Raw genomic sequence first — 227,538 nt, 5'->3', positions numbered from 1 at the left:
CCCGCTCGGAGACCCAGCTCCAGACCCGACCGGCCGGGTCGGGGTGCATCGTCAGGCGGAAGACGACGGTCCCGTCGGCGGACGTCGAGAGCACTTCCGTGCTGGCGTACTCGCTGAACAGGGAGGGCCAGTTGGGAATGTCGTTGGTCAGGTCCCAGACGAGGTCGAACGGTGCGTTGATGACGACCGCGTTGTCAGTGTGTCCGGCCATGGGTTCACCGATCCGCGAGTCGTTGGTTGACGTAGTCGACGGCGAGCCGGGGCGTCTGCATGATCGACACGGCGTCGTCGGGGATGCGCACCTCGTACTCCTGCTGCACCCGCGCCGCCAGTTCCAGCAGCGCGAGCGAGTCGTAGCCGAGGTCTTCGAACGGCGCGTCTAGCGTGGCCGGGTCGGCCCAGTCGGTCTGCTCGACCACGCCGGAGCTGCTCTCCAGGATCCGGCGCAGGTCGTCGAGGGTCAGCTGGCTCATGAGTTTCCTCCCGTCGGTCGCTGCCACCCGTCGCGGACGCCGCCGACCTGCGGCACCGGCGACTCGGGGTGCGGGACCTCCTCGGTGTCGACGTGGCCCAGTTCGGGGCGGGGCGCGAGCGGACTGATCTGGAACACGATCAGGGCGGTCTCACCACCGGCATTGACGATGCGGTGCCGCTGGCCGCGACGGACCATGAGAGCCTCGTCGGCCGCGAGCTTGACCTCCGTGCCGTCGACCCGGATCACGACCTCGCCGCGCACCAGATAACAGAACTTGTCCGAGTACGGGTTGTACTGCTCCGCCAGGAACTCACCCGGCTCCAGCCGGACCGTGCCCATGAATCCCTCCGTCGCGTCGACGGTCTTCGGGCTGAGCAGGATCCGCACCTCGCCGCCGATCCGGTTGATGCCGGGCACGTCGGTGGCGGCGACCTTCACTACCGGTTGCCGATGCATGGTCATCCCTTCTCTGCGACGAGCACTCGGAATGGCAGGTCCGTCGGGTGGACGGTGGCCGGGCCGAAGCCCGCCGCAGCGAGGGCCCGGTTGTAGGCGGCGACGGAGTGCGACTCCCCCTCAAAGGTCCAGACCAACATCAGCACCGAGAAGAGGTACGGCGCCGGGTCCAGTGCCGGCGACTCGTCGCCGGTGGTGAAGCCGACGATGACCAGCCGACCGCCCGGCTTGACCACGGAACCGAGCCGGGTCACCAGCTCACGCACCCGCTCCTCGGAGAAGTGGTGGGTGACGTTGGTGAGCAGCACCACGTCGTAGGGGCCGCCGAGATCGGTGGTGAACATGTCGCCCGGCAGGAACGACGCCCGGTCCCGTACGCCGAGCCGCTCGGCGTGCTTCTCGGTCACGGCGAGCACGTTGGGCCAGTCCAGCGAGGTCACCGTCGCCTGCGGGTTGTGCTGCGCGAGCGTGTAGCCGTAGACGCCGTGGCCGCAGGCGACGTCGAGGATGTCGAGCTCGGCGCGCTCCTTCGTCCACGGCGCGAGCGCCTCGGCCATCACCTCGGCGGTCGGCTGGGCGACCTTCGTCGCGTACGCGGCGAAGTCCTCCCAGTAGCTGTACTCCGGGGTTTCGGCGTGCACGTCGAGGACGGTGCCGCCCTCCCGTACGGCGGCGCTGAGGTCGCGCAGCGCGTCCCACTCCCAGTCGCTCGACATCACCTTGACCATCCCGCCCAGGTAGTCGGGACGGGTGCTGACCAGGTGGTCGGCGGCCGCCGGGGTGAGCGAGAAGTGCTCGCCGGCCCGGTCGGTGAGGCGGATCGCGGTGAGCGCGTCGAGCAGGATGCGCGCGCCACGCGGGTGGATGCCGAGCTTCGGGGCGAGCCCACTGGCCGTCGCCGGGCCCGCGGCCAGGGCGTCGAAGACGCCCAGCTCGACGCCGGTACGCAGCAGGCTCGTCTTCTTGTATGCCTGCATCATGTCGTTGATGTCGCGGCGGGTCAGCGTCACGTGATGCTCCCTGTCTCGGGGCTCCAGGTGTAGAAGGGCGTGGCCTTCGAGTCCTGCAGCTCGGTCATGCTGTCCGGCGCGTAGCGCTGCAGGTAGGCCGAGAGGCGGCGGTTGACCTCCTGGAAGTCCGCGCGGGCGCGGGCCGCGAGGAGCTTGTCGAAGACGTCGGTGTCGGCCTCGAGCAGGTGCATGTAGAGGTCCTGGTAGCGGAAGAGCGTGCGCCGCGAGATGCCGACGACGTGGGGCATGTCGCCCTTGTCGTGTTCGGCGAAGAGCTCGGCGACGGCGTCGGCGTGACCGGGGGCCATCCGCATGACCATGAGGGCGCGGTAGGACATGGTCACGCTCCCCGCAGGATCGTGGCCAGGGCCGCGGCCAGGGTCTTCGTCTGGTCGCCGGCCGGGCCCGCACTGCGCCAGGCGACGATGCCGTCGGGGCGGACCAGCAGCGCGCCGCCGGGGCCGACTCCGCAGCTCGCGAGCCACGAGCCGTCGTCGGCGAGGTCGCCGCCAGGGCCGGCGGTCAGCGCCCTGATCGGAAGACCGGTCTCCGTCGAGACCGCCTGAGCCGCCGCGAGCCACGTGTCGTCACCGGGAGCGGTGGCCAGCGTCCAGCCCTCGGTCAACACGTCGATCGTGGAGACCCGCCTTCCGTGGTGGTCGACCCAGCCGTGCGGCGCGCGTGATCCGGGCTGGCCGGTGAAGGTCAGCTCGCGGGGCAGCAGCTCGGTGTCGGCGGGCGCGCCGACGATCGCGTTCGAGGTGTAGCGGTAGCCCATCGTCACGATGACGAAGTCCCGATAGGCGGCCTTGTCCTCGTCAGCGAGCTGACCCCGGGTGCGGAAGAGCATCCACGCCTGGTCGGCGGTCGCCGCGCCGACCGGGCGACGCTCGGCTTCGTAGGAGTCGAGCAGGCTCTCGTCGGCGTGCCCCTGGAGCACCTCGGCGAGCTTCCAGGCCAGGTTGTGCGCGTCCTGGATACCGGCGTTGACGCCGAAGCCGCCGGCCGGCGGATGCGCGTGACAGGCGTCGCCGGCGAGGAAGACCCGCCCCGACCGGTACGCGTCGGCGACCATGTGCCGCGCGTCCCAGGGCTGGGCCGACTCGACCTCCACCTCCAGCTCGGGGTCACCGGCGGCGATTCGGGCCAGCTCGACGCAGCGCTCCGGCGTGAAGTCGGCCGGTGACTGCCCCCGCTCGGGGTAGTAGTTGACGCCGAACATCCACCGCCCCGGCTCGATGAAGAGCAGCAGGCCCTGGGCCAGCTGGTTCATCAGGTAGATCAGGGTGAACCGTGGTGCGGTGTCGGGCAGGTCGACCTTGGCGCGGAAGATGATGCTGACGAAGTTCCCGGCCACACCGTTGCTGCGGTTTCCGATCTGGAGCATGTCGCGGACGGGGCTCTTCACGCCGTCGGCCGCGACGACGTAACGCGCCCGGATCGTGCGGGTGGTGCCGTTGTCGTTGACTGTCGCCGTCACGCCGTCGGGGTCCTGGACCAGCCCGACCAGCTCATTCTGGAAGCGGATCTCCGCGCCCGCTTCGACGGCGGCGTCGAAGAGCAGCGGCTCGTAGTGGTCCTGGCCGCACCAGATCGGCCAGCTCGGGGTGAACGCGTCGTAGTCGACGTCGTGGGCCTCCATGACGAACGACCTGTGGAGGTCGGCCAGCGACTGGGCGCCGAGCATGACCAGTGGCGTGGCGCGGCCGGCGCGGACGAGGTCGAGGTCGGCGCCCGGCCCCACGATCTTCATGCCGGCCTCCTGCACGGCCGGCTCCAGGCCGACGGTGCGGAAGATCTCCACCGTGCGGGCGTGCAGACCGGTCGCGCGGGGGATCGTCGACAGCCGGGGCCGACGTTCGACCAGGATCGGCCGGATCCCCTTACGGGCCAGGAAGAGCGCGGTCGACAGGCCGACCGGGCCACCGCCGACGATCAGGACGTCGGTGCTTCCGTCAGACATGAGCGTCCTCCGTGTAGACGACTTTGTAGAGGTGGCGTTCCGGCGTGGCGATCGCGCGTACCTCGCCGAAGTGCGGATGGACCTCGGGGTTCTGCAGCATCGCGGTGAAGTGCTCTTCGCTCTTCCACTGCGCGTAGTTGACGACCCGGGTGCCGTCGAGGCTGGCGTGGATGTTCGCCGACACGAACCCGTCGACCTTGGACATCACCGTGTCGGTCGCCTCGATCAGGATGTCGACGAGCTTCTGCTGGTTGGCCGGCTCGACGGTGAAGACGTTGACCATCGTCACGACCGGCTGGTCGATGCCGATGTGTGCCATTGCGGGCTTCCTTTCCTAGATCGGACGCGCTTCGAGCAGGGCCCAGCCGCGGGACGCGGGGGTGTTGACCAGCTCGAAACCGGACGCGGTGAACAGCGCCTGCCACTCGCGGAGGTCGCGCTCCTTGCCGCCGAAGAGCACCAGCATGTCGATGTCGATGATCTTGGCGTGGTCCCACTGGTTGCGCGGCGGCACGATCTGGTCGATCGCGATGAGGCGGGAGTCGGCGTCGCCGATCGCCGCCCGGATCCGACGCAGCAGCGTGACGCACGTGTCGTCCGGCCAGTTGTGGACGATCGACTTCAGGATGTACGCGTCGGCGCCGGCCGGGAGTTCGTCGGTGAAGAAGTCGCCGCCGCGCACCTCGACCCGCTCCGTGACACCGTGCTCCTTGAGCAACGGTTCGGCGTCGGCCACCACCTCGGGCAGGTCGAAGAGGACGCCGGTGCCCTCGGGGTGGCGCTGGAGCATCTTGGCCAGGAAGTAACCGTTGCTGCCGCCGATGTCGGCGATCCGGCCGAACCGCTCGGGTGCCAACTCCGCCGCGAACCGGTCGGCGAGTCGCCGGCTCCAGTGGGCCATGAAACCCTCGAAGAACCGGTTGGCCTCCGGGTGGGCCTGCAGGTAGTCGTAGAAGCCCATGCCGAAGACCTTGTTGAAGGCCGGCTCACCGGTCCGGACACTGTGCAGGATCTCCGCGTACGGGAGACGGTTGAAGTCGGCACCGCTGAACTGCACCATCGGCCGCAGCCCGCCGATCCGGGCCGAGGTCAGCCCCTCGCCGAGCGGCGTCAGCGCGAACGACCCGTCCTCCTGCTCGTCGAAGATGCCGACCGCCGCGGCGGCGCGCAGGATCCGCCGCAGCGCGTCCTCGTGCGACTCGGTCGCCGCCGCCAGTTGGGCGACCGGCACCGGCCCGTTGACGAGCAGGTCGGCGACGCCGAGCTCGGTGACCACGTAGATCACGTTGGCGATCTGTTTGGCGCTTCCCAGCACCGCGATCTGCCGTTCACGCAGGTCAAGTGCCTGCTGCTCGTCGAAGTTCGCGACGGCGGCGAGGCTGGCGTCGGTCATCGTCCATTCCTTTCGTCGGTCACGACCATGGCCGCGTTGAACCCGCCGTAGCCCCTGGCGAGCACGAGCGCCGCGCGTACGGGTGTCTCCCGCGCGACGTCACGCACCAGGTCGAGTCGCAGGCCCTCGGCCGGCTGGCGGATGTTGGTGGTGGGCGGAATGACGCCGTGTCGGATCGACAGCAGCGCGGAGACCAGGTCGAGCGCCGCCCCGCCCGAGTAGAGCCGGCCGGTCATCGTCTTGGGCGCGGTCACCGGCACCCCCCGGGGGCCGAAGACGGCGCTGATCGCCTCGGCCTCGACGCGGTCGAGCTCCGCGACCCCGGCGCCGTCGGCGAAGACGACGTCGATGTCGGCTGGCGTGAGACCGGCGTCGGACAGCGCCATCTCGGCCGCCCGACGCAGACCCGGCGGTCGGCCGGAGCCGGGCCGGGGGTCGAACGTCGCGCCGTACCCGGCGATCACCCCGTAGACGGCGGCCCCGCGCCGGGCGGCCGCGTCTGCGTCCTCCAGCACGAGGATCGCCCCGCCCTCGCCGGGCACGTAACCCGACGCGTTCGCGTCGAACGGCAGGAACGCCGTGGCCGGATCCCGCCCGGTGCTGAGCAGGCCGTTGGCGAGCTGGGCCGTCCAACCCCACGGGCAGAGCGACGCGTCGACCCCACCGGTCATCACGAGCTGCACGCCCTTGCGCACCTGACGCCGGGCCTGCGCCACCGCGTCGAGCCCACCCGCCTGCTCGGTGACGAGCACCCCGGTCGGCCCCCGCATCCCGTGCCGGATCGAGATCTGACCGGTGTTGACGGCGTAGAACCAGGCGAACGACTGGTAGGCGCTGACGTGCTCGGAGCCCTTGCTCCAGAGCTTCTCCAGCTCACGGTGGCCGAACTCGAAACCGCCCGACGCGCTGGCCGTGACCACACCCATGCCGAACTCGGGCAACGCCGACGGGTCGACGGACGCGTCGGCCAGGGCCCACTGCGCCGCCGTCAGCGACAACCGGGTCATGTGATCGGTCTGCGCCATCAACCGGCTCGGGATGTGCTCGGCCGCCTCGTATCCGGGAACCTCGCCGGCCAGCTGCGCCGGGTAACCCGAGGGGTCGAAACGGCTGATCGGCCCGATGCCACCCACCCCGGCGACGCTGGCCGCCCAGAAGGCGTCGCGTCCCAACCCGTTGGGCGCGGCCACCCCGACCCCGGTGACGACAGTGGTCATGCCACACGCGCCAGGAGCATCGCGCTCTGGAAGCCGCCGAACCCGCTGCCCACGCTCAACACCACGTCGGTCTGCTGCTCGCGGGCCGTCAGCGGCACGTAGTCGAGGTCGCACTCCGGGTCTCGTTCGTGCAGGTTGGCTGTCGGCGGCACCACGCCGTGCTTGATCGCCAGGGCCGACGCCGCGATCTCGATCGAGCCGATGGCACCGAGCGAGTGGCCGATCATCGACTTGATCGAGCTGACCGGCGTGCGGTACGCGTGGTCGCCGAGGCTCCGCTTGAACGCCGCCGTCTCGTGCCGGTCGTTCTGCTTCGTCCCCGAGCCGTGCGCGTTGATGTAGTCGACAGCGTCGCCGGGCAGCCTGGCGTCGGCCAGCGCGACCCGGATCGCCTCGGCCATCTCCCGTCCGTCGGGTCGCAGGCCGGTCATGTGGAACGCGTTGGAGCGCGAGGCGAACCCCACCAGCTCGGCGTAGACCTGCGCACCCCGTCGGCGGGCGTGCTCCAGCTCTTCGAGGACGAACATCGCCGAACCCTCACCGAGCACGAACCCGTCGCGGCTGTTGTCGAAGGGCCGCGACGCGTGCGTCGGGTCGTCGTTGCGGGCCGTGGTCGCCTTGATGGCGTCGAAACAGGCCACCGTGATCGGCGAGATCGGGGCGTCGGTCGCGCCGGCGATCATCACGTCCGCCGAGCCCTCGCGGATCAGCTCCCGCGCGTGACCGACAGAGTCGAGGCCGGACGTGCAGCCGGTGGAGATCACCGTCGCCGGACCTTCCGCGCCGACCGACCACGCCACCTCCCGGGCGAACGAGCTCGGCACCAGGTAGTCGTAGAGGTGCGGGGTGGCGTACCGGTGGTCGGTCAGCCATTTCCGGCCACCGTCGCTGACCACGACGTACTCCTCTTCGAGGCTCATCGTGGCCCCGACCGCCGTGCCGACGCTGACCCCGACCCGCGTCGGATCGGTGGCCTCGAAGCCGCTGTCGGCGAGCGCCTCCCGGGTGCAGACCACTGCCATCTGGGCCGCCCGGTCCATCCGGCGGACCTCCTGCGGCGACAGGCCCTCGGCGACCGGGTCGAAGTCAGCCTCCGCGGCCACCCGTGACCGGAACGGGGTCGCATCGAAGAACGACAGGGTACGGGTGGCCGTGCGGCCAGCGGTCAACAGTTCCCAGAACGCCTTGGTGCCCAGTCCGCCGGGGGCGATGACGCCTGTCCCGGTGATGACCACCCGACGGTCGGATGTGCTCGTCATGGAAGACCTCCTGGCCGCGATGTCCGTGTGAAAGCTAGGGACGGCCGGTCGAACGGCGCTGGAGCGTCGGTCGAGGGCCTGTCACGAGGCCCTGGCGAGCCCCGGGCGCAGTGGCCCGCCGGCGGCCAACACCTCCCGCTGGAGCCGCTGGAGGTCAGGCGAAGGGTCCAGGCCCAACTCCTCACTGAGCACCCGGCGCAGGTGGTGGTACGCCTGCAACGCCTCGCCACGGCGTCCGGACCTGCTGAGCGCCACGATGAGCTGGCGGTGGAACCACTCGTTGAGCGGGTACGTGCCCACCAGATAGCGCAGCTCGCCGATCAGCTCGCGGTGCCGGCCGAGCGTGATGTCGGCCTGGATGCGCAGCTCCAACGCCCGGATCCACTGCTCCTGCAGGTGGATCGCGTGCGCCTCGAGCGCCGGCCCGAACGTCACGTTGGCGCCCACCGGCCCCGTCCGCATGGCCAGCGCCCGCCGCAGCACCTCGGCGCCCTCCTCGGGACGGTCCGACTCGATGTGCGTGCGGCCCTGGTCGAGCAACGTCTCGAAGACCTCGGCGTCGAGTTGGCCCGGCTCGACCCGCAGCAGGTAGCCGCGGGCGCGGCTCTCCAGCACGGTCCGGTCCGGGGTCTCTATGCCCTCTTTCGCGAAGAGCTTGCGCAGGTGGTAGATGTAGGTCTGCACCGTGGTGACAGCGCTACGCGCCGGATCGTCGCCCCACAACTCCCGGATGATCGAGTCGACCAGCACGACCCGGTTGGCCCGCATCACCAGTAGCGCCAACACGGTCCGCACCTTCGGCGGCGTCGGCGTGCAGATCCGGCCCTCGTGGATCACTTCCAGCGACCCGAGGATCTCGTACCTGACCACAGTGGTTCCCCCATTCCCCAGAGCACTCGTCGAGACGCTCTCAAGCTATGGAGGGGCGGAGCGGGTCGGAACGACCGCGGGTAGCGACATCGCGGGTTCTTCCGAGGATCGATGCGTGTCGAAAGTTGTACGGCGGATACCCCTTTGATCGCTCGATGCTTCCTCCAGGCAACCTCCACCGCAGGAAGGAAGACTCGCCGGGCCCGCACGCTCCCTGGGTTAGGAGTCACACATGTCGCGCCGCCTCTTCACCTCCGAGTCGGTCACCGAAGGTCATCCCGACAAGATCGCCGATCAGATCAGCGACGGGATCCTCGACGCGCTGCTGGCGCAGGACCCGCACAGCCGGGTCGCCGTCGAGAGCCTGATCACCACCGGTCAGGTCCACGTCGCGGGCGAGGTCACCACGCAGGCCTACGCCGACATCCCGCGTATCGTGCGGGAAACCGTCCTGGGTATCGGCTACGACTCGTCGAAGAAGGGCTTCGACGGCGGCTCCTGCGGCGTCAGCATCTCGATCGGCGCCCAGTCCCCCGACATCGCGCAAGGCGTCGACACGGCGATCGAGCTGCGCGACGGCTCGTCCGGCGGCGGGCTCGACGCCCAGGGCGCCGGCGACCAGGGCATGATGTTCGGCTTCGCCTGCTCGGAGACGCCCGAGCTGATGCCGCTGCCGATCGCGCTGGCCCACCGCCTGGCCCGTCGCCTGGCCGCCGTCCGCAAGGACGGGACGGTGCCCTACCTGCGACCGGACGGCAAGACCCAGGTCACCGTCGAGTACGACGGCCTACGCCCGGTACGGCTCGACACCGTCGTCGTCTCCACGCAGCACGCGGCCCACATCTCCCTCGATGAACTGCTCACCCCCGACATCCGGGACCACGTCATCACGCCGGAGTTGGAGGCGCTCGACCTCGACACCGAGGGTTACCGGCTGCTCGTCAACCCCACGGGCCGGTTCGAGATCGGTGGCCCGATGGGCGATGCGGGCCTGACCGGACGAAAGATCATCGTCGACACGTACGGCGGGTACGCCCGACACGGTGGCGGCGCGTTCTCGGGGAAGGACCCGTCGAAGGTCGACCGGTCGGCGGCGTACGCGATGCGGTGGGTGGCGAAGAACGTGGTCGCCGCGGGCCTGGCGGAACGGTGTGAGGCGCAGGTCGCCTACGCGATCGGCAAGGCCCACCCGGTGAGCCTGTTCGTGGAGACGTTCGGTACGGAGACGGTGCCGCTCGACCGGATCGAGAAGGCCATCGGCGAGGTCTTCGACCTGCGTCCCGCGGCGATCATCCGGGACCTGGACCTGCTCCGCCCGATCTACCAGCAGACGGCGGCCTACGGCCACTTCGGCCGTGAACTCCCGGACTTGACCTGGGAGCGCACGGACCGTGCCGCCGACCTCAAGGCCGCCTGTTGAGGGACTTACCCGGTCACTGACGCGGCGGCCGACGAGGGCGTGGCACCAACCGGTCGTGTGGCAGCGTCACCAGTGACGCTGCCACCGCCTTGTTGACCGCGTCGATGCGGGAGACCGCGCCCAACTTGGCGAAGATGCGACGCAGGTGGCTCTTCACAGTGGCCTCGGTCAGGTCGAGCCGGCGCGCGATCTGGGCGTTGGTCATCGCCTCGGCCGCGAGTTGGAGGATCTCCAGCTCGACGGCGGACAGCATGGCGGACTCCGCGCTCTGCACCTGCACCAGGCTCTGGCCGGAGACGGAGAGCAGGACCGAGCCGCTGCCGTCCCGCGCCTTGTGGATCGCGGCCACCAGTTCCTCACGACCCACGCTCTTGAGCAGGTAGGCGCGCACCCCGGCGGCGATCAGACGGCGCAGCAGGTCAGGGCTGTCGTACATGCTGAGGATGACGACCGCGCTGTCCGGCGACACCTCCCGGATGCGGCGCACCGTGACCACCGGGTCGTCACCGGGGATCTCCACGTCGAGCAACACCACGTCGGGGCGCTCCGACGCCGCCTTGGCGACCGCGGTGGCGGAGTCGCCGGCCTCGTCGACCACGTCGAGGTCGGCGTGGACCTCGAGCACCCAGCGCAACCCCTCGCGGACGAGAGCATGGTCGTCGACTATGAGGATGGTGGTGGCGCCGGCGGGAGACCCGTCGTCGGACCGCGTCAACCTAACCCCCAGACCCCGTCCCCCGCCGCCAACGTGCACATGATGTCGCACCGTATCGCGGGCGTGTGACGCCGCAGCTATCGTGGCGTCCTCCCGACACGAAGAACGCCACGATCGCCGCGCGACTCTGTCAGTCTCGGATGGACAGACGGACCAACTCACCGATGCCAAGCCCCTTGTTGGCGATGTAGAAGCTGCCGTCGCGGGCGATGGCGAACGACATCGGGGAGTCGAGACCGGTGCTCGCCAACTCCCGGTGGCTACCGTCGCGTTCCACCCGGATCAGCGCGCCGGTGGAGTCTCCCGAGCTGAGCCCGTTCTTCGCGATCTCCAGCACGACCAGCCGGCCCCGCTTGTCGAACGCGAGGTCGATGATGTTGGTGAAGCCGGTGGCGTAGATCGTCGGCTCCTGCCCCGGCACCAGCCGCCACACCCGCGCGCCGCCGTTCGGGAACGGGTGCCCGGTCAGCTGTCCGATGTAGAGCGCGCCGTCGGGCCCCTTGGCGATGGTGACCGGCACGAACTGGATCGGCGTCGTCGAGCCGGGAGGCAGGCCCCACTCCGGCGGTGCCGGAACCTGTTCCTGCGGCCAGACGTGTTCGGTGGTGACCACGCCGCGCCGGTCGATCCGGAGCACGTCGTTGGCGGCGGCGTCGAGCGCGTAGATGTCACGCCCGTCGGCGACGACTGCGTAGGGCTGGCTCTCCGGGATGACGCCATCGGGATTGTGCTGCCCCTCGTAGGCGGAAAGGTCGCCGAGGACGGACCAGCGGTGCTTCCCCTCCACCCGCAGGATCGTTCCCATCGCGGCTCCGGCCGCACCGAGCAGGTCGCGCGAGACCGGGTCGGTGCTGTAGCCCATCGCCACCAGCAGCTTGCCCTGCCGATCGAAGGCCAGGTCGTGCGCCCCGTAGACGGAGAAGCCGGCGCCGGTGCTGCGCAGCGACGGCAGGCCCGTCACGACCCGCTTCTGCCAGCCGTGACGGACCGCCGTGATCGCACCGGTCGAGCCGTAGCAGAGGTTGGTGCCGAACGTGCCGGGGATGCAGACGTCGTCGCCGCCGATCCCGGCCTCGGCGACGAGGACGGTGCCGGCGCGGTCGATGGCGACACCGCGGGGGTTGTCGAGGTTGCGGGCGACAACTGTCAGTCGCCCGGTGGTCGAGGTGGCCGCGGTGGCGGGCGCGGCAATGCCGGCCACCAGTACCAGCGGCACGGCCAGCGACAGCGTTCGTCGCATCGCGTCGAGCATGGGTTCTCCTCAGCAAGAGGGTTTCGGATGCGTTCGACGCTGCCGGCGTTGCCTCGAGGCCCGGTGGAGGGAGGCTCGACAGGCCCGCCTACTCCGGCTGATTCGGGGTGCCGCGCCCCAGCTCGTAGGGGGAGTTCACGCCCTCATAGGCGAGGTGCATCACCATGCCGTTGGCGGCGTGGTCGAGGTTGTGGCAGTGGTCCATCCAGAGCCCCGGATTGTCCGCCTTGAAGCCGATCTCGTAGATCTCACCGGGGATGATGTCGAGACTGTCGATCCACCACGGCGACCCGGTCGCGGCGACCCCGTTGCGGGACAACACCAACGCGTGATGGCCGTGCAGGTGCATCGGATGGTTCTGGTGGCTGCGGTTGACGATCCGCACCTTGACCACGTCGCCCATCCGGACCATCAGCGTCGGCGTGTGCGGGAAGCTGTGCCCGTTGATGATCGGCACCAGGTGGAGGCCGCCGTTGTAGAAGGACAACCGGTCGTCGAGGAGCTGGGTGAACGAGCGGTCGTACGACGAGCCCGTGTCGAAGGGCCGCGAGCCGCCGGAGCCGTACGAGAGCGGGTCGAACGGGTCGCCGTCGTCGACGATCTTCGGCGTCGAGGTGTCACCGGGTGGCGCCAGGACCAGCCCGGCGTCGCGGTTGGCGAGGTCGGTCAGCCGCACCGCACCCGCCGGCATCGTGAAGGTCACGTCGTAGCGTCCACCGGTCGCCAACCCGAATCTCGGGTTGGTCAGCGGGGTCGGACCGTTGACGTCGACACCGTCGATCGCGGCGACCCGCACCGGCGTGCCGTTGACCGTCAACGACCGCGGGCGACTGTCGGTCGACGGGTTGTTGTCGGTGTTGATCAGGCGTAGTCGCACCGGCGTGCCCGGCGCGATCTCCTGCCGTTGCAGGGTGTCGCTGGTGCCGAACGAGACGATGTTGTCGTCCGGCGTACGCCACTCGTGCGCCATCACCACGACGTCCCGCTCGCCCGGCGGTGGACCGTCGCGCGGCTCGACGATCAGCGCGCCGAACAGTCCCCTCCGGATCGCCTCGAGCGGGTTCTGGTGGGTGTGGTACCAGAACGTGCCGACCTGCTCGGCGAGGAACCGGTAGGTGAAGGTGCCGCCCGGCTCCACCGCGTCCTGCGTCGCGCCGGCGACGCCGTCCTCACCGTTGGGCACGTCGAGACCGTGCCAGTGGATGGTCACGTTCTCGTCGGGAATCTCGTTGTGCAGCGTCACCTCGACCAGGTCGCCCTCACGGACCCGCAGCTCCGGCCCGGGCGACTGCCCGTTGTACGTCAGGGCGTTGATCTCGGTGCCCGACGACAGCCGTACCGTGGCGTTCTTCGCGGTCAGGGTGAAGGCCTTGTTGGGCTTGCCGGTCCGCGGCCCACGCAACTCGTCGACGGAGACCCCGCCGTGCCCGCCGTGACCGAACGACGGGCCACCGCCGTAGTCGACGTTGTCGTGGGACATCATGCTCATCCGGTCGGGCAGCCTGCTGCTCTGCGCCACGTAGGTGATGCCGGCGGCCACGACGAGCACCACGACGGCGGCCTGCGCGATGGCACGCAGGGCGCCGGCCCGCCGGCCACGGCGTGCGAAGTCGGTAGCCGTGACGACCCGCAGACGGTGCCCCTGCCAGAGCCACAGCACCACCACCGACAACAGGATCGGCGCCGCGTGGGTCGCGATGTCGTCGAGGTAGGAGGGGACCGGACGGGACACGTACGCGAAGTAGACCCCAACGACCGTCGCCACAGCCGTTACCTGGACCGGCACCACGAATCCGGGGTTGGCGACGGCGGCGCGCGTCTCGACGTCGATCGGTGCGTCGTCGCGGTTGGACAGGGCGCGCAGGCCCGGCACGGTCCACACGGCGACGGCGAGCATCGGCAGCAGCAGGAGCGGCATCTGCACGATCACGCGGTTGTCCGCGAAGATCCAGTCGACGGCGAGCATCAGCCCGATCGCGACGCACTTGAGGATCAGCACCACCAGCGCGGCGACGAGTAGGCGCAGCAGCCGACGGGCGCTGGTCCGCAGCGCCACAGGCGTCGGCCGCCAGGCCAACCGCGTGGCGAGGATCGCCGCGGGCAGCCAGATCAGGAACAGGACCCCGGCCAGGATCCCGTCGGCGTTCTCTCCGACCTCAAACATGACGCCAACATACGGAGCGGGAGCACCACCCGACATCCGTTGACGAACGGCCGGGGTGTACGGCGATCACCGTAGCCGGGTACCGCTGCGAAACAGCTGCCGTAGTCAGCTAGCTGCCGGGCGCGACGAGCCCGGTCTGGTAGGCGAGCACGACGAGTTGCGCCCGGTCGCGGACGCGGAGCTTCACCATGGCCCGGTGCACATGGGTACGGGCGGTGGCGGGGCTCATCGACAGCCGGCGCCCGATCTCCTCGTTCGTCAGCCCGCTGGCCACCAGGCTCATCACCTCGCGCTCACGGTCGGTCAACACCGCCAGCCGGCCACCGTCGACCGGCGCCGGGGCGACCTTGCTGACGAACGCGCTCACCAGCCGGCTCGTCACCCGCGGCGAGATCAGCATGTCGCCGCCGGCCACCACCCGGACCGCCTGGCGCAGCTCGTCGGGCTCGATGTCCTTGAGCAGGAACCCGCTCGCGCCGGCACGCAGCGCCTCGAAGACGTACTCGTCGAGCTCGAAGGTGGTCAGGACGATGACCCGCACGGCCGGAAACCGCTCGACGATCGCCGCCGTGGCCTTCACCCCGTCGAGCACGGGCATCCGCACGTCCATCAGCACGATGTCGGGCCGGGTCGCAGCGACCATCTCGACGGCCTGGGCGCCGTTGGACGCCTCACCGACCACCTCCAGGTCGTCGCTGTGGTCGAGCAGACCCCGGAAGCCGGCCCGCACGAGCGTCTGGTCGTCCGCCAGCACCATCCGGATCGTCATGCTGTCTCCTCCACCTCGGCCGGCAGCCGCGCTGCCACTCGGAACCCCCCACCCTCCGGCCGGGGGCCGGCATCGAGCGATCCCCCCGCGGCCGTGGCCCGTTCCCGCATGCCGGCCACCCCGTGCCCCCGCCGGCTCGCCGCGGCCCCGACCCCGTCGTCGACGACCTCGACCGTGACGGCGTCACCGGCGTAGGTGATGGTGACGTCGACGGTCGTCGCCTCGGCGTGCTTGACCGTGTTGGTGATCGACTCCTGCACGATCCGGTAGACCGAGAGCGCCACCTCCGGCGGGATGGGGCGCGGGATGCCGGCGACCCCCGAGCGCACCTTCACGCCGGCCTGCTCGGCGACCGCGAAGACGCGGGCCAGATCGGGCACCTCCCCGGCGTCGCGGAGCATGCCGATCGCCGCGCGGACCTCGTGCATCGCGTCGCGCGCCGCGCCCCGGATGCTGCGCAGCGCGGCCCGCGCCTCGGCCGGCTTGCTGTCGAAGATGTCGTCGGCGAGGCTCGCCTGGACGCTGATCGCGGCGATCGTGTGGCCGAGCACGTCGTGGACCTCGCGGGCGATGCGGAGCCGCTCCTGGGCCACCTCGTGCTGACGCTCCTGGCGCATCACGGCGAGGCGCTGCTGTGCCTCGGCCAGCCGGATCCGGCGGGTGCGGATCGTCTCGGCGAGCAGCACCACGGCCGCGAGCAGCGAGCCCTCTTCCAGGGTCGCCGACAGGGCGGGGAAGAAGCCCTCGCCGAGCAGCGTGTAACGCATGATCAGCTCAAGGACGACGAAGAACCCGGCGACGACGAGCGCCCAGGTGAACCGGCCGGCGGCCGCGACGGAGAAGAGGGCGGCGGCCAGCGGGAGGGCGGGCGGGATGCCCGGGTACTCGAGCGCGTAATAGATCATCAGTGCGGTGACCGAGCCGACGAGCACCAGCAGCGGCCAGCGGCGCCGGAAGACCAGCAGCAGCCCGATCACCGCGCCGATCGCGTAGGCGCGGGCGTCCGGCGGCCGGGCGCCGGGCTCGTCGGCGACCCGGATCGCCACCGCCACAACGGCCGCGACGACGACCGCGATGAGGGCATCGATCGCGATCCGTCGGATGGCCGGGGTCATGTCCGCAACGGTACGACGCACGCACGGTCCGTTAACGCGGGCCCCTTCCTAACCGGAATCCGTCAGCAAGGGGCCCGTGCCCCTTCAGCCGTGACGGAGGGTCAACAGGGTCTGCCCGGTGGGGATCACCGTGCTGCCGTCCACCCGGAGCCCGGCCTTCTCGCCCAGTTCGGCGTACTCGCGCCAGGTCCTCGCCTTGCCGGCCATCAGCGAGAGCAGGCGCAGGTCCATCTGGGTGATGAACATCAGCCGGGCCGGGTCCTCGGGGAAGTTGTCGTTCTCGTCCTTCACCAGGATCTGCACGATCAGCACCTTCCCGGTCGTGCCGATCGCGTCCGCCGCCCGCTGGAGGATCTTCTCGGCGGCGCTGTCGTTCCAGTCGTGCAGCACGTTCGACAGGATGTAGATGTCGGCGCCGGCCGGGAGCGGGTCGAAGATGCTCCCGCTGACCACCTCGGCGCGGTCGGCGATGCCCGCCGCCTCGAACCGGGCCCGGCCCTGCTCGACGACGCCCGGCAGGTCGACCACGGTGCCGCGCAGGTGCGGCTGGGCCTTGAGGATCTCGGTGAGCAGGGCGCCGGTGCCGCCGCCGACGTCGACGACGTGGTTGACGGTGCTCCAGTCGTAGCCCTGGACGACCTGGTCGAAGTAGCTCGCGTGGGTGGCCATCAGCGCGCCGAACGACGTGGCCCGGTCGGGGTTGGTGGCCAGGTCGTCCCAGAACTCGATGCCGTAACGCACCGGGTACGCCGCATCGCCGGTGCGGATCGAGTGGGTCAGCGAGCTGAACGTGCCCTCGATCCGGCCGGCCATCGAGTCGACGTCGAGCCAGGGGCGCTGGGCGGCGGGGTGGTCGGTCTTGAGGAACTCGGCCGCTTCCGTCAGGGCGTACACCCGGGGTTCGGTCTCCGTGAAGACGCCGCGCACCGAGAGGTAGCGCAGCAGCCGGTGCAGCGCGTCGGGGTTGGCCTTCGTCGCCGCGGCGAGCTCGTCGAGCGTGGTGGTGCCCGCGGCGATCAGGTCGGCGAGGCCGAGCGTCGCCGCGGCCCGCACTGCCCACGGCGTGATCGTGTCGGTCAGCGAGTAGAGATTGACCCGATTTTCCGTCATGGCGGCGAGCTTCGACGACGGCGCTCGAGACCGGCTCGAAGCCGCGTCGATCGACCCGTTCTCCAGTCAGGTTCGAGTGGGCGGGCGCAGGCTGCGCCTGTCACGGCCGCCATGCGAAGGGGACACGATGGGCGCCAGCCACCAGGAGCGCGGAGCGATCGAGGTCATTCAGGACCTCATGCAGCAGAAGTGGGTCTACGAGCTGTTCGGCGAGATCGGCGCGCGCCAGGGTGCCTCGGCCGCGCACGTCGAGCAACTGCGGGCGGTCGACGCCGCCGCGCACGTGTTCTGGCCGTTCCAGGCGCCGCCGTTTCCGATCATCGCGGCCACCGCGAGCGGGTCGACGTTGACCGACATCGACGGCAACGACTACCTCGACTGCCACATGGGGTACGGGGCTCAGGCGCTGCACGGTCACAACCCGGCCCCGGTCGTCGACTTCGTCCGCGAGCGCCTCGGCAAGGGCACCGGCAACGGCTACACCAACGCGCTGGAGCTGGAGCTGGCGACGCTGCTGCGGGAGATCCTCCCGCACAACGAGAAGTTCGCCTTCCAACACTCGGGTACGGGGGCCACCCAGTCGGCGATCCGGCTCTGCCGTGCGTTCACCGGGCGGCGGATGGTCGCCAAGTTCGAGGGCACCCTGCACGGGTCACACGACCTGGCCGTCCACAACACCGCACCGTGGTATCACGGGCATCCGGCGGTGCCGTTCCCGGAGATCGGCAAGGACGGCATCCCGCTGGTCTCGGCGTTCGCCGGTGTCACCCCGGCCGAGCCGCGCGACCTGCTGATCCTGCCCAACGACACCGCGCTCGCCGTCGAGTTGATCGAGCGCCACGCGGGCGAGTTGGCCTGCATCCTCGCCGAGCCGGCCGCGTCGTCGTTCCCGTTCGAGGAGACGACGATCCCGATGATCCGTGAGGTGGCGGTGGCCGCCCGGAGGCTCGGGGTGCCGTTCATCCTGGACGAGGTGCTGACGGGTTTCCGGTCGGGCCTCGGCGGCGCCGCGCAGAAGTTCGACATCCCGACCGACCTCGTCACCTACGGCAAGGTGATCAGCGGGCTCGGACTGCCGTTGTCGGCGATCGGCGGTCGGGCCGACATCCTCGACATCTCGCAGACCAGCGGGCAGTCGTGGACCGACTTCGGCCAGAAGACCGGCCTGCAGGGCAGCCACACCGGCAACTACCTGTCGGTGGCGGCGTCGCTGGCCACGCTCCAGTTGCTCCGGGACAAGGGGCCCGCCTACTACACCGACCTCAGCGCCAGGATCGACCGGGTCCAGGCGCGGCTGGCCGCGTTCCGGGCGGCCGAGGGGATTCCGCTGCGGATGGTGGGGTTCGGCGACTACATCGGGTGTTTCCAGTTCCTCCCGGAGGACTCCTACACCGACTACCGGGTCTACTCGCGGGCGCTCAACCCCGCGACGTTCATCCTCACGCTGCTGTTGCGCAAGCGCGGCATCTACACGCTGGGCATGCCGATGTTCTTCGCCGGCGGCGCGCACAGCGACGCGGACGTCGACCGGCTGACCGACGCCGTGTTGGAGAGCACGCTGGAGCTGCGCGCCAACGACTTCCCCTTCGACCTGGCGTGGCCGGCGACGTCCCAGTGGGGTTCGGGTTCCGCCGAGTGGGGCTCGGGTTCCTCCGACTGGTCGTAACCACACCCTGCGTCACCGGGCCCGGGTCAGTTTCTGACCCGGGCCCTCCTCATGTGCCGTACAGGTCATACGCAAATAGCCGTACTTGACTAATCGTACGCGACGGCGTGTAGTCGGAAGGTGGGTCCGCTGTCGACCCCCGTCCGACTTCAGGAGGAACGCGATGACGGAGAGCTGGACCGACGAGCACAGCGCCACGCCACCCAATCCGCGCCGATGGCTGATCCTGGCCGTCGTTCTGGCCGGGGCGTTCATGATCCTGCTGGCCACGACGATCGTCAATGTCGCGGTCGCCCCGATCCAGCGTGACCTCCGCTCGACCTACACGGCGATGGAGTGGGTCATCGCCGGCTACGCACTCGGGTACGGCCTGCTACTCATCCCCGCCGGCCGGATCGGCGACCGTTTCGGCCACCGCAAGCTGTTCCTCATCGGCGTCGCGGGGTTCACGCTCGCGTCGGCGGCGTCGGCACTCGCGGCCACACCCAACCAGCTGATCGCCTTCCAGGTGGTGCAGGGCATGATGGCCGGCATCCTCAACCCGCCGGTGCTGGCGCTGATCCAGACCACGTTTCCGGCGAAGGAGACGGGTAAGGCCTACGGGATCTACGGCGCGATCGGCGGCATCGCGACCGCCAGCGGCCCACTCCTCGGTGGCCTGCTGATCGCGTGGGACCTCGGCGGCTGGGACTGGCGACCGGTGTTCCTGCTCAACGTGCCGATCGGCCTGGCCACGTTCGTCGCCGCGCTGATCCTGGTGCCCGAGTCGCGAGGCCGTCGCGGCGGGCTCGACGTGATCGGCATGCTGCTCGTCTCGGCCGCCGTCCTGCTGCTGGCCGTTCCGCTGGTCGAGGGCCAGCGGCTGGGTTGGCCGGCCTGGACGTTCGTCTCGATGGCAGCAGCGCTGCCCGCGCTGGCCGCCTTCGCGGCCTGGGAGTTGCGCCGTGCCCGACGCGCCCAGGTTCCGCTGGTGAGCATGCGCCTGTTCGCCCACCGCTCGTTCTCCGCCGGCGTCGGCATCAGCCTCTGCTACTTCGCGGGCTTCATCGGCCTGCTCTTCGCACTCTCGCTGCACCTGCAAATCGGCCTGGAGAAGTCCGCCCTGACGACCGGCCTGATCCTGCTGCCGTTCTCGTTCGGCACACTCGTCGGCGCGGCCATCTCCGACAACGTCGCCCGCGCCCTCGGCCGGGGCGTCCTGATGCTCGGCGCGGGCATCGTGATCGTGGGCATGGTGGGCATCATCGCCACGATCCACTGGTGGGGCTCCGGCCTCGAGCTGCTGCCGGCCCTGCTCTTCGCCGGCTTCGGCTCGGGCCTGGTGATCGCGCCGAGCGTCGAGATCGTGCTCGCCGGCGTGCCCTGGCAGGACGCGGGAGCGGCCAGTGGCGTGCTCGGCACCGCCCAGCGTCTCGGCCAGGCTGTCGGCGTCGCGGTGGCGGGCGTGGTCCTCTTCGGAACGCTCGGCTCCTACTCGGCCACGGCCGCGGAGAAGGCCAGCCCGGAGCTTCAGGCGTCGCTTGTCGCCGCGGGGCTGCCACCGGCGGAGGCGAGCGCGGCGACGACCGCCTTCGCCGACTGCTTCATCCGCCAGTCCCGCGCGTCGGATCCGACGGCCACACCGCCCGGCTGTGCGGACTCGGCACCGGGTCCGGTCGGCGCGGCCTTCGACAGCGCGGCCTCATCGGCGCTGGAGACCAACTTCAACCGGGCGGTCCAGTGGACGGTGGGCGCGGTCCTGGTCGGCGTGATCCTCACGTTCCTTCTCGTCTACCTGCTGCCGCGCCGGCCCGAAGAGCCCTGGGCCGAGGCGAGCAAGCCCGACTGGAACGTGACCACCACCCGCCAGCCCGCTCGGTGACGTGCCGCCAGTCCCGGCCCCGCAGATGCCCCCGGGGCCGGGGCTGGCACCGTCACGAGGTGGTCATCGACGTCGGTTGGTTGGCCATCAGCTCGGGCAGTTGGTCGAGCAGCTCGTCGTGCCAGGCGAGCTCGGTACGGAGTCGGAGCTCGGTATGACGGAAGGTCGTCCACTCCAGACCACGGATGTGCGGCGCCGCGATCTCCCGGAGCGCCAGCCACGAGTCGAGCTGCGCGGCGAGGGCCTGCCGACGCGCCACGATGATGGCCCGGAGCGCTTCTTCGCCGAGGTCGATCACATTTTGCAGGGCCAGGTCGACCGGGTCATGACGGAGCTTGGTGTCACGCAGCGCCTCGTCGCGGTGGTCGATCAGCTCCGCCGCGCCGGCCGATGTGAGCGCGTAGATCGTGCGGGCGGGCCGGTTGCCCTCCTGCTCGGTCCGGACCGCCTCGATGACGCCCTCGACCTGCATCCGGTGCAGCGCGCCGTAGAGCGAGCCCGGTTTGACGTCGCTCCACAGCTCGGTACGGTCGACCTGGGCCGCCCGGCGGATCTGGTGCCCATGCATGGGGCCGCCACGCGCGAGCGCTCCGAGGACGAACAGGCGAGTGCTATTCACGGCATTAGTCCAACACGAGTGCCCGTTTGCGGGCAAGTTGCGCAGAGCAATCCTTGAGTAACCTGCTATCCGCCGTGAAACGTCGGGTCGACGCACAGCCTCGGCAGGACGATCAGCGAAGCCGCGATGGCCCGGTTGACCGCGTCGATGCGCGACACCGCACCGAGTTTGGCGAAGATGTTGCGCAGGTGGCGCTTGACCGTCGCCTCCGACAGGCAGAGCCGCCCGGCGATCTGGGCGTTGCTCATCGCCTGACCGACCAACTGCAGCACCTCGCGCTCACGGTCCGACAGTGTGCTGTGCACCGGCCCCTGCACCTGGGTCAGGCTCTCGCGCGACACCGCCAGCATCACCGGAGCGTCATCGGCGCGGGCGCGGCGGATCGCCGCCACCAACTCCTGGCGGGTCGAGTTCTTCAGCAGATAGCCGCAGATGCCAAGGGTCAACAACTCACGCAGCAGCGTCGGGCCGTCGAACATGCTGAGGATGATGACCCGACTCGCCGGCGCGACATCACGGATCCGGCGCACCGTCGTGGTCACCCCGTCGCCGGGGATCTGCACGTCGAGCAGCACGATGTCGGGCTGCCGGACGCGGATCTCGTTGACCGCCGCACAACTGTCGCCGGCCTCACCGACGACAACGAGGTCACGCTGGGCGTCGAGGATCTCCCGGAGACCGTCGCGAACCACGACGTGGTCGTCGACGAGCACGATGCGGGTCGGCTCGACCATCGTCGCGGTCACCGGCCGGCCCCCGCCCCGACGGCGAGCAACGGCACGACGAGTTCGACGGACACGCCCTGACGGCCCGCCGTTCGCACCGCGAGGCGACCGCCCACGGCGGCCGCGCGCTCAGCCATCGCGCGCAGGCCGGAGCCGTCGCGCGCCGCGGCCAGGTCGAAACCCACCCCGTCGTCGACGACTGTCGCCCGCAGTTCGTGCGGGGTGATGTCGACGACCGCATGGATCACGCGGGCACCGGCGTGGGCGACCGCGTTGCGCAACGCTTCGCGGACGACCAGGAACACCTCGTCGAGCACCTCGGGCGGCACCCACGACTCGTCGCCGTTGATCTCGGTGTGCAGACGTGTCTCGCCCGTCTCGACCGTCGACAGGAAGTTGGCGAGCGCCTCGTCGAGTGACCCGAGCGGCTGGGAGAGGCGAAGATCGGCGATGAGCACCCGCAGGTAACCGACCGCGTCGTGGAGCGACTCCCGGGCGATGACCACCCGGCGGTCGACGTCGCCCTCGCGTCGTTCCTGGGCGAGCTCGTGCGCCTCCAGGTTGCGGTACGCCGCGCTGAGGCTGTGGCCCAGTCGGTCGTGCAGCTCGCGCGCGATCAGCGAGCGTTCCGCGATCTGCGCCTGGTGGACCTCGTTCATCAGGCCGGCGGCGTAGCGCGAACTCGCGTCGAGCAGCCGGGTCAGTGTCGCGCGGGTGAGCGCGTCGGCGACCAGTGCCAGGATCACGCCCTGGTCGGGCCGACCACACAACTGCTCCGACGCGTCGGCCAGCAGGATGTCGGCCAGTGCGACGACAGCACGGAAGCACTCGCGTGGGTGAAGGTCGACGCCCTCGGTGGGCGACGTCGGCGGTGGCGCCGACAGCGGGTCGGTCGTCTCGCGACCAATCTCGACGACCGCCTCCCGGACCAGGACGTCGGCCTGCGTCGTGTAACTGTCGACCAGGTCAGCGGCCCCGCCGAGGTCGTCAGTCGAAGCGGCGAGACGCTGACGGTAGGCGGCAAGAATCGGTTGACGCCTGCGTTCGAGAACCTCGGCAGCGGTCCTCCGCAGCGCATCGTTTCCATACACCATTGCGGATCCCCCGGTGTGTGCCCTTGTTGCTCCCCAGGTGCGGGCACTAACGGCTCTCCCCAGCGCCGGCTGCCCGCCGTGTCGCCCGGCTCCCCCCATGCGCGGGCGACAAAGCACTCAGATCGGATCGGCCTTCTACGAGTTGTCACGGCCGACTACTCGCACGAGTCTACGGTCTCACCGCTCACCGTTGGAAGCATCGAAGCTTAGCTTTTGGTAGTCACACCAAAACTTAAGGTGAAATCCACGCTTCGCCGCTATCAGCTTTCGACGCCGCGTTGAGGGTCCTCCGCGACAGTTCCCCCGAGACCTCGACCCATCAGAAGCGGAGCGACCAATGGTGAGCAGACGCAACGTCATGAAGGCCGGCGCCACCGCGGGCGCAGCCGCGCTGGTCACGACCACCGCGGCGGCAGCGGCGCGCGGTTCCACCTCGTCCGCGACGCCGGCCCACGGCGCACACACCGGCCATGGGGGGACGGCGCACGTCGCGGCCGCCGCTGCCCCGTTCACTGTCCGGATGCCGATACCGCCCGTGCAGCAGCCGATCGCCTCGGTAGGCAACACCGACTTCTACGTCGTTTCCACCCGTAAGGCTCAGGCCGAGATCCTGCCCGGGACGCGTACCGAGGTGTTGACCTATGACGGGCTGTTTCCCGGCCCGACGTTCCGGGTCAAGACGGGCCGACTCGCGGTCATCGCCCACAGCAACCACCTCGACATGCCGACCGCGGTACACGTGCACGGAGGCCAGACCCCGTCGAGCAGCGACGGGTTCCCGACCGACGTGCTCGACCCGGGCAGGAGCCGGATCTACAGCTATCCCAACAAGCAACGGGCGGCCACGCTCTGGTACCACGACCATGCCCATCACATGGAAGCGGAGCACGTGTTCCGCGGGCTCGCCGGCTTCTTCCTGATCGACGACCCGGCCCAGGCCGACCTCCGGCTGCCGTCCGGCAACTACGACGTCCCGATCATGTTGCGCGACGCGCGGTTCGCCGACGACGCGAGCCTGATCTTCGAGCACGACGACTTTCAGTTCCGCAACACGATCCTCGCCAACGGCAAGCCGCAGCCCTACTTCCAGGTGGCCGCCCGCAAGTACCGGCTGCGCTTCGTCAACGCGTCCAACCTCCGCACGTTCACCCTGCGGCTCGGCAACGACGCCGAGGTCTCCCAGATCGCGAGCGACGGCGGGCTGCTGGCCGGGCCGACGCCGATCCGCTCCTGGAGCCTGACGCCCGGCGAACGGATCGAGATCGTCGTCGACTTCGGCGCGTTCCCGGTCGGCAGTCAGGTCTTCCTCGACGACGCGGTGGCCGGGCCGGTGCTGCGCTTCGACGTCAACCGGACCGCCGCCGACACCAGCCGGGTGCCCGACCGGCTGAGCACCATCCCAGCGCTGCCGGCGGCCACGAAGGAACGGGCGTTCACGCTCAACCTCAACCCGGCGACCGGCCAGTTCCTCATCAACGGGCAGCAGTTCGACGCCGACCGGGTCGACACCGAGATCAAACGGAACACCACCGAGGTGTGGACGGTGACCAACGGGGACACGCTCTTCGGCATCCCCCACAACTTCCACCCGCACCTGGTCCAGTTCCGGGTGCTCAGCCGCAACGGCCAGCCGCCCGCTCCGGGTGAGGCCGGGCTGAAGGACACCATCTCGGTGGGGCCGGGTGAGACTGTCCGGCTCCAGGCGACATTCGGGCCGCACCTTGGCCGGTATGTCTACCATTGCCACATGATCGACCATTCCGCGAGTGGGATGATGGCACAGATGAAGATCGTTCCCTGACCCCGAGAAAGGTTTCTTGTGCCCTCTGCAGAGAAGACTGTGCAGATCGGACGGACTCCCGAGGTCGTCTTCGCCTTCCTCGCCCGGGGCGAGAACGACGCACGCTGGCGTCCCAACGTGCTCGACGTCGCCCGCGTCGCGGGCGAAGGGGTCGGCGCTCGCTACCGACAGGGGCTCAAGGGCCCCGGCGGGAGCCGCATCCCGGCCGACTACGAGGTGACCGGGTTCGAGCCGGGACGGCGACTGGCCTTCCAGGCCACCGGCAGCGTGGTACGCACCCAGGGCGAATACACGCTCACGCCGACCGACGGCGGCGGGACGAACCTCACGCTGAAGTTGGCGTGGCAACCGAGCGGGCTGTCCCGCTTCCTCGGGCCGGTCGTCGGCAAGACCTTCGAGGAGGAGATCGCCGCCCTCGACGCCCTGCGCGACCTGCTCGAGAGCGAAGCATGAGCCGGTAGCCGCCGCCAACGGATGTCGGGCCCGGAGCCGGTTGGCTCCGGGCCCTCATCCTGCCTTGGATCAGGGACTGGTGCAGGTGACGCTGCTGGGTGCGGTGGCCCCGTTGCCGGTGGCGGTGAAGCCGAAGTTGGTCGAGGCGTTCGGGCCCACAGTGCCGTTGTAGGGGGCGTTCCTGACGGTGACACTGCCGGTGGTGCCCGTGTTGACGCCGCTCCACAGGCTGCTGATGGCCTGACCACTGGCCAGGGTCAGACCCACTGTCCAGCCGGTCAGGGCAGCCGTGGAGTTGTTGGCCACCGTCACCTCGGCCTGGTAGCCGCCGGGCCAGGTGTTCAACGTCCGGTAGGTGGCAGTGCAGGTGCCCGGCTCGCCGGTGGGCGGCGGAGTCGTCGGCGGGTCGGTGGGCGGCGGGGTGGTCGGCGGCGTGGTGGTCGGCGGCGTGGTCGACTCGAACTGGCTGAAGAACCTCCAGATCTCACCCGAGGTCCAGGTCCGTGAGTCGTTGGGGCTGCCCGACCCGTCGACCGGGCTGGGCGTGTGGTCCCCGTCGAAGGCCGCCCACTGCACCGGGTAGCCGGCCCGGCAACCCGAGTAGGCGGTGGTGATGTGGGTGAGGCTGCCCCGACTCGGCTCGCGCGGACTCTGCGCGGTGCACCCGTTGTTCCGGACGAACGTGTCGCGCAGTTGTCGCCCCTGCGAGATGTTCAGCACGCTGTCGTAGATGCCGTGGATGCCGAAGTAGGCGACGGGCTGGGTGCCGCCGTTGCATCCGCTGAGGTTGGCACCGGAGATCACGGTGACCGCGCGGATGACTGTGGGCCGGGCGCAGGCGACCGCGTAACTCATCGCCCCGCCGTAGCTCCAGCCCAGGGCGAAGCGCTGGGTGGTGTCCACACAGAGGTCGTTCTCGATCTGCCGGGAGATGTCGTCGAAGAGGGTCAGGTCCCGACCGTTGGTGTTGGCCCAGCCGGCGTTGATGCCCTGCGGGGCGACGAAGATGGCGCTGTTGTTCGACAGCGGCTGGAGGCCGTAGTAGCCGGCGGAGGTGACGTTGTTCGCCGAGCCGTTCAACCAGTGAAAGCCGAAGATCAGTCGGTACGGGCGGTTCCGGTCGTACCCGTCCGGGATCCGCAGGTTGTACGTACGGCTCTGTCCGCTGCTCTGGATCGTCCGGGTCCCGCTGGCGAGTGTGGGGGCCTTGCCGCAGCCGGCGGTCGCCGCGAGGGTGCCGTTGGTGGCGGCCGCCGTCGCACCGAGGCCGCCGCTCAGCACGCCGCCGGTGGTGGCCGCGAGGAGAAGCGCCGCGGCCGCGATGGATGGGAGGAAGAACCTACGTCTCAGCATTACTTGGGCTCCTTGCCGTTTGGCGTCTGGTGCTCGTGGCTGGGCAGCGGCACAGGGCGTGCTGCCGCCACCCGTCGGCGCCGGGCTGCCTGCGGTGGGGCGTCGGAGCTGGGCATGCGGCCGGAGCATTGTCGTCCGGCGACCAACCACTGTCGCCTGGCATCGACGGGGGCCCGGACTGGTCACCGACCGGGAAGGCGGCGGAAGGGGCGGGCCCCTCGGCGCGTCTTCGCCGGCTGGCTCAGGTGACCGGGAGCGTGCCCTTCACTCCCGGTTTGAAAGATAGCATGTTATCGATAACATGCTGATCCGCATCGACCGTCCGGCGGGGCGATCGTGCGTCGAATCGGCGACGCCCCGCAGGCGCTCATCGGCCTGCGGGGCGTCACTCGGCAGCTGCTGAAGATGCCTGGGCCGATCAGCCCGACTTCACCACGACGAAATACCAGACCTCATCGGTGGTGCTGCCATCGGCCTTGCGGCCCTTGACGACCAGGTAGGTGCCGGTTGCCTCGGTCGGCGTCCAGGTGATCGACGCGCGGCCCTCGGCGTTGGCCTCGACCGTCCCGGGGACTCCGCCGATGGTGTACTCGAACGACGTGATTCCGGTCGTACCGCCGCTGAACTCGAACCGGCCCTCGACGCCCACTCCGCCGCCGGGGATGCTCTGCGGATACTCCTCGGAGAAGACGTACGGGGCGGTGCCGACCTGGAACGGGTATTCGGTGATCGGCGAGAGCCGTCCATCCTCGGTGCGGCCCTGCACGGTGAGCATGTTGAGCCCGTTCCGGTCCGGCACGACCGTGACCAGGGTGTTCCAGCTGTCCCCGATGGGAACGGTCAGCTCCGGGCCGTCGTTGAGCCGGTAGCGGTACTCCACCACCTCAGGAGTCCATGAGGTGCTGAAGCTGAAGTCGCCAGGCACACCGATGCCACCCCTCGGGCTCCACTCGGAGAACTCGCTCCACACCGAGACCCGCGTGTCGCGGACCGGGACCGTCATGTCGCGCTCCGGCGACGTCGTTCCATCCTGAGCGACACCGGTGACCCGGGCCGAGAACCAGCCGCCTCCGGACTGCGGTGTGAACGAGACGGTCGCCGTGCCATCCGCCCGCGCCGCGACGGTCTCATACTCGCTGAAGTCCAACGAGTAGCGGAACTCCTTGGTGTCCGGCAGCACCGAGCGGAACGTCAGGGTCATCGGCTGACCGCCCGCACCGCCGTTCGCCGGGTCGGTGATGACCACCGGCGCCTCGAACGGTTGCCAGGTGAAGATCTTCTCCAGCGACCGGGTGCCATCGGCCAGCACAGCCTGGACGATCAGCGTGTTGTCACCGATGTGCGTCGGCGTCACGGTGAACTCCGTGCTACCCCCGCCGCTGTCGATCGCGACCTCCGGGCCGCCGTCGAACCGATAGGCGAACCCGGTCACGTCCGGCAGCCGACTGCTGACATAGAACTCCACCGGCAGGCCGACGCCGTCGATCCGGTTCAGATGTTCAAGCGTCTGCGAGTACAGGTGCGGCACCGCGTCGATGACGTTGAACTGGTAAGAGGTCGCCTCCGACTTGTCGCCGTCCGCCCGAACCGAGCGCACGACCATGTCGTGCCAGCCGGCGGTCGCCGTCCATGGCACGACCGCGGTGCCATCCGCAGCCGCCTGGACGGTCTGCGCGACGTCGTCCAGGAAGTACTCGTAGGCGACGACGTCACTACTGCGTGCCGTGAACGTGAACGATCCGGTCTTGCCGGCGATCTGGTCGGTGTCGAGGTTGAACTCGGCCGACTTCACCCCGGGAGCGTCGGTGACATAGACCCGCAGGGTGTCCTGACCGATGAGCTTGTTCTTCATGTAGCTACTGACGACAACCTCGACCTCGCCGGTCGCGGTGAACGTCAGCTGACCGGTGGCCTTGCCGTCGACGGCCGGCACCCGGGTTTCCGGCCCACCCTTGATCTGATAGCCGAAAGCGGTCGTCTCGGGCTTCCGCGCGGTGAAGGCGAGCATGCTCGGAAGCCCGACCCCACCCAGTTCGATCTCTACGCTCGGCGCGGTCTCGGCGACGTTGAAGCGGTAACGCCTCTCCGGCCCCTGGTTACCCACCGCGTCGACCGAGCTGATGGTCAACTCCTCGAACCAGTTCCGCTTCGGGGTGTATTCGAGGACCGCCGAGCCGCCCGGATGCCGCGCCTTGACCTGTCCGGAGTAACCGCTCGAATCACGCCACGCGAAGCCAACCACGTCGAGGTCGCCGCCCGCGTCGAGGCGGAATTTTCCCTTGAGGCCGGTGCCCCCGCCGGTGGTGCCCTCGGGGTAGAGCTTCGAGGCCACGGCCGGCGGGTTCGCCGGTGCCGTCTTGTCCATGACGAGGTAGCAGACCTTGCTCCACGGGCCGGCGTCGTAGTAGTCACGGGCCTGTGCCTGCCAGGCAAGAAGCTCGCCGTCGGCGTACTGACCGAGGTCCGTGCCGTAGTTGTAGCTGGAGAACTCGCGGCGCTGGTCCGGGTGGTCGACCGGCCAGATCGCGTAGAGGATCGACGGTGAGTCGCCCTCGTCGGGGTCGTTCACGGTGGCCTTGAACAGGGTCGAGGCCGCCGCCGGCGAAGGCTTGTCGACAGTGCCGCACGGCCGGGTCGGGTTCTCGAGGCGCGGTTCGGTCACCGTTGGCGGGTGGTTGGACGTGGAGCTCAGCGTCGGCTGCTGCAAGGTTCGGCCGGCCCGCGGGTCCGCCTCCTGGGCTGCCGTGATCCGGTATTCGATGGTGATCGACTTCTCGTGCCGGGCGAGCGCGGCGTTGAGCGTCGACACCATGTCGATGCCCAGGTAGCCGGGGCAGTAGTACGCACCTTCGCCGCGGTTGACGGAGATCAGCTTGTCGAGCTCGGCGGGCGGATTGTTCCAGGTCGTGCCGGTCTTGACCGGGGCGGTCCGCCACAACTCGATCGTCGCGGCGGTGGAGCAGTCGGTAACGGTGTCCTCGTACGTGTACAGGTACGAGTTGTGCACGACCGTGCCCTTGAGCTGAGTCAGGTCATAGGTGAAGTAGGAGCGGTAGGTGTGCGCCTTGTTCGCGTCGTCGAGCAGGGTGCCGACGGGCGGCGCCACCGCGGGGTTCACGAACTTTGCCTTGGGACTCTGCGAATCGAGGTAGGCCCAGCTCGACAGAGGCAGATTGACCGAGGTGGCGGCGAGGGCCGGCTGGCTGGTGGCCAGAACGACGGTAGCCACACCCACCACGGATGCCAGCATCGCTGATCCGATGCGCTTCATTTGGACGGATACCTCCACTTGACGGCACCTTGATCGACACCGTTTCGCGTCATCGTAGCGACGGGCGACATCGATTGTTCGCCGTGCGATCCTATGTGGAGCCGATCGGCAATTCGTGCGCCTTAGCCACGCGATTCAGGCCCGCAGCTGCCACTCCGCCCACTCGGCAGCAATACGGCTCGGATTGCCGATACGAAAAAGTGGGGGCTCGTGCAGCAGGAAGTCACGGTGGCTGATGTTCCAGGCGTACGCGCCGGCCATGGCGAAGACCAGCACGTCGCCCACGCCGATCGGCCCGGCGGTGCTGGAGAAGGACAGCACGTCCTTCGGGGTGCAGAGCTGCCCGACCACGGTGACCGGCCCGCCGTCGGTACGGGGACCGGCGGCAACGCGTCGCGGGTGCACGGTGAACGGCTGAGCGTGCCCCTTCGCGGCCGGTGTCCGCAGGTGGTGCGTCCCACCGGCCACCACCACGAACCACTCGCCGTAGGAGCGCTTCACGTCGATGACCTCGGTCAGGTACGCCCCGCAGTGGGCGGTGACCGACCGGCCCGGCTCGATGCGCAACCGCACTCCCGGGTAGCTGTCCAGGACGTCCGCCAGGGCCCGGCCGTAGCCCTCCCAGTCGAACCGCGCCTCGGGGTCGGTGTAGTCGACTGTCATGCCGCCGCCGACGTCGACCTCGGCGGCGTCGACCTCGGCCACCGCCCAGTCGACCACCGCGGCGGCGACCGTCGCGGCGAGCGGTGCGTCCAACCCGCTGGCCAGGTGGGCGTGGATTCCGCGGACGTCGATGCCGGCGGGCGGGCGGCGGACACACCCGACGGCGTCGGCCGGGTCCATGCCGAACGGGCTGGGCCCACCGCCCATGACCAGGCTCGCGCCCGGCGCGTCGACCGGCAGGTTCACCCGCAGCAGCACCTGAGCCGACCGGCCCGTGGCGGTGGCGAGCGCGCCGAGCCGGGCCAGCTCGGTGGGTGACTCGACGTGGATGCGGTGCACCCCGGCATCCAGCGCGGCGGCAAGGTCCACGTCGGTCTTGCCCGGCCCGGCGTACGCGGCCGGCGCCCGTCCCGGCAGCACCTCGGACAGCCTGCGTAGCTCGCCCCGGCTCGCGGCCTCGAACCCGTCGACGATCGGGGCGAGGGTCCGCAGCACACCGGGGTCCGGGTTGGCCTTGACCGCGTAGAGCAGCTCGACCGGCGGGGGCAGCGCAGCCCGGACGGCTCGGGCCTGCCCGGCCAGCGCATCGAGGTCGTGGACGTAGACCGGTCGGGTCATCGTGGCCCACCCATCGGGTTGGGCACCGGCACGAACGGCGCGGCCCGGTCGGCGTCGCGCCGCCAGCGGACCAGCAGGTTCGCCTTGGCCGGCAGCGGCTCCCCGTCGAGCAGCACGCGCAGCTCGGCGGGATCACCGAGGTCGGCGGCGACCGCCTCGACGACGGTCCGCAGCTCCTGCCACAGCCGCAGCTCGATTCCCGGCCGCGCGTCGGCGAGAGCCCCGCTGATCCCACCGAGATGGTTGACGAACAGGCAGTAGACGATCCGGCGGTGGGCGGCGCGGGGACCGTATCGGACCTGCGCCGGGACGCCGTCCGGCCAGGTGGCCCACCGGTCGGCATCCAGTTTCACCCCCTCCAGGTCGCGCAGCAGCATGCGTACCGGGCGACGGTCCCGGTCGAGCACGACGACCACGTTCTGCAGGTGCGCCTCGTGCACGACTCCGTGGCTGAGCCAGCTGTGCAGCACCGCCGGCACCAGCAGGTCGACGTACGCCCGCCACCAGGCGACCGGATCCGCTGTCACCAGCGGCGCGGCGGCGAGTGCCGCCGCCAGCACCGGGGTGTCACCGGGACGCAGGTGCGGGCGCAGACCGCTGCGCAGGATCGTTCCGTACGCCTCGTCGGGGCCGGCGACGTCGACAGTTCGGTAGGCGGGCTCCGCGAGCAACCCCACCCCGTCCGGCAGCGGCACCCGGGCCAGCAGGTCGGTCAGCGCCACCGCCCCGGTGAGTTCGTAGCGGGCGTTCTTGCGCAGGCAGTTGGTGATCCGCACGTGCAGGCTGGTCTTCACGAACAGGTCGGCCCCGGGGGCGTAGAGGGTGCGGACGCTCGCCGTCGGTCGGACCGGCACACCGGCCGCCCCCAGGTCGCGCAGCAGTGGGTGGGTGGGTGGGACCAGCGACAGCTGCCAGGGGTGCACCGGCAGGGCGCGGTGCCCGCGCGGGGGCCGGGGCGGGTCGAGCGCGGCCACGAGCGCATCGAACGGCCCGGCGTCGGCGGTCAGGTCGTCCGGTACGGCGAGCCAGTGCAGCCGGAACGCCGTGCGCAGCTCCGGCGCGTACGCCCGCCAGCTGTCCGGGTCGCCGCTGCGCCACTTCGGGGTGGGGTGGTGCGGGTGCCCGAGGACCAGCGACTGCTCGGAGTCGACGTACGCGTCGATGGCGGGCTCACCGGTGGGGGTGGGGTCCGCGGCGGGTCGGTCGGCCAGCAGTCGGGCCACGGTGTCCCGGCTGGCCCGGACCTGTTCGACGAACTCGTCATTCGGCAGCCCGGTACGGGTGGTCAGCTCCGCCGCGACGAGGGCGGCCAGCCCGTCCGCGTCCAGGTCCGCCCACCGTCCACCGCCGATGTCCCGTTGCACCGGGCCGGTGTAGCGGTGTGCTCCGAGCGCCGAGGCTCGGGCCACCGCGCAGCGCACTGTGACGTCGAGGTGCCGCAGCAGCAGCCGGACGGCACCGTCGACCACTGTCGGGATGCCGTCCGGCGGAGCCAGCTCGCGCAACAGACAACCGAAGACGGTGTGCGCGGCGGCCAGGTCGGCGAGCTGCCCGGTGTCGGTGGCCGGCCGGGAGCGCAGCTGGGCGCTCGTCATCGTGTCTCCCGCAGATAGTTCGGGCCGGTACGCAGGTAGTACTTGTTGATGTCGGTGCAGCCGAGCCGTTGTTTGGGCAGCAGGGTGCCGGCGGTGAGCATCGCCTTGACGGGCAGGTGGGTGGCGTTCAGGACCCGCTCGGTGAAGGTCCGCGCCGCCGGGCCGTCGCCCCACCGGTCACGGGCGGCGACGAGCCGGGGCACCAGCGCCTCGGCCGGTGTCGGCACCGGCAGCCCGCGGGCGGCCAGCGCGACCAGTGGTGCGGCGGCGGCCAGGTGCACTGTGATGGTGATGAACACGTCGGCCAACTCCTGCGGGTCACCCGCCCACATCCGGTCGTCGTGCAGGGCGAGCCCGGTCGGGCCGTCGTGCCGCGCGTCGAGCCGCGCGCCGTCGTTGTCCTTGTAGAGCAGGCCGACGGTGCCGTCCGGGTGCACCAGCAGGTGGATGTTCTGCGGGTGGGCCTCCAGCGCGATCCCGTGCCGGAGCCAGAGGAAGACGTGCCAGTCGAGCAGCAGGTCCAGGTAGGACTCCAGCAGCGCGACGGGCCGCTGCGGGCTGATCCGGGCGAGGACCGTGCCGGCCACCGGGTCGGCGGCGGCGAGGGCCGCGACCGGCACCACCTGAACGCCGGCCAGGTCGCGCGGAAACCGGCGGAGCAGGAAACCGCGTCGCTCGTCGCCGTCGACCTGCGCCCAGGTGCTCTCGTCGGCGTGCCGGATCCGGCCGACGAAGCGGGATTCGGTGGTGGCGATCCGGTCGAGAAGTGCCGCGACGGCCGCGCCGTCGGCGAGCGAGCCCGGTGGCAGGGTGCGTCGGTTGCGCGCGCCGAGGCTCGCTGTCGGCAGCGGCAGTTTGAGATGCAGGTACGGGTCGTGGTCGAGCGCCACCGTCCGCATGGAGAGAGTGGGTCGCACCGGGGTCACCGGCAGGTCGACCACCGGGAGCGCGTCGCGCGCCACGGTGAGCGGATGCGCCGGTAGCAGCAGATGGTCCGGTCGCGGCGCGGCCGGCCACCAGGACGGGAGTTGGCCGGTGAGCCGGACGTCCGCGGCGGGGGCGGCGTACCAGCGCAGCGCGAAGCGTGGGGCGTGCTCCGGGGCGTACCGGAGCAGTTCGTCGTCGCGCAGACCGTGCCGGCACCGGTCGGTGGGGTAGACGGGGTGGCCCTGGTGGGCGGCGAGCACGTCGTCCAGGAGCGCCGCCGGCAGGCCGCTCGGGGTGCCCGCCCGTTCGGCGGCCACCTCGGTGAGCACCCGCTGCCGGTTCCGGGCGGCGAGCCGCCGGGCCCGCAGGTCGGCGCGGCACTCGACGGCGAAGTCCCGCCAGCCGGCCTCGGCCTCCGCGTTGCCGTGCGGGGCGAGCAGCGTCAACAACCCTTCGAGTGTCTCCGTACGCCGCGCGTCGCCGTTGCCGTCCACCAGCAGCACCGTCGGCGCGGAGCTGCGCACTGCCTGCTGGAACCCGTCCGCCCGGACCGGTATGCGCAGCCGGCCGGCGGGGTGCGACACCTGCCACCAGTCGGGTCCGTCCGCGCGGCCGGCGGTGAGCAGACCGAGGTGATCCTCGCGCAGCAGGGCGTCGAGCACCCGGGTGAAGACCTCGCGCTCGCAGTCGTCGCTCACTCGACGATGATCCACTGCAGGTCGCCGCGGAGGGCGGCCAGTGACTGCCGGACGGAGTTCTCGTCGGGGCCGATGCCGTGCAGCACGGCAAGGTAGTCGCGGTTGGTGCCGGTGTGCGGGGCGGTGCGGCCCACCTCGCGCAGCGGGTGGCAGCCCAGACGGACGTCACCGTGGACGGTGTCCAGCCGGCCCGGCGCGGCGACCAGACGGCCGGACCGGTCCGCACAGACGTACTCGACCCGGGCGTGGCGGTCGACGGTGTCGGGCAGGCGCAGGGTGGCCAGCGGCTCGCCGAGGTGCAGCCGGATGACGTACTCGAACAGCGGCACACCGAGCAGTTCGGCGAGGATCAGGTCCATCCGGTCACCGATGAGGCGGTAGTTCACCTCGATGAGCCGGACCCGGCCGGCGGAGATGACGTACTCGGTGTGGCAGGCGCCGAAGCCGACCCCGAGCGCGTCGAGTCGGGCCCGTAGCTGGGTGCGCACCGGCTCCGCCGGGGGCGACCAGGCGAGGCTCTCCTCGGTGAAGGTCGGTGGCGGGCCGAGGGCGGTGCGCCACCCGCCGAGGGAGGCCAGCTCGGTGCCGTCGCCGAGGGTCTCGAAGGTCCGCAGTTCACCGTCGAGGTACTCCTCGACCACCAGGGCCACGTCGGGCCGCCGGTTGCGGATCTCGGCGACCCGGGCGACCAGCTCGGCGTGGTCGACCACCAGGTACGCGTCCTCACTGGCCACCCCCTCGCGGGGTTTGACCACCGCCGGGAACATCCCGTTCGGCACCTTCGGCGGGGCTGCGGGGTCGACGGTGACGACGCGTACCCGATCGAGGCCCGAGGCGGCGATCACCCGGCGGGCGGCGGCCTTGTCCTTGCAGAGACGGGCGGCGTCCGGGTCCTTGCCGGGCAGGCCGAGCTTTCGGGCGGCGATCGCGGTGACCTCCTGGAGGTGGTCGCTGTTGGACAGTAGCGCCACCGGTCGGGTCGCTGCCGTCGCCGCGACCACCGCGGCCGCGTCGCGGACCGCGCACCGCGTCACCGGCACGTCCGCAGGCCATTCGGCGGGCCGGTCGGTCAGCACGGTGGCCGGCAGCCCGAGGGACGCCGCCGCCGGAAGGAACCCGTGCAGGACGGCGTCGGTGGGGTTGAGCGCGGTCAGGTAGAGCCGCATACCGCCTCCGTCGACTACCACGATGTCACGATTAGGGTAGCCTACCCTTATTAGATGGATATGGTGCGGTCTGCCCGGTGCAGCAGTCCGGCGGCAACCAGACCACCGATCAGCACCGCTGCCGCGCCCACCAACTGTCCCGTCTCCAGTGCCGAGGCGAAGGCGACAGTCACCGCCTCCCGCTCGGCACCGTCGCGGGCGGCGGCGAGAGCCGCGGGGAACGATCCGGCGCCGGCCAGTGCCGCCGGCAGCAGCGCCGCGAACCGGGCGTTCAGCACGGCACCCAGCACCGCGATGCCGAGGCTGCTGCCCACCTCGGTCATGGTGCCGTCGACACCCGCGCCAGCGCCGGCCTTCGCCGTCGGGATCGCGCTCATCACGGCCTCGACGATGGCCGGGTTGGCCAGCGCGCAACCGGCACCCATGACGAGCAGCCCCGCCAGCAGCACCGGGTACCCGTCGGACGACAAGAGGGTGACCAGCGCCAGCCCGGTCGCGAGCAGCGTCATACCGACGGCGATGGCGACCGCCAGGCCGAGCCGACGGATCACGCCCGCGACGACACCGCTGACGTTGAGCAGCACGATGGACAGCGCGAAGGGTGCCATCCGCAGTCCGGCTTCCCAGGCGGGGTAACCCCGCACGAACTGGAGGTGCTGGGTGAGCAGGAAGAGCGCGCCGGTGGCACCGAACGTGATCAGCACGACCCCGGAGATCGCACCGACGAAGCGCTGGTCCCGGAAGAAGCCCATGTCCAGCATCGGATGCGGGATCCGTCGCTCCCACCGCACGAAGATCCCGAGCACCAGTACGCCGACGATCGCCACACCGATCACCTCGGTCGACGTCCACCCGCGCTCCGGCCCGGAGATGATCGCCCAGACGACCGCGGTCAGACCGGCGGTGGAGAGCACGGCGCCGGGCACGTCGAGTCGACCACCGGCCGGCCCGCGGGACTCGGGGACCAGCGCGCGACCGACGAGCAGGCAGACCAGCACGATCGGCACGTTCACCAGGAAGATCGCGCCCCAGGGCAGATGGGCGAGGATGGTACCGCCGATCGGTGGGCCGATGGCGAACCCCAACGCGCTGGTCGCAGCCCAGATGCCGATCGCCCGGGACCGCTCGGCGGCGTCGAAGACCTGCATCGCCACCGCGAGCGTCGAGGTGACCAGCAGCGCGCCGCCGACCCCCATGCCGGCCCGCGCGGCGATCAGCTGTCCGCTGGTGTCGGCGAGACCGGCGGCCAGCGAGCCGGTCCCGAACAGGACGAGCCCGGCGAGCAGCATCCGGCGGCGGCCGTACCGGTCCGCGGCGCTGCCGGCGGTGAGCAGCAACCCGGACAGCACCAACGCGTACGCGTTGATCATCCATTGCACCTCGGCGGTGCTGGCACCCAGCTCGGTGGTGAGCACCGGCACCGCCACCGTCAGCACGGTGTTGTCCAGCACCACTACCAACTGCGCGACGCACAGCACGGCCAGGATGAGCCATCGCTGTGGCAGTCGTACCGGTGTCGCGGTGTCGGTGGCCGGCTGAACGCTGGTCACGCCACCGCCTTGGCGCCGTCCGCTGCGGGCCGCTCGACAGGTGCGTCGGGGGTCGACTGGCCGGCGGTCGGGCCGGGCCGGTGCGGGAATCGCCGCTGGTGGGCGAGGCCGAGGACGACCCCGGCGGCCACCAGCACGATGGCCGCGACGGCGACCGCCGGATAGCCGACCCGCTCGGCCGCCGCGAGACCGATGGATGACGCCACGAACGAGCAGACCAGGCCGAACGACGACAGGACGGTGAAGTCGGTGCCACCGGTGTCCGGTCGCGAGTAGTCCATGTTGACCGTGTAGAGCACCACGTTGGCGATGGTGTAGGCCACCATGAAGCAGCAGAGCGCGGCGACCGTCCCACCCAGCGGCGCCTGGCCGTTCATCAGGGGCAGCAGCAGCAACGTCGACACCGTGAGCGCGAGGCCACCGGCCACGAGCACGCCACCGCGCCCGAACCGTCCGACCCCGAGGCCGGCGACCAGACCCGCGACGATGGCCGGGGCGCTGGTCACCACGCCGGTGACGACGCCGATCCGACCCAACGACCATCCGGCGTCGACCAGAGCGGGGGTGACCAGGGCGTACGCCATTCCCGCGCCGACGTAGACCAGCGGCACCACGCCGAACGTCCACCACCGGCAGCCGGGCTGCCCGAACACCGACAGCAGTGCCCGGTAGGCCGTGCCGATCCGGGCCACCCGATCGGTACGGGGAGGCTCCCGGAACCGCCACACCACCAGCAGGCCGACCGCGGTCATCGCGACCAGCAGGCCGATCGCCGACGCCCAACCGAACTGGTCGTACACCAGGACGCAGGCTCCACCACCGAGCAGGTTGCCGAGGTAGCTAGCGGCGACCTGGATGCCGTTGCCGGTCCCCCGGGCCGACTCGGCGAGCATCCGCACCGCGACGGCGTCCACGGCGATGTCCTGGGTGGCGGAGAAGAACACGTACGCGGCGCAGATCGCGACGATCGGGCCGAGCGCGTCAGCCGGGCTGGCGAACGGCAGCAGCGCCAACAGGGCCAGCACCAGGGCGCTCTGCAGGACGAGCAGCCAGGAACGGTAGTGGCCGCGGTGCCGGGAGCCGTACCGGTCGAGGATCGGCGCCCAGAGGAACTTGATGGGCCAGATCAGGCCGACGATCTGCAACAGCGCCAGCGTGTCCAGCGAGGTGCCGCCGTCGCGCAGGATGGCGGTGAGCCCGACGGTGATGAAGCCGACGCCGAGGTACTGGGTGACGTACAGCGCGGTCAGGGTGCCGAGCCGGCCCTTCATGCCGCTTTCCAGTAGCCGAGGGAGGTCAGGCGGTCCTTGTCGACGCCCAGCGTCTTGCGCAGGTGTCGGGTGATGCCCCGGGTGGTGGCGGCCTCGCAGGCCACCCAGTAGTGGCCCGTGTCGCTGGCCGGCAGGGCGGCGCAGACCGTATCGACGAGATGTTGGCCCGCGTCGCGCCGAGGCACCCAGGTGACCTCGTGGTGCGCCCGGGCCCGCAGCGCGAGCGCCTTCTCGCCCTCGTGGGCGTACTCCAGCCAGACCGTCGCCGGGATGTCGGCACCGGCGTCGAGCAGGCTGTTCACCGCGGGCAGGGAGGCTGCGTCGCCGACCAGGTAGAGATGCTCGGGCGCGGGGTCGGGCAGCTCGAACGCGCTGCCCTGAACGGTCGCGGTGATGGTGTCGCCGACGGTGGCCGTGGTGGCCCAGCGGGCCGCGCAGCCGTCATGGATGGCGAATTCGAGGGTGAAGCGACCGGTGGCCGGGTCGGGGTCGACCAACGTGTAGGCGCGCTGGTGCGCCCGCCCGTCGTTGTCGAACCACAGCCGGATCCACATCGTGGGGTGCACCCCGCACGCCTCCAGCAGCCCGCCCCCGTCCAGGAGAAGCCGCTGGTAGTGCCCATCGATCGACTCGGTGCTCAGGACGGTCAACCGAAAGTCCCGACCTCCCATGGCCTTGAGGACCAGGGCCTCCCAGTTCCGTTTCACACACCCCTCCAGGTAAGGTCATCCTTGGTTAGGGGAGGTTAACCTAAGTTGCGCCCCCGATGGAACAGAGGACAGCGCCCGATGACGTACCAGGAGAAGATCGCCGGCCTCGGCCAGCTGTCGTTGGTGACCGTGGACCCCGACCGGGACGCCGCCCTCCTGCACGGCTGGGTGACCCTTCCCCGCAACTCCTTCTGGGGCATGGGTTCCCACACCCTGGAAGAAGTGCGCGAGATCTACGCCTTTGTGGACAGCCTGCCCACTCACCACGCGTACCTGATCGTTATCGACGACGAGCCGGTCGGCCTCTTCCAGACCTATCAGCCCGAGGCGGACCCGGTCGGCGAGCGCTACCCCGTCCAGCCCGGCGACGTGGGAATGCACCTGCTGCTCAGCCCCGACCGACGCCTCGCCCGCAGCCTCACCAACGCGGTCGGCCCCGCGGTGGCCCGCTTCCTGTTCCGCGATCCGGCCGCGCAGCGGATCGTGGTCGAGCCGGACGTCCGCAACCACCTCGCCCTGCGCCGACTGGAGATCGAGGGCTTCACCCTCGACTCGGAGATCGACATGCCGGACAAGCGGGCCCAACTCGCGTTCCTGACGCGCGCCCGGTTCGCGGCGAGACACCAGACACCGGCCTGACCGCCGTAGCCCACCGACTACTGCTGGCTGGTGGCGGCGGGCGTGCCGAGCCGGTTGTCCAGCGCGCTCAGCTCGGCGGTGCGCGCCTGCTGGATCCGGCCGGCGAGCGCCTTCACCTCCGGGCTCCCACCGGCGGTCCGCTCGCCCCGGCAGAGCACCACCGTCTGCGCGAGGTGCGCCCGGATGAGCGCGGCGGCGCGGGACGGCACCTCGACGTCGGGGGCGGCACGCAGCTCGGCGAGGCTGGCCTCGGTGACCATACCGGGCATCTGGTGCCCCTCGTGGATGTTCAACTCCGACACGTTGCCCGCGGCCAACAGCCCCCGCAGGTCGCGCAGCTCGGCCTGATGAGCCGTCCGAAGCTCGCCGAGGAGGACCCGCAACGACGGATCAGCGCCCGCCGGTCGGGTGTCGAGCTGGTCGATCAGCGCGAGCACGCCCTCGTTCATCGGGATCAGCAGTTGGATGAAGGCGTCGTCGGTGCCGTTGAGCACCACCGGCACGATCGGCACCGCAGCGGTCGGTGTGGTGCTTGCCGACGAGGCGACCGGGGCCGGTTCGGTTCGTCCCCAACCGTTGGTGAGCCCGACGGCCAGCGCGGTGGCGACCACTGTCACGACGACGCCGACCATCCGCCCGGTCCGGACGCGAGACCCGGGGCGCTGCGCCATGATCTGCTCGGCCCTCCGTCCGTCGGTGCTCAACGGGCGGCTTGGAACGCGCGGCCGACAGCTGTCGCCTCGGTCCCGTCGCGGAACAACCCGGACCGGTCCTTCTCCGTGGCGGGTAACCCGAACCAGGCGTAACGCTGCAGGTACGGGAGTTGACCGAGCATGGCGGTGGCCGCGGTGAGGAAGGCCGCCTGCTGCTCCTGAGAGGGAAACTGCGAACCGCCCGCGCCGAAGCGGATCAGCGCGAACTCGGTCAGCCAGATCGGCTTCCGGTACCGCTGGTAGACAGCCTGTAGGTACTGCCGGAGTTGGGCAACGGCGGTGGCGGTGGTGAAGTCGGCACCGAACCAGTGCAGCGTGATGAAGTCGACCCGGTGACCACGGGCCTGCGCGCCGGTCATGAACCTGTCCAGCCAACCCTGCGGGTCCGGCCCGCCCCAGGCGACCGCCGGGCTGCCCAGCCTGCTGCCCGTCGCCATCAACTGCGGCCACAGGTCCAACGCCTGCTCGACGGTCATGTTCGCCTGCTCGGGCAGGTCCGGCTCGTTGAAGGTGAGCAGGTACGGCCCGGCGGCCCTGGCCCGCGCCAGCTCCGTGGCGGTGACGTTCTCCGCGCTGCGGATCATCGGCACGAACGTCGCACCGCGCGGAGTGCTGATTCCCGGATGCTGGGTGCCCCAGGTGTAGTACCAGCCGGCCTTGGAGTTCGCCAGCGCCTGACTCGCCCCGGCGAAGTTCCACACCCCGACGCCCTTGCGCGCGGAGCTGATCACCGGCGGCACCGGCGCTTTCGACGCGGGTCGTGCGCTCGGCGGCGGTGCGACGCTCGGGGTGACGACTGCGGTGGGCACCGCGGACGGCGGCGCCGCCCAGGAGGGTGCGGGCGGATCGTCCGGCTGGATCACCACCGCCATGGTGATGGCCAGGACGGCGGCGGCCACCCCGGCGACGAGGGACGGCACCAGGCCACGGGGCCGGTTCACCGCGAGGCCGACGACGCTCTGACCACCGCCGCCATCGGTGGGCGGGGTCGGCCCGGCGGCGGGTCCGACCGCCGGGCTCGGCGGCGCGACGGCCGGCGCGGCGGCCACGGGGGCGGACACGTTCGGCAGGTGGGCGCCGAGACCCGCCGGCAGCGGCAGCAACGGCAGGCCGGCGAGCAGCCGGTCGATGGGCAGGAGCGTGCTTCCCAACCGGACGCAGAACGCGCAGTCACGGACGTGTCGAGCCAGTCGCTTGCGCCACAGCGAGCTGGGCGTACCGTCCCACTCGGCGGTCACGGCGCCCAGTTCCGGGCAGCCGGGGCGGGCGCGGAGCGCGCGTACGACGGCGCGGGCGCTCTGGATCTGCTCCTTCATCCGGTGGATCCGCACCGCGACGTGCCCGGGTGACAGCCCGAGCGCGTCGGCGACCTCGTTACGGGTGATCTCGCCGGTCTCCTCCAGCCACCACAGCGAGAGCAGTTCCTGGTCGTCCGGGTCGAGCCAGCGGGTCGCCTCGGCCACCTCGCGTCGCTGGTCGGTGAGGCCGAGCCGGAGAATCGTCATCCCCGCGAAGTCGGAGGCGGGGTCGGGCACGTTGTGGATCGCGTCGAGCCCGGCGTCGCGGTTGAGCGCGACGCGTCGGCGCGTCTCCCAGTCACGCACCTGCCGGATGGTGATCGCCACCAGCCAGGACCGGTAGGCCGCCGGGTCGTTGAGCGCGGGCAGGTACCGGATCACCCGTACCAACGTCTCCTGGACCACGTCGTCGACGTCGGCGTGCCCGCGCAGCGCACGCCCGACGATGTTGTAGACCAGCGGGAGCGAGGCCGTGACGACGTCGTCGAGAGCGCGCTGGTCGCCCTGCCGCGCCGCGACGACCAACCCGACATCGGGCAGTGCTCGACCGGCTGACGACATGCGTCTCACTCCTTGTGCTCGTCCGCGCGGTGCCCACGCTGGGTGCGCTGACCGCCCTCAGGATCGGAGACTCGCGGCAGCGGGTGGGATTACAGAATTCCCGGGGGGTCGGTTCGCCACAAGCGACGCGGGTTCGCCGGCGGCGCATACCGGGCGGCGATGCCGGGTATGGTGCGGGGTGTCGGTGTCGCCGGGGCGTTCGCCCCGTGCACAGGACACCCGCATTCGGGCGCCAACGTGTGCGCCGACGCGTCACCAGGTCGCACGGCCGACGTTGCCGAGGCCGGGACGCACCCCTCTCGTAGAGACAGGATCCCCGCATGACACCGAACGACAACGGTCGACCCGTCCTGTTCCTCGCCACCTCCAACGGCGAGGCGCTGGACGGACCGGCGGTGACCTTCGACAGCAGCGAGGAGGCCATGCGGCAGCTGCGCCACCCGTTCGCGGTGCGGTCGGCCCCGCCGGCCCGGGCCGCTGTCGACGCCCCGGACCAGCGCGGCTGACCCGTAGGCGTTGTCCCGCGAACGCCAGGGCTCATACTTTCGGTTAGGAAAAGGTCGCCCTTTCGGGTAGTGTCCGGGTCATCAGGTGAACGACATGACGCGGCGGCGAGGCCCGTGTTCGTGGCCTTGCGACAGCGCACCTTCGCCCGTATGTGCGCCCCGGCGGTAGCCGGTTCGGAGACCCTTCCGGTCGATCGACGGGCCTGCGGGAAGGACCACCCACGTGGCCACCATCGTCGACAACGCGACCAGCACCCACACCGACCAGAGCCCGGATGAGCTCCTCGCCGAGATGAAGGCGACCCCGGCCGACGACCCCGGCCGGCCAGCCCTGCGGGACCGCGCCATCGAGGCGTGGCTGCCGCTCGCCCGGCACCTGGCGCGCCGCTACGGCGGACGCGGCGCGCCCGACGACGACCTGGCCCAGACCGCCTTCGTCGGGCTCATCAAGGCCATCGACAACTTCGACCACAGCCGAGGTGTCGACTTCAGCGGGTACGCCATCCCCACCATCATCGGCGAGATCAAGCGGTACTTCCGGGACCGCACCTGGGCCGTCCGCGTGCCCCGCCGCCTCCAGGAACTGCGCCTGTCGATCAGCGCGGCGAACAGCACCCTGATCCAGACCCTCGGCCGCTCGCCGACCGTCGCCGACATCGCGTCCTACCTCGACGTGTCCGAGGAGACCGTCCTGGAAGGGCTGGAGGGTGCGCGCGCCTACCGGGCCACCTCGCTGTCCACCCCGGTCGGGGCCGACGGCAGCCGGGAACTCGGGGACACCCTCGGCGACGACGACCGGGCCTTCGACCTCGTCGATCTCCGCATCGCTCTCGGGCCGGCCCTCGCCACGCTGCCGGAACGCGAACGACAGATCCTGAGCCTGCGCTTCCACGGCAACCTGACCCAGGCCCAGATCGCCGACCGGATCGGCGTGTCGCAGATGCACGTGTCCCGACTGATCACCCGCTCGCTGGCCGCGCTGCGCCGCCAACTGGGCGAGGACATCGCAGCCTGAGCCCGGTCAGAGTTGGACGACGTGGCCCACCCGTGGCGGCGTACGACCGGCGAGAACGTCGAGCCACGCGTGTTGCAGCGCCGCCGGCCCGGCACCGACCCGAACGTCGAGCCACCCGCTCACGACGGCGGCGAAGCGTTGCCACGCGGCGGTGAACCGCTCGTCGAGCCCGTCGCGGCCCCAGTCATGGCTGCGCTTGCGCATCTGCACCGGCGCGAAGAACACCTCCTCGGCGGCGTCGGCGTTCGGCGTCTGGTTGGTGAGCCCGACCGCGATGTCCCGGACGAGCCGGTCACCGAGGCGCCGCCGCAGGGCGGCACGGGTCGAGGACGCGCCGGACAGGTCGAGGTAAACGGTCGGGACCACGTCGAGGGCGTCGATGTCGTCGTACGACACGACCTCGTCATAACAGCCGAGCGACCTGGTGAAGGCCACGTTGCCGGGTGAGGTGAGACCGATCAGGCGCGGCCCGCGCCGGTGCAGCTCGAACGCGGCGGCGTACGCGGTCTTGCTCGACGCCGACGACACCAGCAGCGCCTCGGCCCCGTAGAAGTCGTTGTCGACAACCTGGTCGGCCAGCATGAACGAGGTGAAGAAGAGCGGCCGGAACAGGATCAGCAGATCCTCCTGGTCGCGCCGGTACGCCGGGTCGCCGATGGTCGACCGGTACGCGTTGTACGGCGACGGCAGCTCGACCCGGTGCGGGCTCGCCTCACGGAACCCGGACCCGTCCACCCGGTCCGGGCGCACCACGAGGTGACCGGCGGGCGGGAGGTAACCGTAGATCCGTTGCCCCACCTCGACCCCCGCCACCGCCGAGGCGACCACCTCGGCGAAGCCCCAGAGCGGCGGCAGGCCCCACCGCGGTCCGAGCCCCTGGGCGGTCGGCGGGAAGAACTGCCAGTAGCGCATCGCATCGCCGAGCACCGCGTAGGTCACGTTGTTGGCGGTGAGGCCGACGCGGTCCACGCGCAGCAGCGCCTCGCCGTCGGCTACGGCGGGGATGGGGCCATCGACGAGCGTGGTCTTCCCGAGGTCGTCCCGAGCCACCGCGAAGGTCCATGAGTCAGCCATGAGGTGACGCTAGACAGCACCGCAATCGGAGACAAGTGCACTGCGAGTGCAAAATCCCACTGTTCGCTCAGGAGCCGGCGGCGGCGAGGCCGCGCAGATGCGCGAGCGGCAGGTGCGGTGGCCGCCACTCCACGAAGAGGGCTGTCGCGTCGTCCTCCAGATGATCGTCCTGGTAGCTGACCACCGCGCGGACCAGCCGACGCATCGTCTCCGGGCTGGGCAGCCCGTCGTTGAGGGCGCGGTTGACGAAGTCGACGAGCCGGTCCAGTCCGAACTGCTCACCCTGCCCGCTACGGGCGTCGGTGATGCCGTCGGTGTAGGCGAGCAGACGGTCACCGGGGTGCAGATTCTCCACGTGCACGCGGGGCCGGCGAGCAGACAGGTGACCCAGCCCCAGCGGCAGAGCCGTCGGCCCCGGAAGTTCCCGGACGGCCTTGCCGTCGCGCAGCAGCATGGCACCGGGATGCCCAGCGTTGATCATGCTGAGGTGCCCGGTCCGACGGTCCAACTCGATCAGCAACCCGGTGGCGAAGAAGTTCGGGTGCTCGGACCGCACCCACCGGTCGATGCTGATCGCCGTGTCGACCAGGTCGAGGCCGCACCGACGGGCGTTGCGGTACGCGCTGACCACCAGCGAGGCCAGAGTGCTCGCCTTGATGCCGTGCCCACAGGTGTCGAAGAGCCCGACGCTGAGCACGTCACCGTTCAACGCGTAGTCGAAGATGTCGCCGCCGACGTCATAGCACGGTTCGAGGATGGCGGTGACCACCAGATCGTCGGTGGCGAAGGTCAGCGGCGGCAGCAGGCCCCACACGATCTCGGCCGCGACCTGCATCGGCATCCGCCGCCGCATCCGCTCGACCACGTCACCGTAGGACCGGCGGTTGACCAGGATCTGGGCGACGTTGACCGCCACCTCCCAGACCGGACCATCCATCGTCTGGTCGGCGGCGGCCGGCGAGACGATCTCCAGTACGCCCATCCGCTCACACCCGAGCAGCAGCGGCACCCACACCCGGTCGGGGCTGTCGGGCGCGCGCTGGATGTCGAGGGTGGTGAAGGCCCGGCCGGCGAGCGTCGTCTCGATCGACAACTGCTCCCGGTCAAAGCCCGCACCGAGCAACGGGACGAGGAGGGTCTGCTTGTAGTCGGCCAGATAGATCACGATCTCGCTGGCATTGATCATGGGCGCGGCCCGGGCCACCAGCCGCGACACCTCGTCCGGACCGCCCTGGGGCGCGTTGAGCTGCAACCAACGCACCACATCGCCGACGTCGACCACGCTCCACCTCCCCCTGTCCTGCCCGCTCGCAGGAGCACCTGGTGCGAGCGGTGAGGCTACCCCGCCCCGGCACGCACCGGCGGCCACCGAGTCGCCCGCGGGCGAAGGCGCGTAGTGAATATCAGACCGCCGCTGCCCGGTCCGAACAGAGCGGCCTCACGGAGATGACGTGTCGACGAGATCAGCCGGGTTGAGGCTCAGGGTGGCGAGCAGCCCGGAATGCTTGGCCGGGTCCACGCGCTCCGGCAGTTCGCGCTCGACCCAGTCGGCCCGGGCCTGCTGGCCCCGGTCGCGTAGCGCGGCGACGATCCGGTCCCGGGCGATCCTCATCTGGTGCTCCCCTGGTTGTGATATTGAAACGGTCATTCGCACGGACAATGGTGTGCGTGTGCGGTCGGATCCGGCCCATCAAGCGTTCCGACCGCGATGACGGACGGCCCCGAACGGCCGGGACGTGGTCGGCGATTGGCCAACACGACCAGCGAGTCGCGACGATGGAGAAGATGAGCGGTAACACCCCTGGCGGGCTGGTGGCGACGGCGTCTCGTGGCCGTCGGGTGCCCCGGGCGACATGTTCACCGTACGCCCTCGCGGCGGCCCGCCGCACCAGCGCCCTGGACGGGCCGGAGGTCAGGGCTCCAGCACCACCTTGCCGGCCCGGCTGCGGGCCTCGGCGAACACCAGCGCGGCGCAGACCTCGCCGAGCGGGTAGCGGGCGGCGATCTGCGGCACGATCACTCCCTGCCGTAGCAGGTCGAGCACGGTGCCGAGGTCGGCGCGCAGACGGCGGCGGAACGCGGCACGGCGGGTGAGCTGACCGGCCCAGAAGTTGTAGAAACCAGCCCGGTGGCCATTGGGCAGCGCGTTCCAGGTGTAGAGGCGGGCCAACAGCTTCGCGAAGACCCAGACGACCGACTGCCCGGTACCCACGGCTGCGGCGTTGCCGTAGACGACCAGCTTGCCGCCTGGGGCGAGCAGGGCGTACGAGGTGCGGACGCCCGGGCCCGCGACCGGGTCGAAGACGGCGTCGACGCCACCCGGCGACAGCTCGCGAACGTGGGCGGCCATGCCCGGGTCGCGGTAGTCGAGCGGTTCGACGCCGAGTTCACGCAGGCCGGCGTGGTGCCGTGCGGCGGCGGTGCCGATGACCCGCAGCCCGAGGTGCCGGCCGAGCTGGACGAGCACGCTCCCGACGCCGCCGTTCGCGCCGTGCACGAGGATGGTCTGCCCGGCCGTCAGGTCGGCGTCGCGCAGCATCTGCCAGGCGGTCACCCCGTTGACGACGACGGTCTCGGCCGCGGCGGGGTCCAGGCCGGTCGGCACGGGGGTCAGGGCGTCGAGGTCGACCAGCGCGTGGGTGGCCCAGCCACCGGTCTTGGTGACCGCCGCCACCCGGCCGCCGACCAGGGCCTCGTCACCGCCGGGACCGACCGCCCGGACGGTGCCGACGAGGTCGTAGCCGGGCACGAACGGGAACCTCGGCTGGCCGGGGTAGAGCGCGCGGCGCATCTGCTGCTCGGCGAACGAGATGCCGGTCGCCTCGACCTGGACGAGCGCCTGCCCCCGGCCGGGGACGGGCATCGGGCGTCGGCGCAGCTGGAGTCCGTCGGGCTCCACCACGCCGGGCAGCACCACTTCGGTGATCATCGCGTCGGTCGTCATCGAATTCTCCCTTGTTTGTAAGTGTGCACTCACACACTTGTCGAGGTCGAAAAGTGGGCCGCCGAAGCGGCCCGACATCGGGTTGGTCAGGGGTGGCGAATGCCGGCGGTCAGGGCGCGAGCCCAGGGCTCCGGAACCTGCTCCAGGCCGGCGGTCACGATCAGATGGCACAACTGGCCGTACGCGAAGAACTGCTGCACCTGCGCGTCGCTGGCACCGGCCCGATCCTGCACGAAGGTGGCGACCCGCCGGTAGCCGGCCCGCACCGCCTCGGCGATCTCCGGGATGTCCGTGACCGCCTGCGCCTGCACCTGAAAGAGCAGCAGGTCGCGATCGGCGATCAGCTCCGCGTACGCACCACCCATGGCGTCGAGGATCTCCTCCGGACTGTCGCCCGGGGCACGCTCGGCACCCGCCTCGATCGCCTCGGCGATCCGGTCGAAGCACGCTCCGGCCGCCGCCACGAACAACCCGAGCTTGCCGGCGAAAAGCCGGAAGACGTACGCCTCGGAGATGCCGGCGGCGGCGGCCACGGCGGTGACCGGGGTGGCGTGGAAGCCGGCGCGCGCGAACACCGACACCGCGGTGTTCAGGACGGTGACCCGGCGGGCCTCGGCGGTCGATCGCATGTTTGTAAGTGTGCACTCACAAATAAGTGGCGTCAAGTCACCGCTCAGCGGTCAGGGCGCGATGCGCAGCATCCGGATCGCGCTGTCGTCGTAGTCGCTGAAGCGGTACCGGAGGCCGGCGAACGGGCTGCCGGGGAAGTCGCCGGTGATCGTGGCGGTCACCACAGTGCCGGCGGACGTTTCCTCGACGTCGGTGATCTCGTACGACACCAGCGGCACGGCACGGCGCCACTGACGGATGGCCTCGATGCCCCGGTACTCGTTCGACTCGTCCTCGACCACGGCGTCTTCGGCGAACAGAGCGAAGTAGTCCTCGGAGTCGGGCTGGCCGGCGAGCGCGAAGTAGCGGCGAATGATGGCTGGTGTCGCCTGGGTGGCAGTCATGGTCTCGTCTCTCTCCGACGCGTCGCCGAAGACTCGTCGTATGGTTACTTCTGAAACAGAACCTACTAACTTCGACAGTAGCACCTACTCGGGAGGGGGCACGGTTGTGGCCGGAAAGATCCGCTTGGCGGACCGCGAATGTCCGTTGTCCAGTGCGCTGGGCCACGTTGGCGAGTGGTGGACGCTGCTGATCCTGCACGACGCCTTCGACGGCTACACCCGGTTCGATCAGTTCCAGGCCAACCTCGGCGTCTCGTCCAGCATCCTGACCAGCCGGCTCAGGACCCTCACCGGCCAGGGGCTGCTGGAACGTCGCCGCTACCAGACCAGACCGGACCGCTACGAGTACGTCCTCACCGACCTCGGCCGCAGCCTGCGGCCGGTCATCGTCGCCCTCGCGGCCTGGGGCAACTCACGCCTCGATCCGAGCGAGCGCAGCATGATCCTCGTCGACCGGGCCACCGGGGTGGAGGCCGACCCGGTGATCGTCGACAGCAACACCGGTCGCCCGCTCGACGACGCCACCTTCGTGTTCGCCGCCGGCCCGGCCGCCAGCGAGACCATGCGCAGACGCTACGAGCACATCCCCAACCGGGCGGCCCCGCCGCAGCACTGACCGGCGTGCACTCCGGCGGGCCGACGCGGCCCTGGGGCCTGTTTCATAAGGGCGGTCGAGCCGAGGCGGAGTCCGGGCGGCGATCCGGCAAGGCGCGGTTTCGTCCGGATACAACACCGGTATCCGGACGAAACCGCAACGCCGCCGGTTGTCGTCCGGGTCCGCCGCAGGCCGGCCAGTTCTTATGGAACAGGCCCTAGTGCTGGTGCGGCCGGTTGCGGATGAGGGTGAGCGCGAGCACGGCGGCGACGAGGAAGACGACGCCGTTGATCCGCAGCCCGGCCTGGACACCGGAGGTCAGCGCCTCCGCGATCGCCGCCCGGACCGGGTCGGGCAGTGGCTGGTCGCCGTTGGCCCCGGAGGCCACCGCCGCCTGCACGGCGGTCCGGGTGGGTTCGTCGACCTGGTGTGCGGCGAGTCGACCCGGCAGGTCGCCCACCATCGTGGTGGTGAGGAGCGTGCCGAGCAGGGACGAGCCGAGCACCGAACCGACCTGGCGCGCCGCGTTGACCGCCCCGGAGGCCATCCCGGCCTGGGCGGGCGCGACGCTGGCCAGGGCCGCCGCGGTCGCCGGGGCCACCACCAGAGCGCTGGCCCCGCCGAACAACGCGAACAACGCCCAGCGGTGACCGAACGGCGTGGTCGGCCCCTGGTTCGCCAGCGCGAAGCTGGCCACCGCGCCGAGGACCAGGCCGAGGGTCAACGGCGCCTTGAATCCGGTACGACGAATCGCCCGCCCGGCACCGAAGGCGACCAGCACGTAGACGCCGAAGAGCACCAGCAGTCGCCAGCCGGTGTCCAGCGGGCTGAGCGCCTGGGCGCGCTCGTGGAAGAGGACCAGCAGGATCGACACGCCGGTGAAACCGAACAGCGACACCGCACCGACGACCATGACAGCGCTGAACGACGCGGACCGGAACAGCCGTACGTCGAGCATCGGCGCGCTGGTCCGCAGCTCGACCAGCACGAACGCGACAAGTGCGACGGCCGCGACGACCCAGGCCGTCGACACCACGGGGCTGGTGTAGCCGACCTTGCCGCCCTGGATCAGCGCGTACACGGCGGCCGCGATGGCGACGGTGCCCAGCAGCAGGCCGGGCACGTCGAGCCGGGCGGCGCTCGGCCGGGACTCGGCCACCCCGACGAGGGCGACGACGAGAGTGATCAGGCCCAGCGCGATCGTCGACAGGTAGACGCTGTGCCACTGGTAGTGCTGCAGCAGGGCGCCGGCGATCAGTGGGCCGATCGCGAGCCCGATGCCGGACGCCGCCGACCACGCGGTGATCACCTCGGTCCTTCGGTGCGGGTCGGTGAAGGTCGCGCCGAGAATCGCCAGGCTGTTCGGCAGGATCAGGGCCCCACCGAGGCCGGCGACGAACTGCCCGACGATCACCCACGCGACGGTCGGGGCGCCGGCCACGACGGCGGCGCCGACGATCATCGCGACGACCCCGGCGCTGAACATGCGCTTACGCCCGTAGCGGCTGCCCAGGGTGGCCGCGGAGAGCACGACGCTCGCCACCATCAGGGTGTAGGCACTGGGGATCCAGACCAGTGTGGTCGGGTCGACGCGCAGGTCCCGCTGGATCGTGGTCAGCGCGGAGACCGTCGCGGTGATCTGTAGGAACGTGATCATCGCGCCGAGACAGGTGGCGATCAGGGTCACCGCGCGGGAGCCGCGGAAGGAGGAGCGGGCGGTGGCCGACCGGCCGGCCGCCACTGCGGGCGGGGTCGCTCCGGGCGGGGTCGGGGCCGTGGTGCTGGTGGTCACGGAAGATCCTTCAGGCCGATGGTCTGACTTGCGTCTGCTGAAGTCAGCGCGCCCAAGTGAAGCACCTGGCTATCCCCATCGCAAGTCAGGTAGGCTGGATCTCATGAACGACCTCCGAGACGATCGCGATGCCTGGACGAGCGAGAACTGCTCGGTGGCCCGGGCGATGGACGTCGTGGGCAGCAGGTCGACGGTCCTGATCATGCGCGAGGCCCTGCTCGGTACGCGCCGTTTCGACGACTTCGTCCGCCGGGTCGGCGTCGGCGAGCCCGCCATGGCCGCCCGACTCAAGGAGATGGTCGCCGCCGACCTGCTCGAACGAATCCCCTACCGCGAGCCCGGGCAGCGCACCCGCCACGAGTACCAACTCACCAGCAAGGGGCGCGCACTCCTGCCGGTCATCACCGCGCTGCGCAACTGGGGCGACACCTGGGCCGCCACCGACACCGGCCCGTCGGTCATCGCCACCCACCACGACTGCGGCGAACCGATCCGCGCGGTGCTCCGCTGCGCCGCCGGTCACGACGTCGCGGACGGCGACATCGACATCACCGCCGGCCCGGGTCTCGTCCGGCGCGACTGACACCCACGGCCGGACCGGTGCCGCCGCGACACCCCGTCAGCCCGCAGCGGCCCGGCCGGATCGCCGTGGGCCGCAAAGCCGCTGTTTCAGGGTGTCGCCAGCCGCCAGGCGCGGACCAGTGTTGGCACATCGGGGTACCGGGCGGCGGGTGCCTGCCGCGTTGCTCGTTCCACGACCCGGCGCTGGTCGCTGCTCCCCCGCCACCTCCGTGGTGAGTTCCGACGGTTGCCGTGTGCACCCCGTCCGTTCGCTGGCGAGTCGAGCAGGTGGTGCAGGGCGCGGCCGAGCGCGTGCACGGTGGTCCGATCGTCGATGACCGCGCCGCGGGCGAACTCCTCCGGTGCCATGTAGCGACGTGAACCGGGCAGCCGATCCGCCGCGAGCACGAACGGGCCGGGGCGGTACTCGTCGAGGTCGATCAGCCGCATCCGGCTGGCGTCGAAGTCGTACAGGAAGCAACCGTCGTAGAGGTCGACCGCGACGAGGCCGGCGGCGCTGACGGCCAGGTGAGCGTCGAGGATCGCGTCGAGCGCCGCCTCGACCTGCGGGACCGGCAGGTGCTGGAATCGCGCCAGCGCACTGCGGTCCGCGCCATGAACGGTGGCGTGGTTCAGGACGCTGCCGTCGTACCAGGGGTAGACGAGTGTCGGACCTGCCGCGCCGCGGATCGTCCACGTGGGACGCACGATCGTCGGGTGACGGACTGCGGCGTGCACCGCGCAGGCCCGGTCGAGGGACGCGCGGCCCTCGGCTGTGGTGGCCGCCTTGACGAACCAGCGGCGGCCCGCCTCCTCGACCCCGTAGGACAGGCAGCCGGAGCCCTGGGCGTCGAAGACCACGAAAGCCGAGTCGACGGGCGGCACGGGCAACCGACCAAATGGCACAGATCCCCCAAGTCGGCGTTCCTCAATGACGCGCAAAGTACCCGTTGTGTTACGAGCTTGTTTCCAAGATGACGGCCAGGTTACGAGTGCTTCTCGATGATCGGTACCGATCCTAGGTTTCGGCCACCGTCATCAGTCGTGGCGGCCGGCACCGAACGTGGAGGCAACGACGTGCCACAACCGAACACCCATCGGACCGGACGGGCCAGGCACGGGGTCAGCATGCTGGCCGCCGTGGCGCTGACCGCGGCCGGCTTGACCAGCCTGCCCGTCAGCGCCACCGCCGCGCCGGCAAGCAGTGGACCGACCGCCCGCTACCTCGTTCAGCTCGCCGAGGAGCCACTGGCCACCTATACCGGCGGGGTTCCCGGGATCGCCGCCACCAAGCCGGCCGACGGCGCGAAGCTGAACCGTACGTCCGGGAACGCCAACGCGTACCGGGACCACCTACGCCAGCAGCGCACGTCGGTGCTGGACCGGGTCGGCGTGCCCGCCGAGCGAACCCGCGTCACCATGGAGACCGCGTTCAACGGCTTCGCCGCCGACCTGACCGGGCCGCAGGCCGCCCGGCTGCGCGCCACCAAGGGTGTCCGCGCCGTGTACGAGAGCCGGAAGGTGCACGCGACGACCTCGCACACCCCTGACTACCTGGGCCTGACCGGCAAGGGCGGGGTGTGGAACAAGGAGTTCGGCGGCGACCCCCACGCGGGTGAGGGTGTCATCATCGGAGTCATCGACAGCGGCTACTGGCCGGAGAGCGCGAGCTTCGCGCCGTTGCCCAGCCCTCGCCCCGACCAGGCCGTCATCGACGCCAAGTGGAAGGGCACCTGCGACGTCGGCGTCGAAGCACCGGTCACCTGCAACAACAAGGTGATCGGTGCCCGCTGGTACAACGACAGCGGCATCGCCGACGCATTCCCGGACGACTACTCCTCGCCGCGCGACCGCAACGGCCACGGCACCCACACCGCCAGCACCGCCGCCGGCCTGCACGGCGTGCGGGCGACATCGGGCAACCAGGACCTGGGCCTGATCTCCGGCATGGCGCCGGCCGCGCGGTTGGCGATCTACAAGGCGCTGTACGACAACGGTGCGGGCGGCGCGACCGGCACCGACATCGACATCGTGCACGCCATCGACGACGCGGTCGCCGACGGTGTCGACGTGATCAACTACTCGATCGGTGACGACACCGAGCAGTTCGGCGCCGTCGACGCGACGTTCTTCAACGCCGCCGCCGCCGGAGTGTTCGTCGCCGCCGCAGCCGGTAACTCCGGGCCGTTCGCCAACACCGTCGACAACTCGACGCCGTGGCTGACCACTGTGGCCGCGAGCACCACCGACCGGCAGAACACCCGCACGCTCACCCTCGGCGACGGCACCACCATCGCCGGTGTGGGCATGGGCGAGACCGGTGTCGGTCCGGCCCGGCTGGTCTTCGCGAAGGACAGCGCAGTCCACCCGGACGGCGCCTACGGCGCGGGCCTCTGCGCCGACGACACGTTGGACCCGGCCAAGGTCAAGGGCGCGATCGTGCTCTGCCTGCGCGGCGAGATCCCGCGTACCGACAAGAGCATCGAGGTGGCACGGGCCGGCGGGATCGGCATGGTGCTGTACAACGAAGAGCTGAACTCCCTGAACGCCGACGTGCAGGCCGTGCCGACAGTGCACATCAACGAGGTCGACCTGGCCACCGTCACCGCGTACGTCGCCAAGGGCAACGCCACGGCGACCATCTCGCCGAGCAAGCTGGAGACGGTCGAGGCTCCCGCCGTCGCCGCGTTCTCCTCGGCGGGCCCGTCGAACCTGAACGCCGGTGAGCTGCTCAAGCCGGACATCAGCGCGCCCGGCCAGGACATCGTCGCCGCGTTCTCCCCGTCCATCGGCGGCAACGACTTCGCCCTGGAGTCGGGCACCTCGATGGCCGCGCCGCACATCGCCGGTATCGCCGCGCTGCTGCTGGCCAAGCACCCCGACTGGTCGCCAGCTGCGGTCCGCTCGGCGCTGATGACCAGCGCCGTCGACAAGACCGACAAGGGCAACCCGATCAAGATCGGCACGTACGACGCCACTCCCATGAACTACGGCGCCGGTCAGGTGGAGCCGGGCAGCGCCTTCGACCCGGGTCTGGTCTACGACTCCAACCAGCAGGACTGGATCAAGTACCTGTGCGGGGTCTCCGCCGACCGGGGCGGCGACTACGGACTCGGCGACCTGGACGGCTGCGACACGATCGGTGCGATCGACACCGCCCAGCTCAACTACCCGTCGATCTCGCTGGGCCGGATGGTCGGCAAGCAGAGCGTGACCCGTACGGTCACCAACGTCAGCGACAAGACCAGCACCTACACCGCGTCGGTGCAGGCGCCGCCCGGCTACAAGGTCACTGTCACCCCGAAGAAGATGCAGATCCGCCCCGGCCACAGCGCCCGCTTCACCGTCGAGGTCACCAACACCGGCGGTGCGTTCGACACCTGGGCCGACGGCTCGCTGACCTGGCGCGACCAGTTCAAGCACGAGGTACGCAGCCCGCTGGTCGTGCACAACTCCGGGCTGGTCGCCCCCGACGCCATCACCGGCAAGGGCACCTTCGGCAGCGTCCGGATCGCCGCCGAGGCCGGCTACAAGGGTCAGCTGATCTCCCAGCTGTCCGGCCTGACCTCGGGTACCAGCACCACCGTGACCCTGAAGGGCGACGGGCCGAGCTGGGACTGGAGCACGACGAACAACCTGCCGGTGCCGCTGCCCGCGTCGATCAGCCGCACCACCCTGCACGTCCCGGCCGGCACCCGCAGCCCGGAGATCCACGTGACGTCGGCACGGCCCACCTGCTCCCACATCGACTGGGAGGACGAGGAGGGCGTGATGGAGTGCACCGAGTTCAGCCTCAACGTCTACGACAGGTCCGGGAAGTTCGTCACCGCCACGGCCAGCACCCGGATCGGCGCGAAGGTCGCCCTGCCCGACGGTGCCGGTGACTACATCGTGGTCGTCGAGCAGGAGTTCACCGAGAACATCAAGGACGAGGCCAACGCGTACACCATCACCAGCTACCTGCCGGGCGCGCCGGGCACCGCCACCGGCCGGTTCACCATCGACCCGAAGCAGCGCAGCGTGCAGCCGGGCGCGACGGCGAACCTGACACTGCGCTGGTCCGGTCTCGCCCCGGGGCAGCGTTACGTCGGGGTGTTGGAGTTCCGCAACGGTGACGGCTCGCTGAAGACCGTGCCGGTCACCGTCCAGTCCTGACCCCGCTCCCCCGACCCGGCGGATCGGCGTGTGACTCAGGTCACCGCCGGTCCGCCGGATGACCGGCGGGAACCGCAGAGGTGATCTGCTCGCCCCACGGTGATCGACGGCGGCGCGGACAAGACCCGGGGCGGCGGGAGCCCAACTCCCGTCCGCCCCGAACGTCTGCGCGGGCCCGTCGAGTTCGTCGGCCGAACGGCGGAACTGGCCCGGTTACGCCGGCTCGTCGCCACCCCGCCCTGCCTGATCCTGCTCGAAGGCGAGGCCGGCATCGGCAAGAGTCGGCTCGTCGCCGAGTTGCTCGCCGAACTCCCCGGGCGGCACCTCGTCGGCGAGTGCGACGACGTGCCCGAGCCCTTCCCGCTCGGCGTGCTGCTGGACGCGATCCGGGGCAGCACCGAGCGACCCGGCCCACTCAGCCCGGTGGCCGGCGCCCTCACGCCACTGCTGCCCGAACTCGCCGACGTCCTGCCGGACGCGCCGCCCCCGTTGACCGACCCGGCGGCCGAGCGTCATCGCCTGTTCCGCGCCGTCGCGGCGGTGCTCGCCGCGCTGAGCCCGGCCACCCTCCTGCTCGAGGATCTGCACTGGGCGGACCCGGCGACCTGCGAACTCCTCGCGTACCTGAGCACCCACCCCGTCGACGGGTTGGCCGTGCTGATGACCGCGCGGACGGCGACGCCGGGGAGCAGCACGCCAATCCACGACGCCCTGGCGCGGACACCTCCGTGGAGCGTCACGCGCGTCGCGCTCAGCCCGCTGGACGCCGATGACGTACGCCGGCTGGCGGCGCGCACCCTGCGGCTCGACGACCCGCCGCAGCAGCTGATCACCGCCCTGCTCGACCGCACCGCCGGTATCCCGTTCGTGGTCGAGGAGGTGCTGCGTACGCTCGCCGAGCGGGGCGGCGACCCGTTGGCCGACGACAGTGTCCCGTTCGTCCTCCGTGACGTCCTGCTCTGGCGGCTGCGCCCGCTCGACGAGGCCACCCGGGAGGTGCTCGGCGCGGCGGCCGTACTGGGCATGACGCCCGATCAGCGCATCCTCGCCGCGGTGCTCAGCCTGGACCGGGTGGCGATCGGCGCGGCGTTGACCGCCGCACACCGGGCGGGACTGCTGCACGACGCCGGGGACGGCCTGCGGTTCCGCCACGACCTGGCCCGACAGGTGGTCTACGACCTGGTGCCCCGGGAGAGCCGGGAGTGGCTGCACCTGCGGGTCGCGCGGGTGTTGGAGCAGGAACTGCCGAAGCCGGTGGCCCTGCTGGCGCACCACTACCGTCGGGCCGGCAGCGGGGCCGACTTCGTCCGCAACGCCGAGGCGGCCGCCGACCTGGCCACCGAACGCGGCGACGACGCGACGGCCGCCAGCTTCCTGCTCCAGACGATGGACGTCGCCGAGCTCCCCCGACCGGTACGGGTTCGGCTCGCCGCAAAGCTGGGCCGGTCGGCCATCGACGGGCTCAGCCAGGCCGAGGCGATCCCGGTGCTGGAACGGCTGCTCGCCGACCGACGGCTGCCGCCCGGCGCCCGAGGGGAGCTGGGCCTGGTGCTGGGTCGGATGCTGCGCCAGCAGGGCGAGGCGCTGCGCGGGTACACCGAGATCGAGCGTGCCGTGCCGTACCTGCGTGCGCCGCGCCGCAAGGCCCCGGCGCTCGCGGTGCTGGCGGCCCCCGACACCGTCGTGGGCCGGCACGTCGACGACCACCTGGCCCGCTGCACGGAGGCGGAAGCCGCCGCGGTGGCCAGCGGGGATCCGGGGTCGCACCTCGCGGTCCGCATCGCCCGGGCCTCGCTGCTGCTGGAGTTGGGCGACCCGGCGGCCTGGGCGATCATCACGGAGCTGCGTGCGTCCGCCGAGCTGGCCGATCGGCCGCGCGAACACGCCCGCGCCTGCCTCAACTGGGCGCAGGGCGCGCTGCACGCCGGTCATCCCGAGCAGGCCGAAGCGCTGCTGGCGGCCGGCCGGGCGCTGGTCGACGAGACCGGGTACGAGCGGCTGGCGTCCCTGGTGGAGGCGACCCAGTTGTCACTGGACCGGGCCGCCGGCCGGCTGGACGGGCTCGCCGAACGGCTGAGCCGGCTGGTCACCAGCGCCGAGCGGATGCCGGTCACCCTGCTGGACGCGCGAGCCGAACTGGCCACCGTGCTGGCGCTCACCGCCACCGCCGCGAACGCCGGCACCGCGAACGCCGGCACCGCGAACGGCGACAGCGCGAACGCCGGCACCGCGAACGGCGACAGCGCGAACGCCGGCGGCGCGAACGCCGGCACCGCCGCCGGCCTGGGCGACAGGACCGGCGGGCTGGACGAGGTGACGGTGGCCGAACGGGCGCTGCGGGAGGTGGTGGCCGACGCCCGCCGCGTCGGTGCGATCTGGCCGCTGGTGCAGACGCTGTCGGCGCTGGCCCGGCTGGCCCTGACCCGGCAGCCGGACGAGGCCGTCCGGCACGCGACGGAGGCACTGTCGGTGGTACGCGGAAAGGGCATCCTGGCGTGGGCCGCGGACGCGGTGCTGGTGCTGGCCGAGGCCGCAGCCGCGCAGGGCGAACCGGCGCGGGCCGCGGCGGCCGTCGCCGAACTGGAAGCCGGGATCACCGGCCGGGACACGCCGCTGGCCCGGACCGCCCTACGCCGCTGCCGGGAACTCGTCCCGGCCTGAGCCGGGGCGGGCCGTCGACCGACGGCCCGCCCCGTGGATCACAGGACGACCTGGTGCACCCGGTCGTCCACGCCGCGTACCGCCAGCCAGGCGCTGCCGTTGGCACCGGCGGCGGCCCCGGGCGCGCCCCGGAACGCGTCGGTGGCGAACTCACCGCGTCGGAACCAGCCGCCCCAGGCACCGTCGGCCAGGTTGCGCTGCCAGAGCCGGTTGTCGGCGGCCAGCGAGAACAGGTAGACCCGACCGGAGGTGGCGAGCAGGGTCGGGCTGCCGCTGGTGGTGCCGCCCAGGTTGGTCCAGGCCGACCAGGTGGTGCCGGTCCGGCTGCTCCACCACACCTCGTCGGTACGACTCCGGACGGCCACGTGCAGCACGCCGGCGTCGTCGACGACCGCGCTCGGCCGACCGTAGAACGGCCGGTTCCCGGGAGCCCCCACACCGGTCCAGCCGGCGCCCGGCGTACGCGTCCAGAGCTTGCCGTCGGCGCCACGGGCGACAAGCGTCCACTGCGTCGGGCTGGTCCACGCAACCGTCGGAGCGTCGGTCAGCGTGCCACCGAGGCGCCGCCACGGCCCCCACGTACCGGCGACGTAACTGCGCTGCCAGGCGGCGTTGTCGGTGCCCCGGACGAAGACGTCGATCCGCCCGTCGGCGGAGCCGTACGCCGCCGGCTGGCCGAGGATCCGGCCGCCGACCGGGCCGCCGAGTGAGGTCCACCGGCTTCCCCACGTCGTACCGGAACGGGTGTTGACCGCCAGTGCGCCCTGCGCGTCGCGGACGAAGGCGGTGGCGTGCGTGTCGTCCACCCGGACCAGCGCGGGGCTGGCGCTGGCGGTGCCGCCGAGGTCGGCGCCGGCGACCTGGTCGGTGCCGGTCAGGCCGAGCATTGCCACACCGTGCGCCGGCACCTCGACGGTGTACGAGCCGGTGAACGGCTGCACGCCCGGGGTGCCCGGCTGGGCGTCCACCATGGAGCGGGACCACAAGTCACGGACCCGAACCGACCCGCCGAGGGCGACGTCGGCGAAGTTCACGGTGATCTGCTGGGCGGTGTCGTGCCGGTTGAGCAGCGCGACGGCCCGTTTGCCGGAGCCGGCGAGCACCTTGCTCCAGACCTGCGCGTCGGTGCCGGTGTCGGCGACCTTGACGCCCTGCCGCACCAGCGGGTCCTGGTCCACGGCGATGATCTCCGGGTTGGTCAGCGCCGAGATCATCTCCTGTGGCAGGCCACGCGGGTCGGAGCCGATCACCAGCGGCGCGGCCATGATGGCCCACATGCCGAGCTGCGTCTTGGACTCCTCCAGGCTCAACTCGTAGCCGCCGTCGGGCAGCGGGCGCATCGGCAGCAGGTAGTCCGGGTCGTTGTAGTGCCCCGGGCCGGTGGCCGCCGGGTGGTACGCGTTGACGTCCATGTTGCGCAGCACCCACGGGAACGCCCACTGCGGCGTCGGGTCGGTGAGCCCCACGTCGGTGTACGTCCGCCAGGAGTCGGCGATGGTGGGCGCGTACGTGTAGCTCCAGGTGGAGAGCTGCTCCGGGGTGTACGGGCCGCCGCCCCAGTCCGAGCTGACCGGGTTGCAGATGTTGAGCAGCATCGGTCGGGGCGACTGGCGTACCGCCTCGGCCAGCTCCCGGAAGGTGGCCTCCGGGTCGAGGCCGGCGGCCCGGCCGCAGAGCCAGTCGGCCTTGAGCGCGTCGAAGCCCCAGCCGGCGAACTGGGCGATGTCCGCCTGGTAGTGGCCGTTGCTGCCGAGCCCGCACTGCCCCGGCAGGTACGGGCCGGCGTCGGTGTAGATGCCGGCCTTCATTCCCCTGCTGTGGATGTACGCGGCCAGCGCCGCCATTCCGCCGGGGAAGCGGGCCGGGTCGGCGACGAGCTGTCCGGCCTGGTTGCGCGGGGTGGGGGCGGCCCAGTTGCCGTCGATCCAGACGTAGGTGTAGCCGGCGTCGCGCAGGCCACTGTGGACCATGTAGTCGGTGACCGACCGTACTTCGGCCTCGGTGGGATCGCCACCGAGGCCGAAGTAGGTGTTCCAGCCCTGGTAGGGCGTGGGGGCGAGGCCACTGTTGAAGAAGGTCGGCGCGCCCTGGTCCTCCGCGTCGGTGGCCGCCGGGGCGTGACCGGGGCGGCCGGGACCGTGGCCGGCCTTCGGAGGGTCGGTGCGGGGTGGGCCGGCCATCGCCGGCACGGGGCTGGCCAGGCCCAGGCCGAGCACGGCCAGGGCAGCGGTCAGCTGTCGGTTCAGGCGCATGGAGGTACTCCTGTCCCTCGGGGGTGGGGGTGGTGGTGGTGCTCCGAGCTCAGTCGCGGGTCAACACGATGAGGTCGGCGTCGTGGGTAGCGCTCCACTCCACGGGCAGGCCCGCGGCGGTGAGGTGGCTGCCGGAGTAGTGCCGATCGCCGTGCGAGTAACGGGCCGCCGGGTCGAGGCCGCGCAGCGGCAACCGGACCGGGCGCGACGGGAGCAGTCCGGCGCCGTCGAGCCGGCCGGTGTGCCAGGCCAGGACGACCACCCGGCTCTCGCCCGGCGCGGTGTACTGCACCGCGCAGCGGGCCTGCTCGGGGCCACCGATCAGGTGCACCTCGCCGTGCGTGATGACGTCCCGGATCTCCTTGTAGCGGGCGATCCAGCCGGCCGCCTCGGCCCGCTCGGCGGGGGTCCATGCCCGGATGTCCGCGCCGATGCCGAGCACACCGGCCATCGCCAGGACGAACCGGAACGCCAGAGTCCGCGGGCGCGGGTCGAACAGGCCGGGCGCGTCGGTGACCCAGGAGCTGAGCAGGTGCGGGGCGTTGGCGTGCAGGAAGCCGTGCTGGATGGCCAGCCGGTCCAGCGGGCCGGTGTTGTCGCTGGGCCAGAAGACGTCGGCCCGGGCGGCCATCGCCAGGTCGGTGCGCGCGCCCCCGCCGGCGCACGCCTCGATGAGCACACCGGGATGGTCGCGGCGCAACCGTTCGTAGATCCGGTGCAGGTTGGCGACGTGCGCGCCGTCCAGGTCGAGTGGGCCCAGCCCGCCGGGCCGACCCGGTTCGGTACGCGGCCGGTTGAAGTCCCACTTCAGGTAGTCGATGTCGTACCGGCGCAGCAGACCGTCGACTGTGGAGTGGACGAACTCGGCGACCTCCGGCCGACCCAGGTCGAGCAGGTACTGGTTGCGGACCGGGGTGAGCGGTCGGCCGTCGACGGAGTAGACCCAGTCCGGGTGCTCGGCGTACAGGGACGACTTCGGGTTGACGCACTCCGGCTCGACCCAGAGGCCGAAGTTCAGCCCGAGGGCGCGGACGTCGGCGATGAACGTGTCGAACCCGGCCGGGAACTTCACCGGGTCGGGTGTCCAGTCGCCCAGCCCGGCGGTGTCGTCGTCGCGGCCCACGAACCAGCCGTCGTCCACCACGAAGGTCTCCACACCCAACTCGGCCGCGATCCGGGCGAGCGCGAGCTGGCTCTGCGCCTCGACGGCGAAGTAGGTCGCCTCCCAGGAGTTGTAGAGCACCGGACGCGGCCTGAGCCGTTCCCCGGCCAGCAGCCGCTGGTGGGTGTGCCAGACCCGGGCCAGCCCGTCCAGGCCGTCCGGGCTGTACGCACCGGTCGCCACCGGCAGGGTCAGCCGCTCACCGGGAGCCAGCTCCAACGGGCCGTCGACGAGCTGACGGCCGATCCGGACCCGGGTCAGGCCGCCGGTGTCCCGCTCGGCGCTGATCTCCCACGAACCGGTCCAGGCCAGCGCCATCCCCCAGGCCGGGCCGGCCGGCTCGGCGGTGTCGCGCACCGCCAGCCAGGGCACGTGCAGGTGCCCGGGTACGCCCTGGGAGCTGCCGATGCTGAAGGTGCCGTGGCCCAGCTCGACGTGGGAGAGCTGGAACTCCTGCGCCCACTGCCCCCACTGGTGGCTGAGCAGCGCGCCGTGCGGCGTGGGTACGCAGAACCCACCCGAACCGGCCCGGATGACCCGCAGCGAGTCGCTGCCGTCGTTGGCCAGCTCGACCCACCGCTGCACCACGTCGGTGCCGACCGGCATCCGGTAGTGCACTGTGGCGCGCAGCCCGGTGACCGGGTCGGCGAACTCGACGGCCAGCTCCCGCTGGTCGGCGTCGATCCGCGCGTCGGTGTGCACCAAACCCACCCGCCGCTGCCCCTTCGCGGTCTCGATCACCAGGTCGGGGCCGGTGAACGGGCGGTCGGCGTCGGTGGCGTACTCGATGGGAGTCGCGTCCCCGGCGGTGAGGAACGGGACCGGTCCCGCGTAGCCGACCGGCGAGGGCCCGTCGGAGACGCCGTGCGGTCCCCAGGCGACAAGTTCCAGCCAGCGACCGTGCGCCGGCACCCGCACTGTGTACTCGGTGTGCGTGCCGCGCAACGTCCAGCGCTGCCCGGCCTCGGCGGTCACTTGACCGCTCCGATCGCCAGGCCGGAGACGAAGTGCCGCTGGAAGCGGAGGAACACCGCGACGGTGGGGACGGCAGCGATGACGGTACCGGCGGCGATGACGTTCCAGGACGACACGAACTGCCCCTGCAGGGCGAGCAGCGCCGGGGTGACCGGCATGTTGTCGTCGGTCCGCAGCACGGTGATCGCCCAGAGCAGGTCGTTGAAGATCCAGGTGAAGGAGAGCGCCCCGAGAGCCGCCAACGCGGGGCGGGTCAGCGGCAGCATCACCCTGGTGAAGATCTGCGCCGTGCCGGCCCCGTCGATGGTGGCCGCCTCCTGGATCTCGCCCGGCAGGTCCCGCATGAAGCCGTGCAGGACGAACGTGTAGAAGCCGAGCCCGAAGCCGACCTGCACCGCGATCAACGCCCAGAGCGTGTCGTACAGGCCGGTCAGCTCGCTGAACTTGGCCACCGGAATGAGCAGGATCTGCGGTGGCAGCAGGTTGCCGGCGAGCATCAGCAGCAGGATGGTCCGCCGGCCGGGGATCCGGAACCGGCTCAGCGCGAACGCGGCCATCGCGGCCAGCGCGAGGCTCAACGCCACCGACGGGACGGTGACGAGCATGCTGTTGATCAGGGCGCGCAGTTCGCCGCCGTCGGTCCACGCCTGCCGGTAGGTGTCCAGTGTGAACGAGCGGGGCAGGCTGCCCACGCCGTGCGCGGCGATGTCGTCGAACGACCGGGTGGACATCACCACCACCCAGAGCACCGGACCCAGCCAGAGCAGCGAGAGCAGGATCATGCCGGTGTGGAAGGCCCCGGTACGGAGCTTGTTCATCACGCTTCCTCCCGGAACGCGCGCACCAGGTAGCCGAGGATGACGGCCAGCGCGAGCACGAAGATCACAACCGCGATCGCCGAGGCGTAGCCCAGCCGCAGGCTCTGGAACGCGGTTGAGTACATGTAGGTGCTGAGCAGCTCCGACGAGTGGTACGGCCCGCCCTTGGTCAGCGACCAGACGATGTCGAACGAGCGCAGCGAGTCGATCACGATGACCGACAGCACCACCGCGTTGACCCCCTTGAGCTGGGGGATGGTGACGTGCCGCAGCCGCTGCCACGAGTTCGCGCCGTCCATCCGGGCCGCCTCGTGCAGCGCCGGGTCGATCGCCTTCAGCCCGGCCAGGAACAGCACCATCACGTACCCGATCTGGCGCCACAGCGCGGGCAGGATCACCGCGTACAGGGCCGTCTGCGGGTCGGCGAGCCAGGGCCTGATCAGGCTCTCCAGGCCCACCGCCCGCAGCAGCGTGTCGGCGATGCCGTCGGGCTGGTAGAAGACCCGCCAGACCAGCGCGGTCACCACCAGCGAGAACACCACAGGGGTGAACAGCGCGGCCCGGTAGAACCCGACACCGCGCCGCTCCTTCTGCAGGACCAGCGCCATACCGAAGCCACCCAGCACGGAGAGGCCGCCGAAGAGCACCAGCCAGATCACCGTGTTGACCAGCGCACCCCGGAAGGTGGCGTCGCCGGCCAGCTCGACGTAGTTGTCGGTGCCGACGAAGGTCGGCGGGGTCATCCCGTCCCAGCGGGTGAGGGAGAACCAGAAACCCTGGAGCGCCGGCCAGAACACCCAGATGCTCTCGACCACGAACGGCACCAGGACGAACGCCACCAGCAGCGGCGACAGTCGGGCCGACCGTCGCCGCCGCCGGGTGGGGGTGACCGACGTCGTGGAGATCGTTGCTGTCACGTCAGCCCTTGAAGACCTTCTCGGCGCTGGCCTGCCACTCCCGCAGGATCGCGTCGATCTGGTCCGGCTTGTCGATGAACTTGGTCAGGGCGGTGTCGGCGGTCGGCTGGAGCGCGTCGCTGGAGTCGCGGTTGAAGAACTGGGTCAGCTCCTTGGCCTCGTTCAGCATCGCCTTGCCCTTGGCCACCAGCGGGGAGTCCGACGCCTTGGCCCTGGGGTTGGCCGGCAGCACGATGCCGGAGCTGGCCTTGACGTACGCCTCCTGGGCCTCGACCCCGGCCAGGTAGCTGAGCAGGGCCTTGGTGCCGGTCGGGTTGGCGGTCTTCGCGCTGGCGAAGAAGCCGTCGGTCGGCGCCTCCTCGGCCAGTGGCACCGCCGGGTCGATGATCGGGAACCGGAAGAAGTCCAGGTCACCGAGCGCGTCCTTGGGTGCCGCGTCGGCGAAGAACGTGCCGATCAGGAACATTCCGGTCTTGCCGGCCAGCAGCGCGGTGGTCGCCTCCTGGAACGGGTACGCCTTGCCCTTGGGGTCGAAGTAGGGCAGGGCCTCGCGCCAGCGGGTGAAGACCGCCTTGACCTTCGGGTCGTCGAAGCGCTGCTTGCCGGCGAGCAGCTCGCGGTGGAACGGCGCGCCGTTGATCCGGATGTTGAGGTAGTCGAACCAGGCCGAGGCCACCCACGGGGTGTCGCCGAGGCCGATGCCGATGGGCGGGATGCCCTTGCTCTTCAACGTCTCGCAGAGGGCCAGGAACTCGGTCCAGTTCTTCGGCTCCTGCACGCCCCACTTGGCGAAGTTGGACTTGCGGTAGAAGAAGCCCCACCAGTAGTTGTTCATCGGCACGAAGATCTGCTTGCCGCTGGCGTCGGTGGAGAGGGTGCGCAGCGACTGGGGGTAGTCGTCCAGCGACTTCCAGACCTCGGAGACGTCCAGCAGCAGGTTCTTGCTGGCGTAGTCGTTGGCGACCGAGCCCGCGTACCAGGTGTAGAGGTCCGGCGGGTTGGCCGAGGTCAGGTAGGTCGGCAGCTGGGTCCGGAAGGTCTCCGAGGCGATCGTGTTGAGGCTCGCCGTGCCCTTGCCCTGTCCGTTGAAGGTCTCGATCAGCTTCTCCATCGCGGCCTTGGCCTGCGGCGAGGAGAGGTTCGACTGGATGGTGACCGCGCCCGAGCCGGTGCTCGTCGTCGGCCCGCTGGCGGAGCTGGCGCACGCGCTGAGGAACGAGCTGGCGCCGAGCGCGCCCAGGCCGGCGAGCCCGAGGTGGCCAAGGAATCGCCGGCGACCGGGGTCGAAGTCGCTCACGGAGGTATCCCTTCCTTTACGACACGTAGCGTTACGGCGCGATGTGTCGTCCATGTGAATGCTGTGACGAGAAGGTTGCATCGACCCTCGCCGGCTGTCAAGATATCTTCGTAATTAATGATTAGACGAGACCAAGGGCAGGGGTCAGGTGGATCAGCCTATGCGCCGACTTGATGGCAAGAACGCGCTGGTCACCGGCGCTATGGGCGGGATCGGCGCGGCCATCGCCCGACGGCTCGCCGCCGAGGGGGCAGCGGTCGCCCTGCTCGACGTGGCAGACACCGCCCCGCTGGCCGAGGAATTGACGGCGCGAGGCGACCGAGCACTGTCCGTAGTGGGCGATGTCAGCGACGAGGCTGACTGGACGGCCGCCGTGAACGCCGTACGGGACCGGTTCGGCCCAGTGGACATCCTGGTCAGCACCGCGTACGCCGTGCAGGTCGCTCCGGCCCACGAAACCAGCCGACAGTCCTGGGACCACCAGCTCGGCGTCAGCCTCACCGGCTCGTTCCTCGGCGTCCGCGCCTGCCTGGACGACCTGCGGGCCCGCTCGGGCGCGGTGGTGCTGATCTCCTCGGTGCACGCGCTGGTCGGGTTGCCCGGCCGGCCCGCGTACGCCGCCGCCAAGGGTGGCCTGGTCGCGCTCGGCCGCCAACTCGCCGTGGAGTACGGCCCGCAGGTCCGGGTCAACACCGTGCTGCCCGGGCCGATCCTCACCGCCGCCTGGGCCGACGTGTCCGAAGAGGACCAGCAGCGCAGCGTGGCGGAAACCGTCGCGAAGCGTTTCGGCACACCGGACGAGGTGGCCGCGGCGGTCGCGTTCCTCGCCTCGCCGGACGCCGCCTACATCACCGGCGCGAGCCTCGTGGTGGACGGTGGCTGGACAGCGGTGAAAGCCTCGGCCTGAGAGATCGATACCGACCAGCGAAAAGGCCAGGAGCATTGGCACAGTACGCACGCCGCGGCGTCCACGGGCAGACCGTCGAAGCGATCGCCCGTCGCATCCTCACCGGCGAGATCCCCGCCGGGGCGACCCTGAACATCGTCGCGTTGCAGGAGGAGTTCGACGTCAGCCTCACCGCGCTCCGCGAGGCGCTGAAGGTCCTCTCGGCCAAGGGCATCGTCGACGCCCGACAGAAGCGCGGCACCTTCGTCCGGCCCCGGGCCGACTGGAACCTGCTCGACGGCGACGTGATCCGGTGGCAGTTCGCCGAGGGCACCGACCAGCGGCTGCTCGACCAACTGCACGAGGTGCGCGCCATCATCGAGCCGGCCGCCGCCCGGCTGGCCGCCACCCGCGCCACCGCTGACGACCTGACCGCCCTCGACCGGGCACTGGACGAGATGGCCCAGGCCAACGGCGATCCCGCCGCCGCCATCGCCGCCGACCTCGCCTTCCACCGCGCGCTGCTCACCGCCACACACAACGAGCTGCTGGAACGGATGGAAGTGGTGATGGAGACCGGGCTCGCCGAACGGGACCGGCTGGTGCACGGCGGCACCCCGCACGACGACCCGGTGCCCAGCCACCGCGCGGTGGTCGACGCGCTGCGCGACCGGGACGAGACAGCGGCCGAGACCGCGATGCGTCAGTTGCTGGACAAGGCCGTCCGCGACGTCGAGAAGGTACGGGGACGAAGGGGCAGTCAGTGAAGATCGAGCGGATCGAGACCTTCCTGGTCGCGCCACGGTGGTTGTTCTGCCGGGTGGAGACCGACGACGGGCTGGTCGGGTGGGGTGAGCCCGTGGTGGAGGGCCGCGCCGAGGTGGTGCGCAGCGCGGTCGAGGTGCTCTCCGAATATCTGATCGGCGCGGACCCCCTGCGCGTCGAACAGCACTGGCAGGTGCTCACCAAGGGCGGTTTCTACCGGGGCGGGCCGATCCTCTCCAGCGCGGTCGCCGGCCTCGACCAGGCGCTCTGGGACATCGCCGGGCAGGCGTACGGGGCACCGGTGCACGCACTGCTCGGCGGGCCCGTCCGGGACCGGGTGCGGATCTACTCGTGGATCGGCGGCGACGAGCCCGACGAGGTGGCCGACGCCGCCGCCGCGCAGGTCGCCGCCGGCCTCACCGGAGTCAAGATGAACGCCTGCGGGCGGCTCTCCCCGATCCCCACTTCGGCCGAGGTGGACGCCGTCGTCGGCCGGGTGGCCGCCGCCCGCGAGGTGCTCGGCCCCGACCGGGACATCGCTGTGGACTTCCACGGTCGCGCCGGCATGGCCGCCGTCCGCCGGATCCTGCCCGAACTGGCCGCCCTGCGCCCGCTCTTCGTGGAGGAGCCGGTCCTGCCCGACCAGGCCCACCACCTGCCCGGCATCGTGGCCAGCACGCCGATCCCGGTGGCCACCGGCGAGCGGCTCTACGGTCGGTCCGAGTTCCTCGGCCCGTTGCAGGCCGGGGTCGCCGTGGTCCAACCGGACCTGTCGCACGCCGGTGGGATCTCCGAGGTCCGCCGGATCGCCGCGCTCGCCGAGACGTACGGCGCGCTGCTCGCCCCGCACTGCCCGCTCGGCCCGATCTCCCTGGCGGCCAGCCTCCAGGTGGCCTTCGCGACGCCGAACTTCCTGATCCAGGAGCAGAGCATCGGCATCCACTACAACGCCGGCTCGGAGTTGCTGGACTACCTGGTCGACCCGGAGCCGTTCCGGTTCGTGGACGGACACATCGCCCGCTTCGACCGGCCCGGGTTGGGCATCACCGTCGACGAGGCGGCGGTCCGCAAGGCCGCCCAGACCCCACACGCCTGGCGCAACCCGCTCTGGCAGCACGCCGACGGGTCGTTCGCCGAGTGGTGACCGATGCGCGGCCGGTGCCGCTGCGGGTGGCGTACGACGCGGCGCACGGCGGCCGGTGGACGAGCCTGCGCGGCGGTGACCGGGAGTGGCTCTGGCGCGGCCCGGAACCCGGCCGGCACGAGGTACGCCCCGACGAGGCGTTCGTCGACGCCGGTGGGCTGGAGGAGTGCCTCCCCACCGTGCGCGGCGAGCCCGACCACGGTGAGGTGTGGTCGCGGCCGTGGCGCGACGCGGCCCCGGGCACCGTGGTCATCGAGCGGCCGACGTTCACACTGAGCCGACGGATCACCGACCACGATGGCGTGGTGGTCGCCGACTACCGGCTGGCCGCCGACCCCGGGTACCGGTTCGTCTGGGCCGCGCACGCCCTGCTCGGCCTCTCCCCCGACGCCCGCCTCGACGCGCCCGCCGGCACCCCGACCCGGCTGCACCCGGAGGCCGCCGCGCTGCTGCCGCCGGGCAGTTGGCCCGTCGGCGACCCGTGGTTGACCGGGCCGTGGCCGGCCCCGGCCGGGCTGACGCTGGACACGTTCGGCCCGGACGACGGGACAGCGCTCGGCGCGGTGCTGCTCGACTGCCCACGGGTCCAGGTGATCGACGGCGCCGACCGGCTGACCCTTGAGCTGGAGTGCGTCGACCAACCCCACAGCACGGCCCTCTGGCGCAACCTGGGCGGCTGGCCGGCCGACGCCCCCTACCGCAGCCTCGGCGTCGAACCGATGCTCGGCGGCACCTTCGACCTGGCCGACGCCGGCCCGTCCGACGCGGCGGTGGTTCCCGCCGCCGGCGAGGTCACCTGGCGACTCACCATCTCCGCCCACCGCACCCACTGAGGACACCGTGATGAACCTGCTCGACGAGCTGCGTACCCATCGGTTGCTGGCCATCGTGCGCGGCCCGGACCCGGCCGCCGCGCTGACCGCCGTGCTCACCCTGGCCGATACCGGCGTCGCCCTGATCGAGGTCTCGCTCACCAGCACCGACGCGCTCGGCGTCATCCGCCGCGCCCGGGCCGCCCTCGGGCCGGACTACGGCCTCGGCGCGGGCACCGTGCTCAGCGCCGAGGACGCCCGCGCGGCGGCCGACGCGGGCGCCGGCTTCCTGGTCACCCCGGCGATCGCCGCGAGCCTCGCCGAGGGCGGCCGGCTCGGGCTGCCGGTGCTCGCCGGCGCCCTCACCCCCACCGAGGTGGTGCAGGCCACCGACGGCGGGGCCACCGCGATCAAGCTCTTTCCGGCCTCCCTCGGCGGGCCCGACTACCTCGGCGCGCTGCGCGACCCGTTCCCCGGCACCGCGTTCGTGCCGGTCGGCGGGGTCGACGCGGACGGTGCCCGGCGCTACCTCAACCGGGGTGCGACAGCTGTCGGTGTCGGTTCCCCGCTGCTCGGCGACTCCGTCCGAGGCGGCGACACCACGGCGTTGCGGGAGCGGGCCGCCGCCTTCCTCGCGGCGGTCCAGCCATGACCGACCTGCTCACGCTCGGCGAGACGATGGCGGCGTTCCGCACCACCGGTCCGCTGCGACTGGGCGGCACCGCCGGCATCTCCGTCGCCGGGTCCGAGTCGAACGTGGCGATCGGCCTGGCCCGGCTCGGCCACCGGCCGGCCTGGATCGGGGTCACCGGGGCCGACTCGCCCGGCGAGCTGGTCCGCCGGACGCTGCGCGCCGAGGGCGTCGACCTGACCTGGTCCCGGGTCGACCCGACCGCCCCCACCGGGCTGATCCTCTTCGAGAACCGGGTCGCCGACATCAACCGGGTCACCTACCACCGCGCCGGGTCGGCCGGCTCCCGACTGGGCCCGGCCGACGTGACAGGGGCCTTCGACGCCCCCGGGCCACCACCCCGACTGCTGCACGTCACCGGCATCACCTGCGCGCTCGGCGTCGAGCCGTACCAGGCTGTGGTGGCGGCCGTGCGGCGGGCCCGCGCGGCCGGCAGCACCGTCTGCCTGGACGTCAACCACCGCAACCGGCTCTGGTCGGTCGCCGAGGCCGCCGCCGCGCTGCGCCCGCTGCTGCCCTCGATCGACCTGGTGATCGCCTCCGACGACGAGTTGGCAGTGCTGACCGACGCCACCGACCCGGCCTCGGCGCTCCTCTCGGCCGGTGTCACCGAGGTCGTGGTCAAGCACGGCGGCGACGGGGCGACCAGCCACAGCGCGACCGGCGTCATCCACCGTCCAGCCCGGACGGTGCCGGTGGTGGACACCGTCGGCGCGGGTGACGCCTTCGTCGCCGGGCTGCTCTCCGGCTGGCTCGACGGCCTCGACGCGCCGGCCCGACTGGACCGGGCCGTCACCACCGGCGCGTTCGCGGTCGCCACCAAGGGCGACTGGGAGGGTCTGCCCGACCGGGCCGAGCTGACGCTGCTCGACCACGGCCCCGGCGGTACGGTCCGCTGACGACCTTTGGGAGGAACACCATGGAGCTGACCGAGCCGACCGTCTGGAGCACCGACCGGCTGGAGTTGGGTGAAGGCCTGCGTTGGGTCGACGACCGGTTGGTCCTCGTCGACCTGCTGGCCGGGCGACTGCTGGAGAACGACGGCGACGCCCCGACCCCGCTGCGGGAGCTGCGCCGCCTCGACGTGCCACTCGGCGCGGTCGCCCCGGTGCTCGACCGAGCCGGCGAATGGCTGGCCGCCGCCGGGACCGGCGTCACGGTGCTGCCCGCCACCGGCGACCCAGTTCCGGTCGCCGACCTGGTCGGCGACGCACCCGAGCCGACCCGGATGAACGACGCGGTCGCCGACCCGCACGGCCGCTTCTGGGCCGGCAGCATGACGTACGCGATGACGCCCGGCGGGGGCACGCTGTTCCGCCTCACCCCGGGCGCCGAGCCGGTTCCCGCGGTGACCGGGCTGACCATCCCGAACGGTCCGGCGTTCGACGCGACCGGCACCACCATGTACCTCGCCGACACCCCGCTCGGCCAGATCGACCGGTTCACCGTCGACCCCGCCACCGGGGCCCTGAGCGGGCGGGAGCCCTTCGTGCGGCTGTCCCCCGCCGACGGCGGCCCGGACGGCATGACGCTCGACGCGGCCGGTCACCTCTGGATCGCGCTCTGGGGCGGCTCCGCGGTCCGCCGCTACCGGCCCGACGGCACCCTCGACCGGGAGATCCGGCTGCCAGCGAAGCAACCGGCCGGCATCTGCCTGGGCGGCCCCGGCCTGCGGCGACTCTTCATCGGCACCGCCCGGGTGGGGCTGGACACGCCAGGGCCGGCGGATGGAGCACTGCTCGCGGTGGACGTCGAGGTCCCCGGCCTGCCCGCCGCCGGTGCCGGCGTACCGACACGCTGATCGCAGGCATACCGGACGCCAGGGCGGGAACAACCGCACCGACGTGTGGTAACAGCCGACCGGCAGGGAGCGAGACGATGAGCAGCACGGGGTGGGCAGCGTGAACGGGCCGGTCGGCGACGAGCCGGTCGGCGAGCTGGAGTTGGTGCACACCTTCACCGGCCCGATGCCGACCGGGGTGAGCGTCTCGCACCGCGGCCGGATCTTCGTCAACTTCCCGAAGTGGGGCGACAAGGTGCCGGCCACGGTCGTCGAGCTACGCGACGGTCGCGAGGTGCCCTACCCCGACCAGGCGTGGAACGACCCGTCCGGCGACGACGACGCCGGTGCGTTCGTGTCGGTGCAGAGCATCGTGGTGGACCCGGCCGACCGGCTCTGGGTGCTGGACACCGGCAGCCCGATGTTCCAGCCCACGAAGCCGGGTGGCCCGAAACTGGTCCGGGTCGACCTGGACACCGACACGGTCGCCCAGGTGATCACCTTTCCGGCGGACGTGGCGCTGCCGACGACGTACCTCAACGACGTCCGCTTCGACCTGCGCCGCGGGGAGGCGGGCGTCGCGTACATCACCGACTCGGCCCTCTCCGGGCCGAACGGGATCATCGTGGTCGACCTGGCCAGCGGGGCGTCCTGGCGGCGGCTGCACGACCACCCGTCCACCAAGGCGGAGCCGCTGACGTCGTTCCGGCCGGTGGTCGAGGGTCGACCGTTCCTCGAACGGCCGGCGGACGGGCCACCGAAGCCGGTGGCGATGGGCTCCGACGGCATCGCCATCTCGGCCGACGGCGGCCGGCTCTACTACTGCCCGTTGACGTCCCGGCGCTGGTACAGCGTCTCCACCGAGGCGCTGGCCGACCCGGGCGTCACCCAGGAGGCGGCCGCCGCGACGGTTGTCGACGAGGGCGACAAGGGCACCGCGTCGGACGGCTTGGAGAGCGACGACGCCGGCCGGCTCTACCTCACCTCGTACGAGCACAACGCGGTGCTGCGCCGGCTACCGGACGGCGAGTACGAGACGCTGGTGCACGACCCGCGACTGCTCTGGCCGGACACCATGTCGGTGGCCACCGACGGGTATCTCTACGTCACCGCCAACCAACTGCACCGGCAGCCGCAGTACCAGCGCGGCAAGGACCTGCGGCGCAAGCCGTACGCGCTGTTCCGCACCCGCATCGACGCCGGCCCGGTGCTGCTACGCCGTTGAGCGGGCGGGTGGCTGCCGTCGCCAAAGACGCCCTGCCGATTCAATCTTGGACAGTTTCCGTTACGAGCTAACGGAAACTGTCCAAGATTGCCGGAACGGGGACGTGTCGCGCGGTACGTCGGTTGTCAGTCGACGGGCAGGGTGCGGTCCAGAAGGTCGAACAGGGCGGCCCAGTGACGCTCGGTGGCCTGCTCGTCGTACGCCGGGGTGTCGGCCATGGTGTAGCCGTGGTGGGCGCCGACGTACACCTCGGAGCGGTACCGCACTCCGGTGGCGTCGAGGGCCTTCTCCAGCGTGGCGATCTGCTCGGGCGTCATCGACTGGTCGGCGTCGGCGTGCCCGAAGTACACCTCGCCGGTGATCGAGGCGACGCCCAGGTGCGGGCTGTCCGGCGCGTCGGTGACGATCCGCCCGCCGTGGAAGCTGGCGATCGCCGCGATGCGGTCCGGGTGCGCCTCGATGGCCCGCAGCGCGTTGGTGCCGCCCATGCAGTAACCGGTGATGGCGACCGGGCCCGGCCGGACGTCGTCGCGGGCCGCCAGGAAGTCCAGGTAGGCGGCGGTGTCCCGGCTGATCACCTCGGGGGTCAGCGCGCCGATCAACGGCATGGCCTTCGCGAAGAGGGCGGCCCGCCCGTCGGCCTCACCAAGTCGGGACAGGTCGAACAGCGGTGCCCGGCCGCCCCGGTAGAGCAGATGGGGCGTCAGCACCAGGTAACCCCGGGCGGCGATCCGCTCGGCCATCTCGACCAGGCGCGGGCGCGGCCCGATGGCGTCCATGAAGAGCAGCACCGCCGGGAACGGGCCGTCGCCGTCCGGTCGGGTGAGAGACGCGTCCGCCACTCCGTCACTGGTTGTGATGTCCACCGTCGTCGTCAGCACAGTGCCTCCTCGTACGCCGATCTTGGTCCGTTCCGAACGTTACTCGCCGTGTCGGCGTGCCTGGCCGGCAGCCGCGTGAACGCGGCGTCAAGAAATGGCGGTGACCCGTCGAAACGGCGTATCGACTGGTGCTCCGCCGCCGCCCGGTGGTGACGATGGGTGCCATGAGTCCTTGGCGGATGACACGCTGGGAACGCGAAGAGCTGCCACCCGACGCCGGCGCCGACAACGCACCCGGCGCGCCCACGACCAGGGCGGACGAGTCGGAGCGGCGGCACGAGGCACTGGTCAGCGTCCGGCTCGGCCCGTCCGCGCCCGGCAGTCACCTGGTGGAGTACCTGCGGCACGAGCCGTGCGCCGTCGCCGCGTGGTGGATCGCCGCCGACGTCGACGCCGTCATCCGGCTTGCCGCCGACAGCATCACCGTGCTGCACCGAGCCGTGGCCGACCTGCGGCTACGCGCCGGAGTGGAGGTGGCGGACGCCAACTACATCCTGCGCGCGCTCGACCTGACCACACCGGCCGACCCGGGTGCCGCGACGGACGCCCCGGCCTGGGCGGGGTCCGCCGCATGAGCAGCCGCACCGGTGACCGCCGGATCGTGGTGGGCGTCGACCGCTCGTTCGCCGGGATGCAGGCGCTGCGCCGGGAGACGCAGCGGGCCGCGACGATCCGCCGCTTCGCCCGCGACCTCGAACGATTCAGCCGATGACCGCCACCGCGGCGGCACGTGTGGAAAGGACCGACCCGACAATGGACGAGGGCCCGATAATCTACGCCGTTCCGGTGCGTGACCTGCCGGGACGAATGGTGCGGACGGTACGGACCGGCCGCTCCCCGCAGGGGCAGCGGGTGGGCATCGCCTTCACCCGTCCCGAGCTGCTGGTCACCGCGATGGGCGCGGACCAGCAGTGGGAGGAGCTGTGCGAGTCGGCGCTGCGCGGCATGCTGCGCCCGCTCGGCATCGACGTGATCCAGGTCGACCCGTTGCTGGTGGCACCACCGCTGGACCCGACGACCGCCGCCCGCCCGACGACCGCCGCCGGCCCGATCGGTCAGGCGCGGACGAAGCGCACCGCGTCGGCGATGACATGGCCGTCGGTGTCCTCGGTACGGATCAGCACGCTCCCCGCGGTGCCCGCCGTGAACGGGTAGGTGCCCAGCGGCACCCACTGGCCCCCGGACTGCCGCTGGTCGACGGTCCGGGTGGCCACCCCACCGGAGTACGCGATGTCCACCGGCACGTTGCTCGCCCGGTTGGGGTCGGCGGTCCAGCGCAGCTGCACCGTCCACGACCCGGAGGCGGGCAGCGTCGGGCGGAACCGCAGTCGGTTGACGCCCTTGGCGGTGTCGCCGTCGTGCTCGTAGTCCGGGCCGTAGTAGCCGCCGATGCTGGTGCTGCGCAGCCACGTCCCGGCCCGGGTGATCCCGCTGGACGCCGCGTTGTCCAGGATCACCTCGCTGGTGGAGCCCCACTCCAGCACCGCGCCGTCCTGCCGCAGCCGGGCCTGGAGAGCCGGCACCGACACCGCCTGCACGGCGAGGTTGCCGGCGAGCGCCAACGACGCCGCCGTGGCGGCGGCCTGCCCGAGGATCATGAACACCGGTTCCATCCGGATCGAGCCGTACGCGATGTGGCTCGCCGACAGGCAGACCGGCACCAGCAGGTTGGCGCACTGGGCCTGGTGCGGCACGATCGCCCGGTAGCTGACCGGGTACGGCGAAGGCACCCCGATCTGCACGTCCCCCTCGTTGCGGACCTTCCCGTCGACCACCACCCGCTGACAGTTGTGCGAGTCCATCGTGTAACTGGCCAGGCCCACCGAGTCGGTGGCCCGTACCCGGCCCCGGCAGTCGGCCTCGGTCATCACGTACGCGGAGACCATCCGGCGGGCCTCCCGGATGTAGAGCAGCGGCGGCCAGCCGCCCGTGCCGGTGAACTCGTCGGCCGGCAGCCCCCACCGGGCGGTCGACTCACGCACCGACGCCGGCAACCGGGGATCGTTGGCCAGGAACCACATCATCCCCTGCTGGTAGCTGCGGTGCTCGGCGATGATGCTCTCCCGCGCCGCCCAGGTCGCCGTCGGGTACGCGTGGTTGAAGCCGATGTGGTCGGTGGAAACCGCGCCGTTGTTGTTGGAGTCGGTCTTCCCACCGCCGATCGAGTGGGTGGTGAAGTACGGCCCGGTGAAGCCGGCCTGGATGTGGCGCAGTTGCAGCTCGTACCGGATCGGGTCGTAGTCGGACGGCTTGCCGAACGGGATCCGGTTGGCTGCCTGGGTGAGGCACATCCGGAAGCAGTACGCCTGGATCCGGTCGTCGCCGCTGCCCTGCGGGGCGAGCGGGGTGGCGGAGATGCCCGGCAGCAGGCCGCTGGCGGGCGAGCCGGCCGTCACGTACGGGTCGACCGGATAAACGAACTGGTGGGTGTTACGGGACTGCACCCCGTTGATCGTCTCGCCGTAGGTGTCGTTGGACTCCCGCCCGACGGTGAACCCCACCCCGGCCATGGCGAGCAGGTCACCCTCGTAGGTGGCGTCCACGAACACCCCACCCCGGTAGACCGACCCGTCCTCGGTGCGCAGCTCGGTGATCCGGTTGCCGGTACGGCCGAGGCCGGACAGCCGGGCCCCGACGACCACGGGGACGCCGGCCTCGGCCAGCATCTCGGCGAATACGGCGGTGGCGACACGCGGTTCGAAGGTCATCCGCAGCGGCGACGTCGACGTGAGGGTGCCGCCGTGGTACTTGACGTACACCCGGCGGTAGAACTCGGCGGCCAGCCCGCCGATGGACGCCTGGACCCCGGTGTCGGTGGCCCCGAGCCCGGCGGTGCTCAGCCCACCGACGTGGCTGGTGGGCTCCACCACCACGGCGGTGTGGCCGAGCCGACGCATGATGATCGCGGCGGCCAGCCCACCGGAGGTGGCGCCGTAGACGACCAGGTCGGCGGTGGTGACGGCGGCGCGGGCGGGACCGGCCCGGAACGGGTCGGTCAGACCGGCCAGGACGAGGCCGGCACCGCCGGCGGTCAGCAGACGGCGGCGGGACAGGGGCACTGACACGGCGGACTCCATCACTGGTAACCGGAGGGGACGGTTACAGAAGCACGCCGCTGCCGCTGCTGTCGAAATTCTTCAATCTCTGCCGGCGGGTGTCAACGGGTCAGGGGCGGTAGCGGTAGCCCATTCCCGGCTCGGTGATGAGGTGCCGGGGGCGGGCCGGGTCGTCCTCCAGCTTGCGCCGCAGCTGGGCCAGGTACTGCCGCAGGTAGTTGGTCTCGTTCTGGTACTCCGGGCCCCACACGTCATGCAGGAGCTGCCGTTGGCTGACCAGCTTGCCGGGATGCCGCAGCAGCTTCTCCAGCACGCTCCACTGGGTGGGGGTCAGCTTGACCTCGGTGCCGTCGTCCCTACGCACGCTGTGGTCGGCCAGGTCGACGGTGTGCTGACCGATCCGCAACGCCGGCACCGCCTCGCTGGGCGCGCCGAGGCGGCGGGTCACCGCGCGGATGCGGGCCAGCAACTCCTCGACCCCGAACGGCTTGGTGACGTAGTCGTCCGCACCCGCGTCCAGCGCCGCCACCTTGTCCTCGCTGCCGGCCCGGCCGGAGAGCACGATGATCGGCACGGAGGTCCACCCGCGCAGGCCCCGGATCACCTCCACACCGTCGATGTCGGGCAGGCCGAGGTCGAGCACCACCAGGTCGGGCGGGTGGCTGGCGGCGGCCTTCAACGCGGCGGCCCCGGTGCCGGCGACGTCCACGTCGTACCGGCGGGCCCGCAGGTTGATCCGCAGGGCGCGCAGGATCTGCGGTTCGTCGTCGACGACCAGGATGCGCGTCATTCCGGTGGCCCCTCCGAGCTGGTCTGCGCGGCAGCCGGCAGCCGCAGCACCATGGTGAGCCCACCACCGGGGGTGGTCTCCGGGGTGATGCTGCCACCCATCGCCTCGGCCAACCCCCGGGACAGGGCAAGGCCGAGACCGACACCGGTCTGGTTGTCCCGGTCACCGAGGCGCTGGAACGGCTGGAAGACATGCTCCCACTGGTCCTCCGGGATGCCCGGCCCCCGGTCGATCACCCGCAGCTCGACCTGACCGGCGTGCGCGCTGGCGGTGATCACCGGCGGCTGGTCGGGTGGGCTGTAGCGCAGCGCGTTGGCGACGATGTTGACCAGCACCCGTTCCAGCAGGCCCGGGTCGGCGGTGGCCGCCGGCAGGTCGGCCGGGATGTCCGTGCCGACGGTCGCGGCCGCCGGGCCAAGTTCGTCAAGCGCCAGGGGTACGGCGTCCTCCAGGCCGACAGCGGTCGCCGAGATGCCCAGCACACCCGCCTGGAGCCGGCTCATGTCCAGCAGGTTCGCGACCAGCCGGGCGAGCCGGTCCAGCGATTCCTCGGCGGTCTCCAACAACTCCTCGCGGTCGGCCTCGTCGAACTCGATGTCGTGGCTGCGCAGGCTGGTCACTGCCGCCTTCGCGGACGCCAGCGGGGTACGCAGGTCGTGGCTGACCGCGGCGAGCAGCGCGGTGCGCATCCGGTCGGCGGCGGCGAGGGGCCGGGCGGTGGCGGCCTCCTCGGCGAGCCGTTCCTGGCGCAGCGCGACGGCGGCCTGGGCGGCGAACGCCTCGACGATCCGCCGGTCGGCGGCCTCCAACCGTCGGCCGCAGAGCACGACGGTGATCCGGTCGTCGACCGGGACCGTCGTCTCACCGCCCTCCGGGGTGCACGGCGGGCTCTCGCCGACGCTGGCCGCCACGTTCCAGGCGTGCTCCTCGCGGGCCCGCTCCGGGCGGCCACCGGCCTCCTCGGCCAACTCCAGCACGCTCACGGCGCGCAGCCCGAAGGTCTCCCGGAGCTGTTCGAGCAGTGCGGGCAGCGGGCGTTCGCCGCGCAGCACGCCGCCGGCGATGGCGGCGAGGGTCTGCGCGTCGGCGGCGGCGCGGGCGGCCTCCCGGGTACGCCGGGCGGCAACGTCGACGACCCAGCTCACCGCGAGCGCCACCCCGACGAAGACGGCCAGGGCGAGCAGGTTGTCCGCCTCGGCGATGGTCAGCGTCTTGAAGGGCGGGGTGAAGAACCAGTTGAGCAGCAGGCTTCCGCCGAGCGCGGCGACCAGGGCCGGCCACACCCCGCCGACCAGCGCGACCCCGACCACCCCGGCGAGAAACAGCAGGATGTCGTTTGTCAATGTCAGGTCGGGCAGGGTTTTCAGCAGCACTGTGAGCAGCGGCATGCCCAGCACGGCGAGGCCGAAGCCGAGCAGTCGGCGGCGGCGGGACAACGCCGCCGGCACTGCCGCCGCCCGACGGCCCTTGCCGGCCTGCTTGTGGGTGACCAGGTGCACGTCGATCGCGCCGGAGAGCGCGGTGGTGGTCACCCCGACACCCCGGGCGAAGATCTGCGCGAAGCGGCCCCGGCGGCTGGCTCCGAGCACCAACTGTGTGGCGTTCACACCCTGAGCGAAGTCCAGCAGCGCGGCCGGCACGTCGGTGCCGAGCACCTGGTGGTACGTGCCGCCCAGGCTCTCCACGAGCACCCGTTGGCGGGCCAGCTGGGCGGGGTCGGCGCCGGCCAGGCCGTCGCTGCGGGCCACGTGCACGGCGAGCAGGTCGGCGCCCTTGCTGCGGGCCGCGACCCGGGCGGCCCGACGGATCAGCGTCTCTCCCTCGGGCCCGCCGGTCAGCGCCACCACCACCCGTTCCCGGGCCTCCCAGGTCGCGGCGATGCCCTGCTGGCTGCGGTAGCGGTCGAGCTGCTCGTCGACCTTGTCGGCCAGCCAGAGCAGCGCCAACTCGCGCAGTGCGGTGAGGTTGCCGACCCGGAAGTAGTTTCCCAACGCGGCGTCGATCTTGTCGGGGCGGTAGATGTTGCCGTGCGCCATCCGGCGGCGCAGCGCCTCCGGGGTCATGTCGACCAGCTCGACCTGCTCGGCTGCGCGGACGATCTCGTCCGGCACGGTCTCCCGCTGGGTGGTGCCGGTGATCTGCGCGACGACGTCGTTGACCGACTCCAGGTGCTGCACGTTGACAGTGGACAGCACGTCGATCCCCGCGTCGAGCAGTTCCTGGACGTCCTGCCAGCGCTTGTCGTGCCGGGAACCGGGCACGTTGCTGTGTGCCAACTCGTCCACCACCGCGATCTCCGGCCGGCGGGCCAGTACCGCGTCCAGGTCCATCTCGGTGAACTCCACGCCGCGGTACGCCATCGTGCGGCGGGGCACCTGCTCCAGGTCACCGAGCATCTCGGCGGTGTGCTGACGACCGTGGGTCTCCACGAAGCCGATCACCACGTCGGTGCCGCGCGCGGCCCGCCGCTGGGCCTCCTCCAACATGGCGTACGTCTTGCCGACGCCCGGGGCGGCCCCGAGATAGATGCGCAGTTCTCCGCGTGGCACGGGACCATCCTCCCTGCTCAGATCGGCGGGCGGGGCCGTGCCCGGTGGACACGGCCCCGCCTGCGGGTGTGCTCAGCGTGCGGGGAACTGCTTGTCGAGGGCGAGGTTCAGTTCCAACACGTTCACGCCGGGCTCCCCCATGAAGCCGAGCGCCCGCCCGCTGGTGTGCTCCTCGACCAGCTTGCGAACCGCCGCCGGGTCCGCGCCGCGCTCCCGCGCGACCCGGTTCACCTGCAACTCCGCGTACGCCGGGCTGATCTGCGGGTCGAGGCCGCTGGCGCTGGCGGTGACCGCGTCGGCGGGCACCGCCGGGTCGGCGGGCGCATCGCCCCGGATCGGGGTGACCACCCCGCCGGCGGCCACGTAGTCCTCACCGGGCTGGGCCGGCTCCACCGGCACCCCCTGGTACTCGGTGACGAACGGAGTCGCCGGGGCGGCCTGGTTGACGCTGACCACCCGGGTCACCGGGCCGGTCAGACCGTCCGCGCGGAAGACCGCGAGCACGGCACCCACCCCGTCGTCGGTGCAGTACGGGCGGCTGCCGTCGACGCCGTTGAGTTCGCCGACGGCCTTGCTGCGCCCGCAGACCTGGGTGAGCAGGCTTTCGCTGGACTCCTCCGGGTCGGTGGCGATGGTGTCGACAACGCTCTCCGGGCCCAGGTTGCTGGCCGAGGTGGAGGTCGGGTCGTAGCCGTCGCCGGCAGCCGACGGGCGGGACTGGAAGTACCGGGCGACGGGGTTGCCGTCGGCGTCGGTGAAGGACTGGCCGATCAGGGCGCTGCCGACCGTCGTTCCGTTCGAGACGATCAGCGAGCCGTCGGCCTTGTGGTTGAGGCCGGGCAGCTGGCCGAGCGCCACCAGGGCCAACGGGTAGACCAGGCCGAGCAGCACCGTGAAGACGAGCACGGCGCGCAGCGCGGCGAGGTGTTGGGCGATCCAGGTGGGTAGACGCATCACGAAATCCCCGGGAAGAACTGGATAAGCAGGTCGATGAGCTTGATCCCGATGAACGGCACGATGATGCCGCCCAGCCCGTAGACCAGGAGGTTGCGGCTGAGCAGCTTCGACGCGGCGGCCGGCCGGTACCGCACGCCGCGCAGGGCGAGCGGGATCAGCGCGATGATCACCAGGGCGTTGAAGATGACGGCGGAGAGGATCGCCGACTCCGGGCTGGACAGCCGCATGATGTTCAGCGTGTCCAGGCTCGGGTAGAGGCCGGCGAACATGGCCGGGATGATCGCGAAGTACTTCGCGATGTCGTTGGAGATGCTGAACGTGGTGAGCGCGCCACGGGTGATCAGCAACTGCTTGCCGATCTCGACGATCTCGATCAGCTTGGTCGGGTCGGAGTCGAGGTCGACCATGTTGCCGGCCTCCTTGGCGGCCGACGTGCCGGTGTTCATGGCCACGCCGACGTCGGCCTGGGCGAGGGCCGGCGCGTCGTTGGTGCCGTCACCGGTCATCGCGACCAGCCGGCCGCCCTCCTGCTCCCGCTTGATCAGCGCGAGCTTGTCCTCCGGCGTCGCCTCGGCCAGGAAGTCGTCCACCCCGGCCTCGTCGGCGATCGCCTTCGCGGTACGCGGGTTGTCACCGGTGATCATCACGGTGCGGATGCCCATCCGGCGCATCTCGTCGAACCGCTCCCGCATGCCGGACTTGACCACGTCCTTGAGGTGGATGACGCCCAACGCGCGGGCGGGCTCACCGTCGACGTGCTCGGCGACCACCAACGGGGTGCCGCCGGTGCCGCTGATCGCGTCCACGATCTCGCCGACCTGCTCGGTCGGGTGGCCGCCGTTCTCGCGTACCCACTTCATCACCGCGGCGGCGGCGCCCTTGCGGACCCGACGGCCGGCGCCCGACGCGCCGCCGTCCACGCTGGCGTCCGGGGTGAGGTCGACGCCGCTCATCCGGGTCTGCGCGGTGAACGGCACGAAGGTGGCGTGCGGCATCACGCCGGGCTCGCGCTCGCGCAGCCCGAACTCGTTCTTCGCCAGCACCACCACCGAACGCCCCTCGGGGGTCTCGTCGGCCAGGCTGGACAGCTGCGCGGCGTCGGCAACGGTAGCGGCGTCGACCCCTTCGACCGGTACGAACTCGGCGGCCTGCCGGTTGCCAAGAGTGATGGTGCCGGTCTTGTCCAGCAGCAGGGTGTTGACGTCGCCGGCCGCCTCGACGGCCCGGCCGCTCATGGCCAGCACGTTGCGCTGGACGAGGCGGTCCATGCCGGCGATGCCGATGGCGGAGAGCAGCGCGCCGATGGTGGTGGGGATCAGGCAGACCAGCAGCGAGATCAGCACCACCCCGGTGACGCCGGAGTCGGTGATCGCCCCGGTGTTGGGGGCGGCCGCCTGGTACGCCTTGGAGAAGATGGCGAGTGGCTGGAGGGTGACCACGGCCAGCAGGAAGATGATCGTGAGCGCGGCGAGCAGGATGTTCAGCGCGATCTCGTTCGGCGTCTTCTGCCGGTTGGCCCCCTCGACCAGGGCGATCATCCGGTCGATGAAGCTCTCCCCCGGCTTCTGGGTGATCTTCACGATGATCTGGTCGGAGAGCACCTTGGTACCGCCGGTCACCGCGCTGCGGTCGCCGCCGGACTCCCGGATGACCGGGGCCGACTCGCCGGTGATCGCCGACTCGTCGACGCTGGCGATGCCCTCGACGATGTCGCCGTCGCCGGGGATGATGCCGCCCGCCTCGACCAGCACAATGTCGCCCTGCCGCAGGTCGGGCGCGGGCACCGCCTCGTCGCGGTAGGTGTTGGCCCGTGCGCCGGGCTTCCAGTCGATCAGTCGGGTGGCGATGGTGTCCTTCTTCGCCTGCCGCAGCGTCGCGGCCTGGGCCTTACCCCGGCCCTCGGCGACCGCCTCGGCGAGATTCGCGAAGATCACTGTCAACCAGAGCCAGACGGTGATCGCCCAGGCGAACACCGACGGGTCGGTCACCGCCAGGACGGTGGTGAAGGCCGCGCCGACCTCAACGATCAGCATCACCGGGTTACGCCACAGCGTGGTCGGGTTGAGCTTGCGCACCGCGTCCGGCAGGGACCGGACCAACTGCCTGGGGTCGAGCAGGCCCCCGCCGATCCGGTTGCCCTGGGTGGCGGGTGTGCCGGGGAGCTGCTCTGTCGGGGCGGACGTGACGGACATGTCCTCGTTCCTCATGGTGGTCAGAGCCCCTCTGCCAGCGGGCCGAGCGCGAGCGCAGGCAGGAAGGTCAGCGCGACGAGGACCACGGTGACGCCGACGACCATGCCGATGAACAGCGGTCGGTGGGTCGGCAGGGTGCCCTCGGACGCGGGGGTGGGTGCCTGGCGGGCCAGTGAGCCGGCCAACGCGAGCACGAAGATGATCGGCAGGAACCGGCCCAGCAGCATGCACAACCCGAGCGCGGTGTTCCACCACGGCGTGTTGACGGTGATGCCGGCGAAGGCGGAGCCGTTGTTGTTGCTGGCCGAGGTGAACGCATACAGCACCTCGGAGAGGCCGTGCGGGCCGACGTTGAGCGCCGTGGAGTTGTTGCCGGTGGCGAACGCCGCCGCCGTGCCGACCAGCACCAGGATGGGTGTGATCAGGAAGTAGAGCGAGGCGAACTTGATCTCGCGCGACCCGATCTTCTTGCCCAGGTACTCCGGGGTGCGGCCGACCATCAGCCCGGCCACGAAGACCGTGATCACCGCGAGGATGAGCAGGCCGTAGAGACCGGAACCGGTGCCGCCCGGCGCGACCTCGCCGAGCATCATGTTGACCATCGTCATCATGCCGCCGAGCGAGGTGAACGAGTCGTGGAACGAGTTAACCGCACCGGTCGAGGTGAGCGTCGTGGCGGCGGCGAAGGTGGCCGAGTTCGACACGTCGAACCGCACCTCCTTGCCCTCCAGCGCCGCACCGACCGCCTGCGGCACCGTGCCGTGGCCGGCCAGCTCGAAGATGTTCGTGATGGCGACGCTGGCGACGGCGAGGATGCCCATCACCGCGGCGATGGCGTACCCCTGGCGGTTCTGCCCGACCATCCGGCCGAACACCCGGGGCAGGCTGAACGGGATCAGCAGGATCAGGAAGATCTCCAGCCAGTTCGTCCACGCGGTCGGGTTCTCGAACGGGTGGGCGCTGTTGACGTTGTAGAAGCCGCCGCCGTTGGTGCCCAGCTCCTTGATCACTTCCTGGCTGGCGACCGGACCGCCGGTGATGGTCTGGGTGCCGCCGGTCAACGTGGTCACGTCGGTGCCGCCGGAGAGGTTCTGCACCGCCCCGCCGATCATCAGCGCGATGGCGCCGAGCACCGCGATCGGCAGCAGGATGCGTAGCACGATCCGGGTCAGGTCGACCCAGAAGTTGCCGAGCTGCCCGGTGCGGCTACGGGCGAAGCCGCGCACCAGCGCGACAGCCACCGCGATGCCGACCGCCGCCGAGACGAAGTTCTGCACGGCCAGGCCGGCCATCTGCACCAGGTGGCCCATCGTCGACTCACCCGAGTACCACTGCCAGTTGGTGTTGGTCACGAACGACACGGCCGTGTTCCAGGCGCCGTGGGTCATCACCGGGTCGAGGCCCAGCGACAACCACAGGTGGTTCTGCACCCGCTGGAACAGGTAGAGGAAGAGGATCGAGATCGCGGAGAATGCCAGCACGCTGCGGGCGTACACGCCCCAGGTCTGCTCGGCGGCGGGGTTGACCCCGACCAGGCGGTAGATGCCCCGCTCGGCCCGCGACTGTTTGCTGCCGGAGACCGCCCGGAACATGTAGTCGCCGAAGGGCTTGTAGACGGCGGCGAGGGCCGCCACCAGCGTCAGCACGAAGATGACGCCCGCTGTTGTCATGGTCATCAGAAGCGCTCCGGGAACAGCAGGGCGAACACCAGGAACGCGCCCAGGACCACCGCGAGCACCAGACCTACGGCGTTAACCGCGTTCACAGCTTCTCCACCGCCCGGACCACCAGGGCGAGCGCTGCGAACAGCGCCACCGTCAGGACCACGAACACCACGTCAGACACGCTGACTCCTCATACCGGAAAGGTTCGTCGCGACCGCCTTCCGGTCGCGCCGGGCAATCAAAGCCCCACCACCCGCCGGTCGGCAGGGGTCATAACGCGACCATGACGGCGGCGAACCTTTTCTTGACGTGGTTTTCACACCTGCCCACTGAACAGGTGAAATGCGGCACAACCTCGGCCACCCGCGAGGTCGAGGCCGGTTACACGGGTCGACCTCGCCCGCCGGTCGCGGATGACCCCGCCGCGAGCCACCAGGGGTGCGGCCCGGCGGGTGGTGCGGGATCGGAGGCGCGGGCGCGCGGGCGCGGAGGCGCGGGAGCGCGCGGCCGGGTCAGGCCGGGCGGCGGGCCACCAGCACGTCGCGCATGATCGACTGGTCCACCCGGTGCCGCAGCGCGCGGTAGGGCTCGTCGTCGACCACTGTCAGACCCGCGTCGGCCAGCGCCGCCGCAGCGTCGTCGCGGCTGGCGACATGGGTGTTCCAGGAGATGCCCAACGCACCGCCGGGGCGCAACAACCCGGCCCAGACCGGGGCGGCGTCCGCGAGCAGCGCCAGCGGGTCGCGGGTCAACCCCTGCCCAGCAGTACGACTGCCATGCTGCACGCCGTACGGCGCGTCGGCGACGACCAGGTCCACGGTCTGCGGGCGGAAGAACTCCGCCGACCGGGCGGTGTCGGCGTTGACCACGTCCAGCAGCTGGGTCTGGCCGGCCTTGTGCTCCTCGCGGGTCGGCGCCAGCTCGATCCGCACCCGTCGGCCGACCACCTTGCGTTCCCGCCGCACCGGCCCCGACTCCAGCACCCGGTGCTTGACCCGCTTCTGCTTCAGCCAGGTGGTGATGAACGCCCGGTACGCCTCGACGTCCTTCTGGTCGCGCTCGATCCCGGCCGCGTCGAAGCCGTACATCAGCGCCTGGTTCAGGGTGGTGCCCCGACCACAGAGCGGGTCGAGCACCCGGAACCGGCGGCTGGTCATCTCGGTGGCCCGGTCCGAGGCGAGCAGTGTGACGTTGAGCAGCAGCTTGGTGAACTGCTCGTTGGTCTTGCCCGGGTACTTCTGGATGGTGAGCAGGTCGTCGTCGTAACGGTCCAGCCGGCTCCACTCGACCGGCCGCAGCAGCTCGCCGACGATCTCGAACAACGCGTACCCGGCGGAGAGGTTGCCCAGCACCGCCAGGTCACGCTCCGTCAGCCCGTCACCGGTGAAGGTGATGTACGACGCCCCTCCGACGACAGCGGTGTCCAGCTCACCGATCCGACCGTCCAGCGCCGAGCGGCCGAAGATCTCCAGCTCGGCCCGGGTGAGGTCGACGGCGGCGCGGGCGTACACCCGGTTGGTGGCGGGCAGGATCAGCAGGCCGTAACGCGTCATGATCCGGCGAGTATTCCACAACCAGTCACTGTCGCCGGGAACCGGAGCGGCTGCCGGAGCGACTACCGGTACATGGGGTGTGAGCAGTGGCGGGAGGTCCTGTCCGCGCAACTGGACGGGGAGGAGACAGCCGCCGAACTGACGGCGGTGCAGGGGCACCTCGACGGGTGCGCCGATTGCCGCGCCTGGTTCACGGCGGCGGCCGCGCTGACCCGTCGGGTTCGTACCCGACTGGTGGTTGAGGTGCCGGACCGGACGGCGGCGATCCTGGCCGCCGCCACCGGGGCGGCGCCGGCCCGAAAGCCGTGGTGGCGGCGTCTGACCGGGCGAGGCCGGTCGGTCGCCGGACTGCGCGCGGCGTTCGGACGTGGCCCGCTCGTCGTCGGCCTGCGGTCGGCGCTCGGGCTGCTCGGCGCGGTGCAGTTGGTGCTCGGCCTGGCCCAGGTGGGCCGGGGCGCCACCGCCGACCACCTGCACCCCACCGGCCAGCACCTGTGGCACGAGTCGGCGGCGTGGAACGTGGCAGTGGGCGCGGGGTTCCTGTTCGTGGCGCTGCGCCGCAGCCCGCCCGCAGGGCTGCTGCCGATGCTCAGCGCGTTCGTCGGCACGTTGCTGCTGCTGTCGGTCAACGACCTGGCCACCGGATCGGTGGGCGGGGAGCGGCTGATCAGCCACGGCTTCCTGGTGGTCGGCTACCTGATCACCGTGCTGCTGTCCCGGCCCGGTCTGCGCCCCGGTGGGCCGGCACCGCAGCGGCAGCCGGCCCCGTCCCGCTGGCGGTTCGGGGCCGACGAGGTGGACCAGCCGCTGCGGGTGGTCCGCTCCGAGCCGTACCCGGGGCAGGCCGCCAACCGATTCGCCGCACCGGCGGCGCGCACCGGTCCGGCTGGCCGTACGGCGGGTACCGGTCGGACCGACGAACGCCGGGCCGCCTGACCGGCCGAGTCAGTCCGCCTGTCGCCGGCGTGCCCGGTGGGCGCGCAGGTTTGCCGGCAGGCCGCAGACGCGGACGGAGTGCCAGACCCCGCTGTTGTTGCGGGAGCGGTCGTAGAACGCCACCTGGCACCGGGGGTTCCGGCAGGTCTTGATGCGCCGGCCGACGTCGGTGAGTTGCGCCGCGAACAACTCCGCCAGGACGAGGGAGACAAACAGTTCGGCCCCCGTCCCGGCGGGATCGAGGTGGACCGAACCGTTCCCGTCGAGCCGCAGCGTGGCGCCTGTGACGCGAGGGGCCGGCGTCGGCTCGGGCGGCCCGGATTCCGGTGTGGCGTGCAGCCTGGCGTCGATCCCGTGCCGCAGCTCGTCGCGGAAGGTCCGCAGCGCCCGCAGGCCCGCTGGGTCGAGCGTCACGTCGGGTGCCGGCCGCCCGGTGGCCGTCGACCACCGGGCGGCGGCATCGTGCGCCCACCGCGTGGCGCTGCCGAGGTCGTCGAGGAGATCCGGCTGGCGCGGTGCCCCGGCCGGGAGCGTGTTGAGCAGGTCCTGAACGAGCCCGAGGCCGCCTGGTGCGGGCTCGAGGCCGTATCTCGCGGTCGCGGGCCACGGCGGAGGGGACACCGACGGCATTGTCACGTCACTTTCCGATCAGGCCGAGCGCCCCGTACCACAGCGGTCCCGGGTTCACCCAGTCCGGATAGAGCTCCATCATCGCGTCGAAGAACTCAAGGGCCGTCGACTTCTCCGCCAACAGCCGTTCCACGTTCAGCAGGTACCTCCGGGTCTCGTCGATGCTCGACGGGTCGTCGGGGCGGTTGCGGTTCTTGTGGCTGGCGACAACCGCCCGGGGCGCGAGGGCCTCGACGCGGTCGAGGGCCTTGAGCCACTCCCTCAGGCCACCGTTGACGGTTTCCAGCAGGTACTGGTGGACCCCGTTGTAGACGACGTCGCCGGCCACCACGAGACCGATCGACGGCACGTGCAGGACTGTGGTCTGGTCGCCGTCGGTGTGCCCGGTCTCGACCGGCTGGGCGACGTTGCCTTCGAGCAGTATTCCGCCGGGTGGCACCGGAATGGCATCGACGGGCGACTCCGGGATCAGCCCAGGGAAGACCTTGTCGAACACCTCTTGGCGCCCGACGGTGGCCTGCTGGTGCATGACCTCGATGGTGCCGGGCGTCGCATAGGTGACGGCGTCGGGGAAGCGCTTGACCAGCTCGGGGGCACCGAACCAGTGGTCGCCGTGCCCGTGGGTGGCGTAGATGGCCGTCAGCCGCTTGCCCGACCGCTCGATCCAGTCTCCCGCCGTCGCGATCTGCTCGTGGGTGAACGGCGGGTCCACCAGCAGCGCCTCCTCGGCCCCCGAGATCAGGGTGGTGGCTGTCGGATTGAAGTGGATGGGTGAGCCGTCCGGCATGCGCTGCTCTCCGGCGCGGACCGGGCCGTCCAAGACCAGGACCTCGTAGGACAGGGCAGATGGGGACATGTCTCCTCCTCGGTGACGGGTCGCGCGCGTTGGCGTACCTCGACCAACGAAATAAGCGTAAGCCCTATGCCTATTTCAGTCCGGCGTTCACCGAGTCTCCTGCGTCACGTCCCTCCCCGCAATGACCTGCGGAATGACCTGCTCCACGATCGTCAGCAGCGTGGTGGTGAGCAGCAGATGCACCTGCGGGCGGGTGAGCGCGCCCCGCTGGAGCCACTCCCGTGCGGTCGAGATGGCCAGCCCGCAGTACGCCCGGACCATCCCGCGCAGTTCCTCGTGGTCCTCGGCCTCGCCGGCCAGCCCGACGGCGACGAGCATCCGGTCCGCGGCCACCTCCTCGGCCTCGGCGAGCACCCGCTCCACGTCGGCGTCGCCGCCCATCCCCCGGGCGGTGACCGCCGCCAGCCACGAGGTGCTGTGCCGGGACACCACGTCGAGGAACCAGGTGACGCTGGCCTCGACCCGGGTGCGGAGATCACCCTTGGGCAGCCGCTCCACCGCCACCTCCGGAATGGTCACCATGACCCGGACGACCTCCAGATAGAGGTCCTTCTTCGCGCCGAAGTAGTGGTTGACCAGCCCTCGGGCGACACCCGCCTCGCGTGCGACGTCGGTGGTCGACACCTCCGCGTACGGGCGTTCGCCGAACAGCCGGACCGCGCAGGCCAGGATCTGCCCACGCCGGGCGTCCGGCTCCAACCGGCGGCGGCGCGGAGCCGTCTCGACACTCATCTGCCCGACCCTATCGACAGCCCACCGGCCAGCCGCCGTTCCTCACCTGATCACCGCACGCCTCGCGGCAGGCAGTTTTTCGCAATCTTGGACAGTTTCCGTTAGCAGCTAACGGAAACTGTCCAAGATCTCCGCGTATCCAGTCGCGTTACGGCTTATTGACATGCCGCCAACAGCGCGCGAGGGTGGTGCACATGCCCCCACTCGACGGTCCACCCTCGCCCTGGCGGCAGCCGGAGCACGACGACCTCGCCGACCTCGCCCGCACCTTCTTCACCAAGGAGGTGTTGCCGCACGCCGAACGCCTGCTGGCGCAGGGCCACCCGGACCGTGAGCACTACCGGCGCGCCGGCGAGCTGGGACTGCTCGGCCTGTCCGTCCCGCAGGAGTACGGCGGCGGTGGCGGCGGATTCACCCATGAGGCCGTCATGCTGCACGAGCAGGCGTACACCGGGGAGAGCAGCCTCGGCCTGGCCGTCCACAGTGGCATCGTCACCGGCTACCTGGTGGCGTACGGCAGCGAGGAGCAGAAGCGACGCTGGCTGCCCGGCCTGTGCAGCGGTGAGCTGGTCGGCGCGATCGCGATGACCGAGCCGGACGGCGGCTCCGATCTGCAGGCGATGCGCACCCGGGCGGTCCGCGACGGCGACGACTACCTGGTCACCGGTGCGAAGACGTTCATCACCAACGGTGGCCTGGCCGACCTGATCATCGTGGCCGTGAAGACCGACCCCGAGCAGCGGGCGGCTGGCGTATCGCTGCTGGTCTGCGAGGTGGGCGGCGACCCGCAGGGGTTCCGCCGAGGGCGACTGCTGTCCAAGATCGGGTTGCACGCGAACGACACCGCCGAGTTGTTCTTCGACGAGTTGCGGGTGCCGGCGGCCAACCTGCTCGGCGGCGCCGAAGGGCTGGGCTTCGTCCAGCTCATGCAGCAACTCCCGCAGGAACGACTGGTCATCGGCGTCGGCGCGGTCGCCGCCATGGAACGCGCGGTCGCGCTGACCGTCGCGTACGCCAAGGAGCGCACCGCCTTCGGCAAGCCCTTGATGGGTCACCAGAACACCAGGATGGTGCTCGCCGAGTGCGCCACCCGCGCCCGGGTCAGCCGGGTCTTCCTGGACGACTGCATCGTCCGGCACGACCGGGGTGACCTGGACGTGGCCACTGCGGCGATGGCGAAGTCGTGGCTCACCGACGGCCAGTGCGAGGTCGTCGACAGGTGTCTGCAGCTCTTCGGTGGCTACGGCTACACCACCGAGTACCCGATCGCCCGGATGTACGCCGACGCCCGCGTCCAGAAGATCTACGGCGGCACCAACGAGATCATGAAGGAGTTGATCGCCCGTGCTCTCTGAGGCGTACGTCTATGACGCGGTCCGCACCCCGCGCGGACGCGGCCGGGACACCGGCGCGCTGCACGGGGTCAAACCGATCTCCCTGGTGGTCGGCCTGATCGACGCGTTGCGCGAGCGCAACCCCGGCCTGGACGCCGGTCGGCTGGAGGACCTGCTGCTCGGCATCGTGACCCCGGTCGGCGAGCAGGGCGGCGACCTGGCGCGGGCCGCCGCGCTGCTGGCCGGGCTGCCCGACCAGGTGGGCGGGGTGCAGCTCAACCGGTTCTGCGCCTCCGGGTTGGAGGCGGTCAACTCCGCCGCCGCCCGGATCCGCTCCGGCTGGGAGCAGCTGCTGCTGGCCGGCGGGGTGGAGTCGATGTCCCGGGTGCCGATGGGCTCCGACGGGGCGGCCTGGGCCACCGACCCGCAGACCGCGCTGGCCACGTCGTTCGTGCCGCAGGGTGTCAGCGCCGACCTGATCGCCACCCTGGAGGGCTTCACCCGCGACGACGTGGACGGCTACGCGCTGCGGTCGCAGGAGCGGGCCGCCAAGGCGATGGCCGGCGGATACTTCGCCCGCTCGCTGGTGCCGGTCCGTGACGGCAACGGCCTGGACATCCTCACCGTCGACGAGCACCCGCGCCCGGAGACCACCCGGGAGGCGCTGGCCCGGCTCACCCCGTCCTTCGCCACGATGGGTGAGGCGGCCGGCTTCGACGCCGTCGCGTTGCAGAAGTTCCACTGGTTGGAGGCGATCGAGCACGTCCACCACGCCGGCAACTCGTCCGGCATCGTGGACGGTGCCGCGCTGGTGCTGATCGGGTCGGAGCAGGTGGGTCAGGATCTCGGCCTCACCGCGCGCGCCCGGATCGTCGGCGCGGCGGTCACCGGTGCCGACCCGACACTGATGTTGACCGGCCCGATCCCGGCCACCCACAAGGCACTGGCCGTAGCCGGGCTGACAGTCGACGACATCGACCTGTTCGAGATCAACGAGGCGTTCGCCGCGGTGGTCCTCAAGTACGTCCGCGACCTGGGCCTCGACCCGGACCGGGTGAACGTCAACGGCGGCGCGATCGCCCTCGGCCATCCGCTCGGCGCGACCGGAGCGATGCTCCTCGGCACCGCGTTGGACGAGTTGGAGCGCCGCGACCTGCGCCGCGCCGTGGTGACCCTCTGCATCGGCGGCGGCATGGGCGTCGCCACCGTTCTCGAACGCTGCTGACCCGGAGGACGACAATGACGAACACCATCCGGTACGACAGCGGCGCCGACGGCATCGTCACGCTCACGCTGGACGACCCCACCCAGTCCGCCAACACCATGAACCGGGCGTACGTCGCCTCGATGAGCGCGGTGCTCGACCGGTTGGAAGCCGAGCCCGATCTTGTCGGGGTCATCGTGACCAGTGCGAAGCCGACGTTCTTCGCCGGCGGCGACCTGCCGGAGATGATCAAGGCCACCCGCGAGGACGCTCCCGCTCTCGCCGACCTGCTCGGCACCATCAAACGGGACCTGCGCCGGTTGGAGACGCTGGGCCGGCCGGTGGTCGCGGCGGTCAACGGCTCGGCGCTCGGCGGTGGCCTGGAGATCGCGCTCGCCTGCCACCACCGGATCGCCCTGGACGCGCCCGACTCGCGGCTCGGGCTGCCCGAGGTGACCCTGGGCCTGCTGCCCGGGGCCGGCGGCGTCACCCGGACGGTACGGATGCTCGGCCTGGCCGGTGCGCTGACCACGGTGCTGCTCACCGGCCGGCGGATGCGCCCGGCCGACGCCCTGTCCGTCGGGATCGTCGACGAGGTGGTGGCCACGCCGACGGAGCTGCTGGAGCACGCGCGGGCCTGGATCGCGGCCAACCCGCGGCCGAAGCAGCCGTGGGACCGCCCGGACTACCGGATGCCGGGTGGCACGCCGGCCAGCCGGTCACTCGCCGCGCAACTGCCGGCCTTCCCGGCGACCCTGCGCAAGCAGCTCAAGGGGGCCCGGCTACCGGCGCCCGAGGCGATCCTGGCCGCCGCCGTCGAGGGCGCACAGGTCGACCTGGAGACCGCCCTGACCGTGGAGACCCGGCACCTGATCGGCCTGCTCACCGGCCAGGTCGCCAAGAACATGATCGGTGCCTTCTTCTTCGACCTGAAGGCCGTCAACGGCGGTGCGGCCCGACCGGCCGACGTGGACGCCCCGCCGGTACGCCGGGTGGCGGTGCTCGGGGCCGGCATGATGGGCGCGGGCATCGCGTACGCCTGCGCCACCGCCGGGCTGGACGTCGTGGTCAGGGACGTCACGCCCGAGGCCGCCGGCCGGGCCCGCGAGCACGCCGAGCGGCTGCTGGCCCGCAAGGTCCGCAAGGGTCGCGCGACGGAGGCGGACGCCCGCGCCGTGCTGGGCCGGATCACCACCACCGACCAGGTGGACGCCCTCGCCGGCTGCGACGCGGTGATCGAGGCGGTCTTCGAGGACCCGGCGTTGAAACAGCAGGTCTTCGCCGAGGTGCTGCCCGTGCTGGCACCCGACGCGCTGCTCGCCTCCAACACGTCCACCCTGCCGATCACCGGGCTGGCCGAGGGAGTGGACCGGCCCGCGGACTTCATCGGCATGCACTTCTTCTCCCCGGTGGACCGGATGCCGCTGCTGGAGATCGTGGTGGGCGAACGGACCGGGGACGTGGCGCTGGCCCGGGCGTTCGACCTGGGCCGGCGGATCGGCAAGACCCCGATCGTGGTCAACGACGGCCGGGGCTTCTTCACCAGCCGGGTGATCGGCCGGTTCATGGACGAGGCGATCGGGATGGTCGCCGACGGTGTCCCCGCCGCGTCGGTGGAGCAGGCCGCCCTTCAGGCCGGCTACCCGACCGGGCCGCTGGCGCTGGCCGACGAGGTCAGCCTCACGCTGATCCAACGGATCCGCCGGCAGTTCGAGGCGGCCAGCGACGAGTTCCGACCGCTGCCGGCGCACCGCCTGGTGGACGAACTGGTCGACGCGTACGACCGGCCGGGGCGAGCCGCCGGACGCGGCTTCTACCGCTACGACGAGGGCACCCGAGGGCGGCTGTGGCCCGGTCTCGCCGACCTGATCACCGACGCCGGTCGGGCGGTGCCGTTCACCGACCTTCAGGAACGGATGCTCTTCGCCGAGGCGCTGGACGCGCTGCGCTGCCTCGACGAGGGAGTGTTGCGTACCGAGACCGACGCCAACATCGGCTCGATCTTCGGTATCGGCTTCCCCGCCTGGACGGGAGGGGTGATCCGCTACGTGCGGCAGTACGCGGGCGGCCCGGCCGGCTTCGCGGCCCGCGCCAGCGAGTTGGCCGACCGCTACGGCGACCGGTTCACGCCCCCGACCGACCTGGTCGACCGCCTCGCCGCCTCGGCCGACCGCCCCGCCGAACCGGTGGGCGTCGCGTGACGGCCTCCCGGCCGAGCCCCGGCGGTTCGGCTCCGGCCGACGACCCGGGCGCTGCCGGGCCCAACGGCCCGCGCACTGCGCCGGGTGGCGGTCCGCTCGCCGGGGTACGGGTGGTCGAGCTGGCCAGCCTCGCGCCGGCACCGTTCGGGTGCATGGTGCTCGCCGACCTCGGCGCGGACGTGGTGCGGGTGGACCGGCCGGGCGCACCGGGTGCGGGCCGGTTGGCCGCACCGACCGGCGGGCCGTTGCAGCGCGGGCGGCGGGTCACCGCGCTGGACCTGAAGTCCCCGACCGGGGTGGCGGACCTGCTGGACCTCGTCGAGCGCGCGGACGTGCTGGTAGAGGCGTACCGGCCCGGGGTGGCCGAACGGCTCGGCTTCGGCCCACAGGTGTGCCAGGCCCGCAACCCCCGCCTGGTGTACGCGCGGATGACCGGCTGGGGGCAGGACGGCCCGCTGGCCGCCCGAGCCGGGCACGACATCGACTACATCGCGGTCGCCGGGGCGTTGGAGCCGCTGGGTCGGGCCGGCGAACGCCCGTACGCGCCGATGAACCTGCTCGGCGACTTCGGCGGCGGCGGCATGCTGCTCGCCGTCGGTGTGCTCGCCGCGCTGCTGGAGCGGGAGCGCTCCGGCTTCGGTCAGGTGGTCGACGCGGCGATGGTGGACGGTTCGGCGCTGCTCACCTCTTTCCTGCACGGGCTGCTCGGCACCGGCCTGTGGGCCGCGCCGCGCGGGCGCAACATGTTCGACGGCGGGGCGCCGTTCTACGACACGTACGCCACGGCCGACGGTGGGTTCATGGCTGTCGGCGCGATGGAACCGGCCTTCTACGCCGTACTCCTCACCGGCCTCGGCCTCGCCGACGACCCGGACCTGCCGGCCCAGTACGACCCGAGCGGCTGGGACGAGCTGCGCCGCCGGTTCACCGCGCGGTTCGCCGAGCGGACCCGGGACGAGTGGACGGCGGTTTTCGCCGACCTGGACGCGTGCGTCGCGCCGGTGCTCGCCCCCGCTGAGGCGCACCGGCATCCACACAACGCCGCCCGGGGCACGTTCGTCGAGGTGGACGGCGAGATCCAACCGGCACCGGCACCCCGCTTCGACCGCACACCACCGAAAAGACCCACCCCGGCACCTGACCCGCAGCGGGACGCCATGCCGGTCGAGGAGATCCTGAACGGTTGGCCGCGCCGCACCTAACTCCCACCCCCAACGAGTTGATCAAGAGGTTTGCGTCAGGGATCCGTCCTGTGGCGACGCCAACCTCTTGATCGACGCGGGCGGAGGCGGGCGAGTGCGAGGGCGGCGGGAGTGGTACCAGGTCGCGAAGAGGGCCACGGCCAGGAGGAGTTCCGCCAGGTCGCCGCCGTAGTACATGAGTTGGGCGGCGGAGCGGAACGCTTCCGGATCCCGGTCGGTGAGGCCGGGCGGGAGGGTTTCGGCCTGGGCGTACAGGTACTTGGCCAGCACGGCGTGACCGGCCGCCGCGCCGAGGAGCGCGCCGACCCGGACCGCCATTCCCGGGCGGCGCGGCGCCGGGTCCGGCCCGGCCAACGACCAGGCGAAGAGGTACCCGGCGGCCAGGTAGTGCAGGTGTACGGCGTGGTGCAGGGCGGGGTGGCGTTCGGCCGCCGCGTACAGCGGGGTGAGCAGCACCAGGGCCAACCCGCCGGTGGTCAGCAGCGCGGCGGTGACCGGGTGGGCGAGCAGGTGCAGCGGGCGGGCGCGCAGCAGCCGGCCCACCGGCCGGCGCACCGGCGGCGGCGCGACGTGCAGCAACAGCGTCACCGGGGCGCCCAGCACCAGCCCGAGCGGTGCCAGCATGCCGAGCAGCAGGTGCTGCGCCATGTGCCCACGCGGGTCGTCGGAGGTCTGGGCGAGCGGGCCGACGGCGACCGCCAGCAGGGCGCAGCCGACCAGCCAGGCGGCGGTGCGCCGGTGGTGCCAGCCCCGTGGGTCGCGGACGGCGGCCAGCAGGTAGCCGCCCGCCAGCACGGCGACCGGGAACAGCGGGAGCCACGCCGGCCCGCCCGCACCGTGCCCGGCGTGCGCCAGCGGCACGGTCACCGCGCGTCGCCGCCGGGCCGGCGGGATCGGGCCCACCACAGCACAGCGGCGCCGGCCAACAGCAGCACCACGCCGGACGCGATCCACAGCACGTCGTACGGCAGCAGGTGGACGCCGTAGCGGATCTGGTGCAGCCGGAGCACCTTGTGGTCGACGATCCCGTCGAAGACCTGGAATCCACCGGCACCGAGCAGGAAGCCACCCCACGCCGGCCGGTTCGACAGGGCACGTCGTCGACGCAGGTCGGCGAACCAGAAGAACCCGCCGACCAGGATGATCAGTTCGGCGGCGTGCAGCAGCCCGTCGGAGAGCAGCGCCACCGAGGGGGTGGAGCGGTCGTAGAAGTGGTGCCAGGCGAGCAGCTGGTGGAAGACGATCTCGTCCACCGCTGCCATGATCGCGATGCCGATCAGGACGCCGACGAGGGTGGAGGCACGAACGTCGACGGCGCGTCGACTGGACAGGCGTGCATCAGCCATCACACACCTCGCATCCACGTCGGGCTGGCCTCAAGCTACCCCGGACCGGCCGAATCATGCCGCCGAAGCCGAAGCCGAAGCCGACGCCGGGCCGGACGGGCCGGTCACATCCCCGTTTCGTGACTTCCGGGCCACTAGCGGCATGATCATGGAGCCTGGAGAGGTAGCGACAGCCAGATCCCGAGAAGGAGGTGCCCGTGCCCGACGCTGACGAACTCGTCGCCAGTGCGCTCGCGGCGGTACGCGGCACCGACGTACGGCACGCCGAACGGCAGTTGGACCACCTGATGGTCGGCACCGGCGTCGCGGACGGCAGCACCTCCGTGGACGCGGCACTGCTGCGTCGACTGGTCCGTGCTCTCGGCCGGCTGTGGCCGCGCGGGTGGCAGCCGGTCGACGTGGACCGGATCACCGGTCGACGGCTCGACGCCCGGGCTGCCCGGCTGGTCCGCGACGCGATGGTGGTTCAGCGCCGCGACCAGGCCGAGCCGGTCCCGGCCTGGTGGGACGATCAGCTACGCGCGTTGGCGGCAACCACCGGTGACGACCGCAGCGTGCTGACCAGCTGGGCGGCCCGGGAGGGGCTGGACCGGGCGGACGCGCTCCGGACCGCCGTGGACACTCTCGCGCTGCTGGAGAGCCTGCCGCCGATCGCCGTGCTGCGCCCACCGCCGGGCACGAGCGGCGCGGCACTGTCCCGCGCCACCGGCCCGGCTCGCAGCGGGTCGCCGATGCTCGATCGGGTACGCGCGCTGCTGGCCAAGGCCGAGTCGACCACCTTCCCGGCGGAGGCGGAGGCGTTGACCGGTAAGGCCCAGGAGCTGATCGCCCGGCACAGCATCGACGAGGCGCTGCTGGCCGCCGGGGCGGAGAGCGGCGACCTGCCCGGCGGGGTGCGGCTGAGCACCGACACCCCGTACGCGGGCGCGAAGGCGCTGCTGGTGCAGGAGGTGGCGGCGGCAAACCGGTGCGAGGCGGTCTGGTCCGACGATCTCGGCTTCGCCACCGTGCTGGGCTGGCCCGCCGATCTGATGGCGGTGGAGTTGCTCTACACGTCGCTGCTGGTCCAGGCCACTGCGGCGATGCTGCGCGGACGCGCCGAGCGGCGGCCGGGGTCGGGGCGACGGACGAAGGTCTGGGACGAGTCCTTCCTCAACGCGTTCGCGCTGCGGATCGGCGAGCGGCTGCGGACGGCCACCGAGGCGGCGACCGACGCGGCGGACCAGGCGGCGGCAGAGACGGCCGGGGCGGAACGGCTGTTGCCGGTGCTCGCGGCGCGGGGCGAGGCGGTCCGGGAGCGGTTGGCCACGCTCTTCCCCGGGGTCACCCGGCGCCGACTCAGCGTGCGCGACGCCGAGGGCTGGTCGTCCGGCACCTCGGCCGCCGACCGGGCGTCACTGGACGTCGGCGGCGGTCGAAAACCGCGACAGGTGCCCGGCCGACCCGATCCGCGCTGACCGCTGCGGCGTGGGACCGCCCTCTGCGCAGGTTTCTGCGCTTTTCTTCGGTACGCGGTAGGGATCGGGGGAACGGCTCCGACCTTCCGGTGAGCCGCGCCCCGATCGGGGTGCGACCAGAGCCTGAGGAGCATCGCCGTGAAGTACATGCTGCTGATCTGGAACCGGCCCGGCTTCACCGAGGGGCTGAGCGAGCAGGATCGCACCGCCCTCTTCGGTGAGGTCGACGAGATCATGAAGGAGCTGACCGAGACCGGCGAGCTGATCGGCGGCCAAGCGTTGGCCAATCCGTCGCAGACGTTGACGGTCCGACTCGTCGACGGCAGCCCCGAGGTTCTCGACGGTCCGTTCATGGAGAGCAAGGAGCAGTTCGCGGGCTACCTGGCCGTGGACTGTGACAGCCCGCAGCGGGCTGCCGAGATCGCCGCCCGCTGGCCGGACGTCCGGTACGGCGGCGCGATGGAGGTCCGCCCGATCATGGACGAGGCCGGGACGGAGATGTGACCGAGGACCGGACGGTCGAGGACCTGCTGCGCACCTTCGCGCCGCAGGTCCTCGGCCTGCTGGTCCGTCGGCACGGGCAGTTCGACAGGTGCGAGGACGCGGTCCAGGAGGCGTTGCTCGCCGCCGCGACGCAGTGGCCCGGGCAGGGCGTACCGGACAATCCGCGCGCCTGGTTGCTCACCGTGGCCACCCGCCGGCTCACCGACGAATGGCGCAGCGAGAGCGCGCGTCGGGACCGCGAGGTGGCGGTGGCGCGACGCGAGCCGGCGTACGCCGGGGTGGCACCGGCGGCCGACGCGGAGCCCAGCGTTCCGGCCGACGACGACACCCTCATGCTGCTGTTCCTCTGCTGCCACCCGGCGCTGCCCGGCTCGGCGCAGGTGGCGCTGACCTTGCGGGCGGTCGGCGGTCTCAGCACCGCCCAGATCGCCCGGGCGCACCTGGTGCCCGAGGCGACGATGAGTCAACGCATCCGGCGGGCCAAGCAGCGGATTGAGGCCGCCGGGGCCCGGTTCACCATGCCCGGGCCGGCGGAGCGGGCCGAGCGGCTGGGGGCGGTGCTGCGGGTGCTCTACCTGATCTTCAATGAGGGCTACACCGCGTCCAGTGGCCCGGACCTGCGCCGGGCCGAGTTGACCGGCGAGGCGATCCGGTTGGCCCGCATCCTCCGCGGGCTGCTGCCCGACGACGGTGAGGTGACCGGGCTGCTGGCGCTGATGCTGCTGACCGACGCGCACCGGGCGGCGCGGGTGGGGCCGGACGGAGAGTTGGTGCCGCTGGCCGAGCAGGACCGCTCCCGGTGGGACGCCGCCGCCATCGCGGAGGGGGTCGCACTGATCACGGAGGCGTTGACCTGGTCGCCGCCCGGCCCGTACCAGCTCCAGGCGGCGATCGCCGCGGTGCACGCCGAAGCCCCCACGGCGGCCGAGACGGACTGGCGGCAGATCGTGGCGCTCTACCGGCTGCTGGCCCGGGTCGCGCCGAACCCGATGGTCACCCTGAACCAGGCGGTGGCGGTGGCCATGGTGGACGGGCCCCGGGCCGGGCTCGCGGTGCTCACGCCGTTGGACGCCGACGACCGCACGGCCGGACACCACCGGCTGGCCGCCGTCCGGGCTCACCTGTTGGAACTGGCCGGGGAGGTCGGTGCGGCGCGGGAGGCGTACCTGGCTGCGGCGCGTGGCACCACGAGCCGACCGGAGCAGCGGTATCTGGAGGTGCGGGCGGCCCGGCTGACCGGCCAGGGGTGACCGGCGACATCTTGCCGTTTCGGCAATTTACTTTGCACATTGGCCCGGGGCCCGGTCACAGTCGTGGGCGACGCGCGAAGGAGCAGGCACCGATGACCGAACAGCACGAGTTCGACAAGGACTACTGGGAGCGGCACTGGCAGCAGACGCACCCCGGCCGCCCCGGCGCGATGGGCACCAGCCCCGCGCACCCGTACCTGGCCCGGGAGACCGGCGGCCTGTCGCCGGGCTCCGCGCTGGACGCCGGGTGCGGCGCCGGTGCCGAGGCGATCTGGCTCGCCTCCCACGGCTGGCAGGTCACCGCTGTCGACATCGCCCCCGTCGCTCTCGCCCGGGCCGCCGAACGGGCGGCCGAGAGCGGGGTGTCCGAGCGGGTGCGATGGGTGGCGGCGGACCTGACGACCTGGGCCCCGGAAACGCCGTTCGACCTGGTCACCACGCACTACGCGCACCCCGCGATGCCGCAGCTGGCGTTCTACGACCGCATCGCCGGGTGGGTGACCCCCGGCGGCACCCTCCTGATCGTCGGACATCTGCACACCTCGGAGGCTCCCGCGTCGGGACACGGACACGGACACGGGCCGGGGCACCACCCGCCGGACGAGGCATCGGTCACCCTCGCCGACATCACCGCCGGCCTGGACGGCAGCACCTGGGAGATCGTCACCGCCGAGGAGCACCGCCGCACGGTGCCGGGCCGCCAGGCCCCGCTGTACGACGTGGTCGTCCGCGCCACCCGACGCCAGTGAGCACAGCGCTGCCGGCCGCCGGGCGCCCCGGCGGCCGGCAGCGGCGGTCACACCTCGGGTTCGATGGCCGGGCAGCTGGCACCCCGGGCGGGCACCACCAGACCGATCAGGTACGAGTCGACGGCTCGTTGCACGCACGGGCTGCTGCTGTAGCTGCCGTGCCCCCACCCCTGGTAGGTGAGCATCGTGCCGTGCCGGCCCAACTGCCGCGCCACGTTGCGCGCCCAGTCGTAGCCCGTGGCCGGGTCGTGCACGGTGGCGGCCAGCAGCAGCGGCACGTCGGTGTGCACCCGTAGCCGATGCTGCGGGTTGGCCACCGGCGTCGGGGTGCCCAGGCAGGTGACTGGGGCGAACAGCGCGGGCGGGTAGCGCAAATCCGGCGCGAGCAGCGCCGCACGGCGCAGATGTCCGACGTACTCACGGTAGTCGCGGACCGGCAGGCTCCAGTCCTGACAGAAGACCGCGAAGGGGTACGGAGCCACGGCGTCGCCGGTCGATGGACCGACGCTTCGCATGGCGGTGGCGGCGTCCATCTCGCCCAGCCACTCGGCCAGGCCCGGCCACCGCCAGGTGTCGTAGAACTCCTTGTGGGTGAGCCGGCTCAACTCGAACGGGGTCAGCACCACGCCGGGCCGCTTCGGGTCGGTCAGCAGACCGCGCTCGGCCCGTGCGTGCAGCCCCACCCAGATCGCCCGAAAGTCCCGACGGTGCAGGGCGCAGGCCGTGGACCGGTCGCACCAGGCGACGAACTCGTCGAACGCGTCCTCCGCGGTGACGGCCTGGCTGTCCAGGAAGGCGCGGGTGCCGAGGCTGTGGTCCATGGTGGCCTCCAGCACCATGGCCCGGACCCGATCGGGGTACAACTCGGCGTACCGCTGCCCGAGCAGGGTGCCGTACGAGCTGCCGTGGAAGGTCAGCTGCCGTTCGCCGAGCGCGGCGCGGACCGCGTCCAGGTCGTGGGCGGCGCTGGTGGTGTCGACGTGGTCGTAGAGCGCCCCGGTGCGGGCCCGGCAGTCGGCGCGCAGCAGCGCGTTGCCGGCAAGTGTCGCGTCGAACTGGGCCTGGTCGGCGATCACCTGCGGTTGCCGGGCGAGCAGGTCCCGGGCGCAGACCACCGGGTGGCTGCCGCCGGTGCCGCGTGGGTCGAAGCTGACGATGTCGAACCGGGCACGCAGGTCGGCGCTGAATCGGGAGCTGCCGTCCACCACCCGGTCGACTCCGCTGTCGCCCGGCCCTCCGGGGCCGAAGACCAGCGCGCCTTCCCGGGTGCCCGGGTCGGCGACCCGGCGGGCCAGCGACAGGTTGAAGCGCTCACCCCCGGGTCGGTTCCAGTCCACCGGCAGCGACAAGGTGCCGCACTCGGCGCTGGCGTCAGTGGCGCAGGGCCGCCAGTCGATCGTCGGGGCGGGCTGTGGTCGGGCGGCGGCCGGGCTCGTCGGGGTCAGTCCTACGGCCGTCAGGGCCAGGGCCACCGCCCACCCGATGGCGGATTTGCGTACGCGCAGCATGAGGTGCTGTCCTCTCCTCGAAGGAGCGTTGCCGGTGAAACTCGCCCACCGGGCGAGGTGATGCTGCTTCCACCCGGGCCGTCGAGTAGCCGCTCGACGGCCCGGGGCCTCCCGCAGTCGGGTCAGTCGACCTCGCGCAGGACGCGTTCGAGCGTTGTCATCCGGGTCTCCATGCCGCCCAGCCGACCGTCCATCGCTGCGAGCAGCCGGGCGTTCTCCGCCTGGGCCTGAGCGGCCGTCTCGGCGATCCGGCGGTAGTCGTCCGCGCGGGCCGCCTCGTACCGGGACCGCCGGGTCTTGGCGAGCTGCACGACCGTCACCGTGAACACGCTGATCAGCAGGGCGAAGACGCCGATCGCGCCGACCACCTCGGTCCAGTCGTGATCGCTCATCGCTGCGCTCCTGGCTGCTCTCCCGAGTCGGGCACGGTCAGCGTCTCGACCGCCGCCGCGATGACCGCGGGGGTGAGTGTGAGCACGAATGGCTCCACCTCGTAGTAGTTCATGGCCTTCCCGTCCTCCGACAACTCCAGGCGGGCGGTGACCAGACCGGCCGCCGCCAGCTTCCGTAGGTGGACCTGCAACAGCGCTCGACTGATGCCCAGTTGCCGGGCCAGCCCGCTGACGTACGCACGCTCGCGGGCCAGCGCGGCGACGACCCGCAGCCGGTGCGGGTTGGCCAGGGTGGCCAGGACCCGGACCAGGTCGTCACCGGTCGGCGGTGAGGCGGTGCTCATAACCAGCCCTTGCACATGCCAAGGAAAGTTAGCAGGTGCCGGCGAACTGCGGTGCGAAGGGAAGGCGGAATCAGGGGGATCTCAGGGTCGGCGAAAAAGGCCGGACAGACAGCACGCCGGGCCGGTGATGATCACCGGCCCGGCGTGCGGGTTACGTCGTACGTCAGCTCTTGAAGGCGTCCTTGATCTTCTCGCCCGCCTGCTTGAGCTTGGCGGTGGACTGGTCAGCGCGACCCTCCGCCTCCAGCTGCTCGTTGTCGGTGGCCCGACCGGCGCCTTCCTTCAGCTTGCCGGTCGCGTCCTCGGTGGCGTTGTTGATCTTGTCATCGAAACCCATTGCCAACCTCCATTGCCAGCGTCGCTACACCACAGAGGTACCCCCGCTGTCGCCGGCTCAACCGTCACCGTCGTCACAGATCGGCAGCGGCCGGACGAAAGCGACGCAGCCGCAGGCTGTTGGCCACCACGAAGACCGAGGAGAGCGCCATCGTGGCACCGGCGATCATCGGGTTGAGCAGCCCGGCGGCGGCCAACGGCAGGGCCGCCACGTTGTAGCCGAATGCCCAGAACAGATTGCCCCGAATGATGCCGAGCGTGCGCCGGGACAACCGGATGGCGTCCACGGCGGCGTCCAGGTCACCCCGGACCAGGGTGAGGTCAGCCGCCTCGATCGCCACGTCGGTGCCGGTACCCATGGCCAGCCCGAGATCGGCCTGGGCCAGTGCCGGGGCGTCGTTCACCCCGTCACCGACCATCGCCACCGACCGCCCCTCGGCCTGGAGCCGCTTGACCACGTCGACCTTCCCGGCCGGCAGCACCTCGGCGATCACCTCGTCGATGCCCACCTCGGCGGCGACCGCGCGGGCCACGGTGTTGTTGTCCCCGGTCAGCAGCACCGGGGTGAGCCCCAACCCGCGCAGTCGGGCCACCGCCGCCCGGCTGCTCGGCCGGACCATGTCGGCGACCGCGAGCACGCCGTGGGCCCGCCCGTCCCAGCCGGCGACGATCGCCGTCCGGCCGGCGACCTCCGCGTCGCGCACGGCCCACTCGACCTCCGGTGGTACGTCGAACCCACGCTCGCGCAGCAGGCGGACCCGGCCGACCAGCACGTCCCGACCGTCGACGGCGCCGGTCACCCCCAACCCTTCGAGGTTGCCGAAGTCGGTCACCGGGGGCAGCGCGCCCACATCGGTGGCCGCGGCGGCGACCGCACGGGCGATCGGGTGCTCGGAGGCGGCCTCCACCGCCCCGGCGAGCCGGAGCAGCTCGGCCCGGTCCACACCGCTGGCCGGCACCACATCCACCACTGCCATCCGGCCGGTCGTCACGGTGCCGGTCTTGTCGAGCACCACGGTGTCCACCCGTCGGGTCGACTCCAGCACCTCCGGTCCCTTGATCAGAACACCGAGCTGGGCGCCCCGACCGGTGCCGACGAGCAACGCGGTCGGGGTGGCCAGGCCGAGCGCGCACGGACAAGCGATGATCAACACGGCCACGGCGGCGGTGAACGCGGCGGTCGGGCCCGCCCCGGTGCCGAGCCACCAACCCAGCGTGCCGACGGCGAGGGTGATGACGATGGGCACGAACACTCCGGAGATCCGGTCCGCCAACCGCTGCACCGCCGCCTTGCCACTCTGCGCCTGCTCCACCAGGTCAGCCATCCGGGCCAGCTGGGTGTCCGCGCCGACCCGGGTGGCGGTGACGATCAGCCGCCCGCCCGCGTTGATCGTCGCGCCCACCACGCCGTCGCCCGGGGCCACCTCGACCGGCACCGACTCACCGGTGAGCATGCTGGCGTCGACAGCGGAGGTGCCCTCGTCGACCACCCCGTCGGTGGCGATCTTCTCCCCGGGGCGGACCACGAACCGGTCGCCGACGACGAGCCGGTCCACCGGGATCAGGGTCTCCACCCCGTCGCGCAGCACCGCCACGTCCTTGGCGCCGAGGTCGAGCAGGGCCCGCAGGGCGGCACCGGCGGTGCGCTTGGACCGGGCCTCGAAGTAGCGGCCGGCCAGGATGAACACGGTGACCCCGGCGGCCGCCTCCAGGTAGATGTTCCCGGCGCCGTCGGTGCGGGTGATGTCGAAGCGGAACGGGTGCGTCATCCCGGGCATCCCCGCGTCGCCGAGGAAGAGCGCCCACAGCGACCACCCGAACGCGGCCAGCGTGCCGAGCGACACCAGGGTGTCCATCGTGGCGGCACCGTGCCGCAGGTTCGTCCAGGCGGCCCGGTGGAACGGCAGCCCGCCCCAGACCACCACCGGGGCGGCCAGGGTCAGCGACAGCCACTGCCAGTAGTCGAACTGCCAGGCCGGGACCATGGCCAGCAGGACCACCGGCACGCTCAGGGCCACCGAGACCCAGAGCCGGGTACGCGGGCCCCGCAACGGGTCGACCGGAGGTTCCGCGCTGGGCGGGGCCGGCAGCGCCGCCGTGTAACCGGTCTTCTGGACGGTCTCGATCAGGTCGTCCGGCGTGACGTCGTCGGCGTACCGGACTGTCGCCTTCTCGGTGGCGTAGTTGACGGTGGCGCTCACCCCGTCCATCCGGTTGAGCTTCTTCTCGATCCGGGCGGCGCACGCGGCGCACGTCATCCCACCGATCGCGAGTTCGATCCGGTTCGGTGCCTCGGGCAGCGGTCTGCTGGTGGTGGTCATCGTCAGGTCCCGTCAGTTGTGTCCGTGCCCGGGGGTGCCGTGGTCGGCCGTGCCGGTCGGTGCGGGCCCGCTCGGGCCGCTGACGTCTCCGGCCGGGGCAGCGCCGGCGACGACGGTGAACTCGGCGGTGCGCACCCGCCCGCCGTGCTTGAAGTCGAGGTAGAGCCGGTAGCTGCCGGCCGAGGGCACCTCGGCGAGGAAGGTGACCGCCGGGCCGGGCTGGGTACGCCCGTCGCCTGGCGTCCCGTCCGGGTGCACGTGCAGGTACGCCAGGTCACCCCGGCGCAGCGCCACCAGGTGCCCGTACGCGCCCAGGTAGGGCTCCAGGTCGGTGACCGGCTGCCCGTCCCGGCTGATGCTCAGGGTCAGCGCCGAGGTGCGGCCCGGCTGCGGCACACCGGTCAGGGTGACCGTGTAGCCGTCGACGGTGGTGCTGGTCGCCGGAGCGGGCAACGGCCGTTCGGTCAGCTCGCCGGGGACTGTCACGTCGACGCCGAGAGTCAGCGGCTCACCCCCGGTCGGGGTGAAGTCGGCGAACGCCCGCCACTGCCCGGGGCCGGCCAGTGGGGTGTCGACCCGCCAGGTGCCGTCCGGGGCCAGCTCGGGGTGGACGTGGCGGAAGCCGGAGAGGTCCCGTCGGGCGACGATCAGGTGCATCTGCTTGTCGTGCGCCACCTCGTACCGGGTGACCGGTCGGCCGTCCGGGCCGGCGATCCGGAAGGCGAACTCGCCGGCCGGTGCGTCGACCGGTTCGAGGGTGTAGCCGTTCTCGGAGACGAGGAGCCCGCCGGGGAGCTGGTCGGCCGCACCGCCGTGCTCGTCCGCCGACGGGGCGACGGCAGCGTCGGGCCGGCTCTCGGCCACCGGGGCGGGGTCGACGACCCGGCCGACCCCGTAGGCAGCGCCGAAGACCGCCGTCAGGCCGACGGCGAACCCGGCCAGTTTCGTCACGGTACGCACGTCGGCCTGCCGATCACGCGTCGACGAGGTCGTAACCGGCCTCGTCGACAGCGGCCCGGACGACAGCGGTGTCCAGCGGCTGATCGCTGCTGACGGTGACCCGGCCGGAGGCGAGGTCGACCTGGACGTCTGACACACCCGCGATGGCACCGACCTCGGCGCTCACCGCGCTGACGCAATGCCCACAGGTCATGCCCTGCACCTGGTACGTCGTGTTGACCATCGGATCGTCTCCTTTACGGTACCGGTACCCGGTGGGGGTATCCCATCGGAACACGACCGTACCATACCCCCCAGGGGTACGCTATCCTGGTCGACATGACCGCACCCACCCCGATCCGCGGATACACCGCCAGCAAGGACCAGCTGCTCGCGCGGCTCCGCCGCGTCGAGGGGCAGGTCCGGGGCATCGAGAAGATGGTCGACGACGACCGCTACTGCATCGACGTGCTCACCCAGATCTCCGCGATCCAGGCCGCCCTCGACAAGGTGGCCCTCGGACTGCTCGACGGGCACGCCCGGCACTGCATGCACGAGGGCGCCGCCGAGGGCAGAGCCGACGAGATGGCCACCGAGATGATGGCGGCGGTCGGCCGGCTCATGAAGCGCGGCTGAGGGCGTCAGTCCGACACGGGATAGAGACGGACCCGCCGCAGCAACTGCGCGTTGAGCGCCACCACGATGGTGGACGCCGACATCAGCACCGCGGCCACCGCCGGGCTCAACGTCACGCCGGCCCCGGCCAGCACCCCGGCGGCCAGCGGCAGCGCCACCACGTTGTAGCCGGCCGCCCAGGCCAGGTTCTGTCGCATCTTCCGGTACGACGCGCGGGACAGCCGGACCACCGCCCCCACCCCGCGCGGGTCCGAGGACGCCAGCACCACCCCGGCGGACTCGATCGCCACATCGGTGCCCGCGCCGATGGCGATGCCCACGTCCGCTCGGGCCAACGCCGGCGCGTCGTTCACCCCGTCGCCCACCATCGCCACCAGCAACCCCCGCCGCTGCAGCTCGGCCACCCGATCGTCCTTCTCCGCCGGCAGCACCTCGGCGAAGACCTCGTCGACGCCGGGTCGGAACCCGAGGTCGGCGGCGACCGCCTCGGCCACCGGCCGCGCGTCACCGGTGATCATGGCGATGGTGCGGACACCCTCGGCCCGCAACTCGTCGACGGCGCGCCGGGCCTCCGGACGCACCTCGTCGGTCAACGCGAACGCGCCGAGCACGGCGTCCGGCAACCGCACCAGGTGCAGCACCGCGGCACCCCGCGCCGACCACCGCCCGGTCGCCACCTCCAGCTCCGCCGGCAGCGACAGGTCCAGCTCCCGCAGCAGCGTCGGCCCGCCCACCGCGTACCGCGTACCGTCGATGGTCGCCTGCACCCCTCGGCCCGGCAGCGACCGGAATTCGGCGGCCCGGGCCGGGCCGGTCGACCCGGCCGCCGCCACTATCGCCCGGGCCAACGGATGTTCGCTCTCCGATTCGACGCCGGCCGCGATCCGCAACACCTCGTCCCGCTCGACGCCCGGCACCGTCACCAGGTCGGTCATCCCGTGTTCGCCCCGGGTCAGGGTGCCGGTCTTGTCGAAGAGCACCGCGCCGACGGTCCGCATCCGTTCCAACGCCAGTCGGTCCTTGACCAGGATCCCGGACCGCGCGGCGAGCGCGGTGGAGAGCGCGACGACCAGGGGGATGGCGAGACCCAGCGCGTGCGGGCAGGCGATCACCAGGACGGTGACCGCACGGACCACCGCCTCGTCCGGCTGACCGAGCGCGGTCCAGACCAGCACGGTCAGCACGGCGGTGCCCGTGGCCAGGTAGAACAGCGCGGCGGCGAACCGGTCGGCCAGCAGCTGGGCGCGCCCACCCGAGCCCTGCGCCTGCGCCACCATCCGCTGGATGCCGGCGAGGGCCGTCTGCTCACCCACCGCCTCGACGCGTACCCGGATCGCCGAGTCGGTGGCGACGGTACCGGCCACCACCCGGTCGCCCGTCGATCGGGCGACCGGTCGCGACTCGCCGGTGATCATCGACTCGTCCAGCTCGGCGTCGCCCTCGACGACCCGACCGTCCGCCGGCACCCGACCTCCCGGCCGGACCAGCACCACGTCGCCGATCCGCAGACCGGTCACCGGCACCGCCTCGACCCGCCCGTCCGCCGTCACCCGTTCGGCCTCGTCCGGCAGCAGCGCGGCCAACGCCGCCAGCGCCCCCCGGGCCTGCCCGATGGCCTTTATCTCCTGCCAGTGCCCGAGCAGCATGATGGTGACCAGCGCGGCCAACTCCCACCAGAAGTCCAGGTCGAAGGCGCCGACGCTGGTCGCCAGGGACGCGGTGTAGGCGACGGTGATCGCCATCGCGACCAGCAGCATCATCCCCGGCGCCCGGTCCCGCACCTCCCGGACCGCGCCGACCAGGAACGGCCAACCGCCCCACCAGAACACCACCGAGCCGAGCACCGGGCCCACCCAGGACCGGCCGGGGACGTCGTCCAAGGCCAGGCCCAGCTGGTCCGACACGAGATGACTCGTCAGCACCACCGGGACGGTCAACACCAGGCAGACCCAGAACCGGCGGCGGAACATCGCCGGATCGTGCCCGGCGTGCTTGTCGTGCCCGGAATGCCCGGCGGGCCCGGCGGGCCTGTCGTGTGGCAACGGTCCGGCGTGTTGCCGATGGTCGGGGTCGGACGGCGACAGAGCGGGCATGACTCCAACATGCCGGTCCGAGGGCCGCCACGCGAGCGATTCGGCCGCCGACACTCCACCACGACCTGCGGCCCCGCCACCGGCTGGCTAGCATCTCCCACGATGCCCCTCCGGATACCGCCGCACAGTCGGGCACTGACGCCGCCACGATGTGACGTCGGCTCCGGCCGGCCGGGCCGAGCACTGACCGTCCGTGATCAAGCGGTCGTCAGGCAGCGATTCGTCCCGCCGACCGCCGCGTTTCCCCCGAAACGGTGAACCGCCCGGCTCGCTGACCCGTACCCCGCACCGGATCGTTGGGAGTCTCGCCTTGGGTTCCGACCACACCCGCCCGGCTCCGTCCGCCCCACCGAGGGTGCGACGGATCCTCATCGTGACGGTGGTACCCCTCTTCGTCGCCACAGTGCTCGCCGCGGTGCTGCTCTGGCCGCGCGGCGGGTCACCGCAGACCGACGGCGGCGCGGACGTGCCGCGCTACAGCGGCACGGTCACCCGGGTGGTGAACGAGCCGTGCCCGCCGGTGCCGTCGGTCCCCGAGGGCACCCCGAGGGTCGGCGACGGACGGTGCGGCACCGTCGACGTCCGGGTGGACGACGGGCCGACCGCCGGCCAGCAGGTACAGACGCCGGTGCCGGACGGACCCGGCGCACCGCGGGTCGAGGTGGGCGACGAGGTCATCCTGGTCGAGTTGACCGATCCCACCGATCCCACCACCAGCAACTGGAACATCGCCGAGCACCAACGCGGCACCCCGATGATCTGGCTGGCGGTGGTCTTCGCGGCCGCGATCGTCGCGTTCGGTCGGTGGCGGGGTCTGGCCGCGCTCGCCGGACTGGCCGCCAGCTTCGCCATCCTGCTCACCTTCGTGCTGCCGGGTATCGGTGCCGGCAGGTCACCCCTGCTGGTGGCGGTGGTCGGCGCGGCCCTGATCATGTTCGTGGTGCTCTATCTGACGCACGGGGTCACCGCACAGACCTCGGTCGCCGTACTCGGCACCCTGGGCAGCCTGGTGCTGACCGGCGTACTCGCCACCATCGCCACGGCCGCCACCCACCTCACCGGGTTCGGCAGCGAAGACGCCACCACCCTGTCGATGTTCCAGGGCAACGTGGACCTGCACGGACTGCTGCTCGCCGGGATCATCATCGGATCGCTCGGGGTGCTCGACGACGTGACGGTCACCCAGGCGGCCACCGTCACCGAACTGGCCAACGCCAACCCCGGCCTGACCCGGTTGCAGCTGTACCGGGCGGCCACCCGGGTCGGCCGCGCGCACATCGCCTCCACTGTCAACACCATCGTGCTGGCGTACGCGGGCGCGTCGCTGCCCCTGCTGCTCCTGCTCACCGCCGACGCGCGACCGATCGGGCAGATCCTCACCAGTGAGTTCCTCGCCCAGGAGATCGTCCGCAGCGCGGTCGCCACCCTCGGTCTGATCGCCGCCGTGCCGCTGACCACCGGGCTGGCCGCGGTGGTGACCGCCGCCGGGCGTACCGACGCCGTGCCGCCGGCCGACGCTCCCGCCGCGCGCCCCCAGCCGGACCGCAGCGAGGCACTCGCCGCCCTCAGCTCACCGCGAACGGCCGGCTCCAACGAGCCGGACCGGCAGCGGGCCGCACCCCCACCCGGGGCCACCGACCGGTGGCCGGAGTCGAACAGGAGCACGGATACGGCATGGTGACACTCCTCAGCGTGACCAGATCGGGCAACCACCCTGAGAACCACGTCACTGGTCACTCAACGCTATGGCGAAATGACGCTTTTGGTCGGCATCCAGGCGTAGCTCAGCCGGTCGACTCTCGGGTAACCTCGCTGCCGGTCACCGATGAAGGCGCGAAGCGGCGCCTGCGGTGCCACCGCCCAATCGCCAACCGGCGAGCCGGGGACCCAGGTACGTGGGGTGAATCCGCGTCAGCGGTAGGGGCCGCTTCCGCCCCGAACCCGTCAGCTAACCCGGTCGGCGGTCGACGGAAGGGAACATTGTGACGGCACCCCTACGCCGCTGGTTGACACCCGTGGTGGCCGTGATCGCCGCACTGACCGTGTTCGCCGGGCCACTCCCGGCGCACGCCGCCCCGACGAACCCCACACCGTCCGGGCACGAGGAGGACGGCGAGCCCAAGCTGCTCAACGACGTCATCGAGCAGGCCAACCGCGACTACTCCGCCGCCAAGTCCAAGCTGGACAAATCCAAGAAGCGGCAGAGCGAGTTGGCCGCGGAGGTCGACCGGGCCAACGCCGACCTGGCAGCGCTGGCCCCGCAGGTCGGGCAGATCGCCGCCCAGGCCTACCGGACCGGCCGGATCGGCGCGATCGCGATGCTGCTGGAGAGCGACGCCCCCGACTCGTTCGTCCAGCGCGCCGCGGTGCTCGACGAGATGAACATGGTCAACGAGAAGAAGCTCTCCGCGGTCAACGAGGCGAAGGCCCGCGCCGAGCAGGCCAAGCTGGCCCTCGACACCGAGGTCCGCGAGCAGCAGAAGCAGACCGCCCTGATGGCGAAGCGGAAGAGCGAGGCCAACAAGGCGCTCGCCCTCGTCGGCGGAAAGGGCTTCACCGGCGGCCTGGTGGACGCCACCTCCAAGGTCGCCAAGATCGGCCCGGGTCGCACCGCCGACGGTGACTGGAAGCCCCAGTCGTGCAGCGAAGACGACCCCACCACGTCCGGCTGCGTCACGCCGCGCACGCTGCACGCGTACAAGGAGGTCAAGGCGGCCGGTTTCAACCGGTTCGTCGGCTGCTACCGCCCCGGCGGGCCGTGGGAGCACCCGAAGGGCCGCGCCTGCGACTGGTCGCTGCAGAAGAGCGGCTTCTCGCCGTGGCACAACAACGACACCCGGATGTACGGCAACAACGTCGCCGCGTTCCTCATCCGTAACGCCGACCGGCTCGGCATCTACTACGTGATCTGGAACCGGCAGATCTGGTTCCCGGCCACCGGCTGGAGTTCGTACAGCGGGCCGTCGAACCACACCGACCACGTGCACATGTCGCTGCTCTGACCCGTACGACCCCGTTCGAGGGCCGTTCCGCGTGACGCGGAGCGGCCCTCGTCGCGTCACACGGTGGCAGGGGCAGCCGGGTCGGCCGGGGCGTCCAGCGTCGCGAAGCCAGCCGGCACGACAGCAACCGGGCGCACCGCCCCGGCGGCCAGCCGGTAGGACATCCCCACCACCGCGCACCGCCCCCGGGCCACCTCGTCGGCCAGCACGGGGGACTGCCCGAGCAACGTCTCGACGGTCTGTGCGATGTGGATGTCGACGATGCCGTCGATGTCGTCAACGCCCTCGACCTCGGCGCGGCGCAGGCTGGGCAGCACGGCGTCGACCACCGCGCCCAGGTGGCCGCTCGGCGCGGTGCCGGTCGCGGTGGACTCCCGGGCGGCCTGCACCGCACCGCACAGGTCGTGTCCGAGCACCACCACCAGCGGAGTGCCGAGCACTGTCACCGCGTACTCGACGCTGCCGAGCACCTCGGGGCCGGCGGTGTGCCCGGCCGTGCGGACCACGAACAGGTCACCCAACCCGCGGTCGAAGATGATCTCGGCGGCCAGCCGGGAGTCGGAGCAGCCGACGATCACCGCGAACGGGTGCTGCCCGTCGGCGACGGCGGCCCGGTGCCCGGCGTCCTGGTTGGGGTGGTGTGGCGCGCCGCCGACGAAGCGTCGATTGCCGGCGACCAGTTCGGCGTACGCCCGGCTCGGCTCACTGAGCACTGACGCTCGATCGGTGGTCCGCTGCGCACCCGGCTGACCACCGGCGTTCCCGGCATGACTCATCCCGCACCTCGTCTCGACGCATCTCACCTGGTCAAACCGACTTTCCGCCGACCGGGCGGCGGGCGCTCAGTCGCGTTCCACGGTCACACGCACGCTAAGATGCGTCAAGATATGCGTGATTTAGATTTCATACGTTGACCCCGGTCGCCCCCTGGGCAACCCTCCCAGGACAGGGCGGACAAGACTCTCCGAGAGCAGGCGGACATCCGGAAAGGCGGTCAACGATGACGAGCACGGTGACGGGCGACACCGACGGCGGGCGGAACTGGACGTTCCTCACCAATCACGGGCACGTCCTGCTGGCCATCGCCCGCAATCCGACCGCCCGGCTACGCGACGTCGCGGCCGAGGTCGGCGTGACCGAACGGGCCGCGCAGGCGATCGTGGCCGACCTGGAGGCGGGCGGCTACCTGCACCGCACCCGCGTCGGACGACGCAACGAGTACACCCTCAACCCGGCCGGCCGGTTCCGGCACCCGGCCGAAGCCGACCGGCAGGTCGGCGACCTGCTCGCGCTGTTCGCCGACCCCTCCACCGCGAAAGCGCACCCCCGATCCTGACCTCGTCACCGGGGGGCCGCTGCCCGACGGCAGCGGCGGTAACCTTTGCGGGTGCGCGAATGCCCGCCGTTGAGTGCGACCTCGTCCCGACGTGCCCTTCGCGGCGTCCTCAGTGGAACGCTGGCGGCAGTGCTCGGCGCCGGCCTGGTGGCACCCTCCCCCGCGGCGGCGGCGCCGCCGCGCTGCGGTCCCTCCGGCTCCGACGGCCTGACCCAGATGCCGTGGGCGCTACGCCGTCTGGAGCCGTCCTCGGCGTGGCCGCTGTCCCGGGGGGCCGGGGTCACGGTGGCCGTGATCGACTCCGGAGTCTCCGCCGCCCACCCGCTCCTCCAGGGGCAGGTGCTCGAGGGTCGCGACTTCAACGGCCTACCGGCCCGGCAGGGCCAGTGCGACGAGGCCGGGCACGGCACGCTGATCGCCGGCATCATCGCGGGCCGGGAGGGCAGTGTCGTCCCCTTCACCGGCATCGCCCCGGCCGCCCGCATCCTGCCGATCCGGGTGCTGCCACAGCTCGGGGCGGTAAGCGATCCGCAGCTCCCCGCCCAGATCGCGGCGGCCATCGACTGGGCCGTCGCGCAGGGCGCCGACGTGATCAACCTGTCCCTCACGACGATTCCCCGCCCCGAGCTGACGGCGGCCGTCGAGCGGGCGCTGGACAAGGGAGTGGTGCTGGTCGCCGCCGCCGGCAACCGTACGGAGGATTCCCAGAACCTGCCGGGCTATCCGGCCGCGTACCCCGGGGTGATCGCCGTCGGTGGCGTGGACGAGCAGGGCAGCCACGTGGGCACCTCGATCAGCGGCGACTACGTCGACATCGCCGCACCGGGAATGAACATCGTCGGGCCGGCACCCGGAAACAGCGGCTACCGCACCGTGCCGGAGGGCGGCACCAGCTACGCGGCCGCGTACGTCTCCGGGGTGGCCGCGCTGGTCCGGGCCGCCTACCCGAGTCTCAACCCGCAGCAGGTCGCGGATCGGCTGAAGCGCACCGCGGACAACCCGCCCGAGGGTCAGAACGCCGACATCGGCCACGGAATGGTCAACCCGTACCGGGCAGTGTCGAGCCTGCTCGGCACCCGGACGAACCCGCCCGCCGGTGCGCTCCCGGCACCGGCCGTGCGGGACGACCCGCTGAGCTGGCAGCGCCCCACCGCGATCTGGGCGGCGGTCATCGGCGCCCTGCTCGCCGGGCTGCTGCTGGTCGCCCGACCGATCATGACCCGGGGCCGCCGACGCGACTGGCGCCCCGGCCGACGCACCGACGCACCGACCGCCGGTTGAGCGGCGCACCGCGACGCGGTGCCGACGCCCCCACACAAAGCGACTCCGGGCCGGGCGAACCGGACCGGAGCCGCTTGTGCGAATGCCTCAGCTCCACACCTTGGAGTTGCTCATCTCCGTGGTGAGGTAGTTCTCCCGGGCGATGCCCACGGCACCGCCGATCTCGTTCAGGATCCGGTTGATGTCCCGGACCGCGGCGTCCCACTTCGCCTGGTGCTGCTCGTAGGCAACCCGGTCCTCGCCGTCCCAGTGCAGCTTGGTCAGCATCGACCGCAGCGTGTCGAGCTTCTCCTCGAGGGTCTTCGAGATGGCCTGCATCTGCTGGTTGCTGCTCTCGAGGACCGCATAGTCAACTTTGATCGTCACGATTTCCTCCTCTGCCGGCTACGGATCACGGGTTGAGAGCAGAGTGGAACTTGTCCAGCATCTGCTGCTGCTCCTCGTCGTTGACCTGGTGCGTCGTACCCGACTTGTCGAGCAGGTCAGCGATGTTGTCCATCGCCGTCAGCAGTTTGACGGTGTCCTCGTTCCAGCGCGTCATCAGCGACTGGAAGCCCGTGGACGCCTGACCCTTCCACGCGATGGCCAGGTCGTCGACGACGTTCCACAGCTTCTTCAGCTCACCGTCGACCTCGCTGCGCGTGGACCGCACGTCACTCGCGGCGGTATGCAGAGTCGCAGCTTCGACCTCGAACGCCATGCTTCACACCCTTCCGTCTGTTGTGGTGGCGGCTTCGCCGCATCCCTCCCCCGCGGCAAGGCACCAACACCCCACCGACGGACACTCCTGTGAAGACCGTAGCGGAACCTGTCCAGCCCTCGCAGCCCTGGCCGGCGCCGTTCGATGGATGGTGGTGAATCGGGCCGGGACAGCCCACCACCCCCCACCGAACGGCCGACCACGCTCAGGCTGGCTCAGACCAGGCGGTCTGGATCAACTGCTGGCCGTCGCGACGGCGGACCAGGGTGCCCCGGCCGGGCGGTTGCGGGCTCGGTCGCAACGTGCCGAAGACCGCGCCCTCCTCCCGGTTACCGGACATCAGCAGGCCCGGCGAGTCCAGCTCACGCAGCCGTTGCAGCACCGGCTCGTAGAGCGCCCTGGACACGCCGCCAACCCGGCGCGTGATGATCAGGTGCAGACCGATGTCGCGGGCCTGCGGCAACAACTCCTGCAGGGCACTGAGCGGGTTACTCCCGCCGGAAGCCACCAGGTCGTAGTCGTCCACCAGGATGTACAGATCCGGGCCCTTCCACCAGCTCCGGTCGCGCAGCTGGGCGGTCGTCACGTCCGGGCCAGGCAGCCGGTTGGACAGCGCGCTGCGGATCGACCCGAGCCCCTGGGCGAACGCCTGGTTCGACGGCGCGTAGTCGAGCAGGTGGTCACCCTCCACCGCCCCCAGCAGGCCGCGCCGGTAGTCGGCGATCACCAACCGGGCCTGCGCCGGGGTGTACCGCTCGGTGATCCCCCGGGCGATCAGGCGCAGCAGGTTGGTCTTGCCGCACTCCGCGTCGCCGAAGACTGTCAGGTGCGGCTCGTTGGCCAGGTCCAGGTAGACCGGCGCGAGTGCCGACTCGTTGACACCGATCGGGATCCCGGGCGCCGACCGGTCGATGATCCGGGCCAGTTCCGCCACCGGCAGGCGGCGGGGCAGCAACCGCACCTTCGGCGCGGGGCGACCCGGCCAGTTCGCCGCCACATGCCCGGCCAGAGACACCGAGGCCTCACTCAGATCGTCGATGTCGCGACGACCGTCGATCCGCGAGATGGCGGTGAGGAAGTGCAGCTTGTCGCGGGTCAGACCCCGACCGGGTGACTTCTCCGGCACGTTGTTCGCCGCGCGGCGGTCGATCTCGGACTCCGACGCGTCACCGAGGCGCAGTTCCAGCTTCGTGCCGAGCAGGTCCCGCATGTTGATCCGGATCTCCGCCCACCGCACGGCGGTGAGCACCACGTGCACACCGAAGCCGAGACCCCGGTTGGCCAACGTGGTGATGGTCTGCTCCAGCTCCTCGTACTCCTGGCGCAGCGTGTTCCAGCCGTCCACCACCAGGAACACGTCGCCGAACGGGTCGTCCGCGAACTCGCCGGCGGCCCGACGACGGCGGTAGCTCGCCACCGAGTCGATGCCGTGCTGGGCGAACCGACTCTCCCGGTCGTCCAGCACGGCGACCACCTCGGCCACCGTCCGGCGGACCGCCTCGACGTCACGCCGACCGGCCACCCCGGCCAGGTGCGGCAACCGCTCCATGCTGCGCAGCGCGCCTCCGCCGAAGTCCAGGCAGAAGAACTGCACCTCCCGTGGGGTGTGCGTGAGAGCCAGCGAGGCGAGCAGCGTACGCAGCATCGTGCTCTTGCCGCTCAGCGACCGACCGACGATGACCACGTTGCCGCCGGCCCCGGCCAGCTCGACCATCATCGGGTCCCGACGCTGCTCGTAGGGGCGGTCCACGACACCGACGGGCACGGTCAGCCGCCCGCGACCGGGCCAGGACGCGGTGCACAGCCCGTAGGTCGGGTCGACCGCCAGCGGGCCGAGCAACTCACCCAGGCCCGGCGGGTCGGCCAGCGGCGGCAGCCACACCTGGTGGGCCGGGCGGCCCCGACCCTTGAGCTGGTCGATCAGCACGTCGAGCATCGCCACGGCCTTGCCGTCGGCCGGCTGCTCCGGCTCCGGGGCGGTGTCCACCGGCACCTGCGGGACCTGCACCGGAACGAAGTCGAGGCCGTACGGCACGATCCGCCGCTGCACCAGCGCCTGCGAAGCGGACGCCTGCTGCCCCGGGGCCCGGTACGCCCCCGACACGTACGCGGCCCGGAACCGCAGCATGGTGCTGGTGTCCGTCTTCAGGTAGCCGTGGCCCGGCGCGTTCGGCAGCTCGTACGCGTCCGGCACGCCGAGCACGATCCGGCTCTCCACAGCGGAGAACGTCCGCAGACCGATCCGGTACGACAGGTGCGTGTCGAGGCCCCGCAGCTTGCCCTCTTCGAGGCGCTGGCTGGCCAGCAGCAGGTGCACCCCGAGGGACCGCCCCAACCGGCCGATCATCACGAACAGGTCGATGAAGTCCGGTTTGGCGGCGAGCAGTTCGCTGAACTCGTCGCAGATGATCAACAAGCTGGGCATCGGGTCCAGCGGCTCACCGGCCGACCGCGCCTTCTCGTACTCGAAACGGGAGACGTAGTTGCCGGCCGCCCGCAGCAGCTCCTGCCGGCGCACCATCTCGCCGGCGAGGGCGTCGCGCATCCGGTCGACAAGCGGCAGCTCGTCGGCCAGGTTGGTGATCACCGCGCTGGTGTGCGGCAGCGCCTCGAGCGAGGCGAAGGTGGCACCGCCCTTGAAGTCCACCAGGACGAAGTTCAGCTCCTCCGACGAGTGGGTCACCGCCAACGCGGCCACCACCGTCCGCAGCAGCTCGCTCTTGCCGGAACCGGTGGCGCCGATCACCAGGCCGTGCGGACCCATGCCCTCGTGCGCCGACTCCTTGAAGTCGAGCTCGACCACGTTGCCGTCCGGGCCGACACCGAGGGGGATGCGCAGCCGGTCGCGGTGACCACGCGGACGCCAGGTGTTCTGCACGTCCACCGCCGCGGCGTCACCGACACCGAGCAGGTCCGGCAGCTCCGTGCTGCGCGCCAACGGCTCGTCGCCACCGGTCTGCTGCTGGGAGAGCCGGAACGGGGCGATCTGTCGGGCCAGCCCTTCGGCGGCCTCGGCGCTGAGCCGGTCGGGCCGGCCCAACGTCGACGACGAGCTGCCCCGCACCAGGTCGAGCGAGCTTCCGTCGCCCACGTCGAGGCAGAGCAGCCAGCGGCCGGCGTCGCGCGGCACCGTCCCGGAGAGGTCGATCACCGTGGCGCCGAGCAGCCCCGGGCCGACCAGCTGACAGGTCGGTGAGATCTCCCCGCCGTCGATCACCACGATCAGGTGCGCGGCGGTGGTCAGCGGCTTCGCCTCCGGCGCGAACCGGGGCCGCCCGGTCAGCTCGGCGCTGAGCGCCGCCTCGGCCTCGGCCAGGCTGGCGAAGACCAGCCGGCGCGCGCCGGCCGCGTCCGTACGACCGCTGTGGTGAGCGTGCGGCAGCCACTTGACCCAGCCCCAGGACGTCTGCCGGTCGGGTGCGGCAACCACCGCGATCACCAGGTCGTCCGGCGCGTGGAAGGTGGCGAGCTGCCCCAGCGCCGCCCGGGTCAGATCGAGCACGGGCTCGCGATCCCCGCGCAGCACCACGCGGCTGAACGCGCGCACCGACAGCGCCGTGGGCAGGTCGGGCACAGTGGAGTGGGCGCGGACGAACCGGCGAAGCGCGATGGCGCTCATCGGCTCCAGGTCCTCCACCGGCTTCGTCTCCGGCGGAACGATCTCCACGGCGAGCCGCTGCGGGCCGAGGGCGATCCTGGTCTCCCCGAAGTCGTCCTCGGTGATCCGCCGCTCCCAGAGTCGCCGGGACGCGGCGATCGACCAGAGCGCGTCGGGCTCCGGGTGCCGCCAGGCCATCGCCGCCCGCTGCTGCTCGGCGGCCCGCCGGGTGCGCTTGCGCATCTGGGCCAGGTAGCGCATGTAGTCGCGGCGGTCGGCGTTCAGCTCGGCCTTGTCCTTGCCGCCGTTGTTCGCCAGCGAGCCGATCGCCATGCCGAGCATCGAGACACCGAACAGACCACCGGCGACGTACGTCATCATGCCGCCGCCCTTGCCGGCGTAGAGGAACGCCATGGCACCGACCCCGCAGAACATCGGCAGGATCATGAGCAGTTGCCCCATCCCCCGGGGCGTCGGCTCGGGCAGCTCGGGAGGTGACTCCAGCAGCACCTCGCCGCGCGGCAGGGCCGGCCCCGGCTGACGCGGGAGCCGACGGAACACCACAGTGCTCACGGCTGTCTCCTCCCCAGAAGCGGCCCTGATGACGTGCCGCCGCGGAACACCGCCCGCGGGTGGGCATCGTACGTGCCCGTCATCGTAGGTAATCTGCCGTGTGCGCGGTGGACCCGGACCGCAGCATCACAGCCAGCCGATCACAGACGCACCTGGAGGCCACTGTGGCGACGAAGACGGCGACCGGCGGTCTGAGCCGGATCACCATCGTGGCTCCGCGTACCCGGATGGACCTGGCGCTGCCGTCGGACGTGCCGATGGCCGACCTGCTGCCCACCCTGCTGCGCTACGCGGGCGAGGACATGGCCGACGAGGGTGCGCGGCACGGCGGCTGGGCACTGTCCCGGTTGGGCGGTGCGCCCCTCGACGGTGGTCGTACCGCCGCGCAGCTCAGCGTCCGCGACGGTGAGGTGCTCTACTTCAACCCCCGCTCCGACGCCGCACCGGAGATCGTCTTCGACGACGTGGTGGACGCGGTCGCCACCGCGACCAACCAGCGTCCCGGCGCCTGGCAGGTCGGCGCGACCCGTTCCTTCGCGGTGATCTTCGCGGCGGCGGCGCTCGGTGCCGGCGCGATGGCCGCCCTGTTCGCCGGCCCGCCGCACCTGCCCGGCGCGGTGGCCGCGCTGCTGGTCGCGGTGGCGCTGCTGGTGGGCGCTGCGGTGTTGTCCCGGGCCGCCGGGGACAGCGGCACCGGCGCGGTGCTGGCCATGGTCGGCCTGGTGCACGCGGCCACCGGTGGCCTGCTGCTGCTCGCCGGCGACCGATCGCTGACCGAGCTGGCCAGTCCGCACGTCCTGCTCGCGGCAACCGCCGCGGTGGTGGCCGGCGCGGTGGCCGTGCTGGCGGTCGGCGACCGGTACCCGCTGTTCTTCGCCGCGATCGGGGTCGCGGCCGCGACCGGCCTGGGCGCGGTGCTCTGCCTGGTCCTCGGCCTCGATGCGGCGGCCTCCGCCGCGGTGATCGCCGCGGTGGCGTTCGGCGTGGTGCCGGCGCTGCCGATGATGGCCTACCGGCTGGCCCGGCTGCCGGTGCCGTCCATCCCGACCGGTCCGGAGGACCTGAAGACCGACAGCGAGTCGGTGGACGGTCGGCAGGTGCTCCAGCAGAGTGAGCGGGCCGACGAGTTCCTGACCGGTCTGCTGTGGACGGTCGCCGTGCTGGTGCTGGGCGCGCAGATCGTGCTGGCAGTGGACGGGCGGCTGCCGGCGGTGTTGCTGTGCCTGGTGCTGGCCCTGCTGGCGCTGCTGCGGGCTCGCCCCCTGCTGGGTCGGGCCCAGCGCACCCCGGTGCTGCTGGCCGGCAGCGTGGGTCTGGGTCTGGCCGCCGCGACCACCTTCGCCGGTGGGTCGCTGCCGGTCCGGCTCGGCCTGATCCTGGGCGGGCTGGTGCTGGCCGCGGTGATCAGCCTGATCTACGGCCTGAGCGTCGCGGGCAAGCGCATCTCCCCGGTCTGGGGCCGCCTGCTCGACATCGTCGAGATCCTGCTCATCATCTCGCTGGTGCCGCTCGCCTTCTGGGTCTGCGGCCTCTACGGCTGGATCGTCAACCTCCGGCCCTGACCGTGTCTCGCCGCCGCACCGGTCAGCGCGAGCGCGGACCGGTCAGGGCGCCCAGCGCCGACGCGACCGGAGCGGTGGCGTAGACGCCCGGAGCATGCTGACCGTCCATCGGCCGGGTGGACCCGCCCGCGCGACCGGCGACCTCGCGGACCACCTTGACCAGCGCCTCGACGTGGTTGTCCATCGCCGCGACCCGCACCAGCGGCGCCGCCACCCGACCGTCCACCGAGACGGTCACGGCCACCGTGTGCGACGGCGCCGAGGTGGCGGTGATCGCGTCCACGAGAGGGCCGAGCGGAGCGTCGGAGCGGCCCCGCAACGCCATGCAGCGGTGCGTCCAGCCGCCGCCGCGCAGCCCACGCCAGCTCTCCGCCGGCACCTCGGGCACCAGGTCCAGACCGGCGGCCGAGACGATCGCCGCGCGCAGCTCCTCACGGCCCAACGGGCGGTGGGCCAGCCCCGCCGAGGTCAGCGCCTTGCCGAGCCGGCCGATCCCGGCGGCCATCGTCCGGTGTACGCCGGTCAGCCCGCCGCCCCGACTCACCGCCTCGACCCGGGCGTCGCGGACGGTGAGCCGCAGCGCCACCCAGACGGTCCGGTGCGCCGCCGGCGGCGCACCGGGTGCCGGGTACCAGACCAGCGTGTGCGCGACGACCTGGGCCCGGGAGACCGGGGCGTTGAAGTCCGCGAGCACGCCCAGCGCGCGGTCCACCGCGGAGGCGTCGACGGAGCCGACCGCCGCGCCGGTAGCGGACTGCAGGGCGACGGCGGCGAACCAGCCCTGGTCGTCGCGCCCGATGCCGAGGCGGGTGCCACGGTCGGTCAGCTCGATGATGCTCAGCTCGGGGGCGAGCGCAGCCAACCGCGGGTCGGTCGCCGTGCCGTCGGCCAGCGCGGCCGACGCCCGCTCGCCGCGACGCCGCAGCCGGCGGCGCAGCAGCAGGTCCTCGAACCACCAGCGGCCACCGCGACGGGCGAAGACCGCCAGGACGACCAGCAGCGCCACCGCGCCCACCGCGGCGAGCAGCCAGCTGGGACCGGCCGTGGCGGCCCAGACGCCGATTACGCACAGCTCCAGTACGACGAGCTGCCCGACCAGTACGGGACCGACCCGCCCACGGCCGGGTCGCTCGGCCGGCGGCGTCAGCCGGGTCGGAACGTCGACAGGGTCCGTGACCGCTCGGGCGGGTGGCGCCTGAACCTGCGTCATCGCTGACTGTCCCTCCTGCACGGTACGACTCTGCGCCGGGTCTCCTCCGGAGCCGGCCACGAGCGGTGGTCCCAAGGAAGCACCGTCGGCCCCTTATCGTAGGGAAGCCCGCGACGGCACCCTGCCCCTGATCGTCGCGGAAACACCCCGCCGGAGGTAAGTCATGCGGACCCGCCGCGATCAGGTGCAGGCGTACCGCTTCGTCACCCGCCGCATCGTCTCCGCCTTGCTGTCGGGCGACCCGGAGACCACCAACCTGCCGATGCGACGGCTCGGCATGGCCGTCTTCGGCAGTGTCCTCACCGCGGCCATCGTGCTCGGCGGGGTGGGTGCGTACGGCCAGTTGACCGGCGGGACGGCGCCGCTGGACGACAAGACCCTGGTCATCGAACGGGAAACCGGCGCGACGTACGTGTTCATCGAGGGGAAGTTGCACCCGACGCTCAACTACACGTCGGCGCGCCTCATCGTGAACGATGCGGGTGCCGAGGTGCGGACGATGTCCCAGGCGTCGCTGCGGGACCGGCCCCGGGGCGTCACCGTCGGCATCGTCGGCGCACCGGACGCCCTGCCCGACCGCAAGTCGCTGACCGGGCTGCCGTGGTCGGTCTGTGACGTGCCCGATCCGGTCGACCGGCAGCGCTCCAGCACCCGGCTGGTGATCGACCGGGCGCTGCCCGGCGGCACGCCGCTGGGCGACCGGGGGGTGCTGGTCTCGGTGGACGACCAGCGCTATCTCATCACCAACAACAGGCGGCTCCAACTGCTCGACCCGGCCCGCACGATGACGGCGCTGCGGATGGCCGGCACCGAGCGACTCCAGATCGGGCAGCAACTGCTCAACGCCGTGCCGGCCGGGCCACCGCTGCGCAGGATGTCGCTGGCCGGTGAGGGCGGGCCCAGCAACCGCAAGGTGGCTGGGAAGTCGTACAACGTCGGTTCGGTGTTCAGGGCGGCCGGGCGACACTACGTGCTGACCCGGGACGCGCTCGTGCCGATCAGCGAGATCACCGCGTTGCTCCAGACCAGCGGCAGCGGTCGGATCACCGACATCACGCCGAACGACGCCAGCGAGGCGTTCGAGGAGCAGCGGATCGAGGAGGAGGGGTTGCCGCCGACGGTGCCCGCCCTCTACCCGGCCCAGCCCGGTCAGACGACGGTGTGCGCGACGTACCGCAAGGGCAGCGCGGGTGGTCCGCCGACCACCACCCTGGAGGTGTTCGACCGGGTGCCGGATGAGCTGACCGACAGCGATCCGGGGCTGGTGCCGGTGCGCCAGACCAGGCGCGACGCCGTACGTACCGCCGAGGCGGTGCTGCTGCCCGGCGGCAAGGGTGTCATCGCGCAGGCCTCGCCGGGTGCCGGGACCAGCGGGTCCGGTGCCGCCGGGTCGACGATCTACCTGATCAGCCCACAGGGCATCCGGTATCCGCTCGCCTCGGCGGAGACGCTGGAGGTGCTCGGCTACGGCGGGATCACCCCGCTGGCGGTGCCCGGCTCCCTGCTCGCGCTGATCCCGACCGGGCCCACCCTGAACCGCGAGGACGCGTTCGCTGTTTTCGCCCCCGACGGGCCGACGCCGGCCGCGCCACCGTCGGCCGCACCGAAGTCGGCCTCGCCTTCGGCGGCACCGCCCTCGGGCTCGCCGTCCGCCACGCCACCGTCCCGGTCGCCGTCCACCACGCCACCGTCGGGCTCGACACCGTCGGCTCCGGCGAGCGGCGGGACCGGCGGCGGGGGGTCCGCGGAATCGACCGACGCCGACGGCTGAGCAGCGTGGACGGGTCGCCCGGAGTCGCACGGGTGGACTAACCTTGATGTCGCTGACGGTTGTCAACCAGAACGACGGGGATGTTGCCATGGCCGGGCGTACGGAAGTCGACCTGTTGTCCCTTGAGGACTTCCACGAGCATCTGGCGTCTCGGTTGAGCCAGGCCGAGTCGGTGCTGCGCAAGCTCAACACCGAGATGCAGTGCCGCCCTCCGGCGCTGGGCTCGTTCTTCGACGCCACCGACAAGGCGCGTCGCTACAGCGAGGTCCACCAGTCCTACGTGGAGCAGGCCGAGCGCATCCGACAGGCGGTGCTGGCGGCTCAGCAGGCGACCAGCACGATCCTGAGCAACTACCGCACCGCCGAGGCGCGTAACGCGGCCAACGCCGACGACGTCACCGCCGCGCTGACCCCGGTCGACCGGGCGTTCCAGCCGAAGGAGGACGGGCGTGTCTGAATACACCCAGCGCTACCAGGGCAGCAGCCACCAGCAGCTGTACGACGGCCTGATGGCGGGCAAGCCGGAGCAGGTCGAGGGCGTAGCCGCCCAGTGGGCCGAGCTCAAGGGCATCCTCGACGGCCTCGGCCGGGAGCTGAGCGGCGACCTCGACAAGCTCGCCAACACCTGGACGGGTTCGGCGGGTCGGGAGTTCCACCGGCGACTCAGCCTGATCGTCGCCCACACCGATGCGTTGGGCGAGGGGATGGCCGGCGTCAAGCAGGGGTTGACCATGATGGCCGACCACCTGCGGGCCGCCCACAAGCAGGCCGAGAGCCCGGAGGAGACCGACGACAACGACAAGGCGATCGGCGGTGCGATCAAGGGTGGCGCGGTCTTCGGTCTGACCGGTCTGATCGTCGGCGGCATCGCGGGTCACCAGCAGGACAAGGCCGAGCAGGAGAAGGCCCACCAGCGGATGGTGAACCTGGTGGCCGATCTGGCCAGCAGTTACGACATCTCCGCCTACGACCGGGTGGTCGACCCGCCTCCGCCGGACCCGGACACGCCGACCACCGCCCGCAAGGATCCGACGACGCCGCAGAGCGTCGCGGCCGTCGCCAAGGTGACGAGTGGCCCCAACACCGGCACGCACACCGGGCGCACGGGAGACGCGACCATCTCGACGCCGGACCGCGTCGCCGAACTGCCGGGCCACGGTTCCGGCACGCACGAGGTCGGCACGGGCACCGCTGGCAGCCCGGCTGTGGTCACCGGCCCGACCGGCGCCGGCAACGTCATCCCCAGCGGCGGCACCTCCCTCGCCGGGGCGGATCCGGTGGTCGGCGGTGCGCTGCTGGGCGGGGGTGTCGCCGGGTTGGCGGCCCTGTCCACGCCGGCGGGCGCGCCCTCCGCTGCGAGCACCGGCCCCGGCCTGCTGTACGGAGCACCGGGCGGGGCACCGGCCGGCGGGGTGTTGCGCAGCGGCGCGCTCGCCGGCTCGGGCAACGCGCCCCCCGCGTCGGCTCGGCCGGCCGGCGGTGCCGCGTCCCCGGCGGAGAGTCGCGCCGCCAACGGCGTCGGGCGCAGCATTGACGGTCAACGCGGCGGGGCCGGCGGCCGGGCGGCAGTGGCCGGCGGCAATGCCCGGCCGGGGTCCGGCGGCGGCCGTCCCGGTGTGCTCGGTGGCCACGGTCGAGGGCAGGACGACGACTCCGACGACCGGCTGACCTGGTTGACCGAGGACGAGATGGTGTGGCAGGGCGACGAGAAGCCCGCTCCCCCGGTGCTCGGCACCGGCAACTGACCACGGTCCGCACCGGCGGGCCCGCACCACCGGCGACGCCACCCGGACCATGCGCGGTGCCCCCGATCGGACCCGATCCGGTCGGGGGCGCCGCCGTCTCCAGCCTCGGTCGGCGCCGATCCGGTCGGGGGCACCGCCGTTTCCAGCCCCGGTCGGCGGCGTCCACAGTGCCCATGGTGGTGGCTGTCACGCCAGCGCGGCCCGTCGCCGTGCTGCGGATCGCCAGCGCTGGAGATAGGTTGGTCGGGTGTCGTCCGCAGCTGCTGTCCGCCCGGTTCAGTGGGCTGTGCTGCGGTCACTGCGGGAACTGACCCGCCTGGCGGTCACCGCGCTGGTGCTCGCGGTCGGCCTTGGTGCCGCTCTCTCCGCGAGCCCGCCGCCCGCCCCCACGCAGCTGCGGCCCAGTGCCGTGAGCAGTCGGGTGACGAGTGTCCGCCCCGACACCAGCCCGGCCATCGAACGGGCCGCCCGGCCCGCTGTCGCCCCGCCGGCTGGCACGCGCGACACCGCCACTGCCGACACCGCCACGGCGACCGGTCCGGTCGCGGCGGCCCTGGCGTACGTTCCGGCCATCGATCCCGGCCGTGACACTCCCGCGCGACGCGGCCCACCCGCCCGCTGAGCCAGGCCCGGCTACCCCCGGGGCCCGATCCCGGCTGATCCCGTACGCCACCTGAGTTGGCCGTCGACGGGACTACCCCGCCACCGGGCCGCCCGGTGCTGCCGCGCCCTCCTGCCGCCCGTCGATACCCGCCTTCGACCGCGAGGTGCTGATCATGGAAACCGTCCTCTCCGCCGTCCTGCCGGACCTCTCCCGGGCCGCCGTCATCTGGCTGAGCCTGCTCGGGGTGGTCGCTGTCGCCGTCTCCGCGCTGCTGCTGCGGCCGGGCCGATTCCGCTTCGACCCGGGCGCCCGGATCCGCCGCGCCGCCATGCCGAGTCAACTGGAACAGGCGCAGGAGGAGCGGGAGCAGAGCCGCTACGCGCAGGAGGTCGCGGTGGCGGCGGAACGGGCCAGTACCACGGTGCGGCGTCGCCGGGCGGAGTGGGTGGCCGCGCAGGAGGAGGTCGAGGCGGCCTGGTCGGCGTACGAGGCCGCCGAGGCTGGCGTGCGGCGGCTCGACGCGGCGGCCGCGATGCCGCTGCCGCACACCGTACGGACTCCCGCCGAGTACGCCGACCGCGAGCGCTACCTGCACCGGGCGGCGCTGGACGCGTACTGGCGGCGTGAGCTGTCGGTGGAGCAGCTGAGCGACGTCTTCGCGCACCGCGACGGCTGGGACCCGCGACTGCACCCGGTCGAGCAGGAGCTGGTGCTCCAGCGGGCGATCCGGGACAACCTGGCGGCCAGGCACGCTGCGGCCCGCGAGCGGGAGCAGGCCGCGTGGCGGGCGGCGGAGTTGGCGGTGGCGGCGGCCCGGAGTCTGCGCGAGGAGGCGCACGCGGCGACCGGACGACGGGTCGCCGAGTCGGCGTCGGTGTTGCCGCTGAGCGAGGTTGCCCGACCGTTGGGCGCGCAGGCCCGGGAGAACGTGGAGCAGACCCGGGAGAACAAGGTGACCGCCCGCGGCCGCGCGACGGTGCCCGCGTTCTGAGCCCGGCGGGTTCATGTGGGTTAGCGTGACGGCATGTCCCGACAGGCGTGGGTCCTCGTGGTGGTCGCCGGCATCCTGGCGCTGGCCACACTGGCCGGTGCCGTGGTGCTGGCGGTGCGGGTGGTGCGTACCCGGCGGATGCTGACCGGGCTCGGCGCGGGCGGCAAGGTCGCCTTCTACGGCGCGCTGATCTACACGATCTTCCCGGTCGACGTGCTGCCGGACCCGATCTACCTGGATGACATGGGGGTGCTGGCCGCCGCGTTGATCTATCTGACCCGGCTGGTGCACCAGCGGCGGGCGGCTGGCCGCCAGCTGCCCGGTCAGCCGGACGCCCCACCGAGCCCGGAGAGGGCCCGCCGCCGCGTGCGATGATCCAGGTCGGTTCGGGGACGGGGGACGGGCATGGCGGGCGATCATCGGTTGGACCTGCACGATGAGCGTGTTGTCGCCTTCTGCGCGGAACGGCACCTCGCGACGCTGACCACAGTGCGTGCGGACGGCACCCCGCACGTCGTACCGGTCGGGGTGACCCTCGACCCGGCGGCCGGGCTGGCCCGCGTGATCACCTCCGGCACCTCCCGCAAGGCCCACCAGGTGGCGGCGGCCGGCCCGGAGGGCGCGGCGGTGGCCGTGTGCCACGTGGATGGCCGCCGCTGGTTGACCATCGAGGGTCGCGCCGTGCTGCGGTCGGATCCGGCCGCCGTGACGGAGGCGGAGCGGCGGTACGCCGAGCGGTATCGGACACCGCGCCCGAATCCGGAGCGGGTGGTCATCGAGATCACCGTGACCAGGCTCCTGGGCAGTCTCTGAGCTGACCGTTCGTCCCCGATGACCGGTTCGGGTCGACCGGGAGGTTGTGCCGTCCCCGGTTCCCGCCGCCGGCGGAATTCTCGGTGAAGCAGAGCGGTTACGCACTCGGTACGCCCCGGGCCGAGACCACCGATGGTCGGCCCTCTGTTGCGCCGAGCGCCATTCCCGGTGCTGCCGCCGTCCGCCTGCCGGAGGCGCCAACCCCCGAACGGAGACTCGACAATGAACCCGATCGTCCAGAAGAGCGGCCTGTCCGTCGTCGGCCTGCTTGTCGCCGGTGGCTGCGCCCTCGGCCCGGCGGTGGCCGCGCAGGCCGCCCCGGCGCCGGCCGCCCCGGCGTCGTCGAACCAGAACGACCGGCACGCCGAGCGGATCCTCGGCATCGACTACCAGGCCCAGCCGAACTTCTACTACTGCGGCCCGGCCGCGACCCGGATCGCGTTGTCCGCCCAGGGCAAGGCGCTCTCCCAGGACGAGGTGGCCCGACTGCTCGGCACCACCGAGGCGGGCACCCCCTCGGCCCTGGACACCACCCGGGTGCTGAACGAGCTGACCGGCGGCAAGTACCGGACCACCGAGATCCGTGATTCGGTGGCCCGCCCGGACCAGGTCGAGCAGTTGCGCCGGGATGTGCTGGCCGCGGTGGACGCCGGCCGGCCGGTGGTGGCGAACATCAAGGGCACGACCGTCGACACCGACGGCAACCCGCACTCGTACGAGGGCGGCCACTACCTGACCCTGGTCGGTTACCGCGACGGTGGTGACACCATCCGGGTCGCCGACCCGGCCGACCCGGCGGTGGGCGAGTACTGGATGAGCCTTCCGAAGGTCGCCAACTGGATCGCCGAGCGCGGCTACTCCTCCTGACCCTGACGGTTCACCGGGCCGGCCTCTCCCGTGCGGGGAGGCCGGCCCGGCCCTCGTTACGGCTCCGCGCGGCGAGGTGTGCGCGCCGACGGGCTCGGGCGGCCCGCGTCGGTCGGGTCCGGTGCAACTGTCGGCGGACCGGCGGGTGGATCTCCGCCTCGCCGGCGCCGGCCGCCCGGCGCACGATCCGGTTCGCGTCCTCGGGTGCGCAACCGGCGGCCCGGAGCAGATCGCTGGCGGCGGTACGCAGTCCGGTGACGAGGGATTCACCGAACGAGCGGACCCCCTTCGCCGAGGCCCGCCCGGCCAACTCGGCACACTGCTCGACCAACTGCCGGGTGCACCGGGGGTCGTCACCGACCCTGCACTCCGTGCGCATCACCGCCACTGCCTGGCCCAACCGGTGCATCGCGTCCGGCAGCTCCGCCGGGATCGGCTCGTCGTACTGAAGCGCGGTGGTCGACCAGCGGGCCATGGCACGGCTGTCCAGCAACAACCGCTCCAGGTGAGCGGCGCTCCGGGCGTACCGGTGGTACTGCTGCCGGCGGTGCCAACGGACCGGAGCGATGGTGACCACCTCCTCGGCGCCGCTGAGCGCGTCGTGCAGCCGGCTCAGGTCGTCATCGGTGCCGCGCAGCCGCTCCAGGACGCCCAGGGTCCGGGCACCGTCGCGGTCGCGCATCGCCTGCGCCAGCTCAGCGAGTTGTTCGCAGACAATCGTGAAGATCGGCGCGGCGGCCCGGTCCAGCACCCGCATCGGGTTGATCGGCAACAACAGGGCGACCACCACCAGACCGACCGCCCCGCCGACGAGCGCGTCGAAGATCCGCGGCAGCTCCAGGCCACGTTCCATCGGTGCCAGCGTGGCGATCAGCACGGCGGTACCACCGGCCTGACCGACCAGCGGACCGCCCTTCCCGGCCACCAGCAACGCGGCGGCGATGGCCAGTGCGACGACCACTCCGGTCTGCCACGGCCCCGAGCCGAGCAGGAATCGCAGCGTGTCGCCGATGATGATGCCCAGGGCCACGCCGCCCAACAGCTCGAAGGTGCGTCGGGCCCGCTGCCCGATGGCGGTGGCGATCGTACCGACGGCGGCGGCGGGAGCGAAGACGTGCGATCCCTGGCCGAGCAGGTTGTTGGCGAGCAGGGCGGCGATCGCCGCGGCCAACCCGGACTGGACGGAGATCACCAGGGTGACCTCCCACTGCCGGGCTCGGATCTTGCCGGCCTGTCCACCACGGTGCCGCATCCGCCGAACCGTCCGCTCGGCGGTCTCGTCGAGCCGCGACCGTCGCGGGTCGGCGGGTGGGCGGTCGTCGGCCATGGGGGCGGTTACCCCGGCAACGGCGGGGCAATCTTGGCTGAGCAGCCGTGTCCCCGCGAGCCCCAACGACACCCTCGAACACATCGTCAACCGTTGGTTTGCGCAGCCCCGTGGGGGTACCAGAGCCACACACCTCCCACCGATCCGCAACCGGTAAGGGGCCGTGACATGACCAATCCACCGACCGCCGACGACCACGATGCCGTCGACATCCTGGTCTCCGACCACCGTGAGATCGAAGCAGTCCTCATCGAGTTGGCGACCCGGCAGGGCACCCCCGAGCACCGCCGGCACCTCGTCGACGTGGTGATCGCCGAACTCGTCCGCCACTCGGTGGCCGAGGAGGCGTACGTGTATCCGATCGCCCGCAAGGCACTGCCCGACGGCAACGAGATCGCCGACCGCGAGATCGCGGAGCACGCCGACGCCGAGCGGACCATGAAGGAGTTGGAGTCCGCCGACGCGTCCGACCCCCGCTTCGACGAGTTGCTCACCCGGCTGACCGCCATCGTGCGCGGCCACGTGGCGGAGGAGGAGAAGGAACTCTTTCCGCGGCTGCGCGCGGCGACCGCCCGGGAGGAGTTGGTGGAGGCGGCTGCCAAGGTGACGGCGATCAAGGAGATCGGGCCGACCCGGCCGCATCCGGGAAGCCCGGACCATCCGCCGGCGAACAAGCTGATCGCACCGGGCATCGGTCTGGTCGACCGGCTGCGCGACGCGTTGAGCGGCCGACCCACCTCGATGGACGAGCTACACCACAAGCGACAGCGCTGATCCGCGTACCGGGTGGACCGGGCGCTCCCGGGTCGCCGACGCGGCCCGGGAGCAGCGCGGGTCAGCGGACCTGGTCACCCTCACCGGTACGCGCCTGGGCCTGGTCCACACCCTTGTCGATCTGGTCGCCGTACTTGCCGCCGGTACGCTTGTCGGCCATCTCGCCAGCCTTCTCCGCACCCTGGTCGACCTGCTTGTCGTGCTTGTCCGCGAAGTCCTTGGCCTTGTCCATGAAATCACCCACGGCGCGTTCCTCCTCAGTCCGGTCCGTCCCCTTCGCGTTCCCTCGACCCGACAGCGCAAACGCCGCCATTGGCGGAACACCTACCCCGGTCACGCCTGCCGGCGTACGATCCGCGCGGGCGGCGGCCGGTCATTCGGGTGTCGGGGTACGACCGACCGGGTACCGACCTCGTCGAGATCGAGGAGGACCGACATGGCCGCAGAGGAACCCGGAGCGACAGGTGGCCCCGGGCCGCGCCAGACCTGGACGGCGTTGCCGTGGCTGGTCCGAACCGCGGTGTTGTGGAGCGCCTGCCTGGTGGTGATCGCCGCCGGGCTCTACCTGCTGGGCCGGATCGCCGTCCTGTTGGCACCGCTGGCCATCGCGCTGGCCGCCACCATCTTCCTCACCGCGCTGCTCGATCCGGTCCTGCTGCTGCTGCGCCGGCTGCGGCTGCCGGCGGCGCTCGCCGCGCTCTGCACCGTCCTGCTGCTGCTCGGCATCCTGGTCGGCGTCGGCGCACTCGTGTGGAACCTGACCGCCAGCCAGTTCGACCAGCTCAGCCAGGAGCTGACGCAGGGGGTCGAGCGCAGCCGGGACTTCGTGACGTCCACGCTGCCGGTCAGCGAGGCACAGCTGGACCGGCTGGTGGACCAGGCCCGGGAAGGGCTCAGTGGCAGCTCTCCGGACCCGGTGGCCGGTGCCCGGACCGCCACCGAAGTGTTCGGCTCCGCGCTGCTGGCGCTGGTGCTGCTCTTCTTCCTGCTCAAGGATGGCCGCTCGATGTGGCACTGGGTGCTGTCGCGGGTGTCCGGCCCGAACCAGCCGGTGCTGGCCGAGGCCGGCCGGGCCGGTTGGCAGACGTTGGGCGCGTACAGCCGGGGCACCATGTTCATCGCCGCTGTCGACGCGCTGGGCATCGGGTTGGCTCTCGTGGTGCTGCAGGTGCCGCTCGCCCTGCCGCTGGCGTTGATCACGTTCCTCGGCGGGTTCGTGCCGATCATCGGGGCGACGGTGGCGGGCGCGGTGGCGGTGCTGGTGGCGCTGGCCGCGAACGGTCCCACCACCGCCCTGCTCACCCTCGCGGCGGTGATCGCCGTACAGCAGATCGAGGGCAACCTGCTGGAACCGCTGGTCATGAAACGGCAGGTCCGGTTGCACCCGGCGGTGATCCTGGTGGCGGTCACCGCAGGCACGCTGATCGCGGGGATCGCCGGGGCCTTCGTCAGCGTTCCGATCACCGCCGTCCTCTGGCGGATCATCGACACCGTCCAACAGCGCCGCTCGGCCTCGGCCCTCCTACCCACGCAGTGATCATCGGCTGAGGTGTGTGGTGAACCAGGCGCCGGCCTGGTCGGCGACCTGCTCAAGGGTGCCGGGCTCCTCGAAGAGATGGGTGGCGCCGGGGATCACCCGCAGCTCGCCGACCTCCCCCAGCTCGGCCAGCGCCTGCTCGTTGAGCGCGATCACCTCTTCGTCCAGCCCGCCCACCAACAGCAACGTCGGGGTACGCACCTGGGCCAGCGCGTCCCCGGCCAGGTCCGGTCGGCCACCCCGGCTGACCACGGCAGCCACCCGATCGGCGCGGGACGCCGCCGCGACCAGGGCGGCGGCAGCACCCGTACTGGCCCCGAACAGGCCGATCGGCACGTCACCGGCAGGACGCCCGGTGGCGAGCCAGTCGACGATCCCGGCCAGCCGGCTGGCCAACAGCCCGATGTCGAAGCGCAGTTCGGCGGTTCGCGCGTCCACCTCGTCCTCGACCGGGGTGAGCAGGTCCACCAGCACGGTGGCGAGCCCACTGTCGTTCAGCGTCCGGGCCACCGACACGTTGCGCGGGCTGTGCCGGGAACTGCCACTGCCGTGCGCGAACAGCACCACGCCGACCGGCTGGGCGGGCAGCGTCAGGTCGGCGGGGAGTTGGGCTTCCCCGATCGGCACCATCACCGTGCTGCGCTGCTCGTCCATGCCTCACCTCCGGGTGCTCGCCGGTGCTGCGGATACCCAGCCCGCCGCGCGTCACGCGCGCCATGGGCGGGTGTCACCGCCGGGCCACGCGCACGCCGGCGGGCCGCGTTTGCCCGGTGGGGGGTCGGGTACGCGACGAGCGACCGCAGACCGTGTCGGCGCCACCGCGCCCCGACGGATCGCGAGGATCGCCATGGCCAAGCAGCAGATCTCCCGGCAGCAGCAGCTGACCGAGCAGGCCCAGCGGGAACAGGACGCCGAGCGTAACCAGGACTTCGGGGACCAGGATTTCGGCGACCAGGCCGCGTCGGCCCGGCTGCCCGACGACCCGAAGGCGGCGGCACCCAGGGACGCGATCGGCCGTCCGTCGACCGGCGAGCCGGTCTGATCGACCAGTGCGGGGTGGGGCGGGAACACCCTCGCCCCACCCGTCACTGTTCGCGCTCGGGCAACCGCAGCAACGGCGAGCGGCCCGGTGGCTGCTCGGGCGCGGGGCCGGACGGATCGGCCGGTGGCACCGGTACGGTGACCGGCTCGTCGCAGGTCACCCGCAGCATCTGTTCGTGGTGGCGCAGTTCCACCACGTCGTCCGGGCCTCCGTGCCGCAGCGAGTACGTCGTCTGGTGCGGTCGGACGTCCACCCGCAACGCCAGCCCGCGCCATTGCAGCGAGAACTCCAACCGGCTGAGCCGGCTGGAGAGCCGGGGAGCGAAGGACAGTTCGCCGTCGTGGTCCCGCAGACCACCGAACCCGCTGACCAGGGCGAGCCACGCACCGGCCAGCGACGCCATGTGTACGCCGTCGCGGGTGTTCTCGTTGAGGTCGTGCAGGTCCATCAGCGCTGCCTCACGCAGGTAGGTGTGCGCGAGTTCGGGGTGGCCCACCTCGGCGGCGAGCACGGACTGGGTGCAGGCCGACAACGACGAGTCGCGTACGGTGCGGCGCTCGTAGTAGAGGAAGTTACGCACCTTCTCCTCGGGGGTGAAGGCGTCCCCCCGCCAGTGCATGGCGAGCACCAGGTCGGCCTGCTTGACCACCTGCTTGCGGTACAGCTCGAAGTACGGGTAGTGCAGCAGCAGCGGGTACTTCTCCGCCGGGGTATGGGTGAAGTCCCACTCCTGGAGCCGGGTGAAGCCCTCGACCTGCTGGTGCACGTCGAGTTCGTCGTCGTACGGGACGTGCATGGAGGTGGCGGCGTCCCGCCAGCTCGCGGCCTCCTCGTCGGTGACCCCGAGGTGGAACGCCTCGTCCCGGTAGCGCATCACCACGTCGGCGGCGGCGAGCAGGTTCCGTTGCGCCATCAGGTTGGTGTAGACGTTGTCGTTCTTCACCGCGGTGTACTCGTCCGGGCCGGTGACACCGTCGATGTGGAACCGCCCGTGCCGGTCGTGGTGGCCGATCGAGCGCCACAGTCGGGCGGTCTCCACCAGCAGCTCCAGCCCGATCTCCCGTTCCATCTGGGTGTCCCCGGTGACCATCACGTAGCGGCGCACCGCGTCGGCGATGTCGGCGGCGATGTGGAAGGCGGCGGTGCCGGCCGGCCAGTAACCGGATGACTCCGGGCCCTCGATGGTCCGCCAGGGGAAGGCGGCACCCCGCAGGTTGAGCGTCTCGGCCCGTTCCCGCGCCGAGTCCAAGGTGCTGTGCCGCCACTGCAACGCGCTGCGTACCGCGCTCGGCTGGGTGTACGTGAGCACCGGCAGCACGAACATCTCGGTGTCCCAGAAGGCGTGGCCGTCGTAACCGGGGCCGGTCAGCCCCTTCGCCGAGATGGGCCGCTGCTCGGCGCGCGCACCGGCCTGCAACACGTGGAAGAGACCGAACCGGACCGCCTGCTGTACCTCCGGGTCGCCCTCGACCAGCACGTCGGAGGCGTCCCAGAACGCGTCGAGATAGTTGCGCTGCTCCCGGTGGAGCCCGTCCCACCCGTCCAACCGGGCGCCGGCCAGTGCCGCGCCGACCTGGTCGCGCAGCGCCGGCAGGGACCGGCGACTCGACCAGCTGTACGTCAGGTACTTGATCACCCGCAGCTTCTCGCCGGGCTTGAGCACGCAGGCGATGGTGGTACGCACCCAGTCCTGGTAACCCTCGGACTCGATGGTGGTGTGGTCCGGGCCGTGCACCTCGTGCTCCATGGCGGCGGCGACCCGCAGACCGGAGACCTTGGTGCGGTGGATCAGCTGCCCGCCGTCGGGGGTGGTCAACTCCTCCTCGGCCTGCAGCGGCGACTCCAGCACCGCCGCGACCCGGGGGTCCTTGCTCTGCGCGGGCAGCGACTCGTTGGCCACCAGCTCGGACTGCACGATCAGCCGCAGCGGGCCGTCGACGGCCTCCACTTCGTAGCTGATGGCGGCCACGGACCGTTGGGTGAACGAGACGAGGCGGGTGCTGCGCACCTTGACCTCACGGCCGGCGGGCGAGCGCCAGTGCAGTTCCCGGTGCAGCGTGCCGGCCCGCATGTCGAGGATCCGCTCGTGGGCGAGCAGCTCGCCGTAGCGCACGTCGAGCGGTTCGTCGTCGACCAGCAGCCGGATCAGTTTGCCGTTGGTGACGTTGACGATGGTCTGCCCGGACTCGGGGAAGCCGTAGCCCGCCTCGGCGTACGGCAACGGGCGCAGCTCGTAGAACGAGTTCAGGTAGGTGCCGGGCAGGCCGTGCGGCTCGCCCTCGTCGAGGTTGCCCCGCAGGCCGACGTGCCCGTTGGAGAGCGCGAAGACCGACTCCGACTGGGCCAGCACGTCCATGTCCAGCCGGGTCTCCCGGACGTGCCACGGCTCGACCGGATAGGCACGCTCACGAATCATGCGGAGCCCCGTTCGGTGGGGGTGCGGGTGGGCGTCGGCGGGTCGGCGACGTCGAGCAGGTCGGCGAGGTCCGTCACGACGATGTCGGCGCCGTGGGCGAGCAACTCGTCAGCCTGCCCGACCCGGTCGACGCCGATCACGTAACCGAAGCCGCCGGCGCGGCCGGCGGCCACCCCGGAGAGCGCGTCCTCGAAGACGGCGGCCTGTGTCGGGTCGACGCCGAGCAGCCTGGCCCCGGCGAGGAAGGTGTCGGGGTGTGGTTTGCCGCGCAGTCCCTCGGCGCGGGCGACCAGCCCGTCGACCCGGGCCTGCAGCAACGGCGCGATTCCGGCCGCGGCGACCACCTCGGCCCCGTTCGCGCTCGCGGTGACCACGGCGCGGTGCAGCCCAGCGGCGGTCGCCGCCTTCAGGTAGCGGACCGAGCCCGGGTAGACCTCGACGCCGGAGCTGCGCAGCCGGTGCAGCAGCAGGACGTTCTTGCGGTTGCCCAGGCCGTTGACGGTCTCGGCCTCCGGCGGGTCGTCCGGGTCGCCTTCGGGCAGCACGATCCTCCGGGAGGCGAGGAACGACCGGACCCCGTCGGCCCGGGGCCGGCCGTCGACGTAGCGGTTGTAGTCCGGGCCGGGATCGAATGGTCGGAACGGCGTGCCGGAGGCCGCGGCGCGCTGGCGGAGAAACTCGTCGAAGGTCTGCGTCCAGGCGGCGTTGTGTACGCGGGCGGTCTGCGTCAGCACACCGTCCAGATCGAAGAGACAGGCGGTCACATGAGCAGGTAGGCCCAGCACGGTACGAATCTATCCAGCCCGCTGGGCCCGCAAACACATTTCGCCTGGCCCGGCGCGCTTCAGTTCGGTCGCAGCGTCCAGATCACCGTCATCGCCGAGGTCGGCTTGCCGGCCTCGGTGGAAATCTCCACGTGCACGGGGAACTCCGGCCGGGCGCCGGACTCCAGTTCCTCGATCACCTCGGCGGCCGGCCGGCCGAGTCGCGCGGTGGCCAGCACCGGCCCCATGGCGAGCTTTCGGTAGGCGATGTCGGCCCGGACGGCCAACGGCACGGCCCGGTCGAGCAGTTGCCCGAAGGCGGCCAGCACGACCGCGCCGGAGGCCGTCTCGCCGAGGGTGAACATGGCGCCGGCGTGTGGCCCGCCGATGTGGTTGTGGGTGGCTGGCGAGTCGGGCAGCCGGACGACCGCCCGGACGCCACCCTCCGCCTCGGGTGCCACCTCGACGAACTCAAGTCCGAGCGTACGAGCGAACGGCACCGCTTCCAGCATGCCGGCCGCCACCTGGCGGGAGTCGATAGTCATGACCCGACGTTACTCACCGGTAACCAGGCAGGCAACCAGCGACATCCGCCGACCGGGCATGCTCAGAGGTTGGCGATGGTGCGCAGGATCTCCGCGTAGAAGTTTCCGTCGATGCTGCGGAAGAAGGCGAAGTCCTGACCCGGGTCACCGAAGAACGGCCGCAGCGTCCAGGCCAGTTGGGTGCCGACGAAACCGAAGAGCAGGATCCAGATGTAGAGCAGGGTCATGCTCGCCGGCCGCTGCGTCGGCTCACCGCGTCGGATCGGAGCGTTGTCCCACGGGCGTTGCGGCGGGTAGCCGGGCGGGAACGAGGCACCGGTCGACTGCGCCGGAACCTGCGCCGGAACCTGCGCCGGAGCTGGAGCGGTGGTCACCGCGCCGTTCGACGTCGACTCGCCCACCGGCGCCCCGGCCGGCACTGCCACCGGAGCGGCGCTCTGACCGGCGGGCGGAGTGCCGACCGGCGTCGCCCCGGCAGGCACCGCGGCCGGCACGGCCTGGGCCGGCGCCGGGGCGCTGACCTGCTCAGTGGCCTTGGCGGCGGGGGCCTCCGGCGCGAGCAGGCCGTGGTCGTTGAGCACCTGCATGCCGCCGGTCAGGAAACGCAACCCGACCAGCGCCGACAGGGTCAGGATCGCCACGTTGAGCAGCTTGAAGAACCCGTAGTCGTTGGCGGTGATCAGGAAGAACAGGCTGATCGGCGCGAACGCCACAGCGAGCATGGAGGTGACGGTGATCGCCACCATCACCAGCGCCAACGACTGCCGCACGGAGAGCCGGGCGCCGAAGACCAGGTTGAACAGGTAGAGCGTGGGCAGGCAGATGGCCAGCGTGACCAGGAACAGCAGTGGCAGCTTCAGCGCCGAGGTGAGCGCCATCAGCGGGCTGTGGAAGAAGCCCAACACCGCCCCGTAACAGGCCAACGCGATGGCGGAGCTGGTCAGCATCCGCCCGGTCAGGCCGTTGAGGTCACGCTCGGCCACGATCTGCTGCCAGATGCCCTCGCGATCGCGCAGGATGCGCTCGATCACGAGCGGACTGGGACGGTCACCCGACACGGGTGGACCCCTCTCGATGCTCTTGCACTGTGGACTGGGTGGGCAGACGGTAGGGCACCGGGCGGCCGGTCCGCCACCCCGCTCCGGCGCGTCGTCAGCGCCACCCCACGTCGATCCGGTCGCCGCGCTCGTCGAAGAAGTGCAGCGCGTCCATCCGCACCGAGACGGCGAGCGGGTGACCGGCACTGACCGCCGGATACGGCGCCAGCCGCACCGCCAGCTCCGCGGGCCGTCGGTGGTGCCGGCCCGGATCGGGGAGCACGCTGGTCTGGACGCCACTCGCCGCGGGCTCCTGTGGCTCCACCGGCTTGCCGGTGAGCCGCTGCATCACCGAGCCGAACCGGCGCAGGCCGCGCTGGCCGACCGGCGGCGGGTCGAGCGGCGTGCCCATCTCGTCCACCATGATCGCGGTCGCGCCGATGTCGAGGAACGCCAACGACTCGTGCCCGTGGTGTTCCAGGTAGCGGATCCGCCCGCGCAGCACGTCGCCGGGGCTGTCCGGGGCGACCGGGGTGAGCGCCTCGGCACGCATGCCGACCACGATCCGCTCACCGTGGTAGTGCGCCACCGCCCGACTGCGGATGTCGTTCCAGGGCAGGTAGAGCGACTGGTCACCGAGGTTGAGCGTGACGTACCGGTCGAGGTGGACGTAGACCGACGCCTCCAGCAGGTTCATCCGTGGGCTGCCCAGGAACGCCGCCACGTACAGCGTCGCCGGCCGGCCGTACACCTGGGTCGGTGTGCCCACGTCCTGAAGCACGCCGCGGCGCATGATGGCCACCCGGTCGGCCATGGTCAGCGCCTCGGCCTGGTCGTGGGTGACGTAGACGGTGGTGACGCCCAGCTCACGGGTCAGGCCCGAGATCTCCGCGCGCAGCTCGGCACGAAGGCCACTGTCCAGGTTCGACAGCGGCTCGTCCATCAGGAACAGGCCGGGCCGACGGACGATCGCCCGACCCATCGCCACCCGCTGCCGTTGCCCGCCGGAGAGCTGACCCGGCTTGCGGGCCAGCACGTCACCGATGCCCAGTGCGCTCGCCACGTCGCCGACCCGCTCACCCCTCGGCTCGGGCTCGATCCCGGCCAGCCGCAGCGGGAACGCGATGTTGTCGCCAACGGTCATGTGCGGGTAGAGGGCGAAGTCCTGGAAGACCATGGCGATCTTGCGGTCCCGTGGGGGGAGGTCGTTCGCCAACTCGCCGTCGAGCATCACCGCACCGGTGGTGGGTTCCTCCAACCCGGCGATCATTCGCAGCACCGTCGACTTGCCGCACCCGGATGGCCCGAGCAGCACCATGAACTCACCGTCGTTGACATCGAGATTGATGCTGTCGACGGCAACAGTGCCATCCCGGAAAACCTTGGTCACATCCTTGAGCGTGACGGTGCTCACCGTCTTCCCCCCCAGCGCGTCGGCCGAACCCCTCAAGACTGTGACCAGGATCATGGCTTTAGCACATCGGGTAAACGTCTTATGTTCCATCGATGTCGCTGCTATTACACGACAGACGGCCGATCAGCAGTGCGTGGACCTCTCGCCGGGCTCCCCCAGGAACACCTGGCGCACCACCCGCTCCGCCGCCCGCCCGTCGTCCAATGTGCAGAACCGGGCCCGGAACTGCTCACGCGCCTTCGCCGCCGCGTCCGAGCGCACCGCATCGGTCCGGAACACATCGAGAAGATCGGCGAAAGTGGCGGCCACCGCGCCCGGCGGCTCGGCGGTGACGTCGAAGTAGACACCACGGGCCAGCCGGTACGCCTCCCAGTCCGGGGTGTAGAGCACGATCGGCCGGTCCAGCACCGCGTAGTCGAACATGGCCGACGAGTAGTCGGTGACCAGCACGTCCGCCACCAGGTAGAGATCCTCCACCCGCTGGTGGCCGCTGACGTCCCGCACCCGCTCCCAGTCCTTCGGCCGACCCGGACGTCGATCCCGGTCGTGGAAGTAGTGGCTGCGCATCAGCAACCGGCCCGAGTCACCCAACGCCCGCACGAAGCGGTCCGGGTCGAACGGCGGCCGGTAGCCGGGCAGGTGCTCGCGGTGCGTCGGGGCGTACAGGACGACCTGCTCGTCGGGGTCGAGACCGAACTCCGCGCGGAGTCGACGTACCTCGTCCGGACCGGCCGTGACCAGGCGGTCGTTGCGCGGGTACCCCACCTCCAGGGTCGTGTACGTGGCCGGATACGCCCGGTCCCACATCTGCGTGGAGAAGCTGTTGGCGCTGATGCTGTAATCCCAGCGGTCCACCCGGCGCAGCAGCCCGGCGAAGTCCATCCGGCCCGCGCCGATCGGGTAGCGCTGCTGATCCAACCCCATCACCTTGACCGGCGTGCCGTGGTGGGTCTGCACGTGCACCTGTTCCGGTCGCTTGCGGACGAAGTCCGGGAAGTTGACGTTGTTGACCAGCCACCGGGCGCGGGCGAGCGCCCGGTAGTACGCCGGCGTGCCGGCCACCACGTACTCCACCCCGGCTGGCACGGCGTCCACCCGGTCCCGGCGCACGACCCACACCCCGCGCACCCCCGGCGCCAACCGGCGGGCGACCTCGTAGATGGCCGCCGGGTTGCAGGAGTAACCCCGGTACCAGTAGGCGGCGTACACCGCGAGCGTCGGGTCGACGGGACGCCGCAACTCGGCCCGGTAGTACTCGCGCAGCAGCCCGTCGCGGGTCAGCCGGGCACCGCGCCGGGCGACCGGCCCCACAGTGCGCCGAGCGGTGCGGGCCCGCCGACGGGCGGCGTCACGGGCCCGGCTGGCCGCCCGCAACGCGCTGAAGGTACGCCACCGACCGGTGGCGACGAGCTTGTGTTTGATCCCCTCGACCCCGTCGGGCACCGGATAGCCGCCGGGCGGCAGCCAACGCTCGTAGTCGGCGGTGATCTGCGCGAAGAACGCCTCCCGCAGCTCCGGCGCGATCCGTTGACCGTTGCCGAGCACCGTCAGGTAGTGCCAGATCATCCGCTCGAAGACCGCCGGCCGCAGCGCCTCCGTCGCCGGCCCCCACGAGTCCATCAGATGGAAGACCCGGTGCCACTGCGGGAAGACCTCGAAGTGCCGGTCACCCCGGGTCCGGGTGATCGCGCCCGCGCGGCGTTGGCGGTAGTTGACACAGACCCGGTCCAGTACGCCGATCCGCCGCGCCGCCATGAGCACCGGGTAGCTGAACGAGACGTCCTCGTACCAGCCGGGCGCGAAGCGCAGCCCCAGGTCGACCAGGAACTCCCGACGGACCAGCCGGTTCCACGCGGTGTGCAGCAGGTGCATCGCCTGCGGCCGGTCCTGCAACCGGAAGGTGCCCGAGCCCGGTGACTCCGGAAACACCTCCGCCATCGCGCTGCGGGTGGCGGTGTTGTTCCAGTGGGTGCGGACGTGATCGACGAGCAGGACGTCCGGGCGGGTGACCCGCAACCGTTCGGCGACCTCGGTCAGACACTCCGGCGCCAGCCAGTCGTCGCCGTCGAGGAACCACACGTACTCGCCGACGGCCCGGTCCAGCCCGATGTTCCGGGCCGGACCGAGGCCGACGTTCTCCGGCAACCGGACCGAGCGGACCCGCTGGTCGCGGGCCGCGTACTCGTCGATGATGTCGCCGCTGGCGTCCGGCGAACAGTCGTCGACGGCGATCACCTCGATGTCGGTCTCCGGCTGACCGAGGATGGAGTCCAGGCATTCCCGCAGGTATCCCTGCACCCGGAAGGCCGGCACCACGAAGCTGATCAGGGTCATCCGGCCGTCCCTCCGTCAGCGCGGCGCGGCACCTCCAACGCCCGCCGGCGCGACCGACGCCCGCGCGCTACGGGCCGGTCGCACGAACCAGGCCAGGACGACGCTCACCACGAAAACCACGAGAAGGTACGCACCGAGTGTAGCCAGTCCGACACCCGCAATACCGGCGATCGCCGCGAGCGCCACCAGCACCGAACGCCCCTCCCAGCCCAGCGTCGCCGCGTGCAGCGGCGGTGCCGCCTGCCGCTTCTCCAGCCGGGCGGTCAGGTCGTAGTGGTGCACGGTGAGCACGAAGACGTACCCGAAGATCAGCCAGCCGGGCACCCCGCCGACCACGCCGACGGCGATCGCGAACAGGTACTCGGCGGCCCGCAACGCCGCCGGGACCAACCAGTCCAGCGGACCGTTGTGCGCCGCTCCGGCACCCAGGCCGCCGACCAGCAGCACCAGCAGCGCCACCGGCACCGCCCACCGCAGCCCACCGGGCGCGTCGTCCAGCAGCGCCCCGACCAGCAGCACCGCCGGGCCGAGCGCGGCGATCACCGCCAGGGTCAACGGCCCCATCGGGCGGACCACCGGCAACCAGCGGGCCAACGGGCCGTCGTCGCGGTGCAGGGTGGCGTCGACAGTGTCCAGCACCGGCACCCACATCCAGCGGGCCCGCAGCGTCCGCAGCGCCCCGGTGTACGCGAACGCCAGCACCCCCCAGACCAGCACGGCGATCAGGCTGACCAGCGGGTTGAACAGCGCCACGGTCAGCGCGATCAGCGCCCACCGCTCACCGATCGGGAAGACCACGGTCCGCTTCAGCCAGTACGACAGCGAACCGGTGTCCGCCTGCACCCGGGTCGACGCCGCGTTGAGCCGGTCACCGATCCCGCCGCTGGCGTTCGTCGCCGTACGCGGCCGACGGGCCGCCTCGTCGTGCAGCACCCCGTACCAGGTGTCGGTCATGTGCCGGACGGTCTGCAACGTCATCGCGGCGATCGCGAGCGCCCACCCGTTGCCCAGCCCGGCGTGGCTCACCCCGAAGCCCAGACCGGCGTAGACCAGGTACTCCTTGGCCCGGTCCGCCATCGTGTCCAGCCAGCCGCCCCAGGCGCTGAAGTGCCGGGTGTAGCGGGCCAGCTGGCCGTCCACGCAGTCCAGTACGAAGCCGAGGTAGAGCAGCACCGCGCCACCGACCAGCGCGGGTCGCCCACCGACCCCGAACAGTACCGCCGCCGCCAGCGCGAAGAGCACCGAGATCACCGTCACCCCGGTCGGGGTGAGCCGGAGCCGCGCCGACAGCCGGACCAGGTACGGCGACCAGGTGCTGACGAAGTAGGTGGAGAAGAAGTCGTCCTTCTCCTTCACCGACAACCGCAGCTCGGCCCGGTCCTCGTCGACAGCGGTCACCGCCGCCTCGGCAGCGGCCAACCCTGCCGTGTCCTCGACCCGGTGGGCGACGAGCAGGCGTACCCGCTGGGCGAAGATCAGGGTGCCGAGCGCCGCGAGGCCCGCGAAGAGCCGGTCCACGGCGGGCCCCGGGCCACCGGGCGCGGCCGACCCGCCGACCCCGGCGGTCGTCGGCAGCGGCGCCACGTCGCCGACCGGACCGATCGGGGCGGCGACGGGGAGCATCCCGGACGCGGCGGCCCGGGCGGCGGCCGCGAGGGTCGGCAGGTCGTCCACGCCGACCCGCAGCGCACCGCCGAACACGCCGGTGGCGTCCCCGTCGAGGGCGTCCAACGCGCCGGCGTCGACCACCTGGCCGCGCTCCTCCCGAACGGCGGTCCGACCGGGCACCGGCGGGTCGCCGAGCACCAGCGCCACCGTTGGCCCCACCGGGCTGGTGGCCAGGTGCCGCAGGACGGCGGTGTGCGCGACCAGGTCCGTTCCGGTGATCAGCACCGGGGCGGTCGCGGTGGCGACCAGGTCGGTCAGCTCGTCGAGGGTGTCGGCGAAGCGCACCTCGTCCGCACCGGCCCGGCGCAACTGGGCGGCCAGTCGGTCGGCCAGCGGCTCACCGGTCGCCGTGGTCAGGCCCGCCGCGCGCGTCCCGGCGGCGAGCACGATCGCGAGCGTCACCGCGGAACCGCGGCGTGGTACGCGTCGAGCGCCTCGGCGATGGTGCCGTCGAGCGTCAACCGGCCCGCGTCGAGGTACAACCCCCGACGGCAGAACCGGGTCAGATCCTTTTCGTTGTGTGACACCAGCACCAGCGTGCGCCCCTCCCCGAGCAGACGATCAATCGTCGCGTAACACTTCTTGCGGAACTCCGCGTCCCCGACCGCGGTCACCTCGTCCATCAGCAGGATCGGATGCGGCAGGTGCGAGATGATCGCGAAGCCGAGCCGTACCTTCATCCCCGACGAGTAGTGCCGCACCGACGTGTCGATGGCCCGTTCCACCTGTTCACCGGCGAACTCGACGATCTCGTCGAAGTGCCGCTTCAGGTAGCCCGCCGACAGTCCGTGCAGGCCACCGACCAGGTGCAGGTTCTCCCGGCCGGTCAGGTCGTTGGAGAAACCGGCTGACAACTCCAGCAGCGGCGCCACCGCGCCGTGCACCCGGATGTCGCCCTCGTCCGGGATGAGCACCCCGGCGATCAGCCGCAGCAGGGTGCTCTTGCCGGTGCCGTTGCGCCCGATCACCCCGACGGTCTCGCCGGGCTGCACGGTGAACGACACGTCCCGCAGCGGCCAGAACTGGCCGGGCAGCGCGCCACGCTTCCCCCGGTGGATGAACAGCTCCCGCAGCCGCAGTTGACGGCGACGGTTGCGGACGAACCGGATGCCCAGGCCGTCCGCCTCGATGATCGGCGTGGCCACGTCACAGCTCCTTGAGCACGGCGGGCTCCAACCGGCGGAACGACCACCAACCGGCGACCAGCACCAGCAGGCTGCCGACGACAGTGGTGGCGAGCAGACGGGCGTCCGGGAACTCGTCCGGGTACCAGATCGCGTGGTGCAGCTGGAAGATCCCCACCAGCGGGTTCAGCTCGTACACCACCTTCAACCAGCCCGGCAGGCCGGACTCCCGGACCAGGCTGAGCGGGTAGATGATCGGCGTGGCGTAGAAGAGCACCCGGATGATCAGACGCATCAGTCGTTCCACGTCCCGCATCAGCACGTTCCAGGCGGACAGCAGCAGGGCGAGCCCGGTCAGCAGGACGGCCTGCACGGCCACCGCCAGCGGCAGGGACAGCAGCGACCAACCGGGGTGGATCCGACCGTGCACCGCGTAGATCACCGCGATGGCGATCAGGATCGGCAGGCCGGCCGCGTACTCGGCGAACCGGCCGGTGACCCGGCCGATCGGGAAGACCTGACGCGGCACGTTCATCGTGGTGATCAGCCGGGACTGGCCGGTCAGCGCGTTCGTCGCCTCGCTCAGCGCCGAACTGGTCCACATCCAGGCGAAGATGCCGGTGATCAGGAACAACGGGTACGACCCGGCCGCCTCACCGAGGTGCCGACCGGTGTCGCGGGAGTACAGCACCCCGAAGACGAACCAGTAGATGGCGCCCATGCCGAGCGGCTCGATCAACGACCAGAAGTAGCCCAGCACCGACTGCTGGTACTTGACCGCGAGATCCCGCCTGACCAGGATGCGCAGCGAGTTGCGGTGCGACCACAACGCCGCGACGCCAGAGGTCACCGCAGCCTCCCGCCTCCTGAAACGGACGACAGGTTAGCAGTCGGTGAACGATTGCCCCGAATCGACCGGACTCAGCACTCGATCACGTTGACGGCCAGACCGCCACGCGCCGTCTCCTTGTACTTGACCTTCATGTCGGCGCCCGTCTCCCGCATGGTCTTGATGACCTTGTCCAGCGACACCTTGTGCACACCGTCGCCGCGCAGTGCCAGCCGGGCGGCCGTGATCGCCTTGATGCTAGCCACCGCGTTCCGCTCGATGCAGGGGATCTGCACCAGGCCACCCACCGGGTCACAGGTCAACCCGAGGTTGTGCTCCATCCCGATCTCGGCCGCGTTCTCCACCTGCTCCGGGGTGCCACCGAGCGCCTCGGCCAACCCCGCCGCCGCCATCGAACACGCCGAACCGACCTCACCCTGGCAGCCCACCTCGGCACCCGAGATCGACGCGTTCTCCTTGAACAGCACACCGATCGCGCCCGCCGTCAGCAGGAACCGCAGCACACCCTCGTCATCGGCGCCCGGCACGAACCGGGTGTAGTAGTGCAGCACCGCCGGAATGATCCCGGCCGCGCCGTTGGTCGGCGCGGTGACCACCCGGCCGCCCGCGGCGTTCTCCTCGTTGACCGCGAGCGCGAACAGCGTCACCCAGTCCATCGCGTGCAGCGGGTCGACCGTCCCGGCCTCCGCCTCCAGGCCGCGTCGCAGCTCCGCCGCGCGCCGCCGAACCTTCAACCCCCCAGGGAGTACGCCGTCCCGCTCGCAGCCGCGCTGCACGCACTCCCGCATCACCCGCCAGATCTCCAGCAGACCGGCCCGGATGTCCGCCTCACTGCGCCAGGAACGCTCGTTGGCCAACATCACCTCGCTGATCGACAGACCGGTGCGGGTGGTGACGTCGAGCAGCTGCGCCCCGGTCAGGAACGGGTACCGCACCACGGTGCTGTCCGGCTTGATCCGGTCCGCGCCGGCCGCCTCCTCGTCGACCACGAAACCGCCGCCGACGGAGTAGTAGGTGCGGCTGCGCAGCTCCACACCGGCACCGTCGTACGCCACGAAGGTCATCCCGTTCGGGTGGTACGGCAGCGACCGACGGCGGTGCAGCGTCAGGTCCCGGTCCGGGTCGAAGGCGATCTCGTGCACGTCGAGGATGTTGATCCGCCGCTCGGCGCGGATCCGCTCGACCCGAGGACCGACGGTGTCCGTGTCGACAGTCTCCGGCGACTCACCGGCCAACCCGAGCAGCACCGCCCGGTCACTGCCGTGGCCATGCCCGGTGGCACCCAGCGAACCGAACAACTCGGCCTGCACCCGCGCCGTGTCAGTGAGCAACCCGTCGGCCTTCAACCCGCCGACGAACGTCCGCGCGGCCCGCATCGGCCCCACCGTGTGCGAGCTGGACGGCCCGATACCGACGCTGAAGAGGTCGAAAACACTGATCATGGCTGCGCTTCCTCGCCGTCGTCCCGGCGTACGGGACCCGGCCGGGTCGCGACCACCGGTCTGGCGGCCCCGATGGTGACCGTCCGGGGTATGGGTGCCGGCCCTCCGGGGTGTGGAAGGCCGATCAGCCAGCCTACCCGCCCAGGTCACCGCCCACCCGGTCCGGGACGTGAACACCCCACGACCGCCTCCCGCCCCGCCCTCCGGCGCGACGCGGAGACAGGTGGTGGCGGACGGTTCGGGGAGGCGTCAGCGGGGGTCTGCCCGGGTAATGCACCTACGGGTCCACTGGTTGCCACTCCACCTCGGGACCGAGGGCGAGCTGGTCATCCCCTTCTACCGTGGATTGCAGACGCGGCGCACCGCCGCAGAGTGGGAGTACGACGATGAGTCGCAAACTGGTCCGGCCCCGTGAGGGGCGCATGCTCGCCGGTGTCTGTGCCGGCCTCGGTCGACGGTTCGGCATGTCGGCCGGAATGGTCCGACTGCTGTTCCTGCTGTCGTTGCTGCTGCCCGGCACGCAGGTGATCGTCTACCTGATCCTCTGGGTGCTGATGCCGAACGAGGACCGCTACCTCGCCTCCACCGGACACTGACCCGACCCGCACACTCGCCCGGGGCCAGGCGAGGCAGCAACATCGGTGATGTTGCTGCCTCCCGGCCCCTCGAAGCACCAACATCCCTGATGTTGCGCGGATCTTGACGCGCGACGGCGCGGGCGGGACGCGACACGAGCAGAACGACATGCGGGAGCGCCCGCTCCGACGGAAGTCGGTGCGGGCGCTTCGGCGTACGCAGGGTAGGTCAGGGAGCCACGTAGGTGACAGTGATCTGCTGGTAGCCGAGGGAGCGGAGCAGCCCCTCCAGCATCTTGCGGGTGTTCTCCTCGGCGCGGGCGGAGAGCCCGCTGTCCCGGGCGGCGGCGGTGATCCGCTCCTCGGCGAGCTGGTAGACCTGCTGCTGCCGGTTGGGGTCGTTGCCGACCAGGTCACCGAGTCGGTTGAGCAGACCGCGCTGCTCGGCGAAGACGTAGCTCTTCTCCATGTCGAGGTTGGTCTCGCCGAGCTGCGGCGCCGGCAACTTGATCTCGACGGACTTGCCGTCGGCGGACTGGACGATGGCCCCGTCGCCGATCTTGGTGAAGTCGACGTACGCCTCGACGCTGCCGGCGCCGACGAACAGGGTGCGCTCGTTGAGCAGAAAGTCCGGAACGTTGCGCCGGTCGTTCTGGGTGTCGACCACGACCTGGAAGTTGCCCTCGGCGGCCACGTAGCGGCTGAGGTCCTGGATCGACTTCAGCAGCGGTGGTTGGCTGCGGTCGGTCTGCTCCTTGGCGAACGGGTTGCGGAACTCGGGCAGGATGCCGGTCGCCTGAATGCCGAGCAGCACGATCACGGCCAGCGCGGCGGCGCCGAGCAGCAGGAGCAGACCTCGGGCCGCCCCACCACCCCCGCCGGTGCCACCGGTCGTCGGGCCACCGGGACCAGCCGGGTCGGCGGTGTCCTCAGCAGTGTCAGTGGGCCACTCGGGTGTAGCGGTCGACCGCACCTTGAGATCGTCGCCGGTCGGATAACCGGGGAACTCCCTCGTGGGCTCGTTGCTGCCAGCGTCGCGGGCCATCACGCTCACCGTCCTCGTCAGACACGTCGTCTGTCAATGACGGTACGGCCCCGTTACGACAGTCGCGCGGCGAGCGCCAGGAAGCGACAAAGGAGCAGGTCAGGCGAATGCGGAGAGCCCGGTGAGCCGCTGCCCGACGACCAGTTGGTGGATTTCCGAGGTGCCCTCGTAGGTCAGCACGCTCTCCAGGTTGTTGGCGTGCCGCATCACCGGGTACTCGCCGGAGACGCCGTTGGCGCCGAGGATGGTGCGGCACTGCCGGGCGATGGCCAGCGCCTCCCGGACGTTGTTCAGTTTGCCCACGCTGACCTGCTCGGGCCGCAGCCGCCGGGCGTCGGCGAGCCGGCCCAGGTGCAGCGCGAGCAGTTGGCCCTTCACCAACTCGACGGCCATGTCGGCGAGCTTCGCCTGGGTGAGCTGGAACCCGGCCAGTGGGCGACCGAACTGGGTGCGGGTGGTGGCGTACGCCAGTGTGGTTTCCAGGCAGTCGCGGGCCGCGCCGACCGAACCCCAGACGATGCCGTAGCGGGCTTCGGTGAGGCAGCTCAGCGGTGCCTTGAGGCCGGCCGCCTCGGGCAGTCGGGCGTCCGCTGGGAGCCGGACGTCGTCGAGCACGATCTCGCCGGTCACCGACGCGCGCAGCGACATCTTGCGGCGGATCTCCCGGGCCGTCACGCCGGGCGTGTCCATGGGTACGGCGAAACCCCGTACGCCCTCGTCGGTGCGGGCCCAGATCACCGCGACGTCCGCGATCGGGGCGTTGGTGATCCACATCTTTCCGCCGGTGAGCACCCAGTCGTCGCCGTCGCGGCGGGCCCGGGTGGCCATCGACGCGGGGTCGGAACCGTGGTCCGGCTCGGTCAGGCCGAAGCACCCGATCGCCTCACCGGTGGCCATCGACGGCAGCCAGCGTTGCTTCTGCTCCTCGCTGCCGTAGCGCCAGATGGCGTACATGGCGAGCGATCCCTGCACCGAGACCAGCGAGCGGACACCGGAGTCACCGGCTTCCAACTCCTGGCAGGCCAGCCCGTAGGCGACCGCTGAGGTGCCGGCGCAGCCGTAGCCGGTCAGGTGCATGCCGAGCAGGCCGAGCTTGCCGAACTCTCGGGCCAGTTCCCGGGCGGGCACCCGGCCGTCCTCGTACCACTCGGCGACGTGGGGCCGGACCCGGTCGTCGACGAGTTGGCGGACGACGTCACGGACCTGCCGCTCCTCCTCGCTGAGCGACGGGTCCAGGTCGAGCAGGTCCAGCGGAGCGGTCATGGACGCCACCCTAACGAAGGTTCAGTGCGAGACGGCAGCACCGGTCACTCGATGGGCTCGGAGAGCACCAGCACCCGGGCGTGGATCTGGTTGCGCTGCTGGAGGGCGGCGCGCAGCGCCCGGTGCAGCCCGTCCTCCAGGTAGAGCCCGCCGTTCCACTGCACCACGTGCGGGAAGAGGTCACCGTAGAAGGTGGAGTCCTCAGCGAGGAGCTTGTCCAGCGCCAACTCGCGCTTGGTGGTGATCATCTGATCCAGGCGCAGTGGCCGCGGCGGGATCTCCGCCCACTGCTTGAGCGTCAGATTGTGCTCCGGATAGGGACGCCCGTCCCGGACCGCTCTGAAGATCACGACGGCACGCTCCCCTCCCCGTGGCCGGGCCGACCGACGGCGCCGAGCCGGGCCGCGGCGGGCACCGCGCGGCGCGGCACCGATGACCGTGCCAGCCTAGCCGCCCAGCGCACGCTGCGTTCTGCTCCCTGATGTCAGTTTCGCTATCGCTCGTCCGATCCTCAACCGGACGAACGGGACGTCAGCCTCAGTTCCACCGGCCGCGCCGCACAACCTCGTCCATCGGACGACGCCCCCGACGCAACGACGGTGACCGATGGTCAGCGGCCCGGTAACCGATTGTGACGGCACCGATGGGCTGATACTCCGCCGGCACGCCGAACGCGTCCCGGTAGGTGCCGAGCCGCTGCGGCGGAATGCCGAAGAAACACGCCCCCAACCCCTCGTCCACAGCGGTGAGCAGCATCAGCAACGCGGCGAAACCGGCGTCCACGTGCCAGTACGGCACCGGCCACCGGTCCGGGGACCGATCCGTCCAGCCCTTGTCCGGCTCCGCGTACCGCCGCAGGTAGGCCGACTCGTTGGCGTGCGGCACCACGATCAGGGGTGCCCGGCGCATGCCCGCGAGCCACCGCTCCCGCCCACCGCCGTCGGGGGTGGTGGCAGCCCAGAACCGGTCCCGGTCGGCCGGTTCCTCGAGCACCAGGAAACCCCAGCCCTGGGCGAAGCCGGCCGACGGCGCGCGGACCGCGTGGTCGAGCAGCCGGTCCACCACGTCGGGCGGGACGGGGCGGTCCGGGTCGTAGTTGCGCACCATCCGCCGACGGCGGACGACCTCGGCGAACTCCATCAGGCGCCGGGGCGGATGCCCCAGGCACCTCGCCAGGTCGTGCCGGGCTTGAGGGTGAGCAGATCCTTGCCCGACCGGAACGCGTCCGGTGGGCAGGTCATCGGCTCGACCGCCACCGAGCGGCGCTGCCGCTCACCGGTGAGGGCGTCCCCGGTGAACACCTGCCACCAGCCGAACTCGGCATCCGCCCAGATGCTCACCCCGGTCGAGCCGTCCGGCGCGGAGAGGCTCACCGACGAACCGCCGTCGACGTCCCGGATGACGTCACCGAAGCAGGAGTCCAGGACGGCGGCGCCGATCCGGCGAGGGCTGGTCCAGTCGTACTCGGTGCCGGCCACCGGGGTCACCCCCACCGGCAGCAGCCGACCGTCCACCAGCATCCGGCTGCGGGTGGGCAGCCGCAGCACCAGGTCGTCCACCGCGACGCCGGGCAGTTGCAGGTACGGGTGCACGGAGAAGCCGAACGGGGCCAACTCCGCGCCGATGTTGGTCACCTCGTGCTCGGCGCGCAGCCCGTCCGCGTCGACGCTCCACCGACTGCGCAGCCGCAGCGGCCACGGGTAGCCGAGTTGCGGCGGCAGGTCGTAGCCGACCGTCACGGCGTCCGCGGACTGCTCCAGCAACTGCCACGGCACCCAGTTGACCAGCCCGTGGATGGCCACGTGCCGCTCCGGCTCGGTCAGTGCGAGCTGGTGCGTCCGCTCGCCGAACGAGTAGCGTCCATCGCGGATCCGGTTCGGCCAGGGAGCCAGCACCTGCCCGGTGCAACCCGGGCAGACCTCATCGGTCCGGTACCCGTCGACCACGTCGACGCCGTCGTGCCGGTACGTCCGGAGCCCACCGCCCACCTCCACGATGACGGCCTCGTGACCGGCGGCGGAGATGGTCCACTGGGCGCCGGAGAACGGGCGCTGATCGGGGCTTTCCATGCCGGCGACCCTAACCGGTCAGGCCCGGTCGTCGCTCGACGCCGTCGCCGCCCGGTACCGCAGCAGCACCGGGAACGCGACAGCGAGCACCACCACGAGCACCGCCGAGGCGAGCCCACCGGCGACCCAGGCCACCCCGCCGCCGAAGCCGGCGGCCATGGTGCCGGCCCGCAGGTCGCCCAGGCGCGGGCCACCGGCCACCACCACCGTGTTGACGCCCTGGAGTCGGCCGCGCATCCGGTCCGGCGCGTAGACCAGCAACATCGACTGGCGCAGCACCGCGCTGATCAGGTCGGCGGCGCCGGCCACGGCGAGCAGCACGACCATCAGCCAGAGCTGGTGGGCCAACCCCGCCGCGGCGATCGCCAGGCCCCAGCCGACCACCGCGAGCACCAGGCCGAGCCCCTGCCGGCGGAGCCGGCCGATCCAGCCGGAGGTCAGCCCACCGATCATCGAGCCGATCGCGATGGCGCTGTAGAGCAGGCCGACCGCGCCACCACCGCCGAACCGCTCGTGCGCGATCTCCGGAAAGAGAGCCCGCGGCATGGCGAGGATCATCGCGATCAGGTCCACCGCGAAGGACAGCAGCAGGACCGGGGTGGTGGCCAGGTAGCGGAACCCGTCGATGACGCTAGCCAGGCCGGCCTTCCGGGCCTGACCGTCGGCGGTGGGCTCGGGCGGCAGCGACGGCAGCCGCAGCGCCGCCCAGAGCATCGCGGTGAACAGCACCGCGTCCAACCCGTACGCGATCGGCAGCACCACAGTGGTGTCCGGCGAGGCGGAGAGGATGAGGCCGGCGGCGAGCGGGCCGGCGACCGAGGCGGCGGTGAAGGTCGTGTAGTTCAGGGTGGTGGCGGACGCCACCAGGTCGTCCGGCACCAGCCGGGGCAGCATGGCGCTGCGGGCCGGCGAGCTGATCGCGAACGCCACCGACTGCACCGCCATCAACGCCAGCAGCAGCACCGGGCTGCCCACGTCCAGCAGCGCCTGGAGCAACAGACCAAGGGTGGATGCCCAAAGCAACAATGAGCCACCGAGCAGCACCGCACGCCGGTCGCGGGCGTCGGCGACCGCGCCGCCCCAGAGCCCGAAGACCAGCAACGGTACGAAGGCGGCAACCCCCAGCAGGCCCACCCAGAACGAGTCCCGGGTCAGCGCGTACATCTCCACCGGCACCGCGACGGCGGTGAACTGGAAGCCGAACATCGCCACGGTGTTGCCGAGCCAGAGCCGCCGGTACGCCGGAACCCGCAGCGGACGCACGTCGATCGCCCAGCGGCGCGCGGCGCGCGGCCGGGACTCCTGCACTCCCGTCACGGCGCCAACCGCTCGACGATCCAGGCGCCCTCGTCCAGGCGACGGAAGCGGAGCCGGTCGTGCAACCGTCCGGCCCGGCCCTGCCAGAACTCCACCGACTCGGGTTGCACCCGCAGCCCGCCCCAGTGCGGCGGGGTCGGGATCTCGGCCTGGTCGGCGAACCGCTCGACCGACTCCTGGTACCGCTGCTCCAGCGCCGCCCGACCCGACACGACCTGCGACTGCGGGCTGGCCCAGGCACCCAGTTGGGAGCCGCGCGGACGGCTGGCGAAGTACGCCTCGCTCGTCGCGCGGTCGACGGGCGCCACCCGCCCGGCGACCACCACCTGACGCTGCATGGGAAACCACGGAAAGACCAGGCTGGCGTACGGGTTCGCGGTCACTTCGACGCCCTTGCGCGACAGGTGGTTGGTGAAGAAGACGAAGCCCTCCGGGTCGTACCCCTTCATCAGCACCGTCCGCCCACTCGGCCGGCCGGCCGGGTCGGCGGTGCCCACCACCATGGCGTTCGGTTCGGGCAGCCCGAAGGCCACCGCGTCGGCGAACCACCTGTCGAACTGGGTGTGCCAGTCGGCGGCCAGGTCAGCCTCGGTCAGGCCCAGGTCCGCGGCGTACTCGTTACGCATCGCAGCCGGGGCGGGTGTGTCACCCGTCACGTCCCCACTCCTTCTCGGGGGCCCCGCCAGCACCCTCCCGCGCTGACCAGCCCGCCCTGCCCAGTCTCACCGAGCGGGGCGGAGAATGCGCGTCCGGGGATGTCGCGTGCAGCACAGTCGCAGCGGGTCGCGTATCCCTTACTCAGCAGGCAAGATGTTCCGAACACATCCCTGAGGGTCGCCTAAGGCGCCCGGCCGATCGGGCCGGATGAGCTGTTCGGGCGCACCGACCAGATCCAGGAGAGCGACATGGCCGATTTCAAACCCGGGCTGGAGGGCGTCGTCGCCTTCGAGACCGAGATCGCCGAACCTGACCGTGAGGGCGGCGCGCTGCGCTATCGCGGGGTCGACATCGAGGATCTGATCGGCCAGGTGTCGTTCGGCAACGTCTGGGCACTGCTGGTCGACGGCCGGTTCGGGCCGGGCCTGCCGCCGGCGGAACCGTTCCCGGTGCCGGTGCACTCCGGTGACATCCGCGTCGACGTGCAGTCCGCGGTCGCCATGCTGGCCCCGTACTGGGGTCTCAACCAACTGCTGGACATCTCCGACGAGCAGGCCCGTGAGGATCTCGCCCGGGTCTCGGTGACGGCGCTCTCCTTCGTCGCCCAGTCCGCTCGCGGCCTCGGCCTGCCGGCCGTGCCGCAGAAGGAGATCGACAAGGCGCAGACCATCGTCGAGCGGTTCATGAAGCGCTGGCGCGGCGAGCCCGACCCCCGGCACGTCAAGGCCGTCGACGCGTACTTCATCTCGGCCGCCGAGCACGGCCTGAACGCGTCCACCTTCACCGCTCGCATCGTCGCCTCCACCGGGGCGGACGCGGCGGCCTGCATCTCGTCGGGCATCGGCGCCCTCTCCGGCCCGCTGCACGGCGGTGCCCCGTCCCGGGTGCTCAGCATGCTGGAGGCGGTGGAGCGCAGCGGCGACGCGGAGGGTTACGTCAAGGGCGTCCTGGACCGCGGCGAGCGGTTGATGGGCTTCGGCCACCGCGTCTACCGCGCCGAGGACCCGCGCGCCCGGGTGCTCCGGCGCACCGCCAAGGAGCTGGGCGCGCCGCGCTTCGAGATCGCCGAGGCGCTGGAGAAGGCCGCCCTGGCCGAGCTTCAGGCCCGCCGCCCGGACCGGGTGCTGGCCACCAACGTCGAGTTCTGGTCGGCGGTGGTGCTGGACTTCGCCGAGGTGCCGGCGCACATGTTCACCTCGATGTTCACCTGCGCCCGGATGGGCGGCTGGAGCGCGCACATCCTGGAGCAGAAGCGGTTGCAGCGGCTGGTCCGCCCATCCGCCCGCTACGTCGGCCCGGAGACCCGCAAGCCGTCCGACGTCGAGGGCTGGGCGGCCATTCCGCACGGCGTCTGAGCGGTACGAAAGGGGCCCTTCCTCGACGCCGGACGTCGGGGCGGGGCCCTTTTCGATGACTGCCGGCGCCAACTGTGGCGAAGGCCTCAGACCTGCCCTCGGGGGCCCGGCTTCCACCGATGGGTCCGGGTGCGAGGATGGGGGCCGGCAGTGTCGCCGGCCCGCCCTCGCCCTTGCGGAAGGATCTTCAAGACCGTGGCTGACGCACCGATCATCCGGATTCCCGATGAGATCAAGCCCGCCGACGGACGTTTCGGCTGCGGCCCGTCCAAGGTCCGCCCGGCGGCGGTGTCCGCTCTCGCCGAGGTCGCGACCACCTACCTCGGCACGTCGCACCGGCAGAAGACGGTCCGTGACCAGGTGGCCCGGCTGCGCTCCGGCATCGCCGAGTTCTTCTCGCTGCCCGAGGGCTACGAGGTGGTGATCGGCAACGGTGGCACCACCGCGTTCTGGGAGGTCGCCACCTTCGGTCTGATCCGCGACCGGGCCCAGTTCGCCAGCTTCGGCGAGTTCGGCGCCAAGTTCGCCAAGTCGGTCAAGGACGCCCCGTTCCTGGGTGAGCCGACAGTCCGCAAGGCCGACGCGGGCAGCGCCCCGACCCTGGTCGCCGAGTCCGGCGTGGACGCGTACGCGACACCGCAGAACGAGACCTCGACGGGTGTGGCGGTTCCGATCAGCCGGGTGGCCGGGGCCGACGAGGGCGCGCTGCTGCTTGTCGACGCGACCTCCGGCGCGGGTGGCCTGGACGTCAACGTCGGCGAGACCGACGTCTACTACTTCGCTCCGCAGAAGTGCTTCGGTTCCGATGGCGGGCTCTGGCTGGCTCTGATGTCCCCGGCCGCACTGGACCGGGCCGCCGAGATCAAGGCGTCCGGGCGCTACATCCCGGCCTTCCTCGATCTGGTCACCGCGATCGACAACTCGCGGCTGGAGCAGACCTACAACACCCCGGCACTGGCCACCATCTTCCTGGCCGCCGAGCAGACCGACTGGATGAACGCGCAGGGCGGTCTGGCCTGGGCGGCGAAGCGCACCGCCGAGAGCGCCGCCGCGGTCTACGGTTGGGCTGAGCGGTCCAGCGTGGCCACCCCGTTCGTCACCGACCCCTCGTTGCGCTCCAACGTGGTCGCCACCATCGACTTCGCCGACGGGGTGGACGCCACGGCGATCGCGAAGGCGCTGCGCGCCAACGGCATCGTGGACACTGAGCCCTACCGCAAGCTCGGTCGCAACCAGCTGCGGGTGGCGCTGTTCCCGGCCGTCGAGCCGGCCGATGTCGAGGCGCTGACCGCGTCCATCGACTACGTGGTCGAGCGACTCTGAGGTTCGTCACGTTCGGTGTCCGTGGAGGCCTCCACAGACACCGAACGTGATCATCGCCGCAGCTCAGTCACGACATGCGGGGTGTCGCTTCCCCCACCCCGAGGCAGATGCGCGTACGGTGGTCCGAGACGCCTGGGTGGCCGACTCGTGGCGTGCGGCCAGCGAAGCGGGACGGAGGCAACGCTATGCGCCCAGTACGCTTCGTCGCCCTCTCCGAGGACGGCCATGCCCTGGTTCTCGCCGACGAGGTGGGGCGGCTGCTCGCCCTGCCCATCGACGAACGGATCTCCGGTGCGTTGCACGCCGAGCCCGGCTCGCCGCCGCTCGCGGTGGCTCCGACCGCCGCCGACCCGGTTCCGTCTCTGTCTCCTCGGGACATTCAGGCCCGCATCCGCTCCGGTGAGTCCGCGGAGGATGTCGCCCGGATCGCCGGCGTGCCGGTCGACCGGGTGCTGCGCTATGCGGGCCCGGTGCTGCAGGAGCGGGCGATGCTCGCCCAGCACGCCCGCCGCACCCGCCTCAAGGGTGCGGAGAAGCCCACCCCGCTCGCCGAGGTGGTCAACGGCCGGCTGAGCCAGCACGGCATCGACACCGAGAAGATCTCCTGGGACGCGTACCGGCGTGACGACGGCACCTGGCGGATCATCGCCACCTGGCCGTCGGGCAAGGCCACCGCGCAGGCCATCTGGGACCTCGACAAGACCCGGCAGCAGGTCACCCCGCACGACGACATGGCGCAGTACCTGTGCGCGGAGCGGCCCACCCCGATCCTCGGCCAGGAGCCGGCACCGGAGCGGGGCGGGCACGGCCTGCCTGGTCCGTCGCGTGGTGAGCCGAGTCGTGGCGGGCACGGGTTGCCAGCGGCGTCCGAGCACCCGCGCCCGGGCCGCGATCCGATCCGGGCCGGCCGGGACGCCCTGCTCGCATCGCTGGACCGTCCGCTCGGCGCCTCCTCGGGACGCGGGCTGGAGCCGCGTACCCCGGCGGCGCTCGCCGCTTCGGACGCGCCCCGGCAGCGGCCGGTCGGTGGGGGTGCCGCCGCCCTGCTCGGCGGTGGCCAGGGGTCGGCCTTCGACGACGATTCGGACGCGCCCAAGGAGGTGCCGGCCGTGCCGTCGCTGGCGGTGCTCCGGCCCCGCCGCACGGGCGCTGCGGCGGCCGCCGGCGGCGAGTCGACCGACGCCAGCGGCAAGCCGCGCAAGCGGTTGCCGAGCTGGGACGACGTTCTCTTCGGCAGCGGCCCGGCCGCGCGTGAGTCCTCCTGACGCGCGCGTTGACGGGTGACCTCGCGTCACCCGTCAACACGCGCGTTCGGACCTCACCGACTGTCTGCGGCGGCTTCGCGGTGAGGTGCCGCGACCAGGCGTACGGCCTCGGCCACGGCCCGGAAGTCCTTCTTGAGAATCGCGCCGTGGTTGCTGGCGACCTTCGCGCCGATAGTGATGTTCGGGTTGCGGGCGATCACCGCGTCGAGGCCGGCCCGGATCTGTTCCTGCTCATCGCCGCGGCTGCCGAGGGACCTGCCCGAGGCAACCACGTACCGCACCGGGACGGTGATGGCGTCCAGCACCGGGCCGAGTTCGCGCTCGCGGGAGAGTTCGCCGAGCTCGATGTTGCTGTTCGCCATCTGGTCGGCGGTCATCCGTGGGGTCAGGCCGGTCGGGCGCAGCAGGGGCATGAACAGGTTCATCCGGCGGAACAGCGTACGGATCCGTTGCGCCGTGGCCTCGTCGAGCCAGTCGTGCGGGAACGCGCCGTCGACGAGGACCGCGCCCAGGGCGCGCTCCGGATTCCGGTGGGCCCAGTGCGCCCCGACGACCGCTCCGTAGGACCAGGCCACCAGTAGCACCCGGTCGACGTTCCGGGCCGCGAGCACGGCGTCGACGTCCCGGACGACTGCCTCGAAGGAGTAGTCCGCCGAACGCTTCGACTTCTTGCCGCGGGCCCGCTCGTCGTAGGTGATGTGGCGGAATCCGGTGCCGAGGTCGGCGATGACCCGCCGCCAGTAACCCTGGGTGGCGAACTGGCCGTTGAGGTAGACCACGGGGATGCCGGTGCCGCCGGTGTCGGTGACAGCGAGGGCCGTGTCGTCGACCGGCACCATGCCGGTCCACGTCGAACTGGTGTTAGGGATCGTCATGTCTGCACTCCTGGTCGGGTGGAAGGTCGGGTGGAAGGTCGGGTGCGATTCAGAGGCTGCGGGCGGTGATGTCGCCGTAAGAGGTGGTGGCGCGGATGTCGAGCGCGGTGGTGCCGTCGTTCTTGAGGCCGTTGCTGATGCGGCCGAAGCCGGTGCCGGCATCCAGGGCGGCCGAGACGCCGGTGGCGGCGACGACCGAGATGTCGCCGGACTGGGTACGGAGCACGACCGTGCCGTGCACGGCCTCGGCGATCCGGATGGCACCCCTCGCGGTGCTGATCTCGGCGGGGCCGTTCAGCCGGCCGACCTCGACGTCGCCGTCGATCGCGGTGAGGCGGACGCTCGCGGCTTCATCGATCTTGATCTGGCGGTACGCCCCTTCGAAGGCGACATCCCCCAGACGCCCGACGCTACGGAGTTCGGCGCTGGCGGACGTGCCGTCGATGCGGGAGCCGGCGGGCAACTGGACGGTGACCTCCAGGGATCCGGACGGACCGAAGAGCGGGTTGCCCGGGGCCGCCGTCGTGATCCGCAGGACGCCGTCGGCATAGGCGACGGCGGTTTGCTCGGCGGCTCTGACGTCGCGGCTCTTGGCGGGGTCAGCCGGCCGGACCTCGACGGTGGTGTCGGCCCGGTGTGCGGCGATGAGCTGGATGCGCCCGGCGGGGATGTTCAGGATGGCGGAGATCGGGGCGGGGGTGTCGAACTTCTGCATGGCGCTCTCCCGTGCATGGCCGTTGTTTCTGATGTTTGAAACGCTACGTTGCTTTCCAAAATCCGGCAACGACTTCATTGCGTAGGGCAGGCGTTTTCGCAGCTAGACCCTGCACAATCATTGCAATGGACGACGAGATAACGCAACGCCCGAGCGCCGCGCCATTGCAATGAGAAGGAAGTGAACGCTACCGTGGGGGCAGCGAACGCCGTTGCCGGATCACCAAGGAGACAACGATGCCCGGAGGCAGGCTCAGCCAGCAGGAACGCCAGCAGATCGCGCTGGGGCTGGCCGACAGCCTCCCCTACGCGGAGATCGCTCGACGCCTCGACCGTCCCACCTCGACGATCACGCGTGAGGTGATGCGCAACGGTGGCCCCACCGCCTACCGCGCCGACCTGGCGCACCGGGCCACCGAACGTCGCGCGCACCGGCGCAGCCCGTCCTCGTCGCGGAGGGCCGAGTCGGCACCCCAACCGCACGGGCGGGACGCCCGGGCCGTCGCCGAATACGAGGAGACGTTCACCACGGTCCTCATGACCTCGGGTCTGAACCGGATGGCGGCCCGGGTGCTGACCTGTCTGTACACCACCGACTCGGGCAGCCTCACCGCGTCCGCGCTCGCCCGGCACCTCCAGGTGAGCCCAGCGTCCATCTCCAAGGCGATCGCCTTCCTGGAGAGCCAGAGCCTCGTCCGGCGGCACCGCGACGAACGCCGCCGCGACCTCTACGTCGTCGACGACGAGCTCTTCTTCCAGGCGACCATCGCCAGCGCCCGCGCCAACGACCAGCTCGTCGCCACCGCACGGCAGGGCGTGGCCCTCCTCGGCTCGCACACCCCCGCCGCCGCGCGCCTGGAGAACATCGCCCGCTTCCTCGACTTCATGAGCGAGAGCATCACCCGCGCCGCCGAACAGGCCCGCGAGGTCCTGCACACCAGACCGGCCACAGCCACGCCCCAGGATCAGAGCGGCCAGGCGGCGATCCGTTCGTAGCGCGGCGGGGTGCCGAGGTGGCTGCGCACGAGTAGCAGCTCGGGCACCGGCCACGGTGGACCTCGATATCCGTCCAGGCTGGCCCGGTCGGCCTCGACGTCCGCCGGGGGCATCCGGTCGCCGGGCCGGGCGACGGTCAGGTGCGGGCGAAACGGCTTCTCGTCGTGCGGTAGCCGGGCGTTCCGCAGCCGCGACCGGACCAACCCCGCCAGGTCGTGCAGCGCCTGCACGTCTCCCCGCAGGTCCACCCAGAGCACCGTGGACCGGCCCCGACCGAACCGGCCACCGCCACCGAGGCTCAACCGGGGTACGGCGTCGCGGCCGTCGCGGAACGACTCGGCGGCCAATCCGAGCGCGCTCTCCACCTCGACCAGCCGGTCGGACCCGACCTCGCCGAGGAACGCCAGGGTGAGGTGCAGATGGGCCGGTTCGGCGAGCCGGACGTTGGTGCCGGCCGCAGCCGCCACGCCGACACGCAGCCGGGCAACCTGCGCGCCGAGGTGGTTGACCGCCTCGACGGACGGATGGACCGCGACGAAGAGCCGCAAACCGTCGGCCCGCTCAGCGGTGCCGTTGCCGGTGCCCGGCCCGGGCCGCCGGCAGGGCCAGCCCGGCGGCGTGCAGCACGCCCTCCACCCGGACCCGCTCGATCTCCTGGTCGACGCCCTCCAGCTCGGCGAGGTGTTCGGCGACGCCGAGGGCACGGCAGGCGCGTCGAAGCCGGTCGTCGTACGCCTGTAGCAGCGCGCTGTGCCAGACCATCGACCGGCCCGCGCCACCGATCCGCTGACCGCCGAGCCGGCGCAGGTCGGCGGCGAGTTGCTCCAGCGGCCGGCGGTCATCGCGATCGAACTCACTGAGGTCGATGTCCCGGGTCAGCGCGTCGGCCTCGACGGCCCGGTCGAGACGGGCGATGGTGCGTTTCTCCCGTCGGCGCTCACGCCACTCGGACCAGCCGCAGACCACCCGGTCGACGATCTCGTCGTAACAGAAGAGCAGGGCGAATGCCGCCGGCAGGGTGGCCACGGCGAGGAACGCCAGGGCCAGCATCAGCGCGCGTCCGACACCCACGTATCGACGCTAAGCCCCGACGTGCCACCCCGCCAGCGATTTGGCCGCATCCGCGCGATCCGCGCAACCGGACGCGGCCCGCCCCACTCGGGCGCCCGCCAAACCTCAGCAGTCGGTGGAGGTGACGTAGAAGCGCGGCATCGGCAGCACCCGGAAGCGCAGCCGGGCACCGGAGTGGCGCAGCTGCCAGGTGAGGGCGACCAGCGCGGCGGCCAGCGAGATGAGCCCGCCCATCCAGATGCTGGCACCGGCACCGAAGTGCTCAGCGACCCAGCCGATCAGCGGCGCGCCGACCGGGTTGGTCCCCAGGAACACCAGCACCCACAGGGCCATCACCCGACCCCGGAATGCCGCGTCCACACCCAACTGGACCCGCTGGTTGGCGGCCTGGGCGAAGAAGACCATGAAGAAGCCGGTCGGCAGCAGCAGCGCCACCACCAGCCAGTACGCCCCGGCGAGCCCGACCAGGGTGCCGAAGCTGGCACAGGCGATCGCCGCACCCAGCACCAGCCAGACCGACGGGCGGCTACGCCGACCGGTGCCGCTGAGCGCCCCACCGAGCGCGCCGACGGCCAGGGCGGTGCTGAACAGGCCGAAGGACGCGGCCCCGGTGTGGAAGACCGTCTTGGCCAGCGCGGCCAGGGTGAGCTGGAAGTTGAACAGCGACATGCCGATCACCGACATGACCGCCATCGGCAGCAGCAGATCCGGCCGGCGCCAGACGTACCGCAGGCCGTCGATTACCTTCGCGGACGCCCGCTCGTCGCGCGGCAGCAGAGCCTCGCGGTGCAGTTCGGCGGTCCGCATCCGGACCACGTTGACCAGCGGCGCGACCGAGCTGAGGGCGGTGAAGAGGAAGACCGGGCCCACGTCGAACGCGGCGATGGCCAGGCCGGCGACGGCCGGGCCGACGATCCGGGCCGAGTTGAACACGGCGGCGTTGAGTGACAGCGCGTTGGGCAGCAGGGGCGTGCCGACCAGTTCGGAGACGAACGCCTGGCGGACCGGGGTCTCCACGGCGTTGGCGGTGCCGAGCAGCGCGGCGAACGCGAAGACGTGCCAGAGCTGCACCAGGTCGGTGAGGACCAGCACGGACATGCCGAGGGCCAGCACGGTCCAGAAGGCGTTCGCGGCGAAGAGCAGCACCCGCTTGTCGTACCGGTCGGCGAGCCGGCCGGAGAAGAGCGTGAGCAGCAGCACCGGGGTGAACTGACACGCGGTGACCACGCCGAGCGCGGTCGCCGAGTTGTCGGACAGATCGAGGACGAGCCAGTCCTGGGCGATGAACATCATCCAGACGCCGATCAGCTTGATCAGCTGCCCGGATGCGAAGAGGCGGTAGTTGCGGACCTGTAGGGACTGGAACATCGTGCTCAGCTTCGCCTGCACTCTTGGTGCGCCTCCTCGGACGTACGCGTCATCGTCAGGTGACGGCACGGACCCGGTGGCGCGGGTGCGGCTCAGGCGCGAGCGAGCTGCTGAAGAATCTCGGCGGCCCTCTGCAGGGTCTCCCGTTCGTCCTCGTCGAGTGCGGCCAGCCGGTGGGCCAACCACTCGTCGCGGGCCCGCTCGAACTGGTCGAGCACGGCCTGCGCTCCTTCGGTCGCTGCGAGAATGACCTGCCGCCCGTCGGTCGGATGGGGTGTCCGCTGCACGAGGCCGCGTTCCTCCAACTTCCCGACGATCTTGGTCATCGTCGGCGGCTGCACCCGCTCCACGTCGGCCAGCTCCCGGGGTGTCATCGCACCCGCCAGCCGCAGGCTGGTGAGCGCGGAGACCTGGGTGACCGTGAGGTCGCCGACCGGCCGGGCCTGTCGGACCCGCCGGTTGAGTCGGGTGATCGCATCACGCAGCTGGGGAGCCAGCTGCGCCGGTGGCACGCGTTTCGCCGTCACCGTCCGCTCCGTCACAGTAGTTAGCTTAACTAATGAGCATGGCTAACGACATCCGTTATGACCAGGCTCACGAGGGGCTTCAGATGGTACGGGCGGGGAATCCTGACCGACTCCCCGCCCGTACGCGCCTCAGAGCACCAGGGACTCGATCGGCCCCCGCAGGAAGTACAGCACGAACAGCGCGGCCACCCCGTACAGCAACGGGTGAACCTCCCGGGCCTTGCCCCGCGCCAGCTTGACCACCACGAAGGTGATCAGGCCAGCGCCGATCCCGTTCGAGATCGAGTAGGTGAACGGCATCAGCACGATGGTGAGGAACGCCGGAATGGCGATCTCGTAGTCGGACCAGTCGATGGTCCGCACGGCGGTCATCATCAGGAAACCGACCACCACCAGAGCCGTCGACGCCGCCTCGAACGGCACGATCACGACCAGCGGCGCCAGGAACATCGCGAGCAGGAAGAGCGCGCCGGTGACCAGGTTGGCCACGCCGGTCCGCGCACCCTCCGCGACACCGGCGGCGCTCTCGATGTACGACGTGTTGCTGGAGGTGCTGGCCGCACCGCCGGCCGCCGCGGCGATCGAGTCGACCAGCAGGATCTCCTTGGCCTTCGGCGGAGTGCCCTGCTCGTCGAGCAGACCACCCTCCTGGCCGACAGCGACCATGGTGCCCATGGTGTCGAAGAAGTCCGTGATCAACAGCGTGAAGATGAACATCAGCACGACCAGCCAACCGGCCTTACCCCACGAGTCCAGCACGTTGAACTTGCCGAGCAGCGACAGGTCCGGCAGGTCGACCACCGTCTTCGGCAACTCCGGCACGTTCAACGACCAGCCCTTCGGGTTGGGCTGACCGTTGACGAACGACGGGCCGATGTTGCCGATCGCCTCCACGATCACCGCCAGCACCGTCGACGCGAGGATGCCGATCAGGATCGCACCCTTCACCCGCCGGACCACCAGCACCAGCGTGATCAGCAGACCGACCACGAAGACCAGCATCGGCCAGCTCACCAGCTTGCCGCCGATGCCCAGCCCGACCGGGACGGTGGTGTTGGCGGCGTCCGGGATGCGACGGACGAAGCCGGCGTCCACCAGACCGATGATGGTCAGGAACAGGCCGATGCCGACCCCGATCGCGGTCTTCATCTGGGTCGGGACCGAGCGGAAGACCGCGGTCCGCAGACCGGTCAGCACCAGCACCGCGATGATCACACCCTCGATCACCACCAGGCCCATCGCGTCGGCCCAGGTCATCTCGGGGGCGATCTCGTACGCCACCAGGGCGTTGACACCCAGACCGGCAGCGAGCGCCAGCGGGAACCGGCCGACCACACCCATCAGGATGGTCATCAGGCCGGCGACCAGCGCGGTCGCGGCTGCCAGCGCGGGAATCGGGAGGCTCTTGCCGTCACCGTCGACGGCGCCGCCCAGGATCAGCGGGTTGAGCACCACGATGTACGCCATCGTGAAGAAGGTCGCCAGGCCACCGCGTACCTCGCGGCTCAGCGTCGAGCCACGGGCGGAGATCTCGAAAAAACGGTCGAAACCGTTACGCGGATGAGCGGGGTTGGGAGGTGTGCCGTTCTCGGGCGGCGCTACGGCCATCAGGTCCTCGCAGGTGATCTTCCGGTTGTCGCGCGCATCGTCCCAGATCGTCGGTGGGCAGCGGAAGTACATCCCGTACGCTTGCCGGGTGCCGAACGAGCAGCCACCGCGACCCGCACCACTGGATCCGCCGATGGTGCCGTTCGCGCTCGCCGGGTTGGTCGCATGGGCGGTGGCCGGATTGGTCCTGCTGATCTTCTTCCGGGGCTGGCTCACCGACAACGGTCACCAGAACTGGCTCTGGACCTGCCTCGCCGGCTTCCTCTGGGGTTTCCCGGGCCTCGCCGTGATGATGCGCCACGACGCCAACCGACGCCGACGCCGCGCGAAGTGAGCTGGGCACCGCGCCGGAGCACTCCGGCGCGGACGATCAGGAGTGCCCGTACGGCTCCGCCGGCTCGGCCGCCTCGACCGAGCCCGGGGCCCGGCTGACCGACATGGCTTCCACCGCGCTGTCGTCGTACACCGTGGGCAGCTCGTCGACAGCGGTCTCCGCCGCCTCGATCAACGTCTCGGAGTGGGCGCCGCAACCGTGATCGGCGCTCACCACCCGACCGTCGTCGGGTGCGTAGAAGTTGCCGCACGCCCCGAAGGCCTGCCGCATCGCACCGGCCAGCGGCAGGTAGAAACCGCAGGTGCCGCAGCGGGCGGCGGCCGGAGCGGCGGTCGAGATGGCCGCGGCGGGGCCGTGCTCACCGTCGTACCAGCGCTGCGCCGTGTCGATGCGGCCCTCCCGGGAGAGCACGCGGGCGCGCCCGAGGCCCAACTCCCACGCCGTCTCCTCGACCGCCGGGTCGTCGGAGAGCAGGTAGCCGGGGACCAGCCGGTCGTCGTCGGGCGAGGTCGGAAGCAGGTCACCCGGACCCAGGTCGCCCGGCTTGAGCCGCTCCTGCCAGGGCAGCCAGCCGGGCGCGAGCAGCGCGTCCGGGCCGGGCAGCAGGACCGTCTCGCAGATGGTCACCGTCTTGCTGCGCGGCACCCGGGTGACGGTGACCGCCCAGCGCCAACCGCGGTAACCGGCGAGGCGGCATTCGAAGTAGTGGGTGACCAGCCGATCGCCCTCGGCCACAACCTGCAGGTGATCGCCGACGTCGTCGGCGTCCACCTCGGTGATGCCAGCGCGAGCCACCTCGACGGCGGCGGCGCAGACCTGGTCGAGGCGGGCGGCACGGGTGGAGGCGGGCCTGGTCACCTCACCATTGTTCCCCATGCGCCTCGCAGGGGTGACAGGGACTCCCGGGGAACCTTTCCCAGCGGTGGTGCGGCGTACCCGGATCAGATGGGCGAGGATGGTGCACATGCCGTCGTACTCCCGCTCCGGGCGTTCCGTCCTCGGGCGGACCGTCGGCACCGGCATTCGCGCCGTCCGTCTGCTGCTGCGCGGTTCGGTGGGCAGCGGCCGCTGGGTGACCCGCCGGGCCGGCCGGGCCCGCGCCCGGGGTGCCGGCGGCGAGGTCGGCATGGTTCGCCTCTTCGACCTGCACGCGCTCTCCTGCGCCGGTGACACCCTGATCGCCATCGGCCTGGCCGGCACGATCTTCTTCAACGTGCCGCTCGGCGAGGCCCGCAGCAAGGTCGCGCTCTACCTGCTGGTGACCATGGTCCCGTTCGCGATGCTCGCCCCGGTGGTGGGCCCGCTGCTGGATCATTTCCGACACGGCCGGCGGTACGCCCTGGCCGCGACGATGCTCGGCCGCGCCTTCCTGGCCTGGTTGATCTCCGATTACATCCACGGGTTCGGGCTCTATCCGGCCGCGTTCGGGGTGCTCGCGCTCTCCCGGGCGTACGGTGTGGCCCGCTCCGCGGCGGTGCCCCGGCTGTTGCCGGAAGGGCTCGGCCTGTCCCAGGTGGGCGCCCGGGCCAGCGTCTACGGCACTGTCGCGGGCGCGCTGGTGGCACCGATCGGGTTGGCCGCCTTCTGGTTCGGCCCGCAGTGGCCGTTACGGGTCGCGTCGGTGATCTTCCTGGTCGGCATGGTGATCTCGCTGCGGCTGCCACCGAAGGCCGACTCGGAGCCACCGGAGCGGGTCCCCCGGCCCCTCCGCGCGCTGGGCCGCCGCCGTGGTGACCGGCCACTGGGCCGGGGCCGACCGTCCGGCCGGCTGGTGATCGCCACCCTGATCGGCGCCGCGATGCTCCGCGCGCTCTACGGTTTCCTGCTGCTCTTCCTCGCCTTCGCGATCAAGAAGGGTGACCTGACCACAGTGGTGTTCGGCCGGGATCTGGGTGCCGAGTGGGCGCTGGGCGTCGTCGGCGGCGCGCTCGCGGTCGGCACTTTCCTGGCCACCGCCATCGGCACCCGACTGCGCATCCACCGGCCGACCGCCATCCAGTCGAGCAGCATGATCATCGTGGCCGGCGTCGCGGTGCTCGCCGTGATCCAGTTCTCGCTGGTGATGGTCGCCCTGCTCTGCCTGGTCGCCGCTATGGTCAGCGGGGTGGCGAAACTGGCCGTGGACGCCTCGATCCAGGAGCGCATCCCGGAACGGTTGCGGGCCAGTTCCTTCGCCCACTCCGAGACGGTGCTGATGCTCGCCTTCGTCGCCGGCGGCGGGCTCGGGCTAGTGCCGTTCGACGGTCGGATGGGTATCGCCGTCGCCGCCGGGGTCGGCGTACTGGCCGCGATCCGGGGTGTGCTGGCCGCCGCCCGGCTGCGCGGCGAGAAGCTGGCCGGCCGGCCGCTCGGTGACGACGAGCTGACCGAGGACGAGCCGGCGGACGAGCCCGGGAATTCGGCACCGACCTCACCGGCACCGGCCCAGACCAGCTCCCCGCAGTACGACGACCCGAGCCTCGCCCCGCCGGGCTACCACATCTACCGCCCGTCGTCGGCGGTCGGCGGCCCGGGTGGCGGAGCCGACGACGAGACCCGCCGGGAGTCCCCCGGCTCACTCTCGTGACCGGTCTGCTGGTGGTGACGGCGGTTCCCGCCGAGGCGGACGCGGTCCGCGCCGGACTGACCGACCGCACCGTGACCGTCACCCCGATCGGTGTGGGTCCGGCCATCGCGGGTGCCGCCACCGCTCGGCTGTTGGCACTCGCCGAGGCCGCCGGCCGGCCGTACCGTGCGGTGGTCAGCGCCGGTGTGGCCGGCGGCTTCACCGGGCGGGCCGAGGTCGGCGACACGGTGCTCGGCACCGCCAGCATCGCCGCCGACCTGGGTGCCGAGTCGCCCGACGGCTTCATCCCCGTCGACGAGCTGGGCATGCCGCCCGCACTGCTCGGTGCCGGCAGTAGGGTGCCGGCGGACGCGGGCCTGCTGGCCACGCTGCGGGCCGCCCTCCCGACGGCCACGACCGGGCCGGTGCTGACGGTCAGCACCGTCACCGGCACCGCCGCCGGGACCGACGAGCTGCGTCGGCGGCATCCGGAAGCGGTCGCCGAGGCCATGGAGGGGTACGGCGTGGCGGTCGCCGCCGCGCAGGCCGGGCTGCCCTTCGCCGAACTGCGCACCATCTCCAACCCGATCGGCCCGCGCGACCGGGACGCCTGGCGGCTGCGCGAGGCCCTCGCCGCCCTGACCGCCGCAGCCCCGGCACTGCGCTGACCCAGCCGACCCTCACGTGCTGAGCCAGCCGAGGTTCAGGAGAAACAGCGCTTGCCCGGCCGGCCCAGACGCAGTGCGGCTGGACGTTGCCCCTCGATTGCGAAGCCACACGCCAGCAGCAGTTCGATGCCGAAGCCCTCGGCGGTGGCCGCTGCGTCGTCGATGCCCGCTTCGCGCATCCCGGCTATCAGTGCAGTGACCAGCCGACGACCCAGCCCCAACCGCCGATAGCGGGCATCGACGAGCACACCGTCGAGCACCATCTCCCGCTCTGGCATGCCCGGATACCACTCCCCGAACTCCAGAAACGGGCTGCGCTCATGGGCCCGCAGTTCACCGACCAGCTTTCCGTCGGGAAGCTCCGCAACGTACCGCCAGGAGGTGGCCGGCAGGTCATTACCGAACACCCGGCGCACCTGCGCGGTGCGTTGCACCTCGGCACCCCACCGCCGGTTGTCGCGATAGCGCCGATTCAGCTCGTACGCGGCCGGCGGCAGCGGGAGCGGATAGCGCTCGGGCGGCAACCGGTACCACTCCGCCCACCAGGCCCCGGGCCAGTCCCGAGGCTCGTGGACCGGCCACACATCCAGGTGGGCCGGGTATCGACGTCCGGCCTCGTCCCGCATGTCGTCGTGCGGCACCGGCGTGGGTTCGGTGATGCCGGAGATGACAGTCGGGGTGCCGATGGCCAGCTGCCCACCCGCCGCCCGGGCGAGACGCTCCACTGTCCGGAATCGGGGATTGATCGCGCGTCCCGACTCGATCCGGGCCAGCGTCGGCTGCGGCACCCCGGATCTCTCGGCCAACTGCCGCTGACTCAGATCGGCCCGCCGACGCAGAGCGCGCAGCGCCAGGCCGAGCTCGACGCCATTGCCCTCGTCGGTGCTGTCGCCCCCGTCGGTGCTGTCGCCCCCGTCGGTGTGGTCGCCCCCGTCGGTGTGGTCGCTCGCCTCGGTCACGGACCGATGCTCCCCGCTGGTCAGCGCACTATCAACACCGTCATCGGGACTGTGGATAAAGCTGTGGACAACCCCTCGGGTCGGTGGACGACCCACTCCGCAGACCTCCTTTGGAGCTGAATCGTCTGCGACATCACCACGACCTGCGCCACCACGACCTGCATCCCCGACCTGCATCACCACGAACTGCGCCACCACAACCTGTGCCACCGCGACCTGCATCCCCGACCTGCATCACCACGAACTGCGCCACCACGAACTGCGCCACCGCGACCTGTGCCACGACAACTGCGGACCACACCACGACCCCGCACCGCTGTGGTCGCACCACGACTTCGGCCCACTTCGGAACACGTCGGCCGCACCAGGACTGCGGACGCTGCGACGCTGGGTCCAGCGCGATTCGTTTGCGACATCAGCTCCAAAGGGAGTCTGAGGGAGGTGACCGACCCCGCGCCCCAGGCGGATCACCGCCCACTCTGCCGCCGGCCGGCGAGTCTCCGATGCCGCCGGCCGTTCGTCGCGAATCTCCCCGTCGCCGACTTCCCGTCACGGACCTCCGTCAGGGCCTGCGTCAGGGCCTGCGGTGATCGTCGAGGCGATGCGGCGGCGGAACCCCGAGCTGGACGGGCCGGCACCCTGGACCTGGACACCCCGGTCCCTCCGTCGGCAATCTCCGTCACGGACCTCCGTTCCCGATCTCCGGCGCCGATCTCCGTCGCGGATCACATTGAGCGGGGTGGGCTCGGGCGGCGAGGCGGGGGCGGGGCTAGCGTGGGGGTGTGGCGCTCTCTCTGGCGATCTCGCCCTGCCCCAACGACACGTTCGTCTTCCACGCACTGGTGCACGGGCTGGTGCCCGACGCGCCGCCGGTCGAGGTGACGTACGCCGACGTGGACGTCACCAACACGGCGGCCGAGCGGGGCGCGTTCGACCTAGTGAAGGTGAGCTTCGCGGCGCTGCCCTGGCTGCTCGACGACTACCACCTGTTGCCCTGCGGCGGCGCGCTCGGTCGCGGGTGCGGCCCGCTGGTGCTCACCCGCGGAGATCGTGACGGCGGGCCGGACCGCACCGACCTGACCGGCGCGACGGTGGCGGTGCCGGGCGATCGGACCACCGCGTACCTGCTGTTCCGGCTCTGGTCGGCCGGGCGACCGCCGGCCCGGATCGAGGTGGTCCCGTTCCACGAGATCATGCCGGGCGTGGCGGCAGGGCGCTACGACGCTGGGCTGGTCATCCACGAGGCCCGGTTCACCTACCACCGGCACGGCCTGAGCGCCCTGGTCGACCTCGGCGAATGGTGGGAAACCGACACCGGACTGCCCATCCCGCTCGGCGCGATCCTGGCCAAGCGTGGCGCGGTCGACCCGGAGGCCGCAGCCGGTTGGATCCGTGAGTCGGTCCGGCAGGCCTGGGCGGACCCGACGGCCAGCCGGGAGTACGTGCTGGCGCACGCCCAGGAGATGGAGCTCGACGTGGTGGACCGGCACATCGGCCTCTACGTCAACGAGTTCACCGCGGACCTGGGCGAAGCCGGTTTCGCCGCGGTGGCGGCACTGCTCGACCGGGCCGCCACCGCCGGCCTGGTGCCTCAGACCTCCAGCTCGCGGGCCACCGCGTGGACCAGCTGAGCGATCTTCTGCGCGGTCTTCTTGTCGGGGTACCGACCCCGGCGCAGGTCCGGCTGGACCTTTGCCTCCAGCACCTTGATCATGTCTTCGACCAGGCCGTGCAGCTCCTCGGCCGGTCGACGGCGCAGTTCCGCCATCGACGGCGGCGCGTCCAGCAGCTTGACGCCCATGGCCTGCGCGCCCCGGCGGCTGTCCACCACGCTGAAGTCGACCCGTTGGCCACCCTTGAGGTCGGTGACACCCGCCGGCAGCGCCCCCTTGGGCAGGAACACGTCGCCGCCCTCGTCACTGGTGACGAAGCCGTATCCCTTGGCCGTGTCGTACCACTTCACTCGACCCGTAGGCACCTGAAAACCCCTGCTTCACTTGAGCCGCTACTGCTCCAAGGCTAGCTGGATCATCCCGTCGAGCGCCGCTGGGAATTCGGTGAGCTCGTCCAGCACCACTTCCGCCCCGGCCGCGCGCAGCTCAGCCCGGGAGCACGGGCCGGTCGCGACACCGATGCCGGGCACCCCGGCAGCTGCCGCCGCCGCCATGTCCGCCACGTGGTCACCGACGTAGTGGGTGGCGCCGTGCTCCCGCAGGGCGGTCGCCTTCTGCTCGGCGAACAGGTCACCGGCCAACTCGTCGACCGTGAGGCCGAGATGATCCAGGTGCAACCGGGCCAACCGGCCGATCTTGGAGGTGACCACCAACACCCGGCCACCCCGGTCCCGGATCGCGTCGATGGCCTCCCGGGCACCCGGCAGCAGGAGCGTCGGCGTGATCGCGTACGCCGGGTACAGCTCGCGGTACACCCGTACGGCCGACTCGACCTGCTCCGGCGGGAACCAGTGCGCGATCTCGGTACGCAGCGGCGGCCCCAGCCGGGACACCGCCAGCTCGGCGTCGACCGGCACACCGGTCCTCGCGGTCAGCGCCCGGTACGCGGCGGCGATGCCGGGGCGGGAGTCCACCAGTGTCATGTCGAGGTCGAATCCGACGGTCAGTGCGGGCATGTCGAGAAACGTACCGGCTACTGGCGGTCGGCCGGACGTCCGAGGGGCGCGGAAGCCCGATGCCGGGCTAGCGTGGAAAGACGATGACCACCTCACTCGCCGACCACCTGCGGTCGCTGCCCGACGAGTCACTGGCCGCGCTCCTCCAGCTGCGGCCCGACCTCGTCGTGCCCGTGCCGGCCGATGTCTCCGCCCTGGCCATCCGGGCCCAGTCCCGGGTCTCCGTGGCCCGCGCGCTGGACGGGCTGGACCAGTTCACCCTCCAGATCCTCGACGCCGCCCGTCTCACCCGGAACCCGGACGACGCCACCACGGCCACCGACACCGTGCTCGCGATGGCGACCGCCGGACCGCAGCCACCCGCTCCGACGGCCGTCCGGGCCGCCGTGGGCCGACTGCGTGCGCTCTTCCTGCTGTACGGCCCGGAGCACGCGCTCCAGGTGGTGCCCGCCGTCGACGAGGTGTCCCCGTACCCCGCCGGGCTCGGCCGACCGGCCGCGGAGCTGGACCCGCGCACGGCAGCGCTCTGCGCGGACCCGGCGAAACTCCGCCGGACGGTGCTCGCCGCCCCGCCCTCCGCCCGGGCGATCCTGGACCGGTTGGCGGCCGGCCCGCCGGTCGGCAGCGTGCCGCCGGGGGCGTTGCAGGCGCCGCCGCTCGGTACGGAGGACCCGGTCCTCTCCGACCCCACCAACGGGGGTGCCCCGACCGGCTCCCCGGTGCGGTGGCTCGTCGACAACCGGCTGCTGGTCCCCGTGACGACCGGCTCGTCCACGGCCAGCGGAACTGTGGAGCTGCCCCGCGAGGTCGGCCTGCTGCTGCGCCGCGACACCGGCCCGCTCGGGCCCCTGCGCACCAGCCCACCGCCGGTGGCCGCCGCGCCGCGTGAGCCGAAGGCTGTCGACTCGGCCGGGGCCGGGCAGACCATGGAGGTGGTCCGGAACACCGAAGGGCTGCTGGAGCAACTCGCCGACGAGCCCGCGCCGGTGCTGCGCTCGGGTGGCATCGGTGTGCGGGACCTGCGCCGGTTGGCGCGTACCGCCGGGCTGGACGAACCGACCACCGCGCTGCTGCTGGAGGTGGCGTACGCGGCGGGGCTCCTGGGTGAGCTGGAGATGCCCGGGTCGGCCACCGGCCGGTACGGGGCGGATCAGCAGGTGCTGCCGACCGGCGGGTACGAGGTGTGGCGAGCCGCCTCACTGGCCCAACGGTGGGAGCAGCTCGCCCGAGCGTGGCTGACCATGACCCGGCAGGTGGGGCTGGTCGGCCGCCGGGACGACCGGGACCGGCCGATCGCCGCGCTCTCCGCCGAGGCCGAACGGGCCGGTGTGCCGGCCACCCGCCGGGCGGTGCTGGGCGTACTCGCCGATCTGGAACCGGCCACCGCGCCCACCCCGCAGGAGGTGCAGGACCTGCTGGACTGGCGGGCCCCGCGCCGCAGCCGGGGCCGGGACGCCGCCCACCGGGAGGTGCTGGCCGAGGCCGCGCAGCTGGGCCTGACGGGGTTGGGGGCGCTCACCACGTACGGTCGGCTGCTGCTGGGTGACCTGACGTCGACCGACGAGCGGGCCGACGACCCGCTGGGCGTGCACGCGGACATCGAGAGCGGCGACCCGTCCAGTGCCGCGCGGGCGCTGGACGCGTTGCTGCCCGCACCGGTCGACCACTTCCTGGTGCAGGCCGACCTGACCGTGGTGGTGCCCGGCCCACCCGAGCCGGCGCTCGCCGCCGAACTGGAGGCGATGACCGAGCTGGAGTCGGCCGGTGGGGCCAGCGTGCACCGGGTCACCACGGCGAGCGTGCGACGGGCGCTGGATTCCGGCTACACCGCTGACGACCTGCACGACGTGTTCCGGCGCCGGTCACGTACCCCGGTGCCGCAGGGGCTCACCTACCTGATCGACGACGTGGCCCGTAAGCACGGCGGGCTGCGGGTCGGCCTGGCCGGGGCGTACCTGCGCAGCGACGACGAGACGCTGATCAGTGAGGTGCTGGCCGACCGGCGGCTGGAGTCGTTGGCGTTGCGCCGGCTCGCGCCGACGGTGCTGTGCACGCAGTACCAGGTTGGTCGGTTGCTGGGCGCGCTTCGCGACGCCGGGTACGCGCCGGTGCAGGAGGACGGCACCGGCAGCACCGTGCTGGCCCGGCCGCGTATCCGGCGGGCCCCGCCCCGGGTGTCGGTGACCAGTCGTACGACCGATCCGCTGGCCGCCCCGAAGCTGCCCATGCCCCGGCTGCTCGGCGTGGTGGAGCACATCCGGCGGGGCGACGCGGCGGCGCGGGCGGCCCGACGCGCACCGGCGGTGGTACGCGGCGGCGCTCCAGGGCTGGGCGGGGGTCCGGTGCCGGCGCACACCCACAGTGAGGCCCTGGCGGTGCTCCAGCAGGCGGTCCGGGACAAGGCGCTGGTCTGGGTCGGTTACGTCGACGCGCACGGGGCGACCGCGTCGCGCCTGCTCAAACCGGTCTCGATCGGTGCCGGCTACCTGCGGGCCGAGGACGAACGGACCGAGATGCTGCACACGTTCGCGCTGCACCGGATCACCGCGGCGGTGGTGGCGGACTGACCGATGGCGCCGTCACGCGGGGCGCTGTCGGTCAGCGGCGGCTGCGGCGCACCGTGCCGATCACCGAGATGACCAGCAGCAGCGCGAAGCCGGCGCCGGCGGCCTCCCCGACCGAGTCGATGAAGCCCTGCTGGAGCACCAGCCAGCCGAAGAGGAACCACCCGAGCAGGAGCGTCGCCGCGACGGCGTACGCGATCACTGTCGCTCGGGACACCTCGTCGGGTGGTGCTTGCTCATGCTCCGCGATCACGTCATGGTCGACCGTCATGCCCAGCCTCCCCGCCCGGTCTGGCCCTGGACTCCAAGAGTGACACTCGAGAGTCCGGTCGGACAGGGGGTTACTGCCGCAATTCGCTGCGTGTCGCTCAGGTGCCGGGGCGGCGGCCGATCAGCACCACCCGGGTGCCGACCTTGCCGAGCTCCCACATCCGGACGGCGTCGGCGTGCAGCAGGTTGACGCAGCCGTGCGAGCCGATCGACTTCTCGTGCAGGTAGGTGGTGGTCTCGTGGAAGCCCATCCCCTGGGTGAAGTGCTGCCAGTACGGCAGCCACACCTCGTACGGGTCGGACCACTCCTTGGGGTTGCGGTAGTTGACGGTGTAGGTGCCGGCCGGGGTGCGGTAGCCGGACATGCCGGTGCGGGTCACCGTCGGCGCCATGATCACCTTGCCGGCGCGGAGCGCCCAGACGGTCTGTCGGGTCAGGTCCACGCAGAACGTGGTGCCCGTGCCGCCCTTGCAGCGGGCCGGGTCGGTGGTGGCGAGGCGCTGGGCCACGTCGAGGGTGGTCGGCCCGGCGCGACCCTCGACGGGGCGAATGCCGTACCTCTTCTGGAACTTCTTGATCGCGGCGCAGTCGGCGGCGGACTGCCGACCGTCCACGGTCACCGCCCCGAACCCACCCAACCGGGCCAGGTACGTCTCCACCGCGCGCTGGTGCTGGCCCTGGGGGCAGCCGGCGACGGTCGGCGTACCGCTGGGGGTCGGCTTGGTTGTGCTCGTGCGGGTCGGCTTCGGCGTGGGTTTCCGGGAGGGTTTCGCTGTGGGTACGGCCGGCGTGGGCCGGCCGTGCTGGTCCGGCCGGGGCGTGTCGCTCGCCCCCGTTGCCCGTTCTGCCGCACCGGCTGGGGCGGCTCCCCCGCCACCACTCCCACCGGACTGCGGCTCGAACGTGCACGCACCCGCGCCGACCAGCACGACCACCACGAGGGCGAGCAGCCGGGAAGTGGTCCGAAAATGCTTCATGGAGCCTCCCCTGACAATCGTCCCCTTCTTAGACGTTCGTGAGTGCCGTCACGGTTGCGCCGGGTGCGCATCTTTCTTCCGCCGTCTCGCATCGTGCAACACTGGATGGTCGGCCAGCGGCGGGTATGCGACCCGTTCGGCCGACGGCCAACCGAGGAGAGGACGCTGGCGTGAGCGGTGGACCACTGATCGTGCAGTCGGACAAGACCCTGCTGCTGGAGATCGACCACCCCGACGCGCAGGCCTGCCGGATGGCGATCGCGCCGTTCGCGGAGCTGGAACGCTCGCCGGAGCACGTGCACACCTACCGCCTGACCCCGCTGGGCCTGTGGAACGCCCGCGCGGCGGGGCACGACGCCGAGGGTGTCGTTGACTCGCTGATCAAGTACTCCCGCTATCCGGTGCCGCACGCGCTGCTGGTGGACGTGGCCGAGACGATGGACCGGTACGGCCGGTTGCAGCTTGCCAACGACCCGGCGTACGGGCTGGTGCTGCGCGCACTGGACCGGCTGGTGCTGATCGAGGTGGCCAAGAGCAAGAAGCTCGCCGGAATGCTCGGCGACAAGATCGACGACGACACCATCCGGGTGCACCCGTCCGAGCGGGGCCGACTCAAGCAGGCGCTACTCAAGCTGGGTTGGCCGGCGGAGGACCTGGCCGGTTACGTCGACGGCGAGGCGCACCCGATCGAGCTGGCCGAGGCCGGCAAGGACGGGCGCAAGCCGTGGACGCTGCGGTCGTACCAGCGGGAGGCCGTCGAGGCGTTCTGGGCCGGCGGGTCGGGGGTGGTGGTGCTGCCCTGCGGCGCCGGCAAGACACTGGTCGGCGCGGCGGCGATGGCCGAGGCGAAGGCGACGACGCTGATCCTGGTGACCAACACGGTGGCGGGACGGCAGTGGAAGCGGGAGCTGATCGCCCGCACCTCGCTGACCGAGGAGGAGATCGGCGAGTACTCGGGCGAGCGCAAGGAGATCCGTCCGGTCACCATCGCCACGTACCAGGTGCTCACCTCGCGGCGCGGCGGCGCGTTCACCCACCTGGACCTGTTCGGGGCCCGCGACTGGGGCCTGGTCGTCTACGACGAGGTGCACCTGCTGCCCGCGCCGATCTTCCGGTTCACCGCGGACCTCCAGGCCCGCCGCCGGCTGGGCCTCACCGCGACCCTGGTACGCGAGGACGGCCGCGAGGGTGACGTGTTCAGCCTGATCGGGCCGAAGCGGTACGACGCGCCGTGGAAGGACATCGAGTCGCAGGGCTGGATCGCCCCGGCCGAGTGCACCGAGGTCCGGGTGACCCTGACCGACGCGGAGCGGATGTCGTACGCGACGGCGGAGGCCGAGGAGCGTTACCGGATGGCGGCGACCGCCCGCACCAAGCTGCCGGTGGTGAAGGCGCTCGTCGACCGGCACCCGGAGGACCAGGTGCTGGTGATCGGCGCGTACATCGACCAGTTGCACCAGCTCGGCGAATATCTGGACGCGCCGATCATCCAGGGCTCGACCACCAACAAGGAGCGGGAGCGGCTCTTCGACGCGTTCCGGTCCGGTTCGCTGCGGACCTTGGTGATCTCGAAGGTGGGTAACTTCTCCATCGACCTGCCCGAGGCGGCGGTGGCGATCCAGGTGTCCGGGACGTTCGGGTCACGCCAGGAGGAGGCGCAGCGCCTGGGCCGGGTGCTGCGGCCGAAGGCCGACGGCCGGCAGGCGCACTTCTACACGGTGGTGTCCCGGGACACGATCGACACGGAGTACGCGGCCCACCGGCAGCGCTTCCTCGCCGAGCAGGGGTACGCGTACACGATCGTCGACGCCGACGACGTCCTCGGCCCGAAGCTGCCGACCGTCGACTGACCCGCGCGGCCTTGATCGACTCGGTTTTCAGGAAGTCGGGGTGTCCGGGGCAGGCTGATGCCCCGGTTTCCTGGAACCCGAGTCGATCGCCGGTTGGGGGCGGGGACGCGGTGTCTCTCGCGCTCGCTATGGAGCTGATGTCGTAAACGAATCGGCCGGATCCGGGTGTGCAGCAGTTCGTTGTTGTCGCATGGTTCACTGTCGCGCATGTCGTGGCGGAGGGTTCGGTCGTCTCTGGCGGTCGTCGCGACGGCCGTCGTGGCGGTGGCAGGAATGGCCGCCTGGCGGTGGACGCACAACCACCCGCCGTACGGTCCGGAGGCCCTGGCCATCACGTCCTCGCTCACCCTCGTCAGCTACGCGGAGGCGCAGGCGGCTCTCGGCGAGAAGACCCGCCCGCCGCTGGTCTCCGACGAACGCGACCAACTGGTGCTGGGCCGGGTCGCCTGGCAGCCGCCTCCCGAGCCACTCGACGGCGGCTACTTCGCGGTATTCCTCATCGACAAGCGCACCAACCGCAAGCCTGGCGACTTCGCCGTCTCCGCTCCGCAGGAGACCGTCAGCCTCGGCAGCGCCGGCGTCGAGAACAGGATCGCCGAACGCTATGCCTGGCTACGGGGAGCGGGCGGCGTCAAGGTCGGAGACAACGGGTGGCGGAGCAACGGCAACAGACTTGGCGTGTACGACGAGACGGCCACGCCACTGACATTCGTCGCGCTTCTTCCCTATGCCACTGATGCTGCTCGGAAGCCGACGGTAGCCACCGCGCCGGTGGGGATGTCCGACCTCCTGTTGGCTCTGGTCTACCTGGGGCCGGACGGGCAGGTCTACTGGGCGCAACGGCTCCAAGGCTGAGCCATCGACGCGGGCGGTCGGTCGGTGAACCGAGCATGCCGGATTCTGACGGCGACGCTCACCGGGAGAAACGGTCCACCAGCATCGCCAGCCGACGATCGTGGTCGGCGCGGCGGAGCCGCCCGCTGCGCATCAGCGTGACCAGCCCGTGCAGGCCGCTCCAGAACGTCTCGGTGACCGCCTCCAGGTCGTCGTCCCCGACGAACGGGCGCACCGTCTCGGCCAACTCGGCGAAGCCCCGGGCCAGGTCGGTCGGGACCTCCTGGCTGGCGAACGGCAGGTCCACGGCGAGGGTGAACATCGCGTCGTAGATCGCGGGCCGTTGCTGGGCGAACGCGACGTACGCGGCTGCCACCTGAGCGACCGCCTGCCGGGGGTCGGCGGCGGCGGCCCGAGCCGAGACCAGTGCGGTTGCCAGCTCGGCGAAGCCCTCGACGGCCACCGCCGCCATGATGGCGTCCTTGCCCTTGAAGTGGCTGTAGAGCACGGGCTGGCTGTACTCGATCTCGGCGGCGAGGCGGCGGGTGGTTACCGCGTCCCAGCCTTCGGCCAACGCCAGGTCCCGTGCCGCGGCGATGATCGCCTGCTCCCGTTCAGCCCGCTCACGCTCCCGGCGCGCCTGTGTCGACATGACAGCGATCCTAGCACCGCTAGCGTTCCTGTCGACGCTCTGCTAGCGTCGCTCTCATATCTAGCAGCGCTAGGAAATGGAGCGGACTAATGCTTGCACCCCTCGCCTACGGGCTCGCCGTCGTACTCAGCCTCTTCGTCGTCTTCATCGGTGCGCGGTTCCTGCTGGTACCGCAGGCTGCAGCCGCCGGGTACGGCGTACCGGCCCGACCGGACGGCGACACCGCCTACCTGACGGTCAAAGGGCTGAAGGACCTCACCTTCGGGTTGCTCGGCCTCGCCCTGATCGCCTTCACCACCGCCGACGCGGTCGCGTGGTACATGCTGGTCGTCGCGCTCGTCCCGCTGGGCGACACCCTCATCGTGCTGCGCAACGGCGGGACGAAGGCCGTCGCCTTCGGCATCCACTTCGCCACCGCCGTCGTCGTCCTCCTGAACGCCGCCCTGCTGTTCGCCCTGTGAGCGCGCGGGGCCCCCGGCTCACGACGTGGGGGGTGGGCAGCGGTCGGGGAGGGTGACCTCGCCGGGGCGGTGCTCGAAGGTGTCCATCGTGAACCACTCGTCCAACTCCGGGTCGAAGAGGTTCTGCAGGCCGAACTGCAACACCTGCCACCAGCGGCTCGGGTCGCGCTGGTCGACGTAGATGTCGCCGAGCGCGATCGGGAACCGGAAGAACTCCCCCGGCACTGTGGACCCGCCGACGACCCCGACCCGCCAGTGGTCGACGTGCCGGTCCTCGGCACCACCCTGCAGGATCTCCGGCCCCACGTAGCGGGCGGTCTTGAGCTTGTCGTTGAAGATCTGCCGGTTGAAGAACCCCGGGACCTTGCTGCATTCGCGCGGTGGGAACAGCGGGATGTTCGGCCACTTGTAGGTGAGCGTGTAGAGGGTGTTCTCGTAGATCAGGTTCGTGAACCAGATCGGGTGGTCCGGGCCGCCGGCGATCATCTGGCTGTTGCCGTCACGGCCCTGCCACGAGAACGGCACGTCGATGCCAAGGTCCCGCACGACGTACCGGCCGCTGCCCTGGAAGTCGGCGGGGAGCAGCGGCGGACGCGGCTCACGCGGAGCGGGGACCGTGGGGCCATCGGCCTGGGCCGCCCGGGGCTGCGGCGCCGCCGCCGGTCCCGGCGCGACCACACCCAGGGCGAACAGACCGCCGGCCACCGCCGCAACCACAACCCGAGGTGTACGCCTCGACGCCATCTGCCCTCCGCCGCTGCTCCTGCCGGGGCGGGGCGCTCCCACCGCGCGCCCGCCTTCGGCGAAGCGTAGGAGCAGGAAAAACGTGAGAACGGACGGAAGGAAGGGCCTCCACCGGACGGGTGACGCACCGGGCCGGGCCTGTGCGCGGGGCCGGACAGCGCACCGGCCCGGGACCGAAACAGTCCCCGGCCGGCGTTCACGCGAACCTGACTACGTGATCAGCTTCCAGGGGCCGTTCTTGTCACCGGGTTCCTGGCCGCGAGTCCACCACTTCGCCTCGTACACGTGGCCCTTGAAGGACACCCGGTCGCCGGCGACGTACACCTTGCTGAGCGTCCAGGCCGCAGGGCTGTTGTCCGGCGGGGTGGGGGCGATCTCCACCCAGGAGCCGTTGCGGTCACCCGGCTTCTGGTTGCGGGTGTACCACTGGGCCCGCCACTTCTTGCCGTCGTACATGGCGAAGTCGCCGGAGTTGAAGATCCCCGACGCGGTTTAGATCGCCGTACCGTCCTCGGTCATGGCGATAGTTCTTCAGGAACGGCGAGTACGTGTCGATACCACACCTCGGCGTGCGCGCCACGCCCGCCGTGGGCGCGACGGCGCTGAATCGTCTACGTCAACAACTCCACAGGTGGAGACAGCCGCGCCGCCGGGCGACCGGGTGACGAGGGTCAGCGGCTCAGGACGGTCTCCCGCTCCATGTGTGACAGCTTCGCGGGATTCCGCACGGCGTAGATCCCGGTGACGAGGCCGTCGTCGATGCGTACGGCCACGACAGTGTCCAGCTCGCCGTCGAGGTGGACGACGAGCGCCGGGTAGCCGTTGACCTGCGCCGGCCGCAGCGAGGTGACACCCGGCACCTTGCCCCACCCGCCGGCCAGTAGGCGGGCCACCTTGTCGGCGCCGAGGATGGGCCGCGGGACGGCCTGTTTGATGCCGCCGCCGTCGCCGAGGAGGACGACGTCCGGCGCGAGGATGTCGAGCAGGCTCTGAAGGTCGCCGGTTTCGATGGCCCGCTGAAACGCGTCAAGCGCGCTCCGGGTCTCGGCCGCGGACACAACCTGGCGGGGTCGGCGCGCGGCGACGTGCGCGCGGGCACGGTGGGTGATCTGGCGGACGGCGGCCGGGCTCTTCTCGACCGCTTCGGCGATCTCGTCGTACCCGAGGTCGAACACCTCGCGCAGCACGAACACGGCGCGTTCGGTCGGCGCGAGGGTTTCCAGCACCAACAGCATGGCCATCGAGACGCTGTCGGCCAGCGCAATGTCCTCGGCCACGTCGGGGGCGGTGAGCAGCGGCTCGGGCAGCCAGGAGCCGACGTAGGACTCCTTGCGGCGGCCGAGCGTCCGCAGCCGGATGAGTGACTGCCGGGTGGTGATGCGGACCAGGTAGGCCCGCTGGTCGTGGACCATGCCCAGGTCGACGCCCGCCCATCGCAGCCAGGTTTCCTGGAGTACGTCCTCCGCGTCGGCGGCCGAGCCGAGCATTTCGTACGCGACGGTGAAGAGCAGGTTGCGGTGGGCGAGGAACGCCTCGGTGGCCCGGTCCGGGCGGTCGTCAGCGGCGGCGGTCTGCGGCGTGCCCACCATGGGTGACTCCTGTTCGCTCGACTGCGTCGCCCATCAGATGCCGGACCCGGTCGCTCTGTGACACCCCCGGCCTGTGGCGGTCGTCACCCCGGCCGCGCCGTCACAGATCGGGGATGGCCGGCATCTCATGGTCGTCCGATCGAACGATGCGAGTGAAGGACGGAACCATGGACGCCCGATTCAACATGTTCGACAACGAGACCGCGATGAAGTTCTTCAAGCGGTTCGCGAACGCCGGCCAGGTGATCCAGCGGTCGTCGCTGCCGCAGTCCACGCAGGAGCTGGTGTCGCTGCGGGCCAGCCAGATCAACGGCTGCGGCTGGTGCATCGACATGCACACCAAGGACGCGGTGGCGGCCGGTGAGAGCGCGGTCCGGCTGAACCTGGTGGCCGCCTGGCGTGAGGCCACTGTCTTCACCGAGGCCGAGCAGGCCGCGCTGGCGCTCGCCGAGGAGGGCACCCGGCTCGCCGACGCCCACCAGGGCGTGTCCGACGAGACCTGGGCTCAGGTGCGCAAGCACTACGACGACGACCAGATCGCCGCGCTGGTCGCCCTGGTCGCCCTGATCAACGCGGCCAACCGGCTCGCCGTGATCGTGCACCAGCGGGGTGGTTCGTACCAGCCGGGCATGTTCGCCGCCGCGTTCGACTGAACGGGAGGCGTGCCCGGTCCGGGATCGTCCGACCCTGGACCGGGCACGCCGGCCATCAGCGGAGGCGGTGTGGAGGCCGACGCTGCGCTGGACGCGGCCCGCCAGCCGCCGACAAGGCCTGCGTCAGCCGGCGCCGCCGGCCCGGAACGCCACCCAGGCGTCGCTCATCCGGTCGGCCTGACCCGGCGTGAACATGTTCATGCAGGAGTCCTGGGTGTAGTCCATGAAGTTGTGGATCGGGTCGAGTCCGGGCGCGGTGCAGGTGTCCGCACCCACCGGGCAGTCGAACTGCGGCGCCGCCTCGCGCGGGGTGTCCGCGACGAAGTCACCGGACGCGGAGCAGCCGTGCGCGAAGGTGTGCTCCAGCATCAGCCAGTGCCCGACCTCGTGCGTCAGCGTGTCACCCAGGGCGTACTTGCCGGCCGTGCCGCCCGGCATCGACTCGTCGAGCATCACCACGCCGTCGATGTAGTCGCGCCCGTTGTTGTAGCCCTTGGGGAAGTACGCCCAGCCGAGCAGCCCACCGCCGATGTTGGCCGCGTACACGTTCAGGGTCTCGGAGTCGCCGGTGTACAGCGCCTTCTTCATGTCCCGTTCGTTCTTGCCCGGCACGACCGTGTACCACGCGCTGTTCACCGTCCACGTGGTGTCGACGAGCGAGAAGCGGAACGGGGTGTCGGCGGCGTCGCCGGCCGTGCGGCCCGCGAACGAATCGTTGAGCACCGTCATCTGCGCGGCGATCAGGGTGTTCCACCTGGTCGTCTCCGCTGCGGTGAGCGGATGGTCGGAGATCATGTGGAAGACCGTCGGGATGGTCACGCTGCCGTTGGGCAGACGCGGCGCGTCCTTGATCACGCCGTAGGCGTTCGCCTCGTTCTTGGCGTACAGCGCCGGCTCCTGGGCGGTGGCGCCCTCGGCGACCCGGGCCGCGCCGTGCGCGTCGGCACCCGGCTCACAGGCGGTGACGCCCGGGGAGGCGGTCGTGGGCGCGGCCGTGGCGAGCGCCCCGGAGGCGCCGCCGGACGCCAGGACCGTCGCGGCGGTGGCGGTGAGGACCGCAAGTCGGAAGGTCGATCTTCTGCGCATCGGTGCACCTTTCGTGAGGGAGGCGGTGCCGGGTCGATGGCGTCGCTGTTCGGTATGAGAACACGCCGACGGCATCGACAAAAGCCCCTCTGAGCAGGGTGAATGCCGATGTAACGGAACAGGATCGCGGAGCGCTGTTTGGCGTCCGGAGCAGGGTCAGAGGACCCGGGTGACCTGCTCGGCGGCGACGACCGCGTCCCGCCGCGCCGGGTCGAGATTGGCGCTGATCACCACGGACGCGCCGGCCGACAGCGGCGCGAGCAACCACTTCAGCGGCTGCTCGGTCTCGGCCGCGTCGACCAGCAGCCGGTCACCGGTGCGCAGGTCCATCATCGCGGCGACCTCCCGGGCGAGCGCCCCCCACTGCCCGTAGGTGGTGCCGTCCGCGCTGGCCGGGTCCGACGGGCGGATGGCGGTGTGGTCGGGTGTGACGTCCGAGTGGCGAAGCACCTCGGCGGACCAGTCCAGCCAGCCCAACGGCACGTCGGTCAACCGACCCGGCCCGGTGCCGACGAGGTAGCGGTGCGGGGCGTCCGGCACGTCCTCCAGCCAGTCGTCCTGCCGCTGCGGGGTCACGAAGACCGCGTCGAACGGCCGGTCACCGCCCGGCTCCAGCACGGGCAGGCCCGCCGTGGCGCGCGGCCGGAACGACACCGCCAGGCCCGAGGCCCACGCGCCCAACAACACCGCGGCGGTACGCCAGTGCGGCGGCAGCAGGACCGCTACGCGGCTGCCGGGGCCAAGGCCACAGCCGTCCCGCAGCAGGCTGGCACTGCGCGCCGCCCACGAACCGACCTGCTGTGCGGTCAGGTCGACCCGCTCGCCGGTCGCCCCGTCGCGGTAGCTGAGCAGCGGACTCTCGGCCTCGACGGGTCGGGCCGCCAGGTCGGCCGTGACGGTTGGCTGCATCTCCACACTCCCCGGTGACGACAACGGATTCACCCTACTCAACGACTTTGGTCGTACCCGTCGTCGGCCGATGGCCGTAGCGGTTGGCCGGGTGGCCGGCGCACGGTGCGGGGGACGACAGCGAAACACCGTCGAGGAGCATTCATGCCAACCGGATCCGACCCGGGCACCGCCACCGATCCCGCCGTCGGCCGCCCGGCCGCCGCTGACCGTCCGCGTCGGCGGCTCCTGCCGGTGATCGCGTTGCTGCTGCTCGCGCCGTGGGCGGCCGAGTGTTCGTGGGGTGGCTTCGCCATCGACGACTTCCTGCCGGTGCTGATCTTCCTCGGCCCGATGTACGGCGGGGCGGCGATCCTGATCCGGGAGACCGCCCGGCACCTCGGCGCGGGTTGGCCGACGATCGTGCTGCTCGCCGCCGCGTTCGGCGTCCTCCAGGCTGGCCTGGTCGACCAGTCGCTGTTCAACCCGCACTACCTCGACGACACCCAGTACGCCGACACCCGTGCCGCCGCCGAGGCGTCGCTGGTGCCAGGACTCGAATTCAGCCTCCGGCAGGCCTTCGACTACGTGGGCAACCACATCGTGCTGACCATCTGCGCGCCGATCGTGCTGGTCGAGTCGTTCCTCGGACCGGGATACCGGCTCCGGCCGTGGCTCGGCCGACCCGGGCTGGCCGTGGTCGCCGCGCTGTACCTGCTCGGCAGCCTCCTGATCTTCGCGTCCGACGGGGGCCGGAAGAACTTCCTGGCCAGCCCCCTGCAACTGACCTTCGCCGCGGTGGTCGTCCTCGCCCTGGTCGCGACGGCAGTGCTGCCCCGCTGGCGTCGCCCCGCTCCGCGCCGGACCCGCCGGCTGCCGCATCCGCTGTGGCTGGGCCTGCTGGTCGTCCTCGTCCGGCTCGGCGCCGATCTCGCGCCAGGCTGGGCGGGGGTGGCCATCGCGCTGGTGCTCGCCGCGATCATGGGGGCCGCCATCGCGTACTGGTCGTCGGGCGTGCACTGGGGGCAGCGGCACGTGCTCGCGGCCGGCTCGGCCAGCGTGGTCAGCGCCGCCGCGTTCGCCTACCTGGTGCCGCCGTACTCCCCGGGGAACCCGACGGCGGCCCTGGCCGGCGACATCGCGGTCACCGTCATCACCGGGGCCCTGGTGGGCGGCGCCTGGTGGCGGCTGCGCCGTGCTTCGCCGACTGTTCACGTCGGCGAAAGCTGATGCTCCCCAACAGCTGTCAGCCTCCGTGCGGGTACGACCTAACGGAGGAAGTCCTTGACACTCAGAAGAGCATTCACCGCGCTCACCGCAGCCGGTGTCGCCGCCGCCAGCCTGACCGGGGCCACCCCCGCGTCGGCCGGCGGGCACCACCACCCAGCCAGGTCGCTCGCCTTCGACCGGGTCGCCACGTACCCGGTGTTCCAGAACCGCCCGGCCGGCGAGGATCCGACGACAGCGACGGTCGCCGAGATCTCGGCGGTCAGCGAGGACGGTCGCACTCTGATCCACACCGACGCGCTGGCCCGGCGCATCGGCTTCCTGGACATCTCCCGTGCCGACCGGCCGCGCGGCCTCGGCACGCTCTCCCTGGCCCAGCTCGGCGACGCCGAGGACGAGCCGACCTCGGTCGCCGTGGTCGGCAGGTACGTGCTGGTGGTGGTGAACACCAGCGCCAGCTACACCGCGCCGTCCGGCCGGCTCGACGTGATCGAGCTGGCCACTCGGCAGCGGGTGGCCAGCTTCGACCTCGGCGGCCAGCCTGACTCGATCGCGATCAGCGCTGACAAGCGGTACGCCGCGATCGCCATCGAGAACGAGCGCGACGAGGAGGCCACCCCGCCCGGCGGCGAGGAGGGTGACCTGCCCCAGGCACCCGCCGGTTTCGTGCAGATCGTCGACCTGACCGGGAAGTCCCCTGCCGGTTGGCGGCTGCGGCCGGTAGCGCTGACCGGGGCCGACGGCAGTGCGCTGCCCGCGCTGGTGCGGGCCGGTCTTGCGGCGCCGACCGACCCCGAGCCGGAGTACGTCTCGATCAACAGCCGTAACCAGTTGGCAGTGACGCTGCAGGAGAACAACGGCGTCGCGGTGGTCGACCTGCCCACCGGGCGGATCACCAGCGTGTTCAGCGCCGGCACCGCCACGATCAGCGGCATCGACACCCGGAAGGACGGTGTCATCGACCTGACCGGCAGCATCACCGACGTGCCGCGCGAGCCGGACGCGGTGGCCTGGGTCGACGACCGTTACCTCGCCACGGCGAACGAGGGCGACTGGCGCGGCGGCACCCGGGGCTGGTCGGTCTTCGACAGCCGCAGCGGGCGGGTCGCCTGGGATGCCGGCAACACGTTCGAGCGGCTCGCCGTCACCTACGGGCTGCACAGCGAGGACCGGGCCGGCAAGAAGGGCACCGAGCCGGAGGGCGTGGCGGTCGCCGAATACGACGGCGTGCGGTACGCGTTCGTCGGCTCGGAGCGGAGCAACTTCGTCGCCGTCTACGACCTGAGCGACCCCACCCGGCCGGTGTTCCGGCAGGTGCTGCCGACCACCAACGGGCCGGAAGGGCTGCTGCCCATCCCATCGCGCGGGCTGCTCGCGGTGTCCAGCGAGGAGGACGACGCCTCGGTCAACGTCCGGGCCTCGGTGTCGCTGTTCCAGCTCGGCACTGGCACCCCGACTTTCCCGAGCATCGTCTCCGGCACCGACCGGGCGGGCGCCCCGATCGGTTGGGGCGCACTCGGCGCGCTGAGCGCGGTCCCGGGCAAGCGGGACCAGCTCTACAGCGTCACCGACGCCGCGTACAGCCAGACCCGCATCCTCACCATCGACGCGAAGCGGACGCCGGCCGTGATCACCGGCGCGCTGCCGGTGCGGGACGCGGCCGGAGCGCCGGTCGGGTACGACGCGGAGGGCGTCTTCGCCCGCCCGCAGGGTGGCTTCTGGCTCGCCGTGGAGGGTGCCACGGGCGCGGGAAACAAACTGGTCCGGCTCGACGCCGCCGGGGTCACCCGGCAGACCGTCGCGCTGCCCGCCGAGGTCGCCGCCGGCCTCGGCAAGCAGGGCCTGGAGGGGGTCACCGCGACCATCGACCGGCAGGGGCGGGAGATCGTCTGGGTGGCCGTGCAGCGGGAGCTCAGCAGCGACCCGGCCGGCATCGTCCGACTTGGTCGGTACGACGTCGCGGCGGGCACCTGGAGTTGGTTCGGCTACCGGTTGGGGGCCACCAGCGTGCCCGGCGACTGGATGGGCCTCTCCGAGATCACCGTGGTCGGTGACCGGCTCGCGGTCATCGAGCGGGACAAGCTGAACGGCCCGGCCGCGACTGTCAAGCGGAGCTACACGGTGCCGCTGCCCGGTGCGGCTGCCACCGGCCCGCTGACAGTGCTGCCGAAGACGCTCGCCGTCGACGTGCTGCCCGCGCTGCGCGCCACCAACGGCTGGACCCCGGAGAAGCTGGAGGGTCTGACGGTCGCCGGCAACGGCGACGTGTACGCGATCACCGACAACGACGCGGTGCAGGACGCCACCGGCGAGACGGTGCTGCTGCGCCTCGGCTCCAGCCGGAAGGTCTTCGGCCGGAACTGACCTGCCGCCGAGCGCTGCGGACCTGGGGGCCTGGCGTCCATTCCGCGATGGAGGCCAGGCCCGTTACACGAAGTGACGCCGGGCGCGCCCCGCCATCCCCACCCGCCACCTTTGCTCTGCATACCTATATGCGACGCTCACGCTGCGCGAGCAGAGCATGGCCCGAGCGCCATCACGACCACCAAAAACCGCAGCTCATCGCGGTGGTGCCGATAGGTCTGCAGAGCAAAGGGCGTGGTCGGTCCGAGCCGGAGCGCTCGCATTCTTACGATCGGTGACGGGAGTCGACAACCCGCCGCAATAACTCACCGTGAGCCGCCCGCGCCTACCTCACCTTGGCGGGCAACTCCGGGCCGCCGTCGAGCAGCGGGCCGAGCAGGTCGCCGTACTCCTCGACCCGGTCCAGGACCTCGGCGGCGGTGAACTGGCGGACGGCCGGCTTCCGGCCGCGCGCGCCGGCCTCGACCTCGTCCCAGGTCAGCGGCGTCGACACCGACGGCACCGACTGGGCCCGCAGCGAGTACGGCGCCACCGTGGTCTTCGCCGCGTTGTTCTGGCTCCAGTCGATGAAGACCTTGCCCGGCCGGAGGTTCTTCGCCATCTTCGACACGATCAGCTTCGGGTGGGCCTTCTCCAACTCCTGGGCGATCCGGCGGGCGTAGTCGGAGACGAGGTCCGACGACTGCGTGCCGGCGATCGGGCAGCAGAGCTGCATGCCCTTCTTGCCGGAGGTCTTCGGGTACGACTCGATGCCGTCGTCGGCGAGCCGGTCGCGCATCAGGACCGCCACCGGGCAGCACTCGGCGAGCCCGGCCGGCGGCCCCGGGTCCAGGTCGACGACCATCATGTCCGGGTGCCCGCCGACCTTCCACTGCGGCGTGTGCAGTTCCAACGCGGCCAGGTTCGCCAGCCAGACCAGGGTGGGCAGGTCGTCGGCGACCACGTAGTCGATGGTTTCCCGGCCCTTCGTCGACCCGGGCGCGGGCAGATTTTCCACCCGCACCCAGTCCGGGGTCGCGGCCGGCGTGTTCTTCTCGAAGAACGACTTGTCGTCCACCCCGTTGGGGAAGCGGATCCGGGTGACCGGTCGGTCCCGCAGGTGCGGCAGCAGCACCGGGGAGATCCGGGTGTAGTAGTCAATCACCTCACCCTTGGTGAACCCGGCCGCCGGATAGAGCACCTTGTCCAGATTGGACAGCTCCAGCGAGCGGCCCTCGACGTCCACCCGTAGCCGCTCAGCCGGCATCGTCGACCTCCTCCGGAGGCTTGTCCGGGCGCAACCGCAGCACCCGGGGGAAGCGCAGCCGGCCGTCGGGGGTGCGCTGGCCGTACTTCACCTCCACCACCACCTGGGGTTCTACCCAGATGGCGCCCCGGGCATCCTCGCGCGGCACACCCGCGGCGAACGGTGACACGCCGGAGCGCAGCGGCTCCAGCTCGGCGAGGAGCTGCCGCTCGATGGCGGCACCGATCCCACCACCGACCCGACCCCGGTAGATCAGCCGGCCGTCCGGTCCGGGCACCCCCACCAGCAGCCCACCGACCCGGCGCGCGCCCGGTCGCCAACCGCCGATGACGAAGTCGCCGGTCACCTCCAGCTTGACCTTCACCCAGTCCGGCGAACGCACCCCCGGGCGGTAGACGGCACCGACGCGCTTGGCCATCACCCCCTCCAGGCCGTGCTCACCGGCCGCCTCGTAGGTGGCCGGTCCGTCGGTGAACATCGGCGGCACCGCCCAGCGGGGGCCGCCGAGAGCGAGCGCGTCCAGCGCCTCCCGGCGGCGCTCGTACGGCCACCCGGTCAGGTCGTCGCCGTTCAGCCGCAGCAGGTCGAAGATCATGTACGTCACCGGCATGGCCGCCGCCAACCGGGCGGCCTTGTTCCGGTCTCGCACGTGCATCCGCTCGGCCAGCGCGGTGAACGACGGCTGCCCACCCTGCCCGAGCAGTACCACCTCACCGTCGAGCAGCGCGTCGTCTACCTGCTCGGGCAGGGTGGCCAGCTCCGGATACGCGGCGGTGATCTCCACGCCGGAGCGGGCATACAGGTGCTGGTCGCCGCCGGAGATGTCGGCGAGCGCGCGGACGCCGTCCCACTTGAACTCGTACGCCCAGCCGTCACCCGCCGGGAGCGGCCCGGTCATCGCGAGCATCGGCTTGAGCGGCGCGCCGGGCACGACCCGACTGTAGTAGCAGGCCGAACACCTCGCGTCCGGTTCTTTCGGATGCGAGCATGGTCGATACCGGGGAAGGGAGCGCAGGATGCGTGCCATCTGGAAGGGAGCCGTGTCGTTCGGGCTCGTCTCGATCGGGGTGAAGCTCTACTCCGCCACCGAGGAGAAGGACATTCGGTTCCACCAGGTGCACCGCGAGGACGGCGGCCGGATCCGCTACAAGCGCACCTGCTCGGTCTGCGGCGAGGAGGTCACCTACGACGACATCGCCAAGGGCTACGACATCGGCGGTGGCGAGATGGTGATCCTCACCGACGAGGACTTCGCCGACCTGCCGCTGACCAGCTCCCGCGCCATCGACGTGCTGGAGTTCGTCCCGGCCGAACAGGTCGACCCGATCCTCTACAACAAGGCGTACTTCCTGGAGCCCGAGGGCGCGGCCACCAAGCCGTACGTGCTGCTGCGCGACGCGCTGATCGACTCGGAGCGGGTGGCCATCGTCAAGGTGGCGTTGCGCCAGCGGGAGCAGTTGGCCACGCTGCGGGTCCGCGAGGGTGTGCTGCTGCTCAACACCATGCTCTGGCCCGACGAGATCCGTACCCCGGACTTCGGTTTCCTCGACGAGGACCTGAAGGTGCGCCCGCCAGAGCTGGCCATGGCCAGCTCCCTGATTGACTCGATGACCGGCGAGTTCGAGCCGGACGTCTTCACCGACGACTACCGGGCCGCGTTGCAGGAGGTCATCGACGCCAAGGTGGAGGGTCGCGAGGTCGTCCAGCCGGAGGAGGTCGAGGAGGCCCCGGCAGCGGCGGTGGACCTGATGGCCGCGTTGAAGGCGTCGGTGGAGCGCGCCAAGGCGGCTCGCGGCGAGCAGCCCGCCCGCGCGGGTGGCGGTGCTGGCGAGCCGACGCCCATCTCGTCGGCCCGGTCCGCGCAGAAGGCTGCGGAGAAGAAGGCGGCCAAGGCGCCCGCGAAGAAGACCGCGGCGAAGAAGACGGCCGAGAAGAAGGCGGCCGAGCCGGCGAAGAAGACGGCCGCGAAGAAGACCGCCGCGAAGAAGGCGGAGCCGGCGAAGAAGACCGCCGCGCGCAAGACCGCACCCCGCAAGAGCGCCTGACCGTACGGCCCCGGCGGCGGTGTCCGTCGGGCCGGGTACGCTCCGCCGGCCGCTGGCGACCGGAGGAGCCCTCATGCCGTACACCCCTGATCTGGACCGGTTGTTGACGCCCGGCGCCCACTTCACCGACGAGCACGGCGGATACCTGATCGAGGTCCACCCGGTGGGCGACATCGTCTTTCCGACCGGCCGTGTTGTCGGGTGTGACCCGCTGGTCTGCCCGGAGGCGGAGCCGTTCACGGTGACCGTGCCCCCGGGGCGGCATCCCGCCCGCGCCTGGGTGGCGGTGGTGCTCCGGGAGGACGCCGAGGTGGACCGACGGGTCGCCGCGCTGGAGTTGGTCGTCTCCGCCGAGCCGACGGTCCGCTGGGAGCCGGCCGTCGCGGGTGACCAGGACGTCGCCACGCTCGGCGCTGACGACTACTTCGGGTACGGGGTGGACGCCGGCGTCGGCACCTTCGCCGACCCGACCGCGCTCGCCGTCCTGGAGGGTTGGGACTCCGATCGGGTCGAGGAGGTCTTCATCCCCGCCGAACTGCCCTCGTCCCCGGTCCCGGGGCTGATCGGTGCCGTGTTGGACCAGGTCAGCGGCGCCAACGTGATCACCGTGGCGAGCGGTTGGGGTGACGGCTGCTACGGCACCTGGATCGGTCGGGCCGCCGATGGCCGGGTCACCTCGTTCGTGACCGACTTCATGGTCGTCCCGGAATAGCCGCCCGAGAAAGCCCCGGAACTGTCGCGCTGGGCGATCCGGGGCGTCCGCGGCGGGCACGGTAGGCCGCTGTGCGGGTACCGTGTGCGTCGGCTTTCCCCCCGGCACCGGGTGCCGGCCACACTTCGCAGCAGGGAGTCGACGACGTGAGCGAGCGGACGCAGCAGACGGGCCCAGACCAGAGCCCGGCGACCAAGTCGGGGCGCCGCTTGGCCGCCCAGTTGGCGGCGAAGAAGGCCGCCGACGCGAGGCGGAAGCGCAACGCGTGGGCCAGTGGGCTCGCCGCCGTCGCCGTGGTCGGGGTGTTGATCGGCGTCTTCGTGACGATCGGCGGTGGCGACGACAAGCCCAAGAACTCGGCCGACTCCACCCCGTCCGCCTCCGCCCCGGCCGCCGACGAGGCCGGCGCACCTCCCGCGCCGCAGCTGCCCGAGGGCGCCGATCCCGCGCTGGGCAGCAAGCCGACGGTGACGCCGGGCACCGGTGAGCTCAAGAAGCTCGTCGTCACGCCGCTGATCAAGGGCACCGGGCCGGCCGTGCAGAAGGGCCAGAACATCACCACCAACTACGTGGGGGTGTTCTACAAGGACGGCAAGGAGTTCGACTCCTCCTGGAAGGCCGGCCAGCCGGCCACCTTCCCGATCGGCGTCGGCCAGGTGATCCCGGGCTGGGACCAGGGCCTGGTCGGGGTGACGGTGGGCAGCCGGGTGCAGCTCGACATTCCGGGCGAGCTGGCGTACGGCAACGACGAGGCCGCCGCTGGTGGGCGTCCGACCGGTCCGCTGCGCTTCGTGGTGGACGTGCTCGCCGCCCAGTGACCTGCCCGGATCGTCCCGGTTGTCGCCGGGACGCGATGGGGTTGTTCACATGGGGCTTCCGGCCCGTCACCCAGCGGCAGTAGGTTCGGCGTCACCTCGGGCGGTTCGCCGCCCGAGGTGACCAGCTGGAACCGGACGCGGAGGTGCATGTGACGGCGCTGGACGAGCCTGGGCGGACCGCCCGGTCGATGTGGGCGTACTTCGAGCCGGTGCACGCTGTCACCTACCTCCACCCCCGGGCCCGTGCCGCGTACGAGGCGGTGGGGCTGCGCGGTTACTGGCGCGGCTACTTCGCCGGCCGGGCCGCGCCACTGGGCGCCACCGAGGCGGCCCCGGTGGTCGCCGCCTTCTTCAGCTTCGCACCGCCGATGGTGGCCCGCGCGCTGCCCGCCGTGTGGCGGTTGGCCACCCCGCAGGAGGCGTTGCGGGCCCGCCTGACCGGCGCGGTGCAGGCGCTCGCCGAGCTGACCTACGAGCTGCCGGAGTCGCACCTGGTGGAGGCGGCCGACCTGCTGGAGCGGGCGGCGTCGGCGGCGCAGACCGCCGGCCGGGTGCTCGGCGCGGCCAACGCGGCGCTCCCGGCCGGCGAGTACCCGCTGGCCCGGCTGTGGCAGGCCGCCACCACCCTGCGCGAGCACCGTGGTGACGGGCACGTGGCGGCGCTGGTCGCCGCCGGGCTGGACCCGGTGGAGACCCTGACCACGCGGGTGGCGCTGGACGGCTCGCCGCCGCAGTACCTGCTGGGCCGGGGCTGGTCCGAGGAGCAGTGGCAGGTCGCCCGTGAGCGGCTCACCGAGCAGGGCTGGCTGACCGGTGACGGCGCTGCCACCGACGATGCCCGGGCCGGGCTCCAGGCCGTCGAGGACGCCACCGACCGTGCCGCCGCGCACCCGTGGCGGGCGTTCACCCCGGGCGACACGGACCGGCTCCGGGAGTTGCTGGAGCCGATCGCCCGGTCCTGCCACACCCTGGTCCCGGAGGGCAGCCCGGTCGGGCTGCCGGCGCTGCCCGGCTGACGGGCACCCGCCGGTCGGGCAGGATGGGCCCGTGACGGATGCGGTGGTCTTCGACCTGGACGGCGTGATCGTGGATTCCGAGCCGGTGTGGGAGGAGGTCCGCCGGGCGTACGTGGCGGCGCACGGCGGAACGTGGCAGCCGGACACCCAGCGCCGACTGATGGGGATGAGCACCGGCGAGTGGGCCCACTACCTCAGCGGGGAGCTGGGCGTCGGGCGCACCGCCGAGCAGGTCGCCGTCGAGGTGGTCGAGGAGATGACCCGCCGCTACCGCGAGCACGTACCCCTCATCGACGGTGCCGACCAGGTCGTCCGCCGGCTGGCCGCGCGGTGGCCGCTCGGGCTGGCGAGTTCGTCGCCGACCCGGTTGATCGAGGCGGCGCTGGCGGCGACCGGCCTGACCGACGCGTTCGGCACGACCCTCTCCACCGAGCAGACCGAGCGGGGCAAGCCCGCGCCGGACGTGTACCTGAGCGTGGCGCGGCGCCTGGGCGTCGACCCGACCCGCTGCGTGGCCGTGGAGGACTCGTCCAACGGGGTACGTTCGGCAGCGGCGGCGGGGATGCGGGTGGTGGCGGTGCCGCACGGCTCGTACCCGCTTGATCCGGACGCCGCGGGGTTGGCGGTGGTGACGCTCGACGCGATCGGTGCGCTGACCCCGGAGCTGGTGGACGAGCTGGGTTGACCGGGGCCGAGCCGGGTAGAGACCACGGATGAAGGCCATCGTGTACGAGCGCACCGGCGACCCGTCGGTGCTTGGTCTGGTCGACCGTCCGGTGCCGGAACCGGGTGCGGGCGAGGTCCTGGTGCGGGTGGCGGTCTCCGGGGTGAACCCGACCGACTGGAAGTCCCGCCGCGGTTCACCGCCGGACGGGTGGCAGATTCCCGGGCAGGACGGCGCCGGGGTGGTCGAGGCGGTCGGCGCGGGGGTCGACCCGGACCTGATCGGTGAGCGGGTGTGGATCTGGGAAGCGGCCTGGCAGCGACAGTGGGGTACGGCGGCGGAGTACACGCTGGTGCCCGTCCGGCAGGCGGTACGCCTCGGGGACGCCCCGTTCGAGCTGGGCGCCGCCCTGGGCATTCCGTTCCTCACCGCGCACCGCTGTCTGACCGCTGGTGAGTTCATGCCGGACACGTTGCGGGCCGGCGCGTTGGCGGATCACACGGTGCTGGTGCAGGGTGGGGCGGGCGCGGTCGGCAACGCCGCGATCCAGCTCGCCCGGTGGTCCGACGCCACGGTGATCGCCACGGTGAGCAGCGCGGAGAAGGCGCAGCTCGCCGCGTCGGCCGGCGCCTCCTTTGTGATCAATTATCGGGAGCAGGACGTGGTCGAGGAGGTCCACAAGATCGCCCCCGACGGGGTCCACACGATCGTGGAGGTCTCCCCCGCCCGCAACGCCTCGACGGACGTGCAGGTGCTGCGGCACGGCGGCGCGGTCTGCATGTACGCCGACGACGGTGGGGGCGAGGTCAGCATCCCGATCCGGGCGATGATGGCGCCGAACGCCCGTTGGCAGTTCGTGCTCGTCTACACGGAGCCGAAGGCGGCCAAGGCGCAGGGCGTGAAGGACGTGGCGGCGGCGGCCAGCCAGGGCGGCATCCGGGTGGGTGCGGACGCCGGGCTGCCGTTGCACTACTTCCCCCTGGCCGAGGCGGCAGCGGCGCACCAGGCGGTGGAGGACTCGACGGTGGGCAAGGTGCTCATCACCACCAGCGACGCCTGATCGGGTCGCCGATCACCCGATTTCCCCGTCAGCAGGACAGAAGCGAATAACTTTCGCAACAATGATGGTGCGGGTCACCCCGCGTGGAGCGGGCGGCCCCGGCGCGGTGCGAACGCCGGGGCCGCCCCTGGGGAGGGTTGTTCAGGAGTACTCCCGCCCCAACAGGCGACAGTGCCTGGCAAAACGTTACGGGGCTGTCAGCTCCCGGACAGTCAGCTCACCCCCGGCGTACCGCGAACGGACGACCTTCTTGTCAAACTTGCCCACGCTGGTCTTCGGCACCGTGTCGATGAACGCCCAGCGCTCGGGCAACTGCCAGCGCGCCACCGACGTGGCCAGGAAGTCCCGCAGTTCCTCCGCGGTCACCGACGCGCCCTCCCGGACCACCACGGTGGCCAGTGGCCGCTCGTCCCACCGCTCGTCCGGGACACCCACCACGCACGCCTCCAGCACCGCCGGGTGGGCCATCAGCGCGTTCTCCAGCTCCACCGACGAAATCCACTCACCACCGGACTTGATCACGTCCTTGGCGCGGTCGGTCAGCGTGATGTACCCGTCCGGCGAGAGGGTGCCCACGTCGCCGGTACGCAGCCAGCCGTCGCGGAACTTCTCCTCCTCCGGGGCGTCGTCACCGACGTACCGGGCGGTCACCCACGGCCCACGGACCTCCAACTCGCCCACGGCCGTGCCGTCGGCGGGCATCGGCTCGCCCGACGGGCCGACGATCCGCGCCTGCACACCCGCCGGCACCCGCCCCTGCGTGTAGCGGTAACGCCACGCCTGCTCACCTGTCGCACCGGCGGGCGGACGCGAGACCGACCCCAGCGGCGACATCTCGGTCATCCCCCAGGCGTGGATGACCTCGATCCCGTGCCGTTCGCCGAACGCGTGCATCAACGCCGGCGGGCACGCCGACCCGCCGACGATCACCTCACCGAGCGACGAGGTGTCCACGTCGTGGGTGTCCAGGTAGGCCAGCAGGTCGGTCCAGATGGTCGGCACCGCGCCGGCCAGCGTGGGCCGCTCGGCGGCGATCATCTCGGCGATCGGCGCGGCCTGGAGGAACCGGTCCGGCATGATCAGCGACGCGCCGGAGAGGAAGGCCGCGTACGGCAGACCCCAGGACATGGCGTGGAACATCGGCACGATGGCCAACTCGCGGTCGGTCGGCCCGAGACCGAAACCCTCCGGCATGCAGACCTGCAACGAGTGCAGGTAGATGGACCGGTGCGAGTAGGCCACACCCTTCGGGTTCCCGGTGGTGCCCGAGGTGTAGCAGAGCGCGGCGGCGTCGCGCTCGTCGACCTCGGGCCAGTCGTACACCTCGGGCCGATCGGCGAGCAACGCGTCCCAGTGGTGCACGGTGATCCGGTCGCCGGCCGCCGCCACCAGCGGGGCCGGATCGCCCCCGCCGACCACCACGACGTGCCGCACCGTGGTCAGCTCTCCGATCACCCGGGCCAGCAGCGGAATCAGCGTGCTGTCGACGAGCACCACCCGGTCCTCGGCGTGATTGGCGATGTAGACGACCTGGTCGGGGAAGAGCCGGATGTTGAGCGTGTGCAGCACCGCGCCCATGCTCGGCACCGCGAAGTAGGCGACCAGGTGCTCGTTGTTGTTCCACATGAAGGTGGCGACCCGCTCGTCGCCGGTCACCCCACACTCGTCGCGCAGCGCGTGTGCCAGGCGGGCGGCGGCCCGGCCCACCTCGGCGTACGTCATCCGGCGGGACTCGGCGCCGGTCCAGGTCACCACCTCCGCGCTGCCGTGCACTCCTGCGCCGTGCTCGAGGATCCGGGAGACCTGCAGAGGGGCGTCCATCATCGTGCTACGCATGGGTAACAAGCTAGTGTCGCGGGTCACACGTTGGGAACCCCCGTAAGTTGTCGCAGGTGAGCATCTCCTGGGCCGACTCATACGTGGGGCAGTTGCGCGCGCTCGCCGGGGACCGGACGCTGATGTTCGTCGGCGCCCGTGCCGTGGTGAACGACGACGCCGGACGCATTCTGCTGATCAAACGCTCGGACAACGGCCAGTGGGCCATGCCGGCCGGCGCGATGGAGCTGGGCGAGTCGATCGCCGACTGCGCGGTACGCGAGGTCCGTGAGGAAACCGGGCTGCGGGCCCTGCGGGTCTGCGCGTTCGCCCTCTACACCGGCCCCGACCGGACGAGCACCAACATGTACGGCCACACGTACCAGGTGTTCACGACGGCGTTCAAGGTGGAGGAGTGGGACGGGCAACTGGCCCGGGTCACCGACGAGACCACCGACGCGGGCTTCTTCGCCCGGGACCGGTTCCCCACCCCGCTCTCCACCTCGGTCATCGAGACCCTGGCCGACCTGGACGTCTTCGAGCAGACGAACCGACTGATCCTCAAGTAGGTCGGCCCCGGGGCCATACCTCACTGCGGCAGGCGAACCCCGGCGGAGTACCCCTCCTGGATCCAGTTCGGGTACGCGACCGGCAGCTTGGTGGCCTCGTCCAGCTCGGTGAGGTCCTGCTCGGTCAGGGTGAGTTCCGAGGCGGCGATGTTGTCCACCAACTGCTCGTGCTTGCGGGCTCCGACGATCACGCTGGTCACCGCGGGCCGGGACAGCAGCCAGGCGACCGCCACCCGGGCCGGGCTGACGTCGTGCCGCTCGACGTCGTCGAGACGCTCAGATCATCGTCTGGGACTTGGCCTCCATGTCTGCGGCGGCCTCCTCCTTCGACTCGCGGGTCAACGGCTTGCCGCCCGGAGCCGGGGCCTCACCGCCGAGCGGGTCGGCACCACCGGTGGCGCCCTTCGGACCGGCGCCCCGCAGTTGGGTGTTGGGCAGCGTCAGGGTGACCACCACCGCCACGATCGCGATCAGGCCGGCGGTCAGGAAGACCATGTCCAGCGCGTCGACGAACGCGCCCTGGATGGCCGCGCGGACCGGCCCCGGCAGGGCCAGGATGGTGGCCGGATCGTTGATCGAGATGTTGGCGCCACCACTCGCCGCCACAGCGGCCTGCTCCTGCGGCGGGAGCTGCGCGATCGCACCGGGCAACCGGTCGGCGAGCCCGCCGGTCAGCCGGGACGAGAGCACCGTGCCGAGGATCGCCACCCCGAACGAACCGCCCAGCGACCGGAAGAACGTCGCCGAGGAGGTGCCCGCCCCCAGGTCGCGTACGGAGACCGCGTTCTGCACCGCCAGGATCAGCGACTGCATGCACAGACCCAACCCGATGCCGATCACCACCATGTACCCGAACGCGACCCAGAGCGAGGTGGCCACCGCCAGCTGGGTGAAGAGGAACATGCCGACCAGGAGGGTCACCGAACCGGCTACCGGGAACCACTTGTAGCGGCCGATCCGGGTCATCGCGCGGCCGGTCAGGATCGAGGTGATGATGATGCCGGCCATCATCGGCAGCATCAGCAGACCGCTCTGGGTCGGCGACGCGCCCTTGACGATCTGCAGGTAGAGCGGGATGAAGATGATCGAGCCGAACATCACCAGACCGATGACGAGCAGGGCCGAGTTGGCCAGCGCGAAGGTGGCGCTGCGGAACAACCGCAGCGGCAGGATCGGCTCGGCCACCCGGGCCTCCTGAAGGACGAAGAGCACCCCCAGCACCGCACCGACCACGAAGAGACTGATGATCACGCCAGAGCCCCAGGGGTACTCGTTGCCACCCCAGCTCAGCGCCAGCAGCAGGGAACTCACCCCGGCCACCAGCAGGCCGGCACCGAGCCAGTCGATCGAGTGGTCCCGACGTTCGAACGGGATCAGCCGCATCACGTGGTAGCAGACGACGATGGCCAGGATCGCCAACGGCACGTTGATGTAGAAGATCCAACGCCAGTCGGTCTCCGCAAAGTAACCACCCACCAGCGGCCCGGCGACCGACGAGATCCCGAAGACCGCGCCGAACAGACCCTGGTAGCGGCCACGCTCACGGGGTGACACCACATCCGAGATGATGGTGAAGGCCAGTGTCAGCAGACCACCCGCGCCGAGACCCTGGATCCCTCGGGTGACGATCAGCTGGGTCATGTTCTGCGACAGCCCAGCCAGCAACGACCCGACCAGGAACGTGCCGATCGAGAAGAGGAAGACCGGTCGACGCCCGTACAGGTCGGCCATCTTGCCGTACAGGGGCGTCGACGCGGTCGAGGCGAGCAGGTACGCGGTGACCACCCACGAGTAGTGGTTGATCCCGCCCAGCTCGCCCACGATGGTCGGCAGTGCCGTGCCGACGATGGTCTGGTCGAGTGCGGCCAGCAGCATGCCGGTCATCAGGCCGAGCATGAGCAGCCGGATCTGCTGACGGTTCAGCACCGGCGCGTCGGAGGCTTCGGTGGTCATGTGCCCTTCTATCCCGCGAGCCCAAAAACATGCGCCGAACCCCCACCCCAGCAGCCTTGATCATGAAGTTATTGCCACGACACGCCGCGCGAGGCGGCAATAACTTCATGATCAACCAAGGGGGCAGGGTCAGGGGGTGGTGAAGGCTTTCGTGATTGCTGTGCAGAAGGCGGGGAGGTCGTCGGGTTTGCGGCTGCTGGTCAGGTTGCCGTCGGTGACGCACTCCTCGTCCACCCAGGTGGCTCCGGCGTTGGTCAGGTCGGTACGCAGGGTGGGCCAGGACGTGATCCGCCGGCCGCGCACCACATCCGCCTCGATCAGCGTCCACGGGCCGTGACAGATCACCCCGACCGGCTTGCCCGCGTCGAAGAACGCCTTCACGAACCGCACCGCGTCCGGGTCGCCGCGCAGGAAGTCCGGGTTCGCCACCCCACCGGGCAGCACCAGCGCGTCGTACCCTGCGGCGTCGGCCTTGTCGACCGTCACGTCCACGTCGTAGGTCTTGGACTGGTCCAGGTGGTTGAAGGACTGGATGGAACCGGGCTTGATCGAGACCAGCTCCGCCGTCGCGCCGGCGTTCTCCACCGCCTCGCGTGGCTGGACGTACTCGACCTCCTCGACGCCGTCGGCGGCCAGGAAGGCGATCCGCTTGCCCTGCAATGTCGCTGCCATCTCGTACATCTCCTCTCTGGGGGTACCCCAGTTCCCTTCCCGCCGCCGAACACCCGAAACAGGTCGGACAGGTCCGGACCGGTGCGGACCGACCATCGGCCACCGACCAGCGGCGCGACCGGCCGCCGGCCAGGTTTGTCGGCCAGGCCGCTGGGGACCCGGACAGGCATGGCAGGAGCAGCAGCGGAACAGCGCCGGCTCGCCACCGTCGTGGAGAGCTGGCTCGAACGCCCAGTCCTGATCGTCGGTGACGCCATGTTGGACGAATGGCGGTTCGCCGACTCCGACCGGCTCTGCCGGGAGGCGCCCGCCCCCGTGCTCACCCTGCGGCGGCGGATCTCCGCCGCCGGTGGGGCCGCGAACACCGCCGTCAACGTCGCCGCTCTCGGTGGCAGGGCGGTGCTGGTGGCACCGGTCGGTGCCGACGTGGCCGGGGACGAACTGCACGACTGCCTGGACCGGGCGGGCGTCTGGGACCGCACTGTCAACCAGCCCGGGCGGCCCACCCCGGTGAAGCGGCGGATGTTGGCCGGCAACCAGATCCTCCTGCGCGAGGACTCCGGCGACCCGGAGGACGCCCTGGACCACGACGGGGTGGCCCGACTGCTCACCGCCCTGAGTTGCGCCACCGAGGAGTTGCGCGCCGCCGCCGGTGGGGAAGCGCCGACCCTGGTGGTCTGCGACTACGGCCTGGGCGCGCTGCCCGCGCCGGTCCGCGCGTGGCTGGTCGACAACCGCGAGCGGTACGCCACCGTCGCGCTGGATGCCCACGACCTGGCCGACTGGCGGGGCCTCGCGCCGACAGTGGTCACCCCCAGCTTCGCCGAGGCGACCCGACTGTTGGCCCGCGCGGGCGGTACCACCCGACCGACCGGCGGGACCGAACTGCACCTGGAGCACCCGGACAGCGACCCGGTCGACGGGCCGTCCGAGATGACAGCGGGGGTGGCACCGGGCGCGGTACGCGCCGACAGCACCGCGCCCGTCGGCGAGCCGATCCGGGGCGAGGGCCGGGTGGCCCTCACCGGCGACGGGCTCAGCGTCACCGGCACCGGCGTCACAGTGAACACCCGGGCCGGTGAGGGCGTCGACCGGGCCGTCCTGGCCGAGTCGCGGCTGGCCGAACTGCGGGCGCACACCGGCGCCGACGTGGTCGCGGTGACCCTGGACACCGAGGGCGCGGTGGTCGGCGGCGCAGACGGGGAGCCACGACGCAGCCACAGCACCCCGGTTCCGGCGAGCCACGCCGTGGGTGCCGGCGACGCGTACCTGGCGGCGATGACGTTGGCCCTGGCCGCCGACGCGCCGCTGCCCACCGCCGCCCAACTCGCCCAGCTGGCGGCCACCATCACCGTCTCGGACACCGGCACCTGCGTGTGCCGACGGGACGACCTGCTCGCCGCGCTCGGCCAGCCGACAAACACCACGAGCCACCCCGCGTTGGTCGGCGGCGACGAGTTGGACGCGATCGTCGCCGAACACCGCGAGGCGGGACGGTCGATCGTCTTCACCAACGGCTGCTTCGACGTGCTGCATCGCGGGCACGTGCGCTACCTGGAGCAGGCCCGCGCGTTGGGTGACCTGCTCATCGTGGCGGTGAACTCCGACGGCAGCGTACGGCGGCTGAAGGGCCCCGACCGGCCGGTCAACCCGGTCGAGGACCGGGGCACCCTGCTTGCCGCGCTCGCCTGCGTGGACCACGTGGTGGTCTTCGAGGAGGACTCACCCGCCGCGCTGATCGAGGCCGTCCGGCCGGACGTGTACGTCAAGGGCGGCGACTATCCGCCGGAGCTGGTGCCGGAGGCGCCGCTGGTGCGCCGGCTGGGCGGCCAGGTGCGCACCCTCGGGTACGTGCCGGACCGGTCCACCTCCGCGATCATCGAGCGGATCCGGTCGCACAGCCAGGACCTGTCGCCACACGTCGACGACCGGGAGCCGGACCCGTCGCTGCGCACCCACACCCAGGCGTCGTGAACCGCCCCCTCGACCTCGGCACCCCGGCGGGGTTCCGCGCCGACCGGCTGCTCGACGTGCTGATTCCGACCCGGAACCGGCCCGCCGAGCTGGCCGTCACGCTGAGCGGGCTCGCCGCCCAGGACGGGCTGCCCGGCTTCGGCGTGGTCGTCAGCGATCAGTCCGACGGGGACCCGGCGTACGCGCACCCCGCCGCGGCCACCATGGTCCGGGCGTTGCGCCACCGGGGTCACCCGGTGCTGCTGACCCGCCGGCTGCCACGGCGGGGGTTGGCCGAACACCGGGCGTCCCTGCTCGCCGCCTCGTCCGCCCGGTACGTCCTCAACCTCGACGACGACATCTGGTTGGCACCGGGTGCGCTGCACCGACTGGTCACCGCGATCGGCGAGCTGGGCTGCGGGTTCGTCGGCAACGGTGTGCACGGGCTGTCGTACACCGATGACGTGCGGCCGGAGACGCACAGCCACTACGAGGAGTGGACCGGCCCGCCCACCCCGGAGCGGATCCGACCCGACACCCCGCAGTGGAACCGGGCCCGGATCCACTCCGCCGCGAACCTGTTGCACGTCACCGAGCAGTTGGCGCTGCCGCCGGGGGCGTGGCGGGCGTACAAGGTCTCCTGGATCGGCGGGTGCGTGCTCTACGACCGGGCCAAGCTCGTCGACGCCGGCGGCTTCGACTTCTGGCGTCGGGTGCAGGAGAAGCACCAGGGCGAGGACGTGGCCGCGCAGCTCGCCGTGATGTCCCGCTACGGCGGCGCGGGCATCCTGCCCAGCGGCGCGTACCACCTGGAGTCCCCCACCACGGTCACCGACCGGGACGTGGAGGCGTGGGAGGTCGTCCTCGCCGACGAGGACACCCCGCAGTTGGCGTGACCTACCGGCCGAGCACCTCCCGGGCGGCCTCCAGCACCTCGATCACCGGGACGTCGGTCACGAACGAGTCCCGGTGCGGGCACTCGCCGTCGCCCGGCCGGTGCGGGTAGATGCCCGGTGTGCAGTCGACCCTGCAGACCGGGCAGTGCACGGTCCACGAGCTGATCGGCCGGTGCCGGCCCCGCAGCGGGCTCGCCCCGTTGATCAGGTTGCCGACCCAGAAGATCCCCACCGTCGGCGCGCCCACCGCGGCGGCCAGGTGCAGCGGGCCGGTGTCGTTCGAGACGACCACCGCGCAGTCGGCGTAGCAGCCCACCAGCCCACCGAGGCTGAGCGTGCCCACCTGCGGGCGCACCGGCACCTGCGCCGCGGCGACGACCCGGTCCACCACCTCCTGCTCGGCCGGGGTGCCGGTGACCAGCACCTCGTAGCCGTCCGCGTGCAGCGCACCGGCCACTTCGGCGAAGCGCTCGGCGGGCCAGCGGCGGCGGGTGTCGGTGGCACCCGGATGCAGCGCCACCCGGGGACGGTCGGCCGGGCCGAGCACCCGGGCGGCCTCGGCCCGGTCGGCGTCGGTCACCGCGAGCCTCGGCGTGATGGTCGTGGCCGGCGCTCCCGCCAGCGCCACCACCTCCAGGTAGCGGATCACCTCGTGCTGGTAGTAGACGTAGCGGAGCCACCGGTCCAGCGGCGGCGCGTCGTCGGCGCGCAGGCCGACGGTCAACCGGGCACCGAGCCGACTGATCAGCGGGTTGGAGTTGGCGCCCCCGCCGTGGATCTGCACCGCCAGGTCGAACTCCGCACCGGTGGCAGCGGCCAGGAAGTCGTCGATCGACGATTCCGGCTCGCCCGGCTCCGGCGTACGGATGCCGGGTGCCGCCGGCACCACCAGCACCCGGTCCACCGGGCCGGGCCGGTCGCGCCAGAGCTTCGCGTGCCACGGCGCGCCGAGCAACACGATCTCCGCCGAGGGGTACGCGGCGCGCAACGCGTCCAGCGCCGGCAGGGCGAAGATGAAGTCGCCGAGCGCGTTGGCGCGCAGCACGGCGATCCGCCGCACGTCGGGAAGGCGCTCGGCGGTCGGGCCGAGCACGGGAGGGCTGACCACGCGGCCCGCTACGGCCGGTCGATCTCGGCAGCGGTGTCCGGGCGGTGCAGCTCCCGGTCCGCGGCGGGGTCGGCCGGCATCGGCGTACCCGGCAGGAGGTCGCCGGAGCGCGGCCCGGTGCGACCCACGGTGATGGTGCGCGGCGCGGGCCGGGTCGCCCGAGGCAGCCGGACCCGGAGCAGACCGTGGTCCATCACCGCGTCGATGGCGTCCGGGTCGACCCGCGCCGGCAGGTTGACCCGGTACTCGAAGCCGCGCGTCTCGAAGCCGCCGGGGATGCCCTGGTCGGCGTTGACCTCCGCCTCCGAGCGGGCCCGTACGCACAGCTCGCGGTCGTCCAACTCGACCGCCACCTCCTCCGGCGCCACCCCGGGCAGCCGGACGACGACCTCCCAGCCGTCCGAGGTCTCGGTCAACTCGACGTCGGACGCCCCGGCACGACCACCGACCAGGCGGCTCAACTCGGCGCGCAGCGACTGCAACTCCCCCATCGGGTCCCAGCCCTGCTGCCGGCCACCCCGCCATCCCCGACCGAAGCCGCCGAACTGCTGCTCACTCATCACACCTCTCCGATCCGCTGGGTGGCCGTCGGCGGCCGCAGCGAGCTGGGCGCGTCCAGGCCGGCGTCCCGGTCGACGCCCACACCGAGCCGGTCGACCAGCTCACCACCGAGCCAGGCGCTGACGCCGAGGATCGCCACCGCGACCACCTCGATGGCGACCAGAGCCCCACCGGCGGCCCGGGAATCCGCGTTGAGCCGGACGGCCCACACGGCGGCGAAGAGCAGGATCACCGCGACGTTGGCGCTGGCGTGCAGCAGACCCACCCGCTTGGCGCGGGTGCCGGTCGGGATCGCCAGCAGGTCGAACGAGCCGGCCGCCGCGGCGAGCAGGCCGCCGATCAGGCCGACGGTGATGTTCCAGTACGCGACCTCGCCGAGGAAGTCGGGACCACCGACGGTGTCCACCACATCGAAGAGCACCGCGGTGGCCAGCAGCGCGACCGGGAACATGACCAGCATCGGGTGGACCGGATGGCCCAGCACCTTGAGTCGGCTCTCCATCTCCCGGCCTCCACTGGTCGGCTGCACTGCGCGACGGTCTCGTACGGCGGGCCGTACCCCCCGCGGTCCGGCGCAAACCTCGCGCTGGTCACGGCGGCCTAGGCTGACGAATGGTGGTACCCGCCACCGGCTCAACGGTCGAGGGAGGATCGACGTGACGGTGGAGATCACCACTCACGAGGAGTTGCGCGAGCTGCTCGGCGTACCGCACCCGCGGGCCGCCACCAAGGACCGCCCCCGCCTGCACCAACGGGACCGCGAGTGGCTCGACGCCTCGCCGTTCTGCCTGATGGCCACCGCCGGCGCGGACGGCACCTGTGACGTCTCGCCCAAGGGCGACCCGGCCGGGTTCGCCCTGGTGCTGGACGACACGACCATCGCGCTGCCCGAGCGGCCCGGCAACCGGCGGGCCGACGGTTACCGCAACATCCTCGACAACCCGCACATCGGGTTGCTCTTCCTGATCCCCGGCCGGACCGACACGCTGCGGATCAACGGGCGGGCCCGCCTGGTCAGCGACGCGCCCTGGTTCGACGACATGGTGGTGAAGGGGCACCGGCCGGTGCTCGCCGTGGTGGTGGAGATCGAGCAGATCTTCTACCACTGCGCGAAGGCGTTCCTGCGGTCCGAGCTGTGGCGGCCGGAAACCTGGCAGCCCGGGGTGTTGCCGTCCCGGGCGCGCCTGATCAAGGAGGTCGAGGCGCCGGCGGAGACCCTGGAGGACCTGGAACGGCACTACGGCCCGGAGTACGCCACGAAGATCTACGTCTGATCGTCGTGGTGACAGCAGACGACTGGCTGGCGCGGACCAGCACCTCCTACGACACGGTCGCGGTCAGCTACGCGCGCCTGGTGCGTGACCTCCTGGCGGAGGCACCGTACGAACGAGCCGCCCTGGCATCGTTCGCGGAGCTCGTGCGGGGCACCGGCGGTGGGCCGGTCGCGGACGTGGGCTGCGGGACGGGTCGCATCACCGCCCACCTGCACACGCTCGGCGTCGACGCCTTCGGGATCGATCTCTCGCCCGGGATGATCGAGGTGGCCCGCCGTGATCACCCCGGGCTGAGGTTCGAGGTCGGCTCGATGACCGACCTCGATCTGCCCGACGGCTCGGTGGCCGGCCTGGTCGCCTGGTACTCCCTCATCCACATCCCCGACGAGGAGATCGGCGGGGTGTTCACGCACTTCCGGCGGGTGGTGCGTCCGGGTGGTCCGCTGCTGCTCGGCTTCCACGTGGGTGACGAGACGACGGTCAAGACGCAGGGCTACGGCGGCCACCCGATGAACGTGCACGTCCATCGTCGGCAGCCAGCCCAGGTGGCAACCTGGCTGGCCGAGAACGGGTTCACCGTCGACTCGCAGACCACCGTCACCTCGGCGGAGAGCCGGCTCGGCGGGATCATCATCGGACGACGACTGGCTTGATCCGCCGCCATCAATGCTACCCTCAACTGCGAACGCCGTTAGCAGTATCGGAGGCGAGGGGGAACTGATGGCGGACGACGCGCGGCCCGTCTGGGTGCTCGGTGGCGGCGGAGTGGCCGGCATCGCCTGGGAGGTCGGCATCCTCACCGGGCTGGCCGACGAGGGAGTGACGGTGACCCCGGACGCCGTCCTCATCGGCACCAGCTCCGGTGCCGTCGTCGGCGCCCAGCTCACCAGCGGCACCCCGCTGACGGAGCTCTTCGAACGCCAGCGCGGCGGTGTCCCCCACGAGACCTCAGCCGCACTCGGCCTTGTCGACCTGCTCCGGCTGGCGCGGGCCCAACTGTTCGCGCGTGGTCCCGAGCAGGCCGCGCGCCGCCTCGGTCGGCTCGCCCTCGCCACACGCATCGACGACCCGTCGCGGCAGCGGCGGATAGCCGAGGCCCGCCTGCCCAGCCACGACTGGCAGAACGACGCCGACCTCCGCGTCGTGGTCGTCGACACCGAGACAGGCGTCAGCCGCACCATCACCCGACACGACGGCGTACCCCTGGTGGACGCCGTCGCCGCGAGCTGCGCCATGCCGATCTCCGCCGCTCCGGTTGCCATCCAGGGCCGCCGGTACATGGACGGCGGCATGCGGTCCACCCTCAACCTCGACCTCGCCCCCGGGAACGGCCCCGTCATCGCCCTCGCGCCGAGCACCGCGGCGATCGGGCCGTGGGCGCGCATCGACAAACAACGGGCAGCGCTGAGGGCGGGCCGCCCCTTGGAGCTGCTGCTGCGCGACGCCGCCTGCAAACGAGCCCAGGGCACCAGCGTGATGGACCGATCCGTGGTGCCGGCGCTCGTGGCCGCGGCCCGCGAGCAGGGCCGAGCCGAGGCGCCCCGGGTGGCCGCCGCACTCGCGCTGACAACGCCGGGGCGGGAGCCCGAAGAGTCACCGAGCGACACCTAGCCACCCCCGGGCGGAACCTCGTCCCGTCGCGCTCTCACCACCTAGCTGGCTCGGCCGAACCTCACATCTTCTCGATAAGTGGCGCTACCGAATCCCAGATGAGCTTGCCGAGCGTGTCGACGTCCTGGCTGCCATCGAGGCACACGATCGTCTCGTTCTTGCCGTACCGCTCGAACGCGGACTTGTAAGCCGCGCGCACTTCGACCAGGTGCTCTGCCGTCTCGTAACGCTGCTTGGTCGAACGGCCACGACCGAGACGGTCCAGCGCCAACTCCGGGGTGACGTCCAGGAACACGGTCAGATCGGCGCGCCGGGTAGAGGACGCCACCGCGTTCGCCTCAACCACCCATTCCACAGACATAGAACTGGCATGATAGGCGTACGACGAGAAATAGTAACGATCGGAAACCACAACAACGTCCGCGCGGAGCATGTCGAGGACGCCGTCGACCGGATTCACCAGGTGGTCCAGCCGATCTGCCACGAACAAAGCCGCGATCGCACGGTCGTCCAACTCAATTCGTCCACTCATCCCTTGACGAATGAGAGTGCCGATTGGCCCGCCCGTAGGCTCCGATGTGAGGTGTACCGGCACATTGAGAGACCGCAGCCGGTCGGCGAGCAGCGCGGCTTGCGTCGACTTACCGGAGCCATCGATTCCCTCGAATACGATGAAGGGAGCAGCCAAAACGTATTTCCTCACAAAAGTATTTACAGAACACACAGAACCGACGAAGGGTATCACCGCCGACCGGCGGAGAGCCATGTTTCGGGCTTGCGTAACCGCAAGCGGCCGCACCACCGTCCGAGAGATGCCCAACCCGGCAGAGTGACCCAGTAGCCGCCAGAGCGCTGCCAACGCTCCCCAGAGTCATGTCCGACGAGCTCACCGAGCAAGCCCCTCGATCGGACAGGCTACGCCACAGACCCCTTCTCCGAGTGCTTGAATCGAGCCTTGTTTTCTAGCAGCTTCTGGCGAAATGCGTCTTCGAGGTCGATGCCAGACTGATAGGCGATCTTGACCAGGTAGATGAATACGTCGGCAACTTCACCAGGCAGTAGCTCCATCAGTTCGTCGTAGCCAAAGTCGCCGCGCTCGTACTTCTTCACAATGTTCGCGAGCTCACCGACCTCGCCGGCCAGCGCAAGCACGCCGTGAGTAAGTGGCTGCGAGTCGTCAGCCGACAACGGTGCCGCCCACTGAAAACGCGACTCGTGATCCTGATCAAATTGCCTTTGCATCTCTATTATCTCAACCAGCTGCATCTTCTTGCCTCCTCATAGCCTCCAGAGAGGCCTCAATGGCCCCTACCGCGTCCTCGTGGAGCTCCGCGAGGGAACGGGCATGGGAACCGCTCCTGCGGGCCTCCCGGAGCTGAGTCAGCGCCGATATCGCCTTGTCGAGATAGTCTAACGCTTCACGACCACACCAGCCCGATGCCTCCAACTCCGTCCGCAGCATGCTGATCCCACCAAGTTCCACAACGGTTGTGGGACGCAACTTCTCGGCCAGCAGTCCGCCTATTTCGGCCACGTCCCGCGCACGGACGAGCCCACTTATCTCATCTGTGGTCAGGGAGTCCAGCTTCGGCCTTTCGAGACGTGTGAAACCGGCGGCCGCGTACGCCCGGAAGGCGTGGATCACCAGCGAGAGCGATGATATCGACGAGATGCGCATCCTGAGGTTCGAGGCCACCAGCGCTAGTTCCGCAAGGTTTATCGGCAGAAAACCGGACACCTCCAGCGCACGATAATACGCAGTGAGGTGCAACTTGCCGTGCTGCCGCTCGTCGAATCCGGCTTGCAGGAGCAAAAAGCTCGGCCGCGGTTCGTCCGCACTTCCGATCAGGTCTTTTGTGTCGATCAGTATGACGCAAGCGCGGTTGCCCGTAGGCTTCGCCTTCAGCTCTTCGGCGAGATATTCGAGCGCATCGCCATGCCGGTGCATATACTCACCATGATTGATGTATAGCGCTGGCGGGCGCGTCTTGCTCTGCCAATCCTCGGCCCTCTTGAGATACCCCTGGATGAAATGATCGTTCAGCAGAGGGAACGGCAGATCAACGCTCAGAATCGCGTTCACCATTGGCCCATCCCTACATGCACTTCGAGCATTTTCCACCAGTTCGCCGAATGACCCCCCTGTTACCTGGTTAATCACGAAAACTCCGTCTCAACTAACGTGAAATCTCCACGGTCACCGTCGTATTTGGCGGCGACCGCTCGCTCGACACCACCGGCAGAGAGCTGGATGACGGTAAATTGGTTGTTGTGGTTGGGCGCGGGCGGAAATAGAAGAGATCCTGATCCGACAACCGCCGTGGGACGACTGCCTATCGTGAGCACCTGCTCGAAGTGCACATGCCCGTGCAGGATACCCGCCACCCGATTCCGCACGGCAAGCGACAGGAACTCGTAGGCGTTGACAAGCGCGTGCCCGCCGTACTCGCTCGAAAAGGGGCTGTGATGCAGAAGGATGATCGGGTTTGGCCGGCTGTCGCTCATGGCACGGCGCAGATGGGCTAACTGGACCTCGCCCCGCCGGTGGTCCCCGTGGTAGGAAGAATTGACCATGAGAAACGAATAGTCACCCAGGTCGACCCGCGCCACGGTGCGCTCCGGGGTGAAGACCTGACGGTTATCGTTGGTCAGCCGGAACGCAAACTCGTTGAAGTCCTGGAAGTAGGCCGGCGCCACTCCGGTAATGTCATGATTTCCAGGGCAAACGAGAACCTGGTCCGGATCGAGCGCTGCCAGCAGATGTCGTTCGATACCCCTGGCCGCCTCCTCGTAGTATGCCGGCGAGCCCTTCGTCGTGACGTCGCCGGTCAACGCGACGACGAACCTGCCTGCGGGGTCAACGAGCCCTTTGGCCACTGCGGTGGCCTTGGAGAGCAGCTCAGCTGGTGTCACCGCGTACGCCGCAGCTCCGAAGTGAACGTCGCTGAGGTGCATGATCGTGAGGTCGGTCACCGCGCACTCCCGTCGAATCGCGCGACCCACAGCCGCATAGCCTCCTTCAGGAGGACACAGTCGATTTCCTGCGCCCACCTAAGCCACCTGACGTCGCCGCGCCGCCTTCCGTCTTCTGCCACGAGAACTCGAACCCAGTCTCGATAGGCCGCACCAAGCCGGGCGTCCGCCAATTCCTCTTCCCTGACCGACGCTCCCGCCACGAGCCGTTCGGCGAACTCCTCCAGAACCCGGAAAGTCTCCTTAGACTGGTCGAGGTCCAGACGCAAGTCGGCAGACGTGAGGACCTGGTCAAGCTTATTGCTGGAATAGGTGCCAAAATCGTGTTCGTAGACATGGAGACTATCGGAGTAGTGGTTGTACTCACCGACGTCGACTCCAAGCCATCCGGCAACGATTTCTTGCAACGTGGTCCACTGGACGAGGTTGTACGGAAGGCCCAGAACCGCATCATTGCTGCGCATGATCTGGCTCCAATTGAGCCGACCGCCGACTACCTTCAGCATGGCGACGACGTTGCACGGGATGTCCTCGGCAGCCGGGCTGCCGTCAGGCCCTGGAAAATCCACGGGCGCGTCCCAGATCTGAAGGACGGCCTGCCGCGTGTCTGGTCGCGCGGCCAAGGCCCTGTACACGCGGTCCAGTTGGTCGAACCCGAGATGCGATCGCAGGCGCCTGCCGTACGCACCGTGCAGGTGCGCGTCATCGCCGACGAAAGACGGCAACCGAGAGTTCCAGTGGGTTAGGAATGCGGCATCGTCTCTGCCCTGGATGATCCAGATCACCTCGGCGATAGCGAAGGCCGGGTTGATCGGTGGGTTCCTGCTCAGCACCCATCGCTGGCGGGGATCGGCGAGGGTCATGAAGACGTGGTTTATTTCTTGGGACCCTCCACGCACACTGTTGCGATGCGTGCGGCTTCTCTGGCCAAGCATCTCGAAAACGGCCTGCCATATGCCATCAGCGGTATCGTCAGAGATTGCATGTGCCATCTCGTCTCCTCTACGCGGCTACGGGTGTCGTCCCGCCGCCGTGTCAGACCAGCACCTGGGTGCACTACCTAGGCACCGCAGCGAACCAAACCACCGACAGGGGTACGCCCAAGGCTGCTCCAGCCGAGTCAGATGATCGCGCCCTGTCGATCCCTCCCTCGTTGGCCTCAGACATTACCGACGCCGCCTGCCATCCCGCGACCACCGATAGAACCAGAGACCGCTACGAGGATTGGCCCAGTCACCGCGCCCGGCCGCACGTGCACCGACCGAAGCATTGGGCTTCGGGCGGCGCGAGTCACACTCTCGGGCTCGGCTGATCGTCCCCAATGACGAAAGGCCCAGGTCATGATCGGCGATCAAGCCGGTGACCTGGGCCTTTCCATGGAGCCGCCTGACGGAATCGAACCGTCGACCTACGCATTACGAGTGCGTCGCTCTAGCCGACTGAGCTAAGGCGGCAACGATCAGCAAGTGTACGGCACCCCGCCACCTCGGACCGAGCGGGATACCCCTCCCCGCTCCGCCACCGACAACCGGACATCGGCTGCTATCTAGCCGTTTACCGGACAGCGGATGATCCAGAGCGGGACTACGCTGCGGCGGGTGAGCGACGAACGCGACCACCCCGGCCACCCGAACGACGCCACCGAACGCCCCGACCCGGTGCCGGCTGGTGCGCGCGCCGCCCACCGGCCGCGCAGCACCGACCCGCTGGAGTTGGGCTTCACGCCCCGCAAGCCGGTGCCGTGGCTGGCACCGTTCCTGCTGATCAGCACCGGCATCCGGACGCTGCTGGCGGTGCTCTTCGGGGCGTACCTCGACAAGCGCGAGTTGCAGAACGCGTTCGGCGACGGCGTCTTCCGACAGGTCGGGCCGGACGGCGGGCTGTGGCTCGACTACGTGGCCGACCTGGGTGACGGCTTCAACGCCACCTACTCGGTGGCGTACCTGCTGGCGCAGCCCGAGCTGACCGTCGACGGGCACCGCCTGCCCCGGGCGCAGACCCTGGTGATGGGCGGCGACCAGGTGTACCCGTCAGCGGCCTACGCCGCGTACGAGGACCGGTGCAAGGGCCCGTACCAGGCCGCGCTGCCGGTAGCGCCGGCCGAGAAGCCCACGCTCTTCGCGGTGCCGGGCAACCACGACTGGTACGACGGTCTCACCGCCTTCCTGCGGCTGTTCGTCCGTTCCCGGGACCGCAACTTCGCGGGCTGGGGCACCGGGCAGTCCCGGTCGTACTTCGCCGTGGAGTTGCCGGCCGGCTGGTGGTTGCTCGGCGTGGACGACCAGTCCGGCTCGTACCTCGACGACCCGCAGCTGGCCTACTTCGACGAGGTGGCCCGGCGGCTCGGCCCCGAGTCCAAGGTGATCATCGCGGCGCCGGCGCCGACCTGGGTCAAGGCCGTCGACAACCCCACGGCGTACGACTCGATCGACTACTTCATCCGTACGATCATCGACCCGACCGGGGCGCGGGTGCGGCTGCTGCTCTCCGGCGACCTGCACCACTACGCCCGCTACTCCGGGGCGGACCGGCAGCTGATCACGTGCGGTGGGGGCGGCGCGTACCTCTATCCCACCCACAAGCTGCCCGAGCGCATCGAGGTGCCACCGCGGGACACGCCGACCCGCAAGGCCAGCTCCGCCCAGCCGTACGACCTGGTGGCCCGCTACCCGGACGCCGCGCGGTCCCGTCGCTACGGGTGGGGCATCTTCCCCCGGTTGCCGCTGCGCAATCCTGGCTTCACCACCCTGCTCGGCACCCTGCACACCCTGCTGATGCTGGCCATGGCGGGTGCCACGGCGAACTGGGCCGACAGCACCGACCAGCGGCTGTTCACCGTCCCACTGGTGGCCATGGTGCTGGTGACAGTGCTGGCGGCGGCCCTGTTCGCCAAGCCGCCGAGCGCGAGCGGCAAGCGCCACGCGCGGCACTGGATCCTCGGCGTCGGCCACGGCGTCGCACAGGTGGCCCTGGGGGCGGCCGGCACCTGGGTCTGGTTGGCGCTGCCGTTCTACGACTGGCCGTGGCCGCTTCCGGCAGTCGCCGCGGCGGTGCTCTACGGCCCTGTGATCGGTCTGGTCGCCAGTCAGCTGGTGGCCGCGTACCTGCTGGTGGCCAGCTCGTTCGGGGTGAACGTCAACGAACTCTTCGCCGGCCAGGGCATTGAGGACTCCAAGTCGTTCCTGCGGCTGCGCATCGCCCCGGACGGCACGCTGACCATCTACCCGATCGGGGTGGACCGCGTCTCCCGCGACTGGCAGGTGAACCCCGACCAGTCCCCCACCGAAAGCTGGCTGACCCCCAAATCCCCCCTGACCCCCCACCTAACCGAACCCCCCACAGTCCTCCCCTAACCCACCCCTACCCCCACCCCGGGAAGGGGCCCCGGGGGGGTGGGTTAGGGGGTGTAGTGCTGGTCGTGGGCTTGGCGGGGGGCGCAGACGGAGGCGCGGGAGCAGGAGCAGCGGGAGCCGTCCGCGTCCAGGCGTACTGTCACCGCGTCTCTCGGGACGCTGTGGCCGACCACCCGGCCGTCACCCTCCGGCGTGGAGACCCGACTGCCGACCGCCGGGGCGGTCTCCTGAAAGCGCTGGTACAGCGGGTGCTCGTACTTGAGGCAGCACATCAGCCGGCCGCACGCGCCGGAGATGCGCAGCGGGTTGAGCGGCAGGTCCTGGTCCTTCGCCATCCGGATGGTCACGGGCTCGAAGTCGGTGAGGAAGGTGGCGCAGCACAGGTCCCGACCGCAGGAGCCGATGCCACCCTGCACCCGCGCCGAGTCGCGGGCGGAGAGCTGACGCAGTTCCACCCGACAGTGCAGGGTCGCGCCCAGGTCGCGGACCAGGGATCGGAAGTCCACCCGGTGCGGGGCGGTGAAGTAGACGGTGCTGCGCTCGCCGCCGCTCTCGGCGGAGCCGAGCACGTGGTCGACCGCCACCACCTTCATCGGCAGGCCGTGCGAGCGGATCAGCCGTTTCGCGGCCACCTTCGCCTCGGCCTTGCGCCGACGCAACGCCTCATCCCGGCGTAGGTCGTCGTCGCCGGCGAGCCCCACCAGGCGGGGGAAGCCGTCGGTGTCCTCGGTCACCCACTGCGCGGCCCACACGCACTCCGCCACCTCGGGCCCGTCGTCGGTGGGCACCAGCACCCGGTCGCCCACCTGCGGACGCACGTCACCCGGGTCGAGGTAGTAGAGCCGCCCGTACCGGTTGAAGCTGACCGCGCAGAGCATGCCCATGCCCCCACCCTACGACGGGTCGCTGCGCAGGGCGCACCGGCCGGCTACGCCCCGCTGCCATTCATGGCCGTCGACTCGACCCATTGCCGGGCGACCCGTCGTGCCGTTGCTCCTCGCCCGGACGGTTGAATCCGGGGCCGGGCAGGAGACAAAACGTGCCTCGACGGCGTTGAGTGGAGACAGACCTGCGGGGGGTGCAGGGGGAATACCACGGCGTCGCCGTGGGCACCGGCTCAGGTCAGGTGCCCGCGAGCGACGCCGTGGCCTGTCCGGGGCGGCGCGGGCACGAGGTCGGGTTACCAGCCGACGCGGGTGGGCTGGTCGTAGCGGGGTCGCCCGTCCGTCGGCGGACGCCACGCGGTCTCGGCCAGGCTCGGCGCCCACTGTCGCAGCAGCGTCTCCGCGCCGTCGTACGCGACGCACAGCACCGCCAGCACCCGGGCGGCGATCTCGGCCGCGTCGGCGACACCGGGCCCGACCGGCCCGGGGCGCGTCGACGCACGGGTGGCGGTGGCGGCGACCACGGCGACCGCCTCGGCCGAGCGGAGCACGTCGGCCAACGTGCGGGCCAGCGCGAGACGGCTGCCCTCCACCCAGTCGGCGAGGGCGTCGGCGTATCCGGCGGTGGAGTCGAGTCGCCCGACCAGGCTGTCCGGCCCCTCGTCGAGGTGACGCAGCAGCGCGGCCCGCTGTTGCCCGTACGCGGTGGCGGCCGGGCCGGACCAGAGCACCGAGTCGGTGAGCGCGGCGGAGACGTCGTCGTACCCCCGGACGAGCCGGCGCACCGCGTGCCCGGCGCTGGCGAGCGGCACCGGGTGCAGGTCGAGGAAGCTGTGGACGGCGTCGCCCGGCAGCACCTGCATGCGGCGCAGCAGCGGCCAGACCCGGTGCCCCTCGGGCACGCCGGCCGCGATCAGCGTGTCCACCCGGCGGAGCAGGTCGAGGCCGGGCTCGGCGAGCCGGTCCAGTGCGTCCATCACGGTTCCCCGGTGAGTCGGCGGCGGGCCGCCCGGTCGACCTCGGCGTAGCGGTCGGCGGCCTCCCGCACCGCCGCTGCTGCGGCGGCCAGTCGACCGGCGGCGGCGCGGGCCTCCCGGGCCCGGTCGTCGGTGGCGGTGGTCCACTGCCGGTGCAGCGCCCGACCGATCTCACCCGGCCGGCCCGGCGCGTCGGCGCCGAACGCAGCCTGGGCCGGATCGCTGGCGGTGACGGTGTGCGAGATGAGGGTGAGGGTGGCGCTCGCCTCGTCCAGTCGGGCGGAGAGCGCGCGCAGTGTGTCCATCTCAGGCCCCCGCGAGCGGTCGGTAGGCGGCGAACGTCTCGTTGTGCAGCTTTTCCCGGGCCCATTCGGCGGCGTCGGCCGCCGCGGTGACCGCGGCCTGCACGGACCCGGCCACGTCGCGCGGACTGCGGGTGTGCAGCGGCCCGAGGAACCGGACGTCGGTGATCCGCCCACCGGCGGTGACCACCACCTCGACCAGACCGTCCGGCGACCGGACGGTCACCTCGACGGTCGACACCGCCTGGTCGAACTCGGCCTGGAGAGACTCGATCCGGCGGTAGCGTCGCACCGCCTCCTCGATCCAGGCTTCGTCGATCTCCCCCCGCGGCATCGGCCGACTCCTCCCGGGCGATCCATCACTCAGTGTGCCGCCACCGTCACCACGGCACACGGACCGTACCGCACAGCAATCGAACCTGTCGATGCCTGTGGACAACGCCGGGACGTGCGGGTCAGCCCTTCCAGAGGGCGAGCATCATCGCCTCGACCGCGATCCGTGGCTTCACGTTCGCCTCGATTGCCGCGCGGCAGGCGAGCACGGCCTCCAGCCGGCGCAGCGCCCCCTCGGCGTCCCACTTCTGGGCGCCGGCACCGGCCAGCGCCGCCGTGTCGGTGTGCACCGGGGCGACGGGTGCACGCAGCGCCATGGTGAGCGCGTCCCGGTAGAAGCCCGCCAGGTCGACGAGCGCCCGGTCCAGGGCGTCGCGCTGGGCCCGGGTGGCCCGGGACTTCTGCCGCTTCTCCAGCTCCTTGAGTTGCCCGGCGGCGCCCCGCATCGCGCCGGCCGCGCCCCGACCGGTGCCGCCCGCGCCGAGCGCGGTCTCCAGCGCCGCCCGTTCGGCCGTGTCGGTCTCGGTGACTGACGCCGCGGCCTCCGCCTCGGCCGCCTCGATCAGCGCGGACGCCGCGTCGAACGCCGCGCCGACACCTGTCAACCGGCGGGGTACCGCGAGTACCGCCTCACGCCGCTTGCGGGCCTCGGGGTCGCGGGCCAACCGGCGGGCCCGACCCACATGGCCCTGCGCGGCCGCCGCCGCCCACTGGGCCACGTCGGGCGCGATGCCGTCCCGACGAACCAGCACCTCGGCTACCGCGGCGGCCGGCGGCTGCCGCAGGGGTACGACCCGACAGCGCGACCGGATGGTCACCGAGATGTCGTCCGGGTGGGTGGACGGCGCGCAGAGCAGGAAGACCGTCCGCGGCGGGGGCTCCTCGATCGCCTTGAGCAGCGCGTTGCCGGCGGCCTCGGTGAGCCGGTCGGCGTCCTCGATGATCACCACCTGCCAGCGCCCACCGGATGGGGTGCTGGCCGCGCGGAGCACCAGCGCGCGCATCTCACCGACGCCGATGGAGAGCCCTTCCGGCACTACCATCCGCACGTCGGCGTGGGTGCCGCCCATCGTGGTGTGGCAGCCGGGGCACTCACCGCAGCCGGTGCCGTGCACGCACTGCAGTGCGGCGGCGAACGCCCGTGCGGCAACCGAGCGACCGGAGCCGGGCGGCCCGGTGAAGATCCACGCGTGGGTCATCCCGGCCGACGGGTCCACGGCAGCGGGCGCGGCGTCGCCGGCCGCGAGCGCGTCACCGCTGGTCGGGCCGGCGGCAACTAACGCGGATGTGCCAGCCCGCAGCACGGCAGCCGCCGCGGCGGCGGCCCGGCGCAGCTCCACCACCGCCTCGTCCTGACCGACCAGGTCGGCGAAGACGTCGGGCATCAGGTCTTGTGCTCCATCGTCACCAGCTCCGCGTCGGATAACTCGGGCTGCACCGAGGTGTCCGGGCCCTGCGCCGGGCGGGGGTGCACGATGCCGCCCGGCTTACCGAGCATCTCCTCGACCCGCCGGGCCACCAGCTTGCTGATCTCGTCGACCGGCCGGGACGCGTCGAGCACCAGGTAGCGCTTCGGGTCGGCGGCAGCGAGGTCGAGGAATGCGTACCGGACGCGCTCGTGGAAGGCGATCGACTCGGCCCTCAGGCGGTCGATGCCAGTGCTGGGCGAGGCCACCCGGGACAGGCCGGTGTGCGGCTCGACGTCGAGCAGCACCACGAGGTCGGGCTTGAGCCCACCGGTGGCCCAGGAGGAGAGCCAGGAAACCTCGTCGACGGGGAGCGTACGGCCGGCGCCCTGGTACGCCAGGGACGAGTCGACGTACCGGTCACTGATCACCACACCGCCCCGGACCAGCGCGGGCCGGACGACGGTGGCCACGTGGTGCGCCCGGTCGGCGGCGTAGAGCAGCGCCTCGGCCCGGGGGGAGGGCGCGTCGTCGCCGGAGGTGTCCAGCACCAGCGACCGGATCCGCTGACCGACAGCGGTGGCCCCGGGTTCACGGGTGACCACGACGTCGCACCCCTGGCCACTCAGCCGTTCGGCCAGCGCGGTGAGCTGGGTGGACTTCCCGGCACCCTCGCCACCCTCGAACACCACGAACAGCCCGGCGGAGACGAACGGCTCGGCCGGCATCAGCGGCCGACCCCGGATGGAGCCCCAGAGGTCGGCGAGGACCGGTACGCCCTTCTTGTCGTCCATCTGGCCGAACGCGCTGATCCCGGCGAAGATGCCGGCGGCACCGGCGGCCAGCAGCAGCAGTCGGGTGGAGGAGACGGAGATGCCGAGGTCGGCGATCTCCAGCTTGCGCGAGCCACCGACGCCGACCAGCACGCTGCTCAGCCCGATGGCCAGGATCAGCACCAGTCGGGTGCCGATCTGCACCACCGCGAAGACCCGGCCGCGCACCTCGTCGGCCACCTCCCCGCCCAACAGTGTGGTGCCGGCCAGGAAGGCCATGCCGGCGCCGGCACCGACCAGCACCGCGCCGACGATCGCCATGGACAGGTGGATGGCGAAGGCGAGGGTCATCACAGCGGCGCTGGCCAGCACGATGCTCATGCCGAACCAGCGACGCCGGGACATCTCCTTGACGACCATCGGGCCGAGCCCGATGCCGAGCGCCAGGCCGACGAAGATCGCGCCGAACAGCAGCGAGAACGCGGCATCGCCGGCGCCGAGTGAGTTGGCGAAGAACTTGGCCGTGCCGACCACGATGCCGCCGCCGGCGAACGCGCCGAAGATGCCCAGCACCAGGCCGCGGACGAGCGGGGTCTGGCCGATGTACTTCCAGCCCTCGGAGAACTGCCGGAACATGCTCTGCTCGGAACGCTCCGCCTCGCCGCGCTGCGCCTCGCTGATCTCCTTGATCCCGAACGCCACCACCAACGCGGTGGCGAGCCGGGAGAAGGCGTTGAACCAGAGCGCGAGCTGGGCCGGCTCGGCCCAGGAGGGCAGGTCACCGCCCACAGCGCCTCTGACACCACGGTCGAGCACGGCGAGGCCGATGGCCGCGGCCACCGGGGTGAGGCCGTACGTGGTGATCAACGTGAGCTGGTTGGCCGCCTCCAGGCGGGCCCGTGGGATCAGGTTGGGGACCGCGGCCTCCTTGGCCGGGATCCAGAGCAGGGTGAGCGACTCGATCAGGAAGGTGGCGATCAGCGCCCAGCCGACCACCAGGCCACCGGCGGCGCCGCTGAGGGCGTAGAGCGGAATGGAGGCGAAGAGCACGAAGCGCAACAGGTCACAGATGACCATGGTCCAGCGCCTGTCGAACCGGTCGGCAAGGACGCCGGCCACCGGGCCGAGCACCAGCGCGGGCAGCAGCCGGATCGCGGTGACCCCGCCGAACGCGGCGCCCTGGGCGGTGCTGCCCTGCACCTGCGAGGCGGCGAAGAGGGCGGTGGCCAGCAGGCCGAGCCAGTCACCGAAGGAGGCCGCGCCGAGCACGATCCAGAGCCGGCGGAACGGCTGGATGCGCAGCACGGACCGGATCGCGGCATAACCGGACGGATCTACCTGACCACCGCTGGACGGGTTGGCGGCGTTGCCCGACTGGTCACTCGATCGCGACACGCCGGGCGACTCGCCGCTGTTCTGGCTTTCGATGGCCGTACCTCCACGTGCCGGCCCATCGCTGGGCACCTCCGGTGCAACACTCTAGACCCGGGTGGGGGCCACCCTCCGGGCGACATTCTCCTGCTCGCTGAGCCTAGGCCGCCGGAGGTACCGGCCGCAGCCCGGACGTACGCGAGGGTATTTCGCATTCTCCGTCAGACAGTTAGCGTGCACACGTGGCCATCGAAAGCGACAAACTTCGCGAGCGCCTGGACCGGGCGACCGCCCACCTCGACCCCCCGTACGCGGTGGTCGACCTCAGCGCCTTCGACGCCAATTCCGCCGCCCTGGCCGATCGCGCCGCCGGAAAACCGGTCCGCCTCGCCAGCAAGTCGGTCCGCAGCCGGGAGCTGATCAGCCGAGCTCTCGGGCGGCCCGGCTGGCGGGGCGTCATGGCGTTCACAGTGCCCGAGGCGATCTGGCTGGTCCGCGCTGGCGTCAGCGACGACGTGCTGGTCGCGTACCCCAGCGGGGACCGGGCCGCCCTCGCCGAGCTGGGCGCCGACCCGACGCTCGCCGCCGCGATCACCCTGATGATCGACGGCACCGGCCAACTCGACCTCATCGACGCCATCGCGGCACCGGGGCAGCGCGCCGAGCTACGGCTGTGCCTGGATCTGGACGCCTCCTGGCGACCACTGCGCGGCCGGGTGCACGTCGGCGTCCGCCGCTCACCGGTGCACAGCGCGCGGGCCGCCGGAGCGCTCGCCGCCGCCGTCGCCGGTCGGCCCGGCTTCCGGCTGGTCGGGCTCATGTCGTACGAGGCGCAGATCGCCGGCCTGGGCGACGCGCCGCCGGGGCAGACGCTGCTGGCCGGCGCGATCAGGCTGGCCCAGCGCGGGTCGTACCGCGAGTTGCTGGCCCGCCGTGGTGCGGCGGTGGCCGCGGTACGCGAGCACGCCGACCTGGAGTTCGTCAACGGCGGCGGCACCGGCAGCGTGGCCGCGACCAGCGCCGATCCCGCGGTCACCGAGGTCACCGCGGGATCGGGCCTGTACGGGCCGACGCTGTTCGACGCGTACCGCGCCTGGCGGCCCACCCCGGCGGCCTTCTTCGCCTGCACGGTGGTCCGCCGGCCGACGCCGGAGTTGGCCACGGTGCTCGGCGGCGGCTGGATCGCCTCCGGCCCGGCCGCCGACAGCCGGCTACCCCGGCCGTGGCTACCGGCGGGGCTGAAGCTGGTCGGCACCGAGGGCGCCGGCGAGGTGCAGACGCCGCTGTCCGGAGCGGCTGCTGCCGACCTGCGCGTCGGCGACCGGGTGTGGTTCCGCCATGCCAAGGCAGGTGAGCTGTGTGAACGGGTCAACGAGCTGCACCTGATCGAGGGGGAGGCGGTGGTGGCGACGGTCCCCACCTATCGGGGCGAGGGGCGGGCCTTCCTCTGACGCCGGAGGGCCGCCCAGCCGCCGGCCGGAGCCCGCGCCCCGCGCCGACTCAGACGGGCTGGGCCGCCTCGGTCTGTTTCCCGGCGGTGGACCGGTCGTTGTCCGGGCCGTCGACCTGGCGGTGCAGGTACTCCCGGATCAGCGCCTTCGCCTCCAGCAGCACCCGCTCGTCGCCGTCGGACTTCCGGCGGAACGCGAGCTTGATCAGCGCGTCCGCCGCCTCGACCGCGATCTCCAGCACGAAGCGCAGCTTGGGTACGTCGGTGAGCCCGAAACGCTCGGTGAGCACCCGGGCCAACTGGTCGGCGATCACGCCGTTGTTGTCCCGTTGCTCGTCGAGCAGGTGCAGGTCGACCACGTCGCCGAAGTGCAGGGTACGGAAGCCGGGGACGGTGCGGTGCATCGTGATGTACTCGTCGATGCCCGCGTCGACGCCGTCCCACCAGTGGGTCATCTCGTCGGAGGCGAACCGCTCGTCGAGGCGCTGGAGGTAGGACTCCATGGTCCGCAGGGTCAACGCCTGCACGATCGCCCGTTTGTCCGGAAAGAACTGGTAGACCGACCCGATCGCCACCTCGGCCCGCTCGGCGAGCAGGGTGGTGGTCAGCCCCTCGTACCCCACCTCGTCGACGAGCTCGGCGCAGGCATCCAACATGCGCTGTACCCGCGCGACACTTCGACCTTGCACCGGTACGCGGCGCAGCGGCCCGGTCGTGGCGGCTGGTGTGGACACTCTGCGCCACCCCCCTTCGACGGATGAACATATCTCCACGTCACGAGTTCGTGACTACCGGTACAACGAGCGGATCGCAATTGCGGTATTTACCAGCTACAACGTTCCTGATATGAAGTCAGTTCATATTCATGAATGAGGAGTGCGCATGGTTCGCATCGCACCGCCCCGGGCTGGCTGGTCCAACTGGGCCGGGAACCAGCGTGGCAGCGCCAGCACGATCCTGCGCCCCGGCTCGCCGACCGACGTCGCAGAAGCCGTCCGATCCGCGGTGGCCGACGGCGCACGAATCCGGGTGACGGGCAGCGGCCACTCCTTCACCGCCGTCGCGCTCGCCGACGACCGGCGGATGGACCTGTCCGAACTGGACACCATGGTCAGCGTGGACGTCGCCCGACGACTTGTCACAGTGCCGGCCGGGATGACCCTGCACGCGCTCAACGGCCTGCTCGCCCGGCACGGCCTCGCGCTGCCCAACCTCGGCGACATCGACGCGCAGACCGTCGCCGGGGCGATCTCCACCGGCACCCACGGCACCGGCGCCGGCTACGGGTGCCTCTCCACCTTCGTCGCGGCGATCACACTGGTCACCGGTGCCGGCGAGGTGCTGCGCTGCTCCGCCGACGAGAATCCCGACGTCCTCGCCGCCGCCCGGGTGTCGCTCGGCGCGCTCGGTGTCCTGGTCGAGGTGACCCTGCGCTGCGTCGACGCCTTCGTCCTGCGCGCCCACGAACGCCCAGCCCAACTGGCCGACGTGCTCGGCGAACTGCCCGAGCTGATCGGCCGGCACGACCACGTCGAGTTCTACTGGTTTCCGTACACGTCCCGGGTCCAGGTCAAGGCCAACGACCGGGTGCCCGCCAACGACCGGCCGCTGTCGCGCTGGCGCGGTTGGATGGACGACGACTTCCTCTCCAACCGGGTCTTCGCCGGGGCCTGCCGGCTCGGCCGGGCCGTGCCCGCGCTGGCTCCCGGGATCAGCGCGGTCTCCGCCCGCGCCCTCACCGAACGCCAGTACACCGGCCGCTCCGACCGGGTCTTCTGCACCCCGCGCCGGGTCCGCTTCGTGGAGATGGAGTACGGCCTGCCCCGCGAGGCGCTGCCGGAGGCGCTTGCCGCGCTCCGGCGCATCGTGGACGGACTGCCGTTCAAGGTGCTCTTCCCGGTGGAGGTGCGGTTCACCGCCGCCGACGACATCTGGCTGTCGCACGGTTACGGCCGGGACAACGCCTACATCGCCGTGCACCAGTACGTCGGGATGCCGTACGAGCCGTACTTCCGGGCCTTCGAGAAGGTGGCCGCCGGGCTGGGCGGTCGCCCGCACTGGGGCAAGCTGCACTACCGCGACGCCGCCTCGCTGGCCACGGCGTACCCCCGCTTCCCGGACTTCCAGGCCGTCCGTGACCGCCTCGACCCGAACCGCGTCTTCACCAACCCCCACCTGACGCACGTCCTCGGCGCGTAAGGCCCCCCGCGCGCCCGCCCGCCCGCCACGCCCAAGATCCGCGCAACATCCGGGATGTTGCTGCCTCCCGCCGGTCGGAGGCAGCAACATCGGCGAAGTTGCGCGGATCTTGAGAGAGGCGCCGGGGGAACACGCGAGCTAGAGCGCCAGGTCGTTGAGGTTGACTGCACCGGCCATGGCTTCGGCGCCCCTGTCGTTCAGGTGCATGCCGTCGCCGCTGTCCAGCGCGGGGTGGATGTGGTCGAGGGCATGGGGGTCCGCGACGGCGCGCGCCACGTCGAAGACGGCGTCGAAGGTGTCGGTCGTCCGGATCCAGTCGTTCACCTCGCGTCGGATCGCGAGACCCGTCGGGGTGCTGATGTCGGGGCCGGCACCCGCGAACGGGCCGATGGTGGCGGCGAGGATCTTCAGGCCAGCGCGGTGGGCGCGGTCAGCAAGCGTGCGGAAACCCTCGACCAGGTCGCCGGCCGTGACGGGAGGCTCGCCGAGCATGCCGGGTAGACCCAGGTCGTTGATGCCGAAGTGGACCAGGACATGGGTCACCGCCGGCACCGAGAGGACGTCGCGGTCAAAGCGGGCCAGCCCGTGTTCGCCGACCGTGTCACGCAGCAGCCGGTTACCGGCGATGCCCTGGTTGACGACCCAACCACGCTTCAGCCGCCGGTTCAGGACGTCGACCGAGCGGCGATTGGCGCTCGTCGTGGTGCCGACCCCCTCGAACCAGGAGTCGCCGAAGGCCACCGTGACGGCGGTGCCCGCCGGGGCGAGCACGTCGACACCCGAGATGAAGTATCGGGCCTCGGGCTGCTCGGTCGCCGGGAAGTCGGCCGACGTGACGTGCTCCCCGGGGGCGATCAGGGCACGTTCGGCAGGCTTGTGGGAGTGCGTGGCCAGCCCGGTCGGCTCCGGAAGGTAGAGACTCACGACCAGATCGTCGCCGGCCACCACGGGAAGGTCGACCTGATCCGTCACGACCTCCCCGCCGGCCGGGACGACCCACCGCCCAGCGCCGCCGACGGTGAGAACGGCCCGCCGGTCGCCGCCGGCAACCGTCGCGGTCCCGATGGTCAGCGGGGTACGACCGAAGAGGTTCGTCAGCCGTACGCGGAAAGCCGCCCCGCCGCCGGCCAGGTGCAGCACCTGACGCACTGTCTGGTCGGCGAAGCCACGCGGTTCGCTGAACTGGAGCTGCTCGTAGGGACTGATCACTGCCGTCCGGAAACCCGCCGCCCAGATCACGGCTGGTCCAGGTCGGTAGTGGTGCCTTCCTCGACGCTGATCACCGCATCGATCAGGGAGAAGAACGTCTGGATACCGGGTCGGTTCGCGCCCCGGCGGCGGGACTCGGCGAAGTCCTCGGAGGAGGCCCAGAAGACGATGTCCAGCCATTCGTCGGCGGACACCCGGATCAGTCGGGCGTCGAGGAAGCCGGCACGATCGTCCTGGAAGTCCCGCAGCATCGCCGGTCGGGCGGCCAGCAGAGTATCGGCGCGCTCGGCGGGGACGCGGAAACGGGTGATCTCGACGGTGGTCATCGTTCCTCATCTCGCTCGGTTCCCGGGCCCTCGATGCCCAGCATCAGCCTGAGCTGGGCGAGGAGGACCACCCGGAAATCGGTCGGTGTCGGAGTGGAATGGCGCTGGACGCGGGAGACGATCAGACCGGCCAGCGCCGTCAGCAGGAAGTCGGTCACCGCTTCGGCGTCGTGGGCAAGGGTGAAGTCACCCCGCCGCGCGCCCTCCGCCACGGCGGCCAGGAAGGGCGCGCGGTAACGGGCCCACACTTCGGCGCTGTGATCGCGAA

At 71.4% G+C, this 227,538-nt stretch carries 213 protein-coding genes, 1 tRNA gene, 1 pseudogene and 1 riboswitch (2 of these 216 only partly in view); of the genes and pseudogenes, 80 read left to right on the top strand and 135 right to left on the bottom strand.

The window, feature by feature from the left end; genetic code table 11:
• From QSK15_RS03780 to QSK15_RS03730, 11 genes are all read right to left on the bottom strand, one after another.
• Positions 1 to 211 carry the 5' end (the start) of an SRPBCC family protein gene (locus tag QSK15_RS03780; RefSeq protein WP_285792902.1) on the bottom strand. The gene continues 260 nt to the left of window position 1, outside the view, so only the first 211 of its 471 coding nucleotides appear in the window; it begins with the start codon at positions 209 to 211; its stop codon lies beyond the left edge, outside the window.
• Positions 212 to 215: 4 nt separating this feature from the next.
• Entirely contained in the window at positions 216 to 473 is a 258-nt protein-coding gene (locus QSK15_RS03775; protein ID WP_030329356.1) for an acyl carrier protein, read from the bottom strand.
• A complete protein-coding gene (locus tag QSK15_RS03770) occupies positions 470 to 931 on the bottom strand; it encodes a cupin domain-containing protein (protein ID WP_081883721.1) in 462 nt (153 codons plus the stop codon). Before QSK15_RS03770 ends, QSK15_RS03775 begins: the two co-directional genes overlap by 4 nt.
• 2 nt (positions 932 to 933) lie before the next feature.
• Entirely contained in the window at positions 934 to 1,941 is a 1,008-nt protein-coding gene (locus QSK15_RS03765; protein WP_285792901.1) for a class I SAM-dependent methyltransferase, read from the bottom strand.
• Positions 1,938 to 2,279, bottom strand: a complete 342-nt coding sequence (locus tag QSK15_RS03760; protein ID WP_279514974.1) for a TcmI family type II polyketide cyclase — start codon at positions 2,277 to 2,279, stop codon at positions 1,938 to 1,940. The genes QSK15_RS03765 and QSK15_RS03760 overlap by 4 nt, the downstream gene beginning before the upstream one ends.
• Positions 2,280 to 2,281: 2 nt before the next feature.
• The gene (locus QSK15_RS03755) at positions 2,282 to 3,904 is read right to left on the bottom strand and encodes an FAD-dependent oxidoreductase (RefSeq protein WP_285792900.1); all 1,623 of its coding nucleotides are present in this window, start codon (positions 3,902 to 3,904) and stop codon (positions 2,282 to 2,284) included.
• Positions 3,897 to 4,223, bottom strand: a complete 327-nt coding sequence (locus QSK15_RS03750) for an antibiotic biosynthesis monooxygenase family protein (RefSeq protein WP_030329365.1) — start codon at positions 4,221 to 4,223, stop codon at positions 3,897 to 3,899. The genes QSK15_RS03755 and QSK15_RS03750 overlap by 8 nt, the downstream gene beginning before the upstream one ends.
• Positions 4,224 to 4,238: 15 nt before the next feature.
• Positions 4,239 to 5,297 carry a methyltransferase gene (locus tag QSK15_RS03745; protein ID WP_210866526.1) on the bottom strand — a complete coding sequence of 353 codons (1,059 nt, stop codon included), beginning with the start codon at positions 5,295 to 5,297 and terminating at the stop codon, positions 4,239 to 4,241.
• Positions 5,294 to 6,514: a ketosynthase chain-length factor gene (locus QSK15_RS03740; RefSeq protein WP_285792899.1), complete on the bottom strand. Its 1,221-nt coding sequence runs from the start codon at positions 6,512 to 6,514 to the stop codon at positions 5,294 to 5,296. Before QSK15_RS03740 ends, QSK15_RS03745 begins: the two co-directional genes overlap by 4 nt.
• A complete protein-coding gene (locus QSK15_RS03735) occupies positions 6,511 to 7,773 on the bottom strand; it encodes a beta-ketoacyl-[acyl-carrier-protein] synthase family protein (protein WP_285792898.1) in 1,263 nt (420 codons plus the stop codon). Before QSK15_RS03735 ends, QSK15_RS03740 begins: the two co-directional genes overlap by 4 nt.
• Positions 7,774 to 7,854: 81 nt before the next feature.
• Positions 7,855 to 8,643, bottom strand: coding sequence for an AfsR/SARP family transcriptional regulator (locus tag QSK15_RS03730; RefSeq protein WP_285792897.1), 789 nt, complete (start codon positions 8,641 to 8,643; stop codon positions 7,855 to 7,857).
• A 232-nt stretch (positions 8,644 to 8,875) separates the two neighbouring features.
• On the opposite strand from QSK15_RS03730, the gene metK reads away from it, so the two are divergent.
• Positions 8,876 to 10,063 carry a methionine adenosyltransferase gene (gene metK, locus QSK15_RS03725; RefSeq protein WP_285792896.1) on the top strand — a complete coding sequence of 396 codons (1,188 nt, stop codon included), beginning with the start codon at positions 8,876 to 8,878 and terminating at the stop codon, positions 10,061 to 10,063.
• A 13-nt stretch (positions 10,064 to 10,076) separates the two neighbouring features.
• Here the strand turns inward: metK and QSK15_RS03720 are convergent, their stop codons facing one another.
• From QSK15_RS03720 to QSK15_RS03695, 6 genes are all read right to left on the bottom strand, one after another.
• Entirely contained in the window at positions 10,077 to 10,778 is a 702-nt protein-coding gene (locus tag QSK15_RS03720; RefSeq protein WP_285792895.1) for a response regulator, read from the bottom strand.
• A 130-nt stretch (positions 10,779 to 10,908) separates the two neighbouring features.
• Positions 10,909 to 12,030, bottom strand: a complete 1,122-nt coding sequence (locus QSK15_RS03715; protein WP_285792894.1) for a ScyD/ScyE family protein — start codon at positions 12,028 to 12,030, stop codon at positions 10,909 to 10,911.
• Positions 12,031 to 12,118: 88 nt separating this feature from the next.
• Positions 12,119 to 14,194 carry a multicopper oxidase family protein gene (locus QSK15_RS03710; protein ID WP_285792893.1) on the bottom strand — a complete coding sequence of 692 codons (2,076 nt, stop codon included), beginning with the start codon at positions 14,192 to 14,194 and terminating at the stop codon, positions 12,119 to 12,121.
• Positions 14,195 to 14,303: 109 nt separating this feature from the next.
• Positions 14,304 to 14,963 (bottom strand): response regulator, encoded by a 660-nt coding sequence (locus QSK15_RS03705; RefSeq protein ID WP_030329380.1) that lies wholly within the window; start codon positions 14,961 to 14,963, stop codon positions 14,304 to 14,306.
• Entirely contained in the window at positions 14,960 to 16,078 is a 1,119-nt protein-coding gene (locus tag QSK15_RS03700; protein ID WP_285792892.1) for a sensor histidine kinase, read from the bottom strand. Before QSK15_RS03700 ends, QSK15_RS03705 begins: the two co-directional genes overlap by 4 nt.
• An 84-nt stretch (positions 16,079 to 16,162) precedes the next feature.
• Complete coding sequence (locus QSK15_RS03695) at positions 16,163 to 17,188, bottom strand: methyltransferase (RefSeq protein ID WP_285792891.1); 1,026 nt, start codon at positions 17,186 to 17,188, stop codon at positions 16,163 to 16,165.
• A 127-nt stretch (positions 17,189 to 17,315) separates the two neighbouring features.
• Between QSK15_RS03695 and QSK15_RS03690 the strand changes: the two genes are divergently transcribed.
• Both QSK15_RS03690 and QSK15_RS03685 read left to right on the top strand, forming a co-directional pair.
• Entirely contained in the window at positions 17,316 to 18,854 is a 1,539-nt protein-coding gene (locus QSK15_RS03690; protein ID WP_279514964.1) for an aminotransferase class III-fold pyridoxal phosphate-dependent enzyme, read from the top strand.
• A 163-nt stretch (positions 18,855 to 19,017) separates the two neighbouring features.
• Positions 19,018 to 20,715, top strand: coding sequence for an MFS transporter (locus QSK15_RS03685; protein WP_285792890.1), 1,698 nt, complete (start codon positions 19,018 to 19,020; stop codon positions 20,713 to 20,715).
• A gap of 52 nt (positions 20,716 to 20,767) precedes the next feature.
• Here QSK15_RS03685 and QSK15_RS03680 read toward each other — a convergent pair whose 3' ends face one another.
• The 3 genes from QSK15_RS03680 to QSK15_RS03670 form a co-directional block, all read right to left on the bottom strand.
• Positions 20,768 to 21,334, bottom strand: a complete 567-nt coding sequence (locus QSK15_RS03680) for a PadR family transcriptional regulator (RefSeq protein WP_279514962.1) — start codon at positions 21,332 to 21,334, stop codon at positions 20,768 to 20,770.
• A gap of 65 nt (positions 21,335 to 21,399) precedes the next feature.
• Positions 21,400 to 22,080, bottom strand: coding sequence for a response regulator (locus tag QSK15_RS03675; protein ID WP_245233539.1), 681 nt, complete (start codon positions 22,078 to 22,080; stop codon positions 21,400 to 21,402).
• Positions 22,077 to 23,153 carry a sensor histidine kinase gene (locus QSK15_RS03670; protein WP_285792889.1) on the bottom strand — a complete coding sequence of 359 codons (1,077 nt, stop codon included), beginning with the start codon at positions 23,151 to 23,153 and terminating at the stop codon, positions 22,077 to 22,079. The genes QSK15_RS03675 and QSK15_RS03670 overlap by 4 nt, the downstream gene beginning before the upstream one ends.
• Positions 23,154 to 23,490: 337 nt before the next feature.
• Here QSK15_RS03670 and QSK15_RS03665 point away from each other — a divergent pair, with 337 nt between their 5' ends.
• Together QSK15_RS03665 and QSK15_RS03660 are read left to right on the top strand one after the other, a co-directional pair.
• Positions 23,491 to 24,954 (top strand): multicopper oxidase family protein, encoded by a 1,464-nt coding sequence (locus QSK15_RS03665; protein WP_285792888.1) that lies wholly within the window; start codon positions 23,491 to 23,493, stop codon positions 24,952 to 24,954.
• An 18-nt stretch (positions 24,955 to 24,972) separates the two neighbouring features.
• The gene (locus QSK15_RS03660) at positions 24,973 to 25,407 is read left to right on the top strand and encodes an SRPBCC family protein (RefSeq protein WP_285792887.1); all 435 of its coding nucleotides are present in this window, start codon (positions 24,973 to 24,975) and stop codon (positions 25,405 to 25,407) included.
• A gap of 69 nt (positions 25,408 to 25,476) precedes the next feature.
• Here the strand turns inward: QSK15_RS03660 and QSK15_RS03655 are convergent, their stop codons facing one another.
• The 9 genes from QSK15_RS03655 to QSK15_RS03615 all read right to left on the bottom strand — a co-directional run bounded on the left by QSK15_RS03655 (position 25,477) and on the right by QSK15_RS03615 (position 39,226).
• On the bottom strand, positions 25,477 to 26,760 hold the full coding sequence (locus QSK15_RS03655; protein ID WP_285792886.1) for a CE1 family esterase: 1,284 nt from the start codon (positions 26,758 to 26,760) through the stop codon (positions 25,477 to 25,479).
• 418 nt (positions 26,761 to 27,178) lie between these two features.
• On the bottom strand, positions 27,179 to 30,010 hold the full coding sequence (locus QSK15_RS03650; RefSeq protein WP_285792885.1) for a hypothetical protein: 2,832 nt from the start codon (positions 30,008 to 30,010) through the stop codon (positions 27,179 to 27,181).
• A gap of 156 nt (positions 30,011 to 30,166) precedes the next feature.
• A complete protein-coding gene (locus QSK15_RS03645; protein WP_285792884.1) occupies positions 30,167 to 31,312 on the bottom strand; it encodes an alanine racemase in 1,146 nt (381 codons plus the stop codon).
• Positions 31,309 to 32,907: an IucA/IucC family protein gene (locus tag QSK15_RS03640; RefSeq protein ID WP_285792883.1), complete on the bottom strand. Its 1,599-nt coding sequence runs from the start codon at positions 32,905 to 32,907 to the stop codon at positions 31,309 to 31,311. Before QSK15_RS03640 ends, QSK15_RS03645 begins: the two co-directional genes overlap by 4 nt.
• The gene (locus tag QSK15_RS03635; RefSeq protein ID WP_285792882.1) at positions 32,904 to 34,532 is read right to left on the bottom strand and encodes an IucA/IucC family protein; all 1,629 of its coding nucleotides are present in this window, start codon (positions 34,530 to 34,532) and stop codon (positions 32,904 to 32,906) included. Before QSK15_RS03635 ends, QSK15_RS03640 begins: the two co-directional genes overlap by 4 nt.
• Positions 34,529 to 35,698: an ATP-grasp domain-containing protein gene (locus QSK15_RS03630; protein ID WP_352232172.1), complete on the bottom strand. Its 1,170-nt coding sequence runs from the start codon at positions 35,696 to 35,698 to the stop codon at positions 34,529 to 34,531. Before QSK15_RS03630 ends, QSK15_RS03635 begins: the two co-directional genes overlap by 4 nt.
• Positions 35,699 to 35,748: 50 nt before the next feature.
• Positions 35,749 to 37,248: an MFS transporter gene (locus QSK15_RS03625; protein ID WP_285792880.1), complete on the bottom strand. Its 1,500-nt coding sequence runs from the start codon at positions 37,246 to 37,248 to the stop codon at positions 35,749 to 35,751.
• Positions 37,245 to 38,519, bottom strand: a complete 1,275-nt coding sequence (locus QSK15_RS03620) for an MFS transporter (RefSeq protein ID WP_285792879.1) — start codon at positions 38,517 to 38,519, stop codon at positions 37,245 to 37,247. The genes QSK15_RS03625 and QSK15_RS03620 overlap by 4 nt, the downstream gene beginning before the upstream one ends.
• Entirely contained in the window at positions 38,516 to 39,226 is a 711-nt protein-coding gene (locus QSK15_RS03615; RefSeq protein ID WP_285792878.1) for a siderophore-interacting protein, read from the bottom strand. Before QSK15_RS03615 ends, QSK15_RS03620 begins: the two co-directional genes overlap by 4 nt.
• An 81-nt stretch (positions 39,227 to 39,307) precedes the next feature.
• On the opposite strand from QSK15_RS03615, the gene QSK15_RS03610 reads away from it, so the two are divergent.
• Positions 39,308 to 39,868 (top strand): GNAT family N-acetyltransferase, encoded by a 561-nt coding sequence (locus tag QSK15_RS03610; protein ID WP_285792877.1) that lies wholly within the window; start codon positions 39,308 to 39,310, stop codon positions 39,866 to 39,868.
• 17 nt (positions 39,869 to 39,885) lie between these two features.
• Here QSK15_RS03610 and QSK15_RS03605 read toward each other — a convergent pair whose 3' ends face one another.
• Both QSK15_RS03605 and QSK15_RS03600 read right to left on the bottom strand, forming a co-directional pair.
• On the bottom strand, positions 39,886 to 40,572 hold the full coding sequence (locus QSK15_RS03605; RefSeq protein ID WP_285792876.1) for a DUF305 domain-containing protein: 687 nt from the start codon (positions 40,570 to 40,572) through the stop codon (positions 39,886 to 39,888).
• The gene (locus QSK15_RS03600; protein WP_285792875.1) at positions 40,569 to 42,440 is read right to left on the bottom strand and encodes a sigma-70 family RNA polymerase sigma factor; all 1,872 of its coding nucleotides are present in this window, start codon (positions 42,438 to 42,440) and stop codon (positions 40,569 to 40,571) included. The genes QSK15_RS03605 and QSK15_RS03600 overlap by 4 nt, the downstream gene beginning before the upstream one ends.
• Positions 42,441 to 42,760: 320 nt before the next feature.
• Between QSK15_RS03600 and QSK15_RS03595 the strand changes: the two genes are divergently transcribed.
• Together QSK15_RS03595 and QSK15_RS03590 are read left to right on the top strand one after the other, a co-directional pair.
• Positions 42,761 to 42,946, top strand: coding sequence for a hypothetical protein (locus QSK15_RS03595; protein ID WP_285792874.1), 186 nt, complete (start codon positions 42,761 to 42,763; stop codon positions 42,944 to 42,946).
• A gap of 223 nt (positions 42,947 to 43,169) precedes the next feature.
• Complete coding sequence (locus QSK15_RS03590) at positions 43,170 to 43,961, top strand: RNA polymerase sigma factor SigF (RefSeq protein WP_502889468.1); 792 nt, start codon at positions 43,170 to 43,172, stop codon at positions 43,959 to 43,961.
• A 6-nt stretch (positions 43,962 to 43,967) separates the two neighbouring features.
• Here QSK15_RS03590 and QSK15_RS03585 read toward each other — a convergent pair whose 3' ends face one another.
• From QSK15_RS03585 to QSK15_RS03560, 6 genes are all read right to left on the bottom strand, one after another.
• Positions 43,968 to 45,035 carry a DUF2855 family protein gene (locus tag QSK15_RS03585; protein WP_285792873.1) on the bottom strand — a complete coding sequence of 356 codons (1,068 nt, stop codon included), beginning with the start codon at positions 45,033 to 45,035 and terminating at the stop codon, positions 43,968 to 43,970.
• Positions 45,036 to 45,102: 67 nt separating this feature from the next.
• Positions 45,103 to 46,317, bottom strand: a complete 1,215-nt coding sequence (locus tag QSK15_RS03580) for a PP2C family protein-serine/threonine phosphatase (protein WP_285792872.1) — start codon at positions 46,315 to 46,317, stop codon at positions 45,103 to 45,105.
• A gap of 156 nt (positions 46,318 to 46,473) precedes the next feature.
• On the bottom strand, positions 46,474 to 46,647 hold the full coding sequence (locus QSK15_RS03575; protein ID WP_285792871.1) for a hypothetical protein: 174 nt from the start codon (positions 46,645 to 46,647) through the stop codon (positions 46,474 to 46,476).
• A 300-nt stretch (positions 46,648 to 46,947) separates the two neighbouring features.
• Positions 46,948 to 47,979 carry a medium chain dehydrogenase/reductase family protein gene (locus QSK15_RS03570; protein ID WP_285792870.1) on the bottom strand — a complete coding sequence of 344 codons (1,032 nt, stop codon included), beginning with the start codon at positions 47,977 to 47,979 and terminating at the stop codon, positions 46,948 to 46,950.
• Positions 47,980 to 48,065: 86 nt separating this feature from the next.
• Complete coding sequence (locus QSK15_RS03565; protein WP_285792869.1) at positions 48,066 to 48,608, bottom strand: TetR/AcrR family transcriptional regulator; 543 nt, start codon at positions 48,606 to 48,608, stop codon at positions 48,066 to 48,068.
• 51 nt (positions 48,609 to 48,659) lie between these two features.
• A complete protein-coding gene (locus tag QSK15_RS03560; RefSeq protein ID WP_285792868.1) occupies positions 48,660 to 48,992 on the bottom strand; it encodes a nuclear transport factor 2 family protein in 333 nt (110 codons plus the stop codon).
• A gap of 145 nt (positions 48,993 to 49,137) precedes the next feature.
• Here QSK15_RS03560 and QSK15_RS03555 point away from each other — a divergent pair, with 145 nt between their 5' ends.
• Entirely contained in the window at positions 49,138 to 49,608 is a 471-nt protein-coding gene (locus QSK15_RS03555) for a winged helix-turn-helix transcriptional regulator (RefSeq protein WP_285792867.1), read from the top strand.
• Between the two features lie 196 nt (positions 49,609 to 49,804).
• Here QSK15_RS03555 and QSK15_RS03550 read toward each other — a convergent pair whose 3' ends face one another.
• Positions 49,805 to 51,379 (bottom strand): MFS transporter, encoded by a 1,575-nt coding sequence (locus QSK15_RS03550; protein WP_285792866.1) that lies wholly within the window; start codon positions 51,377 to 51,379, stop codon positions 49,805 to 49,807.
• Between the two features lie 103 nt (positions 51,380 to 51,482).
• Between QSK15_RS03550 and QSK15_RS03545 the strand changes: the two genes are divergently transcribed.
• Positions 51,483 to 51,962, top strand: a complete 480-nt coding sequence (locus tag QSK15_RS03545) for a winged helix-turn-helix transcriptional regulator (RefSeq protein WP_285792865.1) — start codon at positions 51,483 to 51,485, stop codon at positions 51,960 to 51,962.
• 86 nt (positions 51,963 to 52,048) lie between these two features.
• Here QSK15_RS03545 and QSK15_RS03540 read toward each other — a convergent pair whose 3' ends face one another.
• A complete protein-coding gene (locus QSK15_RS03540; protein ID WP_285794321.1) occupies positions 52,049 to 52,825 on the bottom strand; it encodes a protein kinase family protein in 777 nt (258 codons plus the stop codon).
• Between the two features lie 192 nt (positions 52,826 to 53,017).
• Here QSK15_RS03540 and QSK15_RS03535 point away from each other — a divergent pair, with 192 nt between their 5' ends.
• Both QSK15_RS03535 and QSK15_RS03530 read left to right on the top strand, forming a co-directional pair.
• Complete coding sequence (locus QSK15_RS03535; protein WP_285792864.1) at positions 53,018 to 56,095, top strand: S8 family serine peptidase; 3,078 nt, start codon at positions 53,018 to 53,020, stop codon at positions 56,093 to 56,095.
• A 99-nt stretch (positions 56,096 to 56,194) separates the two neighbouring features.
• Complete coding sequence (locus QSK15_RS03530) at positions 56,195 to 58,756, top strand: ATP-binding protein (RefSeq protein ID WP_285792863.1); 2,562 nt, start codon at positions 56,195 to 56,197, stop codon at positions 58,754 to 58,756.
• A 38-nt stretch (positions 58,757 to 58,794) separates the two neighbouring features.
• Here QSK15_RS03530 and QSK15_RS03525 read toward each other — a convergent pair whose 3' ends face one another.
• From QSK15_RS03525 to QSK15_RS03505, 5 genes are read right to left on the bottom strand one after another with little or no spacing between them, the layout of a single operon-like run.
• Complete coding sequence (locus QSK15_RS03525) at positions 58,795 to 61,008, bottom strand: DUF8189 domain-containing protein (RefSeq protein ID WP_285792861.1); 2,214 nt, start codon at positions 61,006 to 61,008, stop codon at positions 58,795 to 58,797.
• A 49-nt stretch (positions 61,009 to 61,057) separates the two neighbouring features.
• Positions 61,058 to 63,145: an alpha-galactosidase gene (locus QSK15_RS03520; RefSeq protein ID WP_285792860.1), complete on the bottom strand. Its 2,088-nt coding sequence runs from the start codon at positions 63,143 to 63,145 to the stop codon at positions 61,058 to 61,060.
• Positions 63,142 to 63,963 carry a carbohydrate ABC transporter permease gene (locus QSK15_RS03515; protein WP_285792859.1) on the bottom strand — a complete coding sequence of 274 codons (822 nt, stop codon included), beginning with the start codon at positions 63,961 to 63,963 and terminating at the stop codon, positions 63,142 to 63,144. Before QSK15_RS03515 ends, QSK15_RS03520 begins: the two co-directional genes overlap by 4 nt.
• Entirely contained in the window at positions 63,963 to 64,880 is a 918-nt protein-coding gene (locus QSK15_RS03510) for a carbohydrate ABC transporter permease (RefSeq protein WP_285792858.1), read from the bottom strand. Before QSK15_RS03510 ends, QSK15_RS03515 begins: the two co-directional genes overlap by 1 nt.
• 1 nt (position 64,881) lies before the next feature.
• Positions 64,882 to 66,177 carry an ABC transporter substrate-binding protein gene (locus QSK15_RS03505; RefSeq protein WP_285792857.1) on the bottom strand — a complete coding sequence of 432 codons (1,296 nt, stop codon included), beginning with the start codon at positions 66,175 to 66,177 and terminating at the stop codon, positions 64,882 to 64,884.
• A gap of 160 nt (positions 66,178 to 66,337) precedes the next feature.
• Between QSK15_RS03505 and QSK15_RS03500 the strand changes: the two genes are divergently transcribed.
• The 8 genes from QSK15_RS03500 (at position 66,338) to QSK15_RS03465 (ending at position 73,480) form a co-directional block, all read left to right on the top strand.
• The gene (locus QSK15_RS03500) at positions 66,338 to 67,084 is read left to right on the top strand and encodes an SDR family NAD(P)-dependent oxidoreductase (RefSeq protein ID WP_285792856.1); all 747 of its coding nucleotides are present in this window, start codon (positions 66,338 to 66,340) and stop codon (positions 67,082 to 67,084) included.
• A 35-nt stretch (positions 67,085 to 67,119) separates the two neighbouring features.
• The gene (locus tag QSK15_RS03495; RefSeq protein ID WP_285792855.1) at positions 67,120 to 67,830 is read left to right on the top strand and encodes a FadR/GntR family transcriptional regulator; all 711 of its coding nucleotides are present in this window, start codon (positions 67,120 to 67,122) and stop codon (positions 67,828 to 67,830) included.
• Positions 67,827 to 68,972: a galactonate dehydratase gene (gene dgoD / locus QSK15_RS03490; protein WP_285792854.1), complete on the top strand. Its 1,146-nt coding sequence runs from the start codon at positions 67,827 to 67,829 to the stop codon at positions 68,970 to 68,972. Before QSK15_RS03495 ends, dgoD begins: the two co-directional genes overlap by 4 nt.
• Entirely contained in the window at positions 68,966 to 69,805 is an 840-nt protein-coding gene (locus QSK15_RS03485; protein ID WP_285792853.1) for a PDC sensor domain-containing protein, read from the top strand. The genes dgoD and QSK15_RS03485 overlap by 7 nt, the downstream gene beginning before the upstream one ends.
• Before the next feature lie 10 nt (positions 69,806 to 69,815).
• The gene (locus QSK15_RS03480; protein ID WP_285792852.1) at positions 69,816 to 70,436 is read left to right on the top strand and encodes a bifunctional 4-hydroxy-2-oxoglutarate aldolase/2-dehydro-3-deoxy-phosphogluconate aldolase; all 621 of its coding nucleotides are present in this window, start codon (positions 69,816 to 69,818) and stop codon (positions 70,434 to 70,436) included.
• A complete protein-coding gene (locus QSK15_RS03475; RefSeq protein WP_285792851.1) occupies positions 70,433 to 71,374 on the top strand; it encodes a sugar kinase in 942 nt (313 codons plus the stop codon). Before QSK15_RS03480 ends, QSK15_RS03475 begins: the two co-directional genes overlap by 4 nt.
• Before the next feature lie 20 nt (positions 71,375 to 71,394).
• On the top strand, positions 71,395 to 72,276 hold the full coding sequence (locus tag QSK15_RS03470; protein ID WP_285792850.1) for an SMP-30/gluconolactonase/LRE family protein: 882 nt from the start codon (positions 71,395 to 71,397) through the stop codon (positions 72,274 to 72,276).
• 100 nt (positions 72,277 to 72,376) lie between these two features.
• The gene (locus QSK15_RS03465; protein ID WP_285792849.1) at positions 72,377 to 73,480 is read left to right on the top strand and encodes an L-dopachrome tautomerase-related protein; all 1,104 of its coding nucleotides are present in this window, start codon (positions 72,377 to 72,379) and stop codon (positions 73,478 to 73,480) included.
• Between the two features lie 125 nt (positions 73,481 to 73,605).
• Here the strand turns inward: QSK15_RS03465 and QSK15_RS03460 are convergent, their stop codons facing one another.
• A complete protein-coding gene (locus tag QSK15_RS03460; protein ID WP_285792848.1) occupies positions 73,606 to 74,361 on the bottom strand; it encodes a dienelactone hydrolase family protein in 756 nt (251 codons plus the stop codon).
• Between the two features lie 164 nt (positions 74,362 to 74,525).
• On the opposite strand from QSK15_RS03460, the gene QSK15_RS03455 reads away from it, so the two are divergent.
• Genes QSK15_RS03455 through QSK15_RS03445 form a run of 3 tightly spaced genes read left to right on the top strand, consistent with a single transcriptional unit; the run spans position 74,526 to position 75,516 of the window.
• Positions 74,526 to 74,936: a hypothetical protein gene (locus QSK15_RS03455; protein ID WP_285792847.1), complete on the top strand. Its 411-nt coding sequence runs from the start codon at positions 74,526 to 74,528 to the stop codon at positions 74,934 to 74,936.
• The gene (locus tag QSK15_RS03450) at positions 74,933 to 75,073 is read left to right on the top strand and encodes a hypothetical protein (RefSeq protein WP_285792846.1); all 141 of its coding nucleotides are present in this window, start codon (positions 74,933 to 74,935) and stop codon (positions 75,071 to 75,073) included. Before QSK15_RS03455 ends, QSK15_RS03450 begins: the two co-directional genes overlap by 4 nt.
• The gene (locus tag QSK15_RS03445) at positions 75,070 to 75,516 is read left to right on the top strand and encodes an SAV_915 family protein (protein WP_285792845.1); all 447 of its coding nucleotides are present in this window, start codon (positions 75,070 to 75,072) and stop codon (positions 75,514 to 75,516) included. The genes QSK15_RS03450 and QSK15_RS03445 overlap by 4 nt, the downstream gene beginning before the upstream one ends.
• Here the strand turns inward: QSK15_RS03445 and QSK15_RS03440 are convergent.
• The 8 genes from QSK15_RS03440 to QSK15_RS03405 form a co-directional block, all read right to left on the bottom strand.
• Positions 75,417 to 77,426 (bottom strand): FAD-dependent oxidoreductase, encoded by a 2,010-nt coding sequence (locus QSK15_RS03440; RefSeq protein WP_285792844.1) that lies wholly within the window; start codon positions 77,424 to 77,426, stop codon positions 75,417 to 75,419. The genes QSK15_RS03445 and QSK15_RS03440 overlap by 100 nt on opposite strands.
• A gap of 100 nt (positions 77,427 to 77,526) precedes the next feature.
• Positions 77,527 to 78,207 (bottom strand): response regulator, encoded by a 681-nt coding sequence (locus QSK15_RS03435; protein WP_285792843.1) that lies wholly within the window; start codon positions 78,205 to 78,207, stop codon positions 77,527 to 77,529.
• Entirely contained in the window at positions 78,204 to 80,756 is a 2,553-nt protein-coding gene (locus tag QSK15_RS03430) for a DUF4118 domain-containing protein (RefSeq protein WP_285792842.1), read from the bottom strand. Before QSK15_RS03430 ends, QSK15_RS03435 begins: the two co-directional genes overlap by 4 nt.
• 72 nt (positions 80,757 to 80,828) lie before the next feature.
• Positions 80,829 to 81,710, bottom strand: coding sequence for a potassium-transporting ATPase subunit C (locus QSK15_RS03425; protein ID WP_285792841.1), 882 nt, complete (start codon positions 81,708 to 81,710; stop codon positions 80,829 to 80,831).
• A complete protein-coding gene (gene kdpB / locus QSK15_RS03420; RefSeq protein ID WP_285792840.1) occupies positions 81,710 to 83,905 on the bottom strand; it encodes a potassium-transporting ATPase subunit KdpB in 2,196 nt (731 codons plus the stop codon). Before kdpB ends, QSK15_RS03425 begins: the two co-directional genes overlap by 1 nt.
• Positions 83,906 to 83,925: 20 nt before the next feature.
• Positions 83,926 to 85,581, bottom strand: coding sequence for a potassium-transporting ATPase subunit KdpA (kdpA, locus tag QSK15_RS03415; RefSeq protein WP_285792839.1), 1,656 nt, complete (start codon positions 85,579 to 85,581; stop codon positions 83,926 to 83,928).
• Positions 85,581 to 85,670 (bottom strand): K(+)-transporting ATPase subunit F, encoded by a 90-nt coding sequence (kdpF, locus tag QSK15_RS03410; protein WP_036410889.1) that lies wholly within the window; start codon positions 85,668 to 85,670, stop codon positions 85,581 to 85,583. The genes kdpA and kdpF overlap by 1 nt, the downstream gene beginning before the upstream one ends.
• Before the next feature lie 411 nt (positions 85,671 to 86,081).
• The gene (locus QSK15_RS03405) at positions 86,082 to 87,122 is read right to left on the bottom strand and encodes a TRM11 family SAM-dependent methyltransferase (RefSeq protein WP_285792838.1); all 1,041 of its coding nucleotides are present in this window, start codon (positions 87,120 to 87,122) and stop codon (positions 86,082 to 86,084) included.
• Between the two features lie 72 nt (positions 87,123 to 87,194).
• Between QSK15_RS03405 and QSK15_RS03400 the strand changes: the two genes are divergently transcribed.
• A complete protein-coding gene (locus QSK15_RS03400) occupies positions 87,195 to 88,058 on the top strand; it encodes a zf-HC2 domain-containing protein (protein WP_285792837.1) in 864 nt (287 codons plus the stop codon).
• Between the two features lie 9 nt (positions 88,059 to 88,067).
• Here the strand turns inward: QSK15_RS03400 and QSK15_RS03395 are convergent, their stop codons facing one another.
• The 3 genes from QSK15_RS03395 to QSK15_RS03385 form a co-directional block, all read right to left on the bottom strand.
• Positions 88,068 to 88,688 (bottom strand): CGNR zinc finger domain-containing protein, encoded by a 621-nt coding sequence (locus QSK15_RS03395; RefSeq protein ID WP_285792836.1) that lies wholly within the window; start codon positions 88,686 to 88,688, stop codon positions 88,068 to 88,070.
• A 7-nt stretch (positions 88,689 to 88,695) separates the two neighbouring features.
• On the bottom strand, positions 88,696 to 89,544 hold the full coding sequence (locus QSK15_RS03390) for an MBL fold metallo-hydrolase (protein WP_285792835.1): 849 nt from the start codon (positions 89,542 to 89,544) through the stop codon (positions 88,696 to 88,698).
• An 87-nt stretch (positions 89,545 to 89,631) separates the two neighbouring features.
• Entirely contained in the window at positions 89,632 to 90,276 is a 645-nt protein-coding gene (locus QSK15_RS03385; RefSeq protein ID WP_285792834.1) for a TetR/AcrR family transcriptional regulator, read from the bottom strand.
• Between the two features lie 194 nt (positions 90,277 to 90,470).
• On the opposite strand from QSK15_RS03385, the gene QSK15_RS03380 reads away from it, so the two are divergent.
• From QSK15_RS03380 to QSK15_RS03365, 4 genes are read left to right on the top strand one after another with little or no spacing between them, the layout of a single operon-like run.
• Positions 90,471 to 91,631, top strand: coding sequence for an acyl-CoA dehydrogenase family protein (locus QSK15_RS03380; RefSeq protein WP_285792833.1), 1,161 nt, complete (start codon positions 90,471 to 90,473; stop codon positions 91,629 to 91,631).
• Complete coding sequence (locus tag QSK15_RS03375; RefSeq protein ID WP_285792832.1) at positions 91,621 to 92,835, top strand: acetyl-CoA C-acetyltransferase; 1,215 nt, start codon at positions 91,621 to 91,623, stop codon at positions 92,833 to 92,835. Before QSK15_RS03380 ends, QSK15_RS03375 begins: the two co-directional genes overlap by 11 nt.
• Positions 92,836 to 92,849: 14 nt before the next feature.
• Complete coding sequence (locus QSK15_RS03370) at positions 92,850 to 95,015, top strand: 3-hydroxyacyl-CoA dehydrogenase NAD-binding domain-containing protein (protein WP_285792831.1); 2,166 nt, start codon at positions 92,850 to 92,852, stop codon at positions 95,013 to 95,015.
• Positions 95,012 to 96,217, top strand: coding sequence for a CaiB/BaiF CoA transferase family protein (locus QSK15_RS03365; protein ID WP_285792830.1), 1,206 nt, complete (start codon positions 95,012 to 95,014; stop codon positions 96,215 to 96,217). The genes QSK15_RS03370 and QSK15_RS03365 overlap by 4 nt, the downstream gene beginning before the upstream one ends.
• A 21-nt stretch (positions 96,218 to 96,238) precedes the next feature.
• Here the strand turns inward: QSK15_RS03365 and QSK15_RS03360 are convergent, their stop codons facing one another.
• Together QSK15_RS03360 and QSK15_RS03355 are read right to left on the bottom strand one after the other, a co-directional pair.
• Positions 96,239 to 97,084 carry a cytochrome c oxidase assembly protein gene (locus QSK15_RS03360; RefSeq protein ID WP_285792829.1) on the bottom strand — a complete coding sequence of 282 codons (846 nt, stop codon included), beginning with the start codon at positions 97,082 to 97,084 and terminating at the stop codon, positions 96,239 to 96,241.
• Entirely contained in the window at positions 97,081 to 97,563 is a 483-nt protein-coding gene (locus QSK15_RS03355; protein WP_285792828.1) for a DUF2243 domain-containing protein, read from the bottom strand. The genes QSK15_RS03360 and QSK15_RS03355 overlap by 4 nt, the downstream gene beginning before the upstream one ends.
• 197 nt (positions 97,564 to 97,760) lie before the next feature.
• Between QSK15_RS03355 and QSK15_RS03350 the strand changes: the two genes are divergently transcribed.
• From QSK15_RS03350 to QSK15_RS03335, 4 genes are all read left to right on the top strand, one after another.
• Positions 97,761 to 99,020 (top strand): DUF2786 domain-containing protein, encoded by a 1,260-nt coding sequence (locus tag QSK15_RS03350; protein WP_285792827.1) that lies wholly within the window; start codon positions 97,761 to 97,763, stop codon positions 99,018 to 99,020.
• A gap of 147 nt (positions 99,021 to 99,167) precedes the next feature.
• Entirely contained in the window at positions 99,168 to 99,524 is a 357-nt protein-coding gene (locus QSK15_RS03345) for a YciI family protein (protein ID WP_245233552.1), read from the top strand.
• A complete protein-coding gene (locus QSK15_RS03340) occupies positions 99,521 to 100,774 on the top strand; it encodes an RNA polymerase sigma factor (RefSeq protein ID WP_285792826.1) in 1,254 nt (417 codons plus the stop codon). The genes QSK15_RS03345 and QSK15_RS03340 overlap by 4 nt, the downstream gene beginning before the upstream one ends.
• Positions 100,775 to 100,866: 92 nt before the next feature.
• A complete protein-coding gene (locus tag QSK15_RS03335) occupies positions 100,867 to 101,523 on the top strand; it encodes a class I SAM-dependent methyltransferase (protein WP_285792825.1) in 657 nt (218 codons plus the stop codon).
• 47 nt (positions 101,524 to 101,570) lie between these two features.
• Here the strand turns inward: QSK15_RS03335 and QSK15_RS03330 are convergent, their stop codons facing one another.
• From QSK15_RS03330 to QSK15_RS03300, 7 genes are all read right to left on the bottom strand, one after another.
• A complete protein-coding gene (locus QSK15_RS03330) occupies positions 101,571 to 103,031 on the bottom strand; it encodes an alpha/beta hydrolase (RefSeq protein ID WP_285792824.1) in 1,461 nt (486 codons plus the stop codon).
• Positions 103,032 to 103,153: 122 nt separating this feature from the next.
• Positions 103,154 to 103,423 carry a hypothetical protein gene (locus QSK15_RS03325; RefSeq protein WP_285792823.1) on the bottom strand — a complete coding sequence of 90 codons (270 nt, stop codon included), beginning with the start codon at positions 103,421 to 103,423 and terminating at the stop codon, positions 103,154 to 103,156.
• Positions 103,420 to 103,767 (bottom strand): ArsR/SmtB family transcription factor, encoded by a 348-nt coding sequence (locus QSK15_RS03320; protein ID WP_285792822.1) that lies wholly within the window; start codon positions 103,765 to 103,767, stop codon positions 103,420 to 103,422. Before QSK15_RS03320 ends, QSK15_RS03325 begins: the two co-directional genes overlap by 4 nt.
• A 163-nt stretch (positions 103,768 to 103,930) precedes the next feature.
• On the bottom strand, positions 103,931 to 104,104 hold the full coding sequence (locus tag QSK15_RS03315; protein WP_036410891.1) for a CsbD family protein: 174 nt from the start codon (positions 104,102 to 104,104) through the stop codon (positions 103,931 to 103,933).
• A 73-nt stretch (positions 104,105 to 104,177) separates the two neighbouring features.
• The gene (locus tag QSK15_RS03310; protein WP_285792821.1) at positions 104,178 to 106,424 is read right to left on the bottom strand and encodes a heavy metal translocating P-type ATPase; all 2,247 of its coding nucleotides are present in this window, start codon (positions 106,422 to 106,424) and stop codon (positions 104,178 to 104,180) included.
• 12 nt (positions 106,425 to 106,436) lie between these two features.
• Complete coding sequence (locus tag QSK15_RS03305) at positions 106,437 to 107,384, bottom strand: DUF8832 domain-containing protein (protein ID WP_285792820.1); 948 nt, start codon at positions 107,382 to 107,384, stop codon at positions 106,437 to 106,439.
• 13 nt (positions 107,385 to 107,397) lie between these two features.
• Positions 107,398 to 107,607, bottom strand: a complete 210-nt coding sequence (locus tag QSK15_RS03300; RefSeq protein WP_030329539.1) for a heavy-metal-associated domain-containing protein — start codon at positions 107,605 to 107,607, stop codon at positions 107,398 to 107,400.
• A gap of 95 nt (positions 107,608 to 107,702) precedes the next feature.
• Between QSK15_RS03300 and QSK15_RS03295 the strand changes: the two genes are divergently transcribed.
• Positions 107,703 to 107,999, top strand: a complete 297-nt coding sequence (locus QSK15_RS03295; RefSeq protein WP_030329541.1) for a metal-sensitive transcriptional regulator — start codon at positions 107,703 to 107,705, stop codon at positions 107,997 to 107,999.
• Positions 108,000 to 108,004: 5 nt separating this feature from the next.
• On the opposite strand, the gene QSK15_RS03290 is transcribed toward QSK15_RS03295, so the two are convergent.
• A complete protein-coding gene (locus tag QSK15_RS03290) occupies positions 108,005 to 110,092 on the bottom strand; it encodes a heavy metal translocating P-type ATPase (protein ID WP_285792819.1) in 2,088 nt (695 codons plus the stop codon).
• Between the two features lie 310 nt (positions 110,093 to 110,402).
• Between QSK15_RS03290 and QSK15_RS03285 the strand changes: the two genes are divergently transcribed.
• On the top strand, positions 110,403 to 111,773 hold the full coding sequence (locus QSK15_RS03285; protein ID WP_285792818.1) for a YibE/F family protein: 1,371 nt from the start codon (positions 110,403 to 110,405) through the stop codon (positions 111,771 to 111,773).
• A gap of 166 nt (positions 111,774 to 111,939) precedes the next feature.
• A riboswitch (cyclic di-AMP (ydaO/yuaA leader) is annotated at positions 111,940 to 112,070 on the top strand.
• 4 nt (positions 112,071 to 112,074) lie between these two features.
• Positions 112,075 to 113,094 carry a coiled-coil domain-containing protein gene (locus QSK15_RS03280; RefSeq protein WP_285792817.1) on the top strand — a complete coding sequence of 340 codons (1,020 nt, stop codon included), beginning with the start codon at positions 112,075 to 112,077 and terminating at the stop codon, positions 113,092 to 113,094.
• Between the two features lie 56 nt (positions 113,095 to 113,150).
• Here QSK15_RS03280 and QSK15_RS03275 read toward each other — a convergent pair whose 3' ends face one another.
• On the bottom strand, positions 113,151 to 113,870 hold the full coding sequence (locus QSK15_RS03275) for a carbonic anhydrase (RefSeq protein WP_285792816.1): 720 nt from the start codon (positions 113,868 to 113,870) through the stop codon (positions 113,151 to 113,153).
• 224 nt (positions 113,871 to 114,094) lie between these two features.
• Here QSK15_RS03275 and QSK15_RS03270 point away from each other — a divergent pair, with 224 nt between their 5' ends.
• A complete protein-coding gene (locus tag QSK15_RS03270; RefSeq protein ID WP_285792815.1) occupies positions 114,095 to 114,430 on the top strand; it encodes a helix-turn-helix transcriptional regulator in 336 nt (111 codons plus the stop codon).
• Between the two features lie 51 nt (positions 114,431 to 114,481).
• The gene (gene mycP, locus QSK15_RS03265) at positions 114,482 to 115,711 is read left to right on the top strand and encodes a type VII secretion-associated serine protease mycosin (RefSeq protein ID WP_285792814.1); all 1,230 of its coding nucleotides are present in this window, start codon (positions 114,482 to 114,484) and stop codon (positions 115,709 to 115,711) included.
• Between the two features lie 87 nt (positions 115,712 to 115,798).
• Here mycP and QSK15_RS03260 read toward each other — a convergent pair whose 3' ends face one another.
• The 3 genes from QSK15_RS03260 to eccCa all read right to left on the bottom strand — a co-directional run bounded on the left by QSK15_RS03260 (position 115,799) and on the right by eccCa (position 120,582).
• Positions 115,799 to 116,077, bottom strand: coding sequence for a WXG100 family type VII secretion target (locus QSK15_RS03260; protein WP_030329555.1), 279 nt, complete (start codon positions 116,075 to 116,077; stop codon positions 115,799 to 115,801).
• Positions 116,078 to 116,102: 25 nt separating this feature from the next.
• Positions 116,103 to 116,411 carry a WXG100 family type VII secretion target gene (locus tag QSK15_RS03255; RefSeq protein ID WP_088977186.1) on the bottom strand — a complete coding sequence of 103 codons (309 nt, stop codon included), beginning with the start codon at positions 116,409 to 116,411 and terminating at the stop codon, positions 116,103 to 116,105.
• 205 nt (positions 116,412 to 116,616) lie between these two features.
• The gene (eccCa, locus tag QSK15_RS03250; RefSeq protein ID WP_285792813.1) at positions 116,617 to 120,582 is read right to left on the bottom strand and encodes a type VII secretion protein EccCa; all 3,966 of its coding nucleotides are present in this window, start codon (positions 120,580 to 120,582) and stop codon (positions 116,617 to 116,619) included.
• A gap of 164 nt (positions 120,583 to 120,746) precedes the next feature.
• Between eccCa and eccD the strand changes: the two genes are divergently transcribed.
• Positions 120,747 to 122,144, top strand: coding sequence for a type VII secretion integral membrane protein EccD (gene eccD / locus QSK15_RS03245; protein ID WP_285792812.1), 1,398 nt, complete (start codon positions 120,747 to 120,749; stop codon positions 122,142 to 122,144).
• Positions 122,145 to 122,166: 22 nt separating this feature from the next.
• Here eccD and QSK15_RS03240 read toward each other — a convergent pair whose 3' ends face one another.
• Positions 122,167 to 123,354: a type VII secretion protein EccE gene (locus QSK15_RS03240; RefSeq protein WP_285792811.1), complete on the bottom strand. Its 1,188-nt coding sequence runs from the start codon at positions 123,352 to 123,354 to the stop codon at positions 122,167 to 122,169.
• Between the two features lie 163 nt (positions 123,355 to 123,517).
• Between QSK15_RS03240 and eccB the strand changes: the two genes are divergently transcribed.
• From eccB to QSK15_RS03200, 8 genes are all read left to right on the top strand, one after another.
• A complete protein-coding gene (gene eccB / locus QSK15_RS03235) occupies positions 123,518 to 125,125 on the top strand; it encodes a type VII secretion protein EccB (RefSeq protein WP_285792810.1) in 1,608 nt (535 codons plus the stop codon).
• Positions 125,126 to 125,171: 46 nt separating this feature from the next.
• Positions 125,172 to 125,582 (top strand): hypothetical protein, encoded by a 411-nt coding sequence (locus tag QSK15_RS03230; protein ID WP_285792809.1) that lies wholly within the window; start codon positions 125,172 to 125,174, stop codon positions 125,580 to 125,582.
• A complete protein-coding gene (locus QSK15_RS03225) occupies positions 125,575 to 126,870 on the top strand; it encodes a WXG100 family type VII secretion target (RefSeq protein WP_285792808.1) in 1,296 nt (431 codons plus the stop codon). Before QSK15_RS03230 ends, QSK15_RS03225 begins: the two co-directional genes overlap by 8 nt.
• 247 nt (positions 126,871 to 127,117) lie before the next feature.
• Positions 127,118 to 127,492, top strand: a complete 375-nt coding sequence (locus QSK15_RS03220; RefSeq protein WP_285792807.1) for a hypothetical protein — start codon at positions 127,118 to 127,120, stop codon at positions 127,490 to 127,492.
• Positions 127,493 to 127,646: 154 nt separating this feature from the next.
• Complete coding sequence (locus QSK15_RS03215) at positions 127,647 to 128,465, top strand: hypothetical protein (protein ID WP_285792806.1); 819 nt, start codon at positions 127,647 to 127,649, stop codon at positions 128,463 to 128,465.
• Between the two features lie 33 nt (positions 128,466 to 128,498).
• Positions 128,499 to 128,840, top strand: coding sequence for a YkvA family protein (locus QSK15_RS03210; RefSeq protein WP_285792805.1), 342 nt, complete (start codon positions 128,499 to 128,501; stop codon positions 128,838 to 128,840).
• 30 nt (positions 128,841 to 128,870) lie between these two features.
• Positions 128,871 to 129,278, top strand: coding sequence for a pyridoxamine 5'-phosphate oxidase family protein (locus QSK15_RS03205; protein ID WP_285792804.1), 408 nt, complete (start codon positions 128,871 to 128,873; stop codon positions 129,276 to 129,278).
• A 222-nt stretch (positions 129,279 to 129,500) separates the two neighbouring features.
• Positions 129,501 to 130,145 (top strand): C39 family peptidase, encoded by a 645-nt coding sequence (locus tag QSK15_RS03200; RefSeq protein ID WP_285792803.1) that lies wholly within the window; start codon positions 129,501 to 129,503, stop codon positions 130,143 to 130,145.
• 10 nt (positions 130,146 to 130,155) lie between these two features.
• Here the strand turns inward: QSK15_RS03200 and QSK15_RS03195 are convergent, their stop codons facing one another.
• Positions 130,156 to 131,472, bottom strand: a complete 1,317-nt coding sequence (locus QSK15_RS03195; protein WP_285792802.1) for an FUSC family protein — start codon at positions 131,470 to 131,472, stop codon at positions 130,156 to 130,158.
• Between the two features lie 168 nt (positions 131,473 to 131,640).
• Between QSK15_RS03195 and QSK15_RS03190 the strand changes: the two genes are divergently transcribed.
• On the top strand, positions 131,641 to 132,246 hold the full coding sequence (locus QSK15_RS03190; RefSeq protein ID WP_285792801.1) for a hemerythrin domain-containing protein: 606 nt from the start codon (positions 131,641 to 131,643) through the stop codon (positions 132,244 to 132,246).
• A 61-nt stretch (positions 132,247 to 132,307) separates the two neighbouring features.
• Here QSK15_RS03190 and QSK15_RS03185 read toward each other — a convergent pair whose 3' ends face one another.
• Entirely contained in the window at positions 132,308 to 132,478 is a 171-nt protein-coding gene (locus QSK15_RS03185; RefSeq protein ID WP_377619985.1) for an antitoxin, read from the bottom strand.
• Between the two features lie 204 nt (positions 132,479 to 132,682).
• On the opposite strand from QSK15_RS03185, the gene QSK15_RS03180 reads away from it, so the two are divergent.
• The gene (locus tag QSK15_RS03180; RefSeq protein ID WP_285792800.1) at positions 132,683 to 133,783 is read left to right on the top strand and encodes an AI-2E family transporter; all 1,101 of its coding nucleotides are present in this window, start codon (positions 132,683 to 132,685) and stop codon (positions 133,781 to 133,783) included.
• Here the strand turns inward: QSK15_RS03180 and QSK15_RS03175 are convergent, their stop codons facing one another.
• Positions 133,784 to 134,437 (bottom strand): dienelactone hydrolase family protein, encoded by a 654-nt coding sequence (locus QSK15_RS03175; protein WP_285792799.1) that lies wholly within the window; start codon positions 134,435 to 134,437, stop codon positions 133,784 to 133,786.
• Positions 134,438 to 134,630: 193 nt separating this feature from the next.
• On the opposite strand from QSK15_RS03175, the gene QSK15_RS03170 reads away from it, so the two are divergent.
• A complete protein-coding gene (locus QSK15_RS03170) occupies positions 134,631 to 134,825 on the top strand; it encodes a hypothetical protein (protein WP_030329585.1) in 195 nt (64 codons plus the stop codon).
• Between the two features lie 43 nt (positions 134,826 to 134,868).
• Here the strand turns inward: QSK15_RS03170 and QSK15_RS03165 are convergent, their stop codons facing one another.
• From QSK15_RS03165 to QSK15_RS03120, 10 genes are all read right to left on the bottom strand, one after another.
• The gene (locus QSK15_RS03165; RefSeq protein WP_285792798.1) at positions 134,869 to 137,241 is read right to left on the bottom strand and encodes a glycoside hydrolase family 65 protein; all 2,373 of its coding nucleotides are present in this window, start codon (positions 137,239 to 137,241) and stop codon (positions 134,869 to 134,871) included.
• The gene (locus QSK15_RS03160) at positions 137,238 to 138,026 is read right to left on the bottom strand and encodes an HAD family hydrolase (protein ID WP_285792797.1); all 789 of its coding nucleotides are present in this window, start codon (positions 138,024 to 138,026) and stop codon (positions 137,238 to 137,240) included. Before QSK15_RS03160 ends, QSK15_RS03165 begins: the two co-directional genes overlap by 4 nt.
• Before the next feature lie 59 nt (positions 138,027 to 138,085).
• Positions 138,086 to 138,550 carry a DUF4442 domain-containing protein gene (locus QSK15_RS03155; protein WP_285792796.1) on the bottom strand — a complete coding sequence of 155 codons (465 nt, stop codon included), beginning with the start codon at positions 138,548 to 138,550 and terminating at the stop codon, positions 138,086 to 138,088.
• A gap of 62 nt (positions 138,551 to 138,612) precedes the next feature.
• The gene (locus tag QSK15_RS03150) at positions 138,613 to 139,581 is read right to left on the bottom strand and encodes a hypothetical protein (protein WP_285792795.1); all 969 of its coding nucleotides are present in this window, start codon (positions 139,579 to 139,581) and stop codon (positions 138,613 to 138,615) included.
• 121 nt (positions 139,582 to 139,702) lie between these two features.
• On the bottom strand, positions 139,703 to 141,001 hold the full coding sequence (locus tag QSK15_RS03145) for an ABC transporter ATP-binding protein (protein ID WP_285792794.1): 1,299 nt from the start codon (positions 140,999 to 141,001) through the stop codon (positions 139,703 to 139,705).
• 123 nt (positions 141,002 to 141,124) lie between these two features.
• Entirely contained in the window at positions 141,125 to 143,335 is a 2,211-nt protein-coding gene (locus QSK15_RS03140; protein ID WP_285792793.1) for a bifunctional glycosyltransferase/CDP-glycerol:glycerophosphate glycerophosphotransferase, read from the bottom strand.
• Between the two features lie 15 nt (positions 143,336 to 143,350).
• Positions 143,351 to 145,405: a DUF5941 domain-containing protein gene (locus QSK15_RS03135; protein WP_377619782.1), complete on the bottom strand. Its 2,055-nt coding sequence runs from the start codon at positions 145,403 to 145,405 to the stop codon at positions 143,351 to 143,353.
• Entirely contained in the window at positions 145,402 to 146,148 is a 747-nt protein-coding gene (locus tag QSK15_RS03130; RefSeq protein ID WP_285792792.1) for an ABC transporter ATP-binding protein, read from the bottom strand. The genes QSK15_RS03135 and QSK15_RS03130 overlap by 4 nt, the downstream gene beginning before the upstream one ends.
• 1 nt (position 146,149) lies before the next feature.
• Positions 146,150 to 146,977: an ABC transporter permease gene (locus QSK15_RS03125; RefSeq protein WP_285792791.1), complete on the bottom strand. Its 828-nt coding sequence runs from the start codon at positions 146,975 to 146,977 to the stop codon at positions 146,150 to 146,152.
• Positions 146,978 to 147,048: 71 nt separating this feature from the next.
• The gene (locus tag QSK15_RS03120) at positions 147,049 to 148,419 is read right to left on the bottom strand and encodes an L-serine ammonia-lyase (RefSeq protein ID WP_285792790.1); all 1,371 of its coding nucleotides are present in this window, start codon (positions 148,417 to 148,419) and stop codon (positions 147,049 to 147,051) included.
• Positions 148,420 to 148,805: 386 nt separating this feature from the next.
• Here QSK15_RS03120 and QSK15_RS03115 point away from each other — a divergent pair, with 386 nt between their 5' ends.
• On the top strand, positions 148,806 to 149,015 hold the full coding sequence (locus QSK15_RS03115; protein ID WP_030329606.1) for a PspC domain-containing protein: 210 nt from the start codon (positions 148,806 to 148,808) through the stop codon (positions 149,013 to 149,015).
• A 208-nt stretch (positions 149,016 to 149,223) separates the two neighbouring features.
• Here QSK15_RS03115 and QSK15_RS03110 read toward each other — a convergent pair whose 3' ends face one another.
• From QSK15_RS03110 to pdxH, 7 genes are all read right to left on the bottom strand, one after another.
• Positions 149,224 to 150,039: a DUF4230 domain-containing protein gene (locus QSK15_RS03110; protein WP_285792789.1), complete on the bottom strand. Its 816-nt coding sequence runs from the start codon at positions 150,037 to 150,039 to the stop codon at positions 149,224 to 149,226.
• 99 nt (positions 150,040 to 150,138) lie between these two features.
• Positions 150,139 to 151,302 (bottom strand): acyl-CoA dehydrogenase family protein, encoded by a 1,164-nt coding sequence (locus QSK15_RS03105; protein WP_285792788.1) that lies wholly within the window; start codon positions 151,300 to 151,302, stop codon positions 150,139 to 150,141.
• A 44-nt stretch (positions 151,303 to 151,346) separates the two neighbouring features.
• Entirely contained in the window at positions 151,347 to 151,652 is a 306-nt protein-coding gene (locus QSK15_RS03100; RefSeq protein ID WP_030329612.1) for a type II toxin-antitoxin system VapB family antitoxin, read from the bottom strand.
• 187 nt (positions 151,653 to 151,839) lie between these two features.
• Positions 151,840 to 152,442, bottom strand: coding sequence for a nitroreductase family protein (locus QSK15_RS03095; protein ID WP_285792787.1), 603 nt, complete (start codon positions 152,440 to 152,442; stop codon positions 151,840 to 151,842).
• A complete protein-coding gene (locus tag QSK15_RS03090) occupies positions 152,442 to 153,371 on the bottom strand; it encodes an aldose 1-epimerase family protein (RefSeq protein WP_285792786.1) in 930 nt (309 codons plus the stop codon). The genes QSK15_RS03095 and QSK15_RS03090 overlap by 1 nt, the downstream gene beginning before the upstream one ends.
• An 18-nt stretch (positions 153,372 to 153,389) precedes the next feature.
• A complete protein-coding gene (locus QSK15_RS03085) occupies positions 153,390 to 154,688 on the bottom strand; it encodes an MFS transporter (RefSeq protein WP_285792785.1) in 1,299 nt (432 codons plus the stop codon).
• Positions 154,685 to 155,314: a pyridoxamine 5'-phosphate oxidase gene (gene pdxH, locus QSK15_RS03080; RefSeq protein WP_285794319.1), complete on the bottom strand. Its 630-nt coding sequence runs from the start codon at positions 155,312 to 155,314 to the stop codon at positions 154,685 to 154,687. Before pdxH ends, QSK15_RS03085 begins: the two co-directional genes overlap by 4 nt.
• A 279-nt stretch (positions 155,315 to 155,593) precedes the next feature.
• On the opposite strand from pdxH, the gene QSK15_RS03075 reads away from it, so the two are divergent.
• The 3 genes from QSK15_RS03075 (at position 155,594) to sepH (ending at position 159,288) form a co-directional block, all read left to right on the top strand.
• Positions 155,594 to 156,700 carry a citrate synthase 2 gene (locus tag QSK15_RS03075; RefSeq protein WP_030329620.1) on the top strand — a complete coding sequence of 369 codons (1,107 nt, stop codon included), beginning with the start codon at positions 155,594 to 155,596 and terminating at the stop codon, positions 156,698 to 156,700.
• A gap of 195 nt (positions 156,701 to 156,895) precedes the next feature.
• Positions 156,896 to 158,023, top strand: a complete 1,128-nt coding sequence (gene serC, locus QSK15_RS03070) for a phosphoserine transaminase (protein ID WP_030329622.1) — start codon at positions 156,896 to 156,898, stop codon at positions 158,021 to 158,023.
• Positions 158,024 to 158,208: 185 nt separating this feature from the next.
• Complete coding sequence (gene sepH, locus QSK15_RS03065) at positions 158,209 to 159,288, top strand: septation protein SepH (protein WP_285792784.1); 1,080 nt, start codon at positions 158,209 to 158,211, stop codon at positions 159,286 to 159,288.
• Between the two features lie 53 nt (positions 159,289 to 159,341).
• Here sepH and QSK15_RS03060 read toward each other — a convergent pair whose 3' ends face one another.
• Together QSK15_RS03060 and QSK15_RS03055 are read right to left on the bottom strand one after the other, a co-directional pair.
• Positions 159,342 to 160,163, bottom strand: a complete 822-nt coding sequence (locus tag QSK15_RS03060) for an alpha/beta fold hydrolase (protein ID WP_285792783.1) — start codon at positions 160,161 to 160,163, stop codon at positions 159,342 to 159,344.
• A gap of 49 nt (positions 160,164 to 160,212) precedes the next feature.
• On the bottom strand, positions 160,213 to 160,878 hold the full coding sequence (locus QSK15_RS03055) for a DUF4097 family beta strand repeat-containing protein (RefSeq protein ID WP_285794318.1): 666 nt from the start codon (positions 160,876 to 160,878) through the stop codon (positions 160,213 to 160,215).
• A 236-nt stretch (positions 160,879 to 161,114) separates the two neighbouring features.
• On the opposite strand from QSK15_RS03055, the gene QSK15_RS32580 reads away from it, so the two are divergent.
• Positions 161,115 to 161,873 (top strand): helix-turn-helix domain-containing protein, encoded by a 759-nt coding sequence (locus QSK15_RS32580; RefSeq protein ID WP_377631410.1) that lies wholly within the window; start codon positions 161,115 to 161,117, stop codon positions 161,871 to 161,873.
• On the opposite strand, the gene thpR is transcribed toward QSK15_RS32580, so the two are convergent.
• The 5 genes from thpR to QSK15_RS03020 form a co-directional block, all read right to left on the bottom strand.
• On the bottom strand, positions 161,843 to 162,421 hold the full coding sequence (gene thpR / locus QSK15_RS03040) for an RNA 2',3'-cyclic phosphodiesterase (RefSeq protein WP_285792782.1): 579 nt from the start codon (positions 162,419 to 162,421) through the stop codon (positions 161,843 to 161,845). The genes QSK15_RS32580 and thpR overlap by 31 nt on opposite strands.
• A 13-nt stretch (positions 162,422 to 162,434) precedes the next feature.
• Positions 162,435 to 162,944, bottom strand: coding sequence for a hypothetical protein (locus tag QSK15_RS03035; protein WP_285792781.1), 510 nt, complete (start codon positions 162,942 to 162,944; stop codon positions 162,435 to 162,437).
• A 105-nt stretch (positions 162,945 to 163,049) separates the two neighbouring features.
• Positions 163,050 to 164,333: an MFS transporter gene (locus tag QSK15_RS03030; RefSeq protein ID WP_285792780.1), complete on the bottom strand. Its 1,284-nt coding sequence runs from the start codon at positions 164,331 to 164,333 to the stop codon at positions 163,050 to 163,052.
• Positions 164,334 to 164,404: 71 nt separating this feature from the next.
• Entirely contained in the window at positions 164,405 to 164,854 is a 450-nt protein-coding gene (locus tag QSK15_RS03025) for a MarR family winged helix-turn-helix transcriptional regulator (protein ID WP_279514852.1), read from the bottom strand.
• A 114-nt stretch (positions 164,855 to 164,968) separates the two neighbouring features.
• The gene (locus QSK15_RS03020) at positions 164,969 to 166,447 is read right to left on the bottom strand and encodes an NCS2 family permease (RefSeq protein WP_285794316.1); all 1,479 of its coding nucleotides are present in this window, start codon (positions 166,445 to 166,447) and stop codon (positions 164,969 to 164,971) included.
• An 88-nt stretch (positions 166,448 to 166,535) separates the two neighbouring features.
• Between QSK15_RS03020 and QSK15_RS03015 the strand changes: the two genes are divergently transcribed.
• A complete protein-coding gene (locus QSK15_RS03015; RefSeq protein ID WP_285792779.1) occupies positions 166,536 to 166,781 on the top strand; it encodes a DUF2530 domain-containing protein in 246 nt (81 codons plus the stop codon).
• 36 nt (positions 166,782 to 166,817) lie between these two features.
• Here QSK15_RS03015 and QSK15_RS03010 read toward each other — a convergent pair whose 3' ends face one another.
• Complete coding sequence (locus QSK15_RS03010) at positions 166,818 to 167,657, bottom strand: DUF3027 domain-containing protein (protein WP_285792778.1); 840 nt, start codon at positions 167,655 to 167,657, stop codon at positions 166,818 to 166,820.
• Positions 167,658 to 167,745: 88 nt separating this feature from the next.
• On the opposite strand from QSK15_RS03010, the gene QSK15_RS03005 reads away from it, so the two are divergent.
• Together QSK15_RS03005 and QSK15_RS03000 are read left to right on the top strand one after the other, a co-directional pair.
• On the top strand, positions 167,746 to 169,347 hold the full coding sequence (locus QSK15_RS03005) for an MFS transporter (RefSeq protein WP_285792777.1): 1,602 nt from the start codon (positions 167,746 to 167,748) through the stop codon (positions 169,345 to 169,347).
• On the top strand, positions 169,344 to 169,994 hold the full coding sequence (locus tag QSK15_RS03000) for a futalosine hydrolase (RefSeq protein WP_285792776.1): 651 nt from the start codon (positions 169,344 to 169,346) through the stop codon (positions 169,992 to 169,994). The genes QSK15_RS03005 and QSK15_RS03000 overlap by 4 nt, the downstream gene beginning before the upstream one ends.
• Positions 169,995 to 170,029: 35 nt before the next feature.
• Here the strand turns inward: QSK15_RS03000 and QSK15_RS02995 are convergent, their stop codons facing one another.
• A complete protein-coding gene (locus QSK15_RS02995) occupies positions 170,030 to 170,953 on the bottom strand; it encodes a helix-turn-helix domain-containing protein (protein ID WP_285792775.1) in 924 nt (307 codons plus the stop codon).
• A gap of 782 nt (positions 170,954 to 171,735) precedes the next feature.
• Between QSK15_RS02995 and QSK15_RS02990 the strand changes: the two genes are divergently transcribed.
• On the top strand, positions 171,736 to 172,584 hold the full coding sequence (locus tag QSK15_RS02990) for a 1,4-dihydroxy-6-naphtoate synthase (RefSeq protein WP_285792774.1): 849 nt from the start codon (positions 171,736 to 171,738) through the stop codon (positions 172,582 to 172,584).
• Here QSK15_RS02990 and QSK15_RS02985 read toward each other — a convergent pair.
• Together QSK15_RS02985 and QSK15_RS02980 are read right to left on the bottom strand one after the other, a co-directional pair.
• Positions 172,545 to 172,931: a cold-shock protein gene (locus tag QSK15_RS02985; RefSeq protein ID WP_088986676.1), complete on the bottom strand. Its 387-nt coding sequence runs from the start codon at positions 172,929 to 172,931 to the stop codon at positions 172,545 to 172,547. The genes QSK15_RS02990 and QSK15_RS02985 overlap by 40 nt on opposite strands.
• 27 nt (positions 172,932 to 172,958) lie before the next feature.
• Positions 172,959 to 173,582, bottom strand: coding sequence for an HAD family hydrolase (locus tag QSK15_RS02980; RefSeq protein ID WP_030329654.1), 624 nt, complete (start codon positions 173,580 to 173,582; stop codon positions 172,959 to 172,961).
• 83 nt (positions 173,583 to 173,665) lie between these two features.
• Here QSK15_RS02980 and QSK15_RS02975 point away from each other — a divergent pair, with 83 nt between their 5' ends.
• Positions 173,666 to 176,149, top strand: a complete 2,484-nt coding sequence (locus QSK15_RS02975) for a helicase-associated domain-containing protein (RefSeq protein WP_285792773.1) — start codon at positions 173,666 to 173,668, stop codon at positions 176,147 to 176,149.
• Between the two features lie 31 nt (positions 176,150 to 176,180).
• Here the strand turns inward: QSK15_RS02975 and QSK15_RS02970 are convergent, their stop codons facing one another.
• Both QSK15_RS02970 and QSK15_RS02965 read right to left on the bottom strand, forming a co-directional pair.
• Positions 176,181 to 176,417 carry a hypothetical protein gene (locus tag QSK15_RS02970; RefSeq protein ID WP_210864968.1) on the bottom strand — a complete coding sequence of 79 codons (237 nt, stop codon included), beginning with the start codon at positions 176,415 to 176,417 and terminating at the stop codon, positions 176,181 to 176,183.
• Between the two features lie 97 nt (positions 176,418 to 176,514).
• Positions 176,515 to 177,393, bottom strand: a complete 879-nt coding sequence (locus QSK15_RS02965) for a L,D-transpeptidase family protein (RefSeq protein ID WP_285792772.1) — start codon at positions 177,391 to 177,393, stop codon at positions 176,515 to 176,517.
• Positions 177,394 to 177,563: 170 nt separating this feature from the next.
• Here QSK15_RS02965 and QSK15_RS02960 point away from each other — a divergent pair, with 170 nt between their 5' ends.
• Both QSK15_RS02960 and QSK15_RS02955 read left to right on the top strand, forming a co-directional pair.
• Positions 177,564 to 179,243 (top strand): DNA repair helicase XPB, encoded by a 1,680-nt coding sequence (locus QSK15_RS02960; RefSeq protein ID WP_285792771.1) that lies wholly within the window; start codon positions 177,564 to 177,566, stop codon positions 179,241 to 179,243.
• Between the two features lie 273 nt (positions 179,244 to 179,516).
• Positions 179,517 to 180,098 carry a hypothetical protein gene (locus QSK15_RS02955; protein ID WP_285792770.1) on the top strand — a complete coding sequence of 194 codons (582 nt, stop codon included), beginning with the start codon at positions 179,517 to 179,519 and terminating at the stop codon, positions 180,096 to 180,098.
• A gap of 58 nt (positions 180,099 to 180,156) precedes the next feature.
• On the opposite strand, the gene QSK15_RS02950 is transcribed toward QSK15_RS02955, so the two are convergent.
• Entirely contained in the window at positions 180,157 to 180,729 is a 573-nt protein-coding gene (locus tag QSK15_RS02950; protein ID WP_285792769.1) for a TetR/AcrR family transcriptional regulator, read from the bottom strand.
• An 89-nt stretch (positions 180,730 to 180,818) separates the two neighbouring features.
• Here QSK15_RS02950 and QSK15_RS02945 point away from each other — a divergent pair, with 89 nt between their 5' ends.
• On the top strand, positions 180,819 to 181,190 hold the full coding sequence (locus tag QSK15_RS02945) for a DUF4267 domain-containing protein (RefSeq protein WP_285792768.1): 372 nt from the start codon (positions 180,819 to 180,821) through the stop codon (positions 181,188 to 181,190).
• A gap of 18 nt (positions 181,191 to 181,208) precedes the next feature.
• Here QSK15_RS02945 and QSK15_RS02940 read toward each other — a convergent pair whose 3' ends face one another.
• The 3 genes from QSK15_RS02940 to QSK15_RS02930 all read right to left on the bottom strand — a co-directional run bounded on the left by QSK15_RS02940 (position 181,209) and on the right by QSK15_RS02930 (position 183,523).
• Positions 181,209 to 181,895, bottom strand: coding sequence for a hypothetical protein (locus QSK15_RS02940; protein WP_285792767.1), 687 nt, complete (start codon positions 181,893 to 181,895; stop codon positions 181,209 to 181,211).
• Positions 181,896 to 182,144: 249 nt separating this feature from the next.
• A complete protein-coding gene (locus tag QSK15_RS02935; RefSeq protein WP_285792766.1) occupies positions 182,145 to 182,390 on the bottom strand; it encodes a carbohydrate-binding protein in 246 nt (81 codons plus the stop codon).
• Positions 182,391 to 182,605: 215 nt separating this feature from the next.
• Entirely contained in the window at positions 182,606 to 183,523 is a 918-nt protein-coding gene (locus QSK15_RS02930) for an RNA polymerase sigma-70 factor (protein WP_285792765.1), read from the bottom strand.
• Positions 183,524 to 183,690: 167 nt separating this feature from the next.
• Between QSK15_RS02930 and QSK15_RS02925 the strand changes: the two genes are divergently transcribed.
• Positions 183,691 to 184,176 carry a carboxymuconolactone decarboxylase family protein gene (locus tag QSK15_RS02925; protein WP_285792764.1) on the top strand — a complete coding sequence of 162 codons (486 nt, stop codon included), beginning with the start codon at positions 183,691 to 183,693 and terminating at the stop codon, positions 184,174 to 184,176.
• 123 nt (positions 184,177 to 184,299) lie between these two features.
• Here QSK15_RS02925 and QSK15_RS02920 read toward each other — a convergent pair whose 3' ends face one another.
• The gene (locus QSK15_RS02920) at positions 184,300 to 185,262 is read right to left on the bottom strand and encodes a zinc metalloprotease (RefSeq protein ID WP_285792763.1); all 963 of its coding nucleotides are present in this window, start codon (positions 185,260 to 185,262) and stop codon (positions 184,300 to 184,302) included.
• A 156-nt stretch (positions 185,263 to 185,418) separates the two neighbouring features.
• Entirely contained in the window at positions 185,419 to 186,171 is a 753-nt protein-coding gene (locus QSK15_RS02915; RefSeq protein WP_285792762.1) for a TIGR03089 family protein, read from the bottom strand.
• Between the two features lie 144 nt (positions 186,172 to 186,315).
• Between QSK15_RS02915 and QSK15_RS02910 the strand changes: the two genes are divergently transcribed.
• Entirely contained in the window at positions 186,316 to 187,380 is a 1,065-nt protein-coding gene (locus tag QSK15_RS02910) for a hypothetical protein (RefSeq protein ID WP_285792761.1), read from the top strand.
• A gap of 54 nt (positions 187,381 to 187,434) precedes the next feature.
• Positions 187,435 to 189,741 carry an esterase-like activity of phytase family protein gene (locus QSK15_RS02905; protein WP_285792760.1) on the top strand — a complete coding sequence of 769 codons (2,307 nt, stop codon included), beginning with the start codon at positions 187,435 to 187,437 and terminating at the stop codon, positions 189,739 to 189,741.
• A gap of 325 nt (positions 189,742 to 190,066) precedes the next feature.
• Here the strand turns inward: QSK15_RS02905 and ligD (QSK15_RS02900) are convergent, their stop codons facing one another.
• On the bottom strand, positions 190,067 to 190,987 hold the full coding sequence (gene ligD / locus QSK15_RS02900) for a non-homologous end-joining DNA ligase (protein WP_285792759.1): 921 nt from the start codon (positions 190,985 to 190,987) through the stop codon (positions 190,067 to 190,069).
• Positions 190,977 to 191,918 (bottom strand): non-homologous end-joining DNA ligase, encoded by a 942-nt coding sequence (ligD, locus tag QSK15_RS02895; RefSeq protein WP_285792758.1) that lies wholly within the window; start codon positions 191,916 to 191,918, stop codon positions 190,977 to 190,979. Before ligD (QSK15_RS02895) ends, ligD (QSK15_RS02900) begins: the two co-directional genes overlap by 11 nt.
• An 85-nt stretch (positions 191,919 to 192,003) precedes the next feature.
• Here ligD (QSK15_RS02895) and ku point away from each other — a divergent pair, with 85 nt between their 5' ends.
• The 6 genes from ku to QSK15_RS02865 all read left to right on the top strand — a co-directional run bounded on the left by ku (position 192,004) and on the right by QSK15_RS02865 (position 197,302).
• Complete coding sequence (gene ku, locus QSK15_RS02890) at positions 192,004 to 193,032, top strand: non-homologous end joining protein Ku (RefSeq protein WP_030334296.1); 1,029 nt, start codon at positions 192,004 to 192,006, stop codon at positions 193,030 to 193,032.
• Between the two features lie 73 nt (positions 193,033 to 193,105).
• Entirely contained in the window at positions 193,106 to 193,744 is a 639-nt protein-coding gene (locus QSK15_RS02885; protein ID WP_285792757.1) for a DUF4241 domain-containing protein, read from the top strand.
• 146 nt (positions 193,745 to 193,890) lie between these two features.
• Positions 193,891 to 194,562, top strand: a complete 672-nt coding sequence (locus QSK15_RS02880; RefSeq protein ID WP_285792756.1) for an FKBP-type peptidyl-prolyl cis-trans isomerase — start codon at positions 193,891 to 193,893, stop codon at positions 194,560 to 194,562.
• A 188-nt stretch (positions 194,563 to 194,750) separates the two neighbouring features.
• Positions 194,751 to 195,578 (top strand): SCO6745 family protein, encoded by an 828-nt coding sequence (locus tag QSK15_RS02875; protein WP_285794315.1) that lies wholly within the window; start codon positions 194,751 to 194,753, stop codon positions 195,576 to 195,578.
• Between the two features lie 31 nt (positions 195,579 to 195,609).
• Positions 195,610 to 196,263 carry an HAD family hydrolase gene (locus QSK15_RS02870; protein ID WP_285792755.1) on the top strand — a complete coding sequence of 218 codons (654 nt, stop codon included), beginning with the start codon at positions 195,610 to 195,612 and terminating at the stop codon, positions 196,261 to 196,263.
• A 28-nt stretch (positions 196,264 to 196,291) separates the two neighbouring features.
• Positions 196,292 to 197,302 carry an NADPH:quinone reductase gene (locus QSK15_RS02865; RefSeq protein ID WP_285792754.1) on the top strand — a complete coding sequence of 337 codons (1,011 nt, stop codon included), beginning with the start codon at positions 196,292 to 196,294 and terminating at the stop codon, positions 197,300 to 197,302.
• A gap of 186 nt (positions 197,303 to 197,488) precedes the next feature.
• On the opposite strand, the gene QSK15_RS02860 is transcribed toward QSK15_RS02865, so the two are convergent.
• A complete protein-coding gene (locus tag QSK15_RS02860; protein ID WP_285794314.1) occupies positions 197,489 to 199,123 on the bottom strand; it encodes a fatty acid--CoA ligase in 1,635 nt (544 codons plus the stop codon).
• Positions 199,124 to 199,194: 71 nt separating this feature from the next.
• On the opposite strand from QSK15_RS02860, the gene QSK15_RS02855 reads away from it, so the two are divergent.
• Positions 199,195 to 199,686 (top strand): NUDIX domain-containing protein, encoded by a 492-nt coding sequence (locus QSK15_RS02855; RefSeq protein WP_285792753.1) that lies wholly within the window; start codon positions 199,195 to 199,197, stop codon positions 199,684 to 199,686.
• A 20-nt stretch (positions 199,687 to 199,706) separates the two neighbouring features.
• Here QSK15_RS02855 and QSK15_RS02850 read toward each other — a convergent pair.
• The 3 genes and pseudogenes from QSK15_RS02850 to QSK15_RS02840 all read right to left on the bottom strand — a co-directional run.
• Positions 199,707 to 199,934 (bottom strand): annotated as a pseudogene (locus QSK15_RS02850) (aldo/keto reductase); the annotation flags it as partial.
• 28 nt (positions 199,935 to 199,962) lie between these two features.
• Positions 199,963 to 201,639 carry an MDR family MFS transporter gene (locus QSK15_RS02845; RefSeq protein ID WP_285792752.1) on the bottom strand — a complete coding sequence of 559 codons (1,677 nt, stop codon included), beginning with the start codon at positions 201,637 to 201,639 and terminating at the stop codon, positions 199,963 to 199,965.
• Between the two features lie 129 nt (positions 201,640 to 201,768).
• Positions 201,769 to 202,311 carry a type 1 glutamine amidotransferase domain-containing protein gene (locus QSK15_RS02840; protein WP_285792751.1) on the bottom strand — a complete coding sequence of 181 codons (543 nt, stop codon included), beginning with the start codon at positions 202,309 to 202,311 and terminating at the stop codon, positions 201,769 to 201,771.
• Between the two features lie 168 nt (positions 202,312 to 202,479).
• On the opposite strand from QSK15_RS02840, the gene rfaE2 reads away from it, so the two are divergent.
• Together rfaE2 and QSK15_RS02830 are read left to right on the top strand one after the other, a co-directional pair.
• The gene (gene rfaE2 / locus QSK15_RS02835) at positions 202,480 to 204,285 is read left to right on the top strand and encodes a D-glycero-beta-D-manno-heptose 1-phosphate adenylyltransferase (protein ID WP_285792750.1); all 1,806 of its coding nucleotides are present in this window, start codon (positions 202,480 to 202,482) and stop codon (positions 204,283 to 204,285) included.
• Positions 204,282 to 205,160, top strand: a complete 879-nt coding sequence (locus QSK15_RS02830; protein ID WP_285792749.1) for a glycosyltransferase family A protein — start codon at positions 204,282 to 204,284, stop codon at positions 205,158 to 205,160. The genes rfaE2 and QSK15_RS02830 overlap by 4 nt, the downstream gene beginning before the upstream one ends.
• Before the next feature lies 1 nt (position 205,161).
• On the opposite strand, the gene QSK15_RS02825 is transcribed toward QSK15_RS02830, so the two are convergent.
• Genes QSK15_RS02825 through QSK15_RS02815 form a run of 3 tightly spaced genes read right to left on the bottom strand, consistent with a single transcriptional unit; the run spans position 205,162 to position 207,331 of the window.
• Positions 205,162 to 206,268, bottom strand: coding sequence for a glycosyltransferase family 9 protein (locus QSK15_RS02825; RefSeq protein ID WP_285792748.1), 1,107 nt, complete (start codon positions 206,266 to 206,268; stop codon positions 205,162 to 205,164).
• Between the two features lie 8 nt (positions 206,269 to 206,276).
• Positions 206,277 to 206,828, bottom strand: a complete 552-nt coding sequence (locus QSK15_RS02820) for an Hsp20/alpha crystallin family protein (RefSeq protein ID WP_285792747.1) — start codon at positions 206,826 to 206,828, stop codon at positions 206,277 to 206,279.
• A complete protein-coding gene (locus QSK15_RS02815; protein ID WP_285792746.1) occupies positions 206,828 to 207,331 on the bottom strand; it encodes a DUF2231 domain-containing protein in 504 nt (167 codons plus the stop codon). The genes QSK15_RS02820 and QSK15_RS02815 overlap by 1 nt, the downstream gene beginning before the upstream one ends.
• A gap of 154 nt (positions 207,332 to 207,485) precedes the next feature.
• Between QSK15_RS02815 and QSK15_RS02810 the strand changes: the two genes are divergently transcribed.
• The 3 genes from QSK15_RS02810 (at position 207,486) to QSK15_RS02800 (ending at position 209,714) form a co-directional block, all read left to right on the top strand.
• Positions 207,486 to 208,103 carry a pyridoxamine 5'-phosphate oxidase family protein gene (locus QSK15_RS02810; RefSeq protein ID WP_285792745.1) on the top strand — a complete coding sequence of 206 codons (618 nt, stop codon included), beginning with the start codon at positions 207,486 to 207,488 and terminating at the stop codon, positions 208,101 to 208,103.
• Positions 208,104 to 208,111: 8 nt separating this feature from the next.
• Positions 208,112 to 208,756, top strand: a complete 645-nt coding sequence (locus QSK15_RS02805; RefSeq protein ID WP_285792744.1) for a class I SAM-dependent DNA methyltransferase — start codon at positions 208,112 to 208,114, stop codon at positions 208,754 to 208,756.
• A gap of 67 nt (positions 208,757 to 208,823) precedes the next feature.
• Positions 208,824 to 209,714: a patatin-like phospholipase family protein gene (locus QSK15_RS02800; protein WP_285792743.1), complete on the top strand. Its 891-nt coding sequence runs from the start codon at positions 208,824 to 208,826 to the stop codon at positions 209,712 to 209,714.
• Between the two features lie 61 nt (positions 209,715 to 209,775).
• Here the strand turns inward: QSK15_RS02800 and tmk (QSK15_RS02795) are convergent, their stop codons facing one another.
• The 6 genes from tmk (QSK15_RS02795) to QSK15_RS02770 all read right to left on the bottom strand — a co-directional run bounded on the left by tmk (QSK15_RS02795) (position 209,776) and on the right by QSK15_RS02770 (position 214,141).
• Complete coding sequence (gene tmk, locus QSK15_RS02795) at positions 209,776 to 210,402, bottom strand: dTMP kinase (protein WP_285792742.1); 627 nt, start codon at positions 210,400 to 210,402, stop codon at positions 209,776 to 209,778.
• 227 nt (positions 210,403 to 210,629) lie between these two features.
• The gene (locus QSK15_RS02790) at positions 210,630 to 210,980 is read right to left on the bottom strand and encodes a MazG nucleotide pyrophosphohydrolase domain-containing protein (RefSeq protein WP_285792741.1); all 351 of its coding nucleotides are present in this window, start codon (positions 210,978 to 210,980) and stop codon (positions 210,630 to 210,632) included.
• A complete protein-coding gene (locus tag QSK15_RS02785) occupies positions 210,967 to 211,800 on the bottom strand; it encodes a thymidylate synthase family protein (RefSeq protein WP_285792740.1) in 834 nt (277 codons plus the stop codon). The genes QSK15_RS02790 and QSK15_RS02785 overlap by 14 nt, the downstream gene beginning before the upstream one ends.
• A 71-nt stretch (positions 211,801 to 211,871) precedes the next feature.
• On the bottom strand, positions 211,872 to 212,687 hold the full coding sequence (locus tag QSK15_RS02780) for a metallophosphoesterase family protein (protein WP_285792739.1): 816 nt from the start codon (positions 212,685 to 212,687) through the stop codon (positions 211,872 to 211,874).
• Positions 212,684 to 213,679 carry a thymidylate synthase gene (locus QSK15_RS02775; protein ID WP_285792738.1) on the bottom strand — a complete coding sequence of 332 codons (996 nt, stop codon included), beginning with the start codon at positions 213,677 to 213,679 and terminating at the stop codon, positions 212,684 to 212,686. The genes QSK15_RS02780 and QSK15_RS02775 overlap by 4 nt, the downstream gene beginning before the upstream one ends.
• Positions 213,680 to 214,064: 385 nt before the next feature.
• A tRNA-Thr gene (locus QSK15_RS02770) sits at positions 214,065 to 214,141 on the bottom strand.
• A 114-nt stretch (positions 214,142 to 214,255) separates the two neighbouring features.
• Between QSK15_RS02770 and QSK15_RS02765 the strand changes: the two genes are divergently transcribed.
• Positions 214,256 to 216,040, top strand: coding sequence for a metallophosphoesterase family protein (locus tag QSK15_RS02765; RefSeq protein ID WP_377619729.1), 1,785 nt, complete (start codon positions 214,256 to 214,258; stop codon positions 216,038 to 216,040).
• 44 nt (positions 216,041 to 216,084) lie between these two features.
• On the opposite strand, the gene QSK15_RS02760 is transcribed toward QSK15_RS02765, so the two are convergent.
• The 6 genes from QSK15_RS02760 to tmk (QSK15_RS02735) all read right to left on the bottom strand — a co-directional run bounded on the left by QSK15_RS02760 (position 216,085) and on the right by tmk (QSK15_RS02735) (position 222,020).
• Complete coding sequence (locus QSK15_RS02760; protein WP_285792737.1) at positions 216,085 to 216,924, bottom strand: PSP1 domain-containing protein; 840 nt, start codon at positions 216,922 to 216,924, stop codon at positions 216,085 to 216,087.
• A 296-nt stretch (positions 216,925 to 217,220) separates the two neighbouring features.
• Positions 217,221 to 217,901: a hypothetical protein gene (locus QSK15_RS02755; protein WP_285792736.1), complete on the bottom strand. Its 681-nt coding sequence runs from the start codon at positions 217,899 to 217,901 to the stop codon at positions 217,221 to 217,223.
• Positions 217,901 to 218,206, bottom strand: a complete 306-nt coding sequence (locus QSK15_RS02750) for a hypothetical protein (protein ID WP_210819923.1) — start codon at positions 218,204 to 218,206, stop codon at positions 217,901 to 217,903. The genes QSK15_RS02755 and QSK15_RS02750 overlap by 1 nt, the downstream gene beginning before the upstream one ends.
• Position 218,207: 1 nt before the next feature.
• Complete coding sequence (locus QSK15_RS02745) at positions 218,208 to 218,537, bottom strand: YbaB/EbfC family nucleoid-associated protein (protein WP_007454690.1); 330 nt, start codon at positions 218,535 to 218,537, stop codon at positions 218,208 to 218,210.
• A 121-nt stretch (positions 218,538 to 218,658) separates the two neighbouring features.
• Positions 218,659 to 219,921 (bottom strand): DNA polymerase III subunit delta', encoded by a 1,263-nt coding sequence (locus QSK15_RS02740; protein ID WP_285792735.1) that lies wholly within the window; start codon positions 219,919 to 219,921, stop codon positions 218,659 to 218,661.
• Positions 219,921 to 222,020, bottom strand: coding sequence for a dTMP kinase (tmk, locus tag QSK15_RS02735; RefSeq protein ID WP_285794312.1), 2,100 nt, complete (start codon positions 222,018 to 222,020; stop codon positions 219,921 to 219,923). The genes QSK15_RS02740 and tmk (QSK15_RS02735) overlap by 1 nt, the downstream gene beginning before the upstream one ends.
• 308 nt (positions 222,021 to 222,328) lie before the next feature.
• On the opposite strand from tmk (QSK15_RS02735), the gene QSK15_RS02730 reads away from it, so the two are divergent.
• Positions 222,329 to 223,537 (top strand): amino acid deaminase/aldolase, encoded by a 1,209-nt coding sequence (locus tag QSK15_RS02730; protein WP_285792734.1) that lies wholly within the window; start codon positions 222,329 to 222,331, stop codon positions 223,535 to 223,537.
• Positions 223,538 to 223,586: 49 nt separating this feature from the next.
• Here the strand turns inward: QSK15_RS02730 and QSK15_RS02725 are convergent, their stop codons facing one another.
• Positions 223,587 to 224,192 (bottom strand): TetR/AcrR family transcriptional regulator, encoded by a 606-nt coding sequence (locus QSK15_RS02725; protein WP_285792733.1) that lies wholly within the window; start codon positions 224,190 to 224,192, stop codon positions 223,587 to 223,589.
• Between the two features lie 226 nt (positions 224,193 to 224,418).
• Between QSK15_RS02725 and QSK15_RS02720 the strand changes: the two genes are divergently transcribed.
• A complete protein-coding gene (locus QSK15_RS02720; RefSeq protein ID WP_285792732.1) occupies positions 224,419 to 225,735 on the top strand; it encodes a D-arabinono-1,4-lactone oxidase in 1,317 nt (438 codons plus the stop codon).
• A gap of 138 nt (positions 225,736 to 225,873) precedes the next feature.
• Here QSK15_RS02720 and QSK15_RS02715 read toward each other — a convergent pair whose 3' ends face one another.
• The 3 genes in view from QSK15_RS02715 to QSK15_RS02705 are tightly spaced (each overlapping or abutting the next) and all read right to left on the bottom strand, a layout consistent with a single transcriptional unit that may run on beyond the window.
• Positions 225,874 to 226,974: a GDSL-type esterase/lipase family protein gene (locus QSK15_RS02715; protein WP_285792731.1), complete on the bottom strand. Its 1,101-nt coding sequence runs from the start codon at positions 226,972 to 226,974 to the stop codon at positions 225,874 to 225,876.
• Entirely contained in the window at positions 226,971 to 227,270 is a 300-nt protein-coding gene (locus tag QSK15_RS02710) for an antibiotic biosynthesis monooxygenase (RefSeq protein WP_285792730.1), read from the bottom strand. The genes QSK15_RS02715 and QSK15_RS02710 overlap by 4 nt, the downstream gene beginning before the upstream one ends.
• Positions 227,267 to 227,538 carry the final stretch of a TetR/AcrR family transcriptional regulator gene (locus QSK15_RS02705; protein WP_285792729.1) on the bottom strand. It continues 358 nt past the right edge of the window, so only the last 272 of its 630 coding nucleotides appear in the window; its start codon lies beyond the right edge, outside the window; it ends in the stop codon at positions 227,267 to 227,269. The genes QSK15_RS02710 and QSK15_RS02705 overlap by 4 nt, the downstream gene beginning before the upstream one ends.

The organism is Micromonospora sp. NBRC 107095, from assembly GCF_030269705.1.
GTDB lineage: Bacteria > Actinomycetota > Actinomycetes > Mycobacteriales > Micromonosporaceae > Micromonospora > Micromonospora parva.
Note: the sequence above shows the minus strand (reverse complement) of the source record. Positions and strands in the feature narration are given on the sequence as shown.

Coding starts and splice junctions, on each gene's coding strand:
- QSK15_RS02875 (WP_285794315.1), top strand. CDS start 194,751: ATGTGGGCGTACTTCGAGCCGGTGCACGCTGTCACCTACCTCCACCCC.
- QSK15_RS03180 (WP_285792800.1), top strand. CDS start 132,683: ATGGCCGCAGAGGAACCCGGAGCGACAGGTGGCCCCGGGCCGCGCCAG.
- QSK15_RS03525 (WP_285792861.1), bottom strand. CDS start 61,008: ATGCGCCTGAACCGACAGCTGACCGCTGCCCTGGCCGTGCTCGGCCTG.
- QSK15_RS03710 (WP_285792893.1), bottom strand. CDS start 14,194: ATGTTTGAGGTCGGAGAGAACGCCGACGGGATCCTGGCCGGGGTCCTG.
- kdpA (WP_285792839.1), bottom strand. CDS start 85,581: ATGACCATGACAACAGCGGGCGTCATCTTCGTGCTGACGCTGGTGGCG.
- QSK15_RS03005 (WP_285792777.1), top strand. CDS start 167,746: ATGCCGTCGTACTCCCGCTCCGGGCGTTCCGTCCTCGGGCGGACCGTC.
- QSK15_RS03140 (WP_285792793.1), bottom strand. CDS start 143,335: ATGACCCTGATCAGCTTCGTGGTGCCGGCCTTCCGGGTGCAGGGATAC.
- QSK15_RS03200 (WP_285792803.1), top strand. CDS start 129,501: ATGAACCCGATCGTCCAGAAGAGCGGCCTGTCCGTCGTCGGCCTGCTT.
- QSK15_RS02800 (WP_285792743.1), top strand. CDS start 208,824: ATGGCGGACGACGCGCGGCCCGTCTGGGTGCTCGGTGGCGGCGGAGTG.
- QSK15_RS03355 (WP_285792828.1), bottom strand. CDS start 97,563: ATGGCTGATGCACGCCTGTCCAGTCGACGCGCCGTCGACGTTCGTGCC.
- QSK15_RS03075 (WP_030329620.1), top strand. CDS start 155,594: ATGGCCGATTTCAAACCCGGGCTGGAGGGCGTCGTCGCCTTCGAGACC.
- QSK15_RS03735 (WP_285792898.1), bottom strand. CDS start 7,773: ATGACGAGCACATCCGACCGTCGGGTGGTCATCACCGGGACAGGCGTC.
- QSK15_RS03185 (WP_377619985.1), bottom strand. CDS start 132,478: ATGGACAAGGCCAAGGACTTCGCGGACAAGCACGACAAGCAGGTCGAC.
- QSK15_RS03310 (WP_285792821.1), bottom strand. CDS start 106,424: ATGACCACCACCAGCAGACCGCTGCCCGAGGCACCGAACCGGATCGAA.
- QSK15_RS02925 (WP_285792764.1), top strand. CDS start 183,691: ATGGACGCCCGATTCAACATGTTCGACAACGAGACCGCGATGAAGTTC.
- QSK15_RS02845 (WP_285792752.1), bottom strand. CDS start 201,639: ATGACCACCGAAGCCTCCGACGCGCCGGTGCTGAACCGTCAGCAGATC.
- QSK15_RS02885 (WP_285792757.1), top strand. CDS start 193,106: ATGCCGTACACCCCTGATCTGGACCGGTTGTTGACGCCCGGCGCCCAC.
- QSK15_RS03385 (WP_285792834.1), bottom strand. CDS start 90,276: ATGAGTGTCGAGACGGCTCCGCGCCGCCGCCGGTTGGAGCCGGACGCC.
- QSK15_RS03610 (WP_285792877.1), top strand. CDS start 39,308: ATGACGTACCAGGAGAAGATCGCCGGCCTCGGCCAGCTGTCGTTGGTG.
- QSK15_RS03515 (WP_285792859.1), bottom strand. CDS start 63,963: ATGAACAAGCTCCGTACCGGGGCCTTCCACACCGGCATGATCCTGCTC.
- QSK15_RS02955 (WP_285792770.1), top strand. CDS start 179,517: ATGGCCGCCTGGCGGTGGACGCACAACCACCCGCCGTACGGTCCGGAG.
- QSK15_RS02765 (WP_377619729.1), top strand. CDS start 214,256: ATGATCCAGAGCGGGACTACGCTGCGGCGGGTGAGCGACGAACGCGAC.
- QSK15_RS03620 (WP_285792879.1), bottom strand. CDS start 38,519: ATGAAGGGCCGGCTCGGCACCCTGACCGCGCTGTACGTCACCCAGTAC.
- QSK15_RS03405 (WP_285792838.1), bottom strand. CDS start 87,122: ATGACGCGTTACGGCCTGCTGATCCTGCCCGCCACCAACCGGGTGTAC.
- QSK15_RS03290 (WP_285792819.1), bottom strand. CDS start 110,092: ATGCCCGCTCTGTCGCCGTCCGACCCCGACCATCGGCAACACGCCGGA.
- QSK15_RS03175 (WP_285792799.1), bottom strand. CDS start 134,437: ATGGACGAGCAGCGCAGCACGGTGATGGTGCCGATCGGGGAAGCCCAA.
- QSK15_RS03295 (WP_030329541.1), top strand. CDS start 107,703: ATGACCGCACCCACCCCGATCCGCGGATACACCGCCAGCAAGGACCAG.
- QSK15_RS03545 (WP_285792865.1), top strand. CDS start 51,483: ATGAACGACCTCCGAGACGATCGCGATGCCTGGACGAGCGAGAACTGC.
- QSK15_RS03345 (WP_245233552.1), top strand. CDS start 99,168: ATGCTGCTGATCTGGAACCGGCCCGGCTTCACCGAGGGGCTGAGCGAG.
- QSK15_RS03695 (WP_285792891.1), bottom strand. CDS start 17,188: ATGACGGAAAATCGGGTCAATCTCTACTCGCTGACCGACACGATCACG.
- QSK15_RS03300 (WP_030329539.1), bottom strand. CDS start 107,607: ATGGTCAACACGACGTACCAGGTGCAGGGCATGACCTGTGGGCATTGC.
- QSK15_RS02760 (WP_285792737.1), bottom strand. CDS start 216,924: ATGGGCATGCTCTGCGCGGTCAGCTTCAACCGGTACGGGCGGCTCTAC.
- QSK15_RS02935 (WP_285792766.1), bottom strand. CDS start 182,390: ATGTACGACGGCAAGAAGTGGCGGGCCCAGTGGTACACCCGCAACCAG.
- QSK15_RS03740 (WP_285792899.1), bottom strand. CDS start 6,514: ATGACCACTGTCGTCACCGGGGTCGGGGTGGCCGCGCCCAACGGGTTG.
- QSK15_RS02920 (WP_285792763.1), bottom strand. CDS start 185,262: ATGCGCAGAAGATCGACCTTCCGACTTGCGGTCCTCACCGCCACCGCC.
- QSK15_RS03400 (WP_285792837.1), top strand. CDS start 87,195: ATGGGGTGTGAGCAGTGGCGGGAGGTCCTGTCCGCGCAACTGGACGGG.
- QSK15_RS03330 (WP_285792824.1), bottom strand. CDS start 103,031: ATGCTGCGCGTACGCAAATCCGCCATCGGGTGGGCGGTGGCCCTGGCC.
- QSK15_RS03670 (WP_285792889.1), bottom strand. CDS start 23,153: ATGGTGTATGGAAACGATGCGCTGCGGAGGACCGCTGCCGAGGTTCTC.
- rfaE2 (WP_285792750.1), top strand. CDS start 202,480: ATGGCAGGAGCAGCAGCGGAACAGCGCCGGCTCGCCACCGTCGTGGAG.
- QSK15_RS03480 (WP_285792852.1), top strand. CDS start 69,816: ATGAACCTGCTCGACGAGCTGCGTACCCATCGGTTGCTGGCCATCGTG.
- QSK15_RS03750 (WP_030329365.1), bottom strand. CDS start 4,223: ATGGCACACATCGGCATCGACCAGCCGGTCGTGACGATGGTCAACGTC.
- ku (WP_030334296.1), top strand. CDS start 192,004: ATGCGTGCCATCTGGAAGGGAGCCGTGTCGTTCGGGCTCGTCTCGATC.
- QSK15_RS02970 (WP_210864968.1), bottom strand. CDS start 176,417: ATGACGGTCGACCATGACGTGATCGCGGAGCATGAGCAAGCACCACCC.
- QSK15_RS03165 (WP_285792798.1), bottom strand. CDS start 137,241: ATGATTCGTGAGCGTGCCTATCCGGTCGAGCCGTGGCACGTCCGGGAG.
- QSK15_RS02725 (WP_285792733.1), bottom strand. CDS start 224,192: ATGTTGGATGCCTGCGCCGAGCTCGTCGACGAGGTGGGGTACGAGGGG.
- QSK15_RS03640 (WP_285792883.1), bottom strand. CDS start 32,907: ATGACGAGCGCCCAGCTGCGCTCCCGGCCGGCCACCGACACCGGGCAG.
- QSK15_RS03315 (WP_036410891.1), bottom strand. CDS start 104,104: ATGGGTTTCGATGACAAGATCAACAACGCCACCGAGGACGCGACCGGC.
- QSK15_RS03275 (WP_285792816.1), bottom strand. CDS start 113,870: ATGAGTCATGCCGGGAACGCCGGTGGTCAGCCGGGTGCGCAGCGGACC.
- QSK15_RS03560 (WP_285792868.1), bottom strand. CDS start 48,992: ATGACTGCCACCCAGGCGACACCAGCCATCATTCGCCGCTACTTCGCG.
- QSK15_RS03645 (WP_285792884.1), bottom strand. CDS start 31,312: ATGACCCGACCGGTCTACGTCCACGACCTCGATGCGCTGGCCGGGCAG.
- QSK15_RS03105 (WP_285792788.1), bottom strand. CDS start 151,302: ATGACCGCTCCGCTGGACCTGCTCGACCTGGACCCGTCGCTCAGCGAG.
- QSK15_RS03585 (WP_285792873.1), bottom strand. CDS start 45,035: ATGGCTGACTCATGGACCTTCGCGGTGGCTCGGGACGACCTCGGGAAG.
- QSK15_RS02910 (WP_285792761.1), top strand. CDS start 186,316: ATGCCAACCGGATCCGACCCGGGCACCGCCACCGATCCCGCCGTCGGC.
- QSK15_RS02980 (WP_030329654.1), bottom strand. CDS start 173,582: ATGCCCGCACTGACCGTCGGATTCGACCTCGACATGACACTGGTGGAC.
- QSK15_RS03120 (WP_285792790.1), bottom strand. CDS start 148,419: ATGATCAGTGTTTTCGACCTCTTCAGCGTCGGTATCGGGCCGTCCAGC.
- QSK15_RS03570 (WP_285792870.1), bottom strand. CDS start 47,979: ATGACGACCGACGCGATGATCACCGAAGTGGTGCTGCCCGGCGTGGTG.
- QSK15_RS03775 (WP_030329356.1), bottom strand. CDS start 473: ATGAGCCAGCTGACCCTCGACGACCTGCGCCGGATCCTGGAGAGCAGC.
- pdxH (WP_285794319.1), bottom strand. CDS start 155,314: ATGCGTAACGAGTACGCCGCGGACCTGGGCCTGACCGAGGCTGACCTG.
- QSK15_RS32580 (WP_377631410.1), top strand. CDS start 161,115: ATGCCCGGAGGCAGGCTCAGCCAGCAGGAACGCCAGCAGATCGCGCTG.
- QSK15_RS03630 (WP_352232172.1), bottom strand. CDS start 35,698: ATGCGGCTCTACCTGACCGCGCTCAACCCCACCGACGCCGTCCTGCAC.
- QSK15_RS03380 (WP_285792833.1), top strand. CDS start 90,471: ATGCCCCCACTCGACGGTCCACCCTCGCCCTGGCGGCAGCCGGAGCAC.
- QSK15_RS02745 (WP_007454690.1), bottom strand. CDS start 218,537: ATGCCGCGGGGGGAGATCGACGAAGCCTGGATCGAGGAGGCGGTGCGA.
- QSK15_RS03470 (WP_285792850.1), top strand. CDS start 71,395: ATGGAGCTGACCGAGCCGACCGTCTGGAGCACCGACCGGCTGGAGTTG.
- QSK15_RS03205 (WP_285792804.1), top strand. CDS start 128,871: ATGGCGGGCGATCATCGGTTGGACCTGCACGATGAGCGTGTTGTCGCC.
- QSK15_RS03745 (WP_210866526.1), bottom strand. CDS start 5,297: ATGACCGACGCCAGCCTCGCCGCCGTCGCGAACTTCGACGAGCAGCAG.
- QSK15_RS03565 (WP_285792869.1), bottom strand. CDS start 48,608: ATGCGATCGACCGCCGAGGCCCGCCGGGTCACCGTCCTGAACACCGCG.
- QSK15_RS03425 (WP_285792841.1), bottom strand. CDS start 81,710: ATGCGTCTACCCACCTGGATCGCCCAACACCTCGCCGCGCTGCGCGCC.
- QSK15_RS03335 (WP_285792825.1), top strand. CDS start 100,867: ATGACCGAACAGCACGAGTTCGACAAGGACTACTGGGAGCGGCACTGG.
- QSK15_RS03445 (WP_285792845.1), top strand. CDS start 75,070: ATGACCGCCACCGCGGCGGCACGTGTGGAAAGGACCGACCCGACAATG.
- QSK15_RS03060 (WP_285792783.1), bottom strand. CDS start 160,163: ATGACGATCCCTAACACCAGTTCGACGTGGACCGGCATGGTGCCGGTC.
- QSK15_RS02915 (WP_285792762.1), bottom strand. CDS start 186,171: ATGCAGCCAACCGTCACGGCCGACCTGGCGGCCCGACCCGTCGAGGCC.
- QSK15_RS02950 (WP_285792769.1), bottom strand. CDS start 180,729: ATGTCGACACAGGCGCGCCGGGAGCGTGAGCGGGCTGAACGGGAGCAG.
- QSK15_RS02945 (WP_285792768.1), top strand. CDS start 180,819: ATGCTTGCACCCCTCGCCTACGGGCTCGCCGTCGTACTCAGCCTCTTC.
- QSK15_RS03195 (WP_285792802.1), bottom strand. CDS start 131,472: ATGGCCGACGACCGCCCACCCGCCGACCCGCGACGGTCGCGGCTCGAC.
- QSK15_RS03170 (WP_030329585.1), top strand. CDS start 134,631: ATGGCCAAGCAGCAGATCTCCCGGCAGCAGCAGCTGACCGAGCAGGCC.
- QSK15_RS03095 (WP_285792787.1), bottom strand. CDS start 152,442: ATGGAGTTCGCCGAGGTCGTCCGCCGTCGGCGGATGGTGCGCAACTAC.
- QSK15_RS03655 (WP_285792886.1), bottom strand. CDS start 26,760: ATGCTGAGACGTAGGTTCTTCCTCCCATCCATCGCGGCCGCGGCGCTT.
- QSK15_RS03705 (WP_030329380.1), bottom strand. CDS start 14,963: ATGACGATCCGGATGGTGCTGGCGGACGACCAGACGCTCGTGCGGGCC.
- QSK15_RS03665 (WP_285792888.1), top strand. CDS start 23,491: ATGGTGAGCAGACGCAACGTCATGAAGGCCGGCGCCACCGCGGGCGCA.
- QSK15_RS03020 (WP_285794316.1), bottom strand. CDS start 166,447: ATGGCCGTAGCGCCGCCCGAGAACGGCACACCTCCCAACCCCGCTCAT.
- QSK15_RS02965 (WP_285792772.1), bottom strand. CDS start 177,393: ATGAAGCATTTTCGGACCACTTCCCGGCTGCTCGCCCTCGTGGTGGTC.
- QSK15_RS03685 (WP_285792890.1), top strand. CDS start 19,018: ATGACGGAGAGCTGGACCGACGAGCACAGCGCCACGCCACCCAATCCG.
- QSK15_RS03090 (WP_285792786.1), bottom strand. CDS start 153,371: ATGGAAAGCCCCGATCAGCGCCCGTTCTCCGGCGCCCAGTGGACCATC.
- QSK15_RS03450 (WP_285792846.1), top strand. CDS start 74,933: ATGAGCAGCCGCACCGGTGACCGCCGGATCGTGGTGGGCGTCGACCGC.
- QSK15_RS03055 (WP_285794318.1), bottom strand. CDS start 160,878: ATGCAGAAGTTCGACACCCCCGCCCCGATCTCCGCCATCCTGAACATC.
- QSK15_RS02860 (WP_285794314.1), bottom strand. CDS start 199,123: ATGGACGCCCCTCTGCAGGTCTCCCGGATCCTCGAGCACGGCGCAGGA.
- QSK15_RS03270 (WP_285792815.1), top strand. CDS start 114,095: ATGACGAGCACGGTGACGGGCGACACCGACGGCGGGCGGAACTGGACG.
- QSK15_RS02785 (WP_285792740.1), bottom strand. CDS start 211,800: ATGGTGAACGCGATTCTGAGCGTTGATCTGCCGTTCCCTCTGCTGAAC.
- eccB (WP_285792810.1), top strand. CDS start 123,518: ATGCGGACCCGCCGCGATCAGGTGCAGGCGTACCGCTTCGTCACCCGC.
- QSK15_RS02755 (WP_285792736.1), bottom strand. CDS start 217,901: ATGGACGCACTGGACCGGCTCGCCGAGCCCGGCCTCGACCTGCTCCGC.
- QSK15_RS03475 (WP_285792851.1), top strand. CDS start 70,433: ATGACCGACCTGCTCACGCTCGGCGAGACGATGGCGGCGTTCCGCACC.
- QSK15_RS02710 (WP_285792730.1), bottom strand. CDS start 227,270: ATGACCACCGTCGAGATCACCCGTTTCCGCGTCCCCGCCGAGCGCGCC.
- QSK15_RS03575 (WP_285792871.1), bottom strand. CDS start 46,647: ATGAGGATCGCCCGGGACCGGATCGTCGCCGCGCTACGCGACCGGGGC.
- QSK15_RS03320 (WP_285792822.1), bottom strand. CDS start 103,767: ATGAGCACCGCCTCACCGCCGACCGGTGACGACCTGGTCCGGGTCCTG.
- metK (WP_285792896.1), top strand. CDS start 8,876: ATGTCGCGCCGCCTCTTCACCTCCGAGTCGGTCACCGAAGGTCATCCC.
- QSK15_RS03760 (WP_279514974.1), bottom strand. CDS start 2,279: ATGTCCTACCGCGCCCTCATGGTCATGCGGATGGCCCCCGGTCACGCC.
- QSK15_RS02975 (WP_285792773.1), top strand. CDS start 173,666: ATGACCACCTCACTCGCCGACCACCTGCGGTCGCTGCCCGACGAGTCA.
- kdpB (WP_285792840.1), bottom strand. CDS start 83,905: ATGTCCGTCACGTCCGCCCCGACAGAGCAGCTCCCCGGCACACCCGCC.
- QSK15_RS03700 (WP_285792892.1), bottom strand. CDS start 16,078: ATGACCCCGGCCATCCGACGGATCGCGATCGATGCCCTCATCGCGGTC.
- QSK15_RS03370 (WP_285792831.1), top strand. CDS start 92,850: ATGACGAACACCATCCGGTACGACAGCGGCGCCGACGGCATCGTCACG.
- QSK15_RS03325 (WP_285792823.1), bottom strand. CDS start 103,423: ATGAGCGATCACGACTGGACCGAGGTGGTCGGCGCGATCGGCGTCTTC.
- QSK15_RS03155 (WP_285792796.1), bottom strand. CDS start 138,550: ATGACTATCGACTCCCGCCAGGTGGCGGCCGGCATGCTGGAAGCGGTG.
- QSK15_RS03455 (WP_285792847.1), top strand. CDS start 74,526: ATGAGTCCTTGGCGGATGACACGCTGGGAACGCGAAGAGCTGCCACCC.
- QSK15_RS03255 (WP_088977186.1), bottom strand. CDS start 116,411: ATGGCGTTCGAGGTCGAAGCTGCGACTCTGCATACCGCCGCGAGTGAC.
- QSK15_RS02820 (WP_285792747.1), bottom strand. CDS start 206,828: ATGAGTGAGCAGCAGTTCGGCGGCTTCGGTCGGGGATGGCGGGGTGGC.
- QSK15_RS03190 (WP_285792801.1), top strand. CDS start 131,641: ATGACCAATCCACCGACCGCCGACGACCACGATGCCGTCGACATCCTG.
- QSK15_RS03215 (WP_285792806.1), top strand. CDS start 127,647: ATGGAAACCGTCCTCTCCGCCGTCCTGCCGGACCTCTCCCGGGCCGCC.
- ligD (WP_285792759.1), bottom strand. CDS start 190,987: ATGCCGGCTGAGCGGCTACGGGTGGACGTCGAGGGCCGCTCGCTGGAG.
- QSK15_RS03650 (WP_285792885.1), bottom strand. CDS start 30,010: ATGCTGGCATCCGTGGTGGGTGTGGCTACCGTCGTTCTGGCCACCAGC.
- QSK15_RS03110 (WP_285792789.1), bottom strand. CDS start 150,039: ATGGCCCGCGACGCTGGCAGCAACGAGCCCACGAGGGAGTTCCCCGGT.
- QSK15_RS03240 (WP_285792811.1), bottom strand. CDS start 123,354: ATGACGCAGGTTCAGGCGCCACCCGCCCGAGCGGTCACGGACCCTGTC.
- QSK15_RS02865 (WP_285792754.1), top strand. CDS start 196,292: ATGAAGGCCATCGTGTACGAGCGCACCGGCGACCCGTCGGTGCTTGGT.
- QSK15_RS02815 (WP_285792746.1), bottom strand. CDS start 207,331: ATGGAGAGCCGACTCAAGGTGCTGGGCCATCCGGTCCACCCGATGCTG.
- QSK15_RS03210 (WP_285792805.1), top strand. CDS start 128,499: ATGTCCCGACAGGCGTGGGTCCTCGTGGTGGTCGCCGGCATCCTGGCG.
- sepH (WP_285792784.1), top strand. CDS start 158,209: ATGCGCCCAGTACGCTTCGTCGCCCTCTCCGAGGACGGCCATGCCCTG.
- QSK15_RS02750 (WP_210819923.1), bottom strand. CDS start 218,206: ATGGACACACTGCGCGCGCTCTCCGCCCGACTGGACGAGGCGAGCGCC.
- QSK15_RS03390 (WP_285792835.1), bottom strand. CDS start 89,544: ATGTCCCCATCTGCCCTGTCCTACGAGGTCCTGGTCTTGGACGGCCCG.
- QSK15_RS02790 (WP_285792741.1), bottom strand. CDS start 210,980: ATGCAGCTGGTTGAGATAATAGAGATGCAAAGGCAATTTGATCAGGAT.
- QSK15_RS03010 (WP_285792778.1), bottom strand. CDS start 167,657: ATGGGGAACAATGGTGAGGTGACCAGGCCCGCCTCCACCCGTGCCGCC.
- QSK15_RS03595 (WP_285792874.1), top strand. CDS start 42,761: ATGACACCGAACGACAACGGTCGACCCGTCCTGTTCCTCGCCACCTCC.
- QSK15_RS02840 (WP_285792751.1), bottom strand. CDS start 202,311: ATGGCAGCGACATTGCAGGGCAAGCGGATCGCCTTCCTGGCCGCCGAC.
- QSK15_RS03435 (WP_285792843.1), bottom strand. CDS start 78,207: ATGACGCGCATCCTGGTCGTCGACGACGAACCGCAGATCCTGCGCGCC.
- QSK15_RS03115 (WP_030329606.1), top strand. CDS start 148,806: ATGAGTCGCAAACTGGTCCGGCCCCGTGAGGGGCGCATGCTCGCCGGT.
- QSK15_RS02775 (WP_285792738.1), bottom strand. CDS start 213,679: ATGGCACATGCAATCTCTGACGATACCGCTGATGGCATATGGCAGGCC.
- QSK15_RS03690 (WP_279514964.1), top strand. CDS start 17,316: ATGGGCGCCAGCCACCAGGAGCGCGGAGCGATCGAGGTCATTCAGGAC.
- QSK15_RS03230 (WP_285792809.1), top strand. CDS start 125,172: ATGTCGCTGACGGTTGTCAACCAGAACGACGGGGATGTTGCCATGGCC.
- QSK15_RS03395 (WP_285792836.1), bottom strand. CDS start 88,688: ATGCCGTCGGTGTCCCCTCCGCCGTGGCCCGCGACCGCGAGATACGGC.
- QSK15_RS02720 (WP_285792732.1), top strand. CDS start 224,419: ATGGTTCGCATCGCACCGCCCCGGGCTGGCTGGTCCAACTGGGCCGGG.
- QSK15_RS03715 (WP_285792894.1), bottom strand. CDS start 12,030: ATGCTCGACGCGATGCGACGAACGCTGTCGCTGGCCGTGCCGCTGGTA.
- QSK15_RS03600 (WP_285792875.1), bottom strand. CDS start 42,440: ATGTCGTCAGCCGGTCGAGCACTGCCCGATGTCGGGTTGGTCGTCGCG.
- QSK15_RS02740 (WP_285792735.1), bottom strand. CDS start 219,921: ATGCCCGACGTCTTCGCCGACCTGGTCGGTCAGGACGAGGCGGTGGTG.
- QSK15_RS03755 (WP_285792900.1), bottom strand. CDS start 3,904: ATGTCTGACGGAAGCACCGACGTCCTGATCGTCGGCGGTGGCCCGGTC.
- QSK15_RS03500 (WP_285792856.1), top strand. CDS start 66,338: ATGCGCCGACTTGATGGCAAGAACGCGCTGGTCACCGGCGCTATGGGC.
- QSK15_RS02930 (WP_285792765.1), bottom strand. CDS start 183,523: ATGGTGGGCACGCCGCAGACCGCCGCCGCTGACGACCGCCCGGACCGG.
- QSK15_RS03770 (WP_081883721.1), bottom strand. CDS start 931: ATGCATCGGCAACCGGTAGTGAAGGTCGCCGCCACCGACGTGCCCGGC.